General features: G+C 63.2%; 204 protein-coding genes, 1 tRNA gene, 1 other RNA gene and 4 pseudogenes (2 of these 210 running past the window's edge). 124 read left to right on the top strand and 86 right to left on the bottom strand.

The window, feature by feature from the left end; all coding sequences use genetic code 11:
• Positions 1-89, bottom strand: the beginning of a protein-coding gene (locus tag NKL06_RS13710) for a glycosyltransferase family 25 protein (protein ID WP_023690024.1). 754 nt of this gene lie to the left of the window's left edge; only the first 89 of its 843 coding nucleotides appear in the window; it begins with the start codon at positions 87-89; the stop codon falls past the left edge of the window.
• A 176-nt stretch (positions 90-265) separates the two neighbouring features.
• Here NKL06_RS13710 and NKL06_RS13705 point away from each other — a divergent pair, with 176 nt between their 5' ends.
• From NKL06_RS13705 to NKL06_RS13690, 4 genes are all read left to right on the top strand, one after another.
• On the top strand, positions 266-2,779 hold the full coding sequence (locus NKL06_RS13705; RefSeq protein WP_023692659.1) for a heavy metal translocating P-type ATPase: 2,514 nt from the start codon (positions 266-268) through the stop codon (positions 2,777-2,779).
• A gap of 43 nt (positions 2,780-2,822) precedes the next feature.
• Complete coding sequence (copM, locus tag NKL06_RS13700) at positions 2,823-3,206, top strand: CopM family metallochaperone (protein WP_023685134.1); 384 nt, start codon at positions 2,823-2,825, stop codon at positions 3,204-3,206.
• A gap of 92 nt (positions 3,207-3,298) precedes the next feature.
• Positions 3,299-4,144, top strand: coding sequence for an aldo/keto reductase (locus tag NKL06_RS13695; protein WP_023685133.1), 846 nt, complete (start codon positions 3,299-3,301; stop codon positions 4,142-4,144).
• A gap of 52 nt (positions 4,145-4,196) precedes the next feature.
• Positions 4,197-4,955 (top strand): MBL fold metallo-hydrolase, encoded by a 759-nt coding sequence (locus tag NKL06_RS13690; protein WP_023685132.1) that lies wholly within the window; start codon positions 4,197-4,199, stop codon positions 4,953-4,955.
• A gap of 4 nt (positions 4,956-4,959) precedes the next feature.
• Here NKL06_RS13690 and NKL06_RS13685 read toward each other — a convergent pair whose 3' ends face one another.
• From NKL06_RS13685 to mutS, 3 genes are all read right to left on the bottom strand, one after another.
• Positions 4,960-5,514 carry a TetR/AcrR family transcriptional regulator gene (locus NKL06_RS13685; protein ID WP_023685131.1) on the bottom strand — a complete coding sequence of 185 codons (555 nt, stop codon included), beginning with the start codon at positions 5,512-5,514 and terminating at the stop codon, positions 4,960-4,962.
• A 66-nt stretch (positions 5,515-5,580) separates the two neighbouring features.
• Positions 5,581-6,045 carry a nuclear transport factor 2 family protein gene (locus NKL06_RS13680; protein ID WP_023685130.1) on the bottom strand — a complete coding sequence of 155 codons (465 nt, stop codon included), beginning with the start codon at positions 6,043-6,045 and terminating at the stop codon, positions 5,581-5,583.
• A gap of 73 nt (positions 6,046-6,118) precedes the next feature.
• A complete protein-coding gene (mutS, locus tag NKL06_RS13675) occupies positions 6,119-8,848 on the bottom strand; it encodes a DNA mismatch repair protein MutS (protein WP_023692657.1) in 2,730 nt (909 codons plus the stop codon).
• Between the two features lie 165 nt (positions 8,849-9,013).
• Between mutS and NKL06_RS13670 the strand changes: the two genes are divergently transcribed.
• From NKL06_RS13670 to NKL06_RS13660, 3 genes are all read left to right on the top strand, one after another.
• Positions 9,014-10,195, top strand: a complete 1,182-nt coding sequence (locus tag NKL06_RS13670) for a glycosyltransferase family protein (RefSeq protein WP_023692656.1) — start codon at positions 9,014-9,016, stop codon at positions 10,193-10,195.
• Between the two features lie 142 nt (positions 10,196-10,337).
• Positions 10,338-12,617 (top strand): NADP-dependent malic enzyme, encoded by a 2,280-nt coding sequence (locus tag NKL06_RS13665; RefSeq protein WP_023692655.1) that lies wholly within the window; start codon positions 10,338-10,340, stop codon positions 12,615-12,617.
• A gap of 124 nt (positions 12,618-12,741) precedes the next feature.
• On the top strand, positions 12,742-13,815 hold the full coding sequence (locus tag NKL06_RS13660) for a GGDEF domain-containing protein (RefSeq protein WP_023692654.1): 1,074 nt from the start codon (positions 12,742-12,744) through the stop codon (positions 13,813-13,815).
• A gap of 71 nt (positions 13,816-13,886) precedes the next feature.
• On the opposite strand, the gene NKL06_RS13655 is transcribed toward NKL06_RS13660, so the two are convergent.
• The gene (locus tag NKL06_RS13655; RefSeq protein ID WP_023692653.1) at positions 13,887-14,879 is read right to left on the bottom strand and encodes an adenosine kinase; all 993 of its coding nucleotides are present in this window, start codon (positions 14,877-14,879) and stop codon (positions 13,887-13,889) included.
• A gap of 215 nt (positions 14,880-15,094) precedes the next feature.
• Between NKL06_RS13655 and NKL06_RS13650 the strand changes: the two genes are divergently transcribed.
• Positions 15,095-15,997 carry a DMT family transporter gene (locus NKL06_RS13650; protein ID WP_023672873.1) on the top strand — a complete coding sequence of 301 codons (903 nt, stop codon included), beginning with the start codon at positions 15,095-15,097 and terminating at the stop codon, positions 15,995-15,997.
• A 197-nt stretch (positions 15,998-16,194) separates the two neighbouring features.
• Positions 16,195-16,896, top strand: coding sequence for a sulfate transporter family protein (locus NKL06_RS13645; protein ID WP_023692652.1), 702 nt, complete (start codon positions 16,195-16,197; stop codon positions 16,894-16,896).
• Between the two features lie 5 nt (positions 16,897-16,901).
• On the opposite strand, the gene NKL06_RS13640 is transcribed toward NKL06_RS13645, so the two are convergent.
• The 6 genes from NKL06_RS13640 to NKL06_RS13615 all read right to left on the bottom strand — a co-directional run bounded on the left by NKL06_RS13640 (position 16,902) and on the right by NKL06_RS13615 (position 21,491).
• Positions 16,902-17,900, bottom strand: a complete 999-nt coding sequence (locus tag NKL06_RS13640; RefSeq protein ID WP_023692651.1) for a proline racemase family protein — start codon at positions 17,898-17,900, stop codon at positions 16,902-16,904.
• A gap of 13 nt (positions 17,901-17,913) precedes the next feature.
• Positions 17,914-18,717 (bottom strand): isocitrate lyase/PEP mutase family protein, encoded by an 804-nt coding sequence (locus NKL06_RS13635; protein ID WP_023692650.1) that lies wholly within the window; start codon positions 18,715-18,717, stop codon positions 17,914-17,916.
• 77 nt (positions 18,718-18,794) lie between these two features.
• The gene (locus tag NKL06_RS13630) at positions 18,795-19,613 is read right to left on the bottom strand and encodes a hypothetical protein (protein ID WP_245260580.1); all 819 of its coding nucleotides are present in this window, start codon (positions 19,611-19,613) and stop codon (positions 18,795-18,797) included.
• 176 nt (positions 19,614-19,789) lie between these two features.
• A complete protein-coding gene (locus tag NKL06_RS13625; protein ID WP_023685119.1) occupies positions 19,790-20,449 on the bottom strand; it encodes an HAD family hydrolase in 660 nt (219 codons plus the stop codon).
• On the bottom strand, positions 20,450-20,935 hold the full coding sequence (gene dut / locus NKL06_RS13620; protein ID WP_023690041.1) for a dUTP diphosphatase: 486 nt from the start codon (positions 20,933-20,935) through the stop codon (positions 20,450-20,452).
• An 85-nt stretch (positions 20,936-21,020) separates the two neighbouring features.
• Positions 21,021-21,491 (bottom strand): Lrp/AsnC family transcriptional regulator, encoded by a 471-nt coding sequence (locus NKL06_RS13615; RefSeq protein WP_023690042.1) that lies wholly within the window; start codon positions 21,489-21,491, stop codon positions 21,021-21,023.
• A gap of 114 nt (positions 21,492-21,605) precedes the next feature.
• Here NKL06_RS13615 and NKL06_RS13610 point away from each other — a divergent pair, with 114 nt between their 5' ends.
• From NKL06_RS13610 to NKL06_RS13600, 3 genes are all read left to right on the top strand, one after another.
• The gene (locus NKL06_RS13610) at positions 21,606-21,860 is read left to right on the top strand and encodes a DUF6356 family protein (protein ID WP_031198207.1); all 255 of its coding nucleotides are present in this window, start codon (positions 21,606-21,608) and stop codon (positions 21,858-21,860) included.
• A gap of 15 nt (positions 21,861-21,875) precedes the next feature.
• Positions 21,876-22,670, top strand: coding sequence for a class II glutamine amidotransferase (locus NKL06_RS13605; protein ID WP_023692647.1), 795 nt, complete (start codon positions 21,876-21,878; stop codon positions 22,668-22,670).
• A gap of 155 nt (positions 22,671-22,825) precedes the next feature.
• Positions 22,826-24,199: an amidase gene (locus NKL06_RS13600; protein ID WP_023692646.1), complete on the top strand. Its 1,374-nt coding sequence runs from the start codon at positions 22,826-22,828 to the stop codon at positions 24,197-24,199.
• Here NKL06_RS13600 and NKL06_RS13595 read toward each other — a convergent pair.
• Positions 24,193-25,266: an NAD(P)/FAD-dependent oxidoreductase gene (locus NKL06_RS13595; protein ID WP_023692645.1), complete on the bottom strand. Its 1,074-nt coding sequence runs from the start codon at positions 25,264-25,266 to the stop codon at positions 24,193-24,195. The two genes, NKL06_RS13600 and NKL06_RS13595, sit on opposite strands and share 7 nt — an antisense overlap.
• Positions 25,267-25,404: 138 nt before the next feature.
• On the opposite strand from NKL06_RS13595, the gene NKL06_RS13590 reads away from it, so the two are divergent.
• Positions 25,405-26,997 (top strand): peptide chain release factor 3, encoded by a 1,593-nt coding sequence (locus NKL06_RS13590; protein ID WP_023692644.1) that lies wholly within the window; start codon positions 25,405-25,407, stop codon positions 26,995-26,997.
• Between the two features lie 178 nt (positions 26,998-27,175).
• Here the strand turns inward: NKL06_RS13590 and NKL06_RS13585 are convergent, their stop codons facing one another.
• Entirely contained in the window at positions 27,176-27,646 is a 471-nt protein-coding gene (locus NKL06_RS13585) for a VOC family protein (protein WP_023672886.1), read from the bottom strand.
• Positions 27,647-27,916: 270 nt separating this feature from the next.
• Between NKL06_RS13585 and ilvD the strand changes: the two genes are divergently transcribed.
• Complete coding sequence (gene ilvD, locus NKL06_RS13580; RefSeq protein ID WP_023692643.1) at positions 27,917-29,761, top strand: dihydroxy-acid dehydratase; 1,845 nt, start codon at positions 27,917-27,919, stop codon at positions 29,759-29,761.
• Between the two features lie 66 nt (positions 29,762-29,827).
• Here the strand turns inward: ilvD and NKL06_RS13575 are convergent, their stop codons facing one another.
• Positions 29,828-31,585, bottom strand: a complete 1,758-nt coding sequence (locus tag NKL06_RS13575; protein ID WP_023685110.1) for an ABC transporter ATP-binding protein — start codon at positions 31,583-31,585, stop codon at positions 29,828-29,830.
• Positions 31,586-31,760: 175 nt separating this feature from the next.
• Between NKL06_RS13575 and NKL06_RS13570 the strand changes: the two genes are divergently transcribed.
• Positions 31,761-33,041 (top strand): amidohydrolase family protein, encoded by a 1,281-nt coding sequence (locus NKL06_RS13570; protein WP_023692642.1) that lies wholly within the window; start codon positions 31,761-31,763, stop codon positions 33,039-33,041.
• 72 nt (positions 33,042-33,113) lie between these two features.
• Positions 33,114-34,037 carry a DMT family transporter gene (locus NKL06_RS13565; protein WP_023692641.1) on the top strand — a complete coding sequence of 308 codons (924 nt, stop codon included), beginning with the start codon at positions 33,114-33,116 and terminating at the stop codon, positions 34,035-34,037.
• 1 nt (position 34,038) lies between these two features.
• Here NKL06_RS13565 and NKL06_RS13560 read toward each other — a convergent pair whose 3' ends face one another.
• A complete protein-coding gene (locus tag NKL06_RS13560; RefSeq protein ID WP_023692640.1) occupies positions 34,039-34,941 on the bottom strand; it encodes a phosphotransferase family protein in 903 nt (300 codons plus the stop codon).
• 106 nt (positions 34,942-35,047) lie between these two features.
• Between NKL06_RS13560 and NKL06_RS13555 the strand changes: the two genes are divergently transcribed.
• Positions 35,048-35,680 (top strand): class I SAM-dependent DNA methyltransferase, encoded by a 633-nt coding sequence (locus tag NKL06_RS13555; RefSeq protein WP_023692639.1) that lies wholly within the window; start codon positions 35,048-35,050, stop codon positions 35,678-35,680.
• A 12-nt stretch (positions 35,681-35,692) separates the two neighbouring features.
• Here the strand turns inward: NKL06_RS13555 and NKL06_RS13550 are convergent, their stop codons facing one another.
• From NKL06_RS13550 to NKL06_RS13540, 3 genes are all read right to left on the bottom strand, one after another.
• Positions 35,693-38,146, bottom strand: a complete 2,454-nt coding sequence (locus NKL06_RS13550) for a GcvT family protein (protein WP_023692638.1) — start codon at positions 38,144-38,146, stop codon at positions 35,693-35,695.
• Complete coding sequence (locus NKL06_RS13545) at positions 38,143-39,027, bottom strand: phosphotransferase family protein (protein WP_023692637.1); 885 nt, start codon at positions 39,025-39,027, stop codon at positions 38,143-38,145. Before NKL06_RS13545 ends, NKL06_RS13550 begins: the two co-directional genes overlap by 4 nt.
• Positions 39,028-39,195: 168 nt before the next feature.
• Positions 39,196-39,468, bottom strand: coding sequence for a hypothetical protein (locus NKL06_RS13540; protein WP_155927298.1), 273 nt, complete (start codon positions 39,466-39,468; stop codon positions 39,196-39,198).
• Here NKL06_RS13540 and NKL06_RS13535 point away from each other — a divergent pair.
• The 9 genes from NKL06_RS13535 (at position 39,448) to NKL06_RS13495 (ending at position 49,173) form a co-directional block, all read left to right on the top strand.
• On the top strand, positions 39,448-40,212 hold the full coding sequence (locus tag NKL06_RS13535) for a DeoR/GlpR family DNA-binding transcription regulator (RefSeq protein WP_023692636.1): 765 nt from the start codon (positions 39,448-39,450) through the stop codon (positions 40,210-40,212). The genes NKL06_RS13540 and NKL06_RS13535 overlap by 21 nt on opposite strands.
• Positions 40,213-40,618: 406 nt before the next feature.
• Positions 40,619-41,230, top strand: a complete 612-nt coding sequence (locus tag NKL06_RS13530) for a DedA family protein (protein WP_023692634.1) — start codon at positions 40,619-40,621, stop codon at positions 41,228-41,230.
• Between the two features lie 80 nt (positions 41,231-41,310).
• Complete coding sequence (locus tag NKL06_RS13525) at positions 41,311-42,222, top strand: LysR family transcriptional regulator (protein ID WP_023692633.1); 912 nt, start codon at positions 41,311-41,313, stop codon at positions 42,220-42,222.
• A 211-nt stretch (positions 42,223-42,433) separates the two neighbouring features.
• A complete protein-coding gene (locus NKL06_RS13520) occupies positions 42,434-43,588 on the top strand; it encodes an ABC transporter substrate-binding protein (RefSeq protein ID WP_023692632.1) in 1,155 nt (384 codons plus the stop codon).
• Between the two features lie 210 nt (positions 43,589-43,798).
• Complete coding sequence (locus NKL06_RS13515; RefSeq protein ID WP_023692631.1) at positions 43,799-44,797, top strand: ABC transporter ATP-binding protein; 999 nt, start codon at positions 43,799-43,801, stop codon at positions 44,795-44,797.
• Between the two features lie 220 nt (positions 44,798-45,017).
• Positions 45,018-45,983, top strand: coding sequence for an ABC transporter permease (locus NKL06_RS13510; protein ID WP_023692630.1), 966 nt, complete (start codon positions 45,018-45,020; stop codon positions 45,981-45,983).
• Positions 45,973-46,788, top strand: coding sequence for an ABC transporter permease (locus tag NKL06_RS13505; protein WP_023673416.1), 816 nt, complete (start codon positions 45,973-45,975; stop codon positions 46,786-46,788). Before NKL06_RS13510 ends, NKL06_RS13505 begins: the two co-directional genes overlap by 11 nt.
• Before the next feature lie 105 nt (positions 46,789-46,893).
• Positions 46,894-48,321: a gamma-aminobutyraldehyde dehydrogenase gene (locus NKL06_RS13500; RefSeq protein WP_023692629.1), complete on the top strand. Its 1,428-nt coding sequence runs from the start codon at positions 46,894-46,896 to the stop codon at positions 48,319-48,321.
• A gap of 228 nt (positions 48,322-48,549) precedes the next feature.
• Positions 48,550-49,173 carry a hypothetical protein gene (locus NKL06_RS13495; protein ID WP_245262668.1) on the top strand — a complete coding sequence of 208 codons (624 nt, stop codon included), beginning with the start codon at positions 48,550-48,552 and terminating at the stop codon, positions 49,171-49,173.
• A 27-nt stretch (positions 49,174-49,200) separates the two neighbouring features.
• On the opposite strand, the gene NKL06_RS13490 is transcribed toward NKL06_RS13495, so the two are convergent.
• The 10 genes and pseudogenes from NKL06_RS13490 to NKL06_RS13445 all read right to left on the bottom strand — a co-directional run bounded on the left by NKL06_RS13490 (position 49,201) and on the right by NKL06_RS13445 (position 59,820).
• A complete protein-coding gene (locus NKL06_RS13490) occupies positions 49,201-49,515 on the bottom strand; it encodes a hypothetical protein (protein ID WP_023738143.1) in 315 nt (104 codons plus the stop codon).
• Positions 49,516-49,570: 55 nt separating this feature from the next.
• The gene (locus tag NKL06_RS13485; protein ID WP_023688799.1) at positions 49,571-49,933 is read right to left on the bottom strand and encodes a nuclear transport factor 2 family protein; all 363 of its coding nucleotides are present in this window, start codon (positions 49,931-49,933) and stop codon (positions 49,571-49,573) included.
• Positions 49,934-50,009: 76 nt separating this feature from the next.
• Positions 50,010-50,489, bottom strand: a complete 480-nt coding sequence (locus NKL06_RS13480; RefSeq protein ID WP_023688798.1) for a carboxymuconolactone decarboxylase family protein — start codon at positions 50,487-50,489, stop codon at positions 50,010-50,012.
• A 110-nt stretch (positions 50,490-50,599) separates the two neighbouring features.
• Positions 50,600-52,153, bottom strand: coding sequence for an alpha/beta fold hydrolase (locus NKL06_RS13475; RefSeq protein WP_023692628.1), 1,554 nt, complete (start codon positions 52,151-52,153; stop codon positions 50,600-50,602).
• A gap of 134 nt (positions 52,154-52,287) precedes the next feature.
• On the bottom strand, positions 52,288-52,602 hold the full coding sequence (locus NKL06_RS13470) for a formate dehydrogenase subunit delta (RefSeq protein WP_023688796.1): 315 nt from the start codon (positions 52,600-52,602) through the stop codon (positions 52,288-52,290).
• Positions 52,592-53,422, bottom strand: a complete 831-nt coding sequence (gene fdhD, locus NKL06_RS13465; RefSeq protein WP_023692627.1) for a formate dehydrogenase accessory sulfurtransferase FdhD — start codon at positions 53,420-53,422, stop codon at positions 52,592-52,594. The genes NKL06_RS13470 and fdhD overlap by 11 nt, the downstream gene beginning before the upstream one ends.
• A gap of 349 nt (positions 53,423-53,771) precedes the next feature.
• Positions 53,772-56,683: pseudogene (fdhF, locus tag NKL06_RS13460) on the bottom strand (formate dehydrogenase subunit alpha).
• Positions 56,684-56,693: 10 nt separating this feature from the next.
• Complete coding sequence (locus NKL06_RS13455) at positions 56,694-58,250, bottom strand: formate dehydrogenase beta subunit (RefSeq protein ID WP_023692625.1); 1,557 nt, start codon at positions 58,248-58,250, stop codon at positions 56,694-56,696.
• A complete protein-coding gene (locus tag NKL06_RS13450) occupies positions 58,247-58,726 on the bottom strand; it encodes a formate dehydrogenase subunit gamma (protein WP_023688791.1) in 480 nt (159 codons plus the stop codon). The genes NKL06_RS13455 and NKL06_RS13450 overlap by 4 nt, the downstream gene beginning before the upstream one ends.
• Positions 58,727-58,920: 194 nt before the next feature.
• Positions 58,921-59,820 carry a LysR family transcriptional regulator gene (locus NKL06_RS13445; RefSeq protein WP_023688790.1) on the bottom strand — a complete coding sequence of 300 codons (900 nt, stop codon included), beginning with the start codon at positions 59,818-59,820 and terminating at the stop codon, positions 58,921-58,923.
• A gap of 158 nt (positions 59,821-59,978) precedes the next feature.
• Between NKL06_RS13445 and NKL06_RS13440 the strand changes: the two genes are divergently transcribed.
• From NKL06_RS13440 to NKL06_RS13430, 3 genes are all read left to right on the top strand, one after another.
• On the top strand, positions 59,979-60,620 hold the full coding sequence (locus NKL06_RS13440) for a DUF47 domain-containing protein (RefSeq protein WP_023673429.1): 642 nt from the start codon (positions 59,979-59,981) through the stop codon (positions 60,618-60,620).
• A 3-nt stretch (positions 60,621-60,623) separates the two neighbouring features.
• Positions 60,624-61,628, top strand: a complete 1,005-nt coding sequence (locus NKL06_RS13435; protein WP_023688789.1) for an inorganic phosphate transporter — start codon at positions 60,624-60,626, stop codon at positions 61,626-61,628.
• Positions 61,629-61,705: 77 nt separating this feature from the next.
• Entirely contained in the window at positions 61,706-62,896 is a 1,191-nt protein-coding gene (locus NKL06_RS13430) for an Mrp/NBP35 family ATP-binding protein (protein WP_023692624.1), read from the top strand.
• Between the two features lie 160 nt (positions 62,897-63,056).
• Here the strand turns inward: NKL06_RS13430 and NKL06_RS13425 are convergent, their stop codons facing one another.
• The gene (locus NKL06_RS13425) at positions 63,057-63,515 is read right to left on the bottom strand and encodes an SRPBCC family protein (protein ID WP_023692623.1); all 459 of its coding nucleotides are present in this window, start codon (positions 63,513-63,515) and stop codon (positions 63,057-63,059) included.
• A gap of 143 nt (positions 63,516-63,658) precedes the next feature.
• Between NKL06_RS13425 and NKL06_RS13420 the strand changes: the two genes are divergently transcribed.
• Complete coding sequence (locus tag NKL06_RS13420; RefSeq protein WP_023669481.1) at positions 63,659-65,464, top strand: IlvD/Edd family dehydratase; 1,806 nt, start codon at positions 63,659-63,661, stop codon at positions 65,462-65,464.
• A 140-nt stretch (positions 65,465-65,604) separates the two neighbouring features.
• Positions 65,605-66,003, top strand: coding sequence for a hypothetical protein (locus NKL06_RS13415; protein WP_023692622.1), 399 nt, complete (start codon positions 65,605-65,607; stop codon positions 66,001-66,003).
• A 17-nt stretch (positions 66,004-66,020) separates the two neighbouring features.
• Here NKL06_RS13415 and NKL06_RS13410 read toward each other — a convergent pair whose 3' ends face one another.
• Together NKL06_RS13410 and pdxR are read right to left on the bottom strand one after the other, a co-directional pair.
• Complete coding sequence (locus tag NKL06_RS13410; RefSeq protein WP_023669483.1) at positions 66,021-67,625, bottom strand: trimethylamine methyltransferase family protein; 1,605 nt, start codon at positions 67,623-67,625, stop codon at positions 66,021-66,023.
• Between the two features lie 206 nt (positions 67,626-67,831).
• Positions 67,832-69,325, bottom strand: a complete 1,494-nt coding sequence (gene pdxR / locus NKL06_RS13405; protein ID WP_023669484.1) for a MocR-like pyridoxine biosynthesis transcription factor PdxR — start codon at positions 69,323-69,325, stop codon at positions 67,832-67,834.
• A gap of 426 nt (positions 69,326-69,751) precedes the next feature.
• Between pdxR and pgi the strand changes: the two genes are divergently transcribed.
• The 3 genes from pgi (at position 69,752) to NKL06_RS13390 (ending at position 72,414) form a co-directional block, all read left to right on the top strand.
• Positions 69,752-71,395 (top strand): glucose-6-phosphate isomerase, encoded by a 1,644-nt coding sequence (gene pgi / locus NKL06_RS13400; RefSeq protein ID WP_023688784.1) that lies wholly within the window; start codon positions 69,752-69,754, stop codon positions 71,393-71,395.
• Positions 71,392-72,123 carry an HAD family hydrolase gene (locus NKL06_RS13395; protein ID WP_023688783.1) on the top strand — a complete coding sequence of 244 codons (732 nt, stop codon included), beginning with the start codon at positions 71,392-71,394 and terminating at the stop codon, positions 72,121-72,123. The genes pgi and NKL06_RS13395 overlap by 4 nt, the downstream gene beginning before the upstream one ends.
• A 69-nt stretch (positions 72,124-72,192) precedes the next feature.
• Entirely contained in the window at positions 72,193-72,414 is a 222-nt protein-coding gene (locus NKL06_RS13390; RefSeq protein WP_155922478.1) for a hypothetical protein, read from the top strand.
• 84 nt (positions 72,415-72,498) lie between these two features.
• Here the strand turns inward: NKL06_RS13390 and NKL06_RS13385 are convergent, their stop codons facing one another.
• Positions 72,499-73,206: a class I SAM-dependent methyltransferase gene (locus NKL06_RS13385; protein ID WP_027049319.1), complete on the bottom strand. Its 708-nt coding sequence runs from the start codon at positions 73,204-73,206 to the stop codon at positions 72,499-72,501.
• 28 nt (positions 73,207-73,234) lie between these two features.
• The gene (locus NKL06_RS13380; protein ID WP_023682052.1) at positions 73,235-75,226 is read right to left on the bottom strand and encodes a long-chain fatty acid--CoA ligase; all 1,992 of its coding nucleotides are present in this window, start codon (positions 75,224-75,226) and stop codon (positions 73,235-73,237) included.
• A 476-nt stretch (positions 75,227-75,702) separates the two neighbouring features.
• Here NKL06_RS13380 and NKL06_RS13375 point away from each other — a divergent pair, with 476 nt between their 5' ends.
• Genes NKL06_RS13375 through NKL06_RS13355 form a run of 5 tightly spaced genes read left to right on the top strand, consistent with a single transcriptional unit; the run spans position 75,703 to position 80,942 of the window.
• Positions 75,703-77,301: an ABC transporter substrate-binding protein gene (locus tag NKL06_RS13375; RefSeq protein WP_023669491.1), complete on the top strand. Its 1,599-nt coding sequence runs from the start codon at positions 75,703-75,705 to the stop codon at positions 77,299-77,301.
• A 47-nt stretch (positions 77,302-77,348) separates the two neighbouring features.
• A complete protein-coding gene (locus NKL06_RS13370; RefSeq protein WP_023692619.1) occupies positions 77,349-78,356 on the top strand; it encodes an ABC transporter permease subunit in 1,008 nt (335 codons plus the stop codon).
• Between the two features lie 26 nt (positions 78,357-78,382).
• A complete protein-coding gene (locus NKL06_RS13365) occupies positions 78,383-79,267 on the top strand; it encodes an ABC transporter permease subunit (RefSeq protein WP_050485757.1) in 885 nt (294 codons plus the stop codon).
• Positions 79,267-80,112: an ABC transporter ATP-binding protein gene (locus tag NKL06_RS13360; protein ID WP_023692618.1), complete on the top strand. Its 846-nt coding sequence runs from the start codon at positions 79,267-79,269 to the stop codon at positions 80,110-80,112. Before NKL06_RS13365 ends, NKL06_RS13360 begins: the two co-directional genes overlap by 1 nt.
• Positions 80,112-80,942, top strand: a complete 831-nt coding sequence (locus NKL06_RS13355; protein ID WP_023682050.1) for a dipeptide ABC transporter ATP-binding protein — start codon at positions 80,112-80,114, stop codon at positions 80,940-80,942. Before NKL06_RS13360 ends, NKL06_RS13355 begins: the two co-directional genes overlap by 1 nt.
• A 123-nt stretch (positions 80,943-81,065) precedes the next feature.
• Here NKL06_RS13355 and NKL06_RS13350 read toward each other — a convergent pair whose 3' ends face one another.
• The 6 genes from NKL06_RS13350 to NKL06_RS13325 form a co-directional block, all read right to left on the bottom strand.
• Positions 81,066-82,862 carry an ABC transporter ATP-binding protein gene (locus NKL06_RS13350; protein WP_031208570.1) on the bottom strand — a complete coding sequence of 599 codons (1,797 nt, stop codon included), beginning with the start codon at positions 82,860-82,862 and terminating at the stop codon, positions 81,066-81,068.
• Complete coding sequence (locus NKL06_RS13345; protein WP_023692616.1) at positions 82,862-83,908, bottom strand: glycosyltransferase family 2 protein; 1,047 nt, start codon at positions 83,906-83,908, stop codon at positions 82,862-82,864. Before NKL06_RS13345 ends, NKL06_RS13350 begins: the two co-directional genes overlap by 1 nt.
• The gene (locus tag NKL06_RS13340) at positions 83,905-85,017 is read right to left on the bottom strand and encodes a glycosyltransferase family 2 protein (RefSeq protein WP_023692615.1); all 1,113 of its coding nucleotides are present in this window, start codon (positions 85,015-85,017) and stop codon (positions 83,905-83,907) included. The genes NKL06_RS13345 and NKL06_RS13340 overlap by 4 nt, the downstream gene beginning before the upstream one ends.
• Entirely contained in the window at positions 85,014-86,195 is a 1,182-nt protein-coding gene (locus NKL06_RS13335) for an acyltransferase family protein (protein ID WP_023692614.1), read from the bottom strand. The genes NKL06_RS13340 and NKL06_RS13335 overlap by 4 nt, the downstream gene beginning before the upstream one ends.
• Entirely contained in the window at positions 86,195-86,383 is a 189-nt protein-coding gene (locus NKL06_RS13330; protein WP_023669500.1) for a hypothetical protein, read from the bottom strand. Before NKL06_RS13330 ends, NKL06_RS13335 begins: the two co-directional genes overlap by 1 nt.
• 492 nt (positions 86,384-86,875) lie before the next feature.
• Positions 86,876-86,951 (bottom strand) — tRNA-Thr (locus tag NKL06_RS13325).
• A gap of 72 nt (positions 86,952-87,023) precedes the next feature.
• Between NKL06_RS13325 and NKL06_RS13320 the strand changes: the two genes are divergently transcribed.
• Positions 87,024-87,245 carry a hypothetical protein gene (locus tag NKL06_RS13320; RefSeq protein ID WP_155927300.1) on the top strand — a complete coding sequence of 74 codons (222 nt, stop codon included), beginning with the start codon at positions 87,024-87,026 and terminating at the stop codon, positions 87,243-87,245.
• A 57-nt stretch (positions 87,246-87,302) separates the two neighbouring features.
• Positions 87,303-88,562, top strand: a complete 1,260-nt coding sequence (locus NKL06_RS13315) for a hypothetical protein (protein ID WP_023692613.1) — start codon at positions 87,303-87,305, stop codon at positions 88,560-88,562.
• A gap of 7 nt (positions 88,563-88,569) precedes the next feature.
• On the opposite strand, the gene NKL06_RS13310 is transcribed toward NKL06_RS13315, so the two are convergent.
• Both NKL06_RS13310 and NKL06_RS13305 read right to left on the bottom strand, forming a co-directional pair.
• Positions 88,570-90,168 (bottom strand): cisplatin damage response ATP-dependent DNA ligase, encoded by a 1,599-nt coding sequence (locus NKL06_RS13310; RefSeq protein ID WP_023692612.1) that lies wholly within the window; start codon positions 90,166-90,168, stop codon positions 88,570-88,572.
• A 244-nt stretch (positions 90,169-90,412) separates the two neighbouring features.
• Complete coding sequence (locus NKL06_RS13305) at positions 90,413-91,423, bottom strand: ligase-associated DNA damage response exonuclease (protein ID WP_023692611.1); 1,011 nt, start codon at positions 91,421-91,423, stop codon at positions 90,413-90,415.
• Between the two features lie 104 nt (positions 91,424-91,527).
• Between NKL06_RS13305 and NKL06_RS13300 the strand changes: the two genes are divergently transcribed.
• Together NKL06_RS13300 and NKL06_RS13295 are read left to right on the top strand one after the other, a co-directional pair.
• Positions 91,528-92,460 (top strand): class I SAM-dependent DNA methyltransferase, encoded by a 933-nt coding sequence (locus NKL06_RS13300; protein ID WP_023692610.1) that lies wholly within the window; start codon positions 91,528-91,530, stop codon positions 92,458-92,460.
• Positions 92,461-92,563: 103 nt separating this feature from the next.
• Positions 92,564-92,920, top strand: a complete 357-nt coding sequence (locus NKL06_RS13295; protein ID WP_023692609.1) for a hypothetical protein — start codon at positions 92,564-92,566, stop codon at positions 92,918-92,920.
• 12 nt (positions 92,921-92,932) lie between these two features.
• On the opposite strand, the gene NKL06_RS13290 is transcribed toward NKL06_RS13295, so the two are convergent.
• From NKL06_RS13290 to NKL06_RS13260, 7 genes are all read right to left on the bottom strand, one after another.
• Positions 92,933-93,874 (bottom strand): 2-hydroxyacid dehydrogenase, encoded by a 942-nt coding sequence (locus NKL06_RS13290; RefSeq protein WP_023682039.1) that lies wholly within the window; start codon positions 93,872-93,874, stop codon positions 92,933-92,935.
• 19 nt (positions 93,875-93,893) lie between these two features.
• Positions 93,894-95,525, bottom strand: coding sequence for an ABC transporter ATP-binding protein (locus tag NKL06_RS13285; RefSeq protein ID WP_023692608.1), 1,632 nt, complete (start codon positions 95,523-95,525; stop codon positions 93,894-93,896).
• Positions 95,522-96,661: an ABC transporter permease gene (locus NKL06_RS13280; protein WP_023682037.1), complete on the bottom strand. Its 1,140-nt coding sequence runs from the start codon at positions 96,659-96,661 to the stop codon at positions 95,522-95,524. Before NKL06_RS13280 ends, NKL06_RS13285 begins: the two co-directional genes overlap by 4 nt.
• Complete coding sequence (locus tag NKL06_RS13275) at positions 96,661-97,758, bottom strand: microcin C ABC transporter permease YejB (RefSeq protein WP_023669509.1); 1,098 nt, start codon at positions 97,756-97,758, stop codon at positions 96,661-96,663. The genes NKL06_RS13280 and NKL06_RS13275 overlap by 1 nt, the downstream gene beginning before the upstream one ends.
• A gap of 174 nt (positions 97,759-97,932) precedes the next feature.
• Positions 97,933-99,801 (bottom strand): extracellular solute-binding protein, encoded by a 1,869-nt coding sequence (locus NKL06_RS13270; RefSeq protein ID WP_023692607.1) that lies wholly within the window; start codon positions 99,799-99,801, stop codon positions 97,933-97,935.
• On the bottom strand, positions 99,801-101,678 hold the full coding sequence (locus tag NKL06_RS13265; protein WP_023692606.1) for an extracellular solute-binding protein: 1,878 nt from the start codon (positions 101,676-101,678) through the stop codon (positions 99,801-99,803). The genes NKL06_RS13270 and NKL06_RS13265 overlap by 1 nt, the downstream gene beginning before the upstream one ends.
• A 151-nt stretch (positions 101,679-101,829) precedes the next feature.
• Positions 101,830-102,495 carry a c-type cytochrome gene (locus NKL06_RS13260; RefSeq protein ID WP_023692605.1) on the bottom strand — a complete coding sequence of 222 codons (666 nt, stop codon included), beginning with the start codon at positions 102,493-102,495 and terminating at the stop codon, positions 101,830-101,832.
• Positions 102,496-102,688: 193 nt separating this feature from the next.
• Here NKL06_RS13260 and NKL06_RS13255 point away from each other — a divergent pair, with 193 nt between their 5' ends.
• Together NKL06_RS13255 and NKL06_RS13250 are read left to right on the top strand one after the other, a co-directional pair.
• Positions 102,689-103,414: a 3-deoxy-manno-octulosonate cytidylyltransferase gene (locus tag NKL06_RS13255; protein ID WP_023669513.1), complete on the top strand. Its 726-nt coding sequence runs from the start codon at positions 102,689-102,691 to the stop codon at positions 103,412-103,414.
• Between the two features lie 23 nt (positions 103,415-103,437).
• On the top strand, positions 103,438-104,301 hold the full coding sequence (locus NKL06_RS13250; protein WP_023692604.1) for a prephenate dehydratase: 864 nt from the start codon (positions 103,438-103,440) through the stop codon (positions 104,299-104,301).
• 7 nt (positions 104,302-104,308) lie between these two features.
• On the opposite strand, the gene NKL06_RS13245 is transcribed toward NKL06_RS13250, so the two are convergent.
• The 3 genes from NKL06_RS13245 to NKL06_RS13235 form a co-directional block, all read right to left on the bottom strand.
• The gene (locus tag NKL06_RS13245; protein WP_023692603.1) at positions 104,309-104,614 is read right to left on the bottom strand and encodes a Dabb family protein; all 306 of its coding nucleotides are present in this window, start codon (positions 104,612-104,614) and stop codon (positions 104,309-104,311) included.
• Between the two features lie 75 nt (positions 104,615-104,689).
• Positions 104,690-105,631, bottom strand: a complete 942-nt coding sequence (nudC, locus tag NKL06_RS13240) for an NAD(+) diphosphatase (RefSeq protein ID WP_023692602.1) — start codon at positions 105,629-105,631, stop codon at positions 104,690-104,692.
• A gap of 35 nt (positions 105,632-105,666) precedes the next feature.
• Positions 105,667-106,086, bottom strand: a complete 420-nt coding sequence (locus NKL06_RS13235; RefSeq protein WP_023682032.1) for an HIT domain-containing protein — start codon at positions 106,084-106,086, stop codon at positions 105,667-105,669.
• 157 nt (positions 106,087-106,243) lie between these two features.
• Here NKL06_RS13235 and ffs point away from each other — a divergent pair.
• The 12 genes from ffs to NKL06_RS13175 all read left to right on the top strand — a co-directional run bounded on the left by ffs (position 106,244) and on the right by NKL06_RS13175 (position 117,930).
• Positions 106,244-106,340, top strand: an RNA gene (gene ffs / locus NKL06_RS13230) — signal recognition particle sRNA small type.
• 204 nt (positions 106,341-106,544) lie between these two features.
• Positions 106,545-108,356, top strand: coding sequence for a DNA polymerase III subunit gamma/tau (locus NKL06_RS13225; RefSeq protein ID WP_023669518.1), 1,812 nt, complete (start codon positions 106,545-106,547; stop codon positions 108,354-108,356).
• Between the two features lie 31 nt (positions 108,357-108,387).
• Positions 108,388-108,711: a YbaB/EbfC family nucleoid-associated protein gene (locus NKL06_RS13220; protein ID WP_023669519.1), complete on the top strand. Its 324-nt coding sequence runs from the start codon at positions 108,388-108,390 to the stop codon at positions 108,709-108,711.
• 218 nt (positions 108,712-108,929) lie between these two features.
• A complete protein-coding gene (locus tag NKL06_RS13215) occupies positions 108,930-109,898 on the top strand; it encodes a cell wall hydrolase (protein WP_023692601.1) in 969 nt (322 codons plus the stop codon).
• A 96-nt stretch (positions 109,899-109,994) separates the two neighbouring features.
• Positions 109,995-110,600 carry a recombination mediator RecR gene (gene recR / locus NKL06_RS13210; RefSeq protein ID WP_023692600.1) on the top strand — a complete coding sequence of 202 codons (606 nt, stop codon included), beginning with the start codon at positions 109,995-109,997 and terminating at the stop codon, positions 110,598-110,600.
• Positions 110,601-110,794: 194 nt separating this feature from the next.
• Positions 110,795-112,072 carry a lytic murein transglycosylase gene (locus NKL06_RS13205; protein WP_023692599.1) on the top strand — a complete coding sequence of 426 codons (1,278 nt, stop codon included), beginning with the start codon at positions 110,795-110,797 and terminating at the stop codon, positions 112,070-112,072.
• Positions 112,073-112,336: 264 nt separating this feature from the next.
• Complete coding sequence (locus NKL06_RS13200) at positions 112,337-113,980, top strand: ABC transporter substrate-binding protein (RefSeq protein ID WP_023682026.1); 1,644 nt, start codon at positions 112,337-112,339, stop codon at positions 113,978-113,980.
• A 19-nt stretch (positions 113,981-113,999) separates the two neighbouring features.
• Positions 114,000-115,067: an ABC transporter permease gene (locus NKL06_RS13195; protein WP_023692598.1), complete on the top strand. Its 1,068-nt coding sequence runs from the start codon at positions 114,000-114,002 to the stop codon at positions 115,065-115,067.
• Entirely contained in the window at positions 115,064-115,984 is a 921-nt protein-coding gene (nikC, locus tag NKL06_RS13190) for a nickel transporter permease (RefSeq protein WP_023692597.1), read from the top strand. Before NKL06_RS13195 ends, nikC begins: the two co-directional genes overlap by 4 nt.
• Positions 115,985-115,994: 10 nt before the next feature.
• Entirely contained in the window at positions 115,995-116,831 is an 837-nt protein-coding gene (locus NKL06_RS13185) for an ABC transporter ATP-binding protein (protein WP_023682023.1), read from the top strand.
• Positions 116,828-117,577, top strand: a complete 750-nt coding sequence (locus tag NKL06_RS13180; RefSeq protein WP_023692596.1) for an ABC transporter ATP-binding protein — start codon at positions 116,828-116,830, stop codon at positions 117,575-117,577. Before NKL06_RS13185 ends, NKL06_RS13180 begins: the two co-directional genes overlap by 4 nt.
• 14 nt (positions 117,578-117,591) lie before the next feature.
• A complete protein-coding gene (locus tag NKL06_RS13175; protein ID WP_023692595.1) occupies positions 117,592-117,930 on the top strand; it encodes a hypothetical protein in 339 nt (112 codons plus the stop codon).
• 10 nt (positions 117,931-117,940) lie between these two features.
• Here NKL06_RS13175 and NKL06_RS13170 read toward each other — a convergent pair.
• Positions 117,941-118,717: pseudogene (locus NKL06_RS13170) on the bottom strand (efflux RND transporter permease subunit); the annotation flags it as partial.
• Between the two features lie 195 nt (positions 118,718-118,912).
• Between NKL06_RS13170 and NKL06_RS13165 the strand changes: the two are divergent.
• Positions 118,913-120,190, top strand: a complete 1,278-nt coding sequence (locus NKL06_RS13165; RefSeq protein WP_023692593.1) for a 4-aminobutyrate--2-oxoglutarate transaminase — start codon at positions 118,913-118,915, stop codon at positions 120,188-120,190.
• A gap of 121 nt (positions 120,191-120,311) precedes the next feature.
• Here the strand turns inward: NKL06_RS13165 and NKL06_RS13160 are convergent, their stop codons facing one another.
• Complete coding sequence (locus tag NKL06_RS13160) at positions 120,312-121,565, bottom strand: NAD(P)/FAD-dependent oxidoreductase (RefSeq protein ID WP_286461320.1); 1,254 nt, start codon at positions 121,563-121,565, stop codon at positions 120,312-120,314.
• 491 nt (positions 121,566-122,056) lie between these two features.
• Between NKL06_RS13160 and NKL06_RS13155 the strand changes: the two genes are divergently transcribed.
• The 18 genes and pseudogenes from NKL06_RS13155 (at position 122,057) to trmB (ending at position 139,324) form a co-directional block, all read left to right on the top strand.
• On the top strand, positions 122,057-123,349 hold the full coding sequence (locus NKL06_RS13155) for an imelysin family protein (protein WP_023692591.1): 1,293 nt from the start codon (positions 122,057-122,059) through the stop codon (positions 123,347-123,349).
• A gap of 59 nt (positions 123,350-123,408) precedes the next feature.
• The gene (locus tag NKL06_RS13150) at positions 123,409-123,720 is read left to right on the top strand and encodes a (2Fe-2S)-binding protein (protein ID WP_023669536.1); all 312 of its coding nucleotides are present in this window, start codon (positions 123,409-123,411) and stop codon (positions 123,718-123,720) included.
• Positions 123,686-124,171 (top strand): bacterioferritin, encoded by a 486-nt coding sequence (bfr, locus tag NKL06_RS13145; RefSeq protein ID WP_023669537.1) that lies wholly within the window; start codon positions 123,686-123,688, stop codon positions 124,169-124,171. Before NKL06_RS13150 ends, bfr begins: the two co-directional genes overlap by 35 nt.
• 12 nt (positions 124,172-124,183) lie before the next feature.
• Positions 124,184-125,773, top strand: coding sequence for a di-heme oxidoreductase family protein (locus NKL06_RS13140; RefSeq protein WP_023692590.1), 1,590 nt, complete (start codon positions 124,184-124,186; stop codon positions 125,771-125,773).
• Positions 125,773-126,852: an imelysin family protein gene (locus NKL06_RS13135; RefSeq protein ID WP_023692589.1), complete on the top strand. Its 1,080-nt coding sequence runs from the start codon at positions 125,773-125,775 to the stop codon at positions 126,850-126,852. Before NKL06_RS13140 ends, NKL06_RS13135 begins: the two co-directional genes overlap by 1 nt.
• 2 nt (positions 126,853-126,854) lie before the next feature.
• Entirely contained in the window at positions 126,855-127,961 is a 1,107-nt protein-coding gene (locus tag NKL06_RS13130; RefSeq protein WP_023692588.1) for a DUF1513 domain-containing protein, read from the top strand.
• Positions 127,962-128,068: 107 nt separating this feature from the next.
• Positions 128,069-128,746, top strand: coding sequence for a tRNA (adenosine(37)-N6)-threonylcarbamoyltransferase complex dimerization subunit type 1 TsaB (gene tsaB, locus NKL06_RS13125; protein WP_023669541.1), 678 nt, complete (start codon positions 128,069-128,071; stop codon positions 128,744-128,746).
• Entirely contained in the window at positions 128,746-129,240 is a 495-nt protein-coding gene (rimI, locus tag NKL06_RS13120) for a ribosomal protein S18-alanine N-acetyltransferase (RefSeq protein ID WP_023669542.1), read from the top strand. The genes tsaB and rimI overlap by 1 nt, the downstream gene beginning before the upstream one ends.
• 28 nt (positions 129,241-129,268) lie before the next feature.
• Complete coding sequence (olsA, locus tag NKL06_RS13115) at positions 129,269-130,069, top strand: lyso-ornithine lipid O-acyltransferase (RefSeq protein ID WP_023669543.1); 801 nt, start codon at positions 129,269-129,271, stop codon at positions 130,067-130,069.
• Positions 130,070-130,145: 76 nt separating this feature from the next.
• On the top strand, positions 130,146-131,555 hold the full coding sequence (gene miaB / locus NKL06_RS13110; protein WP_023669544.1) for a tRNA (N6-isopentenyl adenosine(37)-C2)-methylthiotransferase MiaB: 1,410 nt from the start codon (positions 130,146-130,148) through the stop codon (positions 131,553-131,555).
• Between the two features lie 83 nt (positions 131,556-131,638).
• The gene (locus tag NKL06_RS13105) at positions 131,639-132,631 is read left to right on the top strand and encodes a PhoH family protein (RefSeq protein ID WP_027049340.1); all 993 of its coding nucleotides are present in this window, start codon (positions 131,639-131,641) and stop codon (positions 132,629-132,631) included.
• Between the two features lie 17 nt (positions 132,632-132,648).
• Positions 132,649-133,155, top strand: a complete 507-nt coding sequence (gene ybeY, locus NKL06_RS13100; RefSeq protein ID WP_023692587.1) for an rRNA maturation RNase YbeY — start codon at positions 132,649-132,651, stop codon at positions 133,153-133,155.
• Between the two features lie 28 nt (positions 133,156-133,183).
• Positions 133,184-134,278: a hemolysin family protein gene (locus NKL06_RS13095; RefSeq protein ID WP_023682011.1), complete on the top strand. Its 1,095-nt coding sequence runs from the start codon at positions 133,184-133,186 to the stop codon at positions 134,276-134,278.
• A gap of 20 nt (positions 134,279-134,298) precedes the next feature.
• Positions 134,299-134,768 (top strand): annotated as a pseudogene (locus NKL06_RS13090) (VOC family protein).
• Between the two features lie 77 nt (positions 134,769-134,845).
• Positions 134,846-136,438: an apolipoprotein N-acyltransferase gene (lnt, locus tag NKL06_RS13085; protein WP_023692586.1), complete on the top strand. Its 1,593-nt coding sequence runs from the start codon at positions 134,846-134,848 to the stop codon at positions 136,436-136,438.
• Positions 136,439-136,575: 137 nt separating this feature from the next.
• Positions 136,576-136,995, top strand: coding sequence for a helix-turn-helix domain-containing protein (locus NKL06_RS13080; protein WP_023669550.1), 420 nt, complete (start codon positions 136,576-136,578; stop codon positions 136,993-136,995).
• 222 nt (positions 136,996-137,217) lie between these two features.
• Positions 137,218-138,483, top strand: coding sequence for a methionine adenosyltransferase (gene metK / locus NKL06_RS13075; RefSeq protein ID WP_023669551.1), 1,266 nt, complete (start codon positions 137,218-137,220; stop codon positions 138,481-138,483).
• Between the two features lie 139 nt (positions 138,484-138,622).
• On the top strand, positions 138,623-139,324 hold the full coding sequence (gene trmB / locus NKL06_RS13070; RefSeq protein WP_023688742.1) for a tRNA (guanine(46)-N(7))-methyltransferase TrmB: 702 nt from the start codon (positions 138,623-138,625) through the stop codon (positions 139,322-139,324).
• A 42-nt stretch (positions 139,325-139,366) separates the two neighbouring features.
• Here trmB and NKL06_RS13065 read toward each other — a convergent pair whose 3' ends face one another.
• A complete protein-coding gene (locus NKL06_RS13065; RefSeq protein WP_023669553.1) occupies positions 139,367-139,531 on the bottom strand; it encodes a hypothetical protein in 165 nt (54 codons plus the stop codon).
• A 335-nt stretch (positions 139,532-139,866) separates the two neighbouring features.
• Between NKL06_RS13065 and rimP the strand changes: the two genes are divergently transcribed.
• The 10 genes from rimP (at position 139,867) to NKL06_RS13015 (ending at position 152,087) form a co-directional block, all read left to right on the top strand.
• A complete protein-coding gene (gene rimP / locus NKL06_RS13060; protein WP_023669554.1) occupies positions 139,867-140,511 on the top strand; it encodes a ribosome maturation factor RimP in 645 nt (214 codons plus the stop codon).
• Between the two features lie 47 nt (positions 140,512-140,558).
• The gene (nusA, locus tag NKL06_RS13055) at positions 140,559-142,154 is read left to right on the top strand and encodes a transcription termination factor NusA (protein WP_023669555.1); all 1,596 of its coding nucleotides are present in this window, start codon (positions 140,559-140,561) and stop codon (positions 142,152-142,154) included.
• Between the two features lie 38 nt (positions 142,155-142,192).
• Positions 142,193-142,843 carry an RNA-binding protein gene (locus NKL06_RS13050; protein WP_023669556.1) on the top strand — a complete coding sequence of 217 codons (651 nt, stop codon included), beginning with the start codon at positions 142,193-142,195 and terminating at the stop codon, positions 142,841-142,843.
• Positions 142,840-145,404: a translation initiation factor IF-2 gene (gene infB, locus NKL06_RS13045; protein WP_023669557.1), complete on the top strand. Its 2,565-nt coding sequence runs from the start codon at positions 142,840-142,842 to the stop codon at positions 145,402-145,404. Before NKL06_RS13050 ends, infB begins: the two co-directional genes overlap by 4 nt.
• A 161-nt stretch (positions 145,405-145,565) precedes the next feature.
• Positions 145,566-145,985 (top strand): 30S ribosome-binding factor RbfA, encoded by a 420-nt coding sequence (gene rbfA, locus NKL06_RS13040; protein ID WP_023692585.1) that lies wholly within the window; start codon positions 145,566-145,568, stop codon positions 145,983-145,985.
• A complete protein-coding gene (gene truB, locus NKL06_RS13035) occupies positions 145,985-146,956 on the top strand; it encodes a tRNA pseudouridine(55) synthase TruB (RefSeq protein ID WP_023692584.1) in 972 nt (323 codons plus the stop codon). The genes rbfA and truB overlap by 1 nt, the downstream gene beginning before the upstream one ends.
• Before the next feature lie 44 nt (positions 146,957-147,000).
• Positions 147,001-148,095, top strand: a complete 1,095-nt coding sequence (gene corA / locus NKL06_RS13030) for a magnesium/cobalt transporter CorA (protein WP_023692583.1) — start codon at positions 147,001-147,003, stop codon at positions 148,093-148,095.
• 198 nt (positions 148,096-148,293) lie between these two features.
• Positions 148,294-148,563: a 30S ribosomal protein S15 gene (rpsO, locus tag NKL06_RS13025; RefSeq protein ID WP_006202929.1), complete on the top strand. Its 270-nt coding sequence runs from the start codon at positions 148,294-148,296 to the stop codon at positions 148,561-148,563.
• A 277-nt stretch (positions 148,564-148,840) separates the two neighbouring features.
• Complete coding sequence (pnp, locus tag NKL06_RS13020) at positions 148,841-150,988, top strand: polyribonucleotide nucleotidyltransferase (protein ID WP_023688738.1); 2,148 nt, start codon at positions 148,841-148,843, stop codon at positions 150,986-150,988.
• A gap of 85 nt (positions 150,989-151,073) precedes the next feature.
• Complete coding sequence (locus NKL06_RS13015; RefSeq protein WP_023692582.1) at positions 151,074-152,087, top strand: class I SAM-dependent methyltransferase; 1,014 nt, start codon at positions 151,074-151,076, stop codon at positions 152,085-152,087.
• A 16-nt stretch (positions 152,088-152,103) separates the two neighbouring features.
• Here NKL06_RS13015 and NKL06_RS13010 read toward each other — a convergent pair whose 3' ends face one another.
• The 4 genes from NKL06_RS13010 to fabA all read right to left on the bottom strand — a co-directional run bounded on the left by NKL06_RS13010 (position 152,104) and on the right by fabA (position 156,545).
• On the bottom strand, positions 152,104-153,657 hold the full coding sequence (locus tag NKL06_RS13010) for a putative bifunctional diguanylate cyclase/phosphodiesterase (protein ID WP_023688736.1): 1,554 nt from the start codon (positions 153,655-153,657) through the stop codon (positions 152,104-152,106).
• A gap of 183 nt (positions 153,658-153,840) precedes the next feature.
• A complete protein-coding gene (fabI, locus tag NKL06_RS13005; RefSeq protein WP_023692581.1) occupies positions 153,841-154,653 on the bottom strand; it encodes an enoyl-ACP reductase FabI in 813 nt (270 codons plus the stop codon).
• 33 nt (positions 154,654-154,686) lie between these two features.
• Positions 154,687-155,907, bottom strand: a complete 1,221-nt coding sequence (gene fabB / locus NKL06_RS13000) for a beta-ketoacyl-ACP synthase I (RefSeq protein ID WP_023692580.1) — start codon at positions 155,905-155,907, stop codon at positions 154,687-154,689.
• 122 nt (positions 155,908-156,029) lie between these two features.
• Positions 156,030-156,545, bottom strand: coding sequence for a 3-hydroxyacyl-[acyl-carrier-protein] dehydratase FabA (fabA, locus tag NKL06_RS12995; RefSeq protein WP_023692579.1), 516 nt, complete (start codon positions 156,543-156,545; stop codon positions 156,030-156,032).
• A gap of 346 nt (positions 156,546-156,891) precedes the next feature.
• Between fabA and irrA the strand changes: the two genes are divergently transcribed.
• Positions 156,892-157,323, top strand: coding sequence for an iron response transcriptional regulator IrrA (irrA, locus tag NKL06_RS12990; protein ID WP_023692578.1), 432 nt, complete (start codon positions 156,892-156,894; stop codon positions 157,321-157,323).
• A gap of 10 nt (positions 157,324-157,333) precedes the next feature.
• Positions 157,334-157,693, top strand: a complete 360-nt coding sequence (locus tag NKL06_RS12985; protein ID WP_023692577.1) for a DUF4260 domain-containing protein — start codon at positions 157,334-157,336, stop codon at positions 157,691-157,693.
• Positions 157,694-157,711: 18 nt separating this feature from the next.
• On the opposite strand, the gene NKL06_RS12980 is transcribed toward NKL06_RS12985, so the two are convergent.
• Complete coding sequence (locus NKL06_RS12980) at positions 157,712-158,269, bottom strand: SH3 domain-containing protein (RefSeq protein ID WP_023692576.1); 558 nt, start codon at positions 158,267-158,269, stop codon at positions 157,712-157,714.
• A 157-nt stretch (positions 158,270-158,426) separates the two neighbouring features.
• On the opposite strand from NKL06_RS12980, the gene NKL06_RS12975 reads away from it, so the two are divergent.
• On the top strand, positions 158,427-159,428 hold the full coding sequence (locus tag NKL06_RS12975; protein ID WP_023692575.1) for a 2-hydroxyacid dehydrogenase: 1,002 nt from the start codon (positions 158,427-158,429) through the stop codon (positions 159,426-159,428).
• A 9-nt stretch (positions 159,429-159,437) separates the two neighbouring features.
• Here NKL06_RS12975 and NKL06_RS12970 read toward each other — a convergent pair whose 3' ends face one another.
• Genes NKL06_RS12970 through dnaN form a run of 6 tightly spaced genes read right to left on the bottom strand, consistent with a single transcriptional unit; the run spans position 159,438 to position 164,698 of the window.
• Positions 159,438-159,851: an aconitase X swivel domain-containing protein gene (locus NKL06_RS12970; RefSeq protein ID WP_023692574.1), complete on the bottom strand. Its 414-nt coding sequence runs from the start codon at positions 159,849-159,851 to the stop codon at positions 159,438-159,440.
• Positions 159,848-161,101, bottom strand: a complete 1,254-nt coding sequence (locus NKL06_RS12965) for an aconitase X (protein WP_023692573.1) — start codon at positions 161,099-161,101, stop codon at positions 159,848-159,850. The genes NKL06_RS12970 and NKL06_RS12965 overlap by 4 nt, the downstream gene beginning before the upstream one ends.
• Positions 161,098-161,586: a GNAT family N-acetyltransferase gene (locus tag NKL06_RS12960; RefSeq protein ID WP_023692572.1), complete on the bottom strand. Its 489-nt coding sequence runs from the start codon at positions 161,584-161,586 to the stop codon at positions 161,098-161,100. The genes NKL06_RS12965 and NKL06_RS12960 overlap by 4 nt, the downstream gene beginning before the upstream one ends.
• Before the next feature lie 4 nt (positions 161,587-161,590).
• Complete coding sequence (locus tag NKL06_RS12955; protein WP_023692571.1) at positions 161,591-162,343, bottom strand: molybdopterin-synthase adenylyltransferase MoeB; 753 nt, start codon at positions 162,341-162,343, stop codon at positions 161,591-161,593.
• A 31-nt stretch (positions 162,344-162,374) separates the two neighbouring features.
• Positions 162,375-163,520, bottom strand: coding sequence for a DNA replication/repair protein RecF (gene recF / locus NKL06_RS12950; protein WP_023692570.1), 1,146 nt, complete (start codon positions 163,518-163,520; stop codon positions 162,375-162,377).
• A gap of 59 nt (positions 163,521-163,579) precedes the next feature.
• Positions 163,580-164,698, bottom strand: coding sequence for a DNA polymerase III subunit beta (gene dnaN, locus NKL06_RS12945; RefSeq protein WP_023692569.1), 1,119 nt, complete (start codon positions 164,696-164,698; stop codon positions 163,580-163,582).
• On the opposite strand from dnaN, the gene NKL06_RS12940 reads away from it, so the two are divergent.
• Complete coding sequence (locus NKL06_RS12940; protein ID WP_155927302.1) at positions 164,697-164,972, top strand: hypothetical protein; 276 nt, start codon at positions 164,697-164,699, stop codon at positions 164,970-164,972. The two genes, dnaN and NKL06_RS12940, sit on opposite strands and share 2 nt — an antisense overlap.
• A gap of 27 nt (positions 164,973-164,999) precedes the next feature.
• Here NKL06_RS12940 and dnaA read toward each other — a convergent pair whose 3' ends face one another.
• Complete coding sequence (dnaA, locus tag NKL06_RS12935; RefSeq protein ID WP_031208576.1) at positions 165,000-166,544, bottom strand: chromosomal replication initiator protein DnaA; 1,545 nt, start codon at positions 166,542-166,544, stop codon at positions 165,000-165,002.
• Between the two features lie 605 nt (positions 166,545-167,149).
• On the opposite strand from dnaA, the gene NKL06_RS12930 reads away from it, so the two are divergent.
• On the top strand, positions 167,150-167,365 hold the full coding sequence (locus NKL06_RS12930) for a hypothetical protein (RefSeq protein WP_156033683.1): 216 nt from the start codon (positions 167,150-167,152) through the stop codon (positions 167,363-167,365).
• Between the two features lie 26 nt (positions 167,366-167,391).
• Here the strand turns inward: NKL06_RS12930 and rpsT are convergent, their stop codons facing one another.
• The 4 genes from rpsT to NKL06_RS12910 all read right to left on the bottom strand — a co-directional run bounded on the left by rpsT (position 167,392) and on the right by NKL06_RS12910 (position 170,753).
• Positions 167,392-167,658, bottom strand: coding sequence for a 30S ribosomal protein S20 (gene rpsT / locus NKL06_RS12925; RefSeq protein ID WP_023681995.1), 267 nt, complete (start codon positions 167,656-167,658; stop codon positions 167,392-167,394).
• Positions 167,659-167,817: 159 nt separating this feature from the next.
• Positions 167,818-168,591, bottom strand: a complete 774-nt coding sequence (locus NKL06_RS12920; protein ID WP_023681994.1) for an enoyl-CoA hydratase — start codon at positions 168,589-168,591, stop codon at positions 167,818-167,820.
• A 40-nt stretch (positions 168,592-168,631) separates the two neighbouring features.
• Positions 168,632-169,522: a bifunctional DNA-formamidopyrimidine glycosylase/DNA-(apurinic or apyrimidinic site) lyase gene (mutM, locus tag NKL06_RS12915; RefSeq protein WP_023692567.1), complete on the bottom strand. Its 891-nt coding sequence runs from the start codon at positions 169,520-169,522 to the stop codon at positions 168,632-168,634.
• A complete protein-coding gene (locus NKL06_RS12910) occupies positions 169,515-170,753 on the bottom strand; it encodes a phosphopentomutase (protein ID WP_023692566.1) in 1,239 nt (412 codons plus the stop codon). Before NKL06_RS12910 ends, mutM begins: the two co-directional genes overlap by 8 nt.
• 176 nt (positions 170,754-170,929) lie before the next feature.
• Here NKL06_RS12910 and NKL06_RS12905 point away from each other — a divergent pair, with 176 nt between their 5' ends.
• On the top strand, positions 170,930-171,883 hold the full coding sequence (locus NKL06_RS12905; RefSeq protein ID WP_023692565.1) for a phosphate/phosphite/phosphonate ABC transporter substrate-binding protein: 954 nt from the start codon (positions 170,930-170,932) through the stop codon (positions 171,881-171,883).
• 28 nt (positions 171,884-171,911) lie between these two features.
• On the opposite strand, the gene NKL06_RS12900 is transcribed toward NKL06_RS12905, so the two are convergent.
• The 3 genes from NKL06_RS12900 to NKL06_RS12890 all read right to left on the bottom strand — a co-directional run bounded on the left by NKL06_RS12900 (position 171,912) and on the right by NKL06_RS12890 (position 173,771).
• Positions 171,912-172,547 carry a TadE/TadG family type IV pilus assembly protein gene (locus NKL06_RS12900; protein ID WP_023681990.1) on the bottom strand — a complete coding sequence of 212 codons (636 nt, stop codon included), beginning with the start codon at positions 172,545-172,547 and terminating at the stop codon, positions 171,912-171,914.
• 30 nt (positions 172,548-172,577) lie between these two features.
• Positions 172,578-173,195 carry a TadE/TadG family type IV pilus assembly protein gene (locus NKL06_RS12895; RefSeq protein ID WP_050587055.1) on the bottom strand — a complete coding sequence of 206 codons (618 nt, stop codon included), beginning with the start codon at positions 173,193-173,195 and terminating at the stop codon, positions 172,578-172,580.
• Between the two features lie 153 nt (positions 173,196-173,348).
• Positions 173,349-173,771, bottom strand: coding sequence for a pilus assembly protein N-terminal domain-containing protein (locus NKL06_RS12890; protein WP_023681988.1), 423 nt, complete (start codon positions 173,769-173,771; stop codon positions 173,349-173,351).
• A 346-nt stretch (positions 173,772-174,117) separates the two neighbouring features.
• Here NKL06_RS12890 and NKL06_RS12885 point away from each other — a divergent pair, with 346 nt between their 5' ends.
• From NKL06_RS12885 to NKL06_RS12845, 9 genes are all read left to right on the top strand, one after another.
• The gene (locus NKL06_RS12885; RefSeq protein WP_023692564.1) at positions 174,118-174,306 is read left to right on the top strand and encodes a Flp family type IVb pilin; all 189 of its coding nucleotides are present in this window, start codon (positions 174,118-174,120) and stop codon (positions 174,304-174,306) included.
• Between the two features lie 207 nt (positions 174,307-174,513).
• Positions 174,514-175,032, top strand: a complete 519-nt coding sequence (locus NKL06_RS12880) for an A24 family peptidase (protein WP_023688722.1) — start codon at positions 174,514-174,516, stop codon at positions 175,030-175,032.
• Between the two features lie 205 nt (positions 175,033-175,237).
• The gene (gene cpaB, locus NKL06_RS12875; RefSeq protein ID WP_023669587.1) at positions 175,238-176,050 is read left to right on the top strand and encodes a Flp pilus assembly protein CpaB; all 813 of its coding nucleotides are present in this window, start codon (positions 175,238-175,240) and stop codon (positions 176,048-176,050) included.
• Positions 176,047-177,558 carry a type II and III secretion system protein family protein gene (locus tag NKL06_RS12870; protein ID WP_023692563.1) on the top strand — a complete coding sequence of 504 codons (1,512 nt, stop codon included), beginning with the start codon at positions 176,047-176,049 and terminating at the stop codon, positions 177,556-177,558. Before cpaB ends, NKL06_RS12870 begins: the two co-directional genes overlap by 4 nt.
• A 13-nt stretch (positions 177,559-177,571) precedes the next feature.
• Complete coding sequence (locus NKL06_RS12865; RefSeq protein ID WP_023692562.1) at positions 177,572-178,309, top strand: CpaD family pilus assembly protein; 738 nt, start codon at positions 177,572-177,574, stop codon at positions 178,307-178,309.
• 55 nt (positions 178,310-178,364) lie between these two features.
• On the top strand, positions 178,365-179,648 hold the full coding sequence (locus NKL06_RS12860; RefSeq protein ID WP_023692561.1) for a CpaE/TadZ family protein: 1,284 nt from the start codon (positions 178,365-178,367) through the stop codon (positions 179,646-179,648).
• A gap of 86 nt (positions 179,649-179,734) precedes the next feature.
• Positions 179,735-181,243: a TadA family conjugal transfer-associated ATPase gene (locus tag NKL06_RS12855; RefSeq protein ID WP_023688717.1), complete on the top strand. Its 1,509-nt coding sequence runs from the start codon at positions 179,735-179,737 to the stop codon at positions 181,241-181,243.
• Between the two features lie 155 nt (positions 181,244-181,398).
• On the top strand, positions 181,399-182,412 hold the full coding sequence (locus tag NKL06_RS12850) for a type II secretion system F family protein (protein ID WP_023669592.1): 1,014 nt from the start codon (positions 181,399-181,401) through the stop codon (positions 182,410-182,412).
• 40 nt (positions 182,413-182,452) lie between these two features.
• The gene (locus NKL06_RS12845; protein WP_023692560.1) at positions 182,453-183,469 is read left to right on the top strand and encodes a type II secretion system F family protein; all 1,017 of its coding nucleotides are present in this window, start codon (positions 182,453-182,455) and stop codon (positions 183,467-183,469) included.
• Positions 183,470-183,582: 113 nt separating this feature from the next.
• On the opposite strand, the gene NKL06_RS12840 is transcribed toward NKL06_RS12845, so the two are convergent.
• Positions 183,583-184,404, bottom strand: a complete 822-nt coding sequence (locus tag NKL06_RS12840) for a tetratricopeptide repeat protein (RefSeq protein ID WP_023669594.1) — start codon at positions 184,402-184,404, stop codon at positions 183,583-183,585.
• A 238-nt stretch (positions 184,405-184,642) separates the two neighbouring features.
• Here NKL06_RS12840 and NKL06_RS12835 point away from each other — a divergent pair, with 238 nt between their 5' ends.
• The 5 genes from NKL06_RS12835 to pdeM all read left to right on the top strand — a co-directional run bounded on the left by NKL06_RS12835 (position 184,643) and on the right by pdeM (position 191,341).
• Positions 184,643-186,004: a leucyl aminopeptidase family protein gene (locus tag NKL06_RS12835; RefSeq protein ID WP_023692559.1), complete on the top strand. Its 1,362-nt coding sequence runs from the start codon at positions 184,643-184,645 to the stop codon at positions 186,002-186,004.
• Positions 186,005-186,073: 69 nt separating this feature from the next.
• A complete protein-coding gene (locus NKL06_RS12830) occupies positions 186,074-186,424 on the top strand; it encodes a MarR family winged helix-turn-helix transcriptional regulator (protein WP_023692558.1) in 351 nt (116 codons plus the stop codon).
• A 29-nt stretch (positions 186,425-186,453) separates the two neighbouring features.
• Positions 186,454-187,314 (top strand): C40 family peptidase, encoded by an 861-nt coding sequence (locus NKL06_RS12825; RefSeq protein WP_023692557.1) that lies wholly within the window; start codon positions 186,454-186,456, stop codon positions 187,312-187,314.
• Between the two features lie 764 nt (positions 187,315-188,078).
• Positions 188,079-190,628 (top strand): ligase-associated DNA damage response DEXH box helicase, encoded by a 2,550-nt coding sequence (locus NKL06_RS12820; protein WP_023692556.1) that lies wholly within the window; start codon positions 188,079-188,081, stop codon positions 190,626-190,628.
• Positions 190,625-191,341: a ligase-associated DNA damage response endonuclease PdeM gene (gene pdeM, locus NKL06_RS12815; protein ID WP_023692555.1), complete on the top strand. Its 717-nt coding sequence runs from the start codon at positions 190,625-190,627 to the stop codon at positions 191,339-191,341. The genes NKL06_RS12820 and pdeM overlap by 4 nt, the downstream gene beginning before the upstream one ends.
• Positions 191,342-191,345: 4 nt before the next feature.
• Here pdeM and NKL06_RS12810 read toward each other — a convergent pair whose 3' ends face one another.
• On the bottom strand, positions 191,346-192,317 hold the full coding sequence (locus NKL06_RS12810; protein ID WP_023688710.1) for a quinone oxidoreductase family protein: 972 nt from the start codon (positions 192,315-192,317) through the stop codon (positions 191,346-191,348).
• A 94-nt stretch (positions 192,318-192,411) separates the two neighbouring features.
• Between NKL06_RS12810 and NKL06_RS12805 the strand changes: the two genes are divergently transcribed.
• The gene (locus NKL06_RS12805) at positions 192,412-193,290 is read left to right on the top strand and encodes a LysR substrate-binding domain-containing protein (protein ID WP_023688709.1); all 879 of its coding nucleotides are present in this window, start codon (positions 192,412-192,414) and stop codon (positions 193,288-193,290) included.
• Between the two features lie 12 nt (positions 193,291-193,302).
• Here NKL06_RS12805 and NKL06_RS12800 read toward each other — a convergent pair whose 3' ends face one another.
• The 3 genes from NKL06_RS12800 to NKL06_RS12790 are packed head-to-tail and all read right to left on the bottom strand — an operon-like array spanning position 193,303 to position 197,900.
• Positions 193,303-194,241, bottom strand: coding sequence for a dimethyl sulfoxide reductase anchor subunit family protein (locus NKL06_RS12800; RefSeq protein WP_023692554.1), 939 nt, complete (start codon positions 194,239-194,241; stop codon positions 193,303-193,305).
• Between the two features lie 3 nt (positions 194,242-194,244).
• On the bottom strand, positions 194,245-194,973 hold the full coding sequence (locus NKL06_RS12795; protein WP_023692553.1) for a 4Fe-4S dicluster domain-containing protein: 729 nt from the start codon (positions 194,971-194,973) through the stop codon (positions 194,245-194,247).
• On the bottom strand, positions 194,970-197,900 hold the full coding sequence (locus NKL06_RS12790; RefSeq protein ID WP_023692552.1) for a molybdopterin oxidoreductase family protein: 2,931 nt from the start codon (positions 197,898-197,900) through the stop codon (positions 194,970-194,972). The genes NKL06_RS12795 and NKL06_RS12790 overlap by 4 nt, the downstream gene beginning before the upstream one ends.
• Positions 197,901-198,178: 278 nt before the next feature.
• Between NKL06_RS12790 and NKL06_RS12785 the strand changes: the two genes are divergently transcribed.
• Entirely contained in the window at positions 198,179-199,078 is a 900-nt protein-coding gene (locus NKL06_RS12785) for a LysR substrate-binding domain-containing protein (RefSeq protein WP_023692550.1), read from the top strand.
• 4 nt (positions 199,079-199,082) lie between these two features.
• On the opposite strand, the gene NKL06_RS12780 is transcribed toward NKL06_RS12785, so the two are convergent.
• The 4 genes from NKL06_RS12780 to NKL06_RS12765 form a co-directional block, all read right to left on the bottom strand.
• Positions 199,083-200,339: an Hsp70 family protein gene (locus NKL06_RS12780; protein WP_023692549.1), complete on the bottom strand. Its 1,257-nt coding sequence runs from the start codon at positions 200,337-200,339 to the stop codon at positions 199,083-199,085.
• A 175-nt stretch (positions 200,340-200,514) separates the two neighbouring features.
• Complete coding sequence (locus NKL06_RS12775; RefSeq protein ID WP_023692548.1) at positions 200,515-201,306, bottom strand: TIGR02186 family protein; 792 nt, start codon at positions 201,304-201,306, stop codon at positions 200,515-200,517.
• Entirely contained in the window at positions 201,306-202,229 is a 924-nt protein-coding gene (locus NKL06_RS12770; RefSeq protein ID WP_023669608.1) for a sulfite exporter TauE/SafE family protein, read from the bottom strand. Before NKL06_RS12770 ends, NKL06_RS12775 begins: the two co-directional genes overlap by 1 nt.
• A gap of 193 nt (positions 202,230-202,422) precedes the next feature.
• Positions 202,423-206,427, bottom strand: a complete 4,005-nt coding sequence (locus NKL06_RS12765; protein ID WP_023692547.1) for an SEL1-like repeat protein — start codon at positions 206,425-206,427, stop codon at positions 202,423-202,425.
• Positions 206,428-206,906: 479 nt separating this feature from the next.
• On the opposite strand from NKL06_RS12765, the gene NKL06_RS12760 reads away from it, so the two are divergent.
• The 8 genes and pseudogenes from NKL06_RS12760 to NKL06_RS12725 all read left to right on the top strand — a co-directional run bounded on the left by NKL06_RS12760 (position 206,907) and on the right by NKL06_RS12725 (position 216,335).
• A complete protein-coding gene (locus NKL06_RS12760; RefSeq protein WP_023669610.1) occupies positions 206,907-207,365 on the top strand; it encodes a MerR family transcriptional regulator in 459 nt (152 codons plus the stop codon).
• A 271-nt stretch (positions 207,366-207,636) separates the two neighbouring features.
• Positions 207,637-209,445, top strand: coding sequence for an acyl-CoA dehydrogenase (locus NKL06_RS12755; protein WP_023681963.1), 1,809 nt, complete (start codon positions 207,637-207,639; stop codon positions 209,443-209,445).
• 231 nt (positions 209,446-209,676) lie between these two features.
• On the top strand, positions 209,677-210,846 hold the full coding sequence (locus tag NKL06_RS12750) for an acyl-CoA dehydrogenase family protein (protein WP_023681961.1): 1,170 nt from the start codon (positions 209,677-209,679) through the stop codon (positions 210,844-210,846).
• A gap of 31 nt (positions 210,847-210,877) precedes the next feature.
• On the top strand, positions 210,878-212,086 hold the full coding sequence (locus NKL06_RS12745; RefSeq protein ID WP_023669613.1) for an acetyl-CoA C-acetyltransferase: 1,209 nt from the start codon (positions 210,878-210,880) through the stop codon (positions 212,084-212,086).
• A gap of 23 nt (positions 212,087-212,109) precedes the next feature.
• Positions 212,110-214,329: a 3-hydroxyacyl-CoA dehydrogenase NAD-binding domain-containing protein gene (locus NKL06_RS12740; RefSeq protein ID WP_023692546.1), complete on the top strand. Its 2,220-nt coding sequence runs from the start codon at positions 212,110-212,112 to the stop codon at positions 214,327-214,329.
• A 38-nt stretch (positions 214,330-214,367) separates the two neighbouring features.
• Positions 214,368-214,497 (top strand): annotated as a pseudogene (locus tag NKL06_RS12735) (thioesterase family protein); the annotation flags it as partial.
• Positions 214,498-214,803: 306 nt separating this feature from the next.
• The gene (locus tag NKL06_RS12730; protein WP_023692544.1) at positions 214,804-215,454 is read left to right on the top strand and encodes a S24 family peptidase; all 651 of its coding nucleotides are present in this window, start codon (positions 214,804-214,806) and stop codon (positions 215,452-215,454) included.
• A gap of 8 nt (positions 215,455-215,462) precedes the next feature.
• A complete protein-coding gene (locus NKL06_RS12725; RefSeq protein ID WP_023692543.1) occupies positions 215,463-216,335 on the top strand; it encodes a thermonuclease family protein in 873 nt (290 codons plus the stop codon).
• Here NKL06_RS12725 and NKL06_RS12720 read toward each other — a convergent pair.
• A complete protein-coding gene (locus NKL06_RS12720; protein WP_023692542.1) occupies positions 216,298-217,947 on the bottom strand; it encodes a lysine--tRNA ligase in 1,650 nt (549 codons plus the stop codon). The two genes, NKL06_RS12725 and NKL06_RS12720, sit on opposite strands and share 38 nt — an antisense overlap.
• A 156-nt stretch (positions 217,948-218,103) precedes the next feature.
• Between NKL06_RS12720 and NKL06_RS12715 the strand changes: the two genes are divergently transcribed.
• Entirely contained in the window at positions 218,104-218,517 is a 414-nt protein-coding gene (locus NKL06_RS12715; RefSeq protein ID WP_023692541.1) for a tellurite resistance TerB family protein, read from the top strand.
• Positions 218,518-218,602: 85 nt separating this feature from the next.
• On the opposite strand, the gene NKL06_RS12710 is transcribed toward NKL06_RS12715, so the two are convergent.
• On the bottom strand, positions 218,603-219,418 hold the full coding sequence (locus tag NKL06_RS12710) for an ABC transporter substrate-binding protein (protein WP_050589145.1): 816 nt from the start codon (positions 219,416-219,418) through the stop codon (positions 218,603-218,605).
• A gap of 296 nt (positions 219,419-219,714) precedes the next feature.
• Between NKL06_RS12710 and NKL06_RS12705 the strand changes: the two genes are divergently transcribed.
• Positions 219,715-220,446 carry a helix-turn-helix transcriptional regulator gene (locus tag NKL06_RS12705; RefSeq protein ID WP_023692539.1) on the top strand — a complete coding sequence of 244 codons (732 nt, stop codon included), beginning with the start codon at positions 219,715-219,717 and terminating at the stop codon, positions 220,444-220,446.
• Positions 220,447-220,721: 275 nt separating this feature from the next.
• Positions 220,722-221,360, top strand: a complete 639-nt coding sequence (locus NKL06_RS12700) for an acyl-homoserine-lactone synthase (RefSeq protein WP_023692538.1) — start codon at positions 220,722-220,724, stop codon at positions 221,358-221,360.
• A 202-nt stretch (positions 221,361-221,562) separates the two neighbouring features.
• Here the strand turns inward: NKL06_RS12700 and ppk2 are convergent, their stop codons facing one another.
• Complete coding sequence (ppk2, locus tag NKL06_RS12695; protein WP_023692537.1) at positions 221,563-222,468, bottom strand: polyphosphate kinase 2; 906 nt, start codon at positions 222,466-222,468, stop codon at positions 221,563-221,565.
• Positions 222,469-222,569: 101 nt separating this feature from the next.
• Between ppk2 and NKL06_RS12690 the strand changes: the two genes are divergently transcribed.
• From NKL06_RS12690 to NKL06_RS12680, 3 genes are all read left to right on the top strand, one after another.
• A complete protein-coding gene (locus NKL06_RS12690; RefSeq protein ID WP_023692536.1) occupies positions 222,570-223,838 on the top strand; it encodes an ATP-binding protein in 1,269 nt (422 codons plus the stop codon).
• Positions 223,839-223,953: 115 nt separating this feature from the next.
• Positions 223,954-224,676 (top strand): phosphate signaling complex protein PhoU, encoded by a 723-nt coding sequence (gene phoU / locus NKL06_RS12685; protein WP_023692535.1) that lies wholly within the window; start codon positions 223,954-223,956, stop codon positions 224,674-224,676.
• Positions 224,677-224,771: 95 nt separating this feature from the next.
• Positions 224,772-225,779 (top strand): magnesium and cobalt transport protein CorA, encoded by a 1,008-nt coding sequence (locus NKL06_RS12680; protein ID WP_023692534.1) that lies wholly within the window; start codon positions 224,772-224,774, stop codon positions 225,777-225,779.
• A 161-nt stretch (positions 225,780-225,940) separates the two neighbouring features.
• Here NKL06_RS12680 and NKL06_RS12675 read toward each other — a convergent pair whose 3' ends face one another.
• Positions 225,941-226,459 (bottom strand): GcrA family cell cycle regulator, encoded by a 519-nt coding sequence (locus NKL06_RS12675; protein WP_023692533.1) that lies wholly within the window; start codon positions 226,457-226,459, stop codon positions 225,941-225,943.
• Positions 226,460-226,816: 357 nt separating this feature from the next.
• On the opposite strand from NKL06_RS12675, the gene NKL06_RS12670 reads away from it, so the two are divergent.
• Both NKL06_RS12670 and argF read left to right on the top strand, forming a co-directional pair.
• Positions 226,817-228,016, top strand: a complete 1,200-nt coding sequence (locus NKL06_RS12670; RefSeq protein WP_023692532.1) for an aspartate aminotransferase family protein — start codon at positions 226,817-226,819, stop codon at positions 228,014-228,016.
• 18 nt (positions 228,017-228,034) lie between these two features.
• Positions 228,035-228,168, top strand: partial view of an ornithine carbamoyltransferase gene (argF, locus tag NKL06_RS12665; RefSeq protein WP_023692531.1) — the 5' end (the start) only. 778 nt of this gene lie beyond the right edge of the window; the window shows 134 of its 912 coding nt (coding positions 1-134); the start codon lies at positions 228,035-228,037; its stop codon lies off the right edge, out of view.

The raw sequence follows: 228,168 nt of genomic DNA, 5'->3' as shown, positions 1-228,168 counted from the left end.
TCGAAGGCGATGCCGATGCGCGCGAACTCCGCCGTTACATGGGCGAGGCGATCGCGGGACCGATCGAGATTGATAATCAGGCATTTCATTTGGGTGGGATCGATGCAGTGGGACGCGCGTCCATAGCATGGGAACAAAGTTGCGTAAGCGATTTTCCCTCGATGTGCGCGATGACGGCCACGATCGAAAAGTGGAAATCGCCCCTTGACCTTCCAGTTACTGGAAGCACTACCTCCTCACCCAGACAGATATAAGGCACTTTTCGATGGCGCATTCCGAGCATCACCACCACGCGCACGCGGCCGATGGCAACTGCTGTACGGCAAAGGCTGCTGAGCCGGCCGCCGAAGCAGTGGTGCGCGATCCGGTCTGCGGCATGAGCGTCGATCCGGCAGCCGGTAAGCCGACGGCCGAGCATGGCGGCCGTCTCTTTCACTTCTGCAGCGAGGGTTGCCGTACGAAATTCGTCGCCGGGCCCGAAAAATACCTGACCGCCACCGACCCCGTCTGTGGCATGAGTGTCGACCGCGCTACCGCCAGGCATTTTTTCCGCCACGAAGGCCAGGGTTTCTATTTCTGCTCGGCCGGCTGCCGGGCGAAGTTCGAGGCCGAGCCGCAAAACTATCTCGGTGACAGGCCGACGCCGTCGCCAGTGCGGAAAGGCACGCAATACACCTGCCCGATGCATCCCGAAGTGATAAGAGACAAGCCCGGCTCCTGCCCGATCTGCGGCATGGCGCTTGAGCCGATGGGCGTTCCCACTGGCGATGAGGGCCCGAACCCCGAACTGGTAGACTTCACCAGACGGTTCTGGGTCAGCGCGGTGCTGTCCCTGCCGCTGCTGATCGTTGCCATGGCGCCGATGCTCGGCCTGACGTTCCAGGCGTTTGTCGACGGGCGAACGATGGTCTGGCTGGAATTGGCGCTGGCCAGCCCCGTCGTGCTGTGGGCGGCCTTCCCGTTCTTCCACCGAGGCTGGGAGTCGCTGGTCAACCGCAGCCCCAATATGTGGACGCTGATTTCGCTCGGTGTCGGCGCTGCCTATCTCTACAGCGTGGCGGCCACTCTGTTCCCGGACATTTTTCCACACCAGTTCCGCGGTCATGGCGGCACAGTGCCGGTCTATTTCGAGGCAGCCGCCGTCATCGTCGCGCTGGTATTCCTCGGTCAGGTGCTCGAATTGCGGGCGCGCGAAAAGACCGGCTCGGCCATCCGTGCGCTGCTCGACCTGGCGCCGAAGACGGCACGGCTGATCGGGGAGGACGGCTCCGACACCGACGTGCCGCTCGTTGCGGTCAAGACCGGCGACCACCTACGCCTCCGTCCGGGCGACGCCGTGCCGGTCGACGGCACTGTAACGGAAGGCCGTTCCTCCATCGACGAATCGATGATCTCGGGCGAGCCGCTGCCGGTCGAAAAAACGAAAGGCGATGCCTTGACCGGCGGCACGCTCAACAAGAACGGTTCGCTGATCATGCGCGCCGAAAAGGTCGGCTCCGAAACGACGCTTTCGCGCATCGTCGAGCTGGTCGCAAAGGCGCAGCGTTCGCGCGCGCCGATTCAAGGTTTAGCCGATCGCGTCTCCTTCTACTTCGTGCCGGCCGTCGTGCTGGTCGCGCTCATGGCCTTTGCCGCCTGGGCGATCTTCGGTCCCGAACCCAGCTTGATCTTTGCCATCGTCTCGGCGGTCTCGGTGCTGATCATCGCCTGCCCCTGCGCGCTCGGCCTGGCGACGCCGATGTCGATCATGACTGCCACCGGGCGCGGGGCGCACGCGGGCGTGCTGATCAAGGACGCGGCCGCGCTCGAGCGCTTCGCTTCGGTCGACACGTTGATCGTCGACAAGACCGGCACCTTGACCGAAGGCAAGCCTCGCTTGACCGATGTCGTCGCTGCCGAAGGCCTGTCTGAGAATGAATTGCTGGCGCTCGCCGCCGGCCTGGAAAAAGGCTCGGAGCATCCGCTGGCCGAGGCCATTGTCGGCGGCGCCGGCGAACGCGGCCTGACGCTCGTTGAGGCCGGCGGCTTCGACGCCGTCACCGGCAAGGGCGTATCCGGCACGGTGTCTGGCAGGAAGGTTTCGCTCGGCAACGCCGCCATGATGGCCGATGTCGGCATCGACACCGCTTCCCTGTCGGCCAGGGCCGAGGCGCTGCAGGCAGAAGGCAAGACGGCGATGTTCGTTGCGGTGGACAAAAAACTGGCCGGCATTGTCGCGGTCGCCGATCCGGTCAAGGCAACGACAGCCGAGGCGATCAGGGCGCTGCACGACAGAGGCTTGCGGATCATCATGGCGACCGGCGACAATGAATGCACGGCGCGCGCCATCGCCAAAAGCCTTGGCATTGACGAGGTGCGCGCCGGCCTGCTGCCGGAACAAAAGGCAGCCCTTGTCGAGGAGTTGCGTGCGAAAGGTGCCGGCGTAGCCATGGCCGGCGACGGCGTCAACGATGCGCCGGCCCTGGCCAGCGCCGATGTCGGCATCGCCATGGGCACCGGCGCCGATGTCGCTGTCGAGAGCGCCGGCATTACGCTGGTCAAGGGCGATCTCAACGGCATCGTCAGGGCCCGAACGCTCGCCCAGGGGACGATCCGCAACATCCGCCAGAATCTGTTTTTCGCCTTCCTCTACAATGTGCTTGGCGTGCCGGTTGCCGCCGGCGTGCTCTATCCGCTCACCGGCACGCTTTTGTCGCCGATGCTGGCGGCGGCGGCCATGAGCCTGTCTTCGGTTTCGGTCATCGCCAACGCATTGCGGCTGCGGACGTTGAAACTCTGAGCAAAGCCCCCAGATACGAATATCAATCAACAGGAGATCATGGATGACCTTGGCTAAGAAGATCGTGCTTTTGATGATGGCGGCGGGAATGCTGCTTGCCGTTTTCCTCGAAAGCGTCCCGGCGCAATCCGAAGAGATGAAACACGACATGGGCGCGATGGGCGCGCAAGGTCCTTCGACCGACGGCTACAAGGCGGCGATGGACAAGATGCACACCGACATGATGATCGAATATTCCGGCAATGCCGATGTCGATTTCGTGCGCGGCATGATCCCGCATCATCGGGGCGCGATCGACATGGCCAAGGTGGAACTCGCCAATGGCAAGGATCCCGAAATCCGCAAGCTGGCCGAAGATGTCATCGCCGCGCAGGAAGCCGAGATCGCCAAGATGCAGGCCTGGCTCGCCGCCCATCCGGCGAAGTAAGGCAGCAACGGCCATGCCGGAGAGATTCATTCTGGATTTCTCTCCGTGCTTGTGATGCCATTCGCATCGATTACACGGCGCCAGGAGCCCACATGCCATCGACGATAAGAGCCACCACACTGCCTTCGGGCGAGGCCGTCCAGGTGCTGGGACAGGGCACATGGAAGATGGGCGAGGATTCCCGCCGCCGCGCCGGCGAGGTCAATGCCCTGAAGCTCGGGCTGGACCTCGGCATCACGTTGATCGACACCGCTGAAATGTATGCCAGCGGCGGCGCCGAGGAGGTGGTAGCGGAAGCCATTGCCGGGCGCCGCGACGAACTCTTTCTTGTCTCCAAGGTATTGCCGTCCAATGCCTCGCGCGCCGGCGTGGCGCGGGCCTGCGAAAACAGCTTGAAGCGCCTGCGCACCGACCGCATCGATCTCTATCTCCTGCACTGGCCGGGCAGTGTGCCTCTATCTGAAACCGTCGAGGCTTTCGAGGCGCTGAAGGAGGCCGGCAAGATACGCCACTGGGGTGTCAGCAATTTCGACACCGACGAAATGGAGGAGCTGACCGGCCTGTCGTCTGGCAATCATGTCCAGACCAACCAGGTGCTCTACAATCTGTCGCGGCGCGGCCCCGAATTCGATCTCGCACCGTGGAGCCGGCAGCGCGGCATCCCGCTGATGGCCTATTCGCCGGTCGAGCAGGGCGCGCTGGCGCGCAATTCCAGGCTGGAAACCATCGCCGCCCGCCACAACGCCACGGCAGCACAGATCGCGCTTGCCTGGGTGATGGCGCAGCCCGGTGTCATCGCCATCCCGAAGGCGAGCAGCCAGGAGCATGTCCGCCAGAATGTTGCCGCGCTCGACATCGAGCTGACGGCCGAAGACCTCGCCGAACTCGACCGCGCCTTTCCACCGCCGACGCGCAAGCGCGGGCTGGAGATGATCTAGATTGGAACGGGTTTCGACCGGGTATCATCATACGGCGTATAGAGTCGGAGCCATGACGGTCACGTCGCTGCGCGACGGTTACGTCGACATGCCAATCAGGCGGCTGCGCCAGCCCGGAGACCGGACATTCGGTGACAACCTGCCCTCGCATGTACCGCTCGTCGACGGTGCGCTCAGGCTGTCGGTCAACGCCTTCGCCATCGATGACGGCGACGACATCACGCTGATCGACACAGGGGCTTCGAACGCCTGGCACCCGACAATGGGGCACCTGCCCGAGGCGCTGCGCGAGGCGAAGATCGCCACCGACCGGATTCGGACTGTTGCTTTCACCCACACCCATCTCGACCATATACACGGGCTCATCCTTGCCGATGGTGGCGACGGCTTCCCGCAGCTCTCTCGCCTGCTTGTCCCGCGCGCTGAGCTCGGCATGTTTCGCGACGTGGCGAGGCTGGAATGCTTCCACGATCGCGCCCAGCCTCTCGATGCTGGACAGCGCGTCAGCGCTGACATCGATACGATCGGCTCCGCTGGCCATGAAGCCGGCCACACTTGCTTTCGCGTTGTGAGCGCAGGCGAAACACTGTTGATCTGGGGCGACATCGTACATGTGCCGTCGCTTCAATTCGCTCGACCCGAGATCACGTGGGAATTCGACGCAGACCAGCAGCAGGCGAGGGCAAGCCGGTTGCAAATGCTGGCGCTTGCGGCCAACAACGACTGCTACGTCGCCGGCGCGCATCTTGATTCGCCCGGCGTCGGCCGGGTTTTTCGAACCGAGACGGCTTTCCGCTTCGAGCCCTTGTAGCACTCTAGCCGAGCGCCGCCCGCGCCCGTCGCAACGCGCGCGAAAACACTGCGGTGTCGTCGAAGGCGCGCGCCAGCGTGAGCGCGCCCTGGATGGCGCCGACCGTTTCTTCGGCGAGTTCGTCCGCCCTGGCAGCGCTGTGCCCGCTTCGGGTCAGCGCTTCGGCAAGATGCGCCACCCAGCGGCCGAAATAGCTTTTGATCGCAATGGCGAAGAGGTCGCGGGATTCGTCCAGCGCGAAGGCGCCGATCAGGCACACCCGGCGTCCCGAGCGGAAATAGCTGTCGGTCGCTTCGAACATCCGATCGATACCCGTGCGAGGGTAGGCCCTGTCCTGCAACGGCACGAAGACATTCTCCTCGAACCAGCCATCTATATGGGCAATGACAGCCGCCGCCATCTCTTCCTTGCCGCCGGGGAAGAAGTGGTAAAGGCTGCCTTTGCCTAGGCCGGTCGCCGCACCGATCCGCGCCAGGCTCGCCCCTTCATAGCCGTGTTCGCGGAAAACCTCGCCGATGATGGAGAGCAAATCGGCGCGATCGGGCGCGATCCTGCGCATGCGCTAGTTTTTCCGCTTGAGCATGATCTTTGCCGAAAACCGCGACACAGCTCTAGGGATCATATTCTAAAATCCGAGTTCGGACAGGCCGGGATGGTCGTCCGGTCGGCGGCCGAGCGGCCAGTGATATTTGCGCTCACCCTCGGCGATCGGCAGGTCGTTGATGCTGGCGACGCGCCTACGCATCAGCCCGGCCGCGTCGAATTCCCAATTCTCATTGCCGTAGGAGCGGAACCAGTGGCCACTGTCGTCGCGCCATTCATAGGCAAAGCGCACCGCGATGCGGTTGTCGTTCCAGGTCCAGACCTCCTTGATCAGGCGGTAGTCGAGCTCGCGAGCCCATTTGCGCGTGAGGAAGGAGACGATCTCATTTCTGCCCGAGACGAACTCGGCGCGGTTGCGCCAGGTGCTGTCCTGCGTATAGGCGAGCGAAACCCGTTCGGGATCGCGGCTGTTCCAGGCGTCTTCGGCAAGCCGAGCCTTCTGCGCGGCGGTCTCGGCGGTGAAGGGCGGCAGCGGCGGACGGCTCATGTCATTCTCCCATCGGCAAAGGCGATGGCGAGCATTGTACCAATCGGTACAATTGGTCAAGGCCGAAATCGGGCTAGGTTTTCCCCGCCAGCCCCTTCAGCCGGTAGAGCGCTTCCAGCGCCTCGCGCGGCGTCATCTCGTCTGGATTGATCTCACCCAGCGCTGCGCCCAATGCGTCGCTCTCCGCAGGCTTTGCCGCTTCCCGCTTCATTGCCACCGAAAACAGCGGCAGATCGTCGACCAGTCGGTTGGCCTTGCCGGAGACATCGCCTTCCTCGAGCTGATGCAGCACCTCTTTGGCGCGGCCGACCACCGCTTCCGGCAGACCGGCAAGGCGAGCGACCTGAACGCCATAGGAGCGATCGGCGGCACCCTTGCCGACCTCGTGCAGGAAGACGACGTCGCCTTCCCACTCCTTGACCCGCATCGTGACATTGTGCAGTCGCGGCAGCTTGCCGGAGAGTGCCGTCATTTCGTGGAAATGAGTGGCGAAGATCGCCCGGCAGCGGTTCTTCTCGTGCAGATACTCGACCGCCGCCCAGGCGATCGACAGGCCATCGAAGGTGGCGGTGCCGCGGCCGATTTCGTCGAGGATCACCAGCGCCCGCTCACCGGCCTGGTTGAGGATCGCGGCCGTCTCTACCATCTCGACCATAAAGGTGGAGCGGCCACGCGCCAGATCGTCCGAGGCGCCGACGCGCGAGAACAGCCTGTCGACGACGCCGATATGGGCCGATGTCGCCGGCACGAAGGAGCCGGTCTGGGCAAGGATGGCGATCAGTGCGTTTTGCCGCAGGAAGGTCGACTTACCGCCCATATTCGGACCGGTGAGCAGCCAGATGGCGCCGGCCTTGGCACCGTCTTGCGGCGACAGATCGCAATCATTGGCGACGAACGGCCCTTCGCCCGAACGGCGAAGCGCCTGTTCGACCACCGGATGGCGTCCGCCCGAGATGTCGAAGGCGAGGCTGGAATCGACCAGCGGCCGGCACCAGGCTTCGCTCTCCGACAACAGCGCGATCGCCGCCGACACGTCGAGTACGGCGAGCGCATCGGCGCCGGCGCGGATCTTCTGCGCCTCGCCGACCGCCTCAGCCGTCAGCGTATCGAAAGCGGCAAGCTCGATGCTCAGCGCCCGGTCAGCGGCATTGGCGATTTTGGTCTCGAGTTCGGCAAGTTCCGTCGTGGTGAAACGCATGGCATTGGCCATGGTCTGGCGGTGGATGAAGCGTGCCTTGGCGCCATCGCTGCCGGTCATGATCGAATGATGGTTGGCGGTCACCTCGATGTAATAGCCCAGCACATTGTTGTGGCGGATCTTCAGCGAGCGGATGCCAGTCTCCTCGATCAGCGAGCGCTCCAGCCCGGCGATCACCTTGCGAGACTCATCGCGCAGCGCCCGCATCTCGTCGAGCTCGGCATGGTAGCCGCCGCGCACGAAGCCGCCGTCGCGCCTGAGCAGCGGCAGTTCCTCGCCAAGAGCCTGGGCCAGATGCTTGGCCAGCGCACGCGGCAGCGCCTTTATCGCGGCAAGTGCTTCCGTCAATTCATAGGGCAGCGCTGTTGCGGCGAAGATTTCGGCAATGGTGGCCGCCGCTTCAAAGCCGGCACGCAGCGCGCCGAGATCGCGCGGACCGCCGCGGTTGAGCGCCAACCGCGACAGCGCTCGCGGCATGTCGGCGACGCTCTTCAGGCTTGACCGCACCGCTTGGCAGAGCCGCGTCTCGGCGCGGAAGAACGATACCGAATCAAGCCGGGCAGCAATCGCCGCCGGATCGGTCAGCGGCGCCATCAGCCGGTCGGCGAGCAGTCTGGCGCCGCCGCCGGTGACCGTGCGGTCTATAGCCTTGAACAGCGAGCCGTCGCGGCTGCCCGACAGCGTGCGCAACAGTTCCAGATTGCCGCGTGTCGCAGGATCGATGAACAGCGTCGAGCCCTGCTCCTCGCGTTCGGGACGCGACAAAGGCGGCCGCTCGGCCTTCTGCGTCTTTTCGACGTAGGCGATGGCGCCCGAGATCGCCGACAATTCGGCTCGCGAGAAGGCACCGAAACTGTCAGGCGTCGCCACTTCGAAGAAGCGCGCGATCCGCCCCGCTGCCGAAGCCGAATCGAAAAGCGACGGCGGCTGCGGGCTGGCGACGCGGCCGATGACGTCGAACACCGGCTTCAGCTCGGGATCGTAAAACACCGGCTCGGCGACGATCAGCTCGCGCGGGTCGACGCGGAAGACATCGGCCAGCAGGCGGTCGGCCGTGGTTTCGGCGACGCGGAAGACGCCGGTCGAGATCTCGATCCAGGCCAGGGCGAAGGCGTCACCGCTGTTGCCGCCCTTCACCCGCCCTAGCGCCATCAGGAAGCTCGATTCCGACGGCGCCAGCAATTTATCCTCGGTGATGGTACCTGGCGTCACCAGGCGCACCACGTCACGGCGTACGACCGATTTGCCGCCGCGCTTCCTGGCTTCCGCCGGGTCCTCGATCTGCTCGCAGACGGCAACGCGAAAACCTTGGCCGATCAGCTTTTGCAGATAGTCGTCGGCCGCATGCACCGGCACGCCGCACATCGGAATGTCATGGCCCTGATGCTTGCCGCGCTTGGTCAGGACGATGCCCAGCGCCCGGCTCGCCTTCTCGGCGTCGTCGAAGAACAGCTCGTAAAAATCGCCCATGCGGTAGAACAGCAGCGAATCCGGGTTCGCCGCCTTGATCTCGATATATTGCTCCATCATCGGCGTGACGCTGCCGACGGGCGCAGGCGGTGTCACCTCGGGGGCGTCGGTTTCTGCTGAAGTGTGCATGTTCATCCCCGCACGCTAGCAGATGTGGGTGCGGGGTTTAATGCCGGCGGCCCGAAAAGCAGGGGACGACCGGCCTCGACGGCGGCTTGTGCTCCCTCTACGCCGGGTGAAGCCGTTGGTTGCTTCGGGCGCCAACCAGACCCTATGATCGCCATGGCGGGGATAAGCGGCATGGATGAGGACAAACAGGAGGCGTTCGAAGAGCTGGTCGGTCCGGCTGGATCGGCGCTTGAGCGCCTGCTGCTGTTGGCGGCGCGGCGCGTCCACCGTACCAAAAGCAAGCTTAGGGGGACAGTGCGCAAGCGCGTCCCCTTCCTCCTGCCGACACGGGGACCGCTGTCCGATCTCGATAGCGGCATCGAGATGTCGCTGCATGTGCTCAGCCGCGACCCGTTGGTGCTCTATGTCCCGATTGGCGGAGCCCGTCCGCTCTATCCACTGGCGGCCCTTGGCCGGCGCCTGGCGGGACGGCGCGTCACCTTCCTGACGATGCAGACCTGGACCATGGAGCGGCCGGCTGTCATCGCCCGGATGGGCCGCGATCTCGCCTGGTATGCCGGCCGGTTTCCGCTGCACGAAATCATCTTCCTGTGCAACACCGAGGAAGAGCGCCGTCTCGTCGCGGCTGCGGGCGGCAATGCCATCTTCTCCAACCACAATCTGATGGTGTCGGAGGATATATTCCGGCAGCTGCCGGACGTGCCGGTCGAATTCGACGCGGTCTACAATGGCCGCATCTCGCCGATCAAACGCCATCACCTGGCCTTCGACATAGAGCGGCTGGCCCACATCACCTATTCGATCGGCGAATTGCCGCCGGTTGCCGCCCGCGCCTTTGTTCGGCGACTGCAGGCGCGTTCGCCGCTCCACCAGATCGCCAATCCGCTCGTCGACGGCTGGCCGGGCAAGCTGACGGCGCAACAGGTCAACCACGTCTACAACCAGGCCGCCGTCGGGCTGTGCCTGTCGGCCGTGGAAGGAGCGATGTACTCCTCGATGGAATATCTGATGGCCGGCCTGCCGATCGTCAGTACGCCGAGCCTTGGCGGTCGCGACGTCTATTTCGATCCGGATTATTGCATCGTCGCCGATCCGGAACCGGCTGCCATTCGCCGCGCCGTCGAGACGCTGCGAGATCGTGCCATACCGCGTCAGCAGATCCGCCGCCGCACGCTGGAGAAGGTTCACGCCCAGCGCATCGAACTCATGGCGTTCCTGACTGCATTGCTGCGGCGCAAGGGAAGCCGTGCGCCACCCATCGAGACGTGGCCTTTCCCCGGCACAGACGGCATGATGCGGCGGGGAACGGTGCGCGAAATCGCTGCCTTCGTCAGCGAGCCAGAGCCGACGTGACGCCGTTCGACTTCGGGAGATTCGCTGCGGGCGTGAAGATCGCTTGGCGATTTACAGCGGTGGCGTGTAGCCTTGATCCGGAAGTTTCAAAAACACGCACCCGTCTCAAGGGGGCGACACCGGCGAGGAAATCAAAAGCATCATGGCCAAGAAAACCGAAAATAGCGGCCCCTCCGTCAGCGCCGAGGAGGCGCTGGAATTCCACGCCATGGGCCGCCCCGGCAAGCTGGAGATCGTCGCCACCAAGCCGATGGCGACGCAGCGCGATCTGAGCCTCGCCTATTCGCCGGGTGTCGCGGTTCCTGTGCTGGCCATTGCCGAAGACCCCAGCCGCGCTTTCGACTACACGACGCGCGGCAACATGGTCGCCGTCATATCCAACGGCACCGCCATTCTCGGCCTCGGCAATCTCGGCGCGCTGGCCTCCAAGCCGGTTATGGAAGGCAAGGCGGTGCTGTTCAAGCGTTTCGCCGATGTCGACTCCATCGACCTCGAAGTCGACACCGAGGATGCCGACGAGTTCATCAATTGCGTGCGCTTTCTTGGGCCGTCTTTCGGCGGCATCAACCTGGAAGACATCAAGGCGCCGGAATGCTTCATCATCGAGCAGCGCCTGCGCGAATTGATGGACATCCCGGTCTTCCATGACGACCAGCACGGCACCGCCATCATCTCGGCCGCCGGGCTGATCAACGCGCTGGAGATCACCGGCCGCGACATGAAGACCACGAAAATGGTCTGCAACGGCGCCGGCGCCGCCGGCATCGCCTGCATCGAACTGATGAAGGCGATGGGCTTTGCCCCCGACAACATCATCCTGTGCGACACCAAGGGCGTCGTCTACCAGGGCCGCACCGAAGGCATGAACCAGTGGAAGTCGGCGCATGCGGTCAAGACCGACACGCGCAGCCTGGCCGAGGCGCTGGACGGCGCCGACGTCTTCCTCGGCCTGTCGGCCAAGGGCGCATTGACCACCAGGATGGTGCAGTCGATGGCCAAGAACCCGATCATCTTCGCCATGGCCAATCCCGACCCGGAGATCACGCCGGAGGAAGTGGCCGAAATCCGCACCGACGCCATCATGGCCACCGGGCGTTCCGACTACCCCAACCAGGTCAACAATGTGCTGGGCTTCCCCTACATCTTCCGCGGTGCGCTGGATGTCAGGGCCACCACCATCAATGACGACATGAAGATCGCCGCAGCGAGAGCGCTGGCCGACCTGGCGCGCAAGGACGTGCCCGACGATGTCGCCGCCGCCTATCAGGGCAACCGGCCGAAATTCGGCCCGAACTACATCATCCCGGTGCCGTTCGATCCGCGCCTGATCTCGGCCATCCCGCTCGCTGTGGCCAAGGCGGCGATGGAGTCAGGCGTCGCCCGCAAGCCGATCCTCGACCTCGACCGCTACGCGCAGGAACTGTCGGCCCGCCGCGACCCGATCGCCTCGACCTTGCAGCGCATCTACGACCGCGTCCGCCGCCAGCCCAAGCGCATCGTCTTTGCCGAGGGCGAGGAAGAACAGGTGATGCGTGCCGCCGTCTCCTATGTGAACCAGAAGCTCGGCACCGCGATCCTGCTCGGCCGCGACGATGTCATCAAGGAAAACGCCAGGCACGCCGGCATCGACCTCAACAAGCAAGGCATCGAGATCATCAATGCCAGGCTGTCGCGCCGCAACGGCATCTATACCGATTATCTCTACGAGCGCATGCAGCGCAAAGGCTTCCTGTTCCGCGACTGCCAGCGGCTGATCAACAATGACCGCAACCATTTTGCCGCCTGCATGGTGGCGTTGGGCGATGCCGACGGCATCGTCACCGGCGTCACCCGCAACTATTCCACGGCGCTTGACGATATCCGCCGCGTCATCGACGCCAAGCCCGGCCACCGCGTCATCGGCGTCTCCATCGTGCTCGCGCGGGGCAAAACAGTCCTCGTCGCCGATACCGCCGTGCACGACATGCCCAATGCCGAGCAGATCGCCGACATCGCCGAAGAGGCGGCGGGATTTGCCCGCCGCATGGGCTACGAGCCGAGGCTCGCCATGCTGGCCTATTCGACTTTCGGCCACCCGCAGGGCGAGCGCTCGGAACGCGTCCAGGAAGCGGTACGCATCCTCGACAAGCGCCGCGTCGATTTCGAATATGATGGCGAGATGGCCGCCGACGTGGCGCTCAATGCCCGCGCCATGGCCCAGTATCCATTCATTCGCCTGACCGGCCCGGCCAATGTGCTGATCATGCCGGCGTTCCACTCGGCCTCGATCTCGACCAAGATGCTGCAGGAACTCGGCGGCTCCACCGTCATCGGCCCGCTGCTGGTCGGCCTCAACAAGCCGGTCCAGATAGTCTCGCTCAACGCCAAGGATTCCGACATCGTCAACATGGCTGCGATCGCGGCCTATAGCGCGGGAGCCTGATTGGCGGCAAAATCGCCAACCCATAAGAGATTGATAATATTCGGCTGCTATAGGGAACGTTCTCGCCCCCTATGGCCTTATGGCATTGGCGGCGCGCTCAGACCGCCAAAACGGGGGTGCGGCCATGAAGCATGACATGGCATCTGTGGTCGGCCAGGGGGTCTATCACGACGAGCGCCTGGATGCGCTGCTGAGCATCACCGGCCGCATGGACGGTTATCTCTACCGTTGCCGCAACGATGCGTCCTACACCATGCTCTACATCAGCGACGGCATTTTCACCGTCAGCGGTTATCGGCCGAGCGACTTCATTCAAAATGCCGTGCGCGACTATGTCTCGGCCATCCACCCGGATGATCTCGCTGCCGTCTATGCCGCCGTCGATACCGCGCTCGAGGCGCGCTGCAACTGGAACGTCGACTACCGCATCGTGCCGCAGGTCGGCGAGCCGCTCTGGGTCCGCGAGATCGGCGGCGGCGTCTGGGACGAGGCAGGCGAACTGGAATTCCTGGAAGGTTTCGTCGTCGACATCAGCGACCGCAAGGTCGTCGAGGATCTCAACGCCGAGCTGCTGCTCGAACTCAAGGCCGCCAATGAGGAACTCTCCGTACAAAAGCGCGAGATCGAGCTGGCCAAGCAGCACAGCGACCACTCGGCCAACCACGATGCATTGACCGGCCTGCCCAACCGGCGCGCCTTTCACAACGAGCTGAGGTCGGTGATCGACCGCTGCGACAGCACCGGCCAGGCGGCCGGCCTGCTGTTCATCGACCTCGATAGGTTCAAGAAGGTCAACGACACGCTCGGCCACGAGGCCGGCGACGCGCTGCTGCATGAGGTGGCGGGTCAGCTTCGCACCGTCCTGCGCAGCGCTGATTTCGTGGCGCGGCTCGGTGGAGACGAGTTCGCATTCCTGTTTTCAGGAGAGGCTAGCCGGGCCCGACAGAAGGCCGTGGGCGTCGCCGAACGTATCCTGGAAAAGCTGCGGATCAAGGTGCCGACGCCGAATGGTGCCATCCATGTTGGTTGCACCGTTGGCGTCGCCATCTACCCGGCGGAAGCGTCCGATTCGGAGGCGCTGATAACGCTCGCCGACCGACTGATGTACATCGGCAAAAAGAGCGGCCGCAACCGGCTGGTCACCGCCGGGGCTTTGGAACCCGGGCCTACGTCCGACGACCTTCGCCGCACCGCCTGAGCGGAGCGCCGGACAGCCTCAACCGGCGGGCACCCCTCATCTGGCTCGGCGCTGCGCGCCGAAAGACGGCCCTACAGCAACCCCGCCAATTGGGCCGCGCTGCGCAGGTTTTGCCGCGGCCGTGGCCCGAGCTGCTGGATCACCAGCCCGGCGGCCAGCGAGCCGAGATCGCCGCAATCCTTCAGGCTGCGCCCCGAGGTGTAGCCGTAGAGGAAACCGGCGGCATAGAGGTCGCCGGCGCCGGTGGTGTCGACCAGTTCGCGGATCGTCGTCGCCTGAATGGTGACGGTCTCGTCGCCGCGCACGATCACTGAGCCTTTTTCGGAGCGGGTGACGGCGGCAATCTTGCAGTCTTTGCGGATAGCCGCCAGCGCCTCGTCGAAGGATTTTGTCTGGTAGAGCGACTTGATCTCGTGGCTGTTGGCAAAGACGATGTCGACAGTGCCCGAGCGCATCAGCTCGAGGAACTCGTCCCGGTAGCGGTCGACGCAGAACGAATCCGACAACGTCATCGACACTTCGCGCCCGGCCTCGTGTGCGAGCTTCGCCGTCTGCCGGATCGCCTCCTTGGCGCGCGGCGGATCCCACAGATAGCCCTCGAAATAGGTAACCTTGGCGCCGGATGCCTTGTCGGCCTCGACGTCTTCCGGGCCGAGTTCGACGCAGGCGCCGAGATAGGTGTTCATCGAACGCTCGCCATCGGGGGTGACGAATATCATCGAGCGCGCCGTCGGCGGCTGTCCCTCAAGCGGCCTGGTGTCGAAGGCAACGCCCTGGGCATGGATGTCATGGGCGTAGATCTCGCCGAGCGGGTCGTTCGATACCTTGCCGAAGAATGCGGCGCGGCCGCCGAAGCTGGCGACGCCCGCCGCCGTGTTGCCGGCGCTGCCGCCCGAGGCCTCGATCGCCGGCCCCATGCGGCTGTAGAGCAGCTCGGCGCGCTTGGTGTCGATGAGGTTCATCGCACCCTTGATGATGCCGTTGGTCTCGAGAAAAGCGTCGTCGCACTGGGCGATGATGTCGACAATGGCATTGCCGATGCAAAGCACGTCAAAATCCGGCATCAATGTCTCCGCCTCGGAACCTGCCGGCTTTCTGCCGCGCCCGGGCGGGTCTACAGCATCACCCCGAAAAATGGCAACCGATTTCCATCCTTTGCCGGCCCAAGCCGGCGCGCGCGCCTGGGACGAGGCTCCATCACAGTTCGACCGTGGCCGAAGCATCTGACCGCCGGGTCGCCTACAAGCTTGGCCTCAAATCAGGCGCTGGAAGCACCCGCATGCAAGCAAAGACCGACATGACCACCGAACTGGCGCTGCTTGGCGTGCTGGCGGCCCTGTGGGGCGCGTCCTATACCTTCATCAAGATCGGTGTCGAGACGATCCCGCCGATATCCTTCATCGCTGCCCGCACCTTGATTGCCGGCGCCATCCTGCTCGCGCTGATCCGCTGGCGCGGCCTCGCCATGCCCAAGGACAGCGCGACCTTGTGGCGGTTCATGGTCCAGGCCTGCCTCAACAGCGTCGTGCCGTTCACGCTGATCGCCGCCGCCGAGCGCTCCATCGACGCCGGTCTGGCCACCATTCTCAACGCGACCTCGCCGATCTTCACCTTCCTGCTGACCGCGCTTATCACCCGCCATGAATCCGTGACCGCACGCAAGCTGTTCGGTGTCGGTGCCGGCATTGCCGGCATTTGCCTGATCGTCGGCACCCAGGCGCTTGGCGGGCTCGGCCATCAATTGTGGGCGCAGCTTGCCGTCATTGCCGCCACGGTCTGCTATGCCGGCGCAGCCATTTTCGGCCGCAGCTTTAGGGGACTCGACCCGATGCTGCCGGCCGCCGGCTCGATGCTGTGCGGCGCGGTCATCCTCGTCCCCTTGAGCCTGGCCTTCGACCGCCCGTGGACGCTGTCGCCTTCAATGGCGTCGATACTGGCCTTGTTGGCATTGTCGGTGTTCTCCACGGCGCTGGCCTTCTGCATCTTTTTCCGCCTCATCCACACGCTTGGTTCGGTCGGCACGACCTCGCAGGCCTATCTGCGCGTGCCGATCGGCGTCGGCATCGGTGTCCTGTTCCTCGGCGAAAGCCTGGGGCCGACGGCGTTCTGGGGGATGGGCTGCGTCGTCGCCGGCGTTGCGGCGATGACCATCCCCGCCCGCTCCCGGGCGCTGGCGCGCTAGATCATGATGAGATTTGGTTGAAATCTCATCATGATCTAGCCCTTTGTTGGGGCATGATCTTTTCCAAAACCGGTACCCACTTTTTGGGGTCATGCTCTAAGTCCCGTCCGGAATTGTGCCCGCTCCGGCAGGCTTGCGGCTGACAGGGTCTCCGCCTATGTCGGAGATATTCGTTTGTTCCTGGGGGTGGAAACGCCGTGATCTCCAACGCTGCCCGCGCCGCCTTCAGCCGGCTGTTTTCTCCCGAATTCCGCGCGGTTTTCCTGAAGACGCTGGGCTTGACCGTCCTGGCGCTGGTCGCCTTGTGGTTCGTCTTGACCGGGCTTGTCGATTGGCTGGCGCTGCCATGGGTTCACTCCTTGTTGCCCGGCCTGCCGTCCTGGGCCGGATGGCTGGGCGGCATTATCGCGGCCATCGCTCTTGCCTTCGGGATGGCGCTGCTGATCGCGCCGGTGACGGCAATCGTGGCGGGCCTGTTTCTCGACGACATCGCCGAAGTGGTCGAGCGCACCGACTATCCGGCCGATCCCGTCGGACGCGCCATGCCGGCGCTGCGCTCGCTCGTGTTGTCGGTGAAATTCTTCGGCGTCGTCATCCTGGGCAACATCGTCGCCTTGCTCCTTCTGTTGGTTCCAGGCGTCAACATCGCCGCCTTCTTCATCGTCAACGGCTATCTGCTCGGACGTGAATTCTTCGAATTCGCCGCCATGCGCTTCCGCCCGGAAGATGAGGCGAGGGCGTTGCGCCGGAAATATGCCGGCACCGTCTTTCTGGCCGGGCTGCTCATCGCTGCCTTCCTCGCCGTGCCCCTGCTCAACCTGCTGACGCCGCTCTTTGCCGCCGCCATGATGGTGCATCTGCACAAGGCGGTCGGCGCGCGGGAGAGCGCCGGGCGATAGGCCTATCAACGCAGAAGAAAACCGCGTCCCAATTCGTCATCCGGCTCGACGGTGAATTCCGCCCGGCCCGAATAGTAGGCGCGGCCGCCGACGCGGGCGATGATCGCATCATGCGGGCCGGCCATGGTCGTGCGCGCCACCGCTCCGGAAAAGCGCGAGCCGGCGATGCTTTCGAAGGACCGCTCCTGACCAGGGTTGATCTCACCCTTGGCATGCATTGCCGCCAGCCGCGCGGTGACGCCGGAGCCGGTCGGCGAGCGGTCGACCTCGGCATCGGCAAAGACGCAGATGTTTTTTGTTGCCTCGCCGGAGAACGCATCGTGTCCATCGGTGAGGATGGTGCCGTAGAGGAAAGCGAGATCGGCATGGTCGGGATGCGATAGAGGGAACGCCGCCTTCAGCCGCTCGGTCAGCGCGGTTGCCGCGTCGACGAAATCGCGCACCCGGCTGCGGCCGAACTCCAGGCCGAATTGATGGCAGTCGGCCAGCGCGTAGAAGGCGCCGCCATAGGCGATGTCGAACGCAATCTTGCCGTATCCCCCCAATTCGATTTGTTGGTCATGGGCAAACAGAAAGGCCGGCACGCTTTCGAACGACACCGATCCCGCTTTGCCGTCCCTGACCTCGACCGAGGCGACGACCATGCCGCACGGCGCCTCGATGTTGACGGTGGTGATTGGCTCCTGCTTGACCACCAGCCCTTCGTCGACGGCGTAGCGGCCAAGCGCAATGATGGCGTGGCCGCACATCGTCGAATAGCCCTCGTTGTGCATAAACAGCACGGCCAGCTCGGCGCCGGGCAGGTCGGGCTCCACCAGCAGCGCGCCATACATGTCGTAGTGGCCGCGCGGCTCGAAGATCAGCAGCTTGCGCAAATGGTCGAGGTGGTCGCGCACATAGGCGCGCTTTTCCAGGATCGTGCCTTTGGGAATGTCTGGATAGCCGTCGGTGACGATCCTGAGCGGCTCGCCGCCGGTGTGCATGTCGACGACGGTGAGCGTCATGCGCCGGGACCCCCTAGCCTGAGGATTTGGAAAACAGCGCCTGCAATTTGCCGAACGGGATGGCGGCCCGGGTGAAGCCGAACGTGCCGTCCTGCTGGATCTCGCGCGCCGCGGTTTCCAGCATGCCGAAGGCGAAATTGGTCAGCCACGGACCGAGCGAGATGCGCTTGACCCCGGCCATGGCAAGGTCGGCGATGGTGAAGGCCGGGAGTGCCATGACATTGACCGGCCTGCTCACCGCCGAGCAGACTTTCTGGATGGTCTCGACATCTTTGAGGCCGGGCGCATAGAGCACATCGGCGCCGGCCTTTTCGAAGGCCTGCAGCCGCTTGATCGTGTCGTCGAGATCCGGTTTGCCCCAAAGGAAATTCTCGGCCCGTGCGGTGAAGACGAAATCATGCTTGAGCGCCCGTGCGGCCTCAGCAGCAGCTGCAACGCGCTCGACTGCGTGTGAAAACTCATAGATGGGCTTGTCGGGATCGCCGGTATGGTCCTCGATCGAGCAGCCGGCGAGACCTGCCGCTTCGGCCGCAAAAACCGTCTCGGCGGCACTCGTCGCGCTGTCGCCCTTGCCTTTCTCGAGATCGGCCGACACCGGCAGGCTGGTTGCCGCCGTCAGCTCGCGGCAATGGTGGATCATCGCCTCGAAGGTCACTGCGCCATCGGGCAGGCCGCGCGAGAAGGCAAAACCGGCGCTGGTCGTCGCCAGCGCATTGAAGCCGAAGGAGGCCAGGAGCTTGGTCGTGCCGACATCCCAGGGGTTGGGCATGACGAAGGTCGAGGCGTGCAGGTCGCGAAAGATCTTGCCCTTGTCCATGAGTGCTCCCTTCAGATGCGGAAATGCCGGCAGATACTATCGTGCAGCAATGCACCGGGCAAACGAATGCGGTTGGCTCAGAAGCGTTTGGCGTTCTCTCCTGCCAATTTGTCCAGCGCATCGGAATCCTTGACGTAGTGCAACGTCTTCTTGTCCCAATGATAGGTAACGGAAATTGTGTGGGCTTCAGGCTTGGGCGGCTGGTCGTCGCAGCTCTCGCCGTTGAGCACCGTGGCGTCGGTCACCGTCACTTTGACCGCGGCATAAGGCTGCCCGTCAGCGATCGTCTGGAAAGCAACGTCCTGCTTGCGGCTGTAGGCGCACAGGTTCTCATCGAAGGTGAAGATCATGTCGATCAATTGGAATTTGTCGTCGCGCACCATGATCAGCGGCGTGATCGCGTAGTTTTGGCTTGAATTGAAATGCGCGCTCATGGTGATCACGATGTCGTCGTTCGGCCCAACGGAAAGCTTGCCCGGTTCACGGAAATAGGTGCCGCGGTCGAGCGCGACATTGACGGCGTCGAGCAGCTTCGGCTTGTCTGTGATGTCGTAGAGCGCCAGCACGGCATAGCCTTCGGCGCTGTCGGGAGAGTCGCCGAGGTCGTAGAGCATCGCCAGCCGGTCCTTGCCCCCGGCCTTGATGGCGAGCACGCCGGCGTTGGAGAGGCCCGATGTCTCAGGCGGCGAACCGCCGCCATCCGGTCCCTCGATGTGGCGCATCTCGATCGGCAATCCACCCCGGTAGAAACCGTTGCTGTCACCTGCGAGGCCGGGAATGACCATCCTTGCGAGGTCCAGATAGGTCACATCCATGTGGCCGGGGATGGCGCTGCCGAATTCCGGGAAGCTGACGGCTTGCGCGCCGGCTGCGGTCCAAAGCCACGGCAGCAGCACAAGCGCTAGAGCAATTTCAGGAAAAGTGTGTGCGGTTGTCCGGCCGGAAATTGCAACAAAACAAAAAGATAGAGCGGTTCGCCGTTTCCATGAAACGGTGAAACGCTTTAGGATGGAGCGAAGCAGGTTCGTTGGCATGGGCGCCTCAGGCTGGCCGCGCGGAACCTAACACAGCTTCAGTGGATCGGCACCAGCCCGGCAAGTTCGCGCATGTCGTCGAACAGGACGCCGCCGGCGCTGGCCAGGCCATCGCGGTCGGAATAGGGATCGCCATGATAGGCATAGACACGCATGCCGGCGGCAATGCCGGCCTGCGTGCCGGCAACGCTGTCCTCGATGACGATGCAGTCGGCCGGCGCAAAACCCATGGTCTTTGCCGCATGCAGGAACAGGTCCGGGAACGGCTTGCCGCGGCTGACCATGGTCGAAGAGAACATGGCATGCTCGAACAGCGGCAGCAGCCCGGTCTGGCCGAGCGTGATGTGCATCTTCGAGATACGCGCAGAAGTGGCGACGCAATAGGGAATGCCGGCCGCGCGAACCGCCTCGATGAAGTCGCGCACATAGGGGATCGCCTCGACGCCATGCGCAAACAGATCGGGCAGGCCGGCATTCCAGCGATCGACGAAATCGGCGCCGAGCCGCACCGTGGTCGTCTCTTCGATTTCCTTCTGCACCGAAGCCATGCTGCGGCCGGAAAAATATTTGCGGCAATATTCGAATGTGGTGGGATAACCGGCGGCAACAAACCACTCGGCAAGCCGCCGGTTGGCAAGGTTCTCGGTGTCGACCAGGATTCCGTCGCAGTCGAAGATGACCAGTTTCGGTATGCTCATTCAGGCGGTGCCGGTCGATCCGAACCCGCCCGCGCCGCGCGTCGTGGCGCCGGCCAGCGAGCGCTCCTCAACCGTCACCTGCGTCACCGCGGCAAAGACGATCTGGGCAATGCGCATGCCGCGCGTCACCGCGAAATCCTCGTCGCCGAGGTTGACCAGCAGCACCTTAACCTCGCCGCGATAGTCGCTGTCGACCGTGCCTGGTGAATTGAGGACGGTCAGCCCATGCTTGAAGGCAAGGCCGGAGCGCGGCCGCACCTGGCCTTCCATTCCTTCGGGAATTTCCAGGATCAGACCGGTCGGCACCAAGGCGCGCTTGCCAGGCAGGATCAGCAGCGGCCGGTCTTCCGGCACCGCGGCGCGCAGATCCATGCCGGCGGCGCCGGTGCTTTCGTAAGCGGGAAGGGGAAGTCCATCGCCATGCGGCAACCTGACGAAGCCGACGGTTGGACCGATGACGGAGGAATTGTGGAGGGCTGCGCGCATAAAATCGATCCTATCGGCGCGAACGGCGATTCGGTCAACTCGTCCGCAGGCCTATCAACGGCTTTCTTTCGGGCGTCAGTGTGACCTAGCGCAATTCCACCGGAACGACCGTCGTCTCCTTGATCTCCTCCATGACGAAGGAGGCCGAAACGTCCGACAGCGCCACCTTGGCGATCAGCCGCTGATAGAGCCGGTCATAGGCCTTCATGTCAGCGACGCGGGCGCGCAGCACGTAGTCGAGATCGCCGGACATGCGATAGACTCCGGTGATCTCGGGAAAACCGGTCACCGCCGCCCGAAACTTCTGCAGCCAGTCCGGGTCATGATTGGACGTGCGGATCAGGATGAACACCGAAAGCCCGAGCCCGAGCTTGTCGGCATCGACCAGCGCCACCCGCCCGGTGATGACGCCGTCCTCTTCCAGCCGCTTGACCCGGCGCCAGCAGGCGTTGCGCGACAGCGACACTTTTTCGGAGAGCTGATCGACCGACAGTGTGCCGTCGCGTTGCAGCTCGGCCAGCAATCTTCGGTCGATTTCATCAAATTCAAGCGCCATGTTGGGATGAATGTCCCGAACCACGGCGTTAGACAAGGACAAATTGAGACCGATGAACCTTTACCCCGTGGCAGGATACCCACATCGGGGCTTATCCCGGCAGGAGGGATCACCATGACGACGCTGTTTTCGAAGCTGTTCACCTCTCACCCGGCCAAGGTGGGCGAGACCTATTTCAGCCATATGGCCTTTGCCGCCTGGTTCTGCTCGCGCCTCCTGATGGCCGCTGGTGCGGCACTCGTTCACGCTTTCTTGCCGTTTCTCTTCGAAACTGTGGCAAGCCGAATCGTTCGCGAACTTTATGAACGGACGCACAACAGAGGCTCGCACGCGGTCAAGGAGCCCCAGGCTCACTTGGATCTCGTCTAGGATTGGTTAGAAGCGATGTGCCGATGGGCGGCCTATCTGGGTGAAGCGGTCTTCCTCGAAGACGTCGTCACCGCGCCTTGCCACTCGCTGATTGCCCAGAGCCATTGCGCCCAGGAAGCCAAGTCGCCGACCAATGGAGACGGTTTCGGCCTTGCCTGGTATGGCGACCGGCCCGAGCCCGGCCTCTACCGCGACATCCTGCCGGCCTGGTCGGATCCCAATCTGAAAAGCCTGTGCCGGCAGATCAAATCCGGCCTGTTCCTCGCCCATGTCAGGGCGTCGACCGGCGGCGCCACCAGCCGCATGAACTGCCATCCCTTCATCTCCGGCAGCTGGTCTTTCATGCACAATGGCCAGATCGGCGGCTTCGAAAAGATCCGCCGCGCGCTGGAGAACTCGCTCTGCGACGCCGTCTTCGACCAGCGTGAAGGCACCACCGATTCCGAGCTGCTTTTCCTGCTGATGATCGACGAGGGTCTTGCTGGCGACCCGCAAGGGGCAGTATCGCGCGCCACCGCCCGCGTCATCGAGGCATCGCGCCGCGCCGGTCTGGAGCCAGCCTTGAAACTGACTGCGGCCTTTTCGGATGGAAAGGCGCTGTATGCCGTGCGCTATGCCAGCGACGATCACGCGCCGACGCTGTACACGTCGGTGCGCAATGCCGGCCGTTGCATCGTGTCGGAGCCTTTCGATCGCGAGGGCGGGGAATGGCAGGCCATCCCGCCCGCGAGTTTTGTCACGATCAGCGGCGATGGGATGGTTATTCGGCCGTTCGTGCCGGCAACTGCGAAGCTCGCGCTGGTGGGCTGATCGAAGGAAACAGGGTAGGCCGCATTCCTTCGCGCCCCCCTCAACCGAACCGGTCAGCGCAATTACGATCAAGCGTTCCCTGTCCTAGAAATGCTGAACTCACTTCAAGCCGCGCCTGCCATTTGGCGAAGGCGCCGACTGCCGGAGCATTCGCCATGGACCTAGTCTTCTCCTCGACCGTCGACCTCGCCACCACGATTGCGGCGCGAAAAATCTCCGCCGTTGAGGCGCTAGACGCGCAACTGGCGCAGATTGATCTGCATAACGAGGCGGTCAACGCGGTCGTCAATCTCGAGCGGGAAGGCGCCCGCGAGCGCGCGAAACAGGCCGACGCGGTGCAGGCGCGCGGCGATGGGCTCGGACCGCTGCATGGCGTGCCTTTCACGTTGAAGGACATGCACCAAACCGCTGATATGAAGACCACGGTTGGTTTCGCACCATTCGCCGACTATGTGGCAAAGGCAGACAGTCCGGTCGTCGCCCGATTGAAAGCCGCAGGCGGCATCCTGATTGGAAAGACCAATGTCGCGACGATGCTGGGGGACTGGCAGGCGGACAACCCGCTGTTCGGTCGCACCAGCAATCCGTGGAACCGCTCGCGCACGTCAGGCGGGTCCAGCGGTGGCGCCGCGGCAGCGGTGGCGACCGGGATGACGCCGTTCGATGTCGGCACCGACATGCAGGATTCGATCCGTCTGCCGTCGGCTTTTTGCGGTGTCTACGGGTTGAAACCGACCGAGCATCGCGTGTCGCTGGCCGGCGCCTTCCCCGATCCGAACGGCGCGGCGCGTAGCGTGCGGCTGATGTCCTGCCTCGGCCCGCTGGCGCGCAGCGTGGAGGATCTTGCGCTGATCTACAAAATCATCGCCGGCCCGGACGGAGCAGACACGGACCTCGCGCCGGTGCCCGTAGAGGCCATGCTCAGGCTAGACCTCAAGACATTGCGCATCGCCGTGGCGCCGTCCATCACCGGCTTTCCGGTGGCTGGCGAAATCGCTGTCGCCGCCGAAAGCCTGGCCAAGCGGTTGCAATCAGCAGGGGTGATTGTGGAAGAAGCGAACTTGCCTGAGATCGATCTGCATCACGATCTGGGGCAGGGCGGCGATCTGATCGGCATGATGCTGGAGGCAGCGCAGCCCGAACCGCCGGAGCAGCCAACGCCGATCACCAATTGGTTCGAGGCGCTCGCTCGCCGCGACCGCTCGATCCTGGCCTGGGACAGGTTCTTCGAAACCTGCGATGCCTTGCTGTGCCCGGTCGCCATGACCACGGCCTTCGCGCATTGTGAGCCCGGCACGCCGATCGAAGTCGACGGCAAGGAGCAAAGCTATTGGATGCTACCGGCCTATGGCGCGGTCTTCAATTATTCCGGCCATCCGGCACTCTCGCTGCCCTGCGGGCAAGACCGCGACGGCCTGCCTATCGGCCTGCAACTGGTCGGCAAGCGCTGGTCGGAATCGCGGCTGCTCGGCATCGCCAAGGCGATCGAAGCGCTGACCGGCGGCTTCAAGCGTCCGCCGGGCTACTGAGCAAACCGACCCAACCAATAAGGCGTCAGCAGCGGATCACGCTCGCCGTCGAGAATTTCGCGCGTGGCGAACAGCCCGACCGCCGGCGCCAGCGTTATGCCGGAATGCATGACGGCGACATAGAGACCTTCCGTGCCCTCGGCGCGGCCGATGATCGGAAAGCCGTCGATCGGCGTCGGCCGGTAGCCAACCGTGTGGAAATCAAATTCCAGTTCGTCGGCGCCGCGCAAAGCCGCCTTCATTGCTGCAAACAGCTCGCGCGCCGTGGCGTCGCGATTCTCACCGGGATCGCTCCCCGCGAAATCCGAGCCGGCGATGATGCGGCCCTCCGCCGTCTGGCGCATATGCAGCTTTTCGGCATGCACCAGCCCGTTGAGGAGCTTCTTGTAGGGCTGCGAGTGGACGATCAGACCGGGCGGCGTCTCGATCGGCAGCTTGATGCCGACGGTAGCGGCAATATCGGGCGCCCCGACACCGGCTGCGATCACCACCTCTTCGGCTGGCATCAGCCCATGCGATGTATCGACACCGGCAATCCTGCCATCGGTCTGGACAAGTGCGGTTACAGAACTGGAGAGAACGCGCGCACCTTGCCGTTCTGCGTCGGCCAGCAGCGCCTTGGCCGCTGCGACCGGTTCGGCCACGCCTTCTTCCGCGACATAGACAGCGAATTCCGGCGGCTCGACGAGATTGGGCTCGATTTGCGCTGCGCGCCCGGCGTCGACGCGTTCGATGCCGTAACCCCAGGAAGCGTGCTCAGCCGCGTAGGCTTCGAGCCTGTCGGCCGGCAGATCCCAGCACAGCCCGCCGCACCAGGCGAGCGGCAGGCCGGGCAGCTCGTTTGCCAGCCGCTTCCATTCGGCCATCGCACGGATGCGCAGCCGGAAATAGATTTCGGGATTGCCCCAGCTGGCGTTGATCCAGGCAAAGGAGTTTGGCGTGGCGACGCCGCCGGCACCACTAGCGGAAATCACAGTCACCCGCGCCCCGGCCTTGGTCAGGTGCCAGGCGATGGACGCCCCGATAATGCCGGCGCCGATGACGATGACTTCTTTAGCGCTGCTCATACCGGACCTCTCAGAATGGGCTCCTCTGATGCCACCGTAACGATTCAAGCTCAAGTGTGGTCGGCCTGCCGGCCCGAAACTGTCGACAGGCTGGCAATGCGCTGCTAGAAGCCCGCGCCACAGACAGGATTCCAGAAATTGGCTGAAGACATCGAACAGGCGGTATCGCGCCGCCGCACTTTCGCGATCATCGCCCACCCAGACGCCGGCAAGACGACGCTCACCGAAAAGCTGCTGCTGTTCGGCGGCGCCATCCAGCTTGCGGGCGAGGTCAAGGCCAAGAAGGACCGCATCCAGACGCGGTCCGACTGGATGAAGATCGAGCGCGAGCGCGGCATTTCGGTCGTCACCTCGGTGATGACCTTCGAATACGAGGACAATGTCTTCAACCTGCTCGATACGCCCGGCCACGAGGATTTTGCCGACGACACCTACCGCACGCTGTCGGCGGTGGACTCGGCCGTCATGGTCATCGACGCCGCCAAGGGCATCGAGCCGCGCACGCTGAAGCTGTTCGAGGTCTGCCGGCTGCGCGATATCCCCATCATCACCTTCATCAACAAGATGGACCGCGAAAGCCGCGACCCCTTCGAGATTTTGGACGAGATCGAGCAGAAGCTGGCGCTGGACACTGCCCCCATCACCTGGCCGATCGGCCGCGGCAAGACTTTTGCCGGCACCTACCACCTGGCGCTCAACGCTGTGCGCAGGGGCGATGCAGAGAAAGACCGCACGCCGGTCAACGGCCCCGACTCCAACCGCGTCGCCGGCCTGCTGCCGGAAAACGAGCGCGAAGCCTTCATCGAGGAGCTGGAACTCGCGCGCGAGGCCTGCCGACCTCTTGATATTGACGCGTTCCGTGAGGGCCATCTGACGCCGGTCTATTTCGGCTCGGCGCTGCGCAATTACGGCGTGCGCGACCTGATCGAGGCGCTCGGTGCCTTCGGCCCGCCGCCGCGTGCGCAGGAAGCAGACACCCGCAAGGTCGAGGCGACGGAGGAGAAGATGACGTCCTTCGTGTTCAAGATCCAGGCCAATATGGACCCCAACCATCGCGACCGCATCGCCTTCGTGCGCGTCTGTTCGGGCAAGCTCGAGCGCGGCATGAAGGCGAAATTGGTGCGCACCGGCAAGCCGATGAGCCTGTCGGCGCCGCAATTCTTCTTTGCCCGCACCCGCGTCACCGCCGACGAAGCGTTTGCCGGCGATGTCGTCGGCATCCCCAACCACGGCACGCTGCGCATTGGCGACACGCTGACCGAAGGCGAGGAGATACTGTTCCGCGGCGTACCTAACTTCGCGCCGGAAATCCTGCGCCGTGTGCGCCTCGGCGACGCGATGAAGGCGAAAAAACTCAAGGAAGCGCTGCACCAGATGGCCGAGGAAGGCGTCGTGCAGCTGTTTTCGCCGGAAGACGGCTCGCCGGCCATCGTCGGCGTCGTCGGCGCGCTGCAGCTCGATGTGCTGAAGGAACGGCTGAACTTCGAATACACGCTGCCGGTCGAATTCGAGATGTCGCGCTTTTCAGTCTGCCGCTGGATCTCCGCCGACGACAAGGCCGAGACGCTTCGCTTCATTGAGGCGCATCGCGGCGATATCGCCCGCGACCTCGACAACGATCCGGTGTTTCTGGCCCAGCACGCCTTCTCGCTGAACTACGAAGCCGAACGCTGGAAAGCCATCCGCTTCGCTACCATCAAGGACTACCAGGTCCGCGACAAGGCGGCGTAAGGCGCCCCTTTTCCTTCTGCCCGTTTACGCGGAGAAGGTGCCCGAAGGGCGGATGAGGGGCAGCGCCGACGTTGAAGGGTCAATTGGCTCCAACGCGCGCCGGCCGTTCGCATGGCTCAGGGCGTTCGAAGCTCGAAAAGCAAAGCAATTGGCTTTTCGTCCGCTACGCGGCCGCTTCTCACCCCTCCGCAGCTTCCTCGATCTTGGCAATATCGATCTTGCTCATCTGCATCATCGCCGACATCACCCGCCCGGCCTTGGCCCGGTCCGGATCCAGAAGCAGGCGCGGCAGCTGCTCCGGCACGACTTGCCAGGAGACGCCGAACTTGTCCTTCAGCCAGCTGCATTGCGACGGTTCGCCGCCGCCTTCGATGAGCTTGTCCCAGAAATAATCGACCTCTTCCTGGGTCTTGCAGTCGATCGACTGTGACATCGCCTCGTTGAACTTGAATTGCGGTCCGCCGTTGAGTGCCTGGAACTGCACGCCGTCGAGTTCGAACGTGGTCACCAGCGCCTTGCCGGCATCGGCATGGCCTTCGGGCCAACGCAGCACGCTCAGCACCTTCGAATTCTTGAAGATGGAGACGTAGAAATTCATCGCCTCTTCGGCCTGGCCATCGAACCACAGGCAGGTGGTGATCTTTTGCATGTCATGCTCCTCGGGTGTTTGGTTGCGGTTACAGGTGAAGCTGCTGACTTATAGAAATGGTGCCATTCCCTTGCCGTCGTCCAAGGACGGATGCCGGGCTAGCGATCCGACACTGGCCGGCAATCTTTTTCGAAACCCTGATTTTCAGCGAGACTCTGGCGCATTGCAAAAAAGTGGCCAGACCATACTTGCCGGTCTATAAACCCTGCGATCCAAGTTCCGCGCCGCCACGCTCCGCACCGGGCGCAGCCAGCCAGCCAAGGAAAATTCATGCCTGCCTATCGCTCCCGCACCACCACCCACGGCCGCAACATGGCCGGCGCCCGCGGCCTGTGGCGCGCCACCGGCATGAAGGATTCGGATTTCGGCAAGCCGATCATCGCGGTGGTCAATTCCTTCACCCAGTTCGTGCCGGGTCATGTCCATCTGAAAGACCTTGGCCAGCTGGTGGCGCGCGAGATCGAGAAGGCCGGCGGCGTCGCCAAGGAATTCAACACCATCGCCGTCGATGACGGCATCGCCATGGGCCATGACGGCATGCTCTATTCGCTGCCGTCGCGCGAGCTGATCGCGGACTCGGTCGAATATATGGTCAACGCGCATTGCGCCGATGCCATGGTCTGCATCTCCAATTGCGACAAGATCACGCCCGGCATGCTGATGGCCTCCTTGCGCCTCAATATCCCAAGCGTCTTCGTCTCCGGGGGGCCGATGGAAGCCGGCAAGGTGGTGCTCGCCGGCAAGACACAAGCGCTCGACCTGGTCGACGCCATGGTTGCCGCCGCCGACGACAAGATCTCCGACGAGGACGTCAAGGTCATCGAACGCTCGGCCTGCCCGACCTGCGGCTCGTGCTCCGGCATGTTCACCGCCAATTCGATGAATTGCCTGACCGAGGCGCTCGGCCTGTCGCTACCCGGCAACGGCTCGACGCTGGCAACCCACGCCGACCGCAAGCGGCTGTTCGTCGAGGCGGGTCACCTTATCGTCGATCTCGCCCAGCGCTACTACGAGCAGGATGATGAGTCGGCGCTGCCGCGCAGCATCGCCTCGAAGGGCGCCTTCGAGAACGCCATGACGCTCGACATCGCCATGGGCGGCTCGACCAATACCGTGCTGCACATCCTTGCCGCCGCGCACGAGGGAGAAGTCGACTTCACCATGGAAGACATCGACCGGCTGTCACGGCGGGTTCCGGTGCTATGCAAGGTCGCACCGGCCAAGTCCGACGTGCATATGGAAGACGTCCACCGCGCCGGCGGCATCATGGCGATCCTCGGCCAGCTCGACAATGCCGGGCTGCTCAACCGCAACCTGCCCACGGTGCATACGGCGAGCCTCGGCGAAGCGCTCGACCATTGGGACATCTCCCGCACCTCGAGCCAGAGCGTCCGCGACTTCTTTCTCGCCGCTCCGGGTGGCGTGCCGACACAGGTCGCCTTCAGCCAGGACCGCCGCTGGGACGAGCTCGACCTCGACCGCGAGAAGGGCGTCATCCGCTCAGCCGAGACGCCGTTCTCGAAAGACGGCGGCCTTGCCGTGCTGAAAGGCAATCTGGCGCTCGACGGCTGCATCGTGAAGACGGCCGGCGTCGACGAGTCGATCCTGAAGTTCACCGGCCCGGCCCGCGTGTTCGAAAGCCAGGACGCTTCCGTGAAGGCGATCCTGTCCAACGAAATCAAGGCCGGCGATGTCGTCGTCATCCGCTATGAAGGACCGCGCGGCGGTCCCGGCATGCAGGAAATGCTCTACCCCACGAGCTATCTAAAGTCGAAAGGCCTCGGCAAGGCCTGCGCGCTGGTCACCGACGGCCGCTTCTCCGGCGGCACATCAGGCCTGTCGATCGGCCATGCCTCGCCCGAAGCAGCGGAAGGCGGCACGATCGGACTGGTGCAGGAAGGCGATACGATCGAGATCGACATCCCCAACCGCACGATCCGGCTTGCTGTCAGCGACGCTGAACTCGACGCGCGCCGCGCGGCCATGGAGGCGAAGGGCGCCATGGCCTGGAAGCCCGAGGAAAAGCGCAAGCGCAAGGTGACGACCGCGCTGCGCGCTTACGCCGCCTTCGCCACCAGCGCCGACAAGGGCGCGGTGCGGCACGTGCCGGAGTGAGGGTGCGGCGCCGACCCCCACCCCGCTGCTGCGCAGCGACCCTCCCCACAAGGGGGAGGGTAAAGCTCACGGCATCAGCTGATATTCGTAAAGCTTCTGATACAGCCCGCCCTGGTTGAGCAGCGTGCGATGCGCGCCGCTTTCCACCACCTTGCCGGCCTCCAGCACCACGATCGTGTCGGCCTGGTGCACGGTCGACAGGCGGTGGGCAATGACGATGGTGGTGCGCCCGACCGTCAGCTGCTGCAGCGCGTCGCGGAACAGCGCCTCGGATTCGGCGTCGAGTGCGCTGGTCGCCTCGTCCAGAAGCAGGATTTCGGCATTGCGTAGCATGGCGCGTGCGATCGAGATGCGCTGGCGCTGGCCGCCTGACAGCAGCGCGCCATTCTCGCCGACATCCGTGTCGTAGCCTTTCGCCTGGGCGCTGATGAAGTCATGTGCATTGGCGGCCCTTGCGGCGGCCATCACTTCCTCGTCCGTGGCGCCCTCGCGCCCGAGCCTGATGTTGTGCATGATCGTGCCGGCAAACAGGAACGTGTCCTGGCTGACATAGGCGATCTTTTCCCTGACCGAGGTGAGCGTGGCACAAGAAATGTCCTGCCCGTCGAACATCACCCTGCCGCTCTGCGGGTCGTACATGCGCATGATCAGGTTGAGGATGGTCGACTTGCCGCTGCCCGAGGGTCCGACCAGCGCCGTCATCTTGCCGGCGGCAAGCGTCAGGTCCAGTCCCTCGAACACCGGCGCGCTTTCGGGGTAGGCGAAGCTGACATTGTCGAAATGGATCTCACCCGGCCCGGCCCGCAGCGGCTTTGCATCCGGCTTTTCGGCCAGCGTCAGCGGCCGGTCGGCGAGCTGGAACATCATGCGCACGCCGACAATGCCGGTTTCAAGCGAGATGCGTACGCGGGCCAGGCGCTTGGCCGGCTCATAGGCCAACAGCAGCGCCGCGATGAAGGCCATGATGTTGCCCGGCATCTGACCGCCGCCGCCCAGAACCAGGAAGCCGCTGACAAAAACGGCGCCAGCGATGGCCAGCCCCGCAAGCGTTTCCATCACCGGGCTGGTGGCGGCCTCCAGCGTGGCGATGTTGTTGGCGCGGCTCTCCACGTCCGACACGGCCTTGTACATGCGCTTGCGCATGGCGCCTTCGAGGCCGAAGGATTTGACGACGCGCACGCCGATCGCAGTTTCCTGCATCACCTGCACGATCTGGCCGAGCGAACGGAATTCTTGCGAGGCAATTTTTCGGACGCGCTTCAGGATACGATTGACGCCGTAAATGGCGATCGGCCCGATCACCAGACAGATGAGGGACAGCGCCGGCTGCTGCCAGACCATCACACCCACCAGCGCAGCCAGCGTCACCAGATCGCGAACATAGGACGTGACGATTTGGTCGAGCACGCTGCGCGCGGCCTGGGCATTGTTCGTCATGCGCGAAATCAGTTCGGACGAAGAGGTCGAATGATAGAATTCGATGCCTTGCGCGAGAATGCTGTCATAGATCTTGCGCTGCCGGTCGGCGATGATGGCATTGCCGACCCTGCTCATGAAGTAGGCCTGGATGAAGTTTGCGAAGCCCTTGAGAATGAAAATCGCTCCGGTCGCCGCCGCGATCAGATTGACCTGCCCAATCCTCTTGTAAACCACGAATTCATTGGTGATTTCGCGCAGCATATAGGCGCTGGCTGCTGTCGTTGCCGCCACCACCAGCATCGACAGAATGGCCGCAGCGTAGCCAAATCTATGTGCGTGAAAGGATTCCCGCAAAAGCCTTGCGATAAGGCGCTGGTTTTCCGTCGAACGGAAGAAGCGAAACAAATGGCCGATCCCATGCCTGACTGACGAATTTCGGATTCGCCACCGGGGCGAAAGGCGGCTTATAGAGCGAGTTGTGACCGGATGGAACCTTTCGCTGTCGCGGAGACAATCGGCTGCGGCACGGTGTCTTTTGCGCCACGATTGCGGCGACTGATCTGCAGGGAGATGACGACAGATGGATTTCGATCTTGTTGTGCGCGGCGGAACGCTGCCCGACGGCACCGTCGCCGACCTAGGCATCATCGGCGAGACGATCGTCGCCATCGAGTCCGAACTGCATGTCAGCGCCGGCACGGCGATCGACGCCCGTGGCAATCTGATCTCGCCGCCCTTCGTCGATCCGCATTTCCATATGGACGCCACGCTGTCCTACGGCATTCCACGCATCAACGCTTCGGGCACGCTGCTGGAAGGCATTTCGCTGTGGGGCGAACTGAAGCCGCTCTTGACCCATGACGCGGTGCGCGAGCGGGCGCTCGCCTATTGCGACTGGGCGGTCTCGATGGGCCTGCTCGCCATCCGTACCCATGTCGATGTCTGCGACGACCGGCTGCTGGCGGTCGAGGCGCTGCTCGACGTCAAGAAGATTGTCGCGCCCTATATCGATCTGCAACTGGTCGCTTTCCCGCAGGATGGCTTCTACCGTTCGCCGACGGCGCGCCAGAACACGCTGCGCGCGCTCGACATGGGCGTCGACATCGTCGGCGGCATCCCGCATTTCGAACGCACCATGGCCGACGGCACGCGCTCGGTGACCGAATTGTGCGAAATCGCGGCGAAGCGCGGGCTGATGGTCGACCTGCATTGCGACGAGACCGACGATCCGCTGTCGCGCCACATCGAGCAGCTTGCCTATGAGACGCAGCGCCTTGGCCTGCAGGGCAAGGTAGCCGGCTCGCATCTGACTTCAATGCACTCGATGGACAATTACTACGTCTCCAAGCTGCTGCCGCTGATTGCCGAGGCCGGTGTGTCGGCGATCCCCAATCCGCTGATCAACATCATGCTGCAGGGCCGCCACGACACGTTTCCCAAACGCCGCGGAATGACCCGGGTGAAGGAGATGCTGGCGCTCGGCATCCGCGTCGGTTGGGGCCAGGATTGCGTTCTCGACCCCTGGTATTCGCTGGGCACCGCCGACATGCTCGACGTCGCCTTCATGGGGCTTCACGTCGCTCAGATGTCGAGCCCTGCCGACATGGCACGCTGCTTCGACATGGTCACCAATGTCAACGCCGCCATCATGGGCCTCGATCATCTCGGCCTTGCCGTGGGCAAGCGCGCCAGCTTCGTCATCCTCGATGCAGGCAACCCGATCGAGGCCTTGAGGCTGCGTGCCGAACGGCTGTGCGTCGTCGCCAGGGGCAAGGTGGTGGCCGAGCGCACGAAACAGGAGACACGGCTGTCGATCGCCGGCCGTCCCGGACAGGTGAACCGGCGGCACAAAACTGCGTAGAAACAGCCGATTTCCGCCGCTGGTCTTACCGATTTGCCTCGTCAAAGCGACCGCTTGCAGCTAGGGAGCCGCATGGCCCAGTCGCTCGTCCGCACCTTCACTATCAGGAACGCGCTTCTGGCCGGCATCCTCTTGATGCTGGCCGGCGACTTCATGTTCGCGCTGAACGACGCGATGGGCAAATGGCTGGTCGCCAGCTTCTCTGTCGGCCAGGTGGTGCTGATCCGATCCATCGGCGCCTTCATCGTGCTCGGCCCGATGATCGCCAACCAGGGCGCCCGCAGACTGTTCCGGATGGAGCGGCCGGTCCTCCAGATTCTGCGCGTGCTGGCGACCACGGCGGACACGGCGCTGTTCTATGCCGCCGTCGTCTATCTTCCGCTTGCCGACGTGATGAGCTTCTACATGGCCGGGCCGATCTATGTAGCGGCGCTGTCGCATTTCCTGCTCGGCGAAAAGGTCGGCTGGCGCCGCTGGGCCGCCATCATGGTCGGCTTCTGCGGCGTGCTGATCATCTTGAAGCCGTCTTCGGCGGCGTTCTCGCAGTCCTCGCTGTTCGCACTGGTCGGCAGCATTGCCTTCGCCTTCGCCATCATCCTCAGCCGCCGCCTGCGCGGCACCAGCGACACAACGCTGGTCACCTGGCAGACTATCGGCACGCTGCTCGTCGGCGGCGTGATGACCATAGGCGCCTGGCAGACGCCCTCGGCACTCGATTTCGGCGCCATGCTCCTGCTCGGCATCGTCTCCTGCAGCGCGCATCTGATGATTACCAGGGCGCTGAAACTGGCCCCTGCCTCGACGCTGGCGCCGCTGCACTACAGCCTGCTTCTATGGGCGGTGATCTTCGGCCTGGCCTTCTTCGGCGACCTGCCGGGACCGCGCATCCTGATCGGCTCGGCCATCGTCGTGCTCGCCGGCCTGTTCATCTTCCACCGCCAGAAGGTGGTCGAAACAGTCGTGCCGCCGGAGAACGTGCCGAAAGGCGTGAATTGACCTAACCTTGGCGCACCGCCGCCAGATGCCGTAAAAACTCAGGCGTTTCCATCAGCGCCTTGCAACGGGCGAAGCGGCCGTCGGCATAGGCGCGGAAGTCCTCGACCGGGTTGTTGTTGGCAAGCTGGATCAGCCCCCACAGCGTCCACAACAGGTCGCACATCGCCTTGTAGATAACGACGCGGCCGCGCTCGGCCGGTTTCGCCTCGCCGCCGAAATAGGCGCGCATCATCTCTTCCTCTTGCGCGGTGTGGAACCGGCCTTCGACCGAGAGGTCGCCGAGGTCCCAGAGCGGATCGTTCATCCCCGAATATTCCCAGTCGACGATCCACATCCGCTCGCCCGTATCGAGAAAATTCTCGCACAGCGGATCGCAATGGCAGGCCGCAAGCGGCAGTCTATGCGCGGCAAGGGCGGCACGCACGGTGTCGGATTCGCGCACCACGTCGTGGTAGCCCGGCGGCAAGGCGACGTCCTTGGTCGATAAGACCTTGAGATAGTCGTCGATCATCGCAAACAGCTCGAAGCGGAACGGAAACACCGCACCGGACGCGTGCAGCCTGCGGAAGGCTTCGCCGGCGCGGGCCGGGCTGCCGGCGCGCAGCTTGAACTTTTCCGGCGACATCGTCACGGCGCCGGCAACGAAGCGGCTCGCCAGCACGCCTGTCGCGGGGTCGACATGCAGCACCTCGGGACTGACGCCCGCTTTGGCCGCCTCACGCGCCGCCACCGCCTCATTAGCGCGGTTGATATACTCCTCGGTGCCTTTGCCGGGGATACGCAGGCAGATATCGCCGGCCCGAAAGACGAGATTGGTCATCCCGCCCAGCCGCTCCAGCGGTCCGTCGTAGCCCGCTAATGCCGGAATTGCCGCAAGTGTTGCGCGTGCCTCGTCGGTCCCCATGGCTGTTGCCCCTGGCGTGTTATTTCTTGCGACAACGGTTCCACAGTTTTCGCCGTTTGGCTATCATCCGATCGAGGGTGAGCAGCGAGCTGGCGGAGAAACAGCCATGGCGGGCAACAAGGATCATGGCGGGCTTGGCGCCGCCTATGCGGCGCAACGGCCCGAGGACGTCGCCGCGATCTATGACAGTTGGTCGGAAACCTACGATGCCGACATGTCGGCCGCCGGCTACCGCCATCCGACGATCTGCCTGGCCCTGCTCGCACGGCATCTGCCGCGCGGCGCCGCACCGCTTCTCGACGCCGGCGCCGGCACCGGGCTGATCGGCGAGTGGCTGGCCATCACCGGCTATCCCCAGGTCGAAGCGCTCGATATTTCGCAAGGCATGCTGTCTAAAGCGGCGGCAAAGGGCGTCTATTCGGCGCTGCATTGCCTGGCGCTCGGCGGGCCACTGCCCTTTGCCGACAATGCCTATGCCGGCATCGTCTCGGCCGGCGTTTTCACCTCCGGCCATGTCGGCGCCGAGGGGCTGGACGAACTGATCCGCGTCTGCCGTCCCGGTGGCGTCATCGTGCTGACCATCAAGAACACGCTGTGGAACGCCGGCTTTGCCGATCGCATCGCTGCGCTCGAGGCTGAGGTCAGGGTCGTTCGTGCCGAGGAGACTGCGCCTTATGTTTCGATGCCGGGCGAGGCTGACACCGTGCCCAGCCGCGGCCTTGTACTCCGTGTGAGCTAATCCAGGTTTCGTCTACGCCTTGATCCTGCTCATCGAAGAATCGTACATCGGTTCGAGATGAATGTTGGCCGGCGTCCGTTCCATCGCGACCACCAGCTCATAGTCCCCTGAGCTGAGAAAATCGTCGCTGACGCCATCGGCGTTGCGGACATAGCCATAGCCGATGTTCTTAGCCAGCGTGTAGCCATAACCGCCGCTGGTGAGATAGCCGACCGGTTCGCCATTGCGCAAAATCGTCTCGCGCCCGACCAGCACGATATCGGGATCGTCGACCGTGAAGCCGGCAAAGCGTTTCTTCAGGTCGGCGCCGCTGATCTTTTCGAGCGCCCGCCGGCCGACGAAATCCGTGTTCTTTCTCAGCTTCACCGCCCAGCCGAGGCCGGCCTCCAGCGGCGTGTCGTTGGGTGTGATGTCGGAGCCCCAGGCGCGATAGCCCTTCTCCAGCCGAAGTGATTCCAGCGCTCGGTAGCCGATCGGCCGGATGCCGAGCGGCTTGCCGGCGGCCATCAATGCGTCGAAGATTTCGCCGGTGGCGGCGATTGGCACATGCAATTCCCAGCCGAGCTCGCCGACATAGGTGACGCGCAGCGCCCGAACCGTATGACCGGCAATGGCGATCTCGCTGACATGGCCGAACGGGAAGGCGACATTCGAGACATCCGCGTCGGTGACGGCCGAAAGCACATCGCGGGCGCGCGGCCCCATCAGCGACAGCGTGCCGAAATCCTCGGTGACATCTTTCAACGTCACGTCGAGGCCCTTGCCGACATGGTCGCCGATCCAGGAGAGATCATGCGTGCGGAAGCCGGTGCCGGTCACGATGTAGAATTTGTCTTCGGCGAGCCTGGCCACCGTCAAATCGGCCTCGATGCCGCCGCGCGTGTTGAGAAGCTGCGTGTAGGTCAGCCGTCCCACCGGCTTGGCGACATCGTTGGCGCAGATCCAGTCCAGCGCCTTAGCCGCATCCGAACCCGTCATTTCGTATTTGGCGAAGGAGGACTGGTCGAAGATGCCGACTTTCTCGCGCACATGCCGGTGCTCCTCGCCGACCGGGCCAAACCAGTTCTGCCGGCCCATGGAATAAATGTCTTCGGATGTGGCGCCCTGCGGCGCGAACCAGTTCGGCCGTTCCCAGCCGAGCTTGGAGCCGAACACCGCGCGGTGCGCTTTCAGCCGCTCGTAGAGCGGCGAGACGATGCGCGGCCGGCCCGAGACGTACTCCTCATGCGGAAAGCCGATCGTGTAATGCTTGCCATAGGCTTCCAGCGTGCGATCGCTGACCCATTGCCGGTCGCGGTGCAAATTGGAAAAGCGCCTGATGTCGACCACCCAAAGGTCGAGCGGCGCTTCACCATCGACAACCCATTGCGCCAGTACCCAGCCGGCGCCGCCGCCGGAAGCGATGCCGAAGGCGTTGAAGCCGGCGCCGACGAACATGTTGGCGCATTCGGGCGCGACACCGAGGATGAAATTGCCGTCCGGCGTAAAACTCTCCGGCCCGTTGATCATCTGCTTGACGCCGACCGTCTCCAGCGCCGGCACGCGCGCGATCGCCTGGCTCATATGCTGTTCGAAATGATCGTAGTCGTCGTCGAACAGGCGGAACTCCCAGTCATCGGGGACATCGCCGCCGGGCAGGCCGGTCGCCCAGGCCTGCGGGTTCGGCTCATAGCCGCCCATCACCAGCCCGCCGACCTCTTCCTTGAAATAGGTACGGCGGTCGGGATCGCGGATTGTCGGCGCGTCGGTCGCCAGCCCGTCGACCTTCTCGGTGATGATGTACTGGTGCTTGACGGGTTGCAGCGGTACGGAAATGCCGGCCATCGCGCCGACCTGGCGCGCCCATTGCCCGGCACAGTTCACCACCTTGTCGCAAGCAATGTCGCCCTTGTTGGTCTTCACCGCGGTGATGTGCCCGTCCATCATGTCAAATCCGGTGACGCGGACATCCTCGAACAGCTTCGCGCCATGCATGCGCGCGCCCTTGGCCAGCGACTGCGTGATGTCGGAGGGGCTGGCCTGCCCATCGGTCGGCAGCCAGGAGGCGCCGACCAGGTCGCTGGTCTCCAGCAGCGGCCACATCTTTTTGACCTCCCCCGGCGACAGCAACTGCATGTCCATGCCGAAGCTCCTGGCCGTCGTCGCCAGCCGTTTATATTCGGTCCAGCGGTCGGCATTGGTCGCAAGCCTGAGGCACCCGGTCATCTTCCAGCCGGTAGCGAGCCCGGTCTCAGTCTCCAGTCCCTTGTAGAGCTCGACCGAATATTTGAGCACGCGGGTGATCGAGGCCGACGAGCGCAACTGGCCGACCAGCCCGGCCGCATGCCAGGTCGAGCCCGAGGTCAGCTTGCCCTGTTCCAGCAGCACGACATCGGCCTTGTGGTCGCGCGCCAGGTGATAGGCCGTCGAACAGCCGATAATGCCGCCGCCGATGACGACGATGCCGGCATGTGTGGGCAATGTCATGACTGGGTCCCGTACTTCGTGCGGTAATTGTCCAGCGCCGCGTCAAGCCGCGTCAGGTTCTCTGCGGTGTAGGCGACGTAGTCGATGCCGGGCGCGTCGAGGTAAAGTTCGGAAACCATGCTCCACATCGCCTCGCGCAGCAGCGAGGCGCATTGCATGGCGGCGTGCGAGCGGCGGATCGCCTCATCCGGCTCGCGCATGAAATACGCCGTGAGGAAAGTGAAGGACTCCGCGTCGCTCATCTCGGCGTTGGAGGCAACGCCGGCAAGATCGAACATCGCCGTGTTGAAACCGGCATATTCGAAATCGATGAGCCACAACCTGTCGCCATCGTCGAGGATATTTGCCGGCAGAAGATCGTTGTGGCCAAATACGATCGGCAGCAGCTTCTGCGCCCGCTCCAACTCGTCGGCCAGAGCCAGCAGCCTGGGCAGCTCGTCGCGCTTGCGGCTGCCGCCTTCGCTCAGCGTTCGCGCATAGTCGCGGATGACATGGAAGACCCAGAACATGAAGCCGGCGCCGGAGATGTGATTGGGCATCTCGCGATGGAACCCGCGCATAAGCGCTGCGACGCGGCCGATATTGGCGCGCACGTCCTCGGCGACATAGGTCTTCGCGCCGAGGAATTCCGTGACCATGATGCCGGGTTCGGAATGGTGGACCGCCGGCGCGAAGCCTGCGGCGTGCGCCGCGCGGGCCGTCATCACCTCGCGGTCGCGAAAGACGTGGTGAAATGGATAGTCCTGGCCGAAGCGCACGACATGCCGCCCGGCCGCGTCCTTGACCAGATAGTTGGCGTTGCTGAGGCCGCCCGGCAGCGGCGCAATGTCGATGCTGCCATTCCAGCAAGGCAAGGCCCGGATGCGGTCTTCAGCAGTCACGGGGCCATCCCTGACTTTTGCGGAGCTTCGATAGGCGCCAAGCGCCGCGCAACGAGCGTTGGGAAACGCAAAAAATCTCGTCGGTGCGGGACGCAGGAACTCCTATCCCGCGCCGCACCGACGAGCCCCTCTGGCCAGGTTTTAATACCCGGTCTCCGCCCCCGCGGATCAGAGAAACTTTTGTGCCAGTTCAAACCCAGACGGTCTGGCCAGACGGTCCGGTCCGTGAATTGCGGCTCTGCCATCACCCTCCCGTGGCAGTTCCGAAGCTGTCACGCCGTCAATGTCACGCCAGTGCTGCCTACCTGTCAATGAAATGTTGTGACTTTTTTTGGGTGTTTTGCCCGAAACCACGAGCAATTCCTTTAAAAACGGCGGCATTGCCCTAAAACCGGGCAGGCCGCAAATTGAGGAAGCCAGATGATCCATTCGAAACGGCATGGCGAAATCCTCCGCCTCCTCAAGGAAGAGGGCACCGTCACCATTGCCAGCCTCGCCGACCGGCTGGGGGTTTCGCTTGAAACGGTGCGCCGGGATGTCAAGCCACTGACCGGCAATGGCTCGGTGCTCAAGATGCATGGCGCCATCGGCCTGCCGTCGATGGCCGGCGAAGCGCCGTTCGAGCGGCGCATGCGCGACAATGCGGAGGCCAAGCGGCTGATCGCCCGCATGGTCGCTGCCACCATTCGCGACGGTGAATCGGTCATGCTGGACACCGGCACCACGACCTCGTTCCTGGCCCGCGAACTGCTCGGCCACCGACGGCTGACCGTGGTCACCAATTCATCCGACATCGCCCGCACGCTGGCCACCGTCAACGGCAACAAGGTCTATATGGCCGGCGGCGAATTGCGCAGCGATTCCGGAGCCGCCTTCGGCGCCTCGGCGATCGATTTCGTCAGCCGCTTCTCGGTCAGCCATGCGGTGATTTCGATCGGCGCCGTCGATGCCGCCGCAGGCCTTGCCGACTACGATCTGGAAGAGGCGGAGTTCGCCCGCATGGTGCTGTCGCGCGGCCAGCGCTCGCTGGTCGTCACCGACCACACCAAGTTCGGTCGCCAGGGTCTAGTCCAGGTCTGCGGCTTCGACGGTTTTTCCGAACTAGCCACCGACCAGCCGCCGCCGCGCGACATTGCCTCGGCACTTGCCGAGGCTGGAGCGCGCCTCAGCATCGCTGCGGCCTAGCCAAACACCAGCGACTGGCGCGCCGCGATCCCGGCCCATGCCGCTACCCGATACCACGAAGGCGATGTTGTGCATCATGCGCGCCGCGTCGCCGGCCGCATAAGATGTCGTTCTGGTGAAAAATTGTTTTTCAATCATCCGGCTCTTCGCAATGTCCATGCAACTTGGCAGCCGCAAACAGCGCCTCGTCGAAATGCGGGCCGGGCGAATCGCCCGCATCAGCAATGAGGTCACCATGCTGCAAACGATGCCTTGTCTTTCCTCATGGCTTGGACGCTTGCGCGCTCCGACCTGGAAGCGGACCCGGCTTGGCCGGATATTCCGCAACTTTCCGCCGGCGACGGTGTATGACGGTGTATAAGGTGTCCAGGATCAAGAACCTCAAAACCTATGACTGGCGCTTCGCATGACTGATCCACTGTCGGCGATCCTGGGCTTCGGCCTGCTTGGTGTCGGCTGTCTCGCCTTCACTGAAAAGATCCTGCCGCTGCCGCCCTCGCATGTGCTGCTGCTGTTCCTCGGCATGACGGCAGCCTCCGATCTCCTGGCGCTGGCGATTCTGCTCCTGGTGACGACGCTGTCCGCCATCACAGGCTGCCTTGTCTGGTATAGTGTGGGCCGTAGGATTGGATTGGATCGTGCCGACAGGCTGGTCGAGCGTTTCGGCAAATATGTCTGCTTGCGCTATGCGACCTACAGCAAGCTTGGTCAGGCCTACCGCCGCCATCATGTCCGGGTCTCCTTGCTGGCGCAGTTCATCCCGACGGTTCGCAACTATCTGCCGATCGCGGCCGGCGCGCTCCGTCTTCCACTCTTGCCCTTCGCGGCGGCGACGCTGCTCGGCGCCACTTTGTGGAACACCGGCTTCCTCGTCACCGGCTACCTTATGCGCGGCAGCGGCCGGGATTCCTATGCCATCGGCTTTCGCATCATCGTCATCGTTTTGGCGCTGGAGACGGCGTTTATGCTCGCGCTTCGCTACGGTCCTGCCTGCCGGCGGCGCCTCGGGTTCGGCTGACCAGGAGGCGCCTCAAGCCGTATGGGTATAAGCTCCGCCTTCGGCTTTCCTTCCCCGGCGCGCCGGTGTTTAGTCCGGCCATGGCTTTCACCATCCGCCAGCTGCAGTTCTTCATTGCCGTCGCCGAGCAAGGCACGGTGTCGGGCGCCGCACAAAACCTCTCCATCTCGCAATCCTCGGTCACCGAGGCGATCAAGGAGCTGGAGAGCGATCTCGGCGTCGAATTGTTCGAGCGCCATCCGCGTGGCCTCAACATTACTCACAAAGGCCACCAGTTCCTGCGCCATGCGACCAAGATCCTGGCCGACGTCTCCGATGCGCGCCGCGCTTTCTCCGACGACCAGGTGGCGGCCGGCGGGCGCCTGCAGCTCGGCGTCACCTCGCTGGTCGCCGGCTATGTGCTTTCCGATCTTCTGGCGCGCTATCGCCGCGCCTATCCCGGGGTCGATGTCTCGGCTATCGAGGACAATGGCGACTATCTCGAACATCTGCTGATCGGCGGCAAGCTCGACATTGCCGTCATGGTCACCTCCAATTTGCGCGACCGCACCGCTCTGCAGTCGGAAATCCTCGAGGTCTCGGCCTACCGGCTGTGGGTCCCGCTCGGCCACAAGCTGGCCAGCGCCGACATTATCGGCATAGGCGACATTGCCGGCGAGCCGCTGATCATGCTGACCGTCGACGAGATCGAGGAGAACACCGGCAAGCTTCTGGCGGCGATCGGCGCCAGGCCGCATGTCGCCTTTCGCACCCGCTCGGTCGAAGCCGTTCGCAGCCTCGTCGCCACAGGTGCGGGCGTGGCGTTGCTGCCCGACCTAGTCTACCGGCCGTGGTCGCTGGAAGGCGACCGCATCGAATCGCGCGACATTTCGGGTTCCCTGCCGGTCGTCCAGGTCGGCATGGTCTGGCGCCGCGGCTCCGGTCTGCCGCAGGCGTCGCGCGACTTCATCGGCCTTGCCCAGTCGCAGCGTATGGTACGCCAGCAGCGTTGATAGGGTGCGTGGTTATCTATCGGAAAAACCGATATCGCGTTTCTGATAAATGAATTTGCGAAACCGGAATTTTCCGAGCACTTTTCATGTCAGGGACGAAAGCCGCCATCAGAGCGGCAACGTGCCATCGGATGAACTGACGCTTTTCAGCCTGCGGCTGACCGCGGCGGCGACTCGCTTCGCAGTCAGGCGCCAAAATGGGAGATTGACGATGAATTCATTCCTGAAGACGTGCACCGCCTTGACGGTCGCGCTGACCTTTTCCGGTCAGGCTGTCGCCCAGGTCAAGGAACTTGGCAAGGGCGAAGGGGAGGTCAGCATCGTTGCCTGGCCGGGGTACATCGAGCGCGGCGAAACCGACAAGGGCTATGACTGGGTGACCTCCTTCGAGAAGGAGAGCGGCTGCAAGGTCAACGTCAAGACCGCGAACACCTCCGACGAGATGGTCTCGCTGATGAATGAGGGTGGGTTCGATCTAGTCACCGCTTCGGGTGACGCATCGCTGCGCCTCGTTGCCGGCAAGCGCGTGCAGCCGATCAACACCGATCTCATCCCGAGCTGGAAGGCGGTAGACGACCGTCTGAAGGATGCGCCCTGGTTCACCGTCGACAAGGTGCATTACGGCGTTCCCTATCAGTGGGGCCCGAACATCCTGATGTACAACACCGATGTCTTCAAGGAAGCGCCCAAGAGCTGGAACGTCGTCTTCGAGGAAATGAACCTGCCGGACGGCAAGTCCAACAAGGGCCGCGTCCAGGCCTATGACGGCCCGATCCACATCGCCGACGCCGCCAACTATTTGATGTTCCACAAGCCGGAACTCGGCATTAAGGACCCGTACGAATTGAACGAAGACCAGTACAAGGCAGCGCTCGAGCTGCTGCGTGTTCAGCGGACGCTGGTCGGCCGCTACTGGCATGACGCCGCCATCCAGGTCGACGATTTCCAGAACGAAGGCGTCGTCGCTTCCGGTTCGTGGCCTTACCAGGTCAACACGCTGGTTGCCGCCAAGAAGCCGGTCGCCTCGACCGTGCCGGAAGAAGGCGTCACCGGCTGGGCCGACACCACCATGATGGAGGCCGACGCCGCGCATCCCAACTGCGCCTATATGTGGCTTGAGCATTCGCTGTCGCCCAAGGTCCAGGGCGATGTCTCGGCCTGGTTCGGCTCGCTCCCCGTGGTGCCCGCTGCCTGCAAGGGCAACGAGCTGCTCGGCGAGGAAGGCTGCAAGACCAACGGCTACGAGAACTTCGACAAGATCAAGTTCTGGAAGACCCCGGTCTCCAAGTGCGCAACCCAGAACGACCAGTGCGTGCCTTACTACCGCTGGGTGTCCGACTATATCGGCGTCATCGGCGGGCGTTGAGCTCCCTTTAACCCACCCCCTTGTGGGGAGGGTCGACGCGCAGCGTCGGGGTGGGGGCAGCGCTGACGTCCGGTGCTAGTCACCCCCACCCGCGGCTTCGCCGCGACCTCCCCATCGAGGGGGAGGTGAAGTGCCGTGCCCGCTGGCCGGATTGGTGGCGGCAAGAGCTATTTCGACGAACCACAAACCGGCAACAGATCAGGACAGCCCATGACCTCGGCCGTTTCCTTCCAGAAAGTCTCTCGCCATTTCGGCAGCGTGCGCGCCGTCGATGCGGTCGATCTCGACATCGTGCCGGGCGAGTTCTTCGCCATGCTTGGTCCGTCGGGGTCCGGCAAGACGACCTGCCTGCGCCTCATCGCCGGCTTCGAGCAGCCGACATCGGGCTCGATCTCGATCTTCGGCGACCGCGCCGAGGGCGTGCCGCCCTATCGCCGCAACGTCAACACGGTGTTCCAGGACTACGCGCTGTTCCCGCATTTGAACGTGCTGGACAATGTCGCCTACGGGCTGATGGTCAAGGGCATCGCCAAGCCGCAGCGGCAGAAGGCGGCGGAAGAGGCATTGTCACTGGTGCGGCTTCCCGGCTATGGCGCCCGCCGTCCCGGCCAGCTCTCCGGCGGCCAACGCCAGCGCGTCGCGCTGGCCCGTGCGCTGGTCAACCAGCCCAAGGTGCTTTTGCTCGACGAGCCGCTCGGCGCGCTCGACCTCAAGCTGCGCGAGAACATGCAGGAAGAGCTGAAGTCGCTGCAGAAGGCGCTCGGCATCACCTTCGTCTTCGTCACCCATGATCAGGGCGAAGCGCTGTCGATGGCCGACCGCGTTGCCGTCTTCAATGACGGCAAGATCATGCAGATCGGCACGCCGGAAGACATCTACCAGCGGCCCAGGACACGCTTCGTCGCCGATTTCGTCGGCTCCTCCAATGTGTTGCCGCCGGATTTCGTCCAGCGTTATTCCGGCCAGGACCGCTGGGGCAGCCTGCGCCCCGAATCGATCCGCATCGGCAGCATTGCGAAAGGCGAAGGGGTTGCCGCGCGCCTGGTCGGAACCAACTATCTCGGCGCCACGACCAGGCTGGCGCTCGACGCCGACGGCTTGAGGCTGCACGCCATCGTGCCGGCCGGGACAAAGCTGCCGGCGGAAGGCGAAGCGGTGGTGCTGACGTTCAACCGCGAGCATTTGCATTTGATGGACGAGCCGGCATGATTGAGGTTTGCGCCAAGCACCCCCCTCTGTCCTGCCGGACATCTCCCCCTCAAGCGGGGAGATTGGCTATTCCTCCCGGTTTCGCCAATCTTCAACGTTGGGGATTTGGCGAGGCAGCGAAACTGCTGATCTCCCCCCTTGAGGGGGAGATGTCCGGCAGGACAGAGGGGGGTGTGAAGGAACCCGGCTTCTCAGGGTTCCTTCAGCACGCGGTCTCCCCATGACCATCGCCGCGCTCAACTCAACCTCCGCCCCCGCCATCCTGCCCGGCAGCGGCGGCGTGCGCGGTGCGCTGTCCGACCTGTTCTGGCGCAAGCCGCAACTGCTGCTGTTCCTCATGTTGGCGCCGCCGGTGCTGTGGCTCGGCGTCGTCTATATCGGTTCGCTGTTCGCGCTCTTGGCACAGAGTTTCTTCTCGATCGACGAATTTTCCGGCCTCATCAACCATGAGTTCACGCTGAAGACCTATGGCGACCTGTTCCAGCCCGCCAATCTCGACATCATCCTGCGCACGGTGACGATGGCGGTGCTGGTCACGCTGGCCTCCGCCGCCATCGCCTTCCCGATCGCCTATTATGCGGCGCGCTATGCCCGGGGCCGCTGGAAGGCGCTGTTTTATCTCGGAATCATGCTGCCGCTGTGGTCGAGTTATCTGGTGAAAATCTACGCCTGGAAGTTGATCCTCGCCAAGGAAGGCATTCTGACCTGGCTGCTGGCCAAATTGCATCTGCTCTGGGTGCTCGACGGCTGGCTGTCGCTGCCGGTCGTCGGCGGCAACTCGCTGTCGGTCTCCGCCACCGGCACCTTCATCGCCTTCGTCTATGTCTGGCTGCCGTTCATGATCCTGCCGGTGCAGGCGGCATTGGAGCGCGTGCCCGGCAATCTGGTCGAGGCGTCCTCCGATCTCGGCGCATCGCCGGGCCAGACCTTCCGCAACGTGCTGTTCCCGCTGGCGCTGCCCGGCATCGTCGCCGGCTCGATCTTCACCTTCTCGCTGACGCTGGGCGACTACATCATCCCGCAGATCATCGGCACGTCGCGGCTGTTTATCGGCCAGGCCGTCTATTCGCAGCAGGGCACCGCCGGCAACATCCCGCTCGCCGCCGCCTTCACCGTCGTGCCCATCGTCATCATGGGTTTCTATCTCTGGGGCGCCAAGCGCATGGGGGCCTTCGATGCGCTCTGACGGTTCGCAATCCGCCCCGCTCGGCCTCAAGATCGCAGCCGCTTGCGGCCTGCTCTTCCTGCACCTGCCGATCCTGCTGATCTTCGTCTATGCCTTCACCACGGAAGAGAAGAGCTTCGTCTGGCCGCCGCCGGGGCTGACCACACAATGGTTCGCCGTCACCTGGAACCGGCCGGATGTCTGGCAGGCGCTGTCGCTTTCGGTCCGCGTCGCCGCAATCTCGACCGCGATTGCCTTGATACTGGGCACGCTGTGCGCCGCCGCCGTGTCACGGACGAAATTCTTCGGCCGCGAGACGATCTCGCTGCTCGTCATCCTGCCGATCGCGCTGCCCGGCATCATCACCGGCATCGCGTTGCGCTCGGCCTTCTCGCTAGCCGACATCCCGTTCTCGTTCTGGACGATCGTGCTCGGCCACGCCACCTTCTGCGTTGTCGTCGTCTACAACAATGCGGTCGCCCGTTTCCGCCGCACTTCCGGCTCAATGATCGAGGCCTCGATGGATCTCGGCGCCGACGGCTTCCAGACCTTCCGGCACGTCGTGCTGCCCAACATCGCCACCGCTCTGCTTGCCGGGGGGATGCTCGCCTTCGCGCTGTCCTTCGACGAGGTCATCGTCACCACCTTCACCGCCGGCCAGCAGCAGACCGTGCCGATCTGGATGCTGGAAGAGCTGATCCGCCCACGCCAGCGTCCGGTCACCAATGTCGTCGCCATGGTCGTGGTGCTGGTGACGCTGCTGCCCATCCTTGCCGCCTATTACCTGACCCGCGACGGCGACCAGATCGCCGGTTCGGGCAAATGAAGAACAGCGAATAGGGAGTAGCGAATAGCGAATAGGGGAGATTGCACGACCAGCCCTATTCGCTACTCGCTATTCGCTACTCGCTCCTGACCGAGGAGAACCTGCATGGACACCCAGATGCTGATCGGCTCGAGCTTCGAGAACGGCACCGAGACCGAGGAGCCGATTCTGAATCCAAAGACCGGGGCGACCATTCTCAACCTGCCTGAAGCCAGCCAGGCGCAGATCGAGGCGGCTGTTACTGCCGCCGAGCGAGCGTTCGTCTTGTGGTCACGCACAACGCCGGCGCAGCGCTCCGGCTATCTCCTCAAGATCGCCGACCGCATCGAGGCCAACGCGCGGGAGTTCGCGGCGCTCGAGGCGCTGAATTGCGGCAAGCCGATCAACGCCGTGCTCAATGACGAAATCCCGGCGATCGTCGACTGCTATCGCTTCTTTGCCGGCGCGGTACGTTCGATGCCGGGCGTGGTCGCCGGCGAATATCTGCCCGGCCACACCTCGATGGTGCGGCGCGACCCGATCGGCATCGTCGCTTCCATCGCGCCGTGGAACTATCCACTGATGATGATGGCCTGGAAGCTGGCGCCGGCCATTGCCGGCGGCAACACCGTCGTCTTCAAGCCGTCGGAGCAGACGCCGCTGACGGCGCTGAAGCTGGCCAGGATCCTGGCCGAGGTGCTGCCCGAGGGCGTCGTCAATGTCGTGCTCGGCCGCGGCGACAGCGTCGGCAACACGCTGATCAATCACGCCAAGGTCAACATGATTTCGATCACCGGCGACGTCGCCACGGGCAAGAAGGTGCTGCAGGCCGCCGCCAAGTCGGTCAAGCGCACGCATCTGGAGCTCGGCGGCAAGGCGCCGGTCATCGTTTTCGACGATGCCGACCTCGGCGCCGTGGTCAACGGCCTGCGCGCTTTCGGCTACTACAATGCCGGGCAGGATTGTACAGCCGCTTGCCGCATCTATGCCGGCAAGAAGATCTACGACAAGCTCGTCGCCGATCTCTCTTCTGCCGTCTCGACCATCAAATACAACCAGCCCGACGACACCGAAAATGAGATCGGGCCGCTGATCTCGCGCCGCCAGCGCGATCGCGTCTCGAGCTTCGTCGAGCGCGCTTCGGAACTGAAGCACATCGAGATCACCACCGGCGGCAAGCCGGGCGAAGGCTCCGGCTTCTATTACCAGCCGACGGTGGTTGCCGGCGCGCTGCAGGAAGACGAGATCGTGCGCCGCGAAGTGTTCGGTCCGGTCGTCTCCATCACCCGCTTCTCCGAAGTCGATGAAGCCGTGAACTGGGCCAATGACAGCGACTACGGCCTGGCATCCTCGGTGTGGACCAAGAACGTCTCGCGCGCCATGGCGACGGCCGCCCGTCTGCAATATGGCTGCACCTGGATCAACACCCATTTCATGCTGACCAACGAGATGCCGCATGGCGGGCTGAAGCAGTCTGGCTACGGCAAGGACATGTCTCTCTATGCGCTGGAGGATTATACCGCCGTTCGTCATGTGATGGTGGCGCATGGGTAGAGGCCGCCACTATCTCTAAAATATTCGCCAACCCGTTTTCTGTACATTAAGCGAGAGTTACTTTTGCGGTACGGCGGGAGTTCACGATTTACTGAATATTCAACCTGAACGAGCAGCCTCTTGCCGGGAAACCGCGCGGCGAGGGGTTTGCGCATGAACACGACCAAGATCAAGCTGGTACTCATTGGCGGCTTCTGTCTGCTGATCGCTGTGTTCGGCGGCAAGGACATGATCAAGAAGAGCGGCTGGCCCGAGGCGCCTGCTGAAATCCTCGCGGTCAATGTCGAATGCGACATGGAATCGACCGCCCACAAGATTGTCTACAAGACCGTCAGCACCGCCACGATCCCGTGCGAACTGGTGGATGCGTTCAAGACGGTTCATGCTGACAAAGAGTGGAAGGTGACCCAGAAATTCACCGGCACCTTGCGCGTCGGCACCGGCGCCGACGCCGTCGAGGCCACGATGGAGCTGAACAAGAACGGTGCCCGCGAACCGCAGGTCGGCGACAAGCTCACCGTCGTCCAGAACCCCGCCAACCCCACCCAGATCGAACGCACCGGCATGACCGGCACGCGTTTGACGATCGTCATTGGCGCTGGACTGCTCGGCGCGTTGCTTCTCTATCTTGCTTTCAAACCCCGCCGGCGGATGTCGACCTCCGCCGTGGCGGGCAACCCTGCCGGAGATGCCGGCGCGGACCAGCGCGCGCGCCAGGCCGACGCCTTGATAGCGGCGGCCCTGGCCAAGCAGGCCACATTGCCCAATCAGCCGGCACGTGTCGCGGCTGCCGGATCGGCCAGGGAAGGGCGGTTTTCCGGGCAGCGGACGAGTTTCGGCCGCCGCAACTGATGGCCGAAAACTGCTGCACCTGCACGGCTACTCCACGATGCGGTAGATGTTCCAAAGGCTGGTGCCTGAAACGACGTAGGGCTCCATCTCCTTGCCCCATTTGGCGTGCGCGTCGATCTTGCCGATCCTGGCGAAGAATCCCTCCAGCTGGGCAAGGCTTTCGACCTGATGATGCGATTCGACCGTCGCTTCCCGAGCTCCGACCGAACCGGTCATGATCTGGAACTCGAGATCGGCAATGCCGACCTGAGAGCCGATCTCGCGTTCCCATTTCTTCAACAGGTCGAGCACGGTCTGCTTGTGCCCGAACTTGGCGTCGATCTGCCATCTGGCGCTGAACATTTTTGTCTCCTCCAGTTTTGCGGCCCAAACCGCGGTTGATCTTTCCGCGGTGGAACTACTCGTCCCAGGCCTGCACGACGGTCTGTCGTGCGATCCGCCCATTCTTCAGCTCCAGCATCGCCGCGCAGAACACTTTCGTTCCGTCCGGATAGGCGCAGGCCTGGGTGAAGGCGAGATTGTCGCCATCGGCGATGGTGGTGTCGACCTTGTGGGTCATCGCCCGGCTGCAGATGTCGTCCCAGAAGGTGCTGATCGCCGCCCGGCCGCGGATCTCGCGCGGCTTGCTCGGCGGATTGTTGCGGTCGATCACCCGCACCAGTGCGTCGTCGGCATAGAAGCTAGCGAGCATCCTGCCGTCCCGTCCTTCGATCGCTTTCTTGATCGCCGCGCCGTCCACGCTCTGCGTCTTGGTCAGCATCTTCTCCTCCATGGCCCGTTGATCGGGCGGTTGAATGATCACAAGCAATGCCCGGCGCACCGCCCGGCAGTTTCTTTCACTGCGACTTGGCTTTGACGGCTGCGAACACGCCGTCGGTCTGTTGTTTGAAGGTCGCGAAATCGACCTGGCTGCCGTTGAGCATCGTCGACCAGTGGCGCACGATGGCCGCCATCGCGATCGCCTCCTTGATCTCCTCATCGGTCGCGCCATTGAGCTTGGCGGCCTCGGTGTGGAAATAAATGCAGTACTGGCAGGGGATCTGCGAGGCGACGGCCAGCCCCAGCAGTTCCTTGGTCTTGCCGTCGAGCGCGGTCTTGGGGTTGAGCTGCACACCCTTGATCTCGGCCCAGGCGCCGGCAACCGCGACATCGGGCAGCGTCTTGAACATGTCCGGCACTGAGCCGAGCGTCGCCTCGATGTCCTTGTAGGCGGCGGCCGCCGAGGCATCCTCGGCTCTGGCGGGAGCGATCGTGAACAGCGCGCCAACGCCTGCCGCTATCACCAGCGATTTGATCGACCTGTTTGACTTCAGCATTGCATCCTCCATCCGCAGTGCCTTTCCCGGCGACATCCGCCTGGCCTGCATGGAGAGAATTGGTACGCCTCGACCCCACCTGGCCGCTTCGCCCGAAAGCGCCATGGTCCCTATGGCCCGTCCGGGCCAGTCTGCCTGGCGGAAAATGCCGCTGCCGCCGCCCGTGACGGCAAATCGAGCTTCAGCAATATGTTGGCGACATGACGCTTGACCGTATGCTCGCTGAGCCTCAGCTCGGCGGCGATCGCGGCATTGCTCTTGCCGTCGGCGATCAGGATCACCACCTCGCTTTCGCGCGCCGTCAGTTGAGCCGGCTCGGCGGGTTTCGCCTTGGGGCGGCAGGCCGGCTCCAGGTGCTGTTCCGACGTTGCCTGGACCAGCGCCAGCGGCTCGTCCAGCTCATCCACCGTGACACGCCCGGCATCGATGAAATGCAGGCCGGACCCCGCCGCCAGATCGGCGGCCAGCCGCGACGCCAGAATATCGCCGCGCCCGGCATGGGCGGCGATCTGCATCGTCACCCGTGCCATCAGCCCCACCGGCGGCCCGCGCATTTCGACCTCACCGACATGGGCGCCCTGGGCGCTTGCAATGCCCATATGTTGCGCCGCATCGCGCAGTGCCGCCGCGCAGCGTATGGCCCGCGCCGGCCCGTCGAAGCGCGAGATCATCAATTCGCCATGGATGCCGGCGACGCGTCCGCCATGACGGCCGACCAGCTGCCGCCAGCTCTCCTGGAAGCGCTCGCTACGTTCGCTCCACATGCGGTCGCCAACCCGCGCCGTGTCGTAAATGCGTGTCGCCAGAAGAGCGGCAAGCACGCGCTCCGCTTCGGCCACGGCACGCTCGCCGGTCAGGAATTCCTCGATCAGGTCCGCCACCCGGTCGACATCGCCGGTCCAGATCGGGTGGTCGCGCCCGGGGACCTCGACCAATCGCGCATTGGCGATCTCTTTCGCCAGGAAGCGGCTGGCGTCCGGGTCGACCCGCGCGTCGTTGCGGCGATGAATGAGCAGTGTCGGTGCGCCGATCGCCGAAAGCACGCCGCGCACATCGATTCCGGCATTCATCCGGGCAAGGGCTGCCGCTGCCGTCGGACTGGCCGACAGCCGCTCGAAGCGGGCCCACCACTGGGTGAAATGCGCATCATCTACCCGGCCGGGAGCGAAGTTGGGCAGTGTGGCGCCCGTGCCCCATTCCGTGCCGGCCGTCGCGATGAAGGCCTCGAGGCGCTCCGGCGACATCACCCATTTGTGGAAATGCGCATAACCGCCATAGAGCGCCAGCGCTCGTGTCCGTTCCGGATAGGTGGCGGCAAACAACATTGCCATCGGCGCGCCTTCCGAAGCGCCGAGCAAGGCCGCGCGGCCGCTGCCGGTGGCATCCATCACCGCGCGCACATCGTCCATGCGGGTTTCGAGGCTGGGCAGGTGGCGTGGGTCGACGCGGTCGGACAGGCCGGTGCCGCGCTTGTCGAACAGGATCAGCCGCGAGAACGCCGAGAGCCGTTTCAAGAGCCTGGCGTAGCCCTCGTCTTCCCAATGCAGGTCGAGATTGGAGATGAAGCCGGGCACGAAAACCAGGTCGAACGATCCCTGGCCGACCACCTGATAGGCGATCCGCACGTCGCCGCTGAGGGCATATCGCGTCTCGATCGGCCTCACGTTGCTATCCCGCCCGGCCAGACGATTTCTGATCGCCGACCATAGCAGACGCCTGGCGGATGCGGCAGCCAAACTTTAGAAGACAGGAATATAGCCCGCGGCGAACCGTGTTCGCCCGCCATTTCTGGGGGAGGCTATTTCTGGGGAGCGGCGCTCTCTGCACCCGTGGGTTGGACGTAGCCGATGCTCACATCGGCCTGCTCCTCGGTCTTCGGCCGCTTGATCCTGGCCGAGGCCACGACGACGAGTTCGTCAAAACCTTCGCCGCCGCTGTCCAGCATCTCGAAGAACTGCCGGCGCATCCTGGGCTCCCAGAACTTGTTGATGTGCTCGGCCACGCCCGCCACACCTTCCTCGCGGGGCCTTGAATGGAAGAAGGCGGCGATCTGGTTGGCCATGCGCACCAGCTTTTCCCCGGTGCTCGTGATGTGTTCTTCGTCATGCGACATGCTGGGCAACTCCCAAGACCACCCGTTCCGGGTGGGTGAAAACATCGAAATCGTCGCCGCGCACCAGCGCCACCAGCGTCATGCCGGCCTCTTCGGCGGTGCGGATGGCAAGGGCTGTCGGCGCCGACACGGCGATGATGAAGGCGGAGCCGATCGCCGCCGTTTTCTGCACCATCTCCACCGAGACGCGTGATGTCACCACCACCGCGCCCGATGCACCGTCAATGCCGGCCTTGGCCAGCGCGCCGGCCAGTTTGTCCAGCGCATTGTGCCGGCCGACATCCTCGCGCGCCATGACGATGCCTTTGCCGGGAATGTAGAAGCCCGCTGCATGCACGGCGCCGGTTTCTGAATGCAGAGGCTGCACCTTGGACAAAAGCTTTACCGAACGGGTGATATCGTCGGCTTCAAGCGTAAGCTTGGACGCACCAACCTTGTCGACCGAGCGCATCGCTTCCTCAATCGATTCGATGCCGCACAGCCCGCAGCCAACCGGCCCGGCCAAGCGCCGGCGCCGCGTCTCGAAGCGCGTATTGGCCTGGTCCTTCAGCCGGATCTGGATATCGATGCCGGCGCCATGGTCCTCGACCTCGATCGCATCGATTTCGTCAGGCAAGGCTATGATGCCTTCGGTCAGAGAGAAGCCGAGCGCGAAATCCTCGAAATCGGCCGGGCTCGCCATCATCACCGCATGGGTGGTGCCGGCAAAGGAGAACGCCACCGGCGTCTCCTCCGGCACCATGCGGTTGGCCGATGTCGTGCCGCTGGCGCGGTGGGCAAGGCGAGAGATTTGGGTGGTGGCTTGGCGTTTTCGGGTCACGAGGCGCGCCCCTCTGCCCTGTCCGTCCTTAGCAGTAGCTGTGGAGGCTCGCGCCTTTCCTCTCCCCCGTCGACCGGGGGAGAGGTGTCAAGCGAAGCTTGACGGAGTGGGGGTCGACTGCTCGCCAGATAGGCCGGTTTGCCTGCTCTTTGGGTTGTGCGCGACTTTCGACGGCTGCGTGTTGCGGGGCCGGCTTCCCCCACTCCGTCGCCGCTTCGCGGCGCCACCTCTCCCCCCTCCGGAGGGAGAAGAAAGGCGCCATTCGGCATAAGCTCGCGTCCTTCCTGACGGAGTAGGGGTCGACCAACCGTCAAGATTGAAGCTCTTATTGTCGAACGCCGTGGCAAGACTACTCCGCCGCTTCCAGCTTTGCGATGCGGCGGCTCTGCTCGGCCTGCTCGTTATAGTCGCGCTGCCAGTCCGAAGGTCCGTTCGACGCGCCGACCTGCACTGCGGTCACCTTGTACTCCGGACAATTGGTCGCCCAGTCGGAGAAGTCGGTGGTGATGACGTTGGCCTGCGTGTCCGGATGGTGGAAGGTGGTGTAGACCACGCCCGGCGACACCCGGTCGGTGATCAGCGCACGCAGCGTCGTCTCGCCCGAACGGCTGGTCAGCCGCACCCAGTCGCCATCGCGCAGGCCGCGGTTCTCGGCGTCGTGCGGATGGATCTCCAACCGATCTTCCGAGTGCCACATGACGTTTTCGGTGCGCCTTGTCTGTGCACCGACATTGTACTGGCTGAGAATGCGGCCGGTGGTCAGCAGCAACGGGAAACGCGGCCCGGTCCGCTCGTCGGTCGCGACATATTCAGTGCGGATGAACTTGCCCTTGCCACGCACGAAGCCATCCATATGCATGATCGGTGTGCCGAGCGGCGCCTTCTCGTTGCAGGGCCATTGCACGGATCCGACACGGTCGAGCAGCTCGAAGGACACGCCGGCGAAGCTCGGCGTCGTTTTTGCAACCTCGTCCATGATCTCGGAGGGATGCTGATAGTTCCAGTCCAGCCCGATCGCACGGGCAAGCTCCTGTGTCGCTTCCCAGTCGGCGTAGCGCGCCTTCGGCTCCAGAACCTTGCGCACCATGTTGATGCGGCGCTCGGCATTGGTGAAAGTGCCGTCCTTCTCCAGGAAGGTCGAGCCCGGCAGGAAGACATGCGCGTAGTTGGCGGTCTCGTTGAGGAACAGGTCGTGCACGACCACGCATTCCATCGCCGCCAGGCCGGCCGCGACATGCTTGGTATCAGGGTCCGACTGCAGAATGTCCTCGCCCTGGATGTAGATGCCCTTGAACGAGCCGTCGACGGCGGCATCCAGCATGTTGGGGATGCGCAGGCCGGGTTCGTCGTCGAGCTTCACCCCCCAAAGGCTCTCATAGATGTCACGCACCGCCTCGCCCGAGATGTGGCGGTAGCCTGGCAGTTCGTGCGGGAATGAGCCCATGTCGCAGGAACCCTGCACGTTGTTCTGGCCGCGCAGCGGGTTCACGCCGACGCCGGGACGGCCGATATTGCCGGTCGCCATGGCAAGGTTGGCGATAGCCATAACCGTGGTCGAACCCTGGCTGTGTTCGGTGACGCCAAGGCCATAATAAATCGCGCCATTGCCGCCCTTGGCATAGAGGCGCGCAGCACCCCGGATCAGTTCGGGGTCGACGCCGGACAGCTTGCCGACGATTTCGGGGCTGTTTCCGGCAAGGCGACGAAAGAAGCCCAATCCTGGAACTCCGCCCAGTCGCAGCGATCGCGGATGAAGGCTTCCTCGAAAAGCCCTTCGGTAACGATGACATGCGCCAGCGCCGTCAGCACCGCCACGTTGGTGCCGGGCTTCAGCGGCAGGTGATAGTCGGCCTCGATATGCGCTGACTTGACCATTTCGGTGCGGCGCGGATCGAGCACGATCAGCTTGGCGCCCTGGCGCAGCCGCTTTTTCAGCCGCGAGGCGAACACCGGGTGCGCGGAAGCCGGATTGGCGCCGATGATGACGGCGACATCGGTGAAGTCGACGGAATCGAAATCCTGCGTGCCGGCCGAGGTGCCATAGGTCTGGCCGAGGCCGTAGCCGGTCGGCGAGTGGCAGACGCGGGCGCAGGTGTCGACATTGTTGTTGCGGAAGCCTTGGCGCACAAGCTTCTGCACCAGATAGGTCTCTTCATTTGTGCATCGCGAGGACGTGATGCCGCCGATCGAGGTGCGGCCGTATTGATACTGGATACGGCGGAATTCCTTGGCCGTATGGGCGATGGCCTCTTCCCAACTCACTTCGCGCCAGGGATCGCTGACCTTTTCCCGGATCATAGGCGACAGGATGCGGTCCTTGTGGGTGGCATAGCCATAGGCGAAACGGCCCTTCACGCAGGAGTGGCCGTGGTTGGCCTTGCCGTCCTTGTAGGGCATCATGCGAATGACTTCGTCGTCCTTCACTTCTGCCTTGAACGAGCAGCCGACGCCGCAATAGGCGCAGGTGGTGACGGCGGAGCGCTCGGGCATGCCTTTCTCAAGCACGGTCTTTTCACGCAGCGCATCGGTCGGACAGGCCTGCACGCAGGCGCCGCAGGATACGCATTCGGAGGCGATGAAATCCTCGTGCATGCCGGCGACCATGCGCGATTCGAAACCGCGGCCCTCAATCGTCAGCGCGAAGGTGCCCTGCACCTCCTCGCAGGCCCGCACGCAGCGCGAGCAGACGATACATTGCGCCGGATCATAGGTGAAATATGGGTTGGACTCGTCGCGGGCGATGTAGTCGACTGCCAGCGAGCCATGGCCGGGCGCGACGCCGTTTTCCTGCTTGACGTGGTTGCGGCCCTCGATGCCGAAGCGGTTCTCGGTCAGGCCGACCGATTTCGCCACAACGTCGAACTCGCTGGCGCCGGTGCCGGCCTTCTCGTCCCAGCCGGTCGGGTGGTCGGAGACGTAAAGCTCCATGACACCGCGGCGGATGGCGTCGAGCCGCTCGGATTGCGTGCGCACCACCATGCCTTCGCCGACGGGCGTCGTGCAGGATGCCGGCGTGCCGCCGCGCCCGTCGATCTCGACCAGGCAGACGCGGCAGGAGCCGAACGAGTCCAGCATGTCGGTAGCGCAGAGTTTTGGGATCTCGACCCCGCCTTCCATCGCCGCGCGCATGATCGACGTACCCTCCGGCACGCTGATGCTGCGGCCGTCGACGATCAGCGTAACCTGCTTTTGCGCCTTCGATTCCGGGGTTCCGTAATCGAGTTCTTCGATGAGTGTCGGGAAGTCGGCCTTGATATTCATCTGCCAGCTCCTATTCAGCAGCCACGCGCGCCGGCGCGGGCTTGAAATCTTCGGGGAAATGGGTGATCGAGCTCATCACCGGGTAGGGCGTGAAGCCGCCCAGCGCGCAGAGCGATCCGAACTTCATCGTGTTGCAGAGATCGGTGACCAGAGCCAGGTTCGTCTCCGGCTCGATGCCGGCGGCAATCCGGTCGATGGTCTCCACCCCGCGTATCGAGCCGATGCGGCAGGGCGTGCACTTGCCGCAGCTTTCGATGGCGCAGAACTCCATGGCAAAGCGCGCCTGCTTCAGCATGTCGGCCGTGTCGTCGAACACGGTGATGCCGGCATGGCCGATCAGCCCGTCGCGCTTCGCGAACTCTTCGTAGTCGAACGGCGTGTCGAACAGGCCGCGCGGGAAATAGGCGCCGAGCGGGCCGCCGACCTGCACCGCCTTCACCGGGCGACCTGTGGCCGTACCGCCGCCGATATCGTCGACGATCTCGCCCAGCGTCATGCCGAACGCCGCCTCGAACAGGCCGCCGAATTTGACGTTGCCGGCGATCTGTATCGGGATCGTGCCGCGCGAGCGGCCCATGCCGAAATCCTTGTAGAAGGCAGCACCCTTGTCCATGATGATGGGCACGGAGGCTAGGCTGATGACGTTGTTGATCACCGTCGGCTTGCCGAACAGACCCTGGATTGCCGGCAGCGGTGGCTTGGCTCGCACCACGCCGCGCTTGCCTTCAAGGCTGTTCAGCAGCGAAGTTTCCTCGCCGCAGACATAGGCGCCGGCGCCGACGCGGATTTCCATGTCGAAGGCGTTGGGCGAACCGAGCACGCTGACGCCGAGCACGCCTGCCTTGCGGGCGACCTCGACAGCCTTGTTCATGACAGCCACCGCATGCGGATATTCCGAGCGGATATAGACGAACCCCTTGGTCGCGCCGGTGGCGATGCCGGCAATCGTCATGCCTTCGATGAGCACGAAGGGGTCGCCCTCCATAATCATGCGGTCGGCAAAGGTGGCGCTGTCGCCCTCGTCGGCATTGCAGACGATGTATTTGCGGTCAGATGTCGTATCGAGCACCGTCTTCCACTTGATGCCGGTCGGGAAGCCGGCGCCGCCGCGGCCGCGCAAGCCCGATTCCGTGACCTGTTTGACGATGTCGAGCGGCGCCATGGCCACCGCGTTCTGCAGGCCCTTGAGCCCGCCCAGTGACTTGTAGGCATCGAGCGATAGCGGGTCGTTGATGCCGCAACGCGCAAAGGTCAGGCGCGTCTGCTTGGCCAGGAACGGGATTTTGTCGGGCGCGCCCAGCCAGCGCTTGTGATGCCCGCCGGTGAGAAAGCCGCTGTCGAACAGGCTCTTGACGTCCGATGGCTTGACCGGCCCGTAAGCGACGCGGCCCTTTTCGGTCGCGACCTCGACCATCGGTTCGAGGAAATAGGCGCCGCGCGAGCCGTTGCGGACGATCTTGGCCTCGACGCCCCGTTCAGCCAGTTCCGCACGAACAGCCTTGGCGACCTTTTCGGCGCCGAGCGCCAGCGCGCCGGAGTCACCTGGAATGTAGATGCGCGGGATCATGAGCGTACCTCCCCGACGATCTCTTCGATCTTCTCGTCATCGAGCCGCCCGATCACCTCACCATCCAGCATCGCCGACGGTGAACAGGCGCACAGCCCGAGGCAATAGACAGGCTCAAGTGTAACCGATCCGTCGCGGGTGGTCTCATGGAAATCGATGCCCAACAACTGCTTGACCTTTGCGGCGATCGCATCCGAACCCATCGACTGGCAGGCTTCCGCCTGGCAGAGCTTGAGCACATGCCGGCCAGCCGGCCGGGCACGGAAATCATGATAGAAGGTCACGACGCCATGCACTTCGGCCCTCGACAGGTTCAGCCCATCGGCGATGACGGGCACGGCGTCCTGCGGCACGTGGCCAAATTCTTCCTGGATCTCGTGCAGGATCGGCAGCAGGGGGCCTTCGAGGCCCTTCAACTCCTGGATGATCGCCGCCGTGCGCGACTGTATCTCGGTACTTGCAGGCTGCATCGTCACGCAGCGCCCTCCCTATCGTAGCGATCGATGCATATAATCGTCCAAAAGCATGAAGCAGTTTTGGAACAACGACATGCCTACGCCGCTTAATCGCTAAGTGCTTAAGAAATCAGAGAAAACCTCTGAAATCAATAAAGCGGTTTCGTTGCACGATAGAAAATTTCTATCGCGCCGGTTGACCAGTTATGACTAGCTCAGCGATTGGCGCGGAAATCGTCTGCCAGCGCCATCGCCTCGTCCAGCAGCGCCTGCACCAGCGGCGTGTGCGGTTCGCGCGGCGCGGCGACCAGCCCGACAGTGTGGCTGGCATCCGGTTCGACGATCGGAATGGCCCGGATCGGTTCGGAAAAACCGAATGTTTCCGCCAGGTTGAGCGGCATGATCGACGACCATTTGCCTGTCCGTATGTGGGAGAACAGCACGATCATCGAGTTGGATTCCAGTGTCGGCCGCACCTGCACGCCGGCCTCGGCCAGATGCTGGTCGATGATGCGGCGGTTCTGCATGTCCGGCGTCAACAGGCAGAGCGGCAGCTGGCTGATTTCGGCCCATGTCACTTTGTCGCGATCCGAATAGGGATTTCCGACCGCCGTGATCAGCTGGTAGCGCTCGTCATAGAGCGGCACGCTCGTCACCCGTCCGAGAGGCTCGTTGTCGAGATAGGTGATGCCGGCATCGACGTCGAAATTGCCGAGCAGCGACAACACCTCGATCGAGGTGCGCGACAGGATAGAGAAGGTGACGCCCGGGTGCTTCTCGCGAAATGGCGTCGTCAGCCGCGCCACCATGGCGAGGGCGGTTGGGATGGCGGCAATACGGATACGCCCGGACAGGCCATGTCGCGCCGCCCGCATCTCTTCGCGCATGGTCCTGGAATCGCCGACGATGCGACGCGCCCACACCAGCACCTGCTTGCCTTCCGGCGTCAGCCCCTGAAAGCGCGAACCACGATTGACCAGCATGACGCCGAGCTGGCCCTCCAGCTGCTTGATCCCGGCCGACAAGGTCGGCTGCGTGACGCCGCACGCTTCCGCCGCCCGGCCGAAATGCTCCTCCTTGGCCAGCGCGATGAAGAATTCGAGCTTGTCGATCATACCATCCGTCCGTTCGTTGCGCGCAAGGTCGGGGAAATTGCCTTTCGCCGCAAGCTCTACCCGCAATTGGCCATGCATCCACATCTTTGGGCCGGCTGGCTGTTTCCCCCGGCCGAACACGGCGCTATGTGGTTGGATGGAATACGAGGAGATCGGACATGCTGGGCTGGTTCCGCAAGCTTTTGCCGCGCGAAGATCGCTTCTTCGACCTCTTTGAACGGCATTCCCGCACCGTGGTCGGCGGCGCCGAGGCGCTGGAGCAGCTCCTGCAGGGCAAGGACATCGATCGTTGGTGCCAGAAGATCATCGATCTCGAGGACGAGGCCGATCATATCACGGCCGAAGTGCTGCTGGCGGTGCGGCGTTCCTTCATCACGCCCTTCGATCGCGGCGACATCAAGGACCTGATCCAGTCGATGGATGACGCCATCGACATGATGCACAAGACCGTCAAGACGGTGAAGCTGTTCGAAAAGAAGGAATTCGACCCGCTGATGCAGGAGATGGGTGGCGTCATCGTTGCCGCCTCCAGGCTGGTTGCCGAAGCGATCCCGCTGCTCAGCAAGGTCGGCACGCACACGGTACGCCTCAACGCCATCGCCGAAGAGGTGATGCGCGTCGAAAGCCGCGCCGACGATCTGCATGAGCAGGGATTGAAGGACCTGTTCAAGCGGCATGGCCGCAGCGATCCGATGGCCTACCTGATCGGCTCGGAGATCTACGGCCAGCTGGAGAAGGTGGTCGACCGCTTTGAGGACGTCGCCAACGAGATCAGCGGCATCGTTATCGAGAACGTTTAGGCAATGGAAGCCACCATCGCCTTTCCCGTGCTGATCGGCCTTGTCGCCGTCGCGCTGTTTTTCGATTTCCTAAACGGCTTGCACGATGCGGCGAACTCCATCGCCACCATCGTCTCCACCCGCGTGCTGAGACCACAATATGCGGTCTTGTGGGCGGCTTTCTTCAATTTCATCGCCTTCATGTTCTTCGGCCTTCACGTGGCTGAAACTGTGGGAAAAGGTATCGTCGACGTCAGCATCGTCACGCCGGCGGTGATCTTCTCGGCGCTCGTCGGCGCCATCGTCTGGAACATCGTCACCTGGATTGCCGGCATCCCGTCCAGCAGTTCGCATGCCCTGATCGGCGGGCTCGTCGGCGCCGGCGTTGCAAAGGCTGGGCCCGGCGCCATCGTCTGGACCGGGCTTGGCAAGACGGTCGCCGCAATCGTCGTGTCGCCGGCGACAGGTTTTGTTCTGGCGCTGGTCCTGATCCTGGCCGTTTCCTGGCTGTTCGTGCGCCAGACACCGTTCGCCGTCGACAGCACTTTCCGCGTCATGCAGTTCTTTTCGGCCTCGCTTTATTCGCTAGGGCACGGCGGCAACGACGCCCAGAAAACCATGGGCATCATCGCCGTGCTGCTCTATTCGCAAGGTATGCTCGGCGGGACGTTCTACGTGCCGCTGTGGGTCGTCCTCACCTGTCAGACAGCACTGGCGCTCGGCACTTTGTTCGGCGGCTGGCGCATCGTCCACACGATGGGCTCGAAGATCACCCGGTTGAACCCGATGCAGGGCTTCTGCGCCGAGACCGGCGGCGCCATCACCCTGTTTGCCGCCACCTGGCTTGGCGTTCCCGTGTCGACCACCCATACGATCACCGGGGCCATCATCGGTGTCGGCGCTGCCCGTCGCGTCTCGGCCGTGCGCTGGGGCATTGCCGGCAACATCGTCATCGCCTGGATCGTCACCTTGCCGGCCACGGCTGCAATTTCGGCGCTCACCTACCTTGCGGTTGGCCTGGCAAGGTGAGGCGGACACTGTGGTGCTTGGAGTCGCTGCCAATCTGCACTATCTGAGCCGCAGCCAAACGCCTTAGGGAACAATGCATGTCCGTCACCAAGGAAATCGTCACCGAGCGTCTGAAGACGGTCAACGGGCCGGACTTCACCGGCAACATCGTCGACCTCGGCATGGTTTCGGAGATTTTCATCGCCGATTCGAAAGTGTTTTTCTCGATCACCGTTCCCGCCGCCCGTGCACAGGAGATGGAGCCGCTGCGCGCCGCAGCCGAGCGTGTCGTCAAGGCGATCCCTGGTGTCGCCGGCGCCGTCGTCGCGCTGACGGCGGAGAAGAAGGGCGGCGGCATGGAGGCTCCGGTTGCGTCGCGTCCCGCGCCCAGGCCGGCACCCCCGGCTGCGCCAGCCGCGCCGCGCCCAGCTCCACACTCTCCAGCCCCGCACGCCCCGGCCTCGGAAAGGTCGGGCAAGCGCGGCGTGCCCGGCATCGAGGCGATCATCGCGGTGGCGTCCGGCAAGGGCGGCGTCGGCAAGTCGACCACCGCCGTCAACATCGCGCTTGGCCTCGCCGCCAACGGTTTGCGTGTCGGCGTGCTCGATGCCGATATTTATGGCCCGTCCATGCCCAGGCTGCTCAACATCCATGGCCGGCCGCAGACCGTCGACGGCAAGATCCTGAAACCGATGGAGAATTACGGCCTTAAGGTGATGTCGATGGGCTTCCTCGTCGACGAGGAGACGCCGATGATCTGGCGCGGTCCGATGGTGATGTCGGCGCTGACGCAGATGCTGCGCGAGGTCGAATGGGGCCGCCTCGACGTGCTCGTCGTCGACATGCCGCCCGGCACCGGCGACGCGCAGCTGACTATGGCCCAGCAGGTGCCGCTGGCCGGCGCCGTCATCGTCTCGACGCCGCAGGACCTGGCGCTGATCGACGCCCGCAAGGGATTGAATATGTTCAAGAAGGTCGACGTGCCGCTGCTCGGCATCGTCGAGAACATGAGCTATTTCATAGCCCCCGATACCGGCAAGCGCTACGACATCTTTGGCCATGGCGGGGCGCGGCGCGAGGCCGAGCGACTCGGCGTGACCTTCCTCGGCGAAGTGCCGCTGGAAATGGGCATTCGCGAAAGTTCTGATGAAGGCTCGCCCGTGGTGGCGTCGAAGCCAGACAGCGCCGAGGCGAAGATCTATCGCGGCATTGCTTCGAAGGTCTGGGACCGGGTCAACGAAGAACGCGGCGCGGCCGAAGCGGCGGTGCCGAACATCGTGTTCGAGTAGCTCGGATATCCCTCCCCCTTGAGGGGAGGGTGGCCCGAAGGGCCGGGTGGGGTCCGCGGTGACACGCTCGACGCTATTTCTTTACAAGTCGAGGCAGCTCAACTCAGGTTGAGGCGGTTGAGGCGACCCCACCCGCCTCGCTTCGCGAGGCACCCTCCCCTCAAGGGGGAGGGGAACCCACCTTCTCACCAAAGCTTGAAAAAAACTGCCCGGCCAGCTTCTTCGAAGTCGATTCGATGAGCCGGCTGCCGAGTTGGGCGATCTTGCCGCCGACTTCGGCTTTGGCCGCGTATTTGAGGACCGTCGCATCCGGCCCGTCCGCCGTCAGCGTCACGTCGGCGCCACCCTTGGCGAAGCCGGCAATACCGCCCTTGCCCTCGCCCTGGATGGTGTAGGAGTGCGGCGGCTTCAGGTTCTTCAACGTCACCTCGCCGTTGAATATCGCCTTGATCGGTCCGATCTTCAGGACCACCGTCGCTGCCATTTCGGTCGGCGATTTCATCTCCAGGTTCTGGCAGCCGGGAATGGTCGCCTGCAAAACCTTCGGATCGTTCAGCGCGTCCCACACTTTCTGCAGGGGGGCGGCAATGCGTTCCTCGCCTTCGATCACCAAAGCCATCGATACCTCCCGGACAGACTTCGAAGGCCTAACGCACGGTCTGGTCTGTGTCTATCGCACCAAAGTCCGGTTGCGACGGTGCGCCCTCTTGCCTGCTTCCGCGCGTTGCCATATCGATTTGTCTTACAAATACGGAGACCATGATGGCAGGCGCCCCCACCGGAAAGAAGAAATTTCGCTCGCAGGAGTGGTTCGACAATCCCGACAATCCAGGCATGACCGCGCTCTACCTCGAGCGCTACCTGAACTACGGCCTGACGCGGGCCGAGCTGATGTCTGGCAAGCCGCTGATCGGCATCGCCCAGACCGGCTCGGATCTGTCGCCATGCAACCGCCATCATATCGAACTCGCCAAGCGCGTGCGCGAAGGCATCGTCTCGATGGGCGGCATCCCCTTCGAATTCCCGTGCCATCCGATCCAGGAGACCGGCAAGCGCCCGACCGCGGCACTCGACCGCAACCTTGCCTATCTCGGCCTGGTCGAAGTGCTTTACGGCTATCCGCTCGACGGCGTCGTGCTGACCATCGGCTGCGACAAAACCACGCCGGCGCTGCTGATGGCGGCGGCCACCGTCAATATTCCGGCCATAGCACTTTCGGTCGGACCGATGCTCAATGGTTGGCACAAAGGCAAGCGCACGGGATCCGGCACCATCGTCTGGGAATCGCGCCAGCGGCTCTCCGCCGGCGAGATCGACTATGACGAGTTCATGGACATCGTCGCCTCATCGGCGCCGTCGACCGGCTATTGCAACACCATGGGCACCGCCACCACGATGAACTCGCTGGCAGAGGCGCTCGGGATGCAATTGCCGGGCTCGGCTGCCATTCCGGCACCCTACCGCGAGCGCGGCCAGATCTCCTATGAGACGGGCAAGCGCATCGTCGAGATGGTGCATGAGGATCTGAAGCCATCCGACATCATGACGCGCAAGGCGTTCGAGAACGCCATTGTCGTCAATTCGGCGATTGGCGGCTCGACCAATGCGCCGATCCACCTCAACGCGATTGCCCGCCATCTCGGCGTGCCGCTCACCAATGACGACTGGCAGACGGTCGGCCTCCATGTGCCGCTCATCGTCAATCTGCAGCCATCTGGCGAATATCTCGGCGAGGACTATCATCATGCCGGCGGTGTGCCGGCTGTGGTTGCCGAACTGATGAAGGCCAAGCTGCTGCCCTATCCCGAAGCGATGACCGTCAACGGGAAATCGATCGGCGACAATTGCAAGGGGGTCGCCAACGAGAATACCGATGTCATCCGCACTGTTGCCGAGCCGCTGAAGGCCAATGCCGGCTTCATCAATCTCAGCGGCAATCTGTTCGATTCCGCCATCATGAAGATGAGCGGCATCTCGCCGGAATTCCGCGAACGCTATCTCTCCAACCCGAACGACCCGGAAGCCTTCGAAGGCAACGCCATGGTCTTTGACGGGCCGGAGGACTACCACGCCCGCATCGACGATCCGGCGCAAGGCATCGACGAGCACACCATCCTATTCATGCGCGGCGCCGGCCCGATCGGCTATCCCGGCGGCGCCGAGGTCGTCAACATGCAGCCGCCCGCTTATCTCATCAAGAAGGGCATTCACGCGCTGGCCTGCATCGGCGATGGCCGCCAGTCGGGCACATCGGGGTCGCCCTCTATCCTCAACGCTTCCCCGGAAGCCGCCATTGGCGGCGGCCTGGCGCTGCTCAAGACCGGCGACCGTGTGCGCATCGACTTACGCAAAGGCACTGCCAACATCCTCGTCTCCGACGAGGAAATCACGCGGCGCCGTGCCGAACTGCAGGACGATGGCGGCTATCACTATCCCAAGCACCAGACGCCATGGCAGGAAATCCAGCGCTCCATGGTCGACCAGTTCTCGGAGGGCATGGTGCTGAAGCCGGCGGTGAAATACCAGGACGTCGCCCATACCAGCGGCGTGCCGAGGGACAACCACTAAGCGTTGCAAGTTTGGTGAAATCGAAGGCGGCTTGCCATCGGGTAGGCCGCCTTTTCTCATGGCAGCGCTCTTGTATCGATTGGGCCAAGTCTACAGATACGTCGTCTCGATAGGTCCTGCACGAGGGATAACACCCATCAATGACTAAACGGCGCTCTTCCCTCGGTTTCCTCGGCATGTTCGGCCGCTCGGGTGACTTGCGGGAACTGGACAACGCGCTGCGCGGCGCCGACCTTCACCCGGCACTGGTGCCAGAGGGAGTAAAGCTCACCATCGTCAATCTGATGAAGGATCACTGGCCGGACGAGCCCCCGCCAGAGGCTTATCGGTCCGTGGCGCAGCTGTTTGGTTATTGCATCGCAGGCCCACAAACCTTTGAGCAGGCCAATGGGCCGGAGCGGCGGCTGGACGCTGAGCGCCGCATCGAGGCAGCGCTTGAAACCGGCGACAGCCTGGATGCCCAGATCGTGCTGATGGCGCTGCATGGCAAGCTGATCAGCGCCGAAGTGGTCGAGCGCTTTGGGTTAAGTGCGGACTGACCTACGTAAGGTGAAGCTTACCCGCCCATGCCGCTGCGTGGCAGCTTGATCATCTCGCCGAAGCGGGCGCGCAATTTGTCGTCGAGCAGCTTCGGCACATGGCGCGGGAAGCGCTCGGCAAGCACGCGCTTCTTTTCGATGATCGCCCGCTGCAAGATGTCGGGCCGGCCCTTCTCGTTCCATTCCTTGGGCGAAAAGCGGTCGCCGACGGCCGGATAAAAATACTCGGTCTGCATCAGGCGCAGCGTCTGCTCGTTGCCGAGATAGTGGCCCGGGCCATTCATGCAGACTTCGGTGATGGTGTCGATCGACAGCGCTTCGTCGGTCACTTCGATGCCCCGCACGCAGCGCAGGCAGTGGCCCAGCATGTCATTGTCTATGATCAGGCTCTCCAGGCAAAAGCCGAGCAGCGAGGCATGCATACCGGCCGATTCATAGACCAGATTGAGGCCGGCAAGGCCGGCCATCACGTCGGTGATGCCCTTTTCATAGCCGGACTGGATGTCGGGCAGTTTCGAATCCGTCATGCCGGCGGCCGAACCGCCCGGCAGATCGTAGAACTGCGCCATCTGCGCACAGGCCGAAGTCAACACTGCCTGCTCGGCCGAGCCGCCCGACATGGCGCCGGTCCTGAGGTCGGAGACGAACGGCCAGGTGCCGAAGATCGCCGGATGCCCGGGCTTGATGGCGTTGACGTAGATGAGGCCGACAAGCACTTCGGCCACCGCTTGCACCACAGCGCCGGCAATCGCCGCGGGAGCGGTGGCGCCGGCCTGGCCGGCCGATAAAAGCAGGATCGGGATGCCGCCGTCGACACAGGCTTCGAGCACGCCGCAGGCGTCCTCGGCAAACTTCATCGGCGGCACGACGAAGCAATTGGAGTTCGACACGAACGGCCGGGCGCGGAAATTCTCCTCGCCGCCGGCGATCGCATAAAGCATTTCCAGCGCCGGCTGCACGTTCTCGCGCACCGTGAACGAGGTGCCGACATGCTTCGACGTCCCCATCACGCAGGCATAGAGCGTGTTGAAGTCCATTTCGAGCGGATCGGGAATGTCGCGCGGCACCATGGGCCGCTGGAAGAAATGGATGTTGTCGAGCCCTTCGACGAGGCGGGCGGCGTCGTAAATGTCCTGCACCAGCGACTCGCGGTATTCGCGCTTTTCGACATCGACCAGATGCACCGCCGCACCCGCCGTGCCGTAATGCACGCGCTTGCCCTGGATCAGCATGTCATGCCTGGGGTCCTGGCCGTGCAGCGTAAAATTCCGCGCGGCTCGTCTGATCGTGTCCATCACAAGCCCGCGTGGGAAGCGGACGCGGCCGTCATCGCCATAGACGGCGCCGACCCCGGTCAGCGCCTCGATGCAGGAGGGAATGGCATTGGCGAAGCCGACGGTCTCCAGCAGCGTCAGCACCGCTTCATGGATGCGCTCCTGGTCGTTCTGGTTGAGCGGCCCGTAGCTGCCGCCTTCGAGGCCGGCGCGCACCGGCCGGATATCGTCGGCAAGCGGTGCGGCCCGCATGGCGCGGCGCGCTTCGCGCCCGCCGGATCGGCGCGAACGCTGGTCGGCTGATGCATCTTTAGGAGCCGCATCCTGCTTTTCAACAGCCACTGACATGGGGGCACTCCACCTTTAGCTCGCGAAACACGGCGCGGTGATTGGTCCACCGTCGGCTTGCTTCGTCCCTCTGTCAGCCGACTATGCCGTTGCCATTGGCCCAGCCTATGGGCCAGTCAACGCAGCCGAGTATGCCAGAGAGCTAATGCAGAATGTTGGTGATCATGCCAAGGGCCGGGACTGTTCAAAGCCCCGGCACAGGCAAATCAGGCTGCAGCGGGCCTGCGTCCGGCTGCGGTCGCGAGCTCGCGAATACCCGGCTCGATGTGCTGCAATGCGATCGAGGAAATGCCCAAGCGCATGAAACGCGACGGCTTTTCGGTGCGATCGAAGAAACGATCGCCGGGCTCGATTATGACGCTGCGCGACGCCGCGGCCTCGGCCAGTCCACGTGAATCGGTGCCGCGCGGGCCTTCCAGCCAGAGCGATGTGCCGCCGGCGGAATCGGTCGAGCGCCATTCCGGCAGGAATGCGGAAATCGCATGGACCAGACGCTTGCGCCGCTCGTCGAAGGCCGACGACAGCCGCCGCACCAGGGCTTCGTGATGGCCGAGCGACAGGAACAGCGCAACCGCGCGCTGGTTGTTGGCCGGCGGGTGCCTGAGCATGAAGCGGCGCAGCGCCCTGAGCTCGGAGATTAGTCCAGCCGAAGCGACGATGTAGCCAAGCCGTAGGCCCGGAGCCAGCGTCTTCGACATCGAGCCGACATAGACGACGCGACCCGAGCGATCGAGGCTCTTCAGCGCCTGCTGCGGCGCCTCGTCGAGAAGCTGGCTGTCATAGCCGTCCTCGATGATGATCTGGTTGTGGCGGTTGGCGCGCGCCAGAAGGTCCTGCCGCCGCTCCGCCGACAGCGGCACCATGGTCGGGCAGTGGTGGCTGGGGGTGACGAAGACAAAGCCGGAATCGTTGGGAATGGACGAGGTGACGATGCCGGACTGATCGACCGGAACCGGCTGGATTTCGGCGCCTGCCAAGCGGAAGATCGAGCGCGCGTCGGGGTATCCCGGGTCTTCCATCGCGACCTTGGAGCCCTTTGTCATCAGCAGTGTCGCCAGCATATAGAGCGCGTTCTGGGCGCCCAGCGTGACGATGATCTCGTCCGGATTGGCGAAGATGCCGCGCCGCGGCAACAGCCGCGCCTGGATCTGCTCGATCAAGAGCGGATCGTCACGATCGACCATGTCGGAGGCCCAGTTGCGGATTTCGAGCACGGCCAGCGCCATGCGGTTGCACTCACGCCATTCGGCTGTCGGGAACAGCGCCGGGTCGAACTGGCCGTAGACGAAGGGGTAGGAGGACTTGATCCAGTTGTCGTGCTTGGCCGGTGGCGGCATGTCGCTGGCGGCGATCTGCCGGCGTGCCTTCCAGTCGATCTCGTTCTGCTGGTCGGGCGCCTTCTGGTGCGGCTTGGCGGGGGTGGCCAGCACATCCGGATTGACGAAATGGCCGCGCCGTTCGCGCGCCACCAGGAAACCTTGGTCGACCAATTGCTGGAACGCCAGCACCACAGTGCCGCGCGCGACGCCGAGTTTTTCAGCCAGGATGCGGCAGGACGGAAGCGGCATCGAAGCGGCGATCTGCCGGTCGAGAATGGCGGCGACGATCGCCTGACGGATCTGCGCCTGCAGGGTCTGGCCCGATTCCGCCGAAATCCGGAACAGGCCGGACCATATGGCCGTGTCGTTACGCTGTGGCATGGAAGGTGTTCCTCGATGGCCAGTCTTTTTGCTTGGCTGGACCAGCGGAAGGTAACCGTGGCACAAGGGGTTGCGCCAATCAATTTTTCTGATCGCTGGGATTTATGCCAGTGATCTATGCGCGACGCGCAGCGTCGTCTCATCCCCGGGTGACGCTTGCGTCATCCCGCAGCGCGGACGCCCGCGCGATGCGAAGCGTCGTCGCGCCTCATTATCCCCAGCGCGACGCGCAGCGTCGTCGCTACTCCCATCAAATCATCCAGCGCGGCGCGCAGCGTCATAGCTCCATCACATCGCACTATGCTGCACTGCGTCATCCCCACGCATTGAAACATGCGGAATTCGGCTCAATAAGATCAGCGCGACGACACGCGCCGGAAACATCCGGTCTGATAAGATGTCGTGAAAAACGATCAGGAGCCGAAAGTGGATCATTCCTCCTTCGACAAACAGCTTGTCGCCTTGCGTGCTGCGCGCGCGGCGGCATCGGGTACGATGCGCGAGGCTTTTGCCGCCGACCCCAAGCGCTTCGAGACGTTCTCGGCCAGCGACGGCGACCTTTTGCTCGACTGGTCGAAATGCGCGGTCGACCAGGGCACGATGGAACTGCTCGAGAAGCTCGCCGCCGCCGCCGATCTCGAAGGTCGCCGCGCCGCAATGTTTTCCGGCAAGAAAATCAACATCACCGAAGACCGCGCCGTGCTGCACACGGCGCTGCGCAACCTCTCGGGCAAGGGCGTCACCGTCGATGGCCAGGACGTCAAGGCGGATGTGCTGTCCGTGCTCGACGCCATGGGCGCTTTCGCCGACGCCATTCGCTCCGGCAAGGCCGCCGGCGCCACCGGCAAGAAAATCACCGACATTGTCAACATCGGCATTGGCGGCTCCGATCTCGGCCCGGCCATGGCGACGCTGGCGCTGGCGCCCTATCACGACGGCCCGCGCGCGCACTACGTCTCCAACATCGACGGCGCCCATATCCACGACACGCTGAAGGGCCTGTCGGCCGAAACCACCCTGTTCATCATCGCCTCGAAGACCTTCACCACGGTCGAGACGATGACCAATGCCGAGACGGCGCGCGAATGGGTGCAGAAGGCGCTCGGCAAGGAAGCTGTCGGCAAGCATTTCGCCGCCGTCTCGACCGCGCTCGACCTGGTTTCCAAGTTCGGCATCGAAGCGGATCGCGTGTTCGGCTTCTGGGACTGGGTCGGCGGCCGCTATTCGCTGTGGGGCGCCATCGGCCTGCCGGTGATGATCGCCATCGGCCCGCGCAACTTCCGCGCCTTCCTCGATGGCGCGCATGAGATGGACGAGCACTTCCGCACCGCACCCCTGCAGAAGAACCTGCCGGCGCTGCTGGGGCTGGTCGGCTGGTGGCATCGCGTGATCTGCGGTTATCCGGCGCGTGCGGTCATCCCTTATGACCAGCGCCTTTCCAGGCTGCCGGCCTATCTGCAGCAGCTCGACATGGAATCGAACGGCAAGGGCGTCACCCTCGACGGCACGCCGGTGACGACGCCGACCGGACCGCTGGTCTGGGGCGAGCCCGGCACCAATGGCCAGCACGCCTTCTTCCAGCTGCTGCACCAGGGCACCGATTCCATCCCGGTCGAGTTCCTTGCCGCTGCCGTCGGCCATGAGCCGGATCTGAAGCACCAGCACGATCTACTGCTTGCCAATTGCCTGGCCCAATCGGAAGCGTTGATGAAGGGCCGCACGCTGGACGAGGCTCGCGCGCAGATGCTGGCCAAGGGCATGAAGCCGGCCGATGTCGACAGAATAGCCCCGCACCGCGTCTTCTCCGGCAACCGCCCCTCGGTGACGATCCTCTACCGCAAGCTCGACCCGCGCACCTTCGGCCGGCTGATCGCGCTTTACGAGCACCGCGTCTTCGTCGAAGGCACTCTGTTCAACATCAATTCCTTCGACCAATGGGGCGTCGAGCTCGGCAAGGAGCTGGCGACCGGCCTGTTGCCAGTCGTGGAAGGCAAGGAGAGCGCCGCCAAGCGCGACGCATCGACGGCCGGGCTGGTGGCGCGCATCCAGCAACTGCGGGGGGCGCAATGAAAAATCCGGCCGACATCAAGGGCATATTGTTCGACAAGGACGGCACGCTTGTCGATTTCAACGCGACCTGGCTCGGCATCGCCGATTTCATGGCCATGGATGCTGCCGAGGGCGATCGCTGGAAAGCCGACAGGCTGCTTTCAGCGGCGGGCTTCGATTTTGTCGCCAAGCGTTTCAAGCCGGATTCCATCTTCGCCTCGGGCACCAACATGGATGTCGTCGAACTATGGTTCCCGCGCCTGTCCGACGAGGACCAGATGCTGGCCGTCGCCCGTTTCAACGAGATCACCTCGGTGCAAGGCTCATCGATGGCGGTGGCCTTGCCCGGCATCGTCGCGGCGCTGACGGCTCTGCACAAGCGATCCTACCGGCTCGGCGTCGCCACCAATGATTCGACTGCCGGTGCCGAAAAGACCATGGTCACGCTCGGCGTCGCGCAGCTGTTCACCGCCGCCTATGGCTATGACGCGGTCGCCAATCCGAAACCGGCGCCGGACACGATCGTCGCCTTTTGCGACCTGACCGGGTTGAAGGCGTCCGAGATCGCCATGGTCGGCGACAACCGCCACGACCTGGAGATGGCGCGTGCCGGCGGCTGCGGCCTGGCGGTCGGCGTGCTCTCCGGCACCGGCACGCGGGAATCGCTGGCGTCGATCGCCGATGTCGTTCTGGATTCGGTTGCCGACTTGCCGGACTTTCTGTCGGCGCGGGTCAAGGAGACGGTCTGACGGGGGCCTGGGGCAAACTCAATTCGGCTCGGGATTTCCCCGCCAATGGCCGAGTTGGGGGAAGCAGCCATGAAACTATGGAGCTTCTGGTTTGTTTTCGGACATAGTGGGCTACTCATCAGCAGAGCAAACGTACCCGCATCTGCCGCACCTGATCTTGGCGCTTGCGTTATCGATGTCTTCGCCAGGCTGAAGCTCGAAGCCGCGATTTTCGCACTTTGGGCAAACTATGAAGCCGATACGTTGAACAACTTTAATCCACGCCATTCGACTTCTCCTATCAACGGCTAATCCAATCTATTTTCTGCCCCTTGAGGTTTGTCCACAATGAGTAGAATCCGGCCATTCAGAGCGACTGGGCTTTGCCGCGTCGCGCTAGCAATCTTCCGGCTCGAACCAAAACACACCGCTCGGCTTGGTCAAATCACCCTTTGCGTCGCCGAAATCCGGCACCTGATATTCGGCGAGCAATCGTAGCCGCGACAGCGGCAGATCGGCGCGGCGGGGATCGCCGACCAGCACCTCGATGCCGGCTGCCAGGCAGCGGTCGAGGAACGGGATCACCCGCAGAGCAACCTCGCGGCCGTAGAACACGTCGCCGGCAAGCACGAGATCGACCGCTGGCGGCGGGCCCGTGGTGATATCCTGATCGACAATGGTGATCTCGACGCCGTTGGCCAACGCGTTGAGGCCGATCGCGGCGACGCCGTTGCGATCGCTCTCGGCGGCGATCACCGCGCTGGCGCCGGCCTTGGCGGCGGCGATGCCGACGAGGCCCGAGCCGGCGCCGAGGTCGAGCACGCGGTGACCGGCCACGATTTGCGGATGGTCGAGTATATAGCGCGCCAGCACGGCGCCGCCGGCCCAGGCATAGGCCCAGTAGGGCGGCTGCGGCTCAGCTTCGTGCTCCTCGGTCTGGCTGCCGTCTTCCGGTCCATGAGCTCGCCACTCGACAAGCCGCCTCAGGCCGCTGCCGGAATGAGCCGTATAGAGCTGGATTTCAGGGAGCGCGGGAACGGGCGCAAGCCGCAGGTTCGCCTTGATGAACACTACTGCATCGGGACGCCGACTATCGTCCGCCATCCCGCCGTCGCCAGGCTCGCCGTTCAAATTATTCCCGCAGCGCCCGGCGCAAAATCTTGCCCACCGGCGTCTTCGGCAGCTCGGTCCTGAACTCGATGTATTTCGGCCGCTTGTAGCCGGTCAGGTTCTCGCGACAATACGCAGTGATTGCCTCAACGGTCAGCGCCGGATCCTTCTTGACGATGAACAGCTTCGGCACTTCGCCCGAATGCTCGTCCGGCACGCCGACCGCCGCCACTTCGAGCACGCCCGGATGCTGGGCGACGACTTCCTCGAGTTCGTTGGGGTAGACGTTGAAGCCGGAGACCAGGATCATGTCCTTCTTGCGGTCGACGATCTTGGTGTAGCCGCGCTCGTCCATGAAGCCCATGTCGCCGGATTTGAAAAACCCGTCCTTGGTCATCACCTTGGCGGTCTCGTCCGGCCGGTTCCAGTAACCGGCCATGACCTGCGGCCCGCGAATGCAGATCTCGCCGACCTCGCCGAGCGGCAGGTTGTTGCCGTCATCGTCGCGGATGACGATCTCGGTCGACGGCAGCGGCAGGCCGATCGTGCCGGTGAAATTGCTGTCGCTGAACTTGTTGGCGGTCGCCACCGGCGAGGTCTCCGACAGCCCGTAGCCCTCGGTGATCGAATTGCCGGTCAGCGCCTTCCAGCGCTCGGCAACCCCCTTCTGCACCGCCATGCCACCACCCAGCGTCATGATCAGCGGCTTGAAGTCGAGCTTGCGGAAATCCTCGTTGTTGAGCAGCGCGTTGAACAGCGTGTTGAGGCCGGGGAAAATGTGCATCGGGTATTTCTGCAGCTCCTTGACGAAGCCGGGAATGTCGCGCGGGTTGGGAACGAGCACGTTCTGGGCGCCCTGCTGCATGCCCATCAGCGCGTTCACCGTCAGCGCGAAGATATGGTAGAGCGGCAGTGCGCAAATGAAATTGAGATGCGCCGGTTTCGGCTTGATCGCATAGGCGTCCTGCAGCCACAGCGTGTTCTGCGCGACATTGGACAGCACATTGGAGTGCAGCAGCACAGCACCTTTGGAAATCCCCGTGGTGCCGCCTGTATATTGCAGGAAGGCGACGTCGCTGGCTTCCATCTTGGCCGGCTTGAAGGCGATGCCGGCGCCGGCCTTCACCGCCGCATTGAACTTGACATGGCCGGGCAGCGACCAGGCCGGCACCATCTTTTTCACCCGGCGCACGACCAGGTTGACGATCGTGCCCTTGAGGCCGCCGAGCATGTCGCCCATCGCCGCGACCACCACATGCTTGACCGCCGTCCTGGCAATCACCGCGTCCAGGGTGCTGGCGAAATTCTCCAGAATGACGATCGCCTGCGCGCCGGAATCCTTGAGCTGATGTTCGAGCTCGCGCGGCGTGTAGAGCGGATTGATGTTCACCACGACATAGCCGGCGCGAAGCACGGCCATCATCGCCACCGGATATTGCAGCACATTCGGCATCATCAGCGCCACGCGTGCGCCTTTCTGCAGGCCCTTCGATTGCAGATAAGCGCCGAAGGCGGCCGATTGCCGCTCGAGTTCGGCATAGGAGATCGACTTGCCCATGCAGACGTATGCCGGCTGGCCGGAAAACTGCTTGCAGGCGCCGACGAGGAAGTCGCCGATCGAACTGTAGGGCAGGGCGCCGATCTCCGCCGGCACGACTTTCGAATAGCTTTTTAGCCATGGCTTTTCCGGCAAGCCCGCGGCAAGCGCCGTCAGCGTATTCGGCAGTTTTTTGGCCGCGCCCGGCGACGGCTTCGAGGCGGGCTTCGCCGCGGCTGTCTTCGCGGCTGGCGGCTGGGCGGGCTTTGCAGCGGGTGTTGTCTTCGCCGCGCGCTTGACCGCAGGTTTCGCTGCCGGGTTGGCGCTTGCCTTCGCCGGCGTCGAGGTTGCCGTTGGCTTGACGGCGGGAGTGGCTTTGGCCGGTGGCGCTTTCGACTTGGCGGCAGCGGCGGCCGGTTTTGAAGCTTTCGCCGCTTTTGCTTTCGCCGGGGCCGTTGTCTTTGTTGCTTTCGCCACCTCTAGCCTCCCTCGGTCGTTCTGTTGCCTGCTCCTGCTGCGCCGCCTCGATGTGGTGAGGCGTCCTCCGCTGCAGCGATGTCGCGGATTCCCGGAAAATCCAGCGTGTCATCTATCTATTGCGACTATCGGCGGCCGTGCAAGTCTTGCCCCAGCGGCAGGACGGCAAAGATTTGCCGTCGAAATCCTTCCCGCGATGCCAGCTCAGGCAATGCCGTCCGGTCATCTCGGTGGCGAAACCCAGGCTTGTGGATTTTTGGCTTACGATTGCTGCGATCAATGAAAAAATGCGGTCGTTAACAATCCCGTGATTAGCAGATTTTGCTATTTGTTTCTGCAGTTCGTCAAAGACCGAGAAATATTTTCTGCTTACGGTGGGGTAGGCAAACAGGGTGTTCCAAAGCCGGAAAAACGGTGCTTATATGCGCGCTTCGCGAGCCTATAGAGGGGCTTGGAAGAACATCAGGGAGTGCTCAATGAAAAAGAAACTGACTTTTGCAGCCGCGTTGCTGGCTGCAAGCGTCCTCGGCGGTGTGGCCAATGCCAAGACGCTGGTCTATTGCTCGGAGGCCTCGCCGGCCAACTTCGACCCGGGTACCACGACGGGCGGCAACGACTTCGACGCCTCGTCGCGCACCGTCTATTCGCGCCTGGTCGAGTTCAAGCATGGCGGCACCGAAGTTGTGCCCGGTCTCGCCGACAAATGGGAGATTTCGGACGACGGCCTGGTCTATACTTTCCACCTGCATCCGGGCGTGAAGTTCCAGACGACGGATTTCTTCAAGCCGACGCGTGATTTCAATGCCGACGACGTCGTCTTTTCGTTCGATCGCCAGTTCAACAAGGAAAACCCCTGGAACGGCGAGAAGTACCTGCCGAACCTGACCTGGGACTACTACACCGGCATGGACATGCCGAAATACGTCGCCAAGTGGGAAAAGGTCGATGACCTGACCGTGAAGCTGACGCTGACCGAGCCGAACGCGCCGATGCTGGCCAATCTCGGCATGGACTTCGCCTCGATCGTGTCGAAGGAATATGCCGACCAGCTGGAAAAAGACGGCAAGATGGCCGACTTCTCGACCAAGCCGGTCGGTACAGGTCCGTTCCAGTTCGTCGACTACCAGCTGGATTCGGTCATCCGCTATGCGGCCAACCCGGACTACTTCAAGGGCAAGGAAAAGATCGACGATCTCGTCTTCGCGATCACGCCTGACGCCACCGCCCGCATCCAGAAGGTGCTCGCCGGCGAATGCGATATCGCGCCCTATCCGAATCCTGCCGACATCGGCACGATCAAGGCCAACGCCGACGTGACCCTGATGGATCAGGCTGGCCTCAACATCGGCTATATGAGCTATAACACCACCATCCCGCCGCTCGACAAGCCTGAAGTGCGCCATGCGCTCAACCAGGCGATCGATCGGGAATCGCTCATCAAGTCGCTGTTCCAGGACGCCGGCGCCACGCCGGCCGTAAACCTGATCCCGCCGACCATGTGGTCGTGGAACAAGGACGTGAAGTCCGACGCCTATGATCCGGAAGCCGCCAAGAAGGTGCTGGCCGATGCCGGATTGAAGGAGATCCAGCTTTGGGCCTCCGACCGCGTCCGTCCCTACAACCCGAACTTCCAGCGCGCCGCCGAACTGATCCAGGCTGACTGGGCCAAGGTCGGCGTCAAGGCGGAGATCGTCAGCTACGAGTGGACGAAGTACCGCGAAGAAGGCAAGAAGAAGGAGCGTCCGGGCGCCTTCCAGATCGGCTGGACCGGTGACAATGGCGATCCGGACAATTTCTTCGCCACGCTGTTCGCCTGCTCGGCCATCGGCGTGTCGAACTACTCCAGCTGGTGCGACAAGGACTTCGAGGATCTGATCCAGAAGGCCAAGAAGACCAGCGACCAGGCCGAACGCACCAAGCTCTATGAAGAGGCGCAGGTTGTCTTCCAGAAGCAGGCTCCGGCCTTCCTCATGGCACACAGCCAGGTCTACGCAGTCGTGCGCAAGAATGTCAGCGGCTTCATGATGGACCCGCTCGGCATTCATCGCTTCGACGGCGTCGACAAGGCCGAATAGAACTGTTAGGCGGGCGTCGCGCAATCAGGCGCCGCCCGCTTTTCAAGATGCTCCGATATCTCCTAAACAAAATCGTCTTGGTGCTGCCGACGCTGATCGGCATCACCATCTGCGCCTTCGCTTTCGTCAGGCTGCTGCCTGGCGATCCCATTCTTGCCATGGCCGGCGAGCATGGCGTGTCGCCCGAGCGTTACGCGGAACTGAAGGAACAGTTCGGCTACAATTTGCCGATCTGGCAGCAATACGCGCATTATGTCCGCGATGCCGCGACCGGCAATTTCGGCGTGTCGATTTCGTCCAAGCGGCCGGTCATCGAAGATTTCATGACGCTCTTCCCGGCAACCGTCGAGCTCTCAGTCTTCGCCATGATCTTCGCCATGGTGCTGGCCATCCCGGCCGGCATCATTGCTGCGGTCAAACGCGGCTCCTGGTTCGACCAGGGGCTGATGGGCACCGCCCTTGTCGGCTATTCCATGCCGATTTTCTGGTGGGGTCTGCTGCTGATCATCTTTTTCTCCGGCTATCTCGGCTGGACCCCGGTTTCAGGACGCATCGGCCTTCAGTTCTTTATCAAGCCGATCACCGGCTTCCTGACCCTCGACAGCCTGCTCTACGGCAAATGGGATGCTTTCCGCTCGGCATTGAGCCACCTGGTGCTGCCGACAATTGTGCTCGGCACCATCCCGCTGGCGGTGATCGCGCGCCAGACGCGCTCGGCCATGCTCGAAGTGCTGGGCGAAGACTATGTGCGGACCGCCCGCGCCAAGGGCCTGTCGTCGTCCCGCGTCATCGGCGTGCATGCGCTGCGCAATGCGCTGATCCCGGTGGTCACCACCATCGGCCTGCAGGTCAGTACCCTGCTCGCCGGCGCCATTCTCACAGAAACCATCTTCGCCTGGCCGGGCATCGGCAAGTGGATGGTCGAATCCATATCCAAGCGCGACTATGTCGTCGTGCAGTCAGGCTTGCTGCTGATCGCCCTTATCGTCATGGCCGTGAACCTGATCGTCGACGTGCTTTATGCCGTCATCAACCCGCGCATCAGGGCGGCGTGATGAGCCAGTCGACCGAAATCGCCCCGATGGCCGCCGGCAACCCTGACCGACTGACCGGCTTCAGGACTTTCTGGCACTATTTCTCGGTAAACCGCGGCGCCGTCATCGGCCTGTTCGTCTTCATCCTTTTGGTGCTGGCCGCGCTCTTTGCACCGCTGCTGGCACCCTATGCGCCCGACATCCAGGACAAGACCGCTTTCTTGCGTCCGCCGGCCTGGCAGGCAGGCGGCAGCATGGAATATCTGCTTGGCACCGACGCGGTCGGCCGCGACATGCTCTCGCGCCTGCTCTATGGCGCGCGTTTCTCGCTGCTCATCGGCGCCGTCGTGGTCACGCTGGCGCTTGTCGGCGGCATCACGCTCGGCCTTTTGGCTGGCTATTTCCGGGGCTGGGTCGACGTGGCGATCATGCGGGTCATGGATCTGATCCTGTCCTTTCCGTCGCTGCTCTTGGCGCTGGTTCTGGTCACCATCCTCGGCCCCGGCCTGTTCAACGCCATGCTGGCCATCGCGCTTGTCCTGCAACCCCACTTTGCCCGTCTGGTGCGCGCTGCCGTCATGGCCGAAAAGAGCCGCGAATATGTGGTCGCCGCCAAGGTCGCCGGCGCCGGCCATATAAGGCTTATGCTGCGCACCATCCTGCCCAACTGCCTGGCGCCGCTGATCGTGCAGGGCACGCTGTCCTTCTCCAACGCCATCCTGGAGGCGGCCGCTCTCGGCTTTCTCGGCCTTGGCGCCCAGCCGCCGACACCGGAATGGGGAACCATGCTCGCCTCGGCGCGTGAATTCATCCTGCGCGCCTGGTGGGTGGTGACCTTCCCCGGTCTGGCCATCCTCATCACCGTGCTTGCCATCAACCTGATCGGCGACGGTCTGCGCGATGCGCTCGATCCGAAGCTGAGGAGGTCGTAATGGCGCTGCTCGACATCCGCAATCTCGTCGTCGAGTTCCAGACCGCATCCGGCCCGTTCCGCGCGGTCGATGGCGTCTCGCTCCATGTGAACGAACGTGAAGTGCTGGCCATCGTCGGCGAATCCGGCTCCGGCAAGTCGGTGTCGATGCTGGCTGTGATGGGGCTGTTGCCGTGGACGGCGACGGTCACTGCCGACCAGATGAGCTTCAACGGTCGCGATCTTCTGAAGATGAGCCCGGCCGACCGTCGCAAGATCGTCGGCAAGGACATGTCGATGATCTTCCAGGAGCCGATGGCCAGTCTCAATCCGTGCTTCACCGTCGGCTTCCAGATCGAGGAAGTGCTGCGCTTCCATATGGGCATGGACAAGGCCCAGCGTCGCGAGCGCGCCATCGAATTGCTGACGCAGGTCGGCATTGCCGAGCCGGCCGAACGGCTGAACTCGTTCCCGCACCAGATGTCGGGCGGCCAGTGCCAGCGGGTGATGATCGCCATCGCCATCGCCTGCAATCCCAAGCTTCTGATCGCCGACGAGCCGACCACCGCGCTCGACGTTACCATCCAGAAGCAGATCCTCGACCTGCTGGTCTCGCTGCAGGTCAAATACGGCATGGGCCTGATCATGATCACCCACAATATGGGCGTCGTCGCCGAGACCGCCGACCGCGTCATCGTCCAGTACAAGGGCCGCAAGATGGAAGAGGCCGACGTGCTGTCGCTGTTTGAATCGCCGAAGAGCAATTACACCCGCGCGCTTTTGTCGGCGCTGCCGGAAAATGCCGTCGGCGACCGGCTACCGACCGTCTCGGACATGCTGTTCGAACCGGCTGCCGGGGGCGTCTGATGAGCATCAAGGTCGTCGAAGGCAAGGACATCGTGCGCGACTATCACGTCGGCGGCGGCCTGTTTCGCGGCGCGCGCACCGTGCATGCGGTCAAGGGCGTCTCGTTCAGCGTCGACAAGGGCAAGACGCTGGCCATCGTCGGTGAATCGGGCTGCGGCAAGTCAACGCTGGCGCGCATCATCACGCTGATCGATCCGGCAACGTCGGGCGAACTGTTCATCGACGGCAACAAGGTCGACATCGCAAGGAACGGCCTGACCAGGGAGATGCGCCGCAAGGTGCAGATCGTCTTCCAGAACCCTTACGGATCGCTCAATCCGCGCCAAAAGATCGGAGATGTGCTGGGCGAGCCGCTGCTCATCAACACCGACAAGCCGGCCGAAGAGCGGCGCGACCTCGCCATGAGGATGCTGAAGAAAGTCGGCCTCGGAACCGAGCACTACAATCGCTATCCTCACATGTTCTCGGGCGGCCAGCGCCAGCGCATCGCCATTGCCCGCGCGCTGATGCTGAACCCGAGCCTGCTGGTGCTTGACGAACCGGTCTCCGCGCTCGATCTTTCGGTGCAGGCGCAGGTGCTCAACCTGCTCGCCGACCTGCAGGACGAATTCCAGCTGACCTATGTCTTCATCAGCCACGATCTGTCGGTCGTGCGCTACATCGCCGACGATGTGATGGTGATGTATTTCGGCGAAGCCGTCGAATACGGCTCGCGCGAGGAGGTCTTCGCCGACCCCAAGCACAACTACACCAGGACGCTGTTCGCCGCGACGCCGCGCGCCGACGTCGCCTCGATCAAGGCGCGGCTGGCGAAGAAGAAGGCCGCCTGACCTCTCACCGAGAATTGTTTTTGAACAATCGGAAATGCGTCGCGGCGGTGGTTTGCCGGCAGGATTGATCGCGATCTGCGAGCTGCCGGGCGTAAGCCGCGTCGCAGGTTGGGGTGCGCCCCATCACTCACCCGCTCCGTGCTGGTAAAGCTCGTCCATGCTGAGCATTGCCAGGGTTGCGAAGGGGGCCTGTTTTTTCACCCGACCGCGGCTCAAGATCACCACGTCGTCGCAGAACGATATGGTGCTGTAATGATGACTGATGACAATGGTGGTGCGGCGGCCGGCCCGCGACTTCAGCGTCTCGACAATAGCGGCTTCTGACAACCCATCCACCGCACTGGTGGCTTCGTCGAGGATGAGAATATCGGGATCGCGCACCAGCGCCCGCGCCAGGGCGATCCTTTGCCTTTGTCCGGCTGACAGGTTGATGCCCCGGTATCCGACCAGCGTCGCGTAACCCTGCGGCAGGTGCTCGATGAATTGATGTGCCTCGGCCAGCCTTGCGGCGCGCATGGCGTCGCTGGCCGAGGCCGTGTCGTAGCCGTAGATAATGTTTTCAAAAATGGTGCCATCGACCAGTTCCAGCTCCTGACTGGCCAGGGCAATGTTCCGCCGCCACTGGCTTGGGTCGACTTCATCGAGCGGTGCCCCATCGACGAGGATCCTGCCGCTGTCGGGTTTGACGAAGCGGCACAGGAGATTGACGATCGTCGTCTTGCCGGCGCCCGAGCGGCCGATCAGCGCCGTCGAGCGGCCGCTGCGGATATCGAACACCGCCTTATGCAGCACCGCCTCGCGCGCGTCGGGGCCTGACAGGGGACCGGAATAGGCGAAGCTCACATCATCGAAGCTGATCCCTTGGCGCAAGCCGTCGAACGGCAGGCTGCCCTGCGGCGCCTCGGGCTTGTCGGAAGGATCGAGCAGCCATTGTACCTCCTCCAGCGAGCCGCTCATGCCTTGCAACTGACTCCAGGACATCTGCAAGGCGCGCATATGCGGCTGCAGTCGGTAGAGCAGGATGAGGAAGGCGACGGTCAGCGGGAAGCTTACATTCGCCAGCCAGGCTCCGATCACCACCGCCAGGAACAGCATCGCGTGCAACACCTCGGTCAGTGGCGGCAAGACGCCCTGGCGGATTGAAAGCACGAAAGCCGCCCGCCGCACCCCGTCGGACGCTTTGGCGAAGACCGCCTTTTCGCGGTTCTCCTGCCCGAAGATGCGAATTAGGCGCCCGGCATGCACCAGATGCAGCATCTGCGACGCCAGTGCGCTGTTGCGCGAGACGACGCTGCGGCTCGGCGCCTTCAGATTGGACGACAAAACCCCGTGCGCCAGCTGGACGAGCGCCAGCCCTAGCGTCACCAGCAGCGTCATCTGCCAGGACAGGAGCAGGAGGAAGGCGAGCAGGATGACGGCGGCCGAGGCACTGACGATCGCGCCGAGCAGCGCCTGGATAGCGTCGGACGCTCGCCAGGATTCGTTGGAGATGATGTTGAGCAGTCGTCCGGGGCTTTGCTGCAGGAAAAAGGGGTAGCCGACCCTGAGCAACTGATCCGACAGTGCGCCGCGGATCGAGTAACCTGCCTTGCCGTAGATGAAGCTGGTCAGCAGCGTGTTGGCGAAGGCAAAGACATTCTTCAGCACGATCGAACCGAGGATCGCGGCCGAAATGGCAATCAGCCGCTCGCGCTCGCCGAGGTCCGCTCCAACCTGCTGGAGGAGGGCGGAGAAACCGGCCATGCCTGATGTTTCGCCACGCCCCATAATGATGCCGAGCAGCGGAATGATGAGGCCGATGCCGAGGCCTTCGAGCGCGGCGCCCGCAAGCCCGAGCCCCACCACGACGGGAACGAGCCGCAACAGCCTGCCACCAAGCGCGCGGCGCAGCATTGGCAGGGCTGACGGAACAAGTGACATTATCGCGCTCTGGCCTCCGCATTGGCTTCGCTGGCTTGCTGGTCCTGGCGCAGGGGCAACCGTTTTGGCCATCCCATTATGACGAGCAGCGCAAATCTGGCGGCACCTGCCAGATTCATGACGACAATAGGCCAGTGCGACAGATCGAGATCGCGGTCGAAGCGAGGACGGCCCACCAGTTCCTGGAACGCGGCCCGTGTGGACCAATAGACATGGCGAAGCAGCCAAGGCGCGTGGCGGACATGTTTCAGGCACAGCGCACCATTGCCGAGGCTATAGTCGCGGTGCAGCCTGTCGATCGATTTGCGGTCTCGCCGGCCGTGATGATGCAGGACCGTCATGTCGGGCACATACTCGACCGGCATGCCGAGCAACATTGCCCGCACGAGATAATCCGTATCCTCAGCCGAGCGCAGCGGGCCGCCAGCGCCGAAGCGTTCGTCGAACGACCCGATGCGGGCCGCGACGTCGCGGTGCATGGTCATGTTGCAGCCGAGCACGAAGCCGCCTGGGTGGACCGCCGGGGTCAGCCGCTCGCGCACCTCGCAGCGCTTGATGGTGAAGGGCAGGTCCCGGGCATCACCGAGCTCGACGCGGCCGCCGCGGATCAGCCACTTCTCGCCGCTCCGGTAGTGCCGCTCGAGGTCGAGGAGATAGTCGCGATCGAGCTTGCAGTCATCGTCGATGAAGACCAGCACGCGGCCTCGCGCTCGCGCCAATCCGGCATTGCGCGCAGCGGCCAGTCCGGGGCGAGGCTCCGAGACGGCTGTGACTGGGATGTCTGATGTTTCGGCGATACTGGCCAGCCGCTTTGACGTGCCGTCCCGTGAACCATTGTCGACCACCACCAACTCAGCCGCGAAGGCGGCGTGCGCCCGGCATGCAGCCTGGATCGAGGCTATGCAGGCCTCCAGCACAGCGGCGCGGTCGCGCGTGCAGACGATGAAGCTGACTTCGAACGAGGTCCGCTCCGATCGGGGAGTTGTCGGGACAAGCGCACTCGCAAACGGGTGATCTTGCAGGAGCGGGTGGGGCCTGTCGTTCATACCAGTCCCCGCTGATAACGCGCAAGCACCGCTTCGGCCGGCGTGGTTTTGAAGAAGTACGCTACCGCGTCCGCCCGTTTTCCGGCCTCTATCGAGGCCAGGCTGAGCCATGGCGCCCAGACGCCCGGACGCAGCGCATATTTTTCGCGGCGCCGGATGAAGTTCCATCTCGCAGTCCGCGTGAGCAATTCGTGCGTCAGCGGCGGTTCTTTTTCGTCGCTGACGAGCTGGTAGAGGAAATAGAACAGGTTCAGCGCGCCGGCCGCGAAGCTTGGCCGTGTGCCGGCCGGCAGCGCGGAAATCCGCTCTTCCAGCGCACGGATGAAATCGGCTGCGCGCGCAACCGTGTCGAAAGAGACGGCCTCGCCGATGTCGCGCAGATCCGCGGTGGCTTCCGCTAGCCCCTCACGCTCGAGATTTTCGGCCACGATCCGCAAATGCGTCCTGCGCATTTCCTTGGCATGCCGCATGGTCACGCTTCCCGCATGGATGCGATAGACGAGCAGGTTATCGGGCGACAGGGTCGCCGGGAAACGGCGAGCAAGCCGCCTGAAGAGATCGAAATCCTCGGCGTGCCTGTATTCGGGATCGTAATAGAGATCGTCGTTCCCTATAACCTTCCTGTTGTAGACCACCGTCGGATGCATGAATATCGTAAAGAACATCGACAATATGTCGAGCCGGCCGAGCCGGAACACCGGGTCGAGCCTGCCCTTGGCGATACGGCCGTGAAGCAAGGTATCGACGCAGGCGCCGCAGAAGCCGAGCTCGGGCCGCCGCTCGAACAGGGCCACCTGGCGCGAGAGGCGCCGGGGATAGGCGACATCGTCCGCATCCATTCGCGCAACCAGCTCGCCCTGGGCCAGCCGTAGGCCTTCATTGAGGGTGGCGACGAGGCCGCGGTTCTCACGTGAGATGACAGAAACGCGATTGTCGGCCCGGCGGTATCGTTCGAGGATCTCGAGCGAATTGTCAGTCGACCCGTCATCGATAGCGATGACCTCCAGGCGATCGTAGTCTTGCCGCAGAATGCTCCCCAGCGCAGCGGCGAGATAAGGCCCGGCATTGTAGACAGGCAGCAGGACGGAGACGAGCGGCGCGGCGGTCATCTCTGCGCATCCGTTCGCTGGAGATCGAGCGCGGCGCGGCCATCGGGGGATCCGCTGGGATAGGCGTCCGCCGTTCTGCCGAGCCAGCCGGCATCGCCGGCGCGTGCCTGGGAGCGGCGGCGCGCGACATAGGGGAAGCGGCGCTTGACGCCGTTGAGCGGCTTTTCGAAAGCCGTCCACGAGATCGAAGCGACGGCGATCGTGGCGGCGCTCGCGACCAGGAAACGCCCTGGCCCCTGCTCCGAGACATTGAGCGGGATCCAGGGCTGTGACTTGACGGCGAGCGAAAGAAGGATCGGATGGTAAAGATAGACGCCGTAGCTGATGCGGCCCAGTGACAGCAGCGGTGGCAGTTCGAAAACCCTGCCGAGGACGCCGCCAAGGCCGGCTGAACAGGCGGCGACAACGGCCACCAGCGGCACTAGGGGCAGGATCTGCAGTAACGCCCAGCGGGCCCATTCCAGCATAGGATCGGCCGGCGCAGGGATAAGCCACTCAATCGCCAGGAAGACAGCCGCAAGGGCTGGCCAGCCTAGCCGCATCCATTGCGGCAGGCCGGCGCCTCTGGTCCGCCGGCAGGCAAGCAAAGCACCAAACGCCAGCGCGTCCATCGATGCTGGCGGCAGCAGGTCGCGCGCTAGCGCCGGGGTGGCGGTGATCGGCCAGTAGAAGCGATAGGCCAGCGACAACAGGATGACGCCGATAGTGATCGCTTCCACCCGCCGGCGGGGTGCGAGAAGCACGACCAGCGGCCAGGCGATATAGAACTGCTCCTCGATGCTCAGGCTCCAGAAATGGCAGAGTAGCCAGGGCGTCCATTCGTTGCGCAGCGCGTACCAAAAATTCGACAGGTAAAGCGCATGCCAGACGAGCGATCCACTGGACTGCTCCAGATCGGTCAGCCAGACGAACCCAAGCACGGCGAAATAGGGCGGGAATATGCGCAGCGCGCGCCTGATGTAGAAGGAACTCAATGCAGGGCCGGCTTTGAATTCGGCCGCGGCGCGCGCTTCGAGCAGCAGTCGTGTGATCAGGAAGCCGCTCAGCACAAAAAAAAGCCGCACCCCGATGTGGCCCCAAAAGGAGGACCCGTTGGGTGCAAGGAAATGGGAATAGAGAACCATCGTGACAGCGATGGCGCGCAGAGCGTCCAACTGATTGTCACGCGCGACCGCCATCAGCCATTTCCGCCGGTCTGAAATCTCCGATGAAGCCAGCGGCCCTGCATTCCGGGCCTCAGGTCGAGGCCTGCCAGCGTCGAGAGTGCGCCGACAACATCAAACCCGCGCCTTTTGCGCGGGGCAGCCTCGAAATCGGTGCTGGCCAGCGAAAAATTCAAGCTGATCAACTTGGCGGAATCCTCCACGGCGCACTTCCCAGTACCAAATCCCCCAAGAAATGGTGCAACCGGGCAATGGTGCAGTGCAACACAAAATATCTATCGAGCTGTAATATTTGTGTGAGTTAGTGCTAAAAATGGGTATGATTTGCGAGTGCGTTGCGTCACTGAGGGTTTTTCACGTCCGCAATGCTGTACGAGAAGTGGTACCATGTCAGAAAAGACCCGGTTTAATTACACAACTATAATCCGGAGTGTCTGATATAGGTCAAAATTGACGAAGATTATTCTAAGGTAGTGGTTTTGTATCTTATAAATTATGCTTGTAGTGTCGGGTTCTCTAGGTTGTCGATCTTGCGCGATGCAGCATAGTCGATGGTCAAGCGTCTGACGACGCAATCCTGTGGCGGCGGCCATATGGCGCATGTCGACGAGGCAGACGGGAAGTGCCGGTGTTGGCGTAGGGAGTGACGTGCATTAGCCTTGCACCTGCCGTCACGCTTGCGTCGGATGGAGAACTGGTGCCGCTTAGGTGACTCGAACACCTGACCCCATCATTACGAATGATGTGCTCTACCAACTGAGCTAAAGCGGCCCAGGAAGCGCGAAGCCTCCAGGATCGGCTGGGTGATAGACTCAACCGGCCGCTAATTCAAGATGGGCAACCGTGATTTCAAGGCTGGATCCGGCAATTCGTTCCGTCATTTTCCATTGGCGCGGAATAAGCCATCGCCTCGTTTGCTTTTTCGATTACGCGGAGACGTCGCGCCGGACTGCGCGCAAATCGCCCGGCAAGGCGGCAAACGGACTGATTTTATTGCTAAAAGGCATCGAAATGGGCGTTGAACAGGCCTGTAAGGCAGAATGCGGGCGCTCGCCCGTTGATTGATTGGTCGCCTGCGGCTAACGATCATGGCAATGTAAGCGAACGGACAGGGGAATTCGCTTGGACGCGATCGAAAAAGCGATCCGCAACGCCTTCGAGAAAGGCAACGCCGAGGACCGGGCATTTCGCGAGCGGGTCTATCGGTCGGCTTTCGCGGCGCTCGACCGCGTGCTCCAGGCCAATCCCGGCGTGACGGTGGAAGCCGCCATCAAGCGCCGTAAGGCGGTGCAGGAAAAGATCGCCGAGATCGAATCCGAATTCCTGCCCGCGGTCCCCGATGTCGCCGCGCAGACGCAGAGCGCTGCGCCGACGCAGAGCGCTGCGCAGACGCAGAGCGCTGCGCAGACACAAGATACCGCGCTGACGCAACGCGTTGCGCAGCCGCAAGACGCCGTACAGGGCGCCGCCGAAGCGCCCGCGGTCGATGCCCCGACAGGTGTCGCGGCCGGACCGTCGCCGGCGATCGTCGTTGATGGACCGGTTCAGCCCGAGGCATCCGACGCGCCGCGTTCGCGCGTGCTGCCGGTCGTCCCCGACATCATGCCTGACGCCACGCTGCCCGGCGCCCCGGCGATCGATATGGCCGATTCCGCGCCGGCCGAGGCCGCGGCGGAAGTGGCGCCTGACCGCGATGAAAGGCGGATAAGGGGCCGCCGCCTGCCGCTGACGGCGATCTTCTTTGGCGTGACGTTGCTCGCCGCCGCCGGCATCGGCCTCTATTTCGCCGTGCAGACCGGGGTGTTCAAGACGCCGGCGCAGCTCGACACGGCGCCGCCCGAAGCGCCGCCGACCGTCGACGATGACGACTTCACGCCGCCTGCCGGTACAACTGAGCCGCAGCAGCCTGGCGCGCCGCAGCAGCCTGGTGTCGCCGAACAGACGCGCGACTGGATCAACGTGTTTACACCCACCGATCCAACGCATGTGGCGACCCCGTCCGACGCCAAGGCCGATGTCGTGCAGGACGACACCGGCTCCTTCCTGCGCATCCGCTCCGGTGCTTCCGGCTCGGCCATCAGCTTCGATGTCGGGCAGGGCGTGCTGGAGAAGCTTGCCGGCAAACATGCCGTGTTCGACATCGTCGCCCGCGCCGAGGACGGCAAGAACACGCAGATCTCCGTCGACTGCAATTTCGGCGATCTCGGCGATTGCGGCCGCAAGCGCTATGCGGTCGGCCAGCAGCGTAACGAATATCTGTTCGACGTGAAATTCCCCGACAAGCCCCCGGGCGCCGCCGGCAGCATCGCCATCAACTCCGACTTCGACAAGCAGGGCAAGGCGGTCGACATCTACGAGATCCGCGTCTCGATCGAACCGTGAGCGCTGCCTAGCGATCCAGCAGCGCCTGCAGCGTCTCGATGCGGTCGGCTTCGGCGGTCGGCTTGTCCCAGCGCAGCCGTGAGATGCGCGGAAATCGCATCGCAACGCCGGATTTGTGGCGAGTCGAACGGTTGAGACCTTCGAACGCCACCTCCAGCACCAGGCCTTGGCTGCGGTCGGCGCGCACCGAGCGCACCGGGCCGAAACGCTCGACCGTGTTGTCGCGGACAAATTTGTCGATCTGCTTCAGCTCCTCGTCGGTGAAGCCGAAATAGGCCTTGCCGACCGGCACCAGTTCCTCTGCGCCTTCCGGCCCCGACCAGACGCCGAACGTATAGTCGGAATAAAAGCTTGACCGCTTGCCATGGCCGCGCTGCGCATACATCAGCACAGCATCGACCGTGTGCGGATCGCGCTTCCACTTGAACCACGGGCCTTTCGGCCGTCCCGCGAGATAGGGCGAATCCCAGCGCTTCAGCATCACGCCTTCGATGATCGGGTGCGGCGGCGCGCGGCGCAGTTCCTCCAGCGTTTGCCAATCCGGGAATTCGACGAATGGCGACAGATCGAAACGGTGCGGGTCCAGCGTTGTGATGAAGGCCTCAAGACGGGCCCGCCGCTCGCGGAAAGGTAGCGCGCGCAAATCTTCGCCGTTGATCTGCAGCGCATCGTAGCAGCGCATGAACGCCGGGTATTGCTGCTGTATCTTCGGGGCCACGCTCTTGCGATTGAGCCGCTGTTGCAGGTCCGAAAAGGTGCCGGTCGCCACCGGCTCGCCGACCAGCAATTCACCATCGAGCGCGGCGGAAAAATCCATTGCCTGGGCGAGATCGGGGAATGCGCCGGACACATCGTCGCCGGTGCGCGAATAGAGCCGGCGCACGCCGCCCTCGCACACCGCCTGAACGCGGATGCCGTCCCATTTCCATTCCGCGGCATAGTCGGCCGGATCGAGCTTTTCGAGGTCGCCGTCGCCGACCGGGTTCGACAGCATCACCGGACTGAACAGGGCAAGTGCGGTCCGCTTCGGCTTCTCGGCCTTGCCTTCCAGCCACGCGAACAGCGAGATATAGGGCGGCGTCAGCCCGTGCCACAGCTCCTCGATCTCGGCGACATCGACCTTGCCGAAATCGGCCAGCGCCTGTTTGGCCAGCCGCGCCGAAACGCCGATGCGCAAGCCGCCGGTGACCAGCTTGATGATGGCAAAGCGCGCTGAAATGCCGGCGCTGTCGAGCAGCCCGGCCAGCACCTTGGGTCCGTCCGAGCGGCTCGCCGCCTGCAGCTTCGCCACGACGTCGCCAAGCGTCGGCTCCCGGTTGGGGATATGTCCCGGCGTTTGCGGCCAGACCAGCGACACGGTTTCAGCGAGGTCGCCGACATAGTCGTAGGAATAGCCGAACAGCACCGGATCCATGCGCTCGGTGACCAGCGTGCGCAGCATCGCCGGCTTGACCGCCGCAATGTTGAGGTCGCCGGTGATAGCCGCCAGCGCCAGCCCGCGGTCGGGGTCCTCGACGCTACGGAAATAATCGACGAGCAGCGTCAGCTTGCCATTGCGCGACGGCGTCAGCACCAAGCGGTCGAGGAGTTCGGCAAAGCGGTTCATGGATGCAAGGACCGCGTTGACGGCAGAGGTTTGCGTTCTGGCGCACCCCCCTCTGTCCTGCTGGACATCTCCCCTGCAAGGGGGGAGATTGGCAGCCTTGATCTTGCCGCCCATCTTGCGAGGTTGGCGATTGGCGAAAGCGGAGGTGACATCTGATCTCCCCCCTTGCGGGGGAGATGGCCGGCAGGCCAGAGGGGGGTGGGAAGGATCGCCGCGCCGGCGATTTCTGGATCAAAAATCACCATCAATCGCCCTCGTCCTCATATCCCACCAGGTGCAGTGGCCTGGCGGCGATGCCTTCCAGCTCGCACCAGCGCACCAGCGCTTCCTCGCGGCCATGCGTCACCCAGATTTCGCCGGCGCCCGTCTCCTTGACGGTGGCGGTCAGTTCATCCCAGTCGGCATGGTCGGAAATGATCAGCGGCAGTTCGACGCCGCCTTGCTTGGCGCGCTGGCGGATGCGCATCCAGCCCGAGGCGAAGCACGAGATCGGGTCGGGAAAGCGCCGCGCCCAGCGGTCGGCGAAGGCCGATGGCGGGCCGACAACGATGGCCCCGGTGAAATCCTGCTTGCCGCCGCTGTCGACGGTTGCCGGCTCCAGAATGCCGAGGTCGATGCCCTGGTTCTGGTAATATTCGCTGAGCTTGGCCAGCGCGCCGTGGATATAGATCGGCTTGTCATAACCGGCATCGCGCAGCAGCCGCATCACCCGCTGTGCCTTGCCCAGCGCATAGGCGCCGACCAGATGCGATCGCTCGGAAAACTGCGCCGCCGATTTGAGCAGGCGGGCGATCTCCTCCGTGTCGGGCGGATGGTGAAACACCGGCAGGCCGAAGGTCGCCTCGGTGATGAACACATCGCATTGGACCGGTTCGAACGGTGCGCAGGTCGCGTCCTTCTGGCGCTTGTAGTCGCCGGAGGCGACGATGCGCCTGCCCTTGTGCTCGACCGCGATCTGCGCCGAGCCCAGCACATGGCCGGCCGGATGGAAGGTGACGCTGACATCGTTCAGCGCCATCGCTTCGCCAAGCACGGCCGCTTGCGTTGTCCCGGCAAAATCCTCGCCATAACGCAACCCCATAATGTCGAGCGTCTGCTGCGTCGCCAGCACCGAACGATGGCCGGAGCGGGCATGGTCGGAATGGCCATGCGTGATTAACGCCCGGTCGACTGGCCGCACCGGGTCGATGAAGAAATCGCCGGATGGGCAATAAAGGCCTTCAGGCCGGGGATGAAGCAGTTCGCTGGCGCGCATCCACTCAAGATAGTGGCTAATTCCAGCGCGGGAAGCCTGTTGCAAGAGACTGCTGACTCGGCCTACAGCCAGCCACCGGCCGCATAGCCGGCGGGGCCATCGCCATGCAACCGCTGAAAATCTCGTCCGGCGACCTGACCGCCGACCGTCGCGCCGACTATGCCGAGATGCTTTTCGGCTCGGGCGAGCACGCGGCAGCGGCGGAGCTGCTGCTCGGCGCGCTGGAACTGGCGCCCCAATGGGCGGCGGGCTGGTTCCGTCTTGGCGAGATGCAGGAGACGGCCGAGCGGCTCGACGTGGCGGCTCAAGCCTGGGCGACGGCGCTGAAACTGGACCCGGTGGATCGCCTGGGTGCTGCGCTGAAGCTGCAGCTGATCGGCAAGGCGCCGGCTGCCGCAGCGCCACCCAGCGCCTTCGTCGAGACGCTGTTCGACCACTATGCCGAGACTTTCGAGGACTCGCTGGTCGACAAGCTCGGCTACCGGCTGCCGGAGTTTCTCGATCGCGCCATTCGCGCGGCAAGACCGGGCCGCTTTTCGCTGGCGCTCGATCTCGGTTGCGGCACCGGCCTGATGGGCGAGAAACTGCGGCCGGTCGCCGAACGGCTGGAGGGCTACGATATCTCCGCCGCCATGCTGAAAAAGGCCCGCGCCAAGGGCGTCTACGACCTGCTCGCCAAGGCCGATCTGCAGCATTTCGCCTATGCCGGGCCGAAAGCCGATCTGGTGGCGGCGGCCGACGTGTTCATCTATGTCGGCGCGCTCGATCGCGTGGTGAAGACCGTCGCCGGCATTCTGGCCACCAATGGCCTGTTTGCCTTTTCCGTCGAAACGCCAGCCAAGGGCGGGGCGGGCGGCGACGCCGGTTTTGCGCTGCAGCCGTCTCGTCGCTACGCCCATTCTCAAGCCTATGTCGAGCGGGTGCTTGCCGCAAACGGCCTGTCGGTGCTGTCGATGCAGCCGACCGTCATCCGCTGGGATCGCCGCCAGCCGGTCGGCGGGCTTGCCGCGCTGGCGGTGCCCTCGTCCAAGGGTTGATGTCTCGTCTGTTCGAAAACGTGAATAGGATTTTTGCGGCTGGCGCGGCATCAGGTAGGATACAAGCCGAGAAAAGCCCTCGGCAGGCATTGAGGAGGAACACATGCGCTGGAACATGATGGTCTTGGCGTCCTGCCTGGCGATGGCCGGCTGCAGCAGCTCGATGTCGGAGCGGCAGGACCAGGACGTACAATCGTCGCTGCAGTATGACAATGTGCCTTGCGACCAGTTGCTGGCGCAGCGCAACGAACTGGCGCAGCAATACCATCTGTCGACGGACGCCAAGCCGAGCTTCTCCAATCCGGCGATGGGCTTCGGCCCGTTCACGCCGGATATGCGCTCCAAAAGCAAGCGCGACACCGACTTGGCAAGCGGCCAGATCGATGCCATGAACCGCTCGATCGTCCGCCGCGACTGCGGCACGCCCAACAAGCAGAAGAAGTTCAGTCTGCCGAGCTGAACCTGGACTTCCTCAGTACCCCGCCTTGCGGTCGACCACGTTATCAAGCTTTTCGCCGCGCTCGAAGGCATCCATCTGCCGCAACATGCTCGGCGCCAGGTGGACAGGGTCGGAGGTCGCCGCCGCGTGCGGCGTCACGAACACTTTCGGGTGACTCCATAGCGGACTGGTCTTCGGCAGCGGCTCGACCTCGAACACGTCGAGGCTCGCCTCCTTCAGCGTGCCGTCGCCCAGCGCGCGCAAGATGTCGGCGTCCTTCTGCAGCCGGCCGCGCCCGGCATTGATCAGCACCGAGCCGCCGAGGCCGTTGCGCTTGCGCAATTCCTTCAGCACGCCGTAATTGATGATGCCGTGCGTGTCCGGCGTCAGCGGCAGCAGCACCACCAGTATGTCGGTGGCGTTGAGGAAGGGGATCAGCCCGGCCTCTCCGGCATAGGTCGCAACGCCTTTCATGGCCTTGTCGCTGCGCGACCAGCCATTGACGGCAAAGCCGAGCGACAACAGCACCGATGCCGCCGCGCGGCCGAGATTGCCGAGCCCCATAATGCCGACCGAGATGTCACCGGCCGGCCGCTGCGGCGGTTCGTGCCAGGTCTTCTTCGGCTGCTGCGCACGATAGAGCATGCCCTGGCGGTGATGGTCGAGCACGCGCCAGACGACATATTCGGTCATGTACTGCGTCAGGTTGTCAGCGACCACTTTGACGATCGGCACATCGGGCAGGCCGGGATCGGCGAAGATATGGTCGACGCCGGCCCCGATCGAGAAGATTGCGCGTAGATTCGGCAGCGATTTCAAGAGGTTCGGCTTCTGCTTCCACACCACCGCATAGGTGATCGACGGGTCAGAGGCGCCGTCCGGCTCCAGCACCACTTCGCGCTCGGCCGACAGCAGCTCGCGCCAGCGCTGCGGATGAAAGCCGGTGACGGCAAGCAGGATTTTGCCTTTTTCCATTTGCGGATTGTATTCCCTGTTATTCGCTAACGATACCGACTGGCGCCGTCTCGATCTTGAACGCGGCCGAGATCAGCGCCTTCGTATAGTCGGTCTGCGGGCGCTCGAAAATCTGTTCGGAAGGGCCGGCTTCGACGATCTTGCCATTGCGCATGACGATGACGTCATTGGCAAGGGCGCGAATGACTTTCAGATCGTGGCTGATGAACAGATAGGCAAGGTCGTGCCTGGCCTGCAGATTGCGCAAGAGGTCGACCACTTGCGCCTGCACGCTCATGTCGAGCGCCGAGGTCGGTTCGTCCAGCATGACGAAGCGCGGATTGAGCACCATGGCGCGCGCAATGGCGACGCGCTGGCGCTGGCCGCCGGAGAATTCATGCGGATAGCGGTTCCTGGTCGCCGGATCGAGCCCGACCTCCTTCAGCACGGCGACGACCTTGTCGTCGCGTTGGTCGGGCGACAGCTTCGGCTCATGGATCTTCAAGCCTTCCTCGATGATCTCCGAGACCGACATGCGCGGGCTGAGCGAGCCGAACGGGTCCTGGAAAACGATCTGCAACTCGCGGCGCAGCGGCCGCATGGCGTTGAAGGAAAGTTGGTCGATGTCGCTGCCGTTGAACTGGATGGTGCCGGTCGATGAGATCATCCGCGCCAGCGCCAGGCCGAGCGTCGTCTTGCCGGAGCCGGATTCGCCGACGACGCCGAGGGTCTGGCCGGCGCGCACGGTGACGTCGATGCCGTCCACCGCCTTCACATTGTCGACGGTGGTGCGAAAGAAACCCTTTTTGATCGGGAACCAAACCTTGATGTCCTTGCCGGTCATAACCGGCTTGGCGGCGTCGTTGGCGGCCGGCGGCTTGCCTTTCGGCTCGGCGGCGAGCAGGTGCTTGGTATAAGCGTGCTGCGGGTTGGCGAAGATGTCCTTCGTCGGTCCGGTCTCGACGATCTTGCCCTTGGTCATCACGCAGACGCGGTCGGCGATCTTTCTGACAATGCCGAGATCATGGGTGATGAACAGCATTGACATGCCCTTGCGGCTCTTCAGCCCCGCCAGCAATTCGAGGATCTGCGCCTGGACAGTGACGTCGAGCGCCGTCGTCGGCTCGTCGGCGATCAGCAGTTCAGGCTCGTTGGCCAGCGCCATGGCGATCATGACGCGCTGGCGTTGGCCGCCGGACAGCTGGTGCGGATAGGCGTCGAGCCGCTTTTCCGGTTCGCGAATGCCGACCTCGTTGAGCAGCGCCAGCGTGCGCGCCTTGGCCTGGCGGTCGCCCATGCCCTGATGCAGCGCCAGGATCTCGACGATCTGCTGCTCGATCGTGTGCAGCGGATTGAGCGAGGTCATCGGCTCCTGGAAGATCATGGTGATCTTGTTGCCGCGCACGCTGCGCAACTGCTTTTCGTTCATCGCCAAAAGGTCGGCGCCCTGGAACAGGATCTTGCCCGAGGGATGGCTGGCCGTCGGGTAGGGCAGAAGCTTCAGCACCGACAGCGCCGAGACCGATTTGCCGGAACCGGATTCGCCCACAAGCGCCACCGTCTCGCCCTTGGCGAGATCGAAGGAGATGTGGTCGACGGCGGTCGACTCGTTGCCGCCTTGGGTGAAGGCAACGCTGAGATCGCGGACGGAGAGCAGGAGTTCGCTGCTCATCGGAACGCCTTGCGCGGGTCGAAAGCATCGCGCGTTGCTTCACCGATGAACACCAACAGCGACAGCATCAGCGAGATGACGATGAAGCCCGATATACCGAGCCAGGGGGCATTGAGGTTACTCTGCGCCTGTTTTAGCAGTTCGCCGAGCGACGCGGTGCCGGGCGGCAGGCCGAAGCCGAGATAGTCGAGCGAGGTCAGTGTCGAGATCGAGGCGCTGACCAGGAAAGGCATGAAGGTCAGCGTCGCCACCATGGCATTAGGCAGAAGATGGCGCAGCATGATGGTGCGGTTGGACACACCAAGCGCGCGGGCCGCGTTGACATATTCGAAGTTGCGTGCGCGCAGGAATTCGGCGCGCACCACGCTGACAAGCGACGTCCAGGAGAAGAGCAGCATCAGCCCGAGCAGGATGAAGAAGCCCGGCGGCAGGATGGCGGCGACGATCAGCAGCAGATACAGCAGCGGTATCGCCGACCAGATTTCTATGAAGCGTTGAAAGAGAAGGTCGGTCCAGCCGCCGAAATACCCTTGCAGCGCGCCGGCGGCGACGCCGATAACCGACGAACCCGCAGTCAGGATCAACCCGAACAGCACGGAAATCCTAAACCCGTAGATGATGCGCGCCAGCACGTCGCGCGCCTGGTCATCGGTACCCAGCCAGTTCCAGTTGCCGACAATGCAGTCAGGATCGGCAGCGCCTTGCGGATATTGGCTGCATCGCCTCTGCGCGTCGTATTCCCATGACGGTTTTGCGGGAGCGGCGTCGGGGATCGCATTGTTGACGGTGCGGTAGGAATAGCGGATTGGCGGCCAGATCATCCAGCCATTGGCGTTGATCTCGTCGCGGATGACCGGGTCGCGATAGTCGGTGACGGCGTAGAAGCCGCCGAATTTTTCCTCGGGGTAGGCGACCGCCACCGGGAACAGGATCTCGCCTTTGTAGTAGGCGACGATCGGCCTGTCGTTGGCGATCAGTTCGGCAAACAGCGACAGCACGAACAGAGCGAGGAATATCCACAACGACCAGTAGCCGCGCCGGTTGGCCTTGAAGTTCTGCCAGCGCCGCTTGTTAAGCGGCGACAGCCAGGGGCGGGCGATCCTTGTCGGTGTGATCTCGGCTGCAGCCTGCGTCATCAGACGTCTCTCCGCTCGAAATCGATGCGCGGATCGACCCATGTGTAGATCAGGTCGGACAACAGCGTCACGAACAGGCCAAGCAGCGAAAATATATAGAGGTTGGCGAACACGACCGGATAGTCGCGCGCCAACACGGACCTGAAACCGAGCAGCCCGAGACCGTCGAGGGAAAAGATGTTCTCGATCAAAAGCGAGCCGGTGAAGAAGGCCGAGATGAAGGCCGCTGGAAAGCCGGCAATGACGATCAGCATTGCGTTGCGGAACACATGTCCGTAAAGCACCCGCCGCTCCGACAGGCCCTTGGCACGGGCCGTCACCACATACTGTTTGCGTATCTCTTCCAGGAAGGAGTTCTTGGTCAGCAGCGTCGTCGTCGCGAAGGCCGACAGCACCAGCGCCGTCAGCGGCAAGGTCATGTGCCAGAAATAATCGACGATCTTGTCGGGCCACGACAATTGGTCCCAATTGTCGGAGACGATGCCGCGCAGTGGGAACCAGTCCCAGAAGGAGCCGCCCGCGAACAGCACCATCAGCAATATGCCGAACAGGAAGGCCGGTATGGCATAGCCGACGATGATCACGCCGCTGGTCCAGACGTCGAAGGCGGAGCCGTCCTTGACCGCCTTGCGGATGCCAAGGGGGATCGAGATCAGATAGGACAACAGCGTGATCCACAGCCCAAGCGAGATCGACACCGGCATCTTCTCCAGGATCAGGTCAAGAACCGAGATGTCACGGAAATAGCTGTCGCCGAAATCGAAGCGGGCATAGTTCCACAGCATCATGCCGAAGCGTTCGAGCGGTGGTTTGTCGAAGCCGAATTGCTTTTCCAGCTTCTTGATGAATTCCGGATCGAGCCCTTGCGCGCCGCGATACTTCGAGCCGACGTCACCGGCCACATCGAAATTGCCGCCGCCTCCTGCATCGCCGCCGCCGCTGCCGAGGCGGTCGCTGCCGCCCTGGTTGGTCAGGCTGGCGATGACCTGCTCGACCGGTCCACCCGGTGCGAATTGAGTGACGACGAAAGCAACCGCCATGATGCCGAACAGGGTCGGTATCATCAGCAGGATACGGCGCAGTATGTAGGCGCCCATCAGCTTTCACCCTCCCCCTTGTGGGGAGGGTCGATCCGCGAAGCGGAGCGGGGTGGGGGTAGTCTCGATCCGGCGTACGCCGTCACACCGCCACCCCGGTTCGCCATTCGCGCTGCGCACGAAGTGCTCACCGACCCTCCCCACGAGGGGGAGGGTAAAGTGCCGCGCAACAGCCTACCTTTTGCCAATTTTTGCCGCCTTGCCCTTGTCGACCCACCACAGCGCTTCGACCGGGAAGTCGAAATCGGGTTTCCGCTCGGGAAAACCGAACATGTCCCAATAGGCGCTTCGATGATTCGCCAGGAACCAACTTGGAATCCAATCCCTCCGTGCACGCAAGACCCGGTCGAGCGCGCGCATGGCAATTGTCAGGCTTTCGCGACCCTCGGCGGCACCTGCGGCGTCAACCAGGGCGTCGATGGCCGGGCTCGACGTTCCCGGCAGATTGCGAGAGCCCGATACGGTAGCTGCTCGCGAATGGAAAATGGTTTCGAGGTCATCACGGGTTGGCGTCGCCGGAAACGAGGCCGCGACCGAGACGAGGTCGTAGTCGAACGAATTCTGCCGCAGCTGATATTGCGCGGCATCCACCAGCCGGATCGAGGCATCGATGCCGACCGCCTTCATGTTTTCGACCCAGGGCGAGTAGACCTGTTCGAAGACTTCGTCGTCGACAAGAAACTCTGCGGACAACCGACCACCCTTGTCGTTCACGACGAAATTGCCGGACCGTTTCCAGCCGGCCTCGGCCAGAAGCTTGGCCGCCTTGCCAAGCAACTGCCGGTCGCGGCCGGAGCCGTTCGACGCGTCCTGGATCACGGCTTCGCCAAAAGCCTCGGCGGGAATCTGCTCACGCAGCGGCTCAAGAAGAGCCAATTCTTGTGGCGACGGTCTGCCCTCGGCGCGAAATTCGGATTTCTCGAAGCAGGATTGCGAGCGCTCATAGGAACCGTAGAAGAAATTGCGCCGCGTCCATTCGAAGTCGAAGCACAGCCCGATCGCCTGCCGCACGCGCGAGTCGCGAAACTGCTCGCGCCGCTGGTTGACGGCGGTGCCCTGCATCGAAGGCACCGTTTCGGCCGGGAATTCGTGCTTCACCACCTTGCCGGCAGTGAAGGCTGGGAAGTCGTAGCCGGTCGCCCAGACGCGCGAGGTGAATTCCTCCCTGTAGAGGATTTCTCCCTTCTTGAACGCTTCGAAGGCAACGCTACGGTCCTGATAGAACTCAACGCGAATCCGCTGAAAATTGTTCTGGCCGCGATTGACCGGCAGGTCGTTGCCCCAATAATCAGCCACACGCTCATATTCGATCCAGGCCCCTGCCGACCAGCGACCGACCTTGTAGGCGGCTGACCCCAACGGCGGGTTCATCTGCGAGGAATCGAACGGGTTGGTCGTGTAGAACGCCTTCGACAGGACCGGGAACTCGACGACGTTGAGGATGGTGCGGCTTGTCTGCTTGCCGGAAAACCTAAGCTGCAGCGTGTGGGCATCCACGGCGATCCCGTCATCCAGATGCGTTAGCGGCAGGGAATAGTACGGGTGCCCCTTGTCCTTGAGCAGCTTGAAGGTGAAGGCGGCATCCTCTGCGGTCAATGGCGTGCTGTCATGGAAGCGGGCCTGCGGGCGCAGCGAGAAGGTGAAGTCGTTGCGGTCGTCGGAAATCGTCACGCCGTCAGCGATCAGCCCGTAAACGGCGTCAGGTTCGTCGTACGCTCTCACCATCAGTGAATCGAAGCACATCTCCGTGCGCTGGGGCGAATCGCCTTTGGGGACGAACGAATTCAGCGTGTTGAAGGTCAGCGGCGTCTGGTTGGCAAGCCAGTTGCGCGGCAGGAAGTTGAAGACGCCACCTTGCGGCGCATCGACATTGACATAGTCGAAATGAGTGAAGTCCGGCTTGTATTTGAGGTCGCCGAAAGCCGACAGTCCATGCAGTTTCACGCCGGTTGGGCTGGCGGCGAAAGCCTTGCCCGGCAGCAGCGCAGCAACAGCCGCGGCGCCACTGAGGGCCAGGAAATCGCGGCGAGGGAGCCCCGCCATCAATTGCTGCCCTTGTACTTGGCGGCCAGGGCCTTTTCCTTGTCCGCATCGATCCACCAGGAATCGATATCGGCGCCACGGTAGCCGGGCTGCTTTTCCGGGATGCCGAACTTGTTCCAGTAAGCCAGCCACACAACGGCGCGATAGTATTGCGGCACCACATAGTAATTCCACAGCAGCACGCGATCGAGCGCATGGGTGGTGGCGACGAGGTCATCGCGATCCGTGGCAAAAATGATGCGGTCGACAAGGGCGTCAACGACCGGGTTCTTGATGCCGGAATAATTGCGCGATGCCGGTGTGTCGGCGGACTTGGAGCTCCAAAAATCGCGCTGCTCGTTGCCGGGCGATTCCGACTGTTGGAGCTGTCCTGTGATGACGTCGTAATCGAAATTTCTGACGCGGTTGGTGTACTGGCTCGGGTCGACGATGCGCAGTGTCGCATCGACGCCGATCTTGCGCAGATTGGCGATCCAGGGGCTGGAAATGACCTGGTCGGTTTCATTCGAGCCTAGGATTTCAAACTTGAATGGCTCGCCGGTCTTGGCGTTGACCATCTTGCCGCCCTTGATCACCCAGCCGGCCTGGGCGAACAGGTCGACCGCCTGCTTCAGATATTTGCGCTCCGCCTGCGGCGAATCGTAGACCGGCAACTTGAATTCCTGGGTGAATACTTCCGGCGGCAGCTTGTCGCGGTACTTCTCCAGGATCTCCAATTCCTTGCCTTGCGGCAAGCCGCTAGAGGCTAGGTCCGTGCCCTGGAAATAGCTGTGGGTGCGAGTGTTGAAACCGAAGAACAGCGTGCGGTTCATCGATTCGAAATCGAACGGGTAGGTGAGCGCGGCCCTGACCAGACGATCGGCAAACAACCTATGTCTCTGGTTGAGCATGAAAGCCTGCATCGGCTCGGGCGAGGTGGTCTTGAACTCCTGCTTGATCACATCGCCGGCCTTGATCGCCGCGAAATCATAAAATGTCGCCCAGCGCTTCGAGCTGTTTTCCGGCTTGATATCGTCGAGGCCACCTTTCTTGAACGCCTCCCAGGAGGCGTTGTCGTCAAGAATGTAGGTAAAGTGCTGCGTGTCGAAATTCTCCCGACCGATCTTCACAGCCAGCTTGGCGCCCCAATAGTCGGGGACGCGCTGCCAGACGATTTCCGACCCCGCCTTGAAGCTGGCGATCTTGTATGCAGCCGAGCCCAGCGGCGGCTCCAGCGTCCCCTTGGTGATGTCGCGCTTCTTGCCATTGGCGTCGGTGCCTTCCCACCAATGCTTGGGCAGCACGACAAGGTCGCCGAGGATCTTGGGCAGTTCGCGATTGCCCTTCTGGTCGAAGTGGAACTCGACCTCACGGTCCGAGACAGCGACGGCGTCGGTGACGTTTTCGAAATAGCGGCTGTACATCGGGCTGTTGGCCTTCAGCACCTGGAACGACCAGATCACGTCGTCGACTGTGATCGGCTGTCCGTCATGCCATTTCGCCCGCGGGTCGAGCCGGTAGGTGGCCGAGGAATAGTCGGTCGGGTACTTGTAGGCATCGGCGACGAGCGGGTGGCTGACGCTGCCTTCGTCAGTCGCCTGGTCCATCAGCGTGTCGTAGAGCAGGCCGCCGCCAAATGGCTGCAGGCCGGCCGCCGGCGATCCCTGAACGATATAGGGATTGAAGCTGTCGAACGTGCCGGAAACGACCGAATTGTAGGTACCGCCCTTCGGTGCATCCGGATTCACATAATCGTAGCGCTGGAAGTTCTCGCCATATTTGGAGGGGCCGATCAGCGAAGAGGTGGTGTGCCATTCCTGGGGGAAGGATGCCTGCAGGCCGCCTGCGAGGGCGCCCACAACCAGAAAGGACCTCAGAAGCGTTCGGCCAACCGTCATGCGTTCTCCTCGTCGCGATGCCCGGCAATCCTAAATGATTTGACGCCGGTGAAAACCGCCATGCGGCGGCTTTGTCGCCGCATATGCGATTTTCCTAACAAAAAGCCGGGCTGAACCCGGCTTTTTTGAGGTCATGGAGATGACAATTCGGTTATTTGGCGGGCGCCGGTGCCGGCGTCGCAGGGGCGGGAGCTGCACCTTCAGCCGGCTTGGCCGGAGCGGCACCCTCGGCCGGCTTGGCCGGCGCCGTTGCATCGGCGGCGGCACCTGGCGTCGGCAGCGCCTTCGGGCTATCCGACAGCGTGCGCAGATAGGCAATGACGTTGGCGCGGTCCTCGTCCTTCGGCAGGCCGGCAAAGCCCATCGCCGTGCCCTTCACGAATTTCTTCGGCGAGGTGATGAAGTGGTTGAGATTGTCATAGGTCCACTTCTCGGCGCCGCCCTTGGAAAACTCTTTCATGCCGGCCGAATAGGCAAAGCCCTCATGCTCGGCGACGGGGCGGTCGACGATGTCCCAGAGATCCGGGCCGACCTTGTTGGGGCCGCCTTTTTCGCCGGAATGGCAGGCCTGGCATTTCTTAAAGACGGCCGCACCTTGCTCGACATTGGCGGTGGCCAAAAGGTCGGCGATCGGCTTCGCCTCTGCTGCGGGTCCGGCGGCGCCGCCTTCGGCAGGCTCCGTCGCCTCGATGGCAAAGCCGGGTTTTTCCGGCGCCGGCGAGGCAAACAGGGCGTCGGACACCAAACCGACCGAGAAGACGACGAAACAGGTTCCAAGCAACCCGGCGAGCAGTTTGTTGACTTCGTTGGAATCCATACGCCCCAGGGCTCCCTTTTCCGGCGGACCTCTCCGTCCACTCCGTCCGTCGGTATCGTGACCCACCCCGTCGAGCCGGTCAAATCGGGCGGAAACTAGGTCTTTTGCTTGGGCGTTGCAACACCTATAAGGGCGCTTCCAGTGAGACCTTTTGCCACTTTCCCCATCCTCTTTCGAACGCCTTGCAACCTCGATGTCCACGCTCATCCTGATCCCGGCCCGCATGGCCTCGACGCGCCTGCCGGGCAAGCCGCTGGCCGACATAGCCGGCGCGCCGATGATCGTCCATGTCGCCCGCCGCGCCGCTGAGGCTGGGCTTGGCCGGGTGGTGGTGGCAACCGACACGCGCAACGTGGCCGAAGCGGTGCGCGCGCACGGTTTCGAGGCGGTGATGACGCGCACCGACCACGAATCCGGTTCCGACCGTATCTTCGAGGCGCTGACCGCCCTCGACCCCGATCGCAAGGTCGAAACCATCGTCAATGTGCAGGGCGACCTGCCGACCATCGATCCCAAGATCATCGGTGCGGCGCTGAAACCGTTCGAGGACGCTGCGGTCGACATCGCCACGCTCGGCGTCGAGATCGTCCGCGACGAGGAAAAGGCCAACCCCAACGTCGTCAAGATCGTCGGTTCGCCGTTGTCGGCGACGCGGCTGAAGGCGCTCTATTTCACCCGCGCCACCGCGCCCTGGGGCGAGGGGCCGCTCTATCACCATGTCGGCCTCTACGCCTATCGGCGCTCAGCCCTCGAACGCTTCGTCGCGCTAAAACCTTCGCCGCTCGAACGGCGCGAGCGGCTGGAGCAGTTGCGGGCGGTGGAGGCCGGTATGCGCATCGATGCCGAGATCGTGCAATCGCTGCCGCTGGGCGTCGACACGCCGGAAGACCTCGAACGCGCCCGACAAATTCTTTCCTGAGACCTTCAACCTGAGATATCGGCATGCCTGACAAGACCAACAGAATATCCTTCCAGGGCGAACCGGGCGCCAATTCCGACACCGCCAGCCGCAACATGTTCCCTTCGATGGAGCCGTTGCCGTGCCCCACCTTCGAGGATGCCTTCAACGCGGTCGAGACCAACAAGGCCGACCTCGCCATGATCCCGATCGAAAACACCATCGCCGGCCGCGTCGCCGACATCCATCATCTCTTGCCGGAATCGAAACTCCACATCGTCGGCGAATATTTCCTGCCGATCCATTTCCAACTGATGGTGCTGCCCGGCGTCAAACGCGAAGAGATCAAGACCGTGCACAGCCATATCCATGCGCTGGGACAGTGCCGCAAATACATCCGCAAGAATGGCTGGAAGCCGGTGATTGCCGGCGACACGGCGGGTTCGGCGAAGCTGGTCTCCGAACTCAAGGACCGCACCATGGCCTCGCTGGCGCCTGCGCTCGCCGCAGAACTCTATGGCCTCGACATCATCGAGAAGAATGTCGAGGACACGGACTCGAATGTCACCCGCTTCGTCGTCCTGACCAAGGACAAGCGGTTGGCCGAACGGCCCTCGGCCGACACCAAGATGATGACGACCTTCATGTTCCGTGTCCGCAACGTGCCGGCTGCGCTCTACAAGGCAATGGGCGGTTTCGCCACCAACGGCGTCAACATGACGAAGCTGGAGAGCTACCAGTTGGGCGCCTTCACCGCGACGCTGTTCTACGCCGATATCGAGGGCCATCCCGACGATCCGCTGGTCAAGCTGGCGCTGGACGAACTGCGCTTCTTCTCGCGCGAAGTGCGCATTCTGGGTGTCTATCCCGCCAGCGAGTCGCGCGAGCAGTGGAAGGTCGCGGACTAAGGTTCCCCTAAACCAGCAGGGTCAGCGGCACATAGTCGATTTCCATGAAGGTTTCGACTTCCGGGATCCAGCGGTCGCGCACGAAGGCAACGTGGTCGGGATGCTCGTTATATCTGGTGTAGGCGGCCTGATCGACGAACTCCATCGAGAAGCCGAAGTGATAGTCGTTCTTCGGGCTGACTTGCCGCAGCGGCTCGAAATGGGTGACGCCCTTGATTGCGCTGAGAATGCGCCTGGCATCGGAGAGGAACCGCTTTTCCTCCAGCGAGTACTGCGGGTGCTTCAGGGTGAAAACCACGGTGTGACGGATCATTTTTTGCTCCCGTTAAGCAATTCCAGGAAAAGTGTGAAGCGGTTTTCCGTCCGGAATTGCGTAAAATAACAAGTCTTATTCGCTGTCGACCCAGGCGCGGATCAGATGATGCGCGATCGCGCCTTTCGGCGGCGTGACCAGATTGTCCTTGTGCGTCCTCTCCAGCATGGAACGCACCTCGTCGCGAAAAAACCAGCGGCAATCTTCCAACTCGTTGAGATCGGCCTGGATGTCGTCATTGAGCGGATCGCCGAAACAGCCGATCATCAGCGAATAGGGGAACGGCCAGGGTTGGCTGGCATGGTAGACGACGCGGCCGAGCCGGATGCCGGCTTCCTCCAGCGTTTCGCGGCGCACCGCCGCCTCGATCGTCTCGCCCGGCTCGATGAAGCCGGCAAGCGCCGAGTACATGCCGGGCCCGAAATGCCGGCCGCGGCCGAGCAGGCATTTTTCCCGCGTCGCCGTCAGCATAATCGCCACCGGATCGGTGCGTGGAAAGTGCTCGGTGCCGCAATTTGGGCAATGGCGCTTGTAGCCGCCGGCCCGCATTTGCGATTCATGGCCGCATTTGCTGCAGAAGCGATGGGTGGCATGCCAGGCAAGCAGGGCGGCGCCTTGCGCCAGCGCGCCCGCTGCCGCCTCGTCGATCAGCCCCTGCATATAGACCGAGCGATAATCGATCGCCTTCATGGTCTCCGGCAGCTGTTCGGGATCGAGGCCGACCGGCACGGCAAGGACCGGGCCGCTCTCGGCAAAGCCAAGCAGCACGCCTTGTGCGAGTGATGGCTGCAGCTTCTGGCTCTCAGCCAGATCGAACCAAGGGTCGAAGCTGCCATCGTGCAATTTCAGATACAGCCGTCCGCCATGCATCGGCAAAAAACGTGCCGAGGGATCGGCCAACGCCTTTTCGACGGAATCGTCGGCGCGGTTCTCGGATTGCCGATCAATCGTGTTTCCGGCGAAGCCGACGAACTGGCTCGGTTCGCGCAAGGGCGCGTCAAAAAGGCGAAAGGTCATGGAAGCTCGAACGTCTAGGAATGGACACAGGCGGCTTATAGCGCCGCCTTGATCTGTTGCGCAAACTGGCGGATGCCTGAACGCTCATAGGGCTCGCGCATGCCGTGCCCCCACACCGGCCCCGGCCAGCCCGGATCGCCTTCCGAGCGGGCGATGACGTGGACATGCAATTGCCGAACGATGTTGCCGAGCGCGCCGGTGTTGATCTTGGTGCAGCCCGTGGTTCTTTTCAGCGCCTGCGCCACCATGTTGGTTTCGAAGGTCAACATCGCCTGGTCGAGCGGCGTCATGTCGTGGATTTCTTCGGCCCCCGGCCGCTGCGGCACCAGGACCAGCCATGGCCAGCGGCTATCATTCATCACCCTGAGCTCGCACAGGCCGAGCCACATCAGCTGCTCGCTATCCGCCTCCAGCCTGGAGTCGAGCGTGAATCCGGCCTTGAGGCCCGGTAGCATTGGCGTTTCCCTTGCGCTTCTCGCATTATTCCCAAACTCATGACGCTAGAGCGGCTGCACGGGGGCTGCAAGCGATTCATTGAGCGGCGGAGTTCAAGGGCATCCGATTCTCAATGCACCCTTGCATTTGATCGCTGAATTGCCGATATGGAACGCGGGAGGTTGGTGGTGGACGATCCACTCGCCAACCGGGTCAGGTCCGGAAGGAAGCAGCCCTAACGAGCCCGGAACGGGTCATTGTTCCAGCCTCCCACCTCATCGGCCCCTCTCGCGACATTGACGACGCATTGCAGCGCGGGCGAGACTATTGGAGCAATTCCAGGGAAAGTGTGAGCGGTTTCCCGTCCGGAATTGCGTTAAAGCAAAGGGTAGAGCGGTTTGCCGTTTCAGAAAACGGTGAAACGATCTAGCAGGAATCGGCTACGCTGAGACGCGGCCTTTTGGAGCTTTACGGGCGAATGAGCGAAGCCGGAAATTCGGACCCCGAAAACCTGGAGAAGCAAAAGGCCGTCGCCTATCGCGTGCTGGCGCGCAAATATCGTCCGTCGAATTTCTCCGAACTGATCGGCCAGGAGCCGATGGTCCGCACTTTGACCAACGCTTTCTCCACAGGCCGCATCGCCCAGGCCTGGATGCTGACCGGCGTGCGCGGCGTCGGTAAGACCACGACGGCGCGCATCCTGGCGCGGGCGCTCAACTACAAGACGCCGACGGTCGACCATCCCTCGGTCGACCTCGCCCTCCTGGGCGAGCACTGCCAGGCGATCATGGAAGGCCGCCATGTCGACGTCATCGAGATGGACGCCGCGTCGCATACCGGCATCGACGACATCAGGGACATTATCGAGCGCGTGCGCTATGCCCCGGTGTCGGCGCGCTACAAAGTCTACATCATCGACGAAGTGCACATGCTCTCCACCCAGGCCTTCAACGGCCTGTTGAAGACGCTGGAAGAGCCGCCGCCGCACGTCAAATTCATCTTTGCCACCACCGAAATCCGCAAAGTGCCGATCACCGTGCTGTCGCGCTGCCAGCGTTTCGACCTGAGACGCATCGATGCTGGCGCACTGGTCGCGCACCTCTCCTCGATTGCCGGCAAGGAAGGCATATCGGTCGACGACGACGCGCTGGCGATGATCGCGCGCGCCGCCGAAGGCTCGGCCCGCGATTCGCTCTCCATCCTCGACCAGGCGATCGCCCATGGCGGCGGCGCCGTCAGCGCCGAGGCGGTGCGCGCCATGCTGGGTCTCGCCGACCGCGCCCGCATCGTCGACCTGTTCGAACATGTCATGAAGGGCGATGTGGCGGCCGCCCTTGCCGAATTCCGCAACCAGTACGACACCGGCGCCGATCCGGCTGCCGTGCTGACCGATCTGGCCGAATTCAACCACCTCGTCACCCGGCTGCGCTTCGTGCCGACGGCTGCCGACGACGCTTCCCTGTCCGAGGATGAGCGCCGCCGCGGCGCCGACTTCGCCAGCACGCTGTCGGTCAAGGTTCTGTCGCGGACCTGGCAGATGCTCTTGAAAGGCATTCCCGAGGTGCAGTCGTCCAACCGCCCGGTCAGCGCCGGCGAGATGGTGCTGATCCGCCTGGCGCATGCCGCCGACCTGCCGACGCTGGACGAGGCGCTGAAATCTCTAGAGAGCGGCGCTCCGGCGTCCGGTGGTGTGTCACGCCCGAATGGTGCGCCGGTAAATGCCGGCAATGGCGGCGGCGCCAGCGCGGTAGCGCAGACCCGGATGCCGTCCGGGCCAGCCGGTGCGCAAACCATGCGATTGGTCGACGCGCCCCCGGTCGCCTTTGTCGCGCCTCCGCAGCCGGTCGTCGAGCCGCAATCGCCGCCGCTGAAATCGCTGGCCGATATTGTCGCTCTTGCCGACGCGCAGCGTGACATCGCCTTCAAGGTGCTGGTCAAGAGCTGTATTCGCCTGGTGCGCATCGAGCCCGGCCGTATCGACGTCGGCCTGACCGCCGATGCGCCCAAGATGCTGCTCAACGACTTGACGACGAAGCTGCGCGCCTGGACCGGCCGCAACTGGCTGGTGTCATTGTCGAAGGAAGAGGGCGGCCAAACGCTGGCCGAGATGGAATCGACCAGGCGCGAGACTGCTTTCTCCGACGCGAAAAGCGATCCGGCTGTGGCCGCCATCCTGGCGCGCTTTCCCGGCGCCAAGATTATCGACGTGCGCATTCCCGACGCGCCGGAAGTCGACACCGACAAGGCCGAAGCGCCGGTCGAGCCGCCATCCGACGACGACGAAACCTGACCATAGCCACGAATCCGCAAAGGACCCGACCATGAAAGATCTTCTCGGCCTGATGGGCAAGGCGAAGGAAATGCAGGCCAAGTTCCAGGCCATGCAGGACGAGATCGCGACGATTGAAGCAAGCGGGCAGGCGGGCGGCGGGCTGGTCAATGTCACGCTGACCGGCAAGTTCGAAATGAAGTCGCTGAAGATCGATCCGTCGCTGTTCAAGGAGGACGAGGTCGAGATTCTCGAAGACCTGCTGCTGGCCGCTCACAATGATGCCAAAAATAAGGTCGAGCAGATTATGCAGGAGAAGACCAAGGCGCTGACGGCAGGCTTGCCGATCCCGCCCGGAATGAAATTGCCGTTCTGAGCCGGCTCCAACCAGTTAATTGATTATGAAGGGAAATCGGCTGCGGAGGCTGTTGTTAAGACTTTCTCCGGCTTTGCTCACGCAGACATATCCGGGCATTTATAAAGTTTTACCTATGCTGCACGAAAGCTAATCCTTTAGCCATCTTTTTGCCTTTAAGAGTCTCATTCTTGCCACATCTCGGGGCGGGCTGGCATCTGGACAATGAGGCATTTTTGTTGATCGCGACGCGATGGAAGACGCCGCTTCTGCTCGGCATCATCTTCTCCCCTATGTTCCTGGCCGGTTGCAGCCAGACCACGTCTTCGCACGGCCTGTCGGTCGCCAGCCTGACCGACGCCATCACGCCCAGCTTCCTTTCGACGCGCGCCTACCGCAACACGCCGAAGGAGAAGGAATGCCTGGAGCGGGCGATGTTCTTCGAGTCCAACCGCTCGAGCCGTGACGGCATGATCGCCGTCGGCACGGTGGTGATGAACCGGCTGCGCTCCGGCAATCATGGCAGCACCATTTGCCAAGTGGTTGGCGAACCGGGCCAGTTCGCGCCCGGCGTGATGACGCGGGCGATGAATTCGAAAGCGATGCCCGATGTCGAGGAGGCCGCCGATGCGGTGCTCAAGGGCGAGCGCAAGGCCAAGCTGAAGAACACGATGTACTTCCACACCGCCGGCCTGAGGTTCCCCTACAAGAACATGCATTACACCATGGTTGCCGGCGGCAACGCCTTCTACGAGAAGCGCGGTCGCAACTGGCAGCCGCTGCCGGATGAATCCACGACCATGGTTGCCTCGGCGCAGCCGCGCGCGCCTGTGCCTGAAGCGCCGTTGCAGGTTGCCTACGCCGAGCCGGTGGTGAAGACCATTGTCCGTCCAGATCCGGCCAAGCAGGCCGCGGCGGTTCGCGCAGCCAAGGCGACACGTGCCCCGGCCGAGCAGACCTATGTGACGGCTTCCGCGGCGCCCGCCAAGAGCGCCCGCATCGCCGCCAAGCAGACGGAGGTGGCGATGCAGGAGCCGATGGCCGAGCCCGATGCCTCGCGTTTCGGCGGCACGCTGAACGCCCGCTACATCACCTCGGTTCCATCGGCAACGCAGGAAGCGTCGATGGGCTTCCAGTCAACGCCTGAGAATACCGACGCTATCGGCGCGATGATTATCGACCAGACCCGGCCAGCGTCAGCTTACTGACGCCTAAAACAGTTTCCGAGCCCGCCATGGCAGCATGGCGGGCTCGGTGCGTATGCGCATGTTTCAAAGCGCGCGGAAAAATCCTAGATCAGTGCGATGTCGAAGCGAATCGCCGGTCCCGAGATCGAACGCCTGATCCAACTCCTGGCCAAGGTGCCGGGGCTAGGGCCTCGTTCGGCCAGGCGTGCGGCACTGCACCTCATCAAGAAGAAGGAGCAGCTTTTGTCGCCGCTCGCCGCCGCCATGGCTGAAGCCGCCGACAAGGTGCGCATCTGCACGACCTGCGGCAACGTCGATACCTCCGACCCTTGCATGATCTGCACCGATCCGCGCCGCGATGCCTCGACGCTGATCGTCGTCGAGGATGTCTCCGACCTCTGGGCGCTGGAGCGGGCGGCGGCCATGAATGTGCGCTACCATGTGCTCGGCGGCACGCTGTCGCCGCTCGACGGCATCGGCCCCGACCAGCTCAATGTCCGCTCGCTGGTCGACCGCGTCGCCGGCGGCGAGGTGAAGGAGGTGATCCTCGCCGTCAACGCCACGGTCGAGGGCCAGACGACGGCGCATTATCTCACCGACCAGCTCTCGGGTTTCAAGATCAAGGTCACCAGGCTTGCACATGGCGTGCCGGTCGGCGGCGAACTCGACTATCTGGATGAGGGGACGCTGGCGGCGGCCTTGCGCTCGCGGACGGCGTTTTGACGCAATTGGCGGGCAGGATGTGCGACATGAAAGCTTCGCATTCTTCGAGGTTTGCGCCAAACACCCCCCTCTGTCCTGCCGGACATCTCCCCCTCAAGGCGGGAGATTGGCTGTCGCTTCGGTTTTCGCCTACCACCTGCGTTGAAAGAAGAATGCCGTCCGAGAAGCTGCTGATCTCCCCCCTTGAGGGGGAGATGTCCGGCAGGACAGAGGGGGGTGTGAGGGAACGCAAGCCTCCAAGGCTGCTACTATTTTCATTTCTTGCAGCTCTGCTCGCCCTCCTCCTCATCTCCCCCGCCTCCGCCGCCAAAATCGACGACCAGTTCCGCGCCTGGCTGCAAACCGATCTCTGGCCGGAAGCCCAGACCAAAGGCATCTCCAAATCCACCTTCGACGCCGCTTTCGACGGCGTGAAGCCGAACCTCAAATTGCCCGACCTCGTCCTGCCCGGCGAGAAACCCAAAACGCCGCAGAAGCAGCATCAGGCCGAGTTCGGTTCGCCCGGCGCCTATTTCGCCGAAAAGACGGTGCGCGCCGTCACGTCAGGTGGGCGCACGCGCGAGGCGGCCAACGCCAAGACGCTGGCTGCGATCGAAAAGCGCTACGGTGTCCCGGGCGAGATACTGTTGGCGATCTGGGGCCGCGAGACCGGCTTCGGCGCGGCGAAAATGCCCTACGACGCCTTCGAGGTTCTCGGCACCAAGGCGTTCATGTCGACCAAGAAGGACTTCTTCCGCACCGAGGTACTGGCGGCGCTCGAGATCGTCGAGCATGGGTTGGCGCCGGTCGGCGCCATGAAATCGTCCTGGGCCGGCGCGCTCGGCCAGCCGCAATTCATGCCGACCTCGTTCCTGAAGCACGCCGTCGACTACGACGGTGATGGGCACCCGGACATCTGGAATTCGACGCCGGACGTGCTGGCCTCGATCGCCAACTATCTCGTCCACTATGGCTGGGTGAAGGGGCGTGGCTGGGGTTTCGAGGTGACGGTTCCGGAAAGCGTTTCCTGCTCGCTCGAAGGTCCCGACCAGGGCAAGAAGATCTCAGCCTGGGCGGCGATGGGAATCAGCCGCGTCGGCGGCAAAGCCTTTCCGGCCGGCGAACTGAAGGCGGAAGGGTTCCTTTTGATGCCGGCCGGACGCAGTGGTCCGGCCTTCATCGCCACGACAAATTTCTACGTGCTGAAGCAATACAACACCAGCGACCTCTACGCCCTGTTCATCGGCCATGGCGCTGACCGCATCGCCCATGGCGATGCTGATTTCGTCGGCAACTGGGGTGCGGTTGGCGGCCTGCATCGTTCCGACATCGCCGCGCTGCAACGGGCGCTGGAGGCCAAGGGCTACGATGTCGGCAGCGCCGACGGCCTGCCCGGCTTCAAGACCCGCCGCTCGATCGGCTCCTGGCAGGAAAAGAACGGCCGCCCCGCCACCTGCTTCCCCGACGCCGATCTGGTCGCTGCCATCAAGTAACACCGAAAAGAGCAGATTTTTCCCCATCGGCGGCTGCAATTGGCTCGCCCATGCTTCGACGCGCACAGCATATTCCGGTCCAGTATGCCGGCCCGCAAAAATGCCCGTTGCCGGTTGGAGGGCTGCCGGATAGGGTGTTGACCAACTGGAAAAAAATCAACACGGTATGGGGTCTAACGGTCCTCCTCCGGCCGCGAAAAAGATTACTGCAGCCCTGAGCCGGGAACTCGGGGTCAACAATCAACAAAACAGGGAACAATCATCATGATGATGGAAAAGTTTGCTCTACGTTCGCGCGTCTGGCTCGCAGGTGCTGCCATGTCCGCTCTGCTCATTGGCGTCGCGCCGGCCTTTGCCGTGACCCCCGCCGACACGCTGGTCGAAGGTTTTGCCATCGACGACATCATCTCCATGGATCCGGGCGAGGCGTTCGAACTGTCGACCGCCGAAGTCACCGGCAACACCTATGATCTGCTGGTCCGCCTCGACCTCAGCGACACCTCCAAGGTCAAGGGCGACCTTGCCGAGAGCTGGACCGTCTCCGACGACGGCCTGGTCTATACGTTCAAGCTCAAGCCCGGCCTAAAGTTCGCTTCGGGCAATCCACTGACGGCCGCCGATGTCGCCTATTCCTTCGAGCGCGCCATCAAGCTGGATAAGCCGCCGGCATTCATCATCAACCAGTTCGGCATCAGCGGCGACAATGTTGCCGACAAGGCCAAGGCCGTCGACGATACCACCTTCCAGTTCACCGTCGACAAGGCCTATGCGCCGAGCTTCGTGTTAAACTGCCTGTCGGCAACGGTCGCTTCGGTCGTCGACGCAAAGCTGGTCAAGGAACATGTCGCCGCGGTGACACCGAGTGCCGACTACAAATGGGACAACGATTTCGGCAACGCCTTCCTGAAGACCGGTTATGCCGGCTCCGGCGCCTACAAGCTGCGCGAATGGCGGGCCAATGAGGTCGTCGTGCTCGAGCGCAACGACAATTACAATGGCGAGAAGGCCAAGCTCGCCCGCGTCATCTACCGCAACATGAAGGAAAGCTCGGCACAGCGCCTGGCGCTCGAAGCAGGCGACATCGACGTTGCCCGCAACCTCGAGCCGAACGATCTCGACGCCATCGCCAAGAATGCCGATCTCACCACGACCAGCGCGCCGAAGGGCACGGTCTTTTACATCAGTCTCAACCAGAAGAATCCGAACCTCGCCAAGCCCGAGGTTCGCCAGGCGTTCAAATATCTGGTCGACTACGATGCGCTGAGCACGACCATCCTCAAGGGCATTGGCGAGATTCACCAGACCTTCCTGCCCAAGGGCGTGCTGGGCGAACTGGACGAAAATCCGTTCAAGTTCGACGTCGCCAAGGCCAAGGAACTGCTGACCAAGGCCGGCCTGGCCGACGGCTTCAGCGTAACCATGGACGTACGCACGGGACAGCCGACAACGGGCATGGCGGAATCGATCCAGCAGACGCTTGGCCAAGCCGGCATCAAGCTGGAAATTATCCCGGGCGACGGCAAGCAGACGCTGACCAAATACCGCGCCCGCAATCATGACATCTATATCGGCCAGTGGGGCCAGGACTATTTCGATCCGAACTCCAACGCCCAGACCTTTGCCTCAAACCCGGACAATTCGGATGAAGGCAAGACCAAGACGCTGGCCTGGCGCAATGCCTGGGACATCCCGGACCTGACAAAGCAGACCGAAGCAGCCTTGCTGGAGAAGGATGCCGGCAAGCGCGCCGATATGTACAAGAGCCTTGAAAAGACGATCCTCGACACCAGCCCCTTCGTCATCATCCACCAGCAATTGGAAGTGGCAGGCCTGCGCAAAAACCTGAAAGGCTTTGCGCTCGGTCCGAGCTTCGACACCAACTTCGTCGGCCCGGTCTCCAAGGAATAGCGCCGGCGGACGCGCCCTGATGAGCGCGATTGAAAACCAGGCGACGGCGGGGCAGGGAAGCGCCCGCGCCGTCGCTATCTTGTTGGCGATCGGCCGCTTCCTGGTCATCGCCGTCACCACCTATCTCGGCCTGCTCGCGGTGACCTTTTTCATCGGCCGCGTCATCCCGATCGATCCGGTGCTGGCGGTGCTCGGCGACCGCGCACCGGCCAATGTCGTCGAGCGCACCCGCCGCGAGATGGGGCTCGATCTTCCGTTGATCGAGCAATTCTATATCTATCTCAAGCATGCGCTGAACGGTGATTTCGGCACCTCTGTGCTGACCACCAATCCTGTGATGACCGACATCCGCCGTGCCTTTCCGGCAACGATCGAACTGGCGACTTTGGGCACTCTGATAGGCTCGTTGATCGGGGTGCCGCTCGGCGTGCTGGCAGCGGTAAAACGCGGCAGTCTCATCGACCAGATCGTTCGCATTGTCGGCCTGATCGGCTATTCCGTGCCTATCTTCTGGATCGGGCTTTTGGGGCTTGTCCTGTTCTACGCCAACCTCCAATGGGTGGCTTTTCCCGGCCGCCTCGACATCGTCTACGAGTACACATTCACACCGATCACCGGCTTCTACCTGCTCGACGCCGCGCTGCAGGGCCAGTGGGATGTCTTCTACGACGCTTACCGCCACATCATCCTGCCGGCAGGGCTGCTGGGCTATTTCTCGCTCGCCTATATCAGCCGAATGACGCGCTCCTTCATGCTGAACGAGCTGTCGCAGGAATACATCGTCGCCGCGCGCGCCAAGGGCCTGTCTGAAACGCGAATCATCTGGGGCCATGCGCTGCGCAACGCCGCGGTGCCGATGGTCACGGTGATCGCCCTGTCCTATGCCGGGCTGCTCGAAGGTTCGGTGCTGACCGAGACGGTGTTCTCCTGGCCCGGCATCGGCCTCTACATCACCAATTCGCTGCAGAACGCCGACATGAACGCCGTGCTCGGCGGCACCATCGTCATCGGTTCGGTGTTCATCGGCATCAATCTCCTGTCCGATGTTCTCTACAAGGTGCTCGATCCGAGGACGAAGACAGGATGAGCGCCGAAGCAATCCAAACGCGCCGCAATTGGCTGCTCAGCGATCGGCCGGCCTCGCGCATGCAGGCAAGGCTCGGCCGCGCCTATGTCGCCTGGCGGCGCTTTTCCGCCAACCGGCTGGCGTTTCTCGGCCTGCTCATCATCATCGCGCTGCTGCTGGTCGCCGCCTTTGCCGATGTGCTGGCGCCCTATTCGCCGACCATCGGCGATCTCAAGAACGCGCGGCTTTTGGCGCCGAGTGCGGCGCATTGGTTCGGCACCGACGATCTCGGCCGCGATATCTATTCGCGCATTCTTTTCGGCTCGCGCTGGACGCTCTACGTCGTCATTCTTGTCGCCGTCATCGCAGCCCCCATCGGCCTTTTGGTCGGCACCGTCGCCGGCTATGCCGGCGGCTGGACCGATGCCATTCTGATGCGCATTACCGACATCTTCCTCGCCTTTCCCAAGCTGATCCTGGCGCTGGCCTTTGTCGCGGCCCTTGGCCCCGGCATCGAAAACGCGGTGCTGGCCATCGCCATCACCTCGTGGCCGCCTTACGCCCGAATTGCGCGGGCCGAGACGATGACCGTGCGCAATTCGGATTACATCAAGGCGGTGCAATTGATGGGCGCCTCTCCGTTCCGCATCGTGCTGCGCCACATCATGCCGCTCTGCATCTCTTCGCTCATCATCCGGGTGACGCTCGATATGGCCGGCATCATCCTCACCGCCGCCGGCCTCGGCTTCCTCGGCCTGGGCGCCCAGCCGCCGCTGCCGGAATGGGGCACCATGATCGCGTCCGGCCGCCGCTTCGTGCTCGACCAATGGTGGGTGGCCGGCGCGCCGGGCTTCGCCATCCTCATCGTCAGCCTCGGCTTCAACCTGCTTGGCGACGGCCTGCGCGATGCGCTCGATCCCCGGAGTGGCGACCAATGAGTGGTGACCAATGAGCGGTGCACTTCTCGATGTCGACGACCTGCGCGTCACCTTCCCGACTCGGACCGGCCTCATCCAGGCGGTGCGCGGCGTCACTTTTTCGCTTGGCCGAGAGCGGCTGGGCATTGTCGGTGAAAGCGGCTCCGGCAAGTCGCAGACCGGCCGCGCCATCATGGGCCTGACGCCGCCGCAGGCTCTGGTGTCGGCCAAGAAGCTCGCCCTCGACGGCATCGACCTTCTGGCCATACCCGCCCGCCAGCGCCGGGCGCTGCGCGGCAAACGCATCGCCATGATCCTGCAGGATCCGAAATATTCGCTCGACCCGGTGATGAGCATCGGCCGCCAGATCGTCGAGACGCTGCGCACGCATGAAAAGGTCTCCAAGGCCGAAGCGCGCGAGCGGGCGCTGGCCATGCTGGAAGCTGTGCAGATCCGCGATCCCTCGCGTGTCTTCGACCTGCATCCGCACGAGGTGTCCGGCGGGATGGGCCAGCGCGCCATGATCGCAATGATGCTGATCGCCGGACCGGAACTGATGATCGCCGACGAGCCGACCTCGGCGCTCGACGTCACCGTGCAACTCGATGTGCTCGGCATCCTCGACCGCTTGGTCAGTGAGCGCGGCATGGGTCTGATCTTCATCTCGCACGATCTGCGGCTGGTCGCCTCCTTCTGCGACCGCGTCATCGTCATGTATGCCGGCAAGGTGGTCGAGCAGCTCAAGGCGTCGGAGCTGCGCGACGCCCAGCATCCCTACACGCGCGGCCTGCTCAACTGCATGCCCAGGATCGGTTACGAACGCCACCCGCTGCCGGTGCTCGACCGCAAGCCGGAGTGGGCGGCATGACGCCAGCCATTTCGATTGAAGGGCTGGAGGTGGTGTTCGACCGTTTTCGCGCGCTGAAAGGGGCGAACCTCGAGGTGAAGTCCGGCGAATCCTTCGGCCTGGTCGGCGAGAGCGGTTCCGGCAAGTCGACGCTGCTCAAAGCCATTGCCGGCCTGGTGCCTGTCGCATCCGGTACTATCACGGTCAATGGCAAGACGCTGGGAGCGCGCCGCGACAAGGCTTTTTATCGCGAAGTGCAGATGGTCTTCCAGGACCCCTATGGTTCGCTGCACCCGCGTCAGACCGTCGACCGCCTGCTACAGGAACCGCTCGCCATTCACGGCTTTGCCGATGGCGAGCAACGCATCCAGCGCGCCCTCGACGAGGTCGGATTAGGCAACGGTTTCCGTTTCCGCTACGCGCACCAGCTCTCCGGCGGTCAGCGTCAGCGCGTGGCGATCGCGCGGGCGCTCATCCTCGAACCGTCGATCCTGCTGCTCGACGAACCGACATCGGCGCTCGACGCTTCGGTGCAGGCCGAAGTGCTCAACCTGCTCGAAGAAATTCGCCGGCGGCGCAAGCTGACCTTCCTGATGGTCAGCCACGACCTCGCCATCATCACCCATATGTGCGAGCGCCTGATGGTGATGCAGAATGGCGAAGCGGTGGAAAATCTCACCGCGGGCCAGCTGATCGGGCATCGGGTGGAGAAGGATTATACGCGCAATCTGTTGAGGGCGAGCGAGGGGTTTGTGCGGACCGCTTGAATCTGGGGTTTCCTATGGCGGAATGGAAGTTCGAAGACCCACCCAATGTCGCGGTGTTGTCGGACAGAAGCATATTTAAACGTGGTGACTGGATCGCATACGTTGTGCACGAAGCTGATGACGACGATAACCACAACGATGAGGGTGGCAGTTGGCAATTTCATAGCAACGACAAGCAAAATCGAGATGAACCCGAGATAATGCTCGTCAGCCTCCAGAATGTGGTTCAGCGGGATGAGAGCATCCTGGAATTGGCCGATTTGCCAAAAGGCTGGCATGCTTGGCGCAGTTCAAAATTGTCGCCCTGGCAGCGCGCTAAATCACTCCCTGTACCCTCCAACGACAACGAGTGATGCAGGAGGGCTAAGTCGAGCTTTGCGCCAGTTCGCCGTTCTCTGGAACAGATGGTTCGTCCCCCTGCTTAGGCTCTTGATCCTGAACCACGTCACTTAAAGCGCCGGCAGGAACAGCAGCGTGATCGCCGTGCCGGCTATGATGCCGCCCATCATGGCGTAGGCCATCGGGCCCCAGAACACTTCGCGCGCGATCGGGATCAGCGCTAGGCTGGCGGCCGCGGCTGTCAGCGCGATCGGCCGCATGCGGTGCTTGGTCGCTTCGATCACGGCTTCCCAGCGGTCTTGGCCCTCGGCCACCAGATACCCGATCTGCACGATCAGGATCACCGAGTTGCGGATCAGGATGCCGATCAGCGCCAGGACGCCCAGAATGGCGACGAAGCCGAGCGGTGCGCCGCTCGGCACCAGGGCCGCGACCACGCCGATCAGGCCGAGCGGCGCCACCGCCACCACCAGGAACAGGCGCTGAAAACTTTGCAACTGGATCATCAGGATGGTCGCCATCACGAACAGCATCAGCGGCACCACCGCTGCGATCGGTCCCTGGCTTTTGGCGCTTTCCTCGACCGAGCCGGCGGTTGCAACGGAATAGCCGGGCGGCAGTTTGGCGATGAAGGCGTCGACCGACGGCTTCAATTCGTTGACGACGGTGGCCGGCAGCACGTCGCCAACGAGGCGCGAACGGTGATCGTCGGGATGCGGTTGCGCCGCCACACCGTCGGCTGTTCGAGGTCGTAGCGGAAGTCGCCACTGCCGCGAGCGGGATCGCTTCGCCGTTCCCGGTGACGGGTGAGCTGTCACGGACTGCCCCGTACGTGTATCGGTCGGCTGGTTAAGACCGGTCTGTCGAAGTGGCCCGCATCGACGACAGGCCCAATCGCCCGGCGGCGGTGCCAACTTGAGGAAAACGTGAAATAAGGTCAGAAGAGGCCTTGGCATTCATCTAACGAGAACGGGCGTCGGCCCGATGAGGGACGAAATGAAGAACGCAGCCATTTCCGAGCGCAAGAACCAGTCGATCTCGCGCGGCGTCGGCATGACGACGCAGATCTATGCCGACCGCGCCGAGAATTCGGAGATCTGGGATGTAGAAGGCCGCCGATACATCGATTTCTCCTCCGGCATCGCCGTCGTCAACACCGGCCACCGCCATCCCAGGGTGATCGAGGCGGTCAAGGCACAGCTCGACCGCTTCACCCATACCTGCCACCAGGTCGTGCCCTATGAGAGCTATGTGCGGCTGGCCGAACGGCTGAACGGCATGCTGCCCGGCAAGTTCGAGAAGAAGACCATCTTCGTCACCACGGGCGCTGAAGCCGTCGAGAACGCCATCAAGATCGCCCGCAACGCCACTGGCCGCCAAGCCGTCATCGCCTTTGCCGGCGGCTTCCACGGCCGCACCTTCATGGGCATGGCGCTGACCGGCAAGGTCGTGCCCTACAAGGTCGGCTTCGGCGCCATGCCGGGCGACGTCTACCACGCGCCCTTCCCGGTGCCGCTGCATGGCGTGTCGGTTGCCGATTCGCTTGCCGCGCTCGACAGACTTTTCAAGGCCGATGTCGATCCGGCTCGCGTTGCCGCCATCATCATCGAGCCGGTCCAGGGCGAGGGCGGCTTCTACGACGCGCCGCGCGAATTCCTGACGGCGCTGCGCAAGCTCTGCGACCAGCACGGCATGCTGCTGATCGCCGATGAGGTGCAGACCGGCTTTGCCCGCACCGGCAAGATGTTCGCCATGGATCATCATGAGGTCGCGGCCGACATTACCACCATGGCGAAAAGCCTGGCCGGCGGCTTCCCGCTGGCGGCGGTCACCGGCCGCGCCGACATCATGGATGCGCCCGGTCCTGGCGGGCTCGGCGGCACCTATGGCGGCAGCCCGATCGGTGTCGCCGCAGCACACGCCGTGCTTGACGTCATCGAGGACGAAAAGCTGTGCGACCGCGCCAATACGCTGGGCGCCCGGCTGAAACAGCGGCTGCAGTCGATCCGCGACGATGTGCCCGAGATTGTCGACATCAGGGGTCTCGGCTTCATGAACGCGGTCGAGTTCAACGACGTCAAGAAGGGCCTGCCGTCGGCCGAGATCGCCAACGCGATCCGGCTGAAGGCGCTCGACAAGGGGCTGATCCTGCTGACCTGCGGCGTCTACGGCAACGTCATCCGTTTCCTGGCTCCGATCACCATCCAGGACAATGTCATGAACGAGGCGCTCGACATTCTGGAAAGCTCGATCCGCGAAGTCTGCGCTGCCTAGCGCAAACCCCTACCTCGCCCTTGTGGGGAGGTCGGACCGCAGGTCCGGGTGGGGGCCTCGCGCCGACCCCAACCCCGCTGCTTCGCACTTACCCTCCCCACAAGGGGGAGGGTAAGTGCGTCTAGCCCGCAGCCCGTGCCGGCTCATCCTGCTGGAACGCGGCCAGCGCCGCCTTCAGCCCATCAGGCCCTTCCGCAACAGTCTGCGCCATCGGCGAAAACCCGGCCCCGAGCATCTTGCGGCCCAGCATATGGTCGCCCGGCCTGTTGACGGATTCGATGCCGAGCAGCCGGCTTCCAGCATAGTGGTAGATCGAGAACTTGTTCTCAGCGAGGTCGCCCAGCACGACATGGCTGTCGCCGCCCGAGGTCAGCCCGACCATCTGCAGTTTCATGTCGCCGATGTCAGACCAGAACCACGGCACCGCCGCATAGGCGTCCGTATGGCCGGTGATCGTGCGTGCGGCAAGCCGCGCCTGGTCGGTGGCGTTCTGCACCGATTCCAGCCGCACGTCGCCGCCGGTCGACCAGTGGCGGTAGGAAGCGGCGTCGCCGATGGCCAGAATATCAGGCACTGAGGTGCGCATCTGTTGGTCGACGCGGATGCCATTGGCGACAGTCAGTCCGGCAGCCTGAGCAAGTTCGACATTCGGCACGGCGCCGATGCCGACGATGACCATGCGCGCGGGCAGCCTTTCGTCGGTGGAGGTGATGGCAGCGCAGACATGGCCGTTTTCCCCTTCCAGCCTGGCAATGGTGGTGCCGGTGAGGATACGCACGCCGATCGCCTCCAGCCGTTGGCGGACATGGCTCGCCACCACCGGCGCCACGGCGCGGCCAAGCAGCCGGTCGACAGCCTCGACCAGGGTGACGTTGCGGCCGGCGGCCCTCAGCGTAGCCGCGATCTCCAGCCCGATGAAGCCGCCGCCGAGGATGACCACGTCTTCGCTTTGGGCGCTGAGCTGGCGGATCAGCCGCGCATCGGCGATCGAGCGCAGCGACAGCACGCCCGAGAGGTCGGCGCCCGGCAGCGGCAGGAGCCGCGGCCGCGAACCGGTGGCCAGGATGAGCCGGTCGAACGGCAGCACGCCGCCGCCTGCTATGTCCAGCTTGCGGCCTGCCGTATCGATGCTGTCGATTCGGACGCCCGGCCTGAAGTCGATGGCGCTGCCGGTGTAAAAGGCCTCGCCGCGCAAGGGTTGCGGCTTGGCATCGGCGTCCTTGATGAAGGTCTTCGACAGCGGTGGCTTGTGATAGGGCAGATCGGTTTCGTCGCCGATCAGTACGACAGGCCCGTCATAGCCTTCCTCGCGCAGGCTGGCGGCCGCTTGCACGCCCGCATGACCCGCACCGAGAATGACGACCCCGTTCTTCATCGCAAACCGAATTCCTGTTTCAAATCTGGAGCATGATGCCGAAAGTGTGAAGCGGTTTTCGGACGACATCATGCTTTGATTGTGAGCCGTTCCGCCAGATGGCGATTGTCTGCCGCCGTCGCAAGAGCCCCGGTCCGGGTCGCACCCGGAACGGTCGCTTGTCAATCGCGCCGTCTCTCATCTTGGCTGCTGGCTATACGATTTAAAGTTGACAGTCCTAGTTTAGAATAATTCTAAACTGTTGTTTCAATTGAATTTTCTAGGGTTCACCAGTTGACTTCCGGCCTCGCCATCGTTTTATGGAGGCTCGCGCGTCAGCGCATCCCTTTGATGTTTGGGCCTTGAACCCGTTCGATTGGAGGCATTTGGTGTCTTTCTCCCGTGAGCCGCAGAGCGGCGCGGCATCTGTGGTGTCCTACGGCATGCCTATGTCCCGGCACCGTTTGGCACGCGCGCCTTTTACCGAATCCCCTTTGAACTGGAGACTGATGATGACAGCGCGATATGGCGGCAGACTGGCTGCGATCGGTGCCACGGCTATGTTGACGGCGGCGGTTTTCATCCTGCCGGCCAAGGCGGCGGAGATCGATGCCAAGGCGGTCATCAAGACCTATTCCGACATCGCGCTGGCCAAGTACGAGGATTCGCTGACCACGGCGCAGGCGCTCGACAAGGCTGTCGACGCGCTGCTTGCCAACCCGTCGGCGGACACGCTGAATGCCGCCCGCGATGCCTGGAAGGCGTCGCGCGTGCCCTACCAGCAGACCGAGGTCTACCGCTTCGGCAACAAGATCGTCGACGACTGGGAAGGCAAGGTGAACTCCTGGCCGCTCGACGAAGGCCTGATCGACTACGTCGCCAAGAGCTACGGCACCGAGTCCGACGCCAACGCGCTCTACACCGCCAATGTCATCGCCAACAAGGACATCGAGATCGACGGCAAGAAGGTCGACGCCTCGAAGCTTTCGCCGGAGTTCCTCGCCGGCACGCTGCAGGAGGCCGGCGGCATCGAGGCCAATGTCGCCACCGGTTATCACGCCATCGAATTCCTGCTCTGGGGCCAGGATTTGCACGGCACCGGCCCGGGCGCCGGCGAGCGTCCGTACACCGACTACGACCTCAAGAACTGCACCGGCGGCAATTGCGATCGCCGGGCCGAGTATCTGAAGTCGGCCAGCGATCTTCTGGTCTCCGACCTGCAGGAGATGGTCGGCAACTGGAAGGAAGACGGCGCCGCCCGCAAGAACCTCGTCGATGGCCAGCCGAACACCGCTATCTCGGTGATCTTCAACGGCATGGGCTCGCTGTCCTACGGCGAACTGGCCGGGGAGCGCATGAAACTCGGCCTGCTGCTGCACGATCCCGAAGAGGAGCACGACTGCTTCTCGGATAATACCTACAACTCGCATCTCTATGACGCCATCGGCATCCGCGCCGCCTATCTCGCCAGCTACACGCGCATCGACGGCACCGTCGTTTCAGGCCCGTCGGTGCACGATATGGTCAAGGCGGCCGATCCGGCGATCGACAAGGAACTGTCCGACAAGCTCGATGTCTCGGTCGCCAAGATGGAGGCGATCAAGGCGCGGGAAGTGGCCGGCGAGGCCTACGACCAGCAGATCGCCGAGGGCAACACCGAAGGCAATGCTACCGTGCAGGCGGCAATCGACGCGCTGGTCGACCAGACCAAGTCGATCGAACGCGCCGTCGGCGCGCTGAACCTGAACAACATAGCCTTCGAGGGGTCCGACAGCCTCGACGCACCGGACAAGGTGTTCAAGTAGCACCCCAACCAACTACCAGCCAAACGGCGCGGAGGGGCGCCGTCAGCCAGAGCCAATCCATGCTGATCTGCCATTGCAACATCATCACCGAAAAGGAGATTGAGCAGACGATCGTCGATCTGCTGGATCAGGACCCCTGGCAACTGATCGTGCCGGCGAAGGTCTATCACACGATGCAAAAGCGCGGTCGCTGTTGCGGCTGCTTCCCAAATGTGGTCGAAACGATCATTCGGGTCACCGAAAATTACCACACCCGTTCGGAGGCGAGCGGCGTGGACATCGTTTCACACCTGGATCGCGTCAGAGGCCTGCGCGTCCAATATGGGAGCAGAATCCATGAAAGGCGAACCGCAGATCATCGAGCGGCTTAACGAGGCTCTGTTCCTGGAGCTTGGCGCCGTCAATCAATACTGGGTGCATTTCCGCCTGCTCGAAGATTGGGGATATGCCAAGCTGGCAAAGAAGGAACGCGCCGAATCGATCGAGGAGATGCACCATGCCGACCGGCTGGTGGCCCGTATCATCTTCCTCGAAGGGCATCCCAATTTGCAGTCCGTGGCGCCGTTGCGCATCGGCCAGAACGTCAAGGAAGTGCTCGAATCCGATCTCGCCGGCGAATATGACGCACGCACCGCCTACAAGCGTTCGCGCGAGATCTGCAACGAAGCCGGCGACTACGTGACGATGAAGCTGTTCGAGGAATTGCTGGCGGATGAGGAAGGTCACATCGACTTCCTCGAGACGCAGCTCGACCTCCTTGCCTCGATCGGCGAGGAAAAATACGGCCAGCTCAACGCCGCATCGGCGGACGAGGCGGAATAGGACCATGCAGGAATGCGGCGCCCCATAGATATTCTGCGCCGCTTGCGGCGGGCCGCCGGCCCGCTGCTCCTCAAAAACCCGCGATATCAGGCCTTTCGCGGGCTTTCGGTTGTAACCCTGGCGGCAATTTTGGCCCCGGCCCTGGCCGGATCGTCGGAACCGGTCGGCCTCGCCACGAGCCGCACCGACCTGACGCCGAAGGACCAGGCCCGCGTCCTTGCAGTTACCAGGCCAACCCAGGATTTCTCCAAGCCCGAATCCTTCGAAACGATGCAAGGCGGCGCCGGCACGTCGCGCAAGCAGGTCGACCGCGACGCCTTCTCGCAACCCTCTGAAAACATTACCTTCGAGGAACAGGGCAATTTCAAGCTCGGCAATGCGCTTTTCCGCAAGAACTGGGTGTCGTCGCCATCCTCGACCCAGGCCTCGGACGGTCTCGGACCCCTGTTCAACGAGCGCGCCTGCCAGAATTGCCATTTGAAGGATGGCCGCGGCCGCCCGCCGGCCGCCGACAGCCGCACCACGTCGATGTTCCTGCGGCTGGCGCGCGATGCGAGCACGGCCGAGGAAAAAGCCGAGATTGCCGTGCACAAGGTGCTGAACTTCCCCGATCCGGTCTACGGCGCGCAGTTGCAGGAACTGGCGGTGCCCGGCCTCAAGGGCGAAGGCCGCATGTATGTCGATTATCGCAAGGAAAAGGTCACGCTCGGCGACGGTAGCATCGTTTCGCTGCGCAAGCCGAGCTATTCGCTCGACGGGCTTGGCTACGGCCCGCTTGACCCGCGCACCACGCTGTCGCCACGTCTGACCCCGCCCATGATCGGCCTTGGCCTGATCGAACAGATCGCGCCGGCCGACATCCTTGCCCATGCCGATCCCGACGACCGCGACGGCATTTCCGGCAAGCCCAACATGGTGCGTGACCTCAGCAGCGGGCAACTGACGCTTGGCCGCTTCGGTTGGAAGGCGCAGACCGCATCGATCCGCCAGCAGGCGGCGGACGCCTTTGCCGGCGATATCGGCATTTCGACGCCGGAAGAGCCCAGCCACTGGGGCGATTGCACCGCAGCCGAAGAGGCCTGCTTAGCCATGCCCAATGGCGTGCAGAAGCGGCTCGGCCCGGTCGAGGCGCCACCACCGGTGATGGACCTCGTCACCTTCTATTCACAGAACCTTGCGGTGCCGGCGCGGCGCGATGTCGGCGCACCCGCCGTGCTCGCCGGCAAGAAGCTGTTCTACGAGATGGGCTGCATTGCCTGCCATACGCCGAAATTCGTCACCATGCGCGGGAACAAGGCGCAGGCGTTCCAACTGATCTGGCCCTATTCCGACTTTCTGCTGCACGACATGGGGCCTGGCCTTGCCGACGGCCAGGCGGTGGGCGATGCCACGGGCAGTGAATGGCGCACCCCGCCGCTATGGGGCATCGGCCTGACAAAGACCGTCAACGGCAACGCTTTCTTCCTGCATGACGGGCGTGCGCGCACGCTTACCGAAGCGATCCTGTGGCATGGCGGCGAGGGGCAGAAGGCGCGCGATCGCTTTGCCGCCGCCAATACGGCCGACCGCGATGCTCTCATCAAATTCCTGGAGTCATTCTGATGCTCAAGCGGGTTTTGCCTGTTCTCCTCCTCCCATTGGCTCTGTTCGGTGCGTCCCCGGCATCGGCCTCGGTGAAAGCCTCCGACGTGATCCAAAGAGCGATCGACGGCTTTGTCCGCCCCGCCTATGCCAGCCTGCATGGCCATGCCGGCACCTTGGCGAAGGCCATGGACGCGCTCTGCCAGGCGCCGTCGCAGGGCAACCTCGATGCCGCGCATGCCGGATTCTCGGCCACGGTCGCAGCTTGGTCGTCGGCTGAAATCATCGGCTTCGGGCCAATCAAGGAGAACAACCGGCTGGAGCGCATGCTCTACTGGCCGGACCGAAAGAGCATCGGCCTGAAGCAGGTGCAGGCGGCGCTGGCCGGCAAGGATCCGACCGCCACCGATCCGGCGCAGCTGGCGGGCAAGAGTGTCGCGATGCAGGGATTAGGGGCGCTTGAGTTCGTGCTTTACGGCGACGGCGCCGAGACGCTCGTCGGCAAGGACGAGCCCTATCGCTGCGCCTATGGCGCGGCAGTCGCCAAGAACATCGAGACCATGGCGGCCGATGTCGACGCGGCCTGGAAAAAACCGGACGGTTTTGCAGCCTCGTGGGCTAATCCCGGACCCGACAATGCGCTTTACCGCGACGGCACCGAAGCGGTGACCGAACTGGTCGGCGTCTTCATCAACGAGCTGGAAATGGTCCGCGACGTGCGCCTCAAAGGTTTTTTCGGCGCCAAGCCGGAGGCTGACAAGCCAAGGCAGGCGATCTACTGGCGGTCGCAAAACACCGGCCTGTCATTAGCCGGCAACCTCTCCGGCATTGATGCGCTGTTCCAGGCCTCGAAGCTCGGCGACGCGCTGCCCGAGGATAGCAGATGGATGGCGGAATCCATCCATATCCAGCTCATCAATGGCGTTGCCACTGCCAAATCCATCCAGGGTCCGATCGACAAGACGCTGGCCGATCCCGCGGAGCGCGGAAAACTCGAGCATTTCGCGCTGATCACCTCCAGCCTGTCGGGCCTGATCGGAACCAGGCTGACCGCCGAGTTCGGCCTGACCGCCGGCTTCTCCTCGCTCGACGGAGACTGATCATGAGGACGCCGCTGATCGACCGCCGCGATTTTCTCAGGGCTGCCGGCGCCGGCTTCGTCGCGTCAATGGCGCCGCGGGCCTGGGCGGACACGCTTGCCGCCGATGCCGTCTTTGCCACCGCCTTCGGCAAGCGCGACGGCAGCTTTGGCGCCGCTGTGTTGTCGGAAGCCGGAAAAGTATTGCATGCGATCGACCTGCCCGACCGTGGCCACGACGTCACCTTCGATCCGGCCTCAAAGCGCTCCGTGGTCTTCGCCCGGCAACCCGGCACCTTCGCCGTGGTCTTCGACCATGCCGGCCGCGAGCCGCCGCTGACCATCGCCAGCATCACCGGTCGGCATTTCTTCGGCCACGGTGTGTTTTCCACCGACGGCGCGCTGCTTTACGCCACCGAAAACAATTTCGACAATGCCGCCGGCGTCGTCGGGATCTACGACGCACGGGCCAAGTTCAGCCGCATCGGCGAGTTTCCGACCTATGGCATGGGGCCGCATGAGCTCTTGCTGCTCGGAGACGGCCGGACGATCGCCATCGCCAATGGCGGCATCGAGACCCATCCCGACTATGGCCGCGCCGAGCTCAACATCGCCACCATGAAGCCGTCCTATGTGCTGGTCGATCGCACAACCGGCGATCTCATCGAAAAGCACGAACTGCCGCCGGCTCTGCACCAGCTGTCGATTCGCCACATGGATGCCGACCCCACAGGCACCATCTGGTTCGGCTGCCAGTACCGCGGGCCGGGCACCGAGCGGCCACCGCTGGTCGGCCGCGCCACGCGCGGCAAGGGGCTGCAGCTGCTCGACATGCCGCAGGACGTGCTATCCGGCTTCCGGAATTACATCGGCTCGGTCGCCGCCAACCCGATTGCCGGCACGGTCGCGGTGTCTTCGCCGGAAGGCAATTCGCTGGCCGTCATCGACGCCGCCAGCGGCAAGATCGTCGCCACCAAGGCGCTGGTCGAGGTCTGCGGCCTGGCGCCCGACGGCCCGGGCTTCATGGCAACCACGGGTGCTGGCGAAATCATCGAAGGCAGCGGCGCGACGCGCTCCGAGCCCGACTATGTCTGGGACAACCACATGCTGCGCATCGCGCCGGCGGCGTAAGCCGTCCGGCCTGCACCGAAGCGAAGCCACTTAACAATTTACGCGCTGGCTCTTGCGGCGGCGCGCCGTGGCGGGCAGAGGGAGACTGTTTTTCGAACCGGTCGCCCATGAAACTGCTCGCCATCGACTGTGCCGCCAATCTCTGCGCCGCTTGCGTCTATGACGCATCGGGCGGCAGAGAACTTGGCCGCTCGGTACTCGATCTCGGCAAAGGCCATGCCGAACACCTGATGGCTGTCATTGACGAAGCGCTGAAAGCGGACGGCACCGATTATGCCGGCCTTGGCGCCGTTGCGGTTTCCATCGGTCCGGGTTCCTTCACCGGCCTGCGGGTGGGCGTCTCGGCGGCGCGCGGCCTGGCGCTGGCGCTGAAGATCCCGGCGATCGGGGTAACGACACTGGAGGCGCTGGCGGCCGAGGCGAGGGCGGCATTTCCCGGCCGCCCGGTCCTGGCCGCTCTCGATGCCGGCCGCGAGGAAATCCATGCCGCGCTTTACGATGCGGAAGCGATTTTGCGCTATGGTCCGGCGGTGACCACACTTGCGCAAGCCGCGGGAATGGCGGCGGACAATCGTCCGGTGCTTGCCGGCACGGCCGCCGTGCAGATCGCAGCCGCGGCCGGTCGCGATTTCGATATCGGCCCGACGGCTGCCACCGCCGACATTGCCGTCTACGCCCGGCTCGCCGCTGCAAAAGGCGAGGGCGACAAGCCGAAGCCACTCTATCTGCGCGGCGCCGATGCCAAGGCGCAGGCCGGGTTCATCCTGTTGAGGCAGGAAAAGTGATGCGCATCCCTTTCCTCCAGCCGCGCCGCAGGGACTATGCGCTCGAGCCGCTGACCATCGCCGACAGCCCGGCAGCGTCGGTGCTGCACCGCGAGGATTTCGTCCGGCCCTGGACCGATGGCGAGTTCGCCGCGTTGCTCGAACAGGAAACCGTGTTCGGCTATGCCGCGCGCGAAATCGGCCAGGGCGCCAAGCCGCCGGTCGGCTTCGTGCTGGCCAGGCTTGCAGCCGGCGAGGGCGAGATTCTGACCGTGGCGGTGGCGCGCTCGCATCGCCGCCAGGGGCTCGGCTGGCAATTGATGGACGCCGTACTGCGCGAATTGCATGCGCAGCGCGCCGAGGCGCTGTTCCTTGAGGTCGACGAGACCAATGTCGCTGCCATCGCCCTCTACCGGCGGCTGGGCTTCCGCCAGGTCGGGCACCGCGCCAATTATTACCGCTCGACCGAACATGGTCCTACCGGCGCGCTTGTCATGCGCCGCGATCTTCGCTAGCCAAAGTTTTGGGGCAGGGCCAAGCTGCATGATCGGAAAAATCAGGATTTTCCTGGCGCTGAGCCTCGTTGTCATCGGTTCGCTGGTCCTTGTGCCTTTGCAGCTGCTGTCGATGAAGACTGGAATCTGGCGCGAGACGGTCATTCTGAAGGCCTGGCACAGCCTCATCGTCCGGACGCTCGGCCTGCGCATCCATGTCAAAGGTGCGCTGTCCAGCCAGCGCCCGCTGCTGGTCGCCTCGAACCATATCTCCTGGACCGACATCATGGTGCTGGGCTCCTTTGCCGATGTGACCTTCATCGCTCGGGCGGACATGGAGGGATGGCCGCTGATCGGCTGGCTGTCGAAATTGCAGCGTACGGTCTTCATCGAACGCGAGCGTAAGCGGACAGCTGGCGACCAGGCCAGCGAGATCGCCAGCCGCATGGCCAAGGGCGACGCTATGGTGCTATTTGCCGAGGGCTCTACCGGCGACGGCAACACCATCCTGCCGTTCAAGAGCACCTTGTTCGGCGCCGCCTCGATGGCGATTTCGGAAGGCGCGGCCGAGCAGGTCTTCATCCAGCCGCTGGCGATTGCCTACACGCGGGTGCACGGCGTGCCTCTCGGCCGTCGCCACCGGCCGCTCGCTGCCTGGATCGGCGATCAGGACCTGATGCCGCATCTCAAGGTGCTGATGGCCGAAGGCGCCATTGACGTCGAGGTGCATTTCGGCGAGCCCATCGCCTTTTCCAAGGGCTCGAACCGCAAGGAAACGTCGAGGATGATGGAAAGCAAGGTGCGCGCCATGATGCAGGCCGCGCTCGCCGATCCCCGACCGAGCCGCTAGCGCAGGCCGAGCGCCTACAGGCCGATGCCCGAGAATCGTCTGTTTTTTGTCACGGAAAGGCGTTAGAAGCCGCCGGATGGATTTGAACACGATAGAGCGGAACGAAACCGACAGCGCCTCGCAAAGCGCTGCTGCTGCGTCCGCCCCGGCCAAAAAGGTCTTCGTCAAGACCTATGGCTGCCAGATGAATGTCTATGACTCACAGCGCATGACCGATGCGCTGGCCGCCGACGGCTACACCGCGACCGATGTCATCGCCGACGCCGACCTGGTGCTGCTCAACACCTGCCATATCAGGGAGAAGGCGGCGGAAAAGGTCTATTCTGAGCTCGGCCGCATCCGCGACATGAAGGCTGAACGCGCAGCAGTTGGGCGCGAAATGCTGATCGGCGTCGCCGGTTGCGTCGCGCAGGCCGAAGGCCCGGAAATCATCCGCCGTTCGCCTGCTGTCGATCTGGTCATCGGCCCGCAGACCTATCACCGGCTGCCCGATGTGCTGGCCCGGGTGCGTGGCGGCGAAAAGATCGTCGAGACCGAATACGCCATCGAGGACAAGTTCGAGCATCTGCCGCAGCCGAAGCGTGCCGAAATGATCAAGCGCGGCGTCACCGCCTTCCTCACGGTACAGGAAGGCTGCGACAAATTCTGCACCTTCTGCGTCGTGCCCTATACCAGGGGCTCGGAAGTGTCGCGGCCGGTGGCGCAGATCGTCGCCGAAGCCGAGCGGCTGGCCGATGCCGGTGTGCGCGAGGTGACGCTGCTGGGGCAGAACGTCAATGCATGGCACGGCAAGGGTGAGGATGGCATGGAATGGGGGCTTGGTCGCCTGCTGTTCCGGCTGGCCGAAATTCCTGGCCTGGCGCGGCTGCGCTACACCACCAGCCATCCGCGCGACATGGACGACGAATTGATCGCTGCCCATCGCGATCTCCCGGCTTTGATGCCTTATCTGCACCTGCCGGTGCAATCCGGGTCAGACCGCATCCTCAAGGCGATGAACCGCAGGCACACGGCCAAGGACTATCTGGCGCTGCTCGAGCGCATCCGCGCTGCGCGCGGCGACATCGCGCTGTCCGGTGACTTCATCGTCGGCTTCCCCGGCGAAACCGAGGCGGATTTCGAGGCGACGATGGGTCTGGTGCGCCAGGTGAACTACGCCTCGGCCTTCTCGTTCAAATATTCGCCGCGTCCCGGCACGCCGGGCGCCGATATGCCCGATCACGTGCCGGAAGCGGTCAAGGATGAACGTTTGCAACAGCTGCAGGCATTGTTGCTCAAGCAGCAGCAGGATTTCGGCCTGGGCCTGGTCGGCAGCACCATCGACACGCTGATCGAGAAGCCCGGCCGTCAGGCCGGCCAGAAGGTCGGCCGCTCGCCCTGGCTGCAGCCGGTTATTGTTGATGAAAAGGCCGGCGAAATCGGTGACATTATCCGGGTGCGAATCACGAAGACGGGCTACAATAGCCTGTTCGCCGAGTTGGCTTGATGGCCTCGGCAGATGAGGAGAGACGGTTGAGCGCTGCTGAAGTGAAGACTCTGCCCCAGAACCAGACGTCCGGGGCCTCTGACATGGCGCACATCGTTCTGACTTTCGACAACAACAAGCTTGCCAGCGCCCTGTACGGCCAGTTCGACGAGAACCTGGCCCGGCTCGAGCAGAAGCTCGGCGTCGACATCCGCTCGCGCGGCAACCAGCTCACCATCAAGGGCTCGGCCTCGGCGGCCGAGCAGGCGCGCCGCGCGCTCGACAATCTCTACGGCATTCTCCAGAAGGGCACCGATATTGGCCAGTCCGACGTCGATGGCGCCGTGCGCATGGCGATTGCCGCCGACGACCAGCTGACGCTGCCGACGCTGGAACGCAAGGGCAAGGTTTCGGCCGCCCAGATCTCCACCCGCAAGAAGACGATCTATGCCCGTTCGCTCAACCAGGACGCCTATATGCGGGCGCTGGAGCGTTCGGAACTTGTCTTCGGCATTGGCCCCGCCGGCACCGGCAAGACCTATCTGGCGGTGGCGCATGCGGCGATGCTGCTCGAACGCGGCATGGTCGAGCGCATCATCCTGTCACGCCCAGCGGTCGAGGCCGGCGAGCGGCTGGGTTTTCTGCCCGGCGATATGAAGGAAAAGGTCGATCCGTACCTGCGGCCCCTCTATGACGCGCTCTACGACATGATGCCGGCCGACAAGGTCGAACGTGCTATCGCTGCCGAGGTCATCGAAATCGCGCCGCTGGCCTTCATGCGCGGCCGCACGCTGGCGCATGCCGCCGTCATCCTCGACGAGGCGCAGAACACCACGCCGATGCAGATGAAGATGTTTTTGACCCGCCTCGGCGAGAATTCGCGCATGATCGTCACCGGCGATCCGACGCAGATCGATCTGCCTCCAAGCACCAAGTCGGGCCTCGTCGAAGCCTTGCGTGTCCTTGACGGCGTGGCCGGCGCGGTAACCGTGCGCTTCAACGATGTCGACGTTGTGCGCCACCCGCTGGTGGCCGAAATCGTCAGGGCCTATGACCGCGACGCCAAGCTGGCGCGGGGCCTCGGCGCCGAGAGCTGATGTGACGATGCGGGCTCATGCCTGAAGACATAAGACCTGGCGGCGGGGATAGTTCGGTTCCCGTCGAGATCGATATGTCGGTCGGGGCCGGCGACTGGCCCGATGAGGCGGCGCTGACGCGTCTGGTCAATCGCGCCGTGTCGGCTGCCTTTGCCGAAACCGCTGCTGCCGGTCCTTCCGAACTCAGCATCGTCTTTTCCGACGATGCCCATATCCGTACCCTCAATGCCGGCTGGCGCGGCAAGGACAAGGCGACCAACGTCTTGTCTTTCCCTGCTTTTCCGTTCCCCAGGGGTGGCAAGCTGCCGCCCATGCTGGGTGACATCGTGCTGGCCGCCGAGACGGTGGCGCGCGAAGCAGCCCTGGAAGACAAGCCCTTCGAGAACCATATCACCCATCTCGTCATCCACGGCCTGCTGCATTTGCTGGGCTACGATCACGAGACCGATGCAGAGGCCGAGGAGATGGAAGCCATCGAGCGCTCAGCGCTCGCAAGGCTTGCCATTCCCGATCCCTACACGTAATGACAAAAGACCAATTGACCGGACGACGATGAACGACAAACCAGAAACTGCCGCCCGCCCCGAGGCTGGCAGTGCGACAAAGCCTTCCGATACGACGGAAGAGGGATCGAGTCCGAGTCCCAGTTCCGGCAGCCCCGCTTCTGGTAGTATTGCCAGCGAGCCATCGCCTGCCGGTCCGTCCCTGTTCGACCGCGTCTTGGGCCTTTTCAGGCAGCGGAACGGCACCAGCCTGCGCGAGGAAATCGCCGGCGCGCTTGCCGAAACGACCAGCGATGCCGGGTCTTTCTCGCCCGGCGAACGCGCCATGCTCAACAACATATTGCGCCTGCGCGAGGTACGCGTCGAGGACGTCATGGTGCCGCGCGCCGATATTGAGGCCGTCGAGATCACCACGACGTTGGGCGATCTGCTCGGTCTGTTCGAGCAGTCCGGCCATTCCCGCATGCCGGTCTATTCCGAGACGCTCGACGATCCGCGCGGCATGGTTCACATCCGCGACGTGCTGGCCCACATCACCAAGGTCGCCCGGGTCAAGAAGGGCAGAACATCCAGGAAGACGCCGGCAACGACGCTTCTCGACCTCGCCCAGGTCGATCTCGGCCGCACCATCGGCGACCTCAATCTGATCCGCCCGGTGCTGTTCGTGCCGCCCTCGATGCTTGCCTCCGACCTGATGGGCCATATGCAGACGACGCGAACCCAGATGGCGCTGGTCATCGACGAATATGGCGGCACCGATGGTCTCGCCTCGCTGGAAGACATCGTCGAGATGGTCGTCGGCGATATCGAGGACGAGCATGACGAGGACGAGCCGCTGATCACCCAGACCGGCGAGGGCGTGTTCGTAGTCGACGGCAAGGCCGAGATCGACGAGGTCGCCAAGATGATCGGCGAGGACTTTACCGCCGGTGAGCATGGTGAATATGTCGACACGATCGGCGGCATGATTTTCAACACGCTGGGCCGCGTGCCCGCGCGTGGTGAGGTTGTGCAAGCCATCCCCGGCTTCGAATTCCACGTGCTCGACGCCGATCCGCGCCGCGTCAAGCGGGTGCGCATCGTCCAGAACCAGAAGGGCGAGCGTCGCCGCCGCGTGACCGCCCCCCGCACCGAGCAGGCCTAGGACAGAACGTTGCCCGGCCGATGACGATCGACGATCCCTTCAAGCACTCAACCTTTGGCTCGGGTGTCTTCTACAACGACCCGCGAGCCGCATTGAAATGGCTCGGAACGGCCTTCGGCTTCGAGCCGAGCATGGTGGTCAGCGACGCTGACGGACGGCTGGTCCATGCCGAAATGCGCTTTGGCGACGGCACATCATCGTCGATTCCGAATGGGCCGATCATATTGCCAGTCCGGTAAGCGTCGGCGGCAAGAACACTCAGTCGGTCTGTGTGCGTCTGAAAGACGGCCTGGACGTGCATTGTGAGCGGGCAATGGCGGCTGGAGCCCAAATCGTCGAGGAGCCTGCCGACCATTTCTACGGCGAACGGCAGTATCGGGCGCGCGACCCCGAAGGCCATGTCTGGACCTTCACCCAGACCTTGCGCACCGTGCCGCGCGAGGAGGCCGAGCAACTGAGCGGGCTAACCATTGAGGGATGGCACCGATAGCGCAGCGATCGGCCGGTTCGCGTTTCAATAAATCTGATAAATCTTGGCTCTTGATTCGCGCGACCTGGGAAGTCTGTATGGAGCGCCTTGCCGGCCGGATAATTCTGCTTTGGGGCTGGCGGCGCGCGCTGGTGGCGTTTCTTGCCGGGGCGCTAGCGGTGCTCGCCCAGGCGCCTTACGATTTCTTCGCCGTCTGTTTCGTCTCGTTTCCACTGCTGGTCTGGCTGCTCGACGGCGCCACCGGCGATGCTTCCGACGGCTGGCTCAGGCGCCTGCGGCCGGCTTTTGCCATCGGCTGGTGGTTCGGCTTCGGCTATTTCCTCGCCGGCCTGTGGTGGATCGGTGAGGCGCTTCTGGTCGAGGCCGACAGTTTCGCCTGGGCCTTACCCTTCGCGGTCGTCGGCATTCCTTTGGCGCTGGCATTTTTCTACGGCTTCGCCACCGTCGTCGCGCGGCTGTTATGGACCAACGACATTGGCCGCATTGCCGGCCTTGCCTTTGCTTTTGGCCTGACGGAATGGCTGCGCGGCTTCCTGTTCACCGGCTTTCCCTGGAATGCCGTCGGTTATGCGGCGATGCCCGTGCCGCTGTTGATGCAAAGCGTGTCGGTGACCGGCATGGTCGGCATGAATGCGCTGGCGGTCTTTGTCTTCGCCATCCCGGCCTTGCTTGCAGCACGCCGGCATGTCCGTCTCGGTGTGGTCCTGCTTGCCATTCTCGTCGCCGCCCATGCCGGCTTCGGCTATGTCAGGCTCGCGACCCCCGACAAGCCGACAACCCGCACTCTCGATGTCCGTATCGTGCAACCGGATGTCGACCTCAGCGAAAAATGGGACGCCTCGGTGCGCGACCGCATCTTCGCCACGATGATGGGCCTGTCGGCCGCAGCGCCCGATCCCGGCCATAACAAACCGCAGTTGATCCTGTGGCCGGAGACCTCGGTACCGTTCCTGTTCACCGAGCGTCCGGAAGCGCTGACCGCGCTCGGCGACATGCTGCAGCCTGGTCAGATGCTGATTGCCGGCGTTGTGCGCGAGGAGCGCGGATCCGTGGCGGATGCCGACAGCCGCTACTACAATTCGGTGGTGGCGATCGACGACAAGGGCGAAATCGCTGATGCCGTCGACAAGGTCCATCTGGTGCCGTTCGGCGAGTATCTGCCGTTCTCCGGTCTGCTCAGCCGCTTCGGCATCGGACAGCTCGTCGCCGGGCCGATGAATTTCGCCGCCGGCAACGAACGCCATCCGATCGCTTTGCCCGGCGGGATCAGCGCCTTGCCGTTTATTTGCTACGAGGTGATCTTTCCTGATCTTGTGGCTGTTGACGCAACGTCATCCCAGCTTATTGTGAACGTCACCAACGACGCATGGTTCGGCGACACGCCCGGGCCGTACCAGCATTTCAGGCAGGCTCAGATTCGCGCGGTGGAAAACGGATTGCCGCTGTTGCGCGCCGCCAACAACGGCATTTCCGCCGTTGTCGATACGCGGGGACGCATCGTCGACGCATTGGCGGTCGATGCACGTGGCGCCATCGACGTGCGGGTGCCGATCTCCGGCCAAGCCTTCATCTCCGCCGCGGGGCGGCGCATTAACGGAATGCTGATCATGTTGGTGTTTGCCGCAATCGCCCTCAGCTTGAACGTAAGGCAACGGCTACGGGTGAATTGACAGTCGACACATTAGAAACTCATACTGTTACCGCCTAATTTTCTCGAAGTCGGTTGGTGTTTCTGTTGGGGCAGTTGGCTCCGGCTTCGTTTGGGCGAGAAAAATAGAAAAGGCCGGAAAAATTCGGCGAGGAAAAAATGACAGAAGAAAACAAGAAGAAACCGAATCCGATCGACATCCATGTCGGAAGTCGCGTCCGCCTTCGGCGCAATATGCTTGGAATGAGCCAGGAAAAGCTTGGTGAAAATCTCGGTATTACGTTTCAGCAGATCCAAAAATATGAAAAAGGAACGAACCGCGTCGGCGCCAGCCGTCTGCAGGCAATAGCCTCGATACTCAGCGTGCCTGTCGCCTTCTTTTTCGAGGATGCGCCAGGGCAGGAGCCGGTGGGTAATAGAGGATTTGCCGAGGACACTTCGATGGCTTTCGCCGTCGAATTCTGCGGCAGTCCGGAAGGGCTTCAGCTCAACCGCGCGTTCGTCAAGATCGCGGATGTGAAGGTGCGCCGCCGGATTATCGACCTTGTGAAGTCCCTTTCTGCCGAAGATGCCGAGTGATTCGGTGGGTCGATTGACCCATTGGCCCCAGTAATCCCCCGGGCCCGAGTAGCCCAGAGGCTCGACTGCCGGCGGCGCCAAGCCGCCGGTGGTACAAGATATATTGCTGCGGCACTCATGCCAGAACCGCGGCACCGCTTGACGAGCGGCGCCCGGCACCGTTAACACGTGGCGCGCCAAAATCGGCAGCCCTGCCGATCGTTTTTTCAAGAGGGGACACCCGTGACGCGGCAGAACTACTTCTTCACCTCGGAATCCGTGGCCGAGGGTCATCCCGATAAAGTCTGTGACCGCATCTCGGACGAGATCGTCGATCTGGTCTATCGCGAGGCCAAGAAGACCGGCATGGACCCATGGAAAGTCCGCGTCGCCTGCGAGACGCTCGCAACCACCAACCGCGTCGTCATCGCCGGCGAAGTAAGGGTTCCCGATACTCTGCTGAAGCGGGACAAAGCCGGCAACATCCTCAAGGACGCCGCCGGGCATTCGGTCGTCAACCCGGCCAAGTTCAAGTCGGTCGCCCGCAAGGCGATCCGCGAAATCGGCTACGAGCAGGCCGGCTTCCACTGGAAGACGGCAAAGATCGAGGTTCTGCTGCACGGCCAGTCGCCCGACATCGGCCAGGGAGTCGACAACGCCGCCGACCGCCAGGGCGAAGAGGGTGCCGGCGACCAGGGCATCATGTTCGGCTATGCATGCCGCGAGACCCCGGACCTGATGCCGGCGCCGATCTATTACAGCCACAAGATTCTCGAACTGCTCGCCGCTGCCCGTCACGAAAACAACGGCGAAGCCGGCAAGCTCGGGCCTGACGCCAAGAGCCAGGTCACCGTTCGCTATGTCGATGGCAAGGCCGCCGAAGCGACTCAGATCGTGCTATCGACGCAGCATCTCGACGCGACCTGGGATTCCAAGAAGGTCCGCAAGGTCGTTGAGCCTTACATCCGTGAGGCGCTCGGCGACCTCAAGATCGCCGACGATTGCATGTGGTACATCAACCCGACCGGCAAGTTCGTCATCGGTGGGCCGGACGGCGACGCCGGCCTGACCGGCCGCAAGATCATCGTCGACACCTACGGTGGTGCTGCCCCGCACGGCGGCGGCGCCTTCTCCGGCAAGGACACCACCAAGGTCGACCGCTCCGCCGCCTACGCGGCGCGCTATCTCGCCAAAAATGTGGTGGCGGCCAAGCTCGCCGACCGCTGCACCATCCAGCTGTCCTACGCCATCGGCGTTGCTCAGCCGCTGTCGGTCTATGTCGACCTGCACGGCACCGGCAAGGTCGACGAGGCCAAGCTCGAGGAAGCGCTGCGCACGGTGATGGATTTGTCGCCATCCGGCATCCGCAGGCATCTCGACCTCAACAAGCCGATCTACGCAAAGACCTCGTCCTACGGCCATTTCGGCCGCAAGGCCGGCCGAGACGGGTCCTTCTCCTGGGAAAAGACCGATCTGGCCAAGGCGCTCAAGGACGCGATCGCTGCTTAGGCATGATTCCAAAAAGTGGGTACCGGTTTTTTGGAAAAGATCGTGCTCCAACAAAGGATTAGATTGAGATGAGATTTCAGCCAAATCTCATCTCAATCCCAAATCTCATCTCAATCTAAGCGCGGCGCGCGACCAGGCCATGGATCCACAGGACAGGCGGAGCCGCGCGACCGAAGGGTTCTTCGGCCGCCGGCACGGCAAGACCATTCGCCCGCAGCAGGCGGCGGCGCTGGAAAGCGGTCTTGGGGCCTATGGCCTCGACCTCTCCGTCCAGGCGCCGGCAGAATTGCGCGCGCTATTCTCAGCGGATGTTTCAACGGTTCGGCTGGAAATCGGCTTCGGCGGCGGTGAGCATCTGCTGCACCGTGCCACGGAGGCACCGGCGACCGGCTTCATCGGTGTCGAGCCGTTCGTCAACGGCATGGCCAAGCTGATGATGGCGGTGCGGGAAAAGCCGCTTGCCAATCTTCGCGTTTATGATGACGACGCCACGCGCCTGCTCGATTGGTTGCCGCAGGCGTCGCTCGACGGCATCGATCTGCTCTACCCCGATCCCTGGCCGAAGAAAAAGCACTGGAAGCGGCGTTTCGTCAGCCCGCTCAACCTCGATCGGTTCGCGCGCGTGCTGAAGCCGGGCGGAAAATTCCGCTTCGCATCCGACATCGACACCTATGTGAACTGGACCTTGTTGCACTGTCGGGCGCATGGCGCGCTCCTCTGGCAGGCGCAAGGTGGGGCCGACTGGCATCGGCCCTATGAAGGCTGGCCGGGCACACGCTACGAGGCGAAAGCCATTCGCGAGGGCCGACGGCCGGCCTATCTCACCTTCATCAGAAAATAGTTCGATGCGGGAAAGTGTCCCGCATCAACAGCCGGTCTGGCTTCAGAAACGGCCGATCTTGCCGAAAGCGGTCGGGTCCATGCCGAGCCGGCGCAGATCGTTGGCGCGCGGCTTGCGGCCGGCTTCGACGGCCCGCGAGGCGGCAACGGCGCTGCCGAACAGGGCAAAGGCGTCGCCTATGGCGGAAAACACGGTACGGTTGCTCATTGTCTTGACCTTTCGCGCGCCACCGCGCGCTCATCTTTGATTTGTGCAGTGCAACATAGATAGGGATGTGAAATCCGGGATCACAGGGCCGTTACCGCATAGCCGGCATGCGCCGCGCGCAATCCTGCCAGCCGTCCCCGGCTGCACTCTGCCCGGCCCGTCAACAGACTTGAAACACCGGCCGGGATCGTCTATATCAGCCTCAAATTCTTGGTCGGTATGACGAAGAGTGGGTCCACCCGGTCCCGCTCTTTTTTATTACCTGCCGGTCAGCCATCAGCAAAGAGATGGTTCGGGACGACGATCATCCTGATCCAGAGAACGACAGGAACCGCATGACTGCAACGGCAAGCGAAGCCGACGACCGCATCATCCGCGAAAGCGGTATCGATGCGCGCATCGCGCTGATCGTTCAGCCGGTGTTGCGAGGCATTGGCTTCCGCCTCGTGCGGGTGCATCTGTCGGGCCAGAACGGCCTGACGCTGCAGATCATGGCCGAACGCGAGGACGGCACCATGACCGTCGAGGATTGCGAAGAGGTCAGCCGCGCTGTGTCGCCGGCGCTCGACGTCGATGACCCGATCGAGAAGGCCTATCATCTCGAAGTGTCGTCGCCGGGCATCGACCGGCCGCTGGTACGCAAGTCGGATTTCGTCACCTGGACCGGCCATCTGGTGAAGATGGAAACCTCGGTGCCGGTCGCCGACCGCAAGCGCTTCAAGGGCAAGATCGCCGAAGCCGGCGAAGACGACATGCTGCTCGAGCGCGACAAGGCCGCCTACGGCGAAGAGCCGACGGTTCGCATTCCTTATGACGCGATCGCCGATGTGCGGCTGATCCTCACCGACGACCTTATTCGCGATGCCCTTTCGAAGGACAACCGGGAACGCAAGGAAGCCAAGAAACGCCGCGGCGAAGCTGATGATGCACCCGAAGGTGCTGAAGGCGGCGCGGAAGACGAAATCGAACAGGAACTATGATGAGCGGCCGGGCCTAAAAGCTCGGCAACAAGCTCGGGAGAAATAAGATGGTTGTAAGCGCCAACAGACTTGAACTGCTGCAGATCGCCGACGCGGTGGCGCGTGAAAAGTCGATCGACAAGTCGATCGTCATTGCCGCCATGGCTGATGCGATCCAGAAGGCCGCGCGCTCGCGCTACGGCCAGGAAACCAACATCCGCGCCGACATCAACGCCAACACCGGCGAGATGAAGCTGCAGCGGCTGATGGAAGTGGTCGAGAAGGTCGACGACTACGCCACCCAGATCGCCATTTCCTCGGCCCGCGAGCGCAATCCGGACGCCCAGCTTGGCGACTTCATCGCCGAACAGCTGCCGCCAATGGATTTCGGCCGCATCGCCGCCCAGTCAGCCAAGCAGGTCATCGTGCAGAAAGTGCGCGAGGCCGAGCGCGACCGCCAGTATGACGAATACAAGGACCGCATCGGCGAGATCGTCAACGGCACCGTCAAGCGCGTCGAATATGGCAACGTCATCGTCGATCTCGGCCGTGGCGAGGCGATTATCCGCCGCGACGAGTTGATCCCGCGCGAAAACTACAAGTACGGCGACCGCGTCCGCGCCTATGTCTACGACGTGCGCCGCGAACAGCGCGGCCCGCAGATATTCCTGTCGCGCACCCATCCGCAGTTCATGGCCAAGCTCTTCACCATGGAAGTGCCGGAAATCTATGACGGCATCATCGAGATCAAGTCGGTCGCCCGCGACCCAGGCTCGCGCGCCAAGATCGCCGTCATTTCGCGTGACTCGTCGATCGATCCGGTCGGCGCCTGCGTCGGTATGCGCGGCAGCCGCGTCCAGGCCGTGGTCGGCGAATTGCAGGGCGAAAAGATCGACATCATTCCGTGGTCGCCTTCGGCCGCCTCCTTCATCGTCAACGCGCTGCAGCCGGCGGAAGTCGCCAAGGTCGTGCTCGACGAGGATGCCGAGCGCATCGAAGTGGTGGTTCCCGACGACCAGCTGTCGCTGGCCATCGGCCGTCGCGGCCAGAACGTGCGTCTTGCCTCGCAGCTCACCGGCTGGGACATCGACATCCTGACCGAGGCCGAGGAGTCCGAGCGCCGCCAGAAGGAATTCGTCGAACGCTCGTCGCTGTTCATGGAAGCCCTTGATGTCGACGAGATGGTCGGCCAGGTGTTGGCCTCCGAAGGCTTCACCAGCGTCGAGGAAGTTGCCTACGTCGATTCGGGCGAGATCGCCTCGATCGACGGTTTCGACGAAGACACCGCTTCGGAGATCCAGACCCGCGCCCGCGAATATCTGGAGAAGATCGAAGCCGAGCATGACGACAAGCGCAAGGCGCTGGGCGTCACCGACGAACTGCGCGAGATCCCTGGCGTCACCACCGCCATGATGGTGACGCTCGGCGAGGATGGCGTGAAGACGATCGAGGATTTCGCCGGCTATGCCGCCGACGACCTGACCGGCTGGAAGGAACGCAAGGACGGCGAGACCAAGGTATTCCCGGGTGTGCTCGCCAATCACGGCGTGTCGCGCGCCGACGCCGAGCAGATGGTTCTGGCAGCCCGCCTCAAGGCCGGCTGGATCACCGAAGACGAGCTTGCAGCCGAACAGGTCCCGGCTGACGAAGCCGTTGGTGCGTGAGGTGAAACCGCATCGCACACAACCCGCCCCAGGACGAGATGAACGATCGCACCTGCATCGTCACGCGCAAGCAAGCCGAGCCGGATGAGCTGATCCGTTTCGTCGTCGGCCCGGATTCGGCCGTCGTTCCTGACCTGAAGAGAAATCTGCCCGGCCGTGGTTGTTGGGTGAGCGCCGACCGCCTACATATCGACAAGGCGGCGGCGAAGAACCTGTTTGCCCGCGCCTTCAAGGCGCAGGTCGTCGTGCCGCCCGATCTCGGCGGCATGGTCGACGGACTGCTTGCACGATCCGCTTTGGGTATGCTTGGCCTTGCCCGCAAGGCTGGCTCGATCGCACTCGGCGCAACCAAGGTCGAGAGCGCGGTGCGCTCGGGGTTGGCGCTTTTCGTGCTCCACGCGACCGAGGCATCCGACGATGGCGTGCGCAAGATCAGTCAGGCGCGGCGGGCAACTGTCCACCTCGGCGGGCCGGCAGTCCTTGCCTACAAACTTTTCTCCGAGGCCGAGTTGAGCTTGGCATTGGGGGGTACAAATGTGATACATGCTGCCGTTCTCGCGGGAGACGCGGGCAAGGCGGTTGAGAGGCGCATGGTTGCGCTCGACCGATATCGGGGCGGAACCCCCGACGATCTGGCAATGCTTGCGGCCGTTGCTGACGAAGATGATGCTGCAGAGGATATGGAATGAGCGATACGAAATCGGGCGACGACAAGACGTTGAGTGTTACACCGAAGAAGACCTTGACGCTGAAGCGCCCCGGTACCGAGCAGAGCGTCGTGCGACAGAATTTCTCGCATGGCCGCACCAAGCAGGTCCAGGTCGAGATCAAGAAGCGCAAATTCTCCATGCCCGGCGACAAGCCGGAGCCGGTGGCTGCACCCGTATTTACGCCCAAGCCCGCGGTAGTGGCAGCCCCCGTCGTGCAGGAAGCGCCCAAGGCGCCGCCTCCGCCGCCGCCGGCCGAACGCGGCGGCATGGTGCTGAACGAACTGTCGCGCAATGAAATGGAAGCGCGCCGCAGGGCGCTCGAAGGCTCCAAGGTTCGCGACGTCGAGGACCGCCAACGCGCCATCGAAGAGGCCAAGCGCCGCAACGAGGATGAGGAACGCCGCAAGCGCGAGCGCGAGGAATCCGCGCGCCGTCAGGCCGAGGAAGAAGCCCGCCTGCAGACCGAGGCCGAGTCCCGCCGCCGCGCCGAGGAAGAAGCGCGCCGCCGCGCGCCGCAGGCTGCCGAGCTTGTGGCATCGGATGACGAGGAAGAGGTCAAGCCGAAGCGCACCGCCGCCGGCGCCCCGGTACGCCGTCCGGTTACGCCCGAAGTGGCGCGCCCGGCCAAGCCGACCAAGGCCGAGGAAGACCGTCGTCGCGGCAAGCTGACCCTCAACACGGCTCTTTCCGACGAGGACGCGCGCGCCCGCTCGCTGTCGTCGATGCGTCGCCGCCAGGAAAAATTCAAGCGCGCGATGCACAATGAGCCGCGCGAGAAGGTTATGCGCGAAGTGATCCTGCCTGAAACCATCACCATCCAGGAACTGGCGCAGCGCATGTCCGAGCGCGCTGTCGATGTGGTCAAGTACTTCATGAAGCAGGGCCAGATCCTGAAGCCGGGCGACATCATCGACGCCGACACGGCCGAGCTGGTCGCCACCGAATTCGGCCACACGGTCCGCCGCGTCGCCGAGTCCGACATCGAGGAAGGCCTGTTCAACATTGCCGACAATGCCGAGGACCTGGTGTCGCGGCCGCCTGTCGTGACCATCATGGGCCATGTCGACCACGGCAAGACCTCGCTGCTCGACGCCATCCGCAATGCCAATGTCGTCTCCGGCGAAGCCGGCGGCATCACCCAGCATATCGGCGCCTACCAGGTCGAGAAGAACGGTCAGAAGATCACCTTCATCGACACGCCCGGTCACGCCGCCTTCACGGCGATGCGCGCCCGCGGCGCTCAGGCGACCGACATCGCCATCCTGGTGGTGGCGGCCGACGACAGCGTCATGCCGCAGACCATCGAATCGATCAGCCATGCCAAGGCGGCCGGCGTTCCGATCATCGTGGCGATCAACAAGATCGACAAGCATGATGCCGATCCGCAGAAGGTGCGGTCGGAACTGCTGCGCCATGAGGTGTTCGTCGAATCGATGGGCGGTGAAGTGCTGGACGTCGAAGTGTCGGCGACCAAGGGCACCAACCTCGACAAGCTGCTCGAGGCGATCCTGCTGCAGGCCGAAATCCTCGACCTCAAGGCCAATCCGGACCGTACCGCCGAGGGCGTGGTCATCGAAGCCCAGCTCGACAAGGGCCGTGGCCCCGTCGCCACCGTACTGGTGCAGACCGGCACTTTGATGCCGGGCGACATCCTCGTCGCCGGCAATGAGTGGGGCCGGGTGCGCGCTCTGGTCAACGACCGTGGCGAGCAGATCAAGGAGGCGCCGCCGGCTATGCCGGTCGAGGTGCTCGGCCTGCAGGGCACGCCGCAAGCCGGCGACCGCTTCGCTGTCGTCAACAACGAGGCCCGCGCCCGCGAGATCACCGAATATCGCCAGCGTCTGGCGCGCGAGAAGGCAGTGGCTCGCCATGCCGGCCAGCGCGGCTCGCTCGAACAGATGATGTCGCAGCTGCAGACAAGCGGGTTGAAGGAATTCCCGCTGGTCATCAAGGGCGACGTGCAGGGTTCGATCGAGGCGATCAACGCCGCTCTCGACAAGCTTGGCACCGACGAGGTGCGTGCGCGCATCGTTCATGCCGGCGCCGGCGCCATCACCGAAAGCGACGTGTCGCTGGCGGAGACCTCGGGGGCCGCGATCATCGGCTTCAACGTCCGTGCCAACGTGCAGGCACGTGCGGCCGCGGCGGCCGCGGGCATCGAAATCCGCTACTACTCGATCATCTACAACCTCGTCGATGATGTGAAGGCAGCACTTTCCGGCCTGCTGTCGCCGGAACGCCGAGAGACCTTCATTGGCAATGCCGAGATCCTCGAGATCTTCGACATCACCAAGGTCGGCAAGATCGCCGGCTGCCGTGTCACCGAAGGCAAGGTCGAGCGTGGAGCGGGCGTGCGCCTGATCCGCGACAACGTCGTCATCCATGAAGGTACGCTGAAGACCCTCAAGCGCTTCAAGGATGAAGTCGCGGAAGTTCCGGGCGGCCAGGAGTGCGGCATGGCCTTCCAGAACTACGAGGACATGCGCGTCGGCGACATCATCGAGTGCTTCCGCGTCGAGATGGTGACCCGGACGCTCTGAGTTCGCATACTGTCGATACGACCGGGCGGTGGTCGAAAGACCGCCGCCCTAACATTAATGCCTGTCGCCCAAAAGTGCGGGATAAACGACATGCATAGAACAAATATGAGACATGGCGGCACGGTCCCATCCCGCGCCTCACGCTTTCCGGATTGAGAAAAATGCCCCGTCCAACCGCCTCCAGCCCATCCCAGCGCATGCTTCGCGTCGCCGAACAGGTGCGCCATGCGCTGTCGGAAACCTTGCAGCGCGGCGAGATTATCGACCCGCTGATCGAGAACACCGTGGTTTCGGTCTCGGAAGTGCGTATGTCCACTGATCTGAGGGTCGCAACGGCCTTCGTTTCGCCGCTCGGCGCCAAGGACACGGGTGCGGTCATCGACGCGCTCAACAAGCACGCGAAGTTCGTCCGTGGCCGCGTCTCCGGCGCGCTCCGCCAGATGAAGTTCATGCCGGAGTTCCGCTTCAAGCTCGATACGTCCTTCGACAATTTCGCCAGGATCAACGATTTGCTGAAATCGCCGGAAGTCGCGCGAGACTTGGGTACCGATGGCGAAGACAACGACAAGGACGAGAAATAGTGGGGCGCCGCGGCAAGAAGAAGGGCCGGCCGATCTCCGGCTGGGTGGTGCTGGACAAGCCGGTTGGCATGGGTTCGACCGAAGCCGTCTCCAAGATCAAATGGCTTTTCCAGGCCGAAAAGGCCGGCCATGCCGGCACGCTCGACCCGCTGGCCTCTGGCATGCTGCCGATCGCGCTGGGCGAGGCAACCAAGACCGTGCCTTATGTGCAGGACGGCGCCAAAATCTACCGGTTCACCGTCGCTTGGGGCGAGGAGCGTTCGACCGACGATCTCGAAGGCCCGGTGACGCAAAGTTCCGACCGCCGTCCGGCGGAAGAAGATGTCAGGGCGCTGCTGCCGAACTACACCGGCGTCATCATGCAGACACCGCCGCAATTCTCGGCCATCAAGATATCAGGCGAACGCGCCTACGATCTCGCCCGTGGGGGCGAGACAGTCGACATCCCCGCGCGCGAGATCGAGATCGGCCGTCTGGACATCGTCGAGCACGCTGCCGACCACACTTTGTTCGAGGTCGAATGCGGCAAAGGCACCTATGTGCGCTCGCTGGCCCGCGACATGGGCCGCGACCTCGGCTGCTTCGGCCACATCGCCGAATTGCGCAGGGTCGAGGTCGAGCCGTTCACCCAGGAGGATTTCGTCACAGTCGCCGAACTGGAAGCCGCCCGTTTCGGCGAACAGCGCGAAGCTGACAAAGAGGGCGACGCCGATGTTGCCGACGCGCCGATCGACTTTGGCGCAATCGATGCGCTGCTCGTCGACACGGCCGCCGCGCTCGACTGCCTGCCGCAGATTGCCATCAGCGACGAAGCGGCGACCAAGATCCGCCTTGGCAATCCCGTCATCATCCGCGGCCGCGACGCGCCCGTGGAAGCCGAGGAAGCCTGCGCCACCGCGCGCGGCAAGCTTGTCGCCATCGGCGCCATCGAGCAAGGCATGTTCAAGCCGAAGCGGGTCTTTGCCGGCTGACCACTCCCGTCTAGTTTTACGTCGACGTCACATCCGAGGGGCACATGGCAAAGGCTGAGGCGGTGAAGAAGCGGGCGCCGGTGACAACGCGCCGGCCGCCGGTTGGAGCCTCGCCCGGCACGCTGATCGCCGATCCGGCGGCGCGACGGTCCGAGCTGCGGCTGACGCTGATTTCGCCTGAAAAATTCAAGACCATCAACGATGCCAGCATCGACGATCTCAACACCCATTGCGACAACTGGCCGGTCGTCTGGTTGGACTGCACCGGTCTCGCCAACATCCAGCTGATCGAGGAGATCGGCCGGATCTTCAACCTGCATCCACTGGCTCTGGAAGATGTCGTCAACACCGGCCAGCGGCCGAAGGTCGACTTCTTCGAGGACCACGCCTTCGTCGTCATGCGCATGATCGACGACGTCAAGGTGCATCGCTATGAGCAGATCGCGGTGTTCTTCGGCAAGAAATTCGTCGTCACCTTCCAGGAGCGCGAAGGCGATCCGTTCGACCCCGTGCGCAAGCGCATCGCCGCAGCGTTGCCCAACCGCTTGCGGATGCGCGGCGCCGACTATCTGGCCTATGCGCTCATCGATTCCATCGTCGACAGCTATTTCCCGCCGATTGAGGCCGCTAGCGAGGAGGTCGATGGCATCGAGGACGAGATGCTCAACACGCCTCACAAGCATCAGATGCGCCAGCTGCACGAATTGCGGCGCGACGCCAATGTGCTCAAGGGCGTGCTGTGGCCGATGCGCGACACGCTGGCGACGCTGATCCGCAACGACGTGCCCTATGTGAAGCCGGAGACGAAAATCTTCTTCAACGACACGCTCGACCACGCATTGCGGCTGATCGAGCTGGTCGAGAACCAGCGTGATATGCTGACCGGCTTGATCGAAATGCATTTGTCGCTGAGCCAGGCGCGCACCAACGACGTCATCTCTTATCTCACCATCGTCTCGGTGATCTTCATGCCGCTAACCTTCCTGGTCGGTATCTGGGGGATGAATTTCGATCCCGATATCTCGCCGTGGAACATGCCGGAACTGAAAGCCTACTATGGCTACCCGGCTTCGCTGCTGTTCATGCTGGCCGTTGCTGTCGGGCTGATCGTCTTCTTCAAAAGCAAGAAGTGGCTGTAAGCTTCCGGTGTCAGGGGAATCCTGGATTCCCGAGCAAAGGCTGCGACAAGCCGGCTTTATGAATGGGCTGGTGTTTTCCGGGGAATTGCCCTATATGCGCCGCAGCATCGCGCCATGTCGCTTTGCTTGCACCGGCCCCTGCTGGACGACATCCCGGCTGAGGGCGACCCGTTTCCTCAAACAGATAAGGAAAACACGATGTCGATTACTGCCGAGCGCAAACAGGAATTGATGGGTGAATTCGCAACCGCCAAGGGCGATACCGGGTCTCCGGAAGTCCAGGTGGCCATCCTTTCCGAGCGCATCAAGAACCTGACCGACCACTTCAAGGACCACAAGAAGGATAACCATTCCCGCCGTGGTCTGCTCGCTCTCGTCTCCCAGCGCCGCAGCCTGCTTGATTATCTCAAGCGCAAGGATGACGCGCGCTATCAGACGTTGATCGAGAAGCTCGGTCTGCGCCGTTGACGAATTGACCGGCGGGCTTTCGAAGGAGAGCCCGCCGGTCGCGCATTCTGCCAGTCGCATCGATTGGCCAGACCCGGTTTCGAGCGTGCAGAGGCCACTCGAAACCGCCCATGGACGGTCATGGGGCAGGATTGCAGGACGCTCGTGCGCTAACCAGCGCCGAAATTTACCGAGCTTCCCGTTGTCTTGCCCGTGGCTGCCCGAGAAAGGAAGCCAGGGAAAGGGCATCCGCGCACCGTGAAACGGCGCGGCCCTTTCCGCTTATTAAGGACAAGATATGTTCAACTACCACAAAGTGGAAATCGAATGGGGCGGCCGTCCGCTCATCCTGGAAACCGGCAAGATCGCACGTCAGGCTGACGGCGCGGTGCTTGCGACCTACGGCGAAACTAAGGTTCTCGCCACCGTCGTTTCGATGAAGGAGCCGAAGCCAGGCCTCGATTTCTTCCCGCTGACCGTCAACTACCAGGAAAAGACCTACGCCGCCGGCAAGATCCCGGGCGGCTACTTCAAGCGCGAGGGACGTCCGAGCGAAAAGGAAACGCTGGTTTCCCGCCTGATCGACCGCCCGATCCGCCCGCTCTTCGCCGACGGCTACAAGAACGACACCCAGATCGTCGTCACCGTCGTCCAGCATGACCTCGAGAACGATCCCGATATCCTGTCGATCGTCGCCACCTCGGCCGCTTTGACGCTGTCGGGCGTTCCCTTCATGGGCCCGATCGGCGGCGCCCGCGTCGGCTACATCAACGGCGAATACGTGCTCAACCCGCATGTCGATGAGATGCAGGAATCCAGGCTGGACCTGATCGTCGCCGGCACCACCGACGCCGTGCTGATGGTCGAGTCCGAAGCCAAGGAACTCGGCGAAGAGCTGATGCTCGGCGCCGTCATGTTCGGCCACAGGGGCTTCCAGCCGGTCATCGACGCCATCATCAAGCTGGCCGAAGTTGCCGCCAAGGAGCCGCGCGATTTCACGGCGCCGGACTACTCCGCGCTTGAAGCCGAAATGCTGAAGATCGTCGGCGACGAGCTCAGCAATGCCTACAAGAACGTCGACAAGCAGAAGCGTTACGCCGCCGTCGACGCCGTCAAGGCGAAGGTCAAGGCAGCGTTCGCCCCGGCCGAAGGCGAAGACGCCAAGTACACCTCCGAGCAGATCGGTTCGGTGTTCAAGGAACTCCAGGCCAAGGTCGTGCGCTGGAACATCCTCGACACCGGTTCGCGCATCGATGGCCGTGACCTCAAGACTGTCCGCAAGATCGTCTCGGAAGTCGGCGTCCTGCCGCGCACGCACGGTTCGGCGCTGTTCACCCGCGGCGAGACCCAGGCGCTGGTCGTTGCCACGCTGGGTACCGGCGAGGACGAGCAGTATGTCGATTCGCTGACCGGCATGTACAAGGAGAAGTTCCTCCTTCACTACAACTTCCCTCCCTACTCCGTCGGCGAGACCGGCCGCATGGGTTCGCCGGGCCGCCGCGAAATCGGCCACGGCAAGCTCGCCTGGCGCGCTATCCGTCCGATGCTGCCGAGCGCGGACCAGTTCCCCTACACGCTGCGCGTCGTCTCGGAGATCACCGAGTCCAACGGTTCGTCGTCGATGGCCACCGTCTGCGGCACATCGCTGGCGCTGATGGATGCCGGCGTTCCGCTGGCCAAGCCGGTTGCTGGTATCGCGATGGGCCTGATCAAGGAAGGCGAGCGCTTCGCGGTTCTGTCCGACATCCTGGGTGACGAAGATCACCTCGGCGACATGGACTTCAAGGTTGCCGGTACCGAAGGCGGCATCACCTCGCTGCAGATGGACATCAAGATCGAGGGCATCACCGAGGAGATCATGAAGATCGCGCTGGACCAGGCCAAGGACGGCCGCCAGCATATCCTCAGCGAGATGGCGCATGCTCTGACCGGCGCCCGCCCCGAACTCGGTGAGTTCGCACCGCGCATCGAGGTTATGCACATCCCGACCGACAAGATCCGCGACGTGATCGGCTCCGGCGGCAAGGTTATCCGTGAGATCGTCGAGAAGACCGGCGCAAAGATCAACATCGAGGACGACGGCACGGTCAAGATCGCTTCGTCGAACGCCAAGGAGATCGAGGCGGCCAAGAAGTGGATCCATACCATCGTCGCCGAGCCGGAAGTCGGCGAAATCTACGAAGGCACGGTCGTCAAGACCGCCGACTTCGGGGCTTTCGTCAACTTCTTCGGTCCGCGTGACGGCCTCGTCCACATCTCGCAGCTTGCCAACGACCGGGTCGCCAAGACCTCGGACGTCGTCAAGGAAGGCGACAAGGTCTGGGTCAAGCTGATGGGCTTCGACGAGCGCGGCAAGGTCCGCCTGTCGATGAAGGTCGTCGACCAGGCCACCGGCAAGGAAATCGCCCGCGACAAGAAGGCCGAAGGCGAAGAAAACGCCGCCTGAGTGGTCTGACAATAGAGTTGAACGGGCGCGGCTTATGTCGCGCCCGTTTTCGTTTAATACCCGTCTACGACATGAGAATCGAAGAATGGCCGCTGAGCCGCTGAAGACACTGTTCCATCCCTTCGAGGCCGAGGGGTTCCCTCTGCCGCAAAAGGGCGAGCGTGTGTTGTTCCTGGGTGCGGAGCCCGGCTTCCGCTTGCCGGAAGGCTTCGAGGCAGAGCTCCATCTTGCACAGGGTTTCCGGCCGCATCTCCGAGCGCTGGAGCGTGCCGGTCACAAGGTAACGCCGCGCGCGGAAGGCGATGCATTCGATGCAGCGCTCGTGCTTGCCGGCCGCCATCGTGGGCTAAACGAGATGCGTATTGCCGAGGCGATCGAACGCGTCACGCCGGGCGGTCTGATCATTGTCGCCGGCGGTAAGGACGAAGGCATCGCCAGCATGCGCAAGCGCATCGACGAGCTTGTTCCCATCGAAGGGCATCTGCCGAAATATCACGGCATCGCCTTCTGGCTTCGCCGTCCGGCCGATCTGGCGCCTGCGGAAAAACTGCGCGTCGCCAATCCCGCCTTGGTCGTAGAGGACCGCTTCCGTACCGCGCCTGGCATGTTCTCCTTCGACCGGATCGACGTCGGCTCGAAACTTCTGGTCGACAACCTGCCCAAAGACCTGCGCGGCAACATTGCTGATTTCTGCGCCGGCTGGGGTTATGTCGCCGCCGAGGTCGCGGCACGTTCATCCGGCATAACGGGGCTCGACCTTTACGAAGCGGATTTCGACGCGCTTGAGGCGGCCAAGGGCAATATCGGCCAGACAGGCTTCGAGCCCGGCTTCTTCTGGACCGATCTGCTGAGCGAGCCGGTCGAGCGGCGCTATGATGCCATCGTCATGAACCCGCCCTTCCATCGCAGCCGGGCGGCCGAGCCGGAAATCGGCGCCGGCATGATCCAGGCGGCGGGCAAGGCGCTGAAGCCGGGCGGGCGGCTGTTCATGGTGGCGAACCGTCAGCTGCCTTACGAACCGGTTCTGAAGGCTGTCTTCTCCAGCCATGCCGAACTCGCCCGCGACGGCATGTTCAAGGTTTTCTCCGCGCGCCGATAGGACGGTGCCGGTCGCCTCAATGCATGCTGACGATGCGCGCCGGCTCGTGGACGGGAATGGTCGGTCTGATATCGCCAGGCTTGATCTTGAGCGGCGCCGGCCTGCCGAACAGATAGCCCTGCACCATCTCGCAACCAGCTGCTCGCAAAAGCGTCGCCTGGTTCTCGGTCTCGACGCCTTCGGCGATGATGCCGACGCCGAGCGCCCGCGACAGGCCGACGATGGTAGAGACGACGGCGCCCGAATTGGAATCGGTGTCGATGCGGCTGACGAAGGAGCGGTCGATCTTCAGCTTGCCGAAGGCGAAGTCGATCAGGTAGCTGAGATTGGAATAGCCGGTGCCGAAATCGTCGACGGCCACCGAAATGCCCATGTCGGCAAGCTGCTGCAGGATGATGGCGGCGCGGTCGCGGTCCTGCATCATCGCCGTCTCGGTCACTTCGAGCTCCAGCCGCGACGGCTTGATGCCGGTGCTGGCCATCGTGTCGCGCACGATACCGACGAAATCCTTGGTCCTGAACTGGACCGGCGAGATGTTGACGGCAACGAAGCAGTCCTCGGGCAAATGACGGGCATCGCTGCAGGCCTTGTTCAGCACCCAATTGCCGATCGGGTGGATCATGCCGGTCTCTTCGGCGATCGGAATGAATTCCATCGGCGGGATCATGCCGCGTTCCGGGTGCTTCCAGCGGATCAGCGCCTCGTAGCCGACGACACGGCCGGTCGGCAGGTCGAGCTGCGGCTGGTAGTGAAGGTCGAAATCGCCACGGTCGAAGGCGATGTGCAGTTCGGATTCGATCCAGTGGCGGTAGTCGGCGACCTGGCCCATGTCGGAATGGAAGACCGACCAGTTGCCCACGCCGCCGGCGCGGGCATTCTGCAGCGCCAGGTTGGAGCGGCGCAGGATGAGGACCGGATCGACGCCATCCTTTGGCATCGCCACGATGCCGACCGACAGGCCGACCGACTGCAGGTGGGAATCGAGCTGGTACGGCTTCAGCATCTCCTCGATCATGGTTTCGACGGTGCTTTCCATGGACCTTTGGAGTTGGTGTTCCCAGACAAGGATAGCGAACTCGCCGGCGCCGATGCGCCCCATCACCGCGCCTTCGGGCATGCAGGCCTTCAACCGCTTGGTGAAGCCGCGGATCAGTTCGTCGCCATGGCTGTAGCCGATGGCGTCGTTGATCTGCTTGAAGCGGTCGATGTCGATGTCGATGAGGAACACCGGCTCACCGGTCCTGATCGTCGCGGACGCCGCGTCGGCAATCCTGCCGACCATCGCCGGCCGCGCAAAAAGCCCGGTCAGCTTGTCGAAATGGGTTTCGTTGAAAACGTAGTCCACCGATTCATCGACGCCGGCGAAGAAGGACAAGGCAGCACCGGCGGCGGCCAGCGCGCATAGTGCCGACGCGATGCCGATCATGGTTTCCGCCTGCATGCCGGCAAAGCCGTCCCCGAAACCATGCCGGAGGCCCCAAAGCCCAAGGATGAAACTGCCAAGGCCCGAACTGGCGACGGTGAGCAGCCGGAACACAGGTGTTCGCTTCGGGTTGCTGACAGCAGGCATTGCTCAGTCCCTGTCGCATGATCCCGAAATCAACTCGACTTCGGGAAATATCAAGCGCAAATTTATAAAGGCTAAAGCATCCTTTGCGCCCAGCAAGAACGCGCAGAGCCCAAGCCCATAGGACTTCTAGCGGATATCTCCTTAAAATGAGTTTCCGCCCATGCATCTAATTTTACTGGTGAATTAATCGCGTACGTTGTCGGTCTGCTTCAACTCATCCAGGGTTGGCATCGACACGATGTGATAGCCGGAATCCACATAATGGATTTCGCCGGTGACGCCTGACGAGAGGTCGGACAAAAGATAGAGCGCCGAGCCGCCGACCTCGTCGATGGTCACCGTGCGGCGCAGCGGCGAGTTGCGCTGCTGGTAGGAGTACATGTGGCGGGCGTCCGAGATTCCGGCGCCGGCCAAAGTACGCACCGGTCCCGCCGATATGCCGTTCACCCGGATGCCGCGCGGGCCATAGTCGTTGGCGAGATAGCGCACGCTGGCTTCCAGTCCGGCCTTGGCGACGCCCATGACGTTGTAGTTCGGCATGACGCGGACAGAACCGGCATAGGTCAGCGTGATCATCGCGCCGCCTTCGCTCATCAGCGGGGCGGCATGGCGGGCGACCTCGGTGAAGGAGTAGCAGGAGATGACCATGGTGCGGACGAAATTGTCGCGGCTGGTGTCGGCGTAGAGCCCCTTGAGCTCGTTTTTGTCGGAAAAGCCGATGGCGTGGACGACGAAGTCGAGCCCGCCCCATTCCTTGCCGAGCGTCTCGAAGGTGGCGGCGACCGATGCGCTGTCCTCGACGTCGCACGGCACCACCAGAGACGCCCCAAGCTTCTCGGCAAGCGGCTTGACGCGGCGCCCGAATGCGTCGCCCTGATAGGTGAAGGCAAGCTCCGCTCCGTGTTCGGACAATTTCCTGGCGATGCCCCAGGCGATCGAATGATCGTTGGCGACGCCCATGACAAGCCCGCGCTTGCCCTTCATCAGTCCGTCCATGGCCGGCAATCCCCCTACAAAAAAACGCTGGCCTTATGCGGAATAGCGCTGGAAAATCAGCGTTGCGTTGGTGCCACCGAAGCCGAACGAGTTGGACAAAACCGTGTCGATCCTGGCGTCTTCGATGCGCTTGCGCACGATCGGCATGCCCTCGAATTCGGGATCGAGGTTTTCGATATGGGCGCTCTCGCCGATGAAGCCGCCTTGCATCATCAGGATCGAGTAGATCGATTCCTGGACGCCGGCGGCACCCAGCGAATGGCCGGTCAGCGACTTGGTCGAGGTGATGAACGGCATCTTGTCGCCGAACACCTCTCGGATGGCGCCCATTTCCCGGGAATCGCCGACCGGCGTCGAGGTGCCGTGGGTGTTGATGTAGTCGACGGGCGTGGACACCGTCGCCAGAGCCTGGCGCATGCAGCGCACCGCGCCTTCGCCCGACGGCGCCACCATGTCGTAACCGTCCGACGTCGCGCCATAGCCGACGATCTCAGCGTAGATCTTGGCCCCGCGCGCCTTGGCGTGTTCGAGCTCCTCCAGGATGAGGACGCCCGCGCCACCCGCGATGACGAAGCCATCGCGATTGGCGTCATACGCGCGTGACGCTGTTGACGCCTTGTCGTTATACTTCGACGACATCGCCCCCATGGCATCGAACAGGTCCGACATCGTCCAGTCGAGGTCCTCATGGCCGCCGGCAAACATCACATCCTGCTTGCCCCACTGGATCAGTTCGTAGGCGTTGCCGATGCAATGCGCCGAGGTCGAGCAGGCCGACGAGATCGAATAGTTGACGCCGTGGATCTTGAACCAGGTGGCGAGCGTCGCCGACGCGGTCGACGACATCGCCTTCGGCACCGCGAACGGACCGATGCGCTTGGGGCTGTTGTTCTTGAGCGTGGTCTCGGCCGCCTCGACGATGGTGCGGGTCGAGGGGCCACCCGAGCCCATGACGATGCCGGTGCGCTCATTGGTGATGTCGCTTTCGCCAAGCCCGGCGTCGGCGATCGCCTGGTCCATCGCGACATGGTTCCAGGCCGCGCCCTGGCTCAGGAAGCGCATGGCGCGCCGGTCGATCATAGGGGTCGGGTCGAGCGTCGGCGCACCCCAGACCTGGCAGCGGAAGCCGTGTTCGGCGAAGGAATCTGAGAAGCTGATGCCTGATTTGGCATCATGGAGCGAGGATTGCACCTCGTTGGCGTTGTTGCCGATCGACGATACGATGCCGAGGCCTGTGACGACGACCCTTCTCATTCGCAACTCCTTCCAGCGGATGATCCCGAAACCCTAGTCGGTTTTCGCCGGCGATCATACGCAAAATCAAAATGCCGCAGCGTCGTTGCGCGTCCGGGAACGCCCTGCTGCAGTGGCGCCGGTCAGGCGGCCGATTGCTTGGACAGCCCCACCTTGAGGTCTGTCGCAGCGTATATGGGTTCGCCGTCGGCCTTAAGCCAGCCATCGGCGATACCGAGCACCAGGCGTCCACGCATGACGCGCTTGAAGTCGATGCCGTATTCCACCTTCTTGACCGAAGGCGTCACCATGCCCTTGAACTTGACCTCGCCGGTCGACAGCGCCATGCCCTTGCCCGGCTCGCCGAGCCAGCCGAGGTAAAAACCCGTCAATTGCCACATGGCGTCAAGGCCCAGGCACCCCGGCATGATCGGATTGCCGATGAAATGGCAGGCGAAGAACCACAGGTCCGGTTTGATGTCGAATTCGGCACGGATGAAGCCCTTGTCGTGGGCGCCGCCGGTCTCGCTGATCTCGGTGATGCGGTCGAACATCAGCATGGGCGGGTAGGGCAACTGGGCGTTGCCGGGCCCGAACAGCTCGCCGCGGGCGCAAGCGAGCAATTCCTCATAACCGTAGCTGGATTTAGTACCCGCCATATGTCTCGTCCCCATATTCGTCCCGGGCGGTGGGGCGCCCTTTTCGTTGGTTTCCTAACACAATCCCTTTCGGGCCGGAAACCGGCGTTTGCGCTTAACCCGCCCGTCTGCCCGGGTCAATGCGCGCTCTCGCATCGGCCGGAAATCGATTTCGATTTTCCGGAAAGCACGATGCGACGCCAAAAAGTGATAGAGCGCACTTAGTGCGTCCAACTGGACGCATGTCGCTCTATTGATCGCATTCGGCCAACAGAATATATGTCGAGAGGTATCCAGTTTCGGTCGATGACGTTTTTTCGCCACTCTGGGCGTGTCTTGAGGCAGAACTGTGGGCTTGGACGGATAGATGGATCTGGGCTGCCGGAAGGAAAATGTCGCTGTGGACAAGCGGGTTCGCGAAGCCGGCCTGAGGCCGACGCGCCAGCGCATTGCGCTGGCCGATCTGCTGTTTGCCAAGGGCGACCGCCACCTTTCGGCCGAGGAACTGCATGAGGAGGCGATCGCCGCCGGCGTGCCGGTTTCGCTTGCCACCGTCTACAACGCGCTTCACCAGTTCACCCAGGCCGGCCTGCTGCGCATCCTGGCGGTCGAGGGGTCGAAGACCTATTTCGACACCAACACCTCCGATCACCATCATTTCTACATCGAAGGCGAAAACCGGATCTTCGACATCGAAAGCGGTCCGGTGACCGTTTCCAACCTGCCGGAGCCACCCGCAGGCATGGAGATCGCCAATGTCGACATCGTGGTGAGGCTGCGCCCCAAACGCAGCGTTTAAGCTGCACCCCATGAAACCTGTCGATCTTGCTATCCGGCTCGAATGGGTTGCGGTCGCGGTGGTGGCGATCGTCTTCTATGCTGTGTCAGGCGTTTCCTGGTGGCTGTTTGCCCTGCTCATCCTGGCGCCTGACCTGTCGATGCTGGGCTATCTCGCCGGGCCGCGTGTCGGCGCCGTCGCCTACAACGCTTTGCACATCCTGATTGTCCCGCTTTTTCTGGCGCTCGCCGGATATGTCCTGGCCAATTCGATGGCGACGGCGATCGGGCTGATCTGGATCAGCCACATCGCCATCGACCGTGCTCTCGGCTACGGCTTGAAATTGTCGAGCGGCTTCCAGGACACCCATCTCGGCCGCATTGGCCGTTAGGCGACCTTTCCAGCAATCTCAGTTCTTGACATGCTCGCCGGGATAGGCGCCCCACACCTGCGACTGCGCGATCCAGCCGGTGTGGCCGTCGAAGGTCATCTCGCACCACTGGCCATCGCAGGTTTTGATCGTGCCCGTCACGCCTGGCTCGATGATGGCGATGACGCTGGCGTCCTTGTCCGCATCGTCGAGCAGATTGATTCGGCCACCTTTGCTGCGCTGCCAGGGGGCGACGATCGCTGTGCGGCGGCCTGACAACAGCGACTGGTTGATCCAGCCCTCCGAACCGTCGGCATCGCGCACGCGCCGCCAGGTGTCGAATTCCTGGATGATTTCCATCGGCAGGCCGGCCTTGGTGTACATCCAGTCGACCGAATAGTTGGCGCCCGGGCCGACGCGCGAGTTGACGCGGGCCGATTTCAGGCTGACGAAGCGCGGCAGCGGCAGGCCGCTTGGACCGAGCGTGACCGTCTGCACAGGTGCCGCGGCTCCTTGCGCCGCGGCGTGCGGGGAATGCAGGAGAACGCCGAGAAGCGCTGCGCTGAGGACCAGGCGAAGCGACGCGAAACCAGACACTTTCGTTCCTTTCGGCGCGTGCCCTTTGGCCTGGGCGCCCCTTTTTCTTTGTCTTCGGCGGCACCGCTTGTTACAGGAGTGACAGGCACCGCGACCGGTATTCAGTTTCGCCTGTCTTGGTTAAAGAGGTCTCAACGAGATCGGGTTCGAGGAAACAATGGCAGGCAAAAAACGGCCTCTCGTCGTCATCACGCGCAAGCTCCCCGATCCGGTCGAGACCCGCATGCGCGAACTCTTCGACGCCAGGCTGAATGTCGAGGACCGGCCGATGACGCAGCCGGAGTTGGTCGCGGCGATCAAGGAAGCCGACGTGCTGGTGCCGACCATCACCGACCAGATAGACGAGGCGCTGATTGCCCAGGCCGGCGACAACCTCAAGCTGATCGCCAATTTCGGCAATGGTGTCGACAAGATCGACGTGGCGGCGGCGGCCAAGAAAGGCATCACCGTCACCAACACGCCGAACGTGCTGACCGAAGACACCGCCGATATGACCATGGCGCTGATGCTGGCTGTGCCGCGACGGCTGGCGGAAGGCGCCGCCGTGCTGACCAGCGACAAGAAATGGGCCGGCTGGTCGCCGACCTGGATGCTCGGCCGGCGTATCTGGGGCAAGCGCCTCGGCATTGTCGGCATGGGCCGCATCGGCACCGCGGTGGCGAGACGCGCCAAGGCCTTCGGCCTGTCGATCCACTACCACAACCGCCATCGCGTGCTGCCGGCGGTCGAGGAAGGGCTGGAGGCGACCTATTGGGAAAGCCTCGACCAGATGCTTGCCCGCATGGACATCATCTCGGTCAATTGCCCGTCCACCCCGGCGACTTTTCATTTGCTGTCAGCGCGGCGCTTGGCGTTGCTGCAACCCACAGCTTACATCGTAAACACCGCACGCGGCGACATCATCGACGAGGAGTCCCTGGTCAAGCTGATCCAGGACGGCAAGATCGCCGGCGCCGGCCTCGACGTCTACGAGCACGAGCCGGCGCTGAACTCGAAGCTGCTGAAGCTCGCCGCCAAGAACAAGGTCGTGCTGTTGCCGCATATGGGCTCGGCGACGCTCGAAGGCCGCATCGACATGGGCGAGAAGGTGATCATCAACATCCGCGCTTTCTTCGACGGCCACCGTCCGCCGGACCGCGTGCTGCCGCTGCGGACGTGAGATAAGCGATCAGGCGGCGCTTGTAAGGGCGCCGTCCTCAGCCACACTTACATGCTTGCCACGGTAGGCCTCAAACGCATCGCGTCCGAGCCTGAGCGCCAGCGGCGTCCGCCAGCCCATTTCCCTGGCAACGATCAGCCCCAGCAGCAGGATCGCGTCCGGCTCGTGCAGCACGAGTGCCGCCGGTGCATGGCCATTGTGGACCAGTTCCATCAGCACGGCGGAGGCCGAGGACGAGCCGATCGTGCCCGGCAGGAACAGCACGCGTCCGGCAATGGTCTCGCCATGTTGCGGGTGGCGGACATCGGCGATACGGCCGCTCTTCGGATCGACGCCGCCCCAGAAGCTGATCGGGGCGGTCAGCACCAGTGCGACGCCTTCGCCACCGCTGCCCTGCACCAGGATTTCGGCGACGGCGCTCATGCGGCGATATCCGTAAACCTTGGTTTACCGGCAACCGCGCTTTCGACGCAGTCGGCCAGCGAGCCGTAAAGCACGGCGTAACCGATATTGCCCGGCGCGTATTGCGCGAATTTTCCCGAATTGGTCATCAGTACACCGCCGGCAAGCTCCGGCAGGATCGGCGTCACCACAACGCAGGTGTCGGCGACGATGATCACGCCGCTGGCCTCAAGCGTCTTGCGCTGTCCGCTCTGTTCCAGCGTTGTCAGCACGTGCCGGCCGGTGCAGGCGTAAATCGGGACGCGCAGCCGCCGCCCGCCGATCAACTGCTCCAGCGCTTTGAATTCGGCCGCCGACAGATGCGGACTGCCGATCGCTACCGCATCGATGACGGTTTGCGTGGCTGCCGTTGACAGGCCCGCGCGGGCTTTGGCGGCCATTTCCGGCGTGACGCGGATCACCGTTTCCGACCTGCCGCTGGTCAGGATGGTCTCGGCGTCGGGCGCCTCGGGCGTCACGCCGGCAATGTGGAAGAGGCCGACTGCGCCCGACGATGCCGCTGCCGCGCCGAAGGCTTTCAGCGCGTCCTCGCCGGGATGGTGGGAGATGCCGGTGACGACGCCGACGGCACTACCCACCTCGCGGCCATAGAGGCTGCCCAGCACCGGCCAGGCGATCTCCGAATCAAGGAACGAGGCGGACAGGCCGGAGACGTCGAACACCAGCCTGGCCTGCCGGTTCTCGACGCGGTGCAGGCCGTAATAAGGCGCGCGGCCCGATATGGCGCAGGCAATGTCGAGGAAATCGCCATAGCGGTTGGTGCGCGCGCCCAGCACCGAATTGCAGAACACCACGGCGTTGGATTCACCCCAGGCGACATCGCTGCCAAGCGCCGGCCTGTGGCCAGCCTGATAGGGCGCGCAGGTCCAGCTCTGCTCGCAGCCCAGTTTGCGGTAGGCCTCCATCATCCGCCGGGCCATGCCGCGCGCCGGCTCTTCGAGGCGCACGCGCGAGCAGCCCATCAAATCGAGCGCGCCGACATTGAGCGTCGAACGCACGGCAACGCGCGCGCCGCCCTCGACCAGCCTTTCGGCAAACAGCGTGCCGGAATCGCCGTGATAGAGCGCGCCGTCTATATGCGTCGAGGCGATCGGGATCAGCCGCGGCGCGCCAAGCAGCGCAGCGCTTTCGGCAACGATGCGCATCGCCATCGCCGCTCCGTCGTGGCCGGAGGCGATTGCCTGCTCCTGCGCGCTGAGGGCGAGGCTCACTTGAGCTCCTTGCGCATGGTGATCGAAGTCGGCCGGTCATAGCCCTGATGTGCGGTGCGTGCGGTTTCGCGAAAGCCGAGACGGGCGAAGGTCGCGTGGTTTGCGGTGAGTTCGACCCGGGTCTGGAGTTCGATGGCTGACTTGTTGCGGCTGCGGGCAAGATCCTCGGCAGCCTGCATCAGCCGCCGGCCGATGCCTCGCCCCTGGAGCTCAGGCTGGATGGCGAGCTTGCCGACATAGAAGTCAGCGTCCCTTTCCGAGGCGAAGACGCAGCCGGCGATCCTGTCATCCTGCAGCGCCAGGAACACCGTCTCCTGGCTGGCTTTGTCTCGGAGGCTTTCGGCGCTCAGCAGATGCGCCGAGGATGGCGGGTCTATGACGCCGTCCATTGGCGCAAAGGCCTGCATGATCAAGCTGAGCAGTTCGTCCCAGCGATCGAAGCCGGGGGCAAGCCGCGTGACCAAAACGCCGGCGGGCTGATCCATGCGCTCAGTTTCTCTTGTAGCGGATCGTATCGAAGCGCGCCGACAGCGCATCGTAGAGCAGCAGCCGGCCGACCAGCGGTTCGCCGATGCCGGTGATCAGCTTGATCGCTTCCATCGCCTGCAGCGTGCCCACGACGCCGGTCAGCGCGCCAACGACGCCGGCAACGGCGCAGGACGGCACCAGCCCTTCAGGCGGTGCCTCGGGGAACAGATCGCGATAGCCTGGGTTCGGCCTGCCGTCGGCGCCGGTCGCGAACGGCATCAAGACGGTTACCGAGCCGTCAAAGCGGCCGACCGCCGCATGCACCAGCGGCCGCTTCTCCGCCGCGCAGGCATCGGCCACGACATAGCGCGTCTCGAAATTGTCGGAGCCGTCGACGACGATGTCGTAGCGTGCAATGAGAGCAGCGGCGTTGTCGGCCGTCAGCCTGAAATCGTGCAGTTCCACCGCGACGTGGGGATTGATCCGGGCGATCGCCGCCTTGGCGCTGCCGGTCTTTGCCGTGCCGATCGTGTCGGTGGCGTGGATCACCTGCCGTTGCAGGTTGGACAGCGAAACGGTGTCATCGTCGACGATGCCGAGCGTACCGACGCCGGCGGCGGCGAGATATTCCAACACTGGCGCGCCGAGCCCGCCGGCGCCTATCACCAGTACACGCGCCCGCTTCAGCCTCTGCTGGCCGGCGCCGCCGATTTCCGGCAGCACAATGTGGCGCGCATAGCGCTCGAGCTCTTCGTCGGTGAGGGCGGCAGTCATTGCCGGAGCATATAGCGGTGGGAAAATCTTGTCAGGAGCCTTCGGTTGGCCCAACCGTGCCGTGGACGACCGTCAGGAACTGCGCGCGTCCCCTGAGGCTGGAAAACAACGCCGCGTCGGTTCCGGTCATGAAGGCCTGGCAGTTCAGCTCTTCCAGGATTGAGAACAGTGCGGCGCGCCGGCCGGCGTCGAGATGGGCGGCGATCTCGTCGAGCAGCAGGATCGGCGTCATCCCCGACATCTCGCCCGTAAGCCTCGCATGCGACAGCACGATGCCGACCAGCAGCGCCTTCTGCTCGCCGGTCGAGCAGAGTTCGGCCGGCATCGCCTTCGGGCGGTGGCGCACGAGGAGATCGGAACGGTGCGGGCCGTCCAGCGTGCGTCCGGCGGCGCGATCGCGCTCGCGGCCATCGGCGAGGGCGGCGCGATAGCGTTCCTCGACATCCACGGCGGGTGCTGTGGCGACGTCGCTTTCGAGATCTCCGGAGAGGCTGATATCAGCTAGCGGAAACGGCCCGCTGCTGGGCAGCCTGTCGATCATGGCGGCGAGCAGGCGCACCAGTTCGGCACGCGCCGCGGCGATCGCCACACCGGTCTCTGCCATCTGCATCTCGATGGCGTCGAACCAAGCGCCGTCGCGCGAGCCTTCCGTAAGCAATCGGTTACGACCGCGCATCGCCTTCTCATAGTCGAGCGCCCGCTGGCCGTGGCCGGGATCGATCGCCAGCACCAGCCGGTCGAGAAAGCGCCGCCGGTCTGCGGCCGGACCGGGAAACAGGCCGTCCATGGCCGGCGTCAGCCAGACGACGCGCAGCCACTCCAGCATGGCATCGGCCGAGCGCGCCGGCGCACCATTGATGCGCACCTTGCGGCCGCCCTCGCCGGTGGCCTCGCCACCGGTGACACCGGTGCCGATCTCGACCTGTCCCTCAGGCCCGTCTAGCCTTGCATGCAGCGCAAAACCGCCATCGCCACCTTCGCGCGCGACGTCGGCATAGGGCGCGCGGCGCAGGCCGCGACCGGGCGTCAGCAGGGATATGGCTTCCAGGAGATTGGTCTTGCCGGCGCCATTGTCGCCGGAAAACACCACGGCGCCCGGGGAAAAGTCGATCGAGAGCGCCGCATAGTTGCGGAAATTAGTAAGTGTTAGCTTACTTATGTGGTTTTGCTCGCGCAACCGCTATCCGCCTGTAGAAGTCGCCGCAATCGTCGCGCCGAAGGTTTGCCGCAGCGCGGCTACACCCGCATCGGCATCAGCACGTAGAGCGCGGTCTCGTCGGCCATGTCGTGGATCAGCGTTGGCGAACCGGCATCGGCCAGCATGAACTTCGCTTCCGTGCCGGTCAGCTGGGCGGCGACGTCGAGCAGATACTTCGCATTGAAGCCGATCTCGATCGGGTCGGACGAATAGTCGGCGGCCAGTTCTTCGGTGGCGCTGCCCGAATCCGGATTGTTGACGGCCAGCGTGACCTGGCCCTCGGCGATCGAAAGCTTCACCGCGCGGCCGCGTTCGGAGGAAATCGTCGAGACGCGATCGACAGCGGCGGCAAAGCTCTGGCGGTCGATGATCAGCTTCTTGTCGTTGCCGGTCGGGATGACGCGCTGATAGTCGGGGAAGGTGCCGTCGATCAGCTTCGAGGTCAAAACCACGCTGCCGATGGTGAAGCGGATCTTGGTGTCGGACAATTCGGTGGTGACAGCGACATCCGGATCGTCGACCAGCTTCTGCAGTTCGCTGACCGTCTTGCGCGGAATGATGATGCCCGGCATGCCTTCGGAACCAGCCGGGGCGTCGATTTCGGCGCGCGCCAGGCGATGGCCGTCGGTTGCCACTGAACGGAGCTTCAGCTTGCCGCCGGCTTCATGCGTGTGCAGGTAGATGCCGTTCAGATAGTAGCGCGTCTCCTCGGTGGAGATGGCGAACTGGGTCTTCTCGATCAGGCCTCTCAAGGCGACGGAATCGAGCCGGAAGATATGCGAGAAGGATCCGGCCGAAAGCTCGGGAAAATCGGACTGCGGCAGGCACTGAAGGCGAAAGCTCGAGCGGCCTGACGTCACCGTCATGGCATTGCCGTCCTCGTCGGTCTTCAGCATCACTTCGGCGCCGTCGGCCAGTTTTCGCACGATGTCGTAGAGCAGGTGCGCGGGAACCGTCGTCGCCCCGCCGCGCTCGACCTTTGCCGGGGTCGCTTCGGTCACTTCGAGGTCGAGGTCGGTGGCTTTCATTTCAAGGCTGGCGCCCTCGGCGCTGAGCAGCACGTTCGACAGGATCGGTATGGTATTGCGCCGCTCGACCACGCGATGAACGTGGTTGAGCGACTTCAGGAGATTGGACCGTTCCAGGATAACACGCATGACGAAACAGGCTCGCTTGAATGAATGGACGGGTCACCAGTGGGCGGCGCCCCGCGAAAGGTTTGAACAGGCTCAGAATCTATGCAAACTGATAGGAAAAAGCCAGCAAACGCAAGTCCGGGCCACCGGTTCGCGCCGGTTAAGCGGGCTTTCTGGGGATAAAGCGGACGTTGGCAGGCAACCGATGCATGTCGCCGAAAACTGCGCAGCGGTTTTGGGACAACGACATGCATCAAAACAAGAAAATTTAAAGCGCGGCGACCGAATACTCTAACCCGGCGCGCTCCGTTTGCCGCGCCGATCAGGCTTGGTCGTTGATCAGCCTGCGCAACAGTTCCAGTTCCTGCGCCAGCGTGTTGTCGACGCCGGAAAGGTCCTCGATCTTGCGCACCGCATGCAGCACCGTGGTGTGGTCGCGCCCGCCGAACCGCCGGCCGATCTCCGGCAGCGAGCGCGGCGTCAATACCTTCGACAGGTACATGGCAACCTGCCTGGGCTTCACGATGGTGCGCGTGCGCCGGTTGGACAGCAACTCGGTCTTCGACACATTGTAGTGGCGCGCCACGATGCGCTGGATGTCCTCGATGCGCACCCGCTTCGGCTCGCCAGAGCGATAGATGTGGCCGAGGATTTCGTCGATGCGGTCGATGGTGATCGCCGGCTCGAACGACTGACGAAACAGCAGCTGGTTGAACGCGCCCTCCAGCTCACGACCGCTGCCGGTCACCGTGCGGGCGACATGGTTGAGGATCTCCTCCGAAATATTGAGCGATGCATCGTCAACCTTGGCGGTGGCAAGCCGAAGTTTGAGCATGCCGATGCGCATGGCGAAGTCTGGCGCCGACATCTCCAGCGCGACACCGCCATTGAGGCGCGAGCGCACCCGCGGTTCCAGCGATTCCAGTTCCGACGGCGGCCTGTCGGCGGCAACCACCACTTGCTTGGCGCTGTCGAGCAGCATGTTGATGAGATGGCAGAATTCGTGCTGGATCGACTTGCCCTGCAGGAACTGCATGTCGTCGATGATCAAGAGGTCGATGTCGCGCAGCTGTTCCTTCAGCGTCAGCGCATTGTTGTCGCGGATCGCGGTGGCGAAGCGCCACATGAAATATTCGGCCGTCAGATAGACGACGCGCGATTTCGGGTTCTGTTTCAGGGATTCGGCCGCAATCGCCTGCAAAAGGTGCGTCTTGCCGAGCCCGACGGTTGCATGAAGGAACAGCGGGTTGAAGCGCACCGCGCTCGACTGCGATTCCGCCACGGCTTTGGCTGCGGCGAAAGCCACCCGGTTCGACGGGCCTTCGATGAAGGAGCCGAACGTGTAGCGCGGGTCGAGCGGCGACCCCAGCACATTGTGCCGGAATTCGCTCTCGATCGGCGTGCCGGGACGAGGGGCGGGCGCCCGCTCCACCCTGCCGGGGCCGACCGTGCCGGCCGCCAATGCGGTCTGCGTATGCTTGGTCATCTTGCGCGCCGGCACGGCCTCGGGTTCGACGCCATTGCGGGCAGGACGGGTCGCGGTGCGCACGACCATCTCGATCTTGAGGATTTCGGGATCCTCGTGCTTCCACAGATCGGCGATGAGATCGAGATAATGGCCATTGATCCACGAGCGCAGGAAGGCCGTGGGCACCGAGATGCGTACAATGCCCCGGGAAGCCTCAGCCACCTTCATACGGCCGAACCAGCTCGAATAGACCTCGGTTCCCAGGCGCGCCTTCAACTGGGCCTTGACCCGGTCGAACTTCTGTTCCGCGTCGCTGGAAGCCACCATATCGTGCGCTCCGACCAATGTTCCGGGAAATGGCAGGTCGCCCGTAAGCTCCCGCTCGATGCCGCTCTGCATGATTGTGCGTCCCTTTTCCTTTGTACCTTTTTTCCGCCGGGAGTGCGCCTCCTGCACCCATGTTTCCGGCGACCGTATCTTCGCTACAACACCACCGCCGCCGCCGGCGGATGACGTTGCCTCGTCAGAATGGGATCGGTCCCGGCTGCTTAAGGCCAGTCCGTCTGACATGTTCGGGCAAAGCGGTGCTACCCGGCGAAAACGCCGGTGCGCCATCAAGCTGCCATGTACAATTACGCCAGTCCCCTATCGTATCGAAAAGGCAAGCCATACCCGTTCGCGGAATTGATCCACGTCATGAATTCTGCCACTGTTAGCTGGCCGATTCAGGCTGGGTTAAGGGCTAATGGCCCGTCCCTTTCGATAGATCGACATTACCGAAATCGCTGTGGATAGGGCAAGGCCACCTCTAACGGATTTTTAAGGAATCTGGTTAGTGAACAACGGTTCGGGCTCCGTGCTGGAAGCGCATATTTTGACAAAGCCATTGGGATTCAAACCCTTTTGCCGCGAATATGAAAATGGCTGTGCGGTTTGAAATTTTCTGAAATAATTCGCTTGACACCAACTTGCTGCCTGTCGCCCACAGGCGATGTGAACAAGCTGTGGATCACTTCCAGCAAGTCGCTGAAAAATATCAGCAATTTGTGACAGCCAAATTTATTGGCGTGGGCCGTTTCGGCGGATTGGAATATCAGTGGGAGTGTATGTGCCGGCAAAGCATTCCGGACTCTGGAATGCGGCTCGGGCGTGCTTTGCGGCCGTTCTTTTTAAGTGCTTGCCGGCAAACGAAAAAACCCGGCGCGATTGGCCGGGTTTGAAAGAACGACAGTTCAGGAACGGTCGATCAGGCCGACAGCACCTTGAGGCGGTGAGCCAGACGCGACACCTTGCGCGATGCCGTATTCTTATGGATCACGCCCTTGGTCGCGGCGCGCATCAATTCCGGCTCTGCGGTCTTGAAGGCTTCCAGCGCGGCTGCCTTGTCGCCGGCAGCCAGTGCCTCTTCGACCTGGCGGACATATGTACGCACGCGCGAGCGGCGGTTCTTGTTGATCGCTGCGCGGCGGGCGATCTTGCGCGTTGCCTTTTTGGCCGAGGAGGTATTGGCCATGATGCCTCTCTTCTGATCTGGTGGGCGCATGCGGGATGCCGCAGGGCGCAAAAAACAAACGGGCAGCCAACGGCCGCCTCGGTTGGAGCGGCTTATAGTTCAGCTTTTCCGGCGCGTCAACGCCGCTTTGGCTTCTTTTTGGTCCGCGCCGCCGCCACTCTAGCGATTGGTGAAATTCGGCTTCCGCTTCTCGGCAAAGGCTGCCATCCCTTCCTTCTGGTCGTCGAGCGCAAACAGCGAGTGGAACAGCCGGCGTTCGAAGCGCAGTCCCTCCGCCAGCGTCGTCTCGTAGGCGCGGTTGACTGCCTCCTTGGCCATCATCACCGATGGCAGTGAAAACTCTGATATCCTGGCCGCGGCCTTCATCGCCTCCTCGATCAACTCGCCGGCCGGCACGACGCGGGAGGCCAGGCCGCTGCGCTCGGCTTCGGCGGCATCCATCATCCGACCGGTCAGGCACATGTCCATGGCCTTCGACTTGCCGACAAAGCGGGTCAGCCGTTGCGACCCGCCCATGCCGGGAATGACGCCGAGCGTGATTTCGGGCTGGCCGAATTTCGCCGTGTCGGCGGCAATGATGAAATCGCACATCATCGCCAGTTCGCAGCCGCCGCCCAGTGCATAGCCGGCGACCGCCGCGATCATCGGCTTGCGCGCACGGGTAAACTCTTCCCAGCCGACGAAGAAATCCTGCACATAGGCCTCCGCGTAGGTGACGGCCTGCATTTCCTTGATGTCGGCGCCCGCCGCAAAAGCCTTCTCGGAACCGGTGATGACCATGGCGCCGATGCCGGGATCGGCGTCGAACCCCTTTGCCGCCGTCAGCAAATCCGCCAGCACCTGCGCGTTCAGCGCGTTCAGCGCCTTGGGCCGGTTCAGCGTGATCAGGCCGACCTTGCCGCGCGTCTCGACGATGATGGTTTCATAGCTCATGGGCTGGCCTCCTGGTTGCGGCACTGAAGGACCGTCTAGCTTACCGCTGGCAGGTCCGGCAATAAAAGGTCGAGCGGCCGCTTTGCACGATGCGCTCGATGTGGCCGCGACAGCCGGGCGTCGGACAGGGCTCGCCTTCGCGATCGTAGACCGCGAAGGAATGCTGGAAATAGCCCGGCGACCCGTCTGTGTGCACATAGTCGCGCAGCGAAGACCCGCCGGCGGCGATCGCATCGGCGATCACCGAACGGATTGCCTCGGCCAGTCGTTCGCTCTGTTCCTTGGCCTTCTTGCCGGTCCCGGCGATGGTGCCTGCCTCGCGCAATGGCGAAAGGCCGGCGCGCCACAGCGCTTCCGACACATAGATATTGCCGAGCCCGGCAATCAGCTTCTGGTCGAGCAGCGCCGCCTTCAACGGCGATCTGCGGCCCTTCAGCAGAGAGGCGAGCAGGGCGCCTTCCAGCGCATTGCCGGTCGGCTCGACGCCCAGTTCCGCGAGCATCGGATGCGCGTCGGCCAGGCCTTCCGCAAACAGCATGAAGCCGAAGCGACGCGGGTCGTTGAAGACCACGCGAGACTGGACGCCGACAGGCGACACGACATGGAACACCACATGGTCGTGCTTGGCATCCTTCGAGCGCTCTTGATGGAACGTGCCGGGCGTCTCTTTGTCATCAGCGGCCTCGATGCGGAACGAGCCCGACATGCCGAGATGGCAGATCAGCACCGGGCCACCGTCCAGGTGTATGGTGAGATATTTGGCGCGGCGGCCAAGCGCGATGACCGTCTTGCCGGTCAGCCGCTGCGCAAATTTCGCCGGAAACGGAAATCTGAGATCGGGCCGGCGCGCCTCGACGCGCACGATCCGCGCGCATTCCAGAACCGGCTGCAGGCCGCGCCGGACCGTTTCGACCTCGGGCAGTTCAGGCATGGCCGCCTATCGCCGAATGGAAGGAAGCGCCGTGGCGGCCGCGCGCCAGCTTGAGGTGTTCGGCGACCGTCTCGCCGATATCGGCGAAGGTGGTCCTGAGCCCGATGTCGCCGCCCGTGAGACCCGGTGCGGTGCCGATGACCGGGACGCGTTCGCGCGTGTGGTCGGTGCCACGCCATGTCGGATCGTTGCCATGGTCGGCGGTGAGGATGAGCAGATCGCCCGGCTTCAGCTTTGCCAGTGCCTCGGGCAGCCGGCGGTCGAAGGCTTCGAGCGCCGCAGCATAGCCGGCGACGTCGCGGCGATGGCCGAACTCGGTGTCGAAGTCGACGAAATTGGCGAACACCAGGTCGCCGTCGCCGGCATCGTCCATCGCGCCCAGCGCCTTGTCGAACATTGCCATGTTGCCGGGCGCCTTGCGTACTTCCGAGATACCGCGGTGGGCGAAGATGTCGCCGATCTTGCCGACCGCGATCACCCGGCTGCCGCGCCCGGTCAAGCGGTCGAGCAGCGTCGGCTCAGGCGGCGGCACGGCGTAGTCATGGCGGTTGTAGGTGCGCTCGAAGGTGGCTGATGTTTCGCCCAGGAAAGGCCGTGCGATCACCCGTCCGATCTTCAGCGGATCGACCAGCCGGCGTACCGTCTTGCAGAACTCGTAGAGCCGCTCCAGGCCGAAATGAACTTCGTGCGCTGCTATCTGCAGGACGGAATCGACCGAGGTGTAGCAGATCGGCTGGCCGGTGCGGATATGCTCCTCGCCGAAGCGCTCGATGATCTCCGTGCCGGGCGCATGGCAGTTGCCGAGAATGCCCGGCACCTTGCCCTCGCGGATCATCGCTTCGGTCAGTTCGGCAGGGAAGGCGGGCACCTTATCGGGGAAATAGCCCCAGTCGAACCGCACGGGCAGCCCGGCGATTTCCCAGTGACCCGACGGCGTATCCTTGCCGCTCGAAATCTCCTGCGCGGCGCCGTGGAAGGCGGAGGCTGAAACGGCGGCTTTGCTGTCGAATTGGAAGCCGGTTGCGGTTTCTGCTGCGCGGCCGAGACCGAGCGAAACCATGGTGGGCACCTTCAGCGGTCCCTCGCGCAGGCCCTCGCGATCGGCGCGGGTTTCCGCGCAGGCCAGCGCGATATGTCCGAATGTGTTCGAGCCGGCGTCGCCATAGCGTTCGGCATCGGCGGCGCCGCCAATGCCGAAAGAATCGAGAACGAAGAGGAAAGCGCGTGACATCGGTGCCGTCATTGCCAGTCTGGTTGACCAGACATAAGGTCCCGTCGCGGCATTGGCAAATCGTAAACCAGGCGGCAGCGGCCTGGCGCAATAGTCGCGAGGTCGGGCAGGCGCGCTGTACGCATCCTTGAGACATGCGATGCGCTTCAAGGAAACGGTGTGCGGGGCATGGATCGATGAGACGGGCTGACCTCGGTTGGAGTGCACTAGCGACCACTGTAGCGCTCCTGGCCTCGCAGCTCGCCGCGCACGCCGACTGGCGCGACCAGATCGGCACGTTTCGCATCGGCATCGTTGCCGAGCCGGGCGCCGGCAACACGGTTCCGGGTCTGGCCATGCTGACTGACGCCTACGGCAGGGCGCTCGGCATGAAGGTGGAATTCGTCGTCGCGCATGACTATGCGGCGCTGATGGAGGCGCAGGCCAATGGCCGGATTCAATACGCGGTCTATTCGGCGACCGCCTACGCCACCGCCTCGGAGCGCTGCGGCTGCGTCGAACCTCTTGTGGCGCCGGTCGACGCCGACGGTGCCACGGGCATCCGCTCCGTGCTTTTGACGCGCGACGGCAGGCTTTCCGATCTCGCGGCCCTGGAAACGCACCGCATCGCCATGGCGCCTTCCGACTATGTCGGCGGTTCGCTTCTACCGCTCGCCGGGCTGGCGGCCGACGGCATCAAGATCAGTCAGGATGCGCCATTCCTCGTTCATGCCGGCTCGGCTGCCGCCGCAGAAGCGATGCTGGCCGATGGCCAGGCCGATGCCGTATTCGGCTGGGAGCGGGCCACGGCGGAAAACCGGACGGCGATTGCTGGCGATCAGCCGGCTGATCCGGACGGCACGGCGGCGCGGCTGGAGGCGGCGGGCATTCCAGAAGCCGCGCTCCAGATCATCTGGACCTCCGGCGTGCTCAGATACGGCCCTCACGCCGTCCGCAGCGATCTCGACCCCGAAGCCAAACGCCGACTGACCGTCTTCCTCACCAATCTCAGATCGCAGTCGCCGGAAGTCTACGATTTCGTGGAATCGAAACATTCGGGAGGGTTCACGCTCGCCGCTGCGAGTGACTATGCGATGGCCGATTCCATCGTGCGCCTGGTGTCGGGCAGCACCGACAGCGGCGCGCAATAAAGCCGGGGTCGGATGGGCCAGAGCTGCTTCAGCAATCGCTGCAGGGGATCGACGTGGTCCGGCGCGGCCTGAGATAGTAGGTTTCGCTCATCGTTATCTTGCCTTCGTTGAAGGCCGAGATAAATCCGAGCGGCTTTTCGGAGCCTTCCGACCAGGAGATGATCGGTTGGTATGCTAGAGTGGTTTTGACACGAATGAGGAAAGTCCCCGCAACATTGAGCGTCGCCGGAACGGTGGTGGAAGTTGTCGGGTTGGAGTCGCGGCCAGTCTTCCCATCCAGCACGCTCCAGGACCACGCCACCTTTGCTTGCGGTATCGGATTGTTCGGGTCGGTTCTGATGTCGATTGCCGTAATGGAGATATTGGCGACCGAGCGGTTGTAAGGCTGAAGGCTGGAGTTGCCGATCTTCATGATGTCGGTGAGATCTGCGTTGACCACCGACGTTTGCTGCGTGACGAGGTCGGCAACCATGGAGCTGATGCGGCTGACCTTCTTGCTGGCCTCGATGGCTTGCGAGGCCTCCATCGTAATGAAATACATGATCAGCAAGACAGGCACGATGAGGGCAAACTCGACGGCCGCTATGCCGCGCCGATCGGAAAAAAACCGCGCCGCTCTCTTCCAGCTAACCGACATCCCCGGATGTGCCCCCGCACGAAACATGCACTTTTCCTTTTGCTTACACGTGCAATTTCAGTTGTCGAATGGCTCGTTTTGCCACGTTGTCGTCGCGTAATGCAGAGTCTTGCCGCCATCCATATTCGACATGTATTGAGCCATGAAATCGGTCATGACCGGCCAAGGGTAAAAGACCCGCAGCATGTTCTTTGATTCTGCCGGACCTATTGTAGGGGTCCCGAAAGCCGGGTCCTTGCCTGTATCCGGATCCTTGCCCGTCAGCGTGATGGTCGAGCCGGAAATCGTGAAACCCGCACTGGCTGCCCCGGCAAAGGTCTTGAACGGGCGCAGATCCACCAGCAAACCGGGGCAACCCTTCGCGACAATGATCTCGAGTCTGGCGCAGACCAAGCCCTTCAGCTTCTCTTCCGTCACATCGGCTTGCCTCAACTGGCCAGTACGCAACTGACGGGCGATATCATCGGTGATGTTGGCCATCACCTCCTGTCCGGCAAATGAAACGCAGCTCTCGAGGATGGCGAAGACGAGAGCCGCAAACGGTAGCGCAAGCATCGCGAATTCTATCGCCGTGCTGCCGCGCCGATCACGAAGGAAACGACGGGCAAACGTCACGCGCCCTGCCTTGGCCTTGCAGATCTCGCGTTCTGAATCCTCGTCCAAAACGTCGCCCATATCCCGTTCCTGCGATCCTGATGCGGTACCGTCAGCACCACTATCAAGAACCCATTTAGCTCCGGTTTGAATGACCGTTAAATTCGACCAGGCGACATTAACCGGCCGCTAACCGACGCGGCTTTCCCGAGACAATCGAGCCAACTGAGGCGCTTACTGCCCAGCGCTCATCTCGGCTTCGGACGACTTTTCCGAGTCGCTCTTGTACGAGCTTTCGCAATAGGGCGTGCAGGACATGGTCTGTACCGAGGCGCGCCTGTAGATACGCACGGACGACGCGTCCTGGCGCACCACGGTCACCTGCTCGTCGACGATCGGGCTGCCATCGTGGTCGAGGACAACCAGATTGGTGACGCCGAACCCCTTGCCAGTCAGTACGATCGTCGATGCATCCTGGACGGAGGCGTCGGCAATCGCCGGATTGCCGACGACTATGGTGTCGGCGGGGCGTGTCAGTTTGACGATCTTGGCCTGATTCATCGTCACTTCGATGCCGGCTCCGGCCTTGGCCGGCAGCACAAAAGCCGGGACGGCGAGAAGCGCGACAAGCAGGAATGACGATTTCATGGCAGTCATCAAGGCGCTCCACAGCGGCAAAACTTGTTCAAAGAAACATGAAGGAGATTGGTGAACCAACGGTTAAACCCTTGACCGGCGCCGGGGTATTCGCACCAATCCTGCTGCCAGCTAATATAACAATGCATCCTGCCGATAGCGTGAAATTACAGCTCTTCACGGGCAGGCGAGCTACTGTCCAGCGTTTAGTTTACGGTTAACCACGCAAGCTGTTCGAAGCGGGAAAGGAATCGGTAAGGCTGTTTATTAAGCCGATTGAAAGAGCTTCTCCGTAGATTGGCAGCATCCGATCAACCACCACAGAAGTTGACGGAAGTGCTGTAACACGTGGAGTAGGAGCTCTCGAATGTCTAATCTCATCGCACGTTTCGCGAAGGACGAATCCGGCGCGACCGCTATCGAATACGGTCTGATCGCCGCTCTCATCGCGCTTGCCATCATGGTTGGCGCTGGTCAGCTCGGCAATGCCCTGAACGCCAAGTTCACGACCATCGCGGATTGCGTGAACGATCCGACGAACGCTGCTTGTAAGTAATGATCTAGCATCCTGTTTCGACCGGTAGACTGGAAGGGCCGCCTCGCTGGCGGCCCTTTTGTCTTTTGAAGATCGTTTGGCTTTGGTCTTGCTGCGCCGCTTAGCGCGCTGACATTTCCCGGGATTTGACCCGGATGAGCAGAACTCACCAATCCTTAACCCAAGCCGCCTAACCTGCAGCCATCGTTGCCTTTCCATGAGAGACCGATGCTCAACGCACTGATCTTCGTTGTCTTTCCGTTTTGCATGCTTTTTGCGGCGATCTCCGACGCGCTGTCGATGACAATCTCCAATCGGGTCCCGGTGCTGCTTGTGGCCGTCTTTGCCGTGGTTGCGCCACTGACGGGTATGGACTGGGCAACTTATGGCTGGCATTTCGCCGCCGGCGGCCTGGTGCTGGCCGTGACTTTCGGTCTGTTTGCGCTCGGCGGCATGGGCGGCGGCGATGCCAAGCTTTTGGCAGCCACGTCCATCTGGATGGGGCTCAACATTCACCTTGTCAATTACCTCGTGGCTTCGACGTTCATCGGTGGCCTGCTGACGCTCGCCATTCTCCTCTATCGGAAATCGCCGCTGGCGACCTACACCAGTCACAATCCGGTCCTGCGCCATTTCGCCGACGAGATGAATGGCGTTCCCTATGGCATCGCACTCGGCATTGGCGGGCTGCTGACCTATCCGGATTCGCCCTTGATGGAATGGGCATTGGCAAGGTTGGCGACCTGATGTAGCGAACCTCCTCTGCCCTTCCGGCATCGATCCTGAAAAGAGGCGGCTTGGCCGCCTTTTTCATTTGTCGGAGCATGGTCGTGTAATTATGTAAACCTTGAATTAATCACGATCGTAAGCATTGTATTAACCTTGTTTTGACGATTGCCGCTGCAAAGTCCGGCCTGGCTAGGTGGTTGCCTAAAGGCGAGGGTTCGGACAGATGCCAGCATCCCGACTGATCATTCTGGGCGTGGCGGTGGCCGCGGCGGGTGGTGCAGGTTATGTTGCCAAGAATATGGTGGCGGTCCCGCCCCAGCAGGTCGTCGTCGATGCCCCGCAGGCGCCGGCCATCGCCTTGCAGGATGTGCTCGTGCTTTCCGGCGACGTGCCGATGGGAAGCCCGCTTGAGAACAATCTCAGCTGGGAGTCCTGGCCGTCCGATGGCATCAATGCGAATTTCATCACCCGTGCCGCCGAACCCGAAGCGCGGGAGAAGCTGAAGGGCTCCGTCGCCCGCATGGCGATGTACACCGGTGAGCCGTTGCGGCGCTCCAAGCTGATCGGCGAGGGGCAGAGCTTCATGTCTTCGATCCTGCCCACCGGCATGCGTGCCGTCGCCACCGCGATCTCGGCCGACACGTCGGCAGGCGGCTTTATACTGCCTAACGATTTTGTCGACGTCATCATGACCCGCAGATCCGACACCGGCAACGGCGGTAGCGGATTCACCACCGAGACCATCCTCAAGAACATCCGCGTCCTGGCGATCGATCAGACCATCCAGGAAGACGAGGAAGGCAAGAAGACCAGGGTCGGACAGACGGCGACGCTGGAGCTGACGCCGCAGCAGGCCGAGATCATCACCGTCGCCCAGCAGATGGCCGATCGCCTGACGCTGGCGCTGCGCTCGATCACCGACAACAAGGAAAAGGGTACCGATGAAGCCGACTACCTCGTTTCCGGCAATGGGCGGCGCGGAACGGTGCGGTTGATCAAATCGGGCGAAGTTTCCGAAGTAGGGGCAAGGAAATGAGGTTAGTCGCTAGACTGCCGGTCACCATGGCTGCGGCCATCGGCCTGCTTTTTCTCGGAGCCCATGCAAGTGGCCTCGTCGACGCCAAGGCCGCCGCAAAGAGCGTCGGGGTCACGGCCTCGACGGCTACGCAACGTGTCAAGCTTGGCCTCAACAAATCGGTGGTCATCGACCTGCCGAGCGACGCCTACGACATCCTGGTCGCCAACCCCGCGGTCGCCGATGCCGTGACCCGTACGGCAAGGCGGATCTATCTGTTCGGCAAGTCGGTGGGCGAAACCAACATCTTCGTCTTCGGTCCCAATGGCGAGCAGATTGCCAGCCTGGATCTGGCCGTTGAACGCGACGTCGCCGGATTGGAAGACTACCTCAAGCGCTTCCTTCCGAATGCCGAGATCAAGGTCGAGTTGCTGAACGACAACGTCGTCCTGACCGGGACGGTGGACACGCCGCTCGACGCCAAGCGCGCCGTCGACCTGGCAACCATCTTCGTGTCCGGCGGTGAAGCGACAACCGGCCAGTATTCGCAGACTGCGGCCGGCGGTTCCGCCAATGGCGGCGTCGACATCGACAATCCGGATGCCGCACGCCGGGTGTCGAAGATCGTCAACCTGCTGCAGATCATCGGCGACGACCAGGTGACGCTGAAAGTGACCGTGGCCGAAGTCAGCCGCTCGGTGATGAAGCAGCTCGGCGTCAACATGGTTGGCAAAGGCAGCTCCAACGGCATCAGCTTCAATGCGACCAGTGACACCTTCCCCGGCCTAGGCAAGCCGTTGTCGAGTTCGGGGGTCAATTTCGCCACCTCGGCTCTGCAGGGCTACATCACTGCGATGGAGCAGTCCGGCGTCATGAAAACGCTGGCCGAGCCTACTTTGACGGCCGTCTCCGGCGAGAAGGCGACCTTCAGGGTCGGCGGCGAGTACAATATGGTCAGCGCCGTTACAAACGCCAAGTCGGACGCCAATCAGAATGCCGACAGGGTTTGGACGGCTCAGAAAATCGAATACGGCATCGGCCTGGAATTTCAGCCTGTGGTGCTGTCGCCCGGTCGCATCAGCCTGAAGGTCAGGACGTCGGTTTCCGAACCGACCACCGAAGGCGCGGTCTCTTTCGGAGACACCAATATCATATCGCTGCGTAAACGTTTGGCCGACACGACCGTGGAACTGCCTTCGGGTGGATCGATGATGATAGCCGGCCTCGTCCGCGACGACGTCAGGCAGGCCGTAAACGGCTTGCCCGGACTGACCAAGATCCCGGTGCTCGGCACGCTGTTCCGCAGCCGCGATTTCGTCCGCAACGAAAGCGAGCTGGTCATCATCATCACGCCCTATCTGGCGCGGCCGGTGGCGCGCAACGACCTGGCCAAGCCGGACGACAATTTCAACGCCGCCGGCGATGGCCCGGCCATGTTCCTTGGCCGCGTCAACCGCGTCTACGGCACCATGCAGACAGACAAGCCCAACGGCCGCTACCACGGCGTTGTCGGCTTCATCTACAAGTAAGCGGGGAGCGGACATGTCTCAGTCAGCATCGAAGGCCATACCGGTCGCCACGACAGTGCGGTCCGGTGGTGCGCGGATCAGCCGATCGGCAATGCCGATCCTGGCGATCGCGATCGCGGCCTCGCTCGCCGGTTGTGCCAAGCGCGACAGCATCACGGTCGGGGCGATTCCCGATGATTATCGCACCACGCATCCGATCGTGATTGCCGAGAAGAACCAGAAGCTGGACCTCCCGGTCGGCGCCGGCGATCGCGGCATGACCGGCTCGCAGCGCGACACGCTTCTGGGCTTCCTTGACGGCTACGACAGGAGCGCTGCCCCGGCGCTGACGATCGCAACCCCGATCGGCTCGGCCAATGAGGTGGCGGCGACTGCCGCGGCGCGCGATTTCGCCAGGCTGGCGGTTGCCAGCGGCATCAAGCGAAACCGGATCGTGGTGACCTCCTACCAGTCGGTTTCCCCGGAAGCCTCGGCGCCTATCCGCGTTTCCTATATTTCGGTGAGAGCCCAGACCGACAAATGCGGGCGCTGGCCCGAAGACATCCTCGCAACCTCCGAAAACAAGCACTACGCCGATTACGGCTGCTCCTCTCAAAACAACCTCGCTGCGCAACTCGCCAATCCGGCCGATCTGCTCGGGCCAAGAAAGTCGTCCGATATCGACGCCGAGAACCGCGGCGCGGTGATCGACGTCTATCGCGGCAGAGGTATTTCGGACGAGTTCCTCGGCAGTTCGGAAGTGACGTATTAGGAGCGCCGGTCCCGCGTAGAGACCGGAAAGAGAAGTCACGGAAAAGAGCATGACGATGAGCAATCTTGCCTACGACACGCCCGGAGACGGCGGCGACAGCTCCCAATCGGATGTTGCAGCGATGCAGGCGCTGCGGCCGGTGCCGCGTATTTCTATCCAGGCATTTTGCGAGACGGAAGGTGTCGCGCATCCGGTGGAGCGGGCCGGCGAGGATCGCCGCATGGCCAAGGCGCATCTGAAAGTGCATATGGGCGGCATCGCCACGGCGATCGAATTCTATCAATCGGCGCCGACGCCGAACCTCATCCTGCTGGAATCGCGCAGCGAACCGAAGCAATTGCTGGAGCAGCTTGCCCAGCTTTCAGAATATTGCGATCCCTCCTCCAAAGTCGTGGTGATCGGCCACTACAACGATGTCGGTCTCTACCGCGAACTCATTCGCTTCGGTATTTCCGAATATGTCATCGCACCGGTGTCGATGGCCGATATCGTCTCCGTGGTGTCATCGATCTTCGTCGATCCGGAAGCCGAGCCGATCGGCCGCTCGATCGCCTTCATCGGCGCCAAGGGCGGCGTCGGCTCCTCGACCATCGCGCACAATGTAGCGTGGGCGATGTCATCGCTGTTCAAGTCGGAAGTGGTCGTCGCCGATCTCGACCTGGCTTTCGGGACGGCCAACATAAATTTCGACCAGGACCCTGCGCAAGGCATCGCCGAAGCCGTATTTTCGCCCGAACGCGTCGACGAGGTCTATCTCGACCGTCTGCTTGCCCAGTGCGCCGAACATCTGTCGCTGCTCGCCGCGCCCTCCACACTGGAACGTGTCTATGATTTCGATCCCGATGCCTTCACGCAACTCATCGATACCGCCCAGCGCAGCGTGCCGCTGCTGGTGCTCGACGTCCCCCATATCTGGACGGGCTGGACCAAGAACACACTGATCAAGGCCGACGAGATCGTCATCACGGCGACGCCGGAACTGGCCAATCTGCGAAACACCAAGAACCTGGTCGATATGCTGACGAGGCTTCGCCCGAACGATCCGCCGCCGAAGCTGATCATCAACCAGGCCGGCGTGCCGAAACGGCCCGAGATTTCCGCTTCCGACTTCGCCGAGCCGCTCAGCCTCACGCCGATGTCGGTCATCGCCTTCGACCCGTTGTTGTTTGGAAATGCCGCCAACAACGGCCGCATGCTGGGCGAGATGGATGCCAGGAGCCCGGTCGTCGGCATGATCAACGAAATCGCGCACGTCCTGACCGGTCGCAGCGAAATCAAGGCCAGGAAGAAGGCAGGCCTTGGCGGCCTGCTCGGCAAGCTCTCGCGTAACAAGAAATGACGCTCCCCTCCAAATCAAGAAGTAGAGCATGATGTCGTTCGAAAACCGCTTCGGCATCATGTTCTGGACGGAATTGGTAGTCGATCATGTTTGGTAAAAGAGGCTCCGACGACGGCGGCCGGTTCACCCCGGAGTTCCGTCAGCCAGCACCGGCGCCAGCGGCGCCGGCCACTGCAACGCCTGCGGACATGGCGGTACTTGCCCGGCCCGCGGCAGCGCCGCCTGGAGCGCCGGGAACCCCGCCAACTCGCCGTGCCGTTGAGGCGCCGTCGATGGCGCCGGAGCCGCCAAAAAAGATCCAGCGCGAAAAAAGTGAAACCTACTACGACACCAAGAGCCAGGTCTTCTCCGCGCTCATCGACACCATTGACCTGTCGCAACTCGCCAAGCTCGATCCCGAGAGCGCGCGCGAGGAAATCCGCGACATCGTCAACGACATCATCGCCATCAAAAATTTCGCAATGTCGATCGCCGAGCAGGAAGAGTTGCTCGAAGACATCTGCAACGATGTGCTGGGCTACGGCCCGCTGGAGCCGCTGCTCGCCCGCGACGATATCGCCGACATCATGGTCAACGGCTCCAAGAACGTCTACATCGAAGTCAATGGCAAGGTCGAACAGACCGGCATCCGCTTCCGCGACAATCAGCAACTGCTCAACATCTGCCAGCGCATCGTCAGCCAGGTTGGCCGCCGCGTCGACGAATCGAGTCCGATCTGCGACGCCCGCCTACCCGACGGCTCCCGCGTCAACGTCATCGCCCCGCCGCTCTCCATCGACGGCACCGCGCTCACCATCCGCAAGTTCAAGAAGGACAAGCTGACGCTCGATCAGCTGGTCAAGTTCGGCGCCATCTCGCCGCAGGGCGCCGAGATCCTCAAGATCATCGGCCGCGTCCGCTGCAACATCGTCATCTCCGGCGGTACCGGCTCCGGCAAGACGACGCTGCTCAACTGCCTGACCAACTATATCGACCGCGAGGAACGCGTCATCACCTGCGAAGACTCGGCCGAACTGCAACTGCAGCAGCCGCACGTGGTGCGTCTCGAAACCCGCCCGCCCAATCTCGAGGGCGAAGGCGAGGTGACCATGCGCGACCTGGTCAAGAACTGCCTCCGCATGCGGCCCGAACGCATCATCGTCGGCGAAGTGCGCGGACCGGAGGTTTTCGACCTGCTGCAGGCGATGAACACCGGCCATGATGGGTCGATGGGAACGATCCACTCCAACAGCCCGCGCGAATGCCTGAACCGTATCGAATCGATGATCGCCATGGGCGGCTATTCGCTGCCGCAGAAGACCGTGCGTGAAATCGTCGTCGGCTCCATCGATGTCATCATCCAGGCAGCACGCCTTCGCGACGGCTCGCGCCGCATCACCCACATCACCGAGGTGATCGGCATGGAAGGCGACGTCATCATCACGCAGGATATCGTGCTCTACAACATCAAGGGCGAGGACTCGAATGGAAGGCTGCTTGGCGAGCACGTGTCGACCGGCATCGGCCGTCCGCACTTCTGGGATCGCGCCCGCTACTATGGCGAGGAACAGCGCCTCGCCAATGCGCTGGAATCGATGGAGAAACGCGCTGACTGACGCATATCGAGGTTGGAAGCAATTCCAGAAAAAGTGTGAAGCGGTTTTCCCGGGAAAAGCGCGTAGCGCTTTCCCTTGGGAATTGCGTCAAAACAAAGCGATAGCGCATATCGCCGTTTCCTTGAAACGGCGATATGCGCTGGGGACCGAGGTCGATGTTCGGAATTGACACCACCGTACTGGCGTTCATCGTGCTCGCCGGCTTCAGCGCCGGTGCGGTCGCCTATGCCTTCCTGTTCACCAAGATGAGCAACGAGAAGCAGGCCGGCAAGCGGCTCGAGACGATCAAGGCCGCCGAGACCGATCGTTCGGTCGTCAAGGCTTCGCGCGACCGTGTCGCGGAGGCGGTCAAGCGGCGTAAATCTGTCCAGGACACGCTGAAACAGCTCGACGAAAAGCAGAAAACCAACGAACTCGCCGTCAAGAAGCCGCCGTTAAAGGCCCAGATTCGTCAGGCTGGCATGCAGGTCTCGATCGAGCGTTTCTATATCTACTCCGTCATTTGCGGCATCGCGCTGACGGTGCTTGCCTATCTCGCCGGCGCGCCGCTTCTGGTCCTGCCGGGCGCGCTGCTGGCGGGGGCGCTCGGCCTGCCGCGCTGGTTCGTCTCGTTTCGCCGCGCGCGCCGGGTCAAGGCGTTCCTCAACGAATTTCCCAACGCCCTCGACATCATCGTGCGCGCCGTCAAATCCGGCCTGCCGCTCAACGACGCCATTCGCCTGATCGCCAGTGAATCGCCGGAGCCGGTCAAGACCGAGTTCCGCCGGATCGTCGATTCACAGCAGATTGGCATGTCCATCCCCGATGCCACCTTGCGCATGGCTGAAACCATGCCGTGCAGCGAGGCAAGCTTCTTCGGCATCGTTATCCAGATCCAGTCACAGGCCGGCGGTAATCTCTCCGAGGCGCTTGGCAACCTGTCGCGCGTGCTTCGCGATCGCAAGAAGATGAAGGCCAAGGTCCAGGCGCTTTCCATGGAAGCCAAGGCGTCGGCCGTCATCATCGGCGCGCTGCCTTTTGTCGTCGCCCTTCTCGTCTATCTGTCGAGCCCGAACTACATCATGCCGCTGTTCACCACCAGCACCGGCAATCTGATCCTCGGCTGTTCCGGCGTCTGGATGTCGATCGGCATTCTGGTGATGCGCAAGATGATGAACTTTGAAGTTTAGGCCGACCTTGGAAAGCTCGAAACGAAAAGACTGAAAACGAATGACCGACCAAGTCGTAAAATCGCTGACCGATCCTGCCTTCCTGATAGCGTTGCTGGTTGGCATTGCGGTGTTCGCGACCGTCTTCACGGTGCTGCCGGCCCTTGGTGGCAATCAGCTCAAGACGCGCATGAGATCGGTGGCGCTGGAGCGTGACGAATTGCGCGCCAAGCAGCGCGCGCGGCTTGCCAATGAAGCCGATCGTCGCCGCAAGGGGCTGCGCGAAGAGCAGTCGATCGGCATGCGCAACATCGTCGACAGGCTGGACCTGCGGCGTGCGTTGGCCGATGAAGGCACGTTGCAGAAGCTCAAGGTGGCGGGCTTTCGTGGCCAGAACCCGCTGACGCGCTTCCTGTTCTTCCGCCTGATCCTGCCTTTTGTCGGTTTCGCGCTGGCAGCGATCTATCTGTTCGTGCTCGGCGGACTGCCGGACCGGCCGGCCTTCGTGAAACTGTTCGTCTGCATCCTTGTCGCCTACGCGGGTTTCTACGCGCCGATCCTTTACGTCAACAATCGTGCCGCCAAGCGCAAGCAGTCGATCCAGGCGGCGTGGCCGGATGCGCTCGACCTGATGCTGATCTGCGTCGAGTCGGGCATGTCGGTCGAGGCTGCCTTGCGCAAGGTCTCCGAGGAGATCGGTTCACAGTCGGTGGCGCTGGCGGAGGAATTCGTGCTGACCAACGCCGAACTCTCTTATCTGCAGGAGCGCAAGCAGGCTTATGAAAACCTCTCGGCTCGTACCGGCCTGGAATCGGTCAAGTCAGTGTCCCAGGCACTGGTCCAGGCGGAACGCTACGGCACACCCGTGGCGCACGCATTGCGCGTGCTGGCCTCGGAAAGCCGCGACATGCGCATGAATGCCGCCGAGAAGAAGGCCGCCGCCCTGCCGCCGAAGCTTACCGTGCCGATGATCCTGTTCTTCCTGCCGGTTTTGTTCGCCATCATTCTGGGCCCGGCCGGCATCCAGGTCAGCCAGCGCGGCATCTTCGGCGACCAGCACAGTTCCTCAAGCCAGTAGGCCTCGTTGCGGCCATACAAAGTGCCGCATTGCCATGCAGTGCGGCTCTTGTTTTTTCAGCTTTGATATGTGGACGGATTTTGCGCTGTGCGGGGCCGGCGCCCATGCGGCGCTCAGTTGGTCGCCGGCTTTGCCTTGTCCTGATCCTTGAGTTGGCTCCAGGCGTTCTGCTGGGCAAGCATCTGGCGAAGATAGGCTACATTGGCTTGCGCCTGTTCGGGCGAAAGCTCCTGCGAGGCGATCTTCTCGGCCTCGTCGAAGCGGCCCTGCAGTCCCACGACCAGCGCAAGGTTCTGGCGCACCCGGCTGTCGGCATTCGGTTGCTGGGCTGCCGAGCGCATATAGGTCTCGGCGGTGCGCAGATCGCCTTCCAGCACATAGGACATGCCGAGATTGGAAAGGATCGAGGGTTCGTTCGGCTTGAGGTCCAGCGCCTTGCGGTAGTTCTGGCGCGCTTCATCCTTCTGGCCAAGCTGGTCGAGAATGGCGGCCTCGGCCGACATCAGCCGCCAGTCCGGATATTCCGGTGTCTGCGCCCGGCGCACGGCGTCGAGCGCCGGCTCGAACTGGCCGTTGGCGGCCAGCGCCTTGCCGTAGGCGGCAAGCACGTCGCGGTCCTTGGGGTAGGCGATCGCCAGCTTGCGCATCACGGCAAGCGACTGGTCGGCATCGCCGTCCATCTGGAGCGCCGCCGCAAAATTTGTCGCCAGCCGCTTGTCGTTGGGGTTCTTTGCGTAGGATTCGCCCAGCCGCCCGGTCGCCCCGTGCAACTCGCTGGCCGACATGGTCTCCAGCGGTTTGCCGCTGGTGCGCCCGATCGAGCCGGTCGTGAGCTTGCTGGTTCCGCACCCGGCAACACCGGCCGCCAGCGCCATCAGCAGTGCCGTGGTGACCAACCGTTTGCCCGTGACGTTCATCCTGCGGTTGGTGGGCATCGGCACGGGGCTCTCCATTCCTGCGCGTGGCCATTCACGTGGCCATCTTCATCCCCGCAGAAATATTCTGTTAACCCTAACAGACAGTTAAAAAGTGAGCCGTCGGATCGGTGAACGGCCCGCCGGAAGCCACTGGCCTGGCACGTCCCATGCCCGGCTCTGTGCATAGATGTTGAAATCATTCGACGTCCCTGTCACTTGACTGAGGACGATCTGCAAGCCTCCCGGAGACCATCGAATGCCTGTCGAACTCATCGAGACACTAAGCACTGCCTTGCCGGTCCATCTGGTCGCGAGGGATGGACTGGAGGCTTTGGCGCTTTCGCCTTCCACGATCGCATGGGCGGCCGCCAACGGCTTTTCCGGCGAAGCCGGCAGGACGCTGGCCCTGCCCGGCGACAACGGTTCCCTTGCCGGCGCCTTGTTCGGCGTCGGTGATGGCGAGGGGGCGCTGGCCGTCGGCATGCTGGCGAGAGCCTTGCCGGAAGGCGACTGGCATTTTGCCGCCGCTCCAGCCGAGCCGGAACTCGCGGCCATAGCCTTGGTGCTCGGCGGTTACGTCTTCACTCGCTACGGAAAGAAATCAGGCAAGACGCTGCGTTTTGCGCTGCCGCTCGGCGTAGATGCAGGACGCGTCCGGCGCATCGCCGACGGCGTCTTCCTGGCGCGCGACCTCGTCAACACGCCGACCAGCGACATGGGACCGGACGAGTTGGAGAAGGCCGTTCGGACCCTGGCGGCCACTCACAAGGCCGAGGTGTCGGTGATCAAGGGGGATGATCTCCTGAAGCAGAATTTCCCGATGATCCATGCGGTCGGCCGGGCCTCGGTCGGAGCGCCGCGACTGATCGACATGGTTTGGGGACCGGAAGGCGCGCCGAAGGTGACGCTGGTCGGCAAGGGTGTCTGTTTCGACACTGGCGGCCTCGACATCAAACCGTCGTCGGGCATGCTCTTGATGAAGAAGGATATGGGCGGCGCCGCCAATGTGCTGGGCCTGGCCTCGATGATCATGGCTGCCGGGCTGAACATCCGGCTGCGCGTCCTGATCCCGGCGGTCGAGAATTCGATTGCCGGCAACGCCTTCCGGCCTGGAGATGTACTGACAAGCCGCAAGGGCCTCACCGTCGAGATCGGCAACACCGACGCCGAAGGGCGGCTGGTGCTGGCCGATGCGCTGGCGCTGGCCGATGACGAGGAGCCGGAACTGCTGATCGACATGGCGACGCTGACCGGGGCAGCGCGTGTCGCGCTCGGTCCCGATCTGCCGCCTTTCTACACTGGCGACGAAGCGCTGGCGTCCGAACTGGCTGCGGCCTCGGTGGCCGTCGAGGATCCGTTGTGGCGCATGCCGTTGTGGCGGCCCTATGACGGCAGGCTGGCGTCGAAGATCGCCGACATCAACAACGTCACCACGGACGGTTTCGCCGGCTCGGTCACCGCGGCGCTGTTCCTCAAGCGCTTTGTCGAACGGACAACGGGCTGGGCGCATTTCGACATCTTCGCCTGGAACCCGTCCGATCGCCCCTACGGACCCGCCGGCGGCGAGGCGCAAGGCATCCGTGCACTGGAGCGGGTCATTTCGAGGCGCTATGCCTAGGGTCGTGAGCAAAGCACACTGCCTCTAAACTGAAACGGAACCGAAACAATTTGCCGTCATGCTCGCGCGATGTCGATTTCGATGCGTCCGAGCCAGGCGTTGCGACTATGGCAGCAGGTGATGTTGTCGCAGGTGCGCGCCGGCGCGCCAGATCTCACCATGCGCCAGACGGCGATCCTGTTCACCATCTATCTCGACCCGCCGCCGCACACGGTGCGCGGCCTGGCAGCCCGCCTCAATGTCACCAAGCCGGTCATCACCCGCGCCCTCGACACTATGGGTGCGCTGAAACTGGTGTCACGCCATCGCGACGAGCTCGACAAGCGCAATGTGCTGATCCGGCGCACGGTCGAAGGCGCGCTCTTTGTCGAGCGCTTCGGGGATGGTATCGTTGCCAGGGCCCACGAACTGCCCATCTGATCAATCGCTGAATTAGAACGAGTACCGATTTGACTGCCAGGGATGCCCGCCTCCACGCCTTCCGTTCCGACCTCGCCGATGCAAGGCTGAAAGGGAAGGTTTCGGCCGATCGCTTCGTCACCGGCCGTCCGGCTCGGATCACAGCCTCCGTGGCTGACGTGCGCAAGGCACCGCGCCCGGATGCCGGCGTCAACACGCAGGTACTGTTCGGCGACGATGTGCTTGTCTTCGAGGAAGCCGAGGGATGGGCCTGGGTCCAGGCCGAACGCGACGGCTATGTCGGCTACGTCGGCGCCACCATGCTGGGCGCACGCGAGCATGCGCCAACCCACATCGTCTGCGCGCCGCGGACGTTCCTCTATCCCGGCCCGGATCTGCGCTTGCCGATCAGCGGTCAATTGTCGATGGGCTCGACGGTGACGGTAACCGGTGCTGCCGAAACGCGCGGCACGCAATATGCGCTGTTGCCCTCCGGCGAAGCGCTGATCGCCGGCCACGTGCGTCCGTTCGGCGATGTCACCGCCGATTATGTCTCGGTGGCAGAGATGTTTCTCGGCACGCCCTATCTCTGGGGCGGCACCTCCGGCTTCGGCATCGACTGTTCGGGCCTTGTGCAACTGGCCATGCGCATGGCCGGACGCAATGTGCTGCGCGATTCCGACATGCAGGCGGCAGGCCTCGGCGAGCCGCTCGATCCCGGCCCGGATTTCGCCGGACTGAAGCGCAGCGACCTGGTGTTCTGGAAGGGCCATGTCGCCGTCATGACCGACGCCGAGACAATGATCCATGCCAACGGCCACACCATGCTGGTGTCGCGCGAAGGGCTGAAGGATGCGGTCACCCGCATCGGGTATCTCTATGGCGCGCCGACGGGCTTTCGGCGGCCTTAGCTCCTTGAGCGGGGAGCCTGTAAATTGGGCGCGTCAGAGGCATAAAGAGATGTTTATGTCTCTATTAAAGAACAATGTCAGTAATGTAGACCTATTTTGCAATGCAAAAGAATCAATTGCATCGCAATATTTGCCTTCCGCCCGAATCGGAGTACTGTGAGTATAGGTGGGAAACCGTTGACGCTGGGTTTCTCTCCGTGGGAGGAGTCAAGTAAGCGTTTGAATTGAAACAACAATTTTTCCAACCGTACCCTATGGTTAGCGGTTGCTTAACTGCGTCTTGACTCTTGCCTTGTACTTTAGCATTCGTAGAGAACTAGAACGAAGAAACCGCCGCAAAGCTGGCGAGCCGGCGGCGGTTTCAAAGTTCATCTCCCGCAACGATTGGACGTCGAGCGCGGGAAATGGCGTTTGTCGCACTGACATTGAGTCAGAAATCTACGCCATGGTCAAGCTCGACGTTCGCACAACCGAACTTAGGAGCAGAAATCATGCCTAGAAAGTCACCTTGGAACTCGATCAAGCAGTCGGTTCACCACGACAATACCGAGTGCAATACCGGCAACAACATTGAACGCGAGAATATTCGCCAAGGCACTGGCAGCAAACCGCTTTGTGCCGAATGTTCGAAGCTGGACCAAGCTGGCAAATAATCCACGCTAAGCGAAGGGCCGGTCGGTGTTCCAAGTGAAACCCGACCGGCCCATTGTCTTTAGAGACGTGTGCCCTTGGCGGGCTGGTTGTTCTGGTTTAGTTCTAGGGCGGTGACCGAGCAGCCGCGCCTTGCCGAACATAATGCCACCGTCGCCCTGCCCGAGCCATTCGTCAGATGGTTCGGCGAAAAGGGCTGGTCGCCGCGCGCCCATCAGATCGAACTTTTGGCGACAGCTCAGGCCGGGCAATCGGTGCTGCTGATCGCGCCGACCGGCGCCGGCAAGACGTTGGCCGGCTTCCTGCCGTCGCTGACCGAACTGGCCAACCGTCCCAGGCGTAAACCCGGTCAGGCGCGGCGCGGCATCCATACGCTCTACATCTCGCCGCTGAAGGCGCTGGCCGTCGACATCGAGCGCAATCTCGGCAAGCCCGTGGAGGAGATCGGCCTGCCCGTCACCATCGAGACGCGCACCGGCGACACCCCTTCGCACAAGCGGCAGCGCCAGAAACTGGCGCCGCCCGACATCCTTTTGACCACGCCCGAGCAATTGGCGCTGCTGATCGCGGCCGGCGATGCCGGGCGCTTCTTCGAGGATCTGCGCTATGTCGTCCTCGACGAGTTGCATTCGCTGGTGACATCGAAACGCGGCCATCTGCTGGCGCTCGGGCTGGCGCGGCTGCGCAGCATCGTGCCCGGCCTGCAGACGATCGGTCTGTCGGCAACGGTGGCCGAGCCCGACGAGTTGCGGCGCTGGCTGGTGAGCCAGAATCCGCCCAAAGGCCTGGCAAGTCCCGATATGTCTGAGCTCATCGTCGTAACCGGCGGCGCGAAGCCCGAAATCTCGATCCTCGATTCGGAAGAGCGCGTGCCATGGGCCGGCCATTCGGCGCGCTATGCGACGCCGGAAATCTACCGCGAGATCAAGCGCCACAAGACCACCCTGCTGTTCGTCAACACCCGCAGCCAGGCCGAGCTGCTGTTTCAGGAATTGTGGCGGGTCAACGAGGATACCTTGCCGATCGCGCTGCATCACGGCTCGCTCGATGTCGCCCAGCGCCGACGCGTCGAGAAGGCGATGGGGGAAAACGCGCTCCGTGCCATCGTCGCCACCTCGACGCTCGACCTTGGCATCGATTGGGGCGATGTCGATCTGGTCGTCCATGTCGGCGCGCCCAAGGGCGCCAGCCGGCTGGCGCAGCGCATCGGCCGTGCCAATCACCGCATGGACGAGCCGTCGAAGGCGATCCTGATCCCGGCCAATCGTTTCGAGGTGCTGGAGTGCCGGGCAGCGCTGGACGCCAACTATCTGGGCGCCCAGGATACGCCGCCGCTGGTCAATGGCGGGCTCGATGTGCTGGCCCAGCATGTGCTGGGCTGCGCCTGCGGAGCGCCGTTTCGCGCCGACGATCTCTACGAGGAAGTGCTGACAGCAGCGCCCTATGCCAGCCTCGACCGGCCGGCATTCGACCGCGTCATCGATTTCGTCGCCACCGGCGGCTATGCACTGAAGAACTACGAGCGCTACGCCCGAATCCGCCTCAACAAGGACGGCATGTGGCGGGTCTCCAATCCGCGCGTTGCCCAGCAATACCGGCTGAATGTCGGCACGATCATCGAGGTGCCGGCGCTCAATGTGCGTTACGTCAAGGCCGGCAGCAAAGGCTCGGCTTCGCACGGCGGCCGGGTTCTGGGCAAGATCGAGGAGGCCTTCCTCGAAACGCTGACGCATGGCGACACCTTCATGTTTGCCGGCAAAGTCCTGCGCTTCGAAGGCATCCGCGAGAACGAATGCTTCGTCTCGAATGCGCCGGGAAGCGACGCCAAGGTGCCTTATTATGGCGGCGGCAAATTTCCGCTTTCGACCTACCTCGCCGAGCAGGTGCGCGCCATGCTGGACGACCCGCAGCGCTGGAAGAAGCTGCCCGAGCAGGTGTCGGATTGGCTGCGTTACCAGGCCGACAAATCGGTATTGCCCAAACGCGACGACCTCTTGATCGAGACCTTTCCGCGCGGCAACCGTCACTATCTCGTCGCTTATCCTTTCGAGGGCAGGCTGGCGCACCAGACGCTCGGCATGCTGCTCACCCGCCGGCTGGACAGGGCCGGCGCCAGGCCGCTTGGCTTCGTCGCCACCGACTACGCATTGGCCATCTGGTCGCTGGGCGATATGGGCGCGATGTTCAAATCGCGGAAACCTTCGCTTGGCGCTCTGTTCGACCAGGACATGCTGGGCGACGACCTCGAGGCTTGGCTGGCCGACAGCTGGCTGCTCAAGCGCACCTTCCGCAACTGCGCGCTGATTTCAGGCCTGATCGAGAAACGTCACCCCGGCCAGGAGAAAAGCGGCCGCCAGGTCACCGTCTCGACCGATCTGATCTATGACGTGCTGCGCAGCCATGAGCCCGACCACATCCTGCTGCAGGCGACGCGCGCCGACGCGGCGACCGGTCTGCTCGATGTCAGCAGACTTGCCGACATGCTCTCGCGTATCCAGGGTCGAATCGTGCATAAGGCACTCGAACAGATATCGCCGCTGGCCGTGCCGATCATGCTCGAAATCGGCAAGATGCCGGTGAACGGCGAGGCCGACGAAACGCTGCTGATGGATGCCGCGACTTTGGTCGAGGAAGCCATGGGTCCTGGGATGGTTGAGGAATGAATTTTTCGCTGGCGCGGGCATCGCTGATCGCCGAGGCCGACTTTGTCGGCATCGCGGGCGAGCGCGCGATCTGTGATTCGCGCGGCGTGCTCTATTTCCCTGATCTCAGGCTGCTCGCGGTCTCCGACCTGCATCTGGAAAAGGGCTCGTCCTTCGCCAGGCGCGGCGCACTGATCCCGCCCTACGATACCGGCGCCACTCTGCTGCGGCTGCAGGCGGTAATCGCGGACTACCAGCCGGCCATCGTCATCAGCCTGGGCGACTCCTTCCACGACGGCGGCGGCGCCGAGCGCATGCATCAAACCTTCCGCGATCGGCTGGAAGCATTGATGGCCGGCCGCGACTGGTTCTGGGTCGCCGGCAACCATGACCCGGAAGCGCCGGCGGATTTGCCCGGCGAGACGGTGCGCGAACTCGCCATCGGCTCGCTGCTGTTCCGCCACGAGCCGTCGAAGATAAGAACCGAGGGCGAAGTTGCCGGCCATCTTCACCCTTGCGCCCGCATCGTCCAGCAGGGCCGCTCGGTGCGGCGGCGCTGCTTTGCCGGCGATGGCGGCCGCATGATCATGCCGGCCTTCGGCGCTTATACCGGCTCGCTCAACGTGCTCGACCGCGCCTATGCCGGCCTGTTCCGCCGCGAGACGTTGATGGCCTATATGATGGGCGCCGCGCGCATCTTCGCCATTTCCGGTTCGATGCTGCGGCCGGGCTAAGTTTCTACGGTATAAGCACGGTTGCGCCTGTCGTCTGCCGTGCCTCGAGCCGGCGGTGCGCCTCCGCCACTTCGGCAAGCGGCATGCTTGTGTGCACCGGGATTTTCACTGCGCCGCTGAGGACGACGCTGAACAGATCCTCGCTCATGGCGACGACGTCCTCACGCCTGGCGAGATGATGGAACAGCAACTGCCAGGTGGCGAACAGCGAACCCTTCTGCATCAAAAGCATGATGTCGAATGGCGGGATCGACCCCGACGCTGTGCCGTAGCTGACGAAGGTGCCGAACGGCCGCAGGCAGTCGAGCGAGGCGGGGAAGGTCGCGTTGCCGACGCCGTCATAGACGACGTGGCAGCCTTCGCCGTTGGTGACCTCTTTCACCCGTGCGGCGAAATTCTCTTTGCTGTAGTCGATGACATGGTCGCAGCCATTGGCGCGCGCAAGTTCGGCCTTTTCGGGTGAACCGACCGTGCCGATGACGGTCGCGCCGAGATGTTTGGCCCATTGCGTCAGGATGAGGCCGACGCCGCCCGCCGCGGCATGCACCAGGATGGTATGGCCCGCCTCGACGCGAAACGTGCGGCGCAGCAGATATTGCGCCGTCAGCCCTTTCAGCATCATCGCCGCACCTGTCTCGAAATCGATGGCGTCGGGCAGATGCACGACGAAATGCGCGGGCACGATGCGTTCTTCGGCATAGGCGCCGAGCGTCTCGACATAGGCGACTCGGTCGCCAGGCGCGAAGCCGCTGACGCCTTCACCGACGGCGACGATTTCGCCGGCGCCTTCATTGCCGGGAATGAATGGCAGAGCGGGCGGCGCGTATTCGCCGGTGCGAAAATAGATGTCGACGAAGTTGAGGCCGACCGCCCGGTTGCGCACGCGCACGTCGCCCGGTCCGGGCTGGCCGATGTCGACATCTTCGTAGGCGAGCATATCTGGCCCGCCATGGCGGTGAACACGGATCGCTTTCATGGTTTTCTTCCCTGCGCTGTTCTCTTGAGTGTGAGATAGCGCGTGGCGAGATATCATTGTAGACTGATACCTATGACATCAGAGTTCAAACAAAATGATATCTGAGCAGATCGGCCTCGACCTTCTCCGCACCTATGTCGCGGTCTGCCGGCAAGGTAGCCTGAGCAGGGTCGCCGCGCAGACCGGCAAGACCCAATCGGCGATGAGCATGCAGATGCGCCGGCTGGAGGGCCTGCTCCAACGGCACTTGTTCCAGCGCACCGGCCGCGGTGTCGTACCGACTGCGGCGGGAGAGCTCTTTCTGGGATACGCGACCCGCATCCTCGCTCTCGGCGACGAAGCGGTGGCGCGTCTGCAGCAGGCTAGCATTGGCGGCGGCGTGCGTATTGGTCTTGCCGAAGAGGTCACCACGGCCGCGCTTTCGGCCGCGCTTGGGCGGCTGCATCGCACCTATCCCGACATCAGCCTCGACGCGATGGTCGAGCACAGCGTCGCGCTGGGACGGCTGTGGAGCGAGGATGCGCTGGATGTCATGATTGCCCCGACATCCGTCGTCGCGGCCGATGCCGTGACGACATGGAACGTCGAACTGCAGTGGGTCTGCGCCCAGGACTATGTGCTGGACCATGACCGGCCACTCGATCTCGCCGCCTTCGGCGCAACCTGCCCTTGGCGCAGGCGGATGATCGAGGCGCTGGTCGCCGCCGGCCGGGAGCACCGGATCGTCCTGTCGTGCCAGAGCGTCACCGGCCTTCAGGCCGCGATCGAGAACGGACTGGGCGTTGGACTGCTTCCGCCCGAATCCGTGCGCACTGCTTCGATGCGGGTGCTGAAGACGTCAGCCGGCCTGCCCGAGCCGCTCACGGTCCAATACGGCCTTTACGCGCACGACCGCAGGACAGCTGTAATCGATGCCGCGATCGAAATCCTGCTTAAGGATTTGCCGGCGGCGCCACGAGCACGGGCCGCCTGACGGCGGGACGCTCTACCGGCCGTAATAGAGGGTGACGGTGTGCTTGGCCTCGGCGAAGAACAGCCAGCGCTCGACCAGCATGCCGGCGAACTGGACGGTTGCCGCAAGCACCGACAGCACCGCTGCGAATGGCCAGGGCAAAGCGAATAAGACAGAAAGCAGCAGCAGGGCAGGCAAGGCGAAAGCCAGCAACTGCGTGATCAGCCGCAGCTTTGCACCGTGCTTGCGGGCGATGCGAAAGCCCATTTCCTTGAGCAGGTAGTTCTCCTCGGTGTGCGGCCATTCCAGCGAGCGCACCGTCCCTCCGGCGAGGCCTGTCGCCGTGTTGGCGGTGGTCGCGATCTCCAGCGCGTCATTGTATCGCCACGTCGCCAGCTTCCAGCCCCAGCCGAGCAAGGTCAGCAGCAGGGCGGCTACCGCAACGGCGGTCGGGCTGATGGCGAAAGCCTGCAGCAGCGCGTTCAACAGCACGCTGCCGGTCATCGCCGAAAAGATGAGATAGCCCGGCAGCGTATACGGGCTATGCCACTGCGCGATCGGCTTCAGCGAGGCATAGATCATGCCGGTGGTGCAGACGGTGACGATTGCGCCGATAGTTGCGAGAAACCCGGCGATGGCCATCCAGCCTCCGGTGCGGCCAAAAAACACCCAGCCGATGCCGAACAGCCCGGCGGGAATGAAGGTCGCGACCGACGATACACCCTCGCGTGACAGCCAGGAGCTACGCCATTGCGAAAAGGCGCGCCAGGCGCGTTCGGGCCGGCCAAGATGGCCGGTCGACGACAAAAGGCCGGCAGCAATCAGGCCAAGCGCCAGCCCCATGCCGATAAGGCCGGGCCAGAAATGGGCCGGGATAAAACCCAGTCCGCCAAGCACGCCAAGCAGCGCCAGCAGTCCGTAGCCCGCTCCTGTGGCAGTTGTGAAGAAGACGACGGAAAAGGCTGGATGCATTGGTCAGTTCGAAAGCATGCGGTCGATCCAGCCGAGAAAACCGCCTTCGGCCGTGACTGGCTCGAGCCTTGGCGCCGGCACCGATGCGGCGCGCTGGGCGCGCGGCGGCAGGTACTTGTTGGTCGGCTTGTAGCCCATCTCCGGCATCAGGTCGACGCCGCCACGCTCCGCCACCAGTTGCGAGACAGCCGACGAGGGATCGCCGAGATCGCCGAAATGCCGGGCGCTGGTCGGGCAGGCGGCAACGCAGGCCGGCACGCGGTCTTCCTCGGCCAGATTGTCGTTGTAGATGCGATCGACGCACAGCGTGCATTTCTTCATCACGCCGACGTCGGTATCGAATTCGCGCGCGCCATAGGGGCAGGCCCAACTGCACAGTTTGCAGCCGATGCATTTGCTTTCGTCGATCAGCACGATGCCGTCCGACGCCCGCTTGTAGGACGCGCCGGTCGGGCAGACAGTGACGCAGGCAGGCGTCTCGCAATGCAGGCAGGAGCGCGGAAAGTTGACCGTGCGCCCGCCCGCCTCGGTCGTGTGCTCATAGCTGTCCACACGGTTGAACCAGACGCCGTCGACACGGCCGCCATAGGGGTCGATGTCGGTCAGTGGCGCCATGTGGCCGCCGGTGTTCCACTCCTTGCAGGCGGTGACGCAGGCCTGGCAGCCGACGCAGGTGTCGAGGTCGATGACCAGGCCAAGCTTCTTGTCTGTATGGGCGGGAAGGCAGGTCATTCCACGGCTTCCCTATTGACGCGGAACTCGGCGCCGAAGCGAAGGATGTCGGGCGAAGGCTCGACATTTGGCGGCTGGCTGAAACGCTCGAATTGCGGTTCGGTGAAGCCGGCTTCCTCATCAGAGCATTTGACGATGCGTACCCTGAGGTCGAACCACGCCGCCTGGCCGGTCACCGGATCGGAATTCGAATAGCGTTTGCCTTTCGCGTCAGCCGATGTCTGGTCGCCGATGATGTGGTTGAGCAGGAAGCCGCGATTGCTCTCGGCGGCGTTGTCCTTCAGCCCCCAGGCGCCGCGCCTTTTGCCGATGGCGTTCCATGTCCAGACCGTATCCGCATTGACCCCGTCGACCAGCTTGATCTGTCCCTTCACCCGGCCGTTGATGCTTTCGATCCACACCCAGTCGTCGTCGGCCAGGTCGAGAACTGCCGCGGTCTGGTGGTGCACGAACAGGCGGTTCTGGCTGGTGATTTGCCGCAGCCACGCATTCTGCGAGCCCCAGGAATGATACATGTGCATAGGCCGCTGCGTCAGCGCATGCAGCGGGTATTTCTGCGGATCGACCGCGGCCTCTTCGAACGGCGTAAACCAGAACGGCAGCGGATCCATATAGGTCTCGATGCGCTGGCGTTCGCTCTCGGTCGGCTGGACGCGACCATGACCGCGCGCGGCGAGGCGAAAGCGCTGCATCGGTTCGCAATAGAGCTGGAACACGATCGGCTCGGCCTTGGGGATGAACCCCATCTGCTCTGCGAAGTCGAGATAGGAGCGGTTGGCCATCTTGTAATAGCGCTGGTCCTCAGCAAAATCCTGGTGCCAGAAGCCGCCATTGCCGATGTAGCGCTGCAACTGGTCGGGATTGACTTCGCCCTTGCCGACGGAAGTGCCGTCCTTGCCGCGCCAGCCGGCCAGCGGGCCGATGCCCGGCGTGCGTTCGTGATTGACGATGTAGTCGGCATAGTCGGCATATCTGGCCGAGCCATCGTCCTCGACGAAGCCGGGCAGGCCAAGCCGAGCGCCAAGTTCGATCAGCACCGATTGGAACGGCCTGACATCTCGGTCCGATTCGACCACCGGATGGCGGATCGCGTCGCCCGGCCCGTCGGCATGGCTGATCGGCCGGTCGAGCAGGCTGATGCAGTCGTGACGTTCGAGATAGGTGGTGTCGGGCAGCACCAGGTCGGCGAACGGCACCGTCTCGGAATAATAGGCGTCGGAATAGATGATGAAGGGGATCTTGTAGTTACCCGCTTCGTCATGGTCGGTGAGCATGGCAATGGTCTCGACGGTGTTCATCGAGGAATTCCACGCCATGTTCGACATGTACATCATCAGCGTGTCGATTGGGTACGGGTCACCGGCCCACGCATTGCGGATGACCGTATGCATCAGCCCATGCGCGGCGAGCGGCGCATCCCAGGAATAAGCCTTGTCGATGCGCAAAGGCGTGCCGGCCTCGTCGACCAGGAGATCGTCCGGCCCGCAGACGAAGCCGAGCGGCATGCCGTCGAGCGGCGTCATCGGCCTGACCACCTTGCCGGCCGGCTTCGGTCCCGGGGGCGCCGAGCGCGGGTAGGGGGGCTTGAAACGGAAGCCGCCGGGCACGTCCACCGTGCCGAGCAGCACCTGCAGCAGGTGGATGGCACGGCAGGAGTGAAAGCCGTTGGAGTGGGCCGAGATGCCGCGCATGGCATGCATCGACACCGGCCGTCCCTTGATCGTCTCGTGCCGCCGTCCGGCCCAGTCGGTCCACGCAACCGGCAGTTCGATCGTCTGTTCGAAGGCGACGTGGGCGAGTTCGGCAGCGATCCGGCGGATGGTGTCGGCCGGAATGCCGCATCGTGCCGCGACCGCATCGGGTGCGTAGCTGTCGTCCATGTAGCGGTCGGCGATAAGCCGAAACACCGGCACGCAGCGGCGGCCGGCGAACGTGAAGCTGCCGGTCAACGCCGGCTTCGCATCCGCATCGGCTGCGTTGACGGTTGTCTTCGCCACTCTGTCCCACGCGAGAAGATTGTTGTCGCTGTCGCGCAGGAACAGCCCGTCGTCCGCCGCACCCGGCTCCTGGATGACCAGCACATGGGCGTTGGTGTAGCGGAGCAGATAATCGAGATCGACGCGGCCCGCCTTGAGCAGTTCGTGGATGAGGGCGAAGACGAAGAGGCCGTCGGTGCCGGGCCGGATCCCGATCCAGTCGTCGGCAATCGCGTTGTAGCCCGTGCGGCACGGGTTGATCGACACCACCTTGGCGCCGCGCGCCTTGAGTTTACCCAAGCCGATCTTGATCGGGTTGGAATCATGGTCCTCGGCGACGCCGAACAGCATGAAGTATTTCGTATTGTCCCAGTCCGGCTCGCCGAACTCCCAGAACGAGCCGCCGATCGTGTAGAGCCCGCCGGCCGCCATGTTGACCGAGCAGAAGCCGCCATGGGCGGCGAAGTTCGGCGTGCCGAACTGGCTCGCCCACCAGCCGGTCAGCGACTGCGACTGGTCGCGCCCGGTGAAGAAGGCGAGCTTTTTCGGATCGGTTCGGCGGATATTCGATAGCCGCTCGGTCGCAATCGAAAACGCTTCCTCCCACTCGATCTCGCGGAATTCACCCGAGCCCCGCAGGCCGCTGCGCAACAGCGGCTTCTTCAGCCGCGCCGGGCTGTAATGCTGCATGATGCCGGAGCTGCCCTTGCCGCAGATTACGCCGCGGTTGACCGGATGGTCCTTGTTGCCGTTGATGTAGCGCACCTTGCCGTCCTTGATGTGGACGTCGATGCCGCAGCGGCAGGCGCACATATAGCAGGTGGTCTTGGCGATGCTGTCGGAGACATCGGGCGAGGTGTCGACGCCGTCGCCTTCATCCGGCGCGCGCGTGTCGGCAAGCGGCCGTTGCGACGGTGCGGAATTGGCCCCGCGCGGCGCAGCTGGGTTCATGATGCCGGCGTGCTTTTGCTACCTGCGAATTTGGCCCGCGTCTTCGGTCCGGGGCCACGCATATAGTGTTCTTCAGGATGATATCGATCGCCGGCCAGCCGCCGCCTGAGGCCACGGGTCCAATGCGCAAAAAGGGATCTGAACCGCCCGATCATTTTGTTGGCCGCGATTTGTTGGCGAATTTTTTCTAACTTCGACTGAAAAAGTAGAATAAAGCTATCGATCCGTCTAATCAGTTGTTCTTGTAAATTCGATCGGAATTGGTTCTTAATGCACACATGACGCTGGACCAGTTGCGCATTTTCGTTGCCGTTGCCGAACGCGGCCATATGACCAAGGCGGCGGAGCTTTTGGGCATCTCCCAGTCGGCGGCGTCGGCGGCCATCCGCGCTTTGGAAGAGCAGCATGGCGTTCATCTGTTCAACCGTGTCGGCCGCAACATCGAGCTGGCTCAGACCGGCCACCGTTTCCTGCCCGAGGCCAAGGCGGTGCTGGAACGCGCCGCCGCCGCCCGAAATGTGCTGGAGCATGTCTCGCAGACGGTCGCCGGCAGCCTGTCGATCGCCGCCAGCCTGACCATCGCCAGCTACTGGCTGCCGCGCAGGCTGGCCTCTTTCCATGAAGCCTACCCGGCGGTGCGCTTAAGCGTCAGCATCGGCAACACCAGGCAGGTCGAGGCCAATGTGCTCGACGGCACCGCCGATCTCGGTCTGGTCGAGGGGCGCACCGAGTCAGACATCCTCCGCCGCACCAAGGTCGACGTCGACAGGTTGATGCTGGTCGTCGCCGCCTCGCATCCCGAAATCGCCGAGATCGCGCCGGGCCGCCCGGATATCAGAGGGCTGCGCTGGATCATCCGTGAGGGTGGTTCGGGCACGCGCGAGGTGCTGGAGGATCTGGCCCGCCGCGAGGGGATATCGCTTGGCGACCTGCAGATATTTCTGGTGCTGCCGAGCAACGAGGCGGTTCGCCAGGCGGTCGAGGCCGGCGCCGGCGCCACCATCATCTCGGACCTCGTCGTCGGACGCGCCGTCGCCGAGGGCAGTCTCCGGTCGGTGCCGCTCGAACTGCCGAAGCGCGACTTCGCCATGATCACCCATCGTGACCGCCAGGCAAGCCTGGCCCAGATGGCGCTCAAGGCGCATCTCGGCGCTGAGGGCGTCAGCAATCCGGCGTAAGCGATCAGGCGAACTTCCGCTGCGCATCCAGCGCCAGGCCAAGGCCGACCGAACCAAACATGTCGCCCTCGATAACGGCGGCTTGCGGCACAAGCGACAGGATTTCACGCCGTGCCAGCGGGATCGCGGTCGAACCGCCGGTGAGGAATACGGCGGTGATCGCAGACGCCGTTATGCCAGCATCGGCAATCGTCTGCCGCACCGTAGCGGATACCCGCTCGATGTCGGCGGCGATGGTCTCTTCCAGGCCGGTCCGCGAGATCTCGGCGGCGAAATGCGCGCCGGGCAGCGCCACCGTTACATCGGCCGAAGCCTGATCCGTCAGCGCGATCTTGGCTCGTTCGACGAGGCCGGCCAGCGCATGGCCGTAACGGTGCTCGACAATATGGATGAAGCGGTCGACAAGGTCGGCGCGGACGGCCTCGAAGCGGATTTGCCTCAGATGCGTCATCGCCTTGGCAGTATAGACGAGGTTGATGCGCTGCCACGTCGCGAGATCAATGAAATAGCTCGCCGGCAGGTTGCGCTTGCCGTCTTTTGTGGGCGTCAGGTAGCCGAGCTTGGGCATGACATGGGCAATGCTGAGCAGCCGGTCGAAATCGGTGCCGCCGATATGGATGCCGCGGTTGGCCAGGATATCGTCCTTGCGGTCGCGTGAGCGGGCGCGTTGCGGCGAAACCCGCACGATCGAGAAGTCGGACGTGCCGCCGCCCATGTCGACGATCAACGCCAGTTCCTCGCGCTTCACGTCCTGCTCATAGTCGAGCGCTGCCGCAATCGGTTCGAACTGGAAGGCGATGTGCTTGAAGCCTTGCGCGCGCGCCGCTTTTTCAAGCTCGCTTTGCGCCTTGGCATCGGCTTCCACATCGTCGTCGACAAATTGCACCGGCCGGCCGAGCACAACGTTCTCCACCGGAGCGCCGGCATCTTCCTCAAGCCGTTTCTTCAAATGGCCGACGAACATGCCGACAATGTCGATGAAACCGATCTGCCGGGCCTTGATCCGCGTCTTCTCATGCGCCAGCGAACTGCCGAGCACGCTCTTCAGCGATCGCATCAGCCGGCCTTCGATGGAATCGGTGTAGTCGGCAATGGCGCGGCGGCCGAAATAGGTGTGGCCGTCCTCGAAGTTGAAGAACACGGCACTCGGCAATGTCGGCTGGTCCCCCTCCAGCGCCACCAGCTGTGCCTGGCCGTTGCGGATCACGCCCACCGTCGAATTGGACGTACCGAAATCGATGCCGCCAAATGCCTGATGCATTGCAGCCTCCTGTCATTGGGTCGTCGCTGTGGCAGGCGTCGCAAGACGCGCGCCGTCCAGAGGCCGGACCGTTCTGCCGAATGATTGTGCGTGTAACCCGAGGGTTGGGAGGCGGCGGTCTATCGCAAGACTGAGAAAAGGGGAACCCCTTTTCCCCGGAAATGGGTCCTGCGCGTCAATCCCTGCGGAAAATCAGCCTGCCCAGCCAGCCGGTGATCATGGCCAGCGACACGGAGAAGACGCCGTAGAGAAACGAGTAATCATGCGCGACGCGGAAGATCGACTGTTCGAAGCCCGATTTGCGGATTTCGAGCTGGGCCGAGCTTTCCTTGAGGAACAGACCGCTCTTGAACAGGAACGCGCGGGCTTTATGCGTTCCAACCGGGACGTTGGGCGCCAGCCGCACCGTGGCGCGAAACAGGTTCTGCGACAGGAACTGCACGCCGCCGACATTCTCGCTATAGAGGCCGGTCGCCGCCTTGCGCTCGCGCAGCGCCACGGTGAATTCCTCGATCGTCGCCGGACTGTCGGTTACGTCGGCCGGTTGCATGTAAAGGTTGGAGGCGCCGAGCGACAGCTGCTTGTAGCTGTTGGGTTCGGTGATGTCCTGCAGCGGCCGTGTCGTGGCGACGGAGTAGGAGACCGGCACGTTCTCGAAGGTCTCGGATTCCAGGTTGACCCAGACGCCGAGCACCCGGTCCTTGCGGCGCACCACAACCGGCCGCGGCGGCCCTTCGAGCACGACGATGACGTCATAGCGCCCCTGCCGCGCTACCAGCGGGTCGGGGTTTTCCAGCGAACCGAAAATGGTCAGGTCGGCGCCGGAAAAGCCGGCGGTGATCGACACCGCGTCGGTGGAGAGACCGATCTGGATGCCTTCCGGCAAGGGGTTCGGCGATTGCGCTGCCGCCGGCAGAGCGAGGGCGAAAAGCAAAACGGCGGCCGAAAAAATCCCCCACCGCAGCATCAGTTCAGGCCCGCGGCGGTCAGCGAATAGAGGTTTGGCGGCGTGACGAAGAGATCGATGGCAAGCCGGATGGCAACCGCCAGCACCAGCAGCGCCAGCAGTGCCCTGAGCTGTTCGCCGCGCAGCTTCTGTCCTGCCTTGGCGCCATATTGCGCGCCGGCAACGCCGCCCGCCATCAGCAGGAAGGCAAGCATGACGTCGACCGTCTGGTTGGTGGTGGCGTGGACAAGCGTGGTGTAGGCCGAGGTGAAAATGATCTGGAACAGCGAGGTGCCGATGACGACGTTGGTCGGCACCTTCAAGAGATAGATCAGCGCCGGCACCATGATGAAGCCGCCGCCGACACCCATGATCGACGACAGGAAGCCGATGCCGGCGCCGAGCCCCAGCACCGGAATGACGCTGACGAACAGCTTCGAGGCCCTGAAGCGCATCTTCAGCGGCAGCCGGTGGATCCAGTTGTGCTGGCCGGATTTCTTCAAGACCGGCGCCGCACCGCTGCGCGTGGCGCGCAGCGCATTGACGCTCTCGACCAGCATCAGCCCGCCGACGGTGCCGAGCAGCACGACGTAGAGCAGCGAAATGAACAAATCGAGTTGGCCGAGCCGGCGCAGGAAGGCAAAGACGAAGATACCACCGGTCGAGCCGACGATGCCGCCGGCCAGCAGCACCCCGCCGAGCTTGAAGTCGAGCGTGCCGCGCTTCATGTGCGACAGCGCGCCGGAGAAGGAGGAGGCGATAACCTGGTTGGCGCCAGTGGCAACGGCGATTGCCGGCGGGATGTTGTAGAAGATCAAGAGCGGCGTGATCAGAAAGCCGCCACCGACCCCGAACATGCCCGACAGGAAACCCACCGCCGCGCCCATTGCCAGCAGCACGAAGACGTTGACGGAAATTTCCGCGATCGGGAGATAGATGCCCACCCGTCAGTCTCGATCAGTTTGCCTGTCGGCGATTGCAGCCATTCCAGGGCATTGTCGCACCGAAAAGCCAATTCTTTCTTGCACCGCCGGGGCAGTGGGATCAAACCCCGCCGCCCTACCGAAACAAAAAACATCTCAAGCAGTTAACAGGCAAATGTATGGCAAGGGCGTCGCGTTAGCGACGCATCTGCCGTTATTTGTGCGCCAGCAGCGCCTTCACCAGCTTTTCGTCGATTTCGCCGGTCGCCTGCATCTTGTTGTCGGTCTGGAAAGCCATGATTGCGGTCTTGGTCTTGCCGCCCATCACGCCATCGGCGCCGCCGGCATCGTAGCCGTTCTTGTTGAGGATGAGCTGGATGTTCTTGACCGCCTTCTTCATGTCGACGCTGGCGGTGGTCTGCGGCGTGCCTTCCTGCCAGGATTCAGGAATGTCGGCCGAGTTGGACGCCGGGTCGAGCGGCTTCGGCTTCCACAGTTCCGTGGCGGCGCGCGCCCGCTCCAGCTGTTCGGGGCGCAGCGCAGTGGCGACTTCGTCGCGCTTTGCAGCCGCATCCTTGTCGCCGGTCTTGGCGACGAGCGCGAACCATTTGTAGGATTCCTCCAGGCTCTGCTTCATGCCGACGCCCTTTGCCGCCAGGATGCCGAGATTGAACTGGCTGTCCTTGACGCCGACATCGGCCGCCGCCTGAAACCAGTGCGCGGCCGATTCATTGTCGGTCACGCCGTCGGCGGCCATGGCAAACAGAACGGCCAGATTGTGCATGGCGCTGGCATTACCCTGCGCGGCGGCGAGCTGGTAGAAGGTCTTTGCCTTCTTGACGTCGCGCGTGACGCCGATGCCCTTCTCGTAGAAATTGCCGATGCGGTATTCCGCCGGTGCGAAGCCGAGCTCGGCCGACTTTTCGTACCATTTGGCCGCTGCCGCCATGTCTTCCTTGACGCCGCGCGATTCAGCATAGCGCGAACCGAGCTCGAACAGCGCCTTGGCGTCACCGCCGGCAGCCGCGTCGCGCAAGGCTTGCGGGCCGGCATCGGCCGGAACGTCTATCTTGGCCACGACAGGTGCTACCGCGGCATCAGCCGGCGGAACGGCGCCGGTAGTATCCGAGGCCGTCGTATCCGAGGCCGTCGTATCCGAGGCCGAGGGCGCCATGACGGCGGCCGCAGGCTGCGCGTCGGCAGCCGCCGGTTCCGCAGTGGCGGTGGTCGGCAGCATTGCATTTGGCGTGGGGGCCGGATCGGCCAAAGCCATCGGCGCTGGCGCGGGCTCCACCGCCGGCACTTCGGGCCCAGCGACCGAGGCCGCATTCATTGGCGCATCATTGCCAGCTGCCGGTTCCGTGGGCTCCGCCTGCCTGACGATCCGGGCCGGCACGTCCTGAACGGCCACCTGCTGTTCTGCCTTGGGTTGGCTGGCAGCGTTGACCGAGGCAGTCTCGACCGGCTGCGAGGCGACGATCGGCGCTGTATCGTTGCTTGCGACCTCGACCGGGTCGGCGAAGAAGGCCTTGCCCAACTGGAGGCCGGCAAGCGCCAGCATGATCGCGACCGCTCCCATCAGGATCGGCTTGCGCCGCGCCTTGAGCAGGTCGCCGATACGAAGCGCCTTGACCGGGCCCTTCATGGTGGACTGGCGTTTCAGCGCGTCGGCCTCGGCGGCCGCGGCCTGCGCCGCGCGCCTGGCCGCGGCAATGAAGTCGGATTTCGACGCATCGCCGGAGTTTTGGCGCACCGGCGGGCCGCGCTCGTCGCGCACGCGCTTCATGATGGCGTTGAGGTCGGGCGCGCCGGAGCCCGGCTCCAACGGTCGGTTGGCGAGCTTCGGATCGAGCGGCTCGTCGAGATCGACGCTCGGCATGTCGACATTGGGCCCCGAGCCGGCAAGCGGCGGCATGTCAGCCGGCTTCTTGCCCCTGAAGGCGCGCGCAAATCCACCGAACAGCGACTTCTTGGCCGTGGCTTCGCCTTTCTCGGCAATCCTGTCGGAACCGAGCGCTGCCTGGGCAGCGGCCGCGGCAGCCTCGGCTGGCGAGCGCCGCACGGGTTCGCTGCCCATGACCGGGTCGCTACGCGTACCCGAGTCGGCGCGCATATCCGGCTCGCTGCGCATGATGGCGGCGGCGCGGCCGTCGAGATCGGCCATGTCTCCGGTCAGCGGCAGCGGCTGGTCGATATCCATCGATGGCGCGTCCTGCACCGAAATCTTGGAGGCGCGTGCAGCGCGGGCCCGCCGCGCCGGCTCGGCCTGGGCATCCAGAAGCTCGCTCACCGCCTCGGCCGGTTCGCTGGTCTCCAGCGAGCCCAGACGATCGACGATCTTGAGCAGCGTGTCGTGGATCGCCTCGAATGTCCGTGAATTGCGCTCGTCCGAACGGCGCGTCAGCGCTTCCAGCGTCTTCAGATCCTGGGCAAGGCCGGTAACGGCCGCGGTGTTGGCGTTGGAATCTGCCAGCGAGCGCACGGCGCTCTCGGCTGCTTCGCGTGCCGCGCCCATGATGGATTCGCGGGTTCCGGCCAGCGACTTCTCGATTTCGTTGAGGCGCGGGCTGATGTCCTCGAATTCCGGCAGCGGCGTGCCGGGCTTCGACAGATGCGCCGATAGGCTGGAGACCTGCGCCTCAAGGCTGCGGATCAGTGCCGGATCGATGCCGGCGACCTGCGCGGCCGACGATTCCAGCCGGCTTGAAATGTCTTCGAGCCGGCTTTCCAGGCCGCGGATCGCCGCCTCGTTGGCAGGATCGGGAATGCGCGTCTCCATGCGTTGGGCGAGCGCGGTGAAGCGTGCGTCGATGGCGTCCATGATGCCGGCGCTGTCAGCCTGCGGCTGGCGCTGGTCCAGCCGGTCGGCAACCTCGTCCAGCCGCCGCTCGAGATCGCGAAACAGCATGTTGCCCTGTTCGATGGCATCGCCCTGCCGACGTTCCATCATGCCCGACAGCACGTCGAAGCGCTGTTCCAGACCCTGGAAGATATAGTCGGCGTCGGGCATGGCCGGGGCGCGGTCGATCTTGTCGGCGATCATCGCGATCTGCTTGCCGAGGCGCTCCATCGCCTGTTCCGGCAGATTGGCGCGGCCGGCAAGCTCGTCGACCCTGTTCGACAGCGTGCTGAGACGGTCGAGAACCTCGCCGCTCGGACGAACCTGCACGACTTCCTCGATCTGCTGCGCCAGCGAGGCGATCCGCTTCTCGATGCGTTCAAAGGGTTCGGGGTCGAAGGAATTGGCCTGTGCGGCGACGGTCGAGGCGACGATGGCGCGCGAAATCTCATCAAGCCGTTCGTCGATCAGGCCAAGCGTGTCGCCGCCGCGGTTGCTCTGCTGGCTGACGAAATGATCGACGGCGCCGGCAAGGGTGCGGACCTTTTCTTCCATCGAGCGCAGCGACAGCGATTCCGGCAGATTGTGGACGGCATTGCTGATCTGTTCGAGCCGGTCGGTCAGGGCCGAAAATCCGGGGCCGTCGGCACGGTTGCGCTGGTCGGCGTCGACACGGTCCTCGAACGCGCTCCAGCGGCGGTCGAAATCGTCCCAGCGGCGGTCGACCTTCAGCACGCTTTCCTCGCGCGCCAATGTGTCGAGCGCCGTCTTTACCTGCTCGAGCTCGAGCCGCAGCATGTTGACGCTTCGGTCGTCGCTCTTCTCGGCCAGCGTCTGGATTGCGCCGGACAGCCGCTCGAATTCGACGCCGAGTTCGGCGCTGCCCTTGCCGGGCAAGCCGCCTGCCTGACCACCCGATTGGTTGCTCGCCTGGAAGGCCCGTTCGATGTCCTTGCGCAACGCGGCGAATTCGCGCTGCAGGCCGGCCGTCATCTGATGGCGCAGTTCCTCGCGCAGGCCACGCAATTCGCCGGCGATCTTGCCGACCACGGCGACGCTGTCTTCCTGGCCGCGCACGCGGTCGATGTCGCGCGCGATCGCCTGATAGTTCTGGTCGAAGCCGGCCGGCCCGGCGCCTTTCGGCCGCGGCGTGGGCTGCGGGTCCTCGTACCAGCGCGGCGGGGCGTAGGGCTGGGCGCTTGCGTAGCGCGGCTCTGCCGGCGGCCGGCGCGGATCGAAGCGCTCGGCGGCGTCCTCGCGCTTGCGCTCCAGCCGCTGCTCCAGCGTTTCCAGCGAGCGGTTCAATTCATCAAGTGTGGTGTTCGGCCTGCGCGGCCTGCCGGCGTTGAGTGTATCGAGATAGGACCGCTTGCTGTTCATCGATGCATCCGTTTTTCAGAATGGCCGGCTTGCTGCCAGTTTCCCAAGTCCTTGTCGGGAACGAAGGCGGCCGCGCGGCACTGCTGCGGCGGAAGACGAGCTTCCCGGGCCAGGCCCGCTCTCCGAAAAACCGTGAAAAATTCGCTACAGGATAAACACGGGTGACCGACATCCGCACATTTCACCCATCGTGGTAAACAAGGTGTTAACCAAGCTTAAGAAGTTACGGCATTGCTGAAATACAGGCGGTGCCCGTTCGGACCCGGCGCCGGGGGTGCGGCATAAGGTTTCGCAATCCCAGAACGCCCTTGCGTCATGCGGCGGCTATCGATATAGAATTGACGTAAACGTAAGAGGGGCGCCGTTCGTGCCTTTTGCGATGAATTAGTTGAAACCACGACTGGAAGCATGCCCCCGCTTCCACTCAGGCGTTGCAAGGTCCGAGACCGCGATGCCACGACAGGGGAAAGCCAGTGACTATGAAACTTGTTTCGCCCGGCGAAGCCGCGGCCAACACCAACAATATGTCTGCCGAAGCCAGTGAGGAGCTCGTGCGCATCGGCGAGATGGCCAAGAAATACGGCGTGACGCTGCGCACGCTGCGTTTCTATGAAGACAAGGGCCTGCTCAATCCGAAACGCGATGGGGCAACGCGCCTCTACACGCGCCGCGACAAGGCGCGGCTGAAGCTGATCCTGCTCGGCCGCAAGGTCGGGTTCTCGCTGCGCGACGTCAAGCAGATGATGGATCTCTACGATCCCACGGGATCCAACACCAAGCAATTGCGGCTGGCTCTCGACAAGTCGGAGAAGCAGCTAGCCCGCCTGCAGAAGCAGCGCGCGCTGATCGACGACGCCATCAACGAGCTGAGCGGCTCGATGTCGGCCGTGCGCCAGATGCTGTCCGAGCGTTCGGCCCCGGCCAGCGCCGCCAGCTGATTTTGCTCCGCAGCTCCCGGCGAAAGCTTTGAACTTAAGAGCCGCGCGGCCGCCCGCGCGGCTCTTTTTGTTTGACCCCCCTCGCTTTGCACAAAGCCATGCACCGCTCGTGCGACAGGCTGGCATAGGTAAATTTTGTCCCGGCGACAAAATTGACGTTTACGCAAACGTCAATTTTTGCTATCTCGCTTTCGACATTGGCCGGCGTGCCGCCCCAACCTCATGTTCGGGGCCCGATCTCGCGGCCAAGACCCGCATGGTGGAGGAACACATGCCGATCTACAGGGCGCCGGTCCAGGACACGCTGTTCGTGCTCAACGAGGTGCTGGGTTATCAGCGATATTCCAACCTTCCCGGGTTTGCCGACGCGACGCCCGACGTTGTCGAGGCGATCCTCGCCGAAGGCGCCAAGCTCGCCGAAAACGTTATGCATCCTCTGAACCGCGTCGGTGACATGGAAGGCTGCGTGCGCCATGAGGACGGCTCGGTGACGACGCCGAAGGGCTTCAAGGAAGCCTACGACCAGTATCGCGAAGGCGGCTGGATGGGACTGGCGGCGCCCGTCGAGTTCGGCGGCCAGGGGCTGCCCTATGCCGTGCACACCGCGGTTGCCGAATACATGGTTTCGGCCAACATGGCGCTGATGATGTATCCCGGCCTGACGCAAGGCGCGATCGCTGCGATCATCACACACGGCACCGACGAGCAGAAGGCGACATGGCTGCCAAAGCTGGTCGAGGGGTCCTGGACCGGTACCATGAACCTGACCGAGCCGCATTGCGGCACCGATCTTGGCCTGCTGCGCACCAAGGCGGTGCCGAACGGCAACGGCACCTACAAGATCTCAGGCCAGAAGATCTTCATCTCGGCCGGCGAGCACGACATGTCGGAAAACATCGTCCATCTCGTGTTGGCCCGCATCGAAGGCGCGCCGGCGGGCGTGAAGGGCATCTCGCTATTCATCGTGCCAAAGCTGAAGCTCGATGCCTCGGGCAATCCGGGCGAGAAGAACACGCTCTCCTGCGGGTCGATCGAGGAGAAGATGGGCATACACGGCAATTCGACTTGCGTCATGAATTATGACGAGGCCGAAGGCACGCTGCTCGGTGAGGCCAATGGCGGCCTGAAGGCGATGTTCACGATGATGAACGAAGCCCGGCTCGGCGTCGGCCTGCAGGGCCTGTCGCTGTCCGAGATCGCCTACCAGAACGCGGTCTCCTACGCCAAGGACCGGCTGCAGGGCCGCTCGCTGTCTGGCGCCAAGGCGCCGGACAGACAAGCCGATCCGATCATCGTCCATCCCGACATCCGCCGCTCGCTGATGACCATGAAGGCCTTCAACGAGGCCGGCCGCGCGCTGGCGCTGTGGACGGCGATCAAGTCCGACATCGCCCACCGCTCCGCCGACGACAAGGATCGCCAGGCGGCCGACGACTATACAGGCCTGCTGACGCCGGTGATCAAGGGCGTGCTCACCGACAAGGGCTTCGACCATGCCGTCATGGCGCAGCAGGTGTTCGGCGGCCACGGCTATATCGAAGAACACGGCATGAGCCAATTCGTGCGCGATGCCCGCATCGCCATGATCTATGAAGGCGCCAACGGCATCCAGGCGCTCGACCTTGTCGGCCGCAAGCTTGGCCTGAATGGCGGCCGCGCAGTGCAGGCTTTCTTCAAGGACGTCGGCGAGTTCTGCGAGGAGAACCGTGCCGACGAGAAGCTGGCGCCGTTCACCAAGGCGTTGAAGAAGGGCCTCAACGATCTGCAGGCGGCGACGATGTGGCTGGTGCAGAACGGCATGGCCAAGCCCGACAATGCCGGCGCCGCATCCACCGACTACATGCATCTCTTTGGCCTTGTGGCGCTCGGCTACATGTGGGCGCAGATGGCCAAGGCCGCGCTCGGCAAGACCGGCGCCAATGGCTCCCAATCTGTCCACGAAAATGGGGCTTTCTACGACAACAAGGTGGTGACGGCGCGCTTCTTCATGGAGCGGATCATGCCCGAGACATCGGCACATCTCGCCCGCATTTCCAGTGGTGCGGACACGCTAATGGCGCTGCCTGCGGAAGCGTTCTAGAAATGGCTGGCGTCCCCTCCCCCTTGAGGGGAGGGTGGCCCGAAGGGCCGGGAGGGGTCCTTGCGTGCAGTGCGCCGGCTGGTTGGCGCTTTGGTAGGAGATGATCGCAATGCCCCAAACCCGCGTCAATTCCGAAGATAAGGTCGAGCACGTCATCGGCGACCCCACCCGACCGCTTCGCGGCCACCCTCCCCTCGAGGGGGAGGGGGACGTTGGCGCGGGAGAAACGGCATGACAAATCCAGCCGAAGTGCTCTCCTTGCCGAAGCCCGCCTGGGCGGCGGACGAAGTCGGCATGCTCTACGACATGGCGCATCGCTTCATGTCGGAAGAGATCGCGCCGCGCTACGACGAGTTCGAGAAGAACGAGATGGTCGACCGCGAGAGCTGGCGCAAGGCAGGTTCCGCCGGCCTGCTCTGCGCCTCGATGCCGGAGGAATATGGCGGCTCCGGCGGCACCTTCGCGCATGAGAGCGCCATCATCGAGGCGATCGGCCATGTCGGCGTCGACGGTTTCGGCATCGGCCTGCACAATGCGATCGTTGCCCCTTACATCCTTCATTACGGCTCCGAGGAGCAGAAGAAGAAATGGCTGCCGAAGCTGGCAACCGGCGAACTGATCGGCGCCATCGCCATGACCGAGCCGGGCGCCGGCTCCGACCTGCAAGGCGTCAAGACGCGCGCCGAGAAGGACGGCAACCAGTACAAGATCAACGGCTCGAAAACCTTCATCACCAATGGCCAACTGGCCAATTTCATCATCGTCGTCACCAAGACCGATCCGGCCAAAGGCGCCAAGGGCACCTCGCTGATCGTCGTCGAGGCCGACGAGGCCGAAGGCTTCGAACGCGGCCGCAACCTCGACAAGATCGGCCTGAAGGCCAACGACACGTCGGAGCTGTTCTTCAATGATCTGCGCGTGCCGACCTCGAACCTGCTTGGCCACGAAGAGGGACAGGGCTTCATCCAGCTGATGCAGCAATTGCCGCAGGAGCGCCTGCAGATCGGCACCGGCGCGATCGCCATGATCGAGCGCGCGCTTGCTCTGACCATCGACTACGTCAAGGACCGCAAGGCCTTCGGCAAAGCGATCATCGAGTTCCAGAACACCCAGTTCAAGCTCGCCGAACTGAAGACCGAGGCCACCATCGGCCGCGTCTTCTACAATGATTGCGTCACCCGCCACATCAATGGCGGGCTGGATCCGGTGACGGCGTCGATGGCGAAATACTGGCTCTCGGACCTGCAGGGAAAAGTCGTCGACGAATGCCTTCAATTGCATGGCGGCTATGGCTACATGAATGAATATCCGATCGCCCGCATGTTCCGCGACGCCCGCGTCCAGCGCATCTACGGCGGCACCAACGAGATCATGAAATTGCTGATCGGCCGCTCTCTCTGAGAGCGACGTCGGCAAAGCAAGGAGCAAGCAAATGGCTGAAGCTTATGTCTATGACGCCGTGCGCACACCGCGCGGCAAGGGCAAGAAGGATGGCTCGCTGCACGAGGTGCCGGCGGTGCGGCTTGCGGCCAGGACGCTTGAAGCGTTGCGCGACCGCAACGGCCTCGACACTGCAAACGTCGACGACATCATCTTCGGCTGCGTCGATCCGGTCGGCGAAGCCGGCTCCGTCATTCCGCGTGCCGCCGCCTTCGAGGCCGGCTACGATAACAAGGCGCCGGGCATGCAGATCTCGCGCTTCTGCGCCTCAGGCCTCGACGCCATCAATTTCGGCGCCGCCAAGATCGCTCAAGGCGCCGACGAGATCGTCATTGCAGGCGGCGTGGAATCGATGTCGCGCGTCGGCATGGGCGCCTCGGGCGGCGCGTGGTTCATGGACCCGTCCGTCGGCCTGCCCGGCTGGTTCGTGCCGCAAGGCATTTCGGCCGACCTGATCGCCACCAAATACGGTTTTTCGCGCGACGACGTCGATGCCTATGCGGTCGAGAGCCAGAAGCGTGCGGGCAAGGCCTGGGCCGATGGCCGTTTCAAGAACTCCGTCATACCGATCAAGGACCAGAACGGCCTCACCATCCTCGATCATGACGAGCATATGCGGCCGTCGACCGACATGCAGTCGCTGGCCTCGCTCAACCCGTCCTTCGTCATGCCTGGCGAAATGGGCGGCTTCGACGCGGTCGCCGTGCAGAAGCATCCGGAAGTCGAAGAGGTCAACCACGTCCACCATGCCGGCAACTCGTCCGGCATCGTCGATGGTGCGGCCGCCGTACTGCTCGGCTCGAAGAAGGCCGGCAAGACGATGGGCCTGAAGCCACGCGCCCGCATCCGCGCCTTTGCCAACATCGGCTCCGAGCCGGTGCTGATGCTTACCGGTCCGGTCGACGTCACCGAGAAGCTTCTGAAGCGCGCCAAGATGAAGCTGTCGGATATCGACCTGTTCGAGCTCAACGAGGCCTTCGCCTCAGTGGTGCTGCGCTACATGCAGGCATTCGAAATCCCGCACGACAAGATCAACGTCAATGGCGGCGCCATCGCCATGGGCCATCCGCTCGGCGCCACCGGCGCGATGATCCTGGGCACGGTGCTGGACGAGCTCGAGCGCCGCGATTTGAACACCGCTCTGGTGACGCTCTGCATCGGCGCCGGCATGGGCACCGCAACGATTATCGAACGCGTCTGATTTTCGGCCGGAAGGAGAGAGACATGACTTATACAAACTTCACGGTCGACACCGACGCAGACGGCATCGCGCTGGTCACCTGGAACATGCCGGACCGCTCGATGAACGTCTTCACCGAAGAGGTGATGAACGAGCTCGACAAGATCATCGACCAGGTGGTGGCCGACGCCGCGATCAAGGGCGCGGTGATCACCTCGGGAAAGGACAGCTTCTCCGGCGGCGCCGACCTGACCATGCTGCAGAAGATGCTGGCCGTATTTGCCAAGGAGAAGACCAAGGACCCGGAGAAGGCGGCACAGCTTTTGTTCGACAATGCCGGCCGCATGGGTGGCTTGTGGCGCAAGCTCGAAACGTCGGGCAAACCTTGGGTCTCGGCGATCAACGGTACCTGCATGGGCGGCGCGTTCGAGCTGTCGCTGGCCTGTCATGGCCGCGTTGCCGCTGGCTCCGAAAAGGTCAAGATGGCCTTGCCGGAAGTCAAGGTCGGCATCTTCCCCGGCGCCGGTGGCACCCAACGCGTGCCGCGCCTGACCGACCAGCAGCAGGCGTTGCAGATGCTGACCACCGGCCAGACGCTGTCGCCGCAGAAAGCCAAGGCGATGGGGCTGATCCACGAGATCGCCGAACCCGGCAAGCTGATCGAGACCGCCAAAGCGATGATCAGGAACGGCCTGAAAGCCGTCCAGCCCTGGGACGAGAAGGGCTTCAAGCTGCCTGGCGGCCAAATCTATACGCCGGCCGGCTTCAATCTGTGGCCGCCGGCCATCGCCATCCTGCGCCGCGAGACCTACGGCAATTATCCGGCCGCCGCGGCCATCCTGAAATGCGTCTATGAGGGCCTGCTGGTGCCGTTCGACACCGGTCTGCGGATCGAACAGCGCTATTTCACCGAAATCATGCAGTCCAAGGAAGCAGCAGCGATGATCCGCTCGCTGTTCGTCTCGCTGCAGGAGCTCAACAAGGGCGCCCGCCGCCCGGCCGGCGTGCCGGAGACCAAGTTCAAGAAGATCGGTATTCTCGGCGCCGGCTTCATGGGTGCCGGCATCGCCTTTGTCACCGCCAAGGCCGGCATCCCGGTCGTCCTGCTCGACCGCGACATGGCGTCGGCCGAAAAGGGCAAGGCGCATTCCGACAGCCTGATCTCCGATCAGGTCAAGAAGGGCCGCGCCAAGCCCGAGGAGAAGGACAGACTTCTGTCGCTGATCACGCCGACGGCCGACTATGCCGATCTCGCCGGCTGCGATCTGGTGGTCGAGGCGGTGTTCGAGGATTCGGCCGTCAAGAAGACTGCCACCGAGCAGGCCGAAGCCGTGCTGAAATCGTCAGCGGTCTTCGCCTCCAACACCTCGACCATCCCGATCACTGCACTGGCCAAGAATTCGGCGCGGCCGAAGAATTTCGTCGGCATCCACTTCTTCTCGCCGGTCGACAAGATGATGCTGGTCGAGATCATCCTGGGCAAGAAGACCGGCGACAAGGCGCTGGCCACCGCGATCGATTTCGTGCGCGCCATCAAGAAGACGCCGATCGTCGTCAACGACACGCGCGGCTTCTACGTCAACCGCTGCGTGCTGCGCTACATGTCGGAAGCCTACAAGATGCTGATCGAAGGCGTTCCGGCGCCGATGATCGAGAACGCCGCCAAGGCCGCCGGCATGCCGGTCGGCCCGCTGGCGCTGACCGACGAGACAGCGATCGACCTTGCCCAGAAGATCATGAAGCAGACCATCAGGGACCTCGGAGACAAGTCTGTCGACCCCAGGCAGATGGCGCTGATCAACACGCTGGTCGACACCCATGGCCGCTTCGGCCGCAAGAACGGCAAGGGTTTTTACGACTATCCGGCCAAGCCTGCCAGGAAGAAGCTGTGGCCGGGCCTGAAGGATCTCTATCCGCAGCTGGAGGCCGAGAAGGTCGACTATGAGGAACTGCAGCAGCGCCTGCTGGTAACCATTGCGCTGGAAGCGGCCCGGGTGATGGAAGAGGGCATCGTCACCGATCCGCGCGAGGCCGATGTCGGCTCGATCCTCGCCTTCGGTTTCGCGCCATTCACCGGCGGCGCGCTGTCCTATATCGACGGCATCGGCGCCGGGGAGTTCGTCAGAATAGCCAAGGGCCTGCAGAAGAAATACGGCGCCGAGTTCAAGGCGCCCAAGCTGCTGCTTGACCTGGCGGAGAAGGGCGAGACCTTCTACCAGCGCTTCGATCCCTATGCGAAAGGCGAAGTGCAGAAGGCCGCTTGAGCTAGCGCCCCATGTACGTCTGAGGGCGCCTTGCGCGCATGGCCACGGCAAGGCGCGCCGTGACCCTTACGCGGTCGGCAGCGAAAGTCGGCTGGCTTTTCGCTGCCTGCCGACATCGACTTCAACCTCCATCTCAACAACGCCCGCTACATGATGCTCGCCGACCTCGCGCATGACCCCGAAAACCGGAGTCGATTTTCGGAAAGGATCATGCGCCAAATCAAATGCTACTGCGTCCTTGGCGCGTCCGATAGGACGCTCGCCCGCTCCGTTCAACCGCGGCCGCCGACCGAGGCCGAGCGGGTTTGCATGACCTCCACCAAGGATTGCGCAGCCTGCCCAAGGCAGTTTGAGGCATCCATGACGACTTCGCCGCACGCAGCTTTTTGAGAGATCGGGCCGCGCGCCGGTGGACAATCGGATGACCGCGCGTTAGAAGGAAAAGGTATTTTTTCCTGTTTTGAGGAGAGCGAATTGCTCTCGCATGACCGAGTTTGGGCCGCCATCGACGCTCTCGCCGAGCGCTATTCGTTATCGGCCTCCGGCCTGGCCCGGCGAGCTGGTCTGGACTCCACCGCTTTCAACAAGTCGAAGCGGCTGTCCTCGGATGGGCGGCCGCGCTGGCCCTCGACCGAATCGCTGGCCAAGATCATCGAGGCGACAGGCGCTTCGCTCGACGAATTCACCGGGCTGGTCGAAGGCCGCGCCAAGACAGCTTCGGGCCCGTTAGCCTCGCAGCGTTCGGCGGTGCCGCTGCTCGGCTTCGCCCAGGCCGGCGCCGGCGGCTTCTTCGATGATGCCGGCTATCCCTCCGGCCAGGGCTGGGACCTTGTCGAGCTTCCGGCGCGGGCAACCGAAACCTCCTATGCGTTGAAGGTGCAGGGTGATTCCATGCTGCCGCTGTACCGCAATGGCGATGTGCTGATCGTCGAGCCGGGGGCCGCTACCCGCAAGGGCGACCGCGTCGTCGTCAAGACCAATGCCGGCGAAGTCATGGCCAAGGTGCTGGAGCGCCAGACGACGAAATCGATCGTGCTGATCTCGCTCAACCCCGACCACCCGGACCGCGACATCGCGATGCGCGATGTCGAATGGGTGGCGCGGATCGTCTGGGCAAGCCAGTAGGTCTCGCGGTGCGTCTGCTTCAAATCCTCATAGCCCTCCTGGCGATCCCGGTGATGGTCGCCATTGTCGTCGCCGGCGGTCGCGCGCTGCATCGCGACGGCCCCGCCATTACTGTCGGCCAGATCGACCCGGACACCGAGGCCGTGCCCGAGGAGCCGGCGACGTCGGCGATCCCCGAGGTCCAGCCCGTCAAGCCTCCGATGCACTCGCCTCAGGTGCATTCGAGGGCGATCGATCCCGAGGCCATCGCTCCGCCGCCGCTGCTGGTAGAAGAACTTGAACGGGTTGAGCCACGCGCGCCGCTGAGCGACCTGGCGCTGGCCGGACCGCCCAAGCCGCGTGGGCGCAGAGCGGTCGACGACTGGGGAGGAACAAAGCTGTTCCAGCCGGTCGCGGCCGCCGCCGGCCTGATCGAAGCCAATGGTTATTCCGTGACGGTCTCCGGCATCGACATCGTCAGGCAAGACGAGACCTGCACCGAGGACGGCAAGTCCTGGGCTTGCGGTATCAGGGCGCGCACGGCGTTCCGGTCTTTCCTGCGCGGCCGGGCCGTTGCCTGCAAGGTGCCGCCGGAGGCCGACCGTGCGCTGATCGCCGCCGAATGCCGCATCGGCAAGCTGGATGTCGGCCAGTGGCTGGTCGAAAACGGCTGGGCGCGCGCCACGGCAGGCGGCCCCTATGTCGAAGCGGGCGACAAGGCGCGCGCCGCCAAGAAGGGCGTCTTCGGCGCCGCGCCCGATCTTGGCGGCCTGCCACCGGCGCCAACGCCTGTTGCGGCACCGACGGCGTCGCAACCGATCCTCGATGCCCCGGCGATAGACACGCCGCCGGCCGGGACGGAAATTACGCCGCCAACTGACCAGCCAGCGCCCGCTCAATGAGCGCGCGGGTTTCGGCGATGCCGTAGAGGGCTGCGAACGAACCGAAGCGCGGTCCGCGTTCCTGGCCGATCAGCACCTGGTAGATCATCTGGAAGAAAGCGCCCGAGACACCAGGGCCGCCGTCCGGGCTCTTCTTCGAATGGTCCTGATAGCGTTCGATCTTGCGCGCCACGTTGAGCGAAGCGTTCTGGATCGCTTCGCCGTCGGCGCCGGCCGGCAGGCCAGCAAGCGCGTTGCCAAGCGCTTCCAGCGCCACGCGTTCGACATCGTCGGCCGGCCGGAAGGTCTTCGTCGGCTTCACGAAATCGTCGAAGTAGCGGATAGCGAAACCGACCAGCTGGTCGAGTTCGGGATGCGTCGCCGGCGTCACGCCAGATGCATGGCGCGAGATGAAGCCCCACAGCACATCCTTGTTTTGCGCGTTGGAGGCGCTGACCAGGTTGAGCAGCAGCGAGAACGGCACCGGCATGTCGATGGAAGGCGGCTTGCCGTCATGCATGTGCCAGACCGGATTGCCCAGCCGCTCCTTCCAGTCCTGGCGCGGATAGGCGTTGAGGAAGGTGTAGTACTCGTCGACGGCGCGTGGGATGACGTCGAAATAGAGCTTTTTCGCCTGCCTTGGCCGCTGATACATATAGAGGCCGAGGCTTTCGGTCGGCGCGTAGCGCAGCCATTCGTCGATGGTCAGCCCGTTGCCCTTCGACTTCGAGATCTTCTGGCCGTTCTCGTCCAGGAACAGTTCGTAGACGAAATGCTCGGGCGCGCGCCCGCCGAGAATGTTGCAGATGCGGTCGTAGATCACCGCATTCGTCTGGTGGTCCTTGCCGAACATTTCGAAATCGACACCGAGCGCTGCCCAGCGCATGCCGAAATCCGGCTTCCACTGCAGCTTGACCTTCCCGCCGGTCACCGAAAGCGTGGTCTCGGTGCCCTCATCGTCGAAGGTGATGGTGCCGGCCTTGGCGTCGACATGCTTCATCGGCACGTAGAGCACGCGCCCGCTCTTCGGCGAGATCGGCAGGAACGGGCTGTAGGTTGCCTGCCGCTCCGGCCCCAGCGTCGGCAGCATCACCGCCATGATCTGCTCGTAGCGCTCGGCGGCGCACACCAGCATCGCATCGAAGCGGCCGGCCTTGTAGTACTGCGTGGCGCTGGCGAATTCGTAGTCGAAGCCGAACGTGTCGAGGAAGCGGCACAGCATCGCGTTGTTGTGGTCGGCAAAGCTCGCATAGTCGCCGCCGAACGGATTGGGCACTGACGAAAGCGGCATATGAAGATAAGGCTCGAGGGCTGCGCGATCCGGCACATTGTCGGGGATCTTGCGCATGCCGTCCATGTCGTCGGAGAAGCAGAGCAGCTTGGTCTTGACCTTGTTCCCGGTCAGCACGTGAAAGGCATGGCGCACCATCGAGGTGCGCGCGACCTCGCCGAACGTGCCGATATGCGGCAGACCCGACGGACCGTAGCCGGTCTCGAACAGGACGGTCTCGGGAAAGTCGGCGCCTTTGTAGCGCTCGATGATCTTTTTGGCTTCCTCGAACGGCCAGGCCTTGCTTTCGGCGGCTGCCGCAAGCATTTCGGGGTTGAGATCGGCGATGTTTGATCCCGTCATGTCAAAGTTCCAGTCATGGCCGGCTTTCGCGGCTGGTAAGATTTTTCAACCGGGTCTCTAGGCGCGACAGGGCGGAGCGTCAACGATATCAGGCGTTTTCGTTGCGACGGCGCCGTGGCGTCCCTACTTTCGACCCTCACTATCAAGGAGTTTTGAATGCCGTTGCCGTCCACCCATGAAGCCCTGATCTACCTGATGGTCATCACCTCGGCTTCCGATCGCGACATGACCGATATCGAACTGGCGCGCATCGGCGACGTCGTCCGCAGCTGGCCGGTGTTCGAGGATTTCAAGCAGGACAGGCTGATCGCCATTGCGCAGGACTGCCAGAAGATGCTGCATGAAAAGGATGGATTGGAAGGCGTGCTCGAGCGTGTCGCGGAGACTTTGCCCGAGCGGTTGCGCGACACCGCTTATGCCGCCGCCTTCGAAGTTGCCGCCGTCGATCTCGAAATGCGCATGGAGGAATTGCGGGTGCTGCAGTTGATCCGGCGTGAGCTCGATGTCGACACGCTGACCGCCGCGGCCATCGCGCGCGGGGCGAAGGCCCGCCTGCGCACGCTGACCTGATCCAGTCCGTAGAGGAAGCTGACCGGGGCCGGATCAGAAAAAGCTGACCGGGAACCGGATCAGAAGAAGCTGACCGGGAACCGGATCAGAAGAAACTGACCGGGAAATAGCGGAGGTAGAATTCGGCGAAGGTGCCTTTCACCGATATCTCCTGCAGCGCGTAGTCCATGGCTGCGGCCAGCGCTGGGTCGCTGGCCCGGGTGGCAATGGTCATGCCGGAGCCCAGATATTCCGGCGCCAGGTAGGGTCCACCGGCGAAGCGGCAGCAACCGGCGGCGTCCGTGCCGCCCAGCCAGAAGGAAAAGCGCATGCCGTCGCCGAAGGCGGCATCGATCTTGGCGCTCTTCAAGTCGCTGTAGAGGTCTTCCGGCCGGTCGAAGCGGATGATCTGCACGGTGCCGAAATAATCGCGCAGCATCTTTTCATGCGCCGAGCCGGCCAGCACGCCGACCCGCTTCGAGCGCAATTTGTCGAGGATCGGCTCGGCGAAGGCCTTGGTCTTCGGCATGATGAAGCGCGCCGGAAACTGTAGATAGGAGCGCGAAAAGCTGTACTTCGCCCGCGTCTCCGGCGTTGCGGCGATGCCGGCGATGATCGCCTCGCCTTCGCCCTTCTGCAACGCGTCGTCGAGTTCGGCCCAGGGCAGCGCCTGGATCTGGCATTTGTCGGCGATGTCGAGTTCGGCGCAAATCGCCCGCGCCAGGTCGATGTGGAAGCCGGACAGTCGGCCCGTGCCGTCGAGAAAATTGAAGGGCGGGAAATCGGTTGTGGTGAGGAACCTGAGCCTCGGCAGCGCCGCAAGGTCCGGCTTCGGCAGCCGCTCCTTGGCATCCCAAAGCACCGGCACCTGCGGTTCCGCTGCCCGCACAGCGCCGGCAAACGGCTGCACTCCGATCAGCATCGACAGCAAGGCGATGGTTATCCAGCGTGATGTCACAAAAAACTCCGCCCGTCTTGGCCGTTGGCTTGTGATACGAAAACGGCGCAGGCACAATTGTTTTTGATTTCAAAGGGCAAATTTCGGGTTATGCTTTGGCGAGGTTGCAAATAGCCGCACAGAGTCGGCCCGGGGTTGGCGGTCGCTGGCGTTAGAAAAGCTAAGGATGTGGCTTTGCAATCCGGGGTTGATGGCTAAGTGCGGGGCAGGCACGTAGCATCGGTCTCAAGAGCGGTAGGCAACATGGGGTAGATGTTGCGATGGGTTATTTTGACCGGACACTTGAATATATTGACCGGGTGCAGCGTGCCGACTCGTCGGCTGCGGTGTGCGAGCAGCTACTTAGTGTCACCTCGAATTTCGGATTGACGGCCCTGATAGCCGCAACGGTGCCGCAGCCCGGTACACCAAGCAGCCAGACGAAGGACCATGTGCTGCTCTGCGATTGGCCTAGCGAATGGCTGGAGCGTTACTTATCGCGCAACTACGTCGACCACGATCCGGTCGTCAGCCATTTGAAGCAGTTTCGGGCACCATTCCAATGGCGCGATGCCGTTCAAAGCATGCCCGCCGACAAGAGCAGCGCCGAGGTAATGCGCGACGCCCGCCAGTTCAAGCTGCGTGACGGCCTCGCCTTCCCGCTGATCACGCTCGAAGGCCAGATCGCGCTGGTCTCGCTGGGCGGTGAGGCGGTCGAACTGTCCGAAGCCGAATTCGCAATGGTCTCGCTGGCCTCCACCTATGCCATCGGCCGCGCCATGCAGCTTCAAACGACGGCCGGCAAATCTATCGATCACATTGAATTGACGCCGCGCGAGCGCGAATGCCTGCAATGGGCGGCGGTCGGAAAATCCGAGTGGGAGATTTCGCAGATCCTCGGCATCTCGGAGCATACCTCTGAGAAACACCTTCTCAACGCCAAGAGCAAACTAGGCGCCGCCAACCGTGTGCAGGCAGTCGCCGAAGCAGTCAGGCACGGCTATATCAGCTAGGCTGGTTCTGGCGGCCCGAAATTTATGGCCGCATTGTTGGCGTCATATCTTCAGAAAAGACCGGCCCCTGTCGTCCTCTTGAGACGGCTAATGCTTTCTTAACGCCAAAAGCAGACTCGGCGTCGCCAACAGGGTGCACGCCATCGCGGAGGCGTTTAGACGCAGCTATATTAGCCATGTCGGCTGTGGCAGCCTGGAAATCCTTGCCAACACCTTCGCGCAATTTTTTCGGGAAAGCCCGGCCGTATCTTCCTCTTAAGCCCAGGAGACGGCTAATGCTATTTTCCCTTACCACTCAACAACTGATGGAACGTCCCGACCTATGGGAGGCCGTCCATCGCCTGCGTTACAAGGTCTTCGTCGATGAGATGCGGTGGACCGATCTCGATCGCCCGGACGGCCTCGAAATCGATCAATTCGACCATGATGAGGCCGAACACCACCTTGTCATACGCAATGGCGAGCTTGCAGGCTATCATCGGATGCTGCCGACCACACGGCCGCATCTCCTTAGCGATGTGATGCCGGAACTCTGCGAGGGAAAGCGCCCTTCGGGACCGAATGTCTGGGAGCTAACCCGTTACGCGGTGGCGCCAGGCTTTCGCGATGGTAAGCGCGGCGTGTCTACGGTCGGCACCGAACTGATCGCCGGCTTCGTCGAATGGGGCCTTGCTCGCAATGTCGATCAGGTCATTATCGAGGTCGAGCCGGTGTGGGTGCTGCGGACGCTGCAGTTGCACTTCCTGGCGACGCCGCTCGGTTACCAGCGCACCTATGGCAACCAGCAGGTCGTCGCCACACTGCTGACCTTCAACGAGCATACGCTGGATGTCGTGCGTTCGCGCCGCAACCATCACGCCCCGGTGTTGGTCAGGGGCACCCCCCACATGCTCGGCATGCGGCAGGCGTCGTGAGACTGTCTTCACCCGACGCGCTTTAATGCATGTCGCTCAAAAGTGGCCCCGGGTTTGAGAGAACGACATGCATGAAACAAAGACCTAAAGCGCGTCGCGTGGATCCGTTCAAATGCGACGCGCTTTAGACAATGGCCACAGAGCCCACCTCCGTGTGGGGGTGGGCTCTGTAATTTCAGCCTCTGCCTATCGAGGCCAGTCTCTACTTCTCGAGAAACGACGGCCCTTCGCCGACGATCTTCTTATCTTCCTTGCCGATGGCGTCGAGATCGCGCCCATCATAGGGCAGTGACAACAGGATGCGCCGCATGACGGCCAGCCGCGAGCGTCGCTTGTCATTGGCCCGCACGATGATCCAGGGCGCGAACTGTTTGTGCGTGCGCTCGACCATCTGGTCGCGCGCCTTGGTGTAGTCGTCCCATTTGGTGATGCCGGCAATATCGATCGGCGAGAACTTCCAGTTCTTCAGCGGCGACCAGCGGCGGTCGTGAAACCGTTCCAGCTGGGTCTCGCGGCCGATGTTGAGCCAGAATTTGAAGAAATAGATGCCCTCATTGGAGATCATCCGCTCGAAATGCGGCGTCTCGTCGAGGAATTTTGCATGCTGTTCCGGTGTGCAGAAGCCCATCACCGGCTCGACGCCGCCGCGGTTGTACCAGGAACGGTCGAAGGTGACGAATTCGCCCGATGTCGGGAAATGGGCGACGTAGCGCTGGTAGTACCATTGCCCGACTTCGGTTGGGGTCGGCTTGATCAGCGCCACATTGCGCGCGGTTCGAGGATTGAGATACTGGCGCAGCACCGAGATGGTGCCGCCCTTGCCGGCGGCATCGCGCCCCTCGAACAGCGACATCACTCTGCTGCCGGTCGCCTGGAGCCAGGCCTGCGCCTTGACCAGTTCGATCTGCAGCCGCTCCAGCGTCTCGTCATACTCCTCGCTCTTCATTTTCTTGTCGTAGGGGTAGTCGCCTGCGGTCAGTTTGTGGTCCTCGATCCAGCTGGGAAGCTCAGGGTTTTCGATGTCGAACTCCCGCTCCTTGCCGTCCACCTTGATCTTCAGCGGCCCCTTTGCCGGCTCTGCGGCGGGACTTTCCTTGGCTTTTTTCATCGAGACGAACCTTTCCAGCTTGCGGACTCATGCTATGGGGGGCCTCAAACCCGGTCCAGCGGAAGTTTCGGAGGGACCGGCGCAGAAGCACGGAAAGCACGATGGCTGACACCGGCGCAGAGCGGACAACCACGGGGCAGGCCGTCGCCGGCCGGCTGTGGAACAGCCGATGGCTGCTGGCCGCCGGTGCGATCGCTATCCTGGCCGTTTATGGTTTTGCCGGTATCTCCGCCTATGTCGTCCTGGCTGCGTTGACGGTGCTGCTGGCTGCCGCGCTTCTGCCAACCGGTGGCGCCAGCCGGTCTGCTGAGAAGACCATTACCACGGTCGAGGCGAGCGGGCTGCAGCGGCTTTCCGGCGAATATCTTGCGGCTGCCGTTGCCGATCCGCTGATCATCTTCGACCGCACCGCCACCATCGTCCACGCCAATGCCGCCGCCTTTGCCGCCTTTGTCGGTATCGCGCCCGGCCTGTCGCTGTCGCTAAAATTCCGCGCGCCGGAAATGCAGGCCTTGCTGGACGGCGTGCTGTCGGGAACCGTCGCCTCCGATGCCGTCGACTACACCGAGAAGCTGCCGGTGGAACGCGCCTACCGGGTCAGCGCGTCCTCGGTCGGCCACGCCACCGATCTCTATGTGCTGGTATTCAAGGACCAGAGTGAGACGCGCCGCATCGACCGCATGCGCGCTGACTTCATAGCCAATGCCAGCCACGAGTTGCGAACCCCGCTTGCTTCGATCTCGGGCTTCATCGAGACGTTGCGCGGCCCGGCCCGCAACGATCCGGCGGCGCGCGAGCAGTTCCTGCAGATCATGCAGAACCAGACCGGCCGCATGGCGCGCCTCATCGACGATCTCCTGTCGCTGTCGAGGCTTGAAATGAAGCCTTACCTGAGGCCGGGAACCGAGGTCGATCTGCGCCAGACCATCGACAGCGTCATCGATTCACTGGGCCCGCTCGCCAGCGAGAACGGCGTCGTCATCGAACGCGACTACGCCGAGGGGCCGCTCGACGTGCCCGGAGACCGCGACGAGCTGTTCCAGGTGTTCGAGAACCTCTTGGAAAACGCCTGCAAATACGGCCAGCCTGGCGGACGCGTCACGGTGTCGATCGCGCGGGGCGAGGCCGGCCCGGAACCGGGCATCGATGTAACCATCAGGGACTATGGCCCGGGCATCCCGGAAGAGCACATACCGCGCATTACCGAGCGCTTCTATCGCGTCGACGTGGAGAGCAGCCGCACCCAGAAAGGCACCGGTCTTGGCCTGTCCATCGTCAAGCATATTCTGACGCGCCACAACGCCCGGCTTTCGATCAAGTCGGAGGTTGGCAAGGGCGCGGCGTTCACGGTCCATTTGCCGGCAGGCTGAGGCGGTACTATCTGCTAACTGCCTGTTTCTTCTTTCTGTCATCCGGCTAGCGTATCAGCACAGGGTCGAGGAAAACGACTCAAAAGGCCAAAGATTTAAGGAAGGCATTTCGCCCATGCAGTCCGTACACATTGTCAGCGCCTATGACGAAGAGCTGAAATACCTGGCGAAGCGCATCGCTGCGATGGGCGGCCATGCCGAGCGCATGGTCGAGCAGGCGATCCAGGCGCTGGTCAATGCCGATCCCGGCCTCGCCCAGAAGGTCATTCGTGACGACATCGTGCTTGACGATGGCCAGCGCGAAATCGACGACAAAGCCATCGTCATCATCGCCAAGCGCCAGCCCATGGCGACGGATCTGCGCGAGATCGTCGGCGCCATCCGCATTTCGGCCGACCTCGAACGGGTCGGTGACCTCGCCAAGAACGTCGCCAAGCGTGTGGTCAGCGTCATTGACGGCCGCCAGCCGACCAGCCTGTTTCGCGGCCTCGAGGCGCTGGCCGAACTCGCTTTGACCCAGCTCAAGGAAGTGCTCGACGTCTATGCCTCGCGCTCGGTCGAGAAAATAGGCTTCGTTCGCGACCGCGACGACCAGATCGATGCCATGTACACCTCGCTGTTTCGCGAATTGCTGACCTACATGATGGAAGATCCGCGCAACATCACGCCGTGCACGCATCTGCTGTTTTGCGCCAAGAACATCGAGCGCATCGGCGACCACGCCACCAACATTGCCGAGACGATCTACTACATCGTCACCGGCGAGCAGTTGCCGGCCGAGCGTCCCAAGGGCGACAAGACCGACAAGGTTGCCCTGCCGGCGCTGCCGGTGAAGTGATCGCGCTCCCCTCGAACGCTTAATCATATTGCGCTAAACTACCTGGATGTTAGCGTCTCGGTTCCTGGCCAAGGCCAGGCGCTCAGGAGGCTGCGATGGAATATGTCCGAGAGTTCAAGCCGGCGCCGGCATCGTCCGGCATCATCGCGTCGAGCGTCTACACCGCCGGCAAGCGCATCGCCGACATTCCGATCGAAGAAGCCGGCGAATGGGCCAAGAAGTCGGGCCATGTCGTCTGGATCGGGCTGCTCGAACCCGACCGCGAGCTTCTGCTGCGCGTCAAGGCGCAATTCCATTTGCATGAGCTGGCGATTGAAGACGCCGAACATCCGCACCAGCGGCCGAAGATCGAGCAATATGGCGATGCGCTGTTCATCGTTGCCCGCACTGCACAGCTGATCGACGGACGCGTCACCTTCGGCGAGACGCATCTGTTCGTCGGCTCAGGCTATATCGTCAGCGTCAGGCATGGTCCCTCGACCTCATACGCCGCCGTGCGCCAGCACTGGGAAAGCTGTCCGCACTCACTGGCCAAGGGCGAGGATTTCGTCCTCTACGCCATCCTCGACTTCATCGTCGACAACTACATGCCGGTGCTAGAGCAGATCGAGGACGAGGTCGAGGCGATCGAGGACAGGGTGCTGCTGAAGCCGATGACCGGTCCCGACATCGAGCGGCTCTATATGCTGCGCCGCGATCTGTTGCGCCTGCGCAATGCGGCGCTGCCGCTGGTCGAGGTCTGCCGCCGGCTGACCAGCGCCGAACTGCCGCAGATCCATACCGCAATGCATCCGCTGTTTCGCGATGTCACCGACCATATCCGCACCGTGCAGGAAAAGATCGACAGCCTGCGCGAGGTTCTGGCGTTCGCTTTCGAAGCCAGCCTGCTGGTCGGCCAGAGCCAGGAAACCGCGAACACCAAGAAGCTGGCCTCATGGGCGGCGATCCTGGCGGTGCCGACGGCGCTCGCCGGCATTTACGGCATGAATTTCGACGACATGCCGGAACTGAAGATGCAATACGGCTATCCCGTCGTATTGGTCTCGATCGCGCTGATCTGCTCGTTTTTGTATTGGCGATTTCGGAAGAGTGGGTGGCTGTGATGGCAGGCAGTAGGCAGTAGGCAGTAGGCAGTAGGCAGTAGGCAGTAGGCAGTAGGCAGTAGGCAGTAGGCAGTAGGCAGTAGGCAGTAGGCAGAATAAGGTGGCGCCTCACGAGCGCTGTCCCATTCCCTACTGCCCAGTCCCCAATCGCTATTCCCTAACTACCGGCTCCTGCGCCGCTCTGAAGCCGGCTGGAACGCAACCCTTGCGTGGTACTTGCAGTAAGGTCCGGTTTCAGCCGCCTCGTTGCCGCAGAAGTTGAAGTCTTCCGACAGCGGGTCGCCATTCGGCCATTTGCAGGTGCGCTCGGTGAGATCGGTGAGCTGCAGATGCCGCGAGATCGGCACGACGACGTTTTCGACCGGGCGGATGTAGTGGCGCGCCACTGGCTCGGCGTCGAACTGCGCCTGCAGCGCGTTCGCCCCGATCGACGTCGTGACATGGCGCTGCGCGGTTGCGGCGCGCGGCACCGATTTCTGGATCGAAGATCCCTGCGTTGTCTTCTTCTGACGCGCCGGCGTTGCGGTCGAGCGTCCGCGGCCCGACAGCTTCAGCCGGTGCACCTTGCCGATGACCGCGTTTCGGCTGACCCCGCCGAGTTGTGCGGCGATCTGGCTTGCGCTCAAGCCCTCCGACCACAGTTTCCTGAGAAGTTCGACCCGCTCGTCAGTCCAGTTCATGAGACCGCGCTCCTGCTAAGTGTGCGGCAGCCGGAATCCACTCCCGACCCGGCGATTTTTGCCGGGGCAGACACCACATATATTAGGTGATTAGGTCCGCCGCACGAAATCTAGTTATTTCCCGACTACAATTACCTCATGTGTTGACTCGGTGACAAGAGTCCCAAGTGCAACACGAATCGGTTTTTTAGGTTTTCCCCAACTTGCCCGGTCGCTTATGAGCCGGCGTCTCGTCGGGAGCTTGCAGCGCGCCTCTGCACGACGTTTTCGTTGACTTCATGGCCGAAAAACACGATAAGCCGCAAAGGCCGCCGCTTTGGCGGCTTTTTTGATTTTCCGGTACCGGAGACGCATATAATGAGCGGTTCGGCGCTTTACGAGACCTTTGCCCGCGCCCCTTTGGCCTTCGACCATGGCGAAGGCACCTGGCTGGTTACCGACAAGGGCGAGCGATATCTCGATTTCGCTGGCGGCATCGCGGTCAATTCGTTGGGCCACGGCCATCCGCATCTGGTCTCGGCGCTGACCGAACAGGCGGCCAAGCTCTGGCACGTCTCCAATCTCTACGAGATCCCGGGGCAGGCCCGGCTCGGCGAGCGGCTGGCTGACGCCACCTTCGCCGACAAGGTGTTCTTCACCAATTCCGGCGCCGAGGCGCTCGAATGCGCGATCAAGACGGCGCGGCGCTACCAGTTCGTCAAGGGCCATCCCGAGCGCTTCCGGGTCATTACCTTCGAAGGCGCCTTCCACGGCCGCACGCTGGCGACCATCGCCGCCGGCGGCCAGTACAAATATCTCGAAGGCTTCGGCCCCAAGGTCGAAGGCTTCGACCAGGTCGGCTTCGACGACATCGACGCCGCCGAGAAGGCGATCACACCAGAGACCGCCGCGATCCTGATCGAACCGGTACAGGGCGAGGGCGGCATCCGCCCGGTGCCGACGCAATCCTTGAAGCGGCTGCGGCAGCTCTGCGACCAGCATGGCCTGCTGCTGATCTTCGATGAGGTCCAGTGCGGTATCGGTCGCACCGGAAAGCTGTTCGCGCATGAATGGACCGGCGTGACGCCCGACATCATGGCGATTGCCAAGGGCATTGGCGGCGGCTTCCCGATGGGCGCGTGCCTCGCCACCGACGACGCTGTCGTCGGCATGACGGCAGGCGTGCATGGCACCACTTTCGGCGGCAATCCGCTGGCCATGGCGGTCGGCAACGCTGTGCTCGACGTCGTGCTGGAAGACGGCTTCCTCGAAGACGTCCAGCGCAAGGCATTGCTGATGAAGCAGGGCCTGGCGGCGGTCGCCGACGAATTTCCCGATGTCATCGAAGGCATCAGGGGCAGCGGCCTGATGCTTGGCCTGAAATGCGCCATGCCCAACACCAAGGTCAACATGGCGCTGCGCGACCAGCATCTGCTGGCGGTGCCGGCCGGCGACAACGTCATTCGTCTGCTGCCGCCGCTGACCGTCACCGACGCCGAGATCGGCGAAGCGCTCGATCGCATCCGCGCCGGCGCCAAGGGCCTGACCGACGCCATCGCCGCGGCCGCCGCGAAGTAATCCCGAGAACCATTCCCGATGAGCCTTCGCCATTTCACCGATCTTTCCGCCGTTTCCGAAGGCGATCTGCGCCTGATGCTGAACGATGCAGTGGTGCGCAAGGCGCGCCTCAAGGCCGGCGAACGGACCAAACCGCTCGAAGGCAAGGTGCT

The organism is Mesorhizobium sp. C268A, assembly GCF_040324475.1.
GTDB lineage: Bacteria > Pseudomonadota > Alphaproteobacteria > Rhizobiales > Rhizobiaceae > Mesorhizobium.
The sequence above is the reverse complement of the archived record's forward strand: the minus strand, read 5'-3'. Positions and strand labels throughout refer to the sequence as shown.

What these genes read in the sequence shown, in the direction of transcription:
- mutS (WP_023692657.1), bottom strand. Translation starts at nt 8,848, where the DNA reads ATGAACATGCACACTTCAGCAGAAACCGACGCCCCCGAGGTGACACCG.
- NKL06_RS13415 (WP_023692622.1), top strand. Translation starts at nt 65,605, where the DNA reads ATGACTAAACGGCGCTCTTCCCTCGGTTTCCTCGGCATGTTCGGCCGC.
- NKL06_RS13165 (WP_023692593.1), top strand. Translation starts at nt 118,913, where the DNA reads ATGAAGAACGCAGCCATTTCCGAGCGCAAGAACCAGTCGATCTCGCGC.
- olsA (WP_023669543.1), top strand. Translation starts at nt 129,269, where the DNA reads ATGATCGGAAAAATCAGGATTTTCCTGGCGCTGAGCCTCGTTGTCATC.
- NKL06_RS12755 (WP_023681963.1), top strand. Translation starts at nt 207,637, where the DNA reads ATGCCGATCTACAGGGCGCCGGTCCAGGACACGCTGTTCGTGCTCAAC.
- NKL06_RS13305 (WP_023692611.1), bottom strand. Translation starts at nt 91,423, where the DNA reads ATGCGCGCCAGCGAACTGCTTCATCCCCGGCCTGAAGGCCTTTATTGC.
- NKL06_RS13220 (WP_023669519.1), top strand. Translation starts at nt 108,388, where the DNA reads ATGAAAGATCTTCTCGGCCTGATGGGCAAGGCGAAGGAAATGCAGGCC.
- NKL06_RS12790 (WP_023692552.1), bottom strand. Translation starts at nt 197,900, where the DNA reads ATGAACCCAGCTGCGCCGCGCGGGGCCAATTCCGCACCGTCGCAACGG.
- NKL06_RS12840 (WP_023669594.1), bottom strand. Translation starts at nt 184,404, where the DNA reads ATGCCCACCAACCGCAGGATGAACGTCACGGGCAAACGGTTGGTCACC.
- NKL06_RS12870 (WP_023692563.1), top strand. Translation starts at nt 176,047, where the DNA reads ATGAGGTTAGTCGCTAGACTGCCGGTCACCATGGCTGCGGCCATCGGC.
- NKL06_RS12775 (WP_023692548.1), bottom strand. Translation starts at nt 201,306, where the DNA reads ATGCTGCGGTGGGGGATTTTTTCGGCCGCCGTTTTGCTTTTCGCCCTC.
- NKL06_RS13585 (WP_023672886.1), bottom strand. Translation starts at nt 27,646, where the DNA reads ATGCAAAAGATCACCACCTGCCTGTGGTTCGATGGCCAGGCCGAAGAG.
- NKL06_RS13360 (WP_023692618.1), top strand. Translation starts at nt 79,267, where the DNA reads ATGGCGCTGCTCGACATCCGCAATCTCGTCGTCGAGTTCCAGACCGCA.
- NKL06_RS12690 (WP_023692536.1), top strand. Translation starts at nt 222,570, where the DNA reads ATGGCTGACACCGGCGCAGAGCGGACAACCACGGGGCAGGCCGTCGCC.
- NKL06_RS13430 (WP_023692624.1), top strand. Translation starts at nt 61,706, where the DNA reads ATGTCCGTCACCAAGGAAATCGTCACCGAGCGTCTGAAGACGGTCAAC.
- NKL06_RS12705 (WP_023692539.1), top strand. Translation starts at nt 219,715, where the DNA reads ATGGGTTATTTTGACCGGACACTTGAATATATTGACCGGGTGCAGCGT.
- NKL06_RS13565 (WP_023692641.1), top strand. Translation starts at nt 33,114, where the DNA reads ATGGCCCAGTCGCTCGTCCGCACCTTCACTATCAGGAACGCGCTTCTG.
- NKL06_RS12960 (WP_023692572.1), bottom strand. Translation starts at nt 161,586, where the DNA reads ATGGATCAGCCCGCCGGCGTTTTGGTCACGCGGCTTGCCCCCGGCTTC.
- copM (WP_023685134.1), top strand. Translation starts at nt 2,823, where the DNA reads ATGACCTTGGCTAAGAAGATCGTGCTTTTGATGATGGCGGCGGGAATG.
- NKL06_RS12905 (WP_023692565.1), top strand. Translation starts at nt 170,930, where the DNA reads ATGAGACGGGCTGACCTCGGTTGGAGTGCACTAGCGACCACTGTAGCG.
- NKL06_RS12850 (WP_023669592.1), top strand. Translation starts at nt 181,399, where the DNA reads ATGTTCGGAATTGACACCACCGTACTGGCGTTCATCGTGCTCGCCGGC.
- rbfA (WP_023692585.1), top strand. Translation starts at nt 145,566, where the DNA reads ATGCCCCGTCCAACCGCCTCCAGCCCATCCCAGCGCATGCTTCGCGTC.
- NKL06_RS12780 (WP_023692549.1), bottom strand. Translation starts at nt 200,339, where the DNA reads ATGCATCAGGCATTTGGCGGCATCGATTTCGGTACGTCCAATTCGACG.
- NKL06_RS13010 (WP_023688736.1), bottom strand. Translation starts at nt 153,657, where the DNA reads ATGCCTGCTGTCAGCAACCCGAAGCGAACACCTGTGTTCCGGCTGCTC.
- NKL06_RS13390 (WP_155922478.1), top strand. Translation starts at nt 72,193, where the DNA reads ATGAAACTATGGAGCTTCTGGTTTGTTTTCGGACATAGTGGGCTACTC.
- NKL06_RS12810 (WP_023688710.1), bottom strand. Translation starts at nt 192,317, where the DNA reads ATGAAAGCGATCCGTGTTCACCGCCATGGCGGGCCAGATATGCTCGCC.
- NKL06_RS13605 (WP_023692647.1), top strand. Translation starts at nt 21,876, where the DNA reads ATGTGCCGATGGGCGGCCTATCTGGGTGAAGCGGTCTTCCTCGAAGAC.
- NKL06_RS12880 (WP_023688722.1), top strand. Translation starts at nt 174,514, where the DNA reads ATGCTCAACGCACTGATCTTCGTTGTCTTTCCGTTTTGCATGCTTTTT.
- NKL06_RS12890 (WP_023681988.1), bottom strand. Translation starts at nt 173,771, where the DNA reads ATGACTGCCATGAAATCGTCATTCCTGCTTGTCGCGCTTCTCGCCGTC.
- NKL06_RS13485 (WP_023688799.1), bottom strand. Translation starts at nt 49,933, where the DNA reads ATGCTGACCAAGACGCAGAGCGTGGACGGCGCGGCGATCAAGAAAGCG.
- NKL06_RS13445 (WP_023688790.1), bottom strand. Translation starts at nt 59,820, where the DNA reads ATGATCGACAAGCTCGAATTCTTCATCGCGCTGGCCAAGGAGGAGCAT.
- infB (WP_023669557.1), top strand. Translation starts at nt 142,840, where the DNA reads ATGAGCGATACGAAATCGGGCGACGACAAGACGTTGAGTGTTACACCG.
- NKL06_RS13065 (WP_023669553.1), bottom strand. Translation starts at nt 139,531, where the DNA reads ATGAGCAACCGTACCGTGTTTTCCGCCATAGGCGACGCCTTTGCCCTG.
- NKL06_RS13640 (WP_023692651.1), bottom strand. Translation starts at nt 17,900, where the DNA reads ATGACGCTCACCGTCGTCGACATGCACACCGGCGGCGAGCCGCTCAGG.
- NKL06_RS13595 (WP_023692645.1), bottom strand. Translation starts at nt 25,266, where the DNA reads ATGAGCAGCGCTAAAGAAGTCATCGTCATCGGCGCCGGCATTATCGGG.
- NKL06_RS13395 (WP_023688783.1), top strand. Translation starts at nt 71,392, where the DNA reads ATGAAAAATCCGGCCGACATCAAGGGCATATTGTTCGACAAGGACGGC.
- tsaB (WP_023669541.1), top strand. Translation starts at nt 128,069, where the DNA reads ATGAAACTGCTCGCCATCGACTGTGCCGCCAATCTCTGCGCCGCTTGC.
- NKL06_RS13650 (WP_023672873.1), top strand. Translation starts at nt 15,095, where the DNA reads ATGCAAGCAAAGACCGACATGACCACCGAACTGGCGCTGCTTGGCGTG.
- NKL06_RS13185 (WP_023682023.1), top strand. Translation starts at nt 115,995, where the DNA reads ATGAGCGGTGCACTTCTCGATGTCGACGACCTGCGCGTCACCTTCCCG.
- bfr (WP_023669537.1), top strand. Translation starts at nt 123,686, where the DNA reads ATGAAAGGCGAACCGCAGATCATCGAGCGGCTTAACGAGGCTCTGTTC.
- NKL06_RS12760 (WP_023669610.1), top strand. Translation starts at nt 206,907, where the DNA reads ATGAAACTTGTTTCGCCCGGCGAAGCCGCGGCCAACACCAACAATATG.
- NKL06_RS12720 (WP_023692542.1), bottom strand. Translation starts at nt 217,947, where the DNA reads ATGACGGGATCAAACATCGCCGATCTCAACCCCGAAATGCTTGCGGCA.
- NKL06_RS12745 (WP_023669613.1), top strand. Translation starts at nt 210,878, where the DNA reads ATGGCTGAAGCTTATGTCTATGACGCCGTGCGCACACCGCGCGGCAAG.
- NKL06_RS13370 (WP_023692619.1), top strand. Translation starts at nt 77,349, where the DNA reads ATGCTCCGATATCTCCTAAACAAAATCGTCTTGGTGCTGCCGACGCTG.
- NKL06_RS13490 (WP_023738143.1), bottom strand. Translation starts at nt 49,515, where the DNA reads ATGTTCAGCGCCAGATGGCAGATCGACGCCAAGTTCGGGCACAAGCAG.
- NKL06_RS13520 (WP_023692632.1), top strand. Translation starts at nt 42,434, where the DNA reads ATGAATTCATTCCTGAAGACGTGCACCGCCTTGACGGTCGCGCTGACC.
- NKL06_RS13535 (WP_023692636.1), top strand. Translation starts at nt 39,448, where the DNA reads ATGATCCATTCGAAACGGCATGGCGAAATCCTCCGCCTCCTCAAGGAA.
- NKL06_RS13635 (WP_023692650.1), bottom strand. Translation starts at nt 18,717, where the DNA reads ATGGACAAGGGCAAGATCTTTCGCGACCTGCACGCCTCGACCTTCGTC.
- lnt (WP_023692586.1), top strand. Translation starts at nt 134,846, where the DNA reads ATGGAGCGCCTTGCCGGCCGGATAATTCTGCTTTGGGGCTGGCGGCGC.
- NKL06_RS13160 (WP_286461320.1), bottom strand. Translation starts at nt 121,565, where the DNA reads ATGAAGAACGGGGTCGTCATTCTCGGTGCGGGTCATGCGGGCGTGCAA.
- ybeY (WP_023692587.1), top strand. Translation starts at nt 132,649, where the DNA reads ATGCCTGAAGACATAAGACCTGGCGGCGGGGATAGTTCGGTTCCCGTC.
- NKL06_RS12765 (WP_023692547.1), bottom strand. Translation starts at nt 206,427, where the DNA reads ATGAACAGCAAGCGGTCCTATCTCGATACACTCAACGCCGGCAGGCCG.
- NKL06_RS13095 (WP_023682011.1), top strand. Translation starts at nt 133,184, where the DNA reads ATGAACGACAAACCAGAAACTGCCGCCCGCCCCGAGGCTGGCAGTGCG.
- NKL06_RS12680 (WP_023692534.1), top strand. Translation starts at nt 224,772, where the DNA reads ATGGAATATGTCCGAGAGTTCAAGCCGGCGCCGGCATCGTCCGGCATC.
- NKL06_RS13180 (WP_023692596.1), top strand. Translation starts at nt 116,828, where the DNA reads ATGACGCCAGCCATTTCGATTGAAGGGCTGGAGGTGGTGTTCGACCGT.
- NKL06_RS12675 (WP_023692533.1), bottom strand. Translation starts at nt 226,459, where the DNA reads ATGAACTGGACTGACGAGCGGGTCGAACTTCTCAGGAAACTGTGGTCG.
- NKL06_RS13695 (WP_023685133.1), top strand. Translation starts at nt 3,299, where the DNA reads ATGCCATCGACGATAAGAGCCACCACACTGCCTTCGGGCGAGGCCGTC.
- NKL06_RS13510 (WP_023692630.1), top strand. Translation starts at nt 45,018, where the DNA reads ATGACCATCGCCGCGCTCAACTCAACCTCCGCCCCCGCCATCCTGCCC.
- trmB (WP_023688742.1), top strand. Translation starts at nt 138,623, where the DNA reads ATGGATCCACAGGACAGGCGGAGCCGCGCGACCGAAGGGTTCTTCGGC.
- NKL06_RS12985 (WP_023692577.1), top strand. Translation starts at nt 157,334, where the DNA reads ATGAAACCTGTCGATCTTGCTATCCGGCTCGAATGGGTTGCGGTCGCG.
- NKL06_RS13440 (WP_023673429.1), top strand. Translation starts at nt 59,979, where the DNA reads ATGCTGGGCTGGTTCCGCAAGCTTTTGCCGCGCGAAGATCGCTTCTTC.
- cpaB (WP_023669587.1), top strand. Translation starts at nt 175,238, where the DNA reads ATGCCAGCATCCCGACTGATCATTCTGGGCGTGGCGGTGGCCGCGGCG.
- NKL06_RS13615 (WP_023690042.1), bottom strand. Translation starts at nt 21,491, where the DNA reads ATGGCGCTTGAATTTGATGAAATCGACCGAAGATTGCTGGCCGAGCTG.
- mutM (WP_023692567.1), bottom strand. Translation starts at nt 169,522, where the DNA reads ATGCCTGAACTGCCCGAGGTCGAAACGGTCCGGCGCGGCCTGCAGCCG.
- NKL06_RS13105 (WP_027049340.1), top strand. Translation starts at nt 131,639, where the DNA reads ATGGCGCACATCGTTCTGACTTTCGACAACAACAAGCTTGCCAGCGCC.
- NKL06_RS12715 (WP_023692541.1), top strand. Translation starts at nt 218,104, where the DNA reads ATGCCGTTGCCGTCCACCCATGAAGCCCTGATCTACCTGATGGTCATC.
- NKL06_RS13350 (WP_031208570.1), bottom strand. Translation starts at nt 82,862, where the DNA reads ATGTCACTTGTTCCGTCAGCCCTGCCAATGCTGCGCCGCGCGCTTGGT.
- NKL06_RS13260 (WP_023692605.1), bottom strand. Translation starts at nt 102,495, where the DNA reads ATGGATTCCAACGAAGTCAACAAACTGCTCGCCGGGTTGCTTGGAACC.
- NKL06_RS13130 (WP_023692588.1), top strand. Translation starts at nt 126,855, where the DNA reads ATGAGGACGCCGCTGATCGACCGCCGCGATTTTCTCAGGGCTGCCGGC.
- NKL06_RS13375 (WP_023669491.1), top strand. Translation starts at nt 75,703, where the DNA reads ATGAAAAAGAAACTGACTTTTGCAGCCGCGTTGCTGGCTGCAAGCGTC.
- NKL06_RS13410 (WP_023669483.1), bottom strand. Translation starts at nt 67,625, where the DNA reads ATGTCAGTGGCTGTTGAAAAGCAGGATGCGGCTCCTAAAGATGCATCA.
- NKL06_RS12970 (WP_023692574.1), bottom strand. Translation starts at nt 159,851, where the DNA reads ATGAGCGCCGTCGCCGAAATCCTGGTGCAGGGCAGCGGTGGCGAAGGC.
- NKL06_RS13625 (WP_023685119.1), bottom strand. Translation starts at nt 20,449, where the DNA reads ATGAGCATACCGAAACTGGTCATCTTCGACTGCGACGGAATCCTGGTC.
- NKL06_RS13300 (WP_023692610.1), top strand. Translation starts at nt 91,528, where the DNA reads ATGCAACCGCTGAAAATCTCGTCCGGCGACCTGACCGCCGACCGTCGC.
- NKL06_RS13235 (WP_023682032.1), bottom strand. Translation starts at nt 106,086, where the DNA reads ATGCTACCGGGCCTCAAGGCCGGATTCACGCTCGACTCCAGGCTGGAG.
- NKL06_RS12900 (WP_023681990.1), bottom strand. Translation starts at nt 172,547, where the DNA reads ATGTTTCGTGCGGGGGCACATCCGGGGATGTCGGTTAGCTGGAAGAGA.
- fabA (WP_023692579.1), bottom strand. Translation starts at nt 156,545, where the DNA reads ATGGCGGGTACTAAATCCAGCTACGGTTATGAGGAATTGCTCGCTTGC.
- NKL06_RS13340 (WP_023692615.1), bottom strand. Translation starts at nt 85,017, where the DNA reads ATGACCGCCGCGCCGCTCGTCTCCGTCCTGCTGCCTGTCTACAATGCC.
- NKL06_RS13140 (WP_023692590.1), top strand. Translation starts at nt 124,184, where the DNA reads ATGCGGCGCCCCATAGATATTCTGCGCCGCTTGCGGCGGGCCGCCGGC.
- NKL06_RS13480 (WP_023688798.1), bottom strand. Translation starts at nt 50,489, where the DNA reads ATGCTGAAGTCAAACAGGTCGATCAAATCGCTGGTGATAGCGGCAGGC.
- rimP (WP_023669554.1), top strand. Translation starts at nt 139,867, where the DNA reads ATGACTGCAACGGCAAGCGAAGCCGACGACCGCATCATCCGCGAAAGC.
- NKL06_RS12865 (WP_023692562.1), top strand. Translation starts at nt 177,572, where the DNA reads ATGTCTCAGTCAGCATCGAAGGCCATACCGGTCGCCACGACAGTGCGG.
- NKL06_RS13195 (WP_023692598.1), top strand. Translation starts at nt 114,000, where the DNA reads ATGAGCGCGATTGAAAACCAGGCGACGGCGGGGCAGGGAAGCGCCCGC.
- rpsO (WP_006202929.1), top strand. Translation starts at nt 148,294, where the DNA reads ATGTCGATTACTGCCGAGCGCAAACAGGAATTGATGGGTGAATTCGCA.
- NKL06_RS13690 (WP_023685132.1), top strand. Translation starts at nt 4,197, where the DNA reads ATGACGGTCACGTCGCTGCGCGACGGTTACGTCGACATGCCAATCAGG.
- NKL06_RS12805 (WP_023688709.1), top strand. Translation starts at nt 192,412, where the DNA reads ATGATATCTGAGCAGATCGGCCTCGACCTTCTCCGCACCTATGTCGCG.
- NKL06_RS13655 (WP_023692653.1), bottom strand. Translation starts at nt 14,879, where the DNA reads ATGCCGGATTTTGACGTGCTTTGCATCGGCAATGCCATTGTCGACATC.
- NKL06_RS13540 (WP_155927298.1), bottom strand. Translation starts at nt 39,468, where the DNA reads ATGCCGTTTCGAATGGATCATCTGGCTTCCTCAATTTGCGGCCTGCCC.
- NKL06_RS12910 (WP_023692566.1), bottom strand. Translation starts at nt 170,753, where the DNA reads ATGTCACGCGCTTTCCTCTTCGTTCTCGATTCTTTCGGCATTGGCGGC.
- irrA (WP_023692578.1), top strand. Translation starts at nt 156,892, where the DNA reads ATGGATCTGGGCTGCCGGAAGGAAAATGTCGCTGTGGACAAGCGGGTT.
- pnp (WP_023688738.1), top strand. Translation starts at nt 148,841, where the DNA reads ATGTTCAACTACCACAAAGTGGAAATCGAATGGGGCGGCCGTCCGCTC.
- NKL06_RS12700 (WP_023692538.1), top strand. Translation starts at nt 220,722, where the DNA reads ATGCTATTTTCCCTTACCACTCAACAACTGATGGAACGTCCCGACCTA.
- NKL06_RS13500 (WP_023692629.1), top strand. Translation starts at nt 46,894, where the DNA reads ATGGACACCCAGATGCTGATCGGCTCGAGCTTCGAGAACGGCACCGAG.
- NKL06_RS13670 (WP_023692656.1), top strand. Translation starts at nt 9,014, where the DNA reads ATGGATGAGGACAAACAGGAGGCGTTCGAAGAGCTGGTCGGTCCGGCT.
- NKL06_RS13435 (WP_023688789.1), top strand. Translation starts at nt 60,624, where the DNA reads ATGGAAGCCACCATCGCCTTTCCCGTGCTGATCGGCCTTGTCGCCGTC.
- NKL06_RS12845 (WP_023692560.1), top strand. Translation starts at nt 182,453, where the DNA reads ATGACCGACCAAGTCGTAAAATCGCTGACCGATCCTGCCTTCCTGATA.
- NKL06_RS13275 (WP_023669509.1), bottom strand. Translation starts at nt 97,758, where the DNA reads ATGGGCGCCTACATACTGCGCCGTATCCTGCTGATGATACCGACCCTG.
- NKL06_RS13385 (WP_027049319.1), bottom strand. Translation starts at nt 73,206, where the DNA reads ATGGCGGACGATAGTCGGCGTCCCGATGCAGTAGTGTTCATCAAGGCG.
- NKL06_RS12740 (WP_023692546.1), top strand. Translation starts at nt 212,110, where the DNA reads ATGACTTATACAAACTTCACGGTCGACACCGACGCAGACGGCATCGCG.
- NKL06_RS13365 (WP_050485757.1), top strand. Translation starts at nt 78,383, where the DNA reads ATGGCCGCCGGCAACCCTGACCGACTGACCGGCTTCAGGACTTTCTGG.
- NKL06_RS13225 (WP_023669518.1), top strand. Translation starts at nt 106,545, where the DNA reads ATGAGCGAAGCCGGAAATTCGGACCCCGAAAACCTGGAGAAGCAAAAG.
- recR (WP_023692600.1), top strand. Translation starts at nt 109,995, where the DNA reads ATGTCGAAGCGAATCGCCGGTCCCGAGATCGAACGCCTGATCCAACTC.
- NKL06_RS12830 (WP_023692558.1), top strand. Translation starts at nt 186,074, where the DNA reads ATGTCGATTTCGATGCGTCCGAGCCAGGCGTTGCGACTATGGCAGCAG.
- NKL06_RS12860 (WP_023692561.1), top strand. Translation starts at nt 178,365, where the DNA reads ATGAGCAATCTTGCCTACGACACGCCCGGAGACGGCGGCGACAGCTCC.
- NKL06_RS13685 (WP_023685131.1), bottom strand. Translation starts at nt 5,514, where the DNA reads ATGCGCAGGATCGCGCCCGATCGCGCCGATTTGCTCTCCATCATCGGC.
- NKL06_RS13560 (WP_023692640.1), bottom strand. Translation starts at nt 34,941, where the DNA reads ATGGGGACCGACGAGGCACGCGCAACACTTGCGGCAATTCCGGCATTA.
- NKL06_RS12885 (WP_023692564.1), top strand. Translation starts at nt 174,118, where the DNA reads ATGTCTAATCTCATCGCACGTTTCGCGAAGGACGAATCCGGCGCGACC.
- NKL06_RS13080 (WP_023669550.1), top strand. Translation starts at nt 136,576, where the DNA reads ATGACAGAAGAAAACAAGAAGAAACCGAATCCGATCGACATCCATGTC.
- rimI (WP_023669542.1), top strand. Translation starts at nt 128,746, where the DNA reads ATGCGCATCCCTTTCCTCCAGCCGCGCCGCAGGGACTATGCGCTCGAG.
- NKL06_RS12855 (WP_023688717.1), top strand. Translation starts at nt 179,735, where the DNA reads ATGTTTGGTAAAAGAGGCTCCGACGACGGCGGCCGGTTCACCCCGGAG.
- fabB (WP_023692580.1), bottom strand. Translation starts at nt 155,907, where the DNA reads ATGAGAAGGGTCGTCGTCACAGGCCTCGGCATCGTATCGTCGATCGGC.
- NKL06_RS12975 (WP_023692575.1), top strand. Translation starts at nt 158,427, where the DNA reads ATGGCAGGCAAAAAACGGCCTCTCGTCGTCATCACGCGCAAGCTCCCC.
- NKL06_RS13600 (WP_023692646.1), top strand. Translation starts at nt 22,826, where the DNA reads ATGGACCTAGTCTTCTCCTCGACCGTCGACCTCGCCACCACGATTGCG.
- dut (WP_023690041.1), bottom strand. Translation starts at nt 20,935, where the DNA reads ATGCGCGCAGCCCTCCACAATTCCTCCGTCATCGGTCCAACCGTCGGC.
- rpsT (WP_023681995.1), bottom strand. Translation starts at nt 167,658, where the DNA reads ATGGCCAATACCTCCTCGGCCAAAAAGGCAACGCGCAAGATCGCCCGC.
- NKL06_RS12940 (WP_155927302.1), top strand. Translation starts at nt 164,697, where the DNA reads ATGACGAAACAGGCTCGCTTGAATGAATGGACGGGTCACCAGTGGGCG.
- NKL06_RS13135 (WP_023692589.1), top strand. Translation starts at nt 125,773, where the DNA reads ATGCTCAAGCGGGTTTTGCCTGTTCTCCTCCTCCCATTGGCTCTGTTC.
- dnaA (WP_031208576.1), bottom strand. Translation starts at nt 166,544, where the DNA reads ATGCAGAGCGGCATCGAGCGGGAGCTTACGGGCGACCTGCCATTTCCC.
- NKL06_RS12710 (WP_050589145.1), bottom strand. Translation starts at nt 219,418, where the DNA reads ATGCTGATCGGAGTGCAGCCGTTTGCCGGCGCTGTGCGGGCAGCGGAA.
- NKL06_RS13255 (WP_023669513.1), top strand. Translation starts at nt 102,689, where the DNA reads ATGTCCACGCTCATCCTGATCCCGGCCCGCATGGCCTCGACGCGCCTG.
- NKL06_RS12795 (WP_023692553.1), bottom strand. Translation starts at nt 194,973, where the DNA reads ATGACCTGCCTTCCCGCCCATACAGACAAGAAGCTTGGCCTGGTCATC.
- NKL06_RS13550 (WP_023692638.1), bottom strand. Translation starts at nt 38,146, where the DNA reads ATGACATTGCCCACACATGCCGGCATCGTCGTCATCGGCGGCGGCATT.
- NKL06_RS13610 (WP_031198207.1), top strand. Translation starts at nt 21,606, where the DNA reads ATGACGACGCTGTTTTCGAAGCTGTTCACCTCTCACCCGGCCAAGGTG.
- ppk2 (WP_023692537.1), bottom strand. Translation starts at nt 222,468, where the DNA reads ATGAAAAAAGCCAAGGAAAGTCCCGCCGCAGAGCCGGCAAAGGGGCCG.
- NKL06_RS13310 (WP_023692612.1), bottom strand. Translation starts at nt 90,168, where the DNA reads ATGAACCGCTTTGCCGAACTCCTCGACCGCTTGGTGCTGACGCCGTCG.
- NKL06_RS13335 (WP_023692614.1), bottom strand. Translation starts at nt 86,195, where the DNA reads ATGGCGGTCGCGCGTGACAATCAGTTGGACGCTCTGCGCGCCATCGCT.
- NKL06_RS13155 (WP_023692591.1), top strand. Translation starts at nt 122,057, where the DNA reads ATGACAGCGCGATATGGCGGCAGACTGGCTGCGATCGGTGCCACGGCT.
- ilvD (WP_023692643.1), top strand. Translation starts at nt 27,917, where the DNA reads ATGCCTGCCTATCGCTCCCGCACCACCACCCACGGCCGCAACATGGCC.
- NKL06_RS13455 (WP_023692625.1), bottom strand. Translation starts at nt 58,250, where the DNA reads ATGATCCCGCGCATCTACATTCCAGGTGACTCCGGCGCGCTGGCGCTC.
- NKL06_RS13200 (WP_023682026.1), top strand. Translation starts at nt 112,337, where the DNA reads ATGATGATGGAAAAGTTTGCTCTACGTTCGCGCGTCTGGCTCGCAGGT.
- NKL06_RS12670 (WP_023692532.1), top strand. Translation starts at nt 226,817, where the DNA reads ATGAGCGGTTCGGCGCTTTACGAGACCTTTGCCCGCGCCCCTTTGGCC.
- NKL06_RS12835 (WP_023692559.1), top strand. Translation starts at nt 184,643, where the DNA reads ATGCCTGTCGAACTCATCGAGACACTAAGCACTGCCTTGCCGGTCCAT.
- NKL06_RS12785 (WP_023692550.1), top strand. Translation starts at nt 198,179, where the DNA reads ATGACGCTGGACCAGTTGCGCATTTTCGTTGCCGTTGCCGAACGCGGC.
- NKL06_RS13705 (WP_023692659.1), top strand. Translation starts at nt 266, where the DNA reads ATGGCGCATTCCGAGCATCACCACCACGCGCACGCGGCCGATGGCAAC.
- NKL06_RS13555 (WP_023692639.1), top strand. Translation starts at nt 35,048, where the DNA reads ATGGCGGGCAACAAGGATCATGGCGGGCTTGGCGCCGCCTATGCGGCG.
- NKL06_RS13050 (WP_023669556.1), top strand. Translation starts at nt 142,193, where the DNA reads ATGAACGATCGCACCTGCATCGTCACGCGCAAGCAAGCCGAGCCGGAT.
- NKL06_RS13660 (WP_023692654.1), top strand. Translation starts at nt 12,742, where the DNA reads ATGAAGCATGACATGGCATCTGTGGTCGGCCAGGGGGTCTATCACGAC.
- NKL06_RS12920 (WP_023681994.1), bottom strand. Translation starts at nt 168,591, where the DNA reads ATGAGCTATGAAACCATCATCGTCGAGACGCGCGGCAAGGTCGGCCTG.
- NKL06_RS12955 (WP_023692571.1), bottom strand. Translation starts at nt 162,343, where the DNA reads ATGACTGCCGCCCTCACCGACGAAGAGCTCGAGCGCTATGCGCGCCAC.
- NKL06_RS13295 (WP_023692609.1), top strand. Translation starts at nt 92,564, where the DNA reads ATGCGCTGGAACATGATGGTCTTGGCGTCCTGCCTGGCGATGGCCGGC.
- NKL06_RS12895 (WP_050587055.1), bottom strand. Translation starts at nt 173,195, where the DNA reads ATGGGCGACGTTTTGGACGAGGATTCAGAACGCGAGATCTGCAAGGCC.
- NKL06_RS13245 (WP_023692603.1), bottom strand. Translation starts at nt 104,614, where the DNA reads ATGATCCGTCACACCGTGGTTTTCACCCTGAAGCACCCGCAGTACTCG.
- pdxR (WP_023669484.1), bottom strand. Translation starts at nt 69,325, where the DNA reads ATGCCACAGCGTAACGACACGGCCATATGGTCCGGCCTGTTCCGGATT.
- fabI (WP_023692581.1), bottom strand. Translation starts at nt 154,653, where the DNA reads ATGGACGGACTGATGAAGGGCAAGCGCGGGCTTGTCATGGGCGTCGCC.
- NKL06_RS13150 (WP_023669536.1), top strand. Translation starts at nt 123,409, where the DNA reads ATGCTGATCTGCCATTGCAACATCATCACCGAAAAGGAGATTGAGCAG.
- NKL06_RS13175 (WP_023692595.1), top strand. Translation starts at nt 117,592, where the DNA reads ATGGCGGAATGGAAGTTCGAAGACCCACCCAATGTCGCGGTGTTGTCG.
- NKL06_RS13525 (WP_023692633.1), top strand. Translation starts at nt 41,311, where the DNA reads ATGGCTTTCACCATCCGCCAGCTGCAGTTCTTCATTGCCGTCGCCGAG.
- NKL06_RS13570 (WP_023692642.1), top strand. Translation starts at nt 31,761, where the DNA reads ATGGATTTCGATCTTGTTGTGCGCGGCGGAACGCTGCCCGACGGCACC.
- NKL06_RS13530 (WP_023692634.1), top strand. Translation starts at nt 40,619, where the DNA reads ATGACTGATCCACTGTCGGCGATCCTGGGCTTCGGCCTGCTTGGTGTC.
- NKL06_RS13285 (WP_023692608.1), bottom strand. Translation starts at nt 95,525, where the DNA reads ATGAGCAGCGAACTCCTGCTCTCCGTCCGCGATCTCAGCGTTGCCTTC.
- NKL06_RS12800 (WP_023692554.1), bottom strand. Translation starts at nt 194,241, where the DNA reads ATGCATCCAGCCTTTTCCGTCGTCTTCTTCACAACTGCCACAGGAGCG.
- phoU (WP_023692535.1), top strand. Translation starts at nt 223,954, where the DNA reads ATGCAGTCCGTACACATTGTCAGCGCCTATGACGAAGAGCTGAAATAC.
- NKL06_RS13015 (WP_023692582.1), top strand. Translation starts at nt 151,074, where the DNA reads ATGGCCGCTGAGCCGCTGAAGACACTGTTCCATCCCTTCGAGGCCGAG.
- NKL06_RS13270 (WP_023692607.1), bottom strand. Translation starts at nt 99,801, where the DNA reads ATGGCGGGGCTCCCTCGCCGCGATTTCCTGGCCCTCAGTGGCGCCGCG.
- NKL06_RS13495 (WP_245262668.1), top strand. Translation starts at nt 48,550, where the DNA reads ATGATCAAGAAGAGCGGCTGGCCCGAGGCGCCTGCTGAAATCCTCGCG.
- NKL06_RS13345 (WP_023692616.1), bottom strand. Translation starts at nt 83,908, where the DNA reads ATGAACGACAGGCCCCACCCGCTCCTGCAAGATCACCCGTTTGCGAGT.
- NKL06_RS13205 (WP_023692599.1), top strand. Translation starts at nt 110,795, where the DNA reads ATGTCCGGCAGGACAGAGGGGGGTGTGAGGGAACGCAAGCCTCCAAGG.
- miaB (WP_023669544.1), top strand. Translation starts at nt 130,146, where the DNA reads ATGGATTTGAACACGATAGAGCGGAACGAAACCGACAGCGCCTCGCAA.
- NKL06_RS13280 (WP_023682037.1), bottom strand. Translation starts at nt 96,661, where the DNA reads ATGACGCAGGCTGCAGCCGAGATCACACCGACAAGGATCGCCCGCCCC.
- corA (WP_023692583.1), top strand. Translation starts at nt 147,001, where the DNA reads ATGGCAAAGGCTGAGGCGGTGAAGAAGCGGGCGCCGGTGACAACGCGC.
- NKL06_RS13355 (WP_023682050.1), top strand. Translation starts at nt 80,112, where the DNA reads ATGAGCATCAAGGTCGTCGAAGGCAAGGACATCGTGCGCGACTATCAC.
- nudC (WP_023692602.1), bottom strand. Translation starts at nt 105,631, where the DNA reads ATGACCTTTCGCCTTTTTGACGCGCCCTTGCGCGAACCGAGCCAGTTC.
- NKL06_RS13420 (WP_023669481.1), top strand. Translation starts at nt 63,659, where the DNA reads ATGGCAGGCGCCCCCACCGGAAAGAAGAAATTTCGCTCGCAGGAGTGG.
- pdeM (WP_023692555.1), top strand. Translation starts at nt 190,625, where the DNA reads ATGAATTTTTCGCTGGCGCGGGCATCGCTGATCGCCGAGGCCGACTTT.
- NKL06_RS13665 (WP_023692655.1), top strand. Translation starts at nt 10,338, where the DNA reads ATGGCCAAGAAAACCGAAAATAGCGGCCCCTCCGTCAGCGCCGAGGAG.
- nikC (WP_023692597.1), top strand. Translation starts at nt 115,064, where the DNA reads ATGAGCGCCGAAGCAATCCAAACGCGCCGCAATTGGCTGCTCAGCGAT.
- NKL06_RS13265 (WP_023692606.1), bottom strand. Translation starts at nt 101,678, where the DNA reads ATGACGGTTGGCCGAACGCTTCTGAGGTCCTTTCTGGTTGTGGGCGCC.
- NKL06_RS12750 (WP_023681961.1), top strand. Translation starts at nt 209,677, where the DNA reads ATGACAAATCCAGCCGAAGTGCTCTCCTTGCCGAAGCCCGCCTGGGCG.
- NKL06_RS13425 (WP_023692623.1), bottom strand. Translation starts at nt 63,515, where the DNA reads ATGGCTTTGGTGATCGAAGGCGAGGAACGCATTGCCGCCCCCCTGCAG.
- nusA (WP_023669555.1), top strand. Translation starts at nt 140,559, where the DNA reads ATGGTTGTAAGCGCCAACAGACTTGAACTGCTGCAGATCGCCGACGCG.
- NKL06_RS13515 (WP_023692631.1), top strand. Translation starts at nt 43,799, where the DNA reads ATGACCTCGGCCGTTTCCTTCCAGAAAGTCTCTCGCCATTTCGGCAGC.
- NKL06_RS13505 (WP_023673416.1), top strand. Translation starts at nt 45,973, where the DNA reads ATGCGCTCTGACGGTTCGCAATCCGCCCCGCTCGGCCTCAAGATCGCA.
- NKL06_RS13470 (WP_023688796.1), bottom strand. Translation starts at nt 52,602, where the DNA reads ATGTCGCATGACGAAGAACACATCACGAGCACCGGGGAAAAGCTGGTG.
- NKL06_RS13250 (WP_023692604.1), top strand. Translation starts at nt 103,438, where the DNA reads ATGCCTGACAAGACCAACAGAATATCCTTCCAGGGCGAACCGGGCGCC.
- dnaN (WP_023692569.1), bottom strand. Translation starts at nt 164,698, where the DNA reads ATGCGTGTTATCCTGGAACGGTCCAATCTCCTGAAGTCGCTCAACCAC.
- NKL06_RS13290 (WP_023682039.1), bottom strand. Translation starts at nt 93,874, where the DNA reads ATGGAAAAAGGCAAAATCCTGCTTGCCGTCACCGGCTTTCATCCGCAG.
- NKL06_RS13680 (WP_023685130.1), bottom strand. Translation starts at nt 6,045, where the DNA reads ATGAGCCGTCCGCCGCTGCCGCCCTTCACCGCCGAGACCGCCGCGCAG.